Origin of the sequence: Nocardia terrae, from assembly GCF_009760405.1 — a bacterium.
In the GTDB taxonomy this organism is placed as follows: Bacteria; Actinomycetota; Actinomycetes; order Mycobacteriales; family Mycobacteriaceae; genus Nocardia; species Nocardia terrae.
On sequence record NZ_WRPP01000001.1, the window covers coordinates 171,140 to 401,825 of the forward strand.

The window sequence follows — 230,686 nt, forward strand, 5'->3', positions numbered from 1 at the left end:
GCGCTTCCCGATCCAATTGGTGGCCAACCAACCCCGGACCAAGCTGCACAGCCAACTCGACATCGGCGCGCACAGCCAGTCCACGAAGATCTCGGGCCGCGAGCCCGTCCGCCTGCACCCCGACGACGCGGCCGCCCGCGGCCTCGCCGCCGGCGACGTCGTCCGCATCTTCAACGACCGCGGCAGCTGCCTGGCCGGCCTCGAGATCAGCGACGCCGTCCGCCCCGGCGTAGCCCAGCTCTCCACCGGCGCCTGGTACGACCCCGACCCCGCCGACCCGACCTTCTGCCGCCACGGCAACCCGAACGCGGTCACCAACGACCGCGGCACCTCCCGCCTGAGCCAGGGCTGCACCGGCCAGCTCTCCCTGGTCGAAATCGAGCCCTACACCGCCCCCCTCCCTCCTCTGACCGTCACCGGCCCACCCGCCATCGCCGCTTCCTAGCGATGCGGACGGCTACCGCACCGTGATTCAGCGAGCCTGCTTGCCCGTGGTGAGGGCTTCGATGACGGTGCGGGCGGCATTGGAGGGGGTGCGTTCGGTGGCGTGGCCGACACACAGTTTCCAGGGGAGGGGGCCCGGGGCGAAGTCGGAGTGGGGGATGGCGGGGGAGAGGCGGGCGACGGAGAGGGGGATGAGGGCTACGCCGAAGTTCTTGGCGGCCAACTCCATTGCGAAGGCTTGGTCGGCTACCTCGATGACCGGCGAGCGGGTGGGGAAGAGGTCGTCGGCTATGGAACGGATGCCCCAGCCGGGTGGGTAGTCGATGAAACGGACGCCGGTGAGGTCGGCGGCGCGGAAGGGGCGACCGGCCAGGGGGTGGCCGGGGGCGGTGCACAGGACAAGGGTCTCCTCGACGATGAGATGGGTTGTGATGCCGGGGAATTCGTCGGAGCGGCCGGCGAGGAGCGCGAGTTCCAGGGAGTTGTCGCGGAGACCTGCCAGATTGCCCGCCATGCCGGAGATGCTCTGGCGCATGCGCAGGGTCACGCCCGGAAAACGCTGGTGCAGATCGGCGATGATGCCCGCCAGGTCGAAATTGTGGATGTTCATGAGGTTGCCGACGACGACCTCGCCGCGGATCTCGCCCTGCGCGGCGTCGATGGCGTCGAGGATGTCGCCGCGGGCGCGCAGCAGGGAGCGGGCGGGGGCGACCATGGCGCGCCCGGCCTCGGTGAGTTCGAGGGTGCGGGGGGTGCGGTCGAACAGCCGGACGCCGAGTTCGTGTTCGAGTTTGGCGACGCTGGTGGAGACGGCCGATTGGACCAGGTTGAGCTCCCGGGCGGCCGCGGTGAAGGACCGGTGGTCGCAGCAGGCCAGGAAGCATTCGATCTGACGCATCTCCACCTCGGAGATCCTACTTTGCCATCTATGACAGAGATAGCGGCATCGAAAAGCATCGCTTTTGTTGATCCACAACCGGGTCCACCATGGACTCGTGACTGTTTCGATGACCCGCAAAGCCGAGGAAACCCGGTCCGAGGTCGGCACGACACTGAGCCGGACCACCGTGCTCGTTTTCGCCATCACCGCCGGTTCCTCCGCGGCCGGCAACTACTACCTGCAACCCCTGCTCCACGAGGTCTCGGGGGATCTGCGCATCTCCACCGCCACCGCCGCCCTGCTGGTCAGCGCCGCCCAGATCGGCTACCTGTGCGGCCTGGCCTTCCTGGTGCCCCTCGGCGACTTCCTGCGCCGCCACCGCATGGTCCCGATGCTGCTCGTGGCTTCGGTTGCGGCCCTGCTGGTTTCGGCCTTCGCCCCGAACTTCCCGGTGCTCTTCGCCGGTGTCGTCGCCACCGGCGTGACGGCCTCCGCGGCGCAGGTGGTGGTCCCGTGGGCGTCCTCGCTGGCCCATCCGGATCGCCGCGGGCAGGTGGTCGGCACGGTCATGAGCGGACTGCTGCTGGGCATCCTGCTGTCCCGCGTCCTGGCCGGGGCGGTGGCCCAGCTCGGCGGTTGGCGCGCGGTCCTGCTGGTGGCGGCCGGTCTGCAGGTGGTGATGGCGATCAGCGTGTATCTGCTGGCCCCCGCCACCCCGCGAGCCGCGTCCGGCGAGAGCTACCCGGAGGTGCTGACCTCGATCCTGGCCCTGATCCGGCGGCATCCGGTGCTGCGTCAGCGCATGACGCTGGGCTTCCTCGTCATGGCCAGCTTCTCGCTGGTCTGGACCGCCATCGCCTTCCTGCTGGCGGGCTCGCACGGAAGTGCTTACCGCTATTCGGAATTCACCATCGGCCTGTTCGGTCTGGCCGGTGTGCTCGGCGCGCTGGGCGCGCCCGTGGTGGGCCGTTTGGCCGACCGCGGCCACCTGCGCCGAGTGACCACGCTGACCTGGCTTGTGCTGCTGGCGAGTTGGGCGCTGGTGGCCTGGGGCGGGCACAATGTGATCGCGCTGATCGCCGCCCTGCTGGTCTTCGACTTCGGCATCCAGGGTTCGCACCTGACCAATCAGAGCGCCATCTACGCGCTGGATCCGGCCGCGCGCAGCCGCTTGACCACCGCCTACATGGTCACCTATTTCCTCGGCGGCGTCGCGGGCTCGGTGACGGCGGGCGTGGCGTACCAGGCTGGCGGCTGGGCCCTGGTCTGCGGAATCGGCGTCGCCGCAGCGCTGTTCGGTCTGCTGCTGTGGGCGGTATTCGCACTCCGTTCGGATTCGCCGTCGAAAGCAATTGCCGCTCGCTGAGTTCCGGGGTGATGGTGGCGCAAAGGCGCTTCTTGCTTACCGGTGACGCCGGGGTCGAATTGGCCCCGGCGTCTTTGCCATTAATTCTAATGGGTTTCCTTTTATTTCGAGTGGCGGTATGGCGCGTCCGATCCGCGCTGTCTCAGCCAATTGTCATGGGCGGCAACGCATGTCGGCGCGACAGCGTAGGCGATGATCGATCGCAAATCAATGGTTTGCCGAATGCAATATTCCACATGACTGACCCGGCGTGAGTGTGTACTGTCAGGTAATCTACTGACCGGTAGGCGGATCCGGGTAAGGTCCGCCATCGGTTCTCAGAGGGTCCGACCGTGCGGCGGACAGGGCAGGGTAAGGGACGGGCGTGGATCAACCGGCCGAATTGGTCGTTTGCCGTGTGAGACGGCGTGATATCGGCGAGATAGAGCCGGTAATGAAGGTTGTAGCGCACGACGCGGAGTGGGACGCGGCGCCATAGCCAACTCGCGGGGTGCATTCCCGCGCATCACTTCTCGGGGGGATTCGAGTTTACCGAGGAGACTCATTGTCTGACATTGCCATTGTCGGTATCGGCTGCCGTTATGCGGGCGGCATCGATTCACCGGAATCCTTCTGGGACTTCGTCGCCGACAAGCGCGACGGTGTCGTGGACATCCCGGCGGACCGCTGGGACTACCGGCGTTACTACGATCCCGACAAGCGGACCCCGGGTCGCATGTACACCAAGCGCGCGGCCTTCCTGACCGGTGACCCTTGGGAATTCGATCCCGACTTCTTCGGTATCTCGCCCCGCGAGGCGACCTCGATGGACCCGCAGCAGCGGGTGGTGCTCGAGGTGGCCTGGGAGGCCCTCGACGACGCCGGTGTCGCGGGCCGGGTCGCGGGTGCGCGGATCGGCGTGTTCGTGGGGGCGTTCACGCTGGACCAGCTGGCCGTGTCGGTCTCGGGTGACGCCCTGCCCCACGTCGACATGCACACCGCGGTCGGTGCGTCCTACACCATGCTGTCGAACCGAATCGCCTACGTGCTCAACCTGATCGGGCCCGCGATCACCGTCGACACCGCGTGCTCCTCGTCGCTGGTGGCCCTGCATCTGGCGTGCCAGGCGATCGAGAACGGCGACTGCGAGGTCGCCATGGCCGGCGGCGTCACCATGCTGCTGCAGCCGGAACCGTTCGTCTCCATGTGCAAGGGCGGCTTCCTCGCCGCCGACGGCCGCAGCAAGCCCTTCGACGCCTCGGCCGACGGCTACGGCCGCGGCGAGGGCGCGGGCATGGTGGTGTTGAAGAAGCTGGCCGACGCCGAACGCGACGGCGACCGGGTCTACGCGGTGATCAAGGCGACCGGCTCGAACCAGGACGGGCGCACCACCGCGATCACCGTGCCCAACGCCGATATGCAGGAACAACTGGCGAAGGAGGTGACCCGCCGCGCCGGCATCGAGCCGCACGAGGTTACCTACGTCGAGGCGCACGGCACCGGAACGCCGGTGGGTGATCCCCTGGAGCTGCGGGCGATCGGCCGCGCCTACGGCAGCGTCCCGGGCCGGACCGCGCCGGTGGGCGTCGGCTCGGTGAAGGCGCAGCTGGGGCACACCGAGGCCGCGTCCGGCATCGCGAGCGTCATCAAGTCCGCGCTCGCCATCTCGAAGCGGACCATCGCCCCGCAGGGCTGGCTGGACCAGCCCAACCCCGACATCCCGTTCGACGAGCTCGGCATCGCGCTGCAGCTGGACCTGCAGCCGGTCGGCCCCGAGGTCGAGCGAATGACGGTGGCGGTCAACGGATTCGGCTACGGCGGCACCAACGCGCACGCGATCCTGCAGGAGTACACGGGCCCCGGATCCGAGCACGAGCCGAAACACTTCGGCGTGCTGCCGATCTCGGCGCGCTCCGAGCAGGCCACCCGAGACCTGGCCCGGCGCTTCGCCGAACTGATCGCCGACGGGGCCGATCCGGGCCACCTGGCCGAGGCCGCGTGGACCCGCCGCCAGCATCATCCGATCCGCACCGCGGTGACCTTCGGCGACGACACCGAATTGGTCAGTGCCCTGGTGGAATTCGCCACCGGCTCCGGGCGCGGCGCGACCAAGGTCGTCGGCGGCAAGGTCGCCGAGCCGGTCTTCGTGTTCACCGGCATGGGTCCGCAGTGGTGGGCGATGGGCCGCGACCTGCTCCAGGCCGGTGGCACTTTCGCCACGGACGCCGAGCGTGCCTTCGTCACGGAGGCGGCCCGGATCGACGCTGTGTTCCAGGAGATCTCCGGCTGGTCCATCGTGGAAGAGCTGCTGCGGCCGGAGGAGCAGTCCCGCGTCACCGATACCGCTGTCGCGCAGCCCGCCAACTTCCTGGTGCAGGTGGCCCTGTTCGCCCTGCTCGAAGAGCTCGGCGTGCGGCCCGCGGCGGTGGTCGGCCACAGCGTGGGCGAGGTGTCCGCGGCCTACGTCACCGGAATGCTCTCCCTGCGCGACGCTTTGCTGGTCAGCTATCACCGGGCGCGCCTGCAGGCCACCACCGCGGGCTCCGGCGGGATGCTCGCGGTCGGATTGTCCGAGACGGCCGCCCGGGAGCTGATCGACGGCGATGAGCGAGTCGATGTCGCCGCGATCAACAGCCCTACCGCGGTGACGCTGGCCGGTGACGAGGATCAGCTCGACCGGATCGCCGAAAACCTCACCGAGCAGGGCATTTTCGCCAAGCGACTACGCGTCGAGGTGCCCTACCACAGCCATCTGATGGATCCGATCCTCGACGAATTGCGCACGGCGCTGGCCGATCTCGCGGTCTCGAAGCCGGTCCTGCCGCTGTATTCCACGGTCACCGGCGCGCCGGTCACCGAGGCGGACTGGGACGCCGAGTACTGGTGCGCGAACGTCCGCAGGCCGGTTCGCTTCGCCGACGCGATCACCGCGCTGGTCGGCGCGGGCAGCCGGGTGTTCCTCGAGGTCGGCCCGCATCCGGTGCTGGGCGCCAACATTCGCGAGATCCTGCTCGGCGCGGGCGAGACCGGCACCTCCATCGCCACGCTCAACCGCAAGCAGGCCGACGCGGACAGCATCCGGCAGACGGTCGCCGGGCTCTACACGGCGGGTGTGCTCGATATCGACGCTCTGTTCGCCGGGACCCCGGTCACCCCGCACATCGGCCTGCCGCGCTATCCGTGGCAGCGCACTTACCTGCGCAACGAGATCCGCGAGTTCCAGCAGCGCCGCCAGGGCACGCCCGACGCCTACCCCATGCTCGGGGACCCCGATCTGGACAACCCCTCGACGACGTGGACCACGCAGCTGAGCGTCGCGTCGCTGCCGTGGCTGGACGATCACGTGGTCGGCGGCGCTCGAATCCTGCCCGGCGCGGCGTATTTGGATGCCGCGCTGAGCGCGGTGGCATTGCGTACGGATTCGACCCGGGCCGCGCTGGACGATGTGCACTTCGTAGCGGCGCTGGTCATCGACGACGGTGAAGCCCCGATCGTCGAGCTCCACGTGGAGGAGTCGACGGACCGGTTCACCATTCGCTCGCGCGGTGCGGCCGGCACGGTCTGGACCGTGCACGCCACCGGACGGTTGATCACCGGCGTGTTCGAGCCGACGAAGGTCGACGTGCCCGACGTCGAGGAGATGCTCGAGGTCGACCCGGCCGAGTTCTACACCGGCCTGGCGGCCCGCGGCCTGCAGTACGGTCCCGCGTTCCGGCGCGCGACCTCGGTGCGGATCTCCGGCACCACGGTGGTCTCCACCCTGGACGGCGGGATCGCCCGCGACGCAGGACATTTCGCGCATCCGTGCGTGGTCGACGCCGCGCTGCAGAGTGTCGCCGCGCTGCTGGCGGGCACCGGCGGCGCCGCGGACGGAGCCATGGTGCCGGTCGGCGTCGCCGGGGTGCGCGCCTTCGCGGCCATCCCGGACGAGGTGACGGTGGTGGCGCGGCTGGACGCCGCCGATGCCGCGCACCCGACCGCCGATATCGACCTGCTCGATGCCGAGCACAATGTCGTGCTGCAGATCCTCGGCATGCGTTTCGGCTCGATCGCGCCCGGACTCCCGCCGCTGCAACGGATGTCGGAATTCTTCTACGAAGACCGCTGGGAGCTGCGGGATCCCGTCGACCTCGCGGGCCTGCCCGCCGCCGACACCGCGTTCACGCTGGTCGTCGAGCTCGGCTCCGTCGCCGGGGAACGCGCCGCGCAGGTGGCCCGGACCGCCGCCCGCGCGGAGGTCCTCGCGGTCGGCGACCCGGCCCGCACCGACCTGGAAGACGTGCTGCGCGAACGGCTCTGGGCCGCGGCCCGGCTCGACGGGGTCGAGCGGCTGCACGTGGTCTTCGTGGCCGGTTCGGAGTACTCGGACATGGACAACCTGTGGACGCTGCGCAGATTGGCGGTCACCACGGAAGAGTTCCTGGACGCGTGGCTGGACGAGCGCGGCGCCGAGACCACGATGACCGGCGACGGGTCGATCCACCTCACCCTGCTCACCGAGCAGGCGTACGCCCACCCGGAGGGCGACGCCGCGCCGAACCCGGCCCACGCCGCCCTGGCGGGCGCGCGCCGGGTGCTGCTCAATGAGCAGCTGCGGCTGCGCTGGCGGCTCGTGGACGTCGAATCCGAGGTCACCGACGCCGATCTCGCGGCCGAGCTCGCCATCCCGGGCGCGTTCACCTACGACAACTCCGACGAGGTGTTCCTGCGCAACGGCCTGCGCTGGGTGACCGTGGTCGAGGCGTCGCTGCCCGGCCGGATCGAGGCGCTGGACCAGGCGACCCCGCTGACCGATCCCGAGGCCAACTTCGCCCTGGAGGTCCCCAAGTCGCGGGTGCTCTCCCGGCTCGGCTGGCGTCGCTGCGACCGGCGGGCCCCGGAGGCGGGCGAGGTCGAGGTGCGGATGCGGGCCGTCGGTCTCAACTACAAGGACCCGCTCAAGGTGCTCGGCGTGCTCAGCGAACGAGACCTGGCCGGAACGTTCTTCGACACCGTGCCGGGCATGGAGGGCATGGGCACCGTGGTCCGGGTCGGCGCGGGCGTCACCGATATCGCCGTCGGCGACCCGGTGCTGCTGGTGTCCAAGGGCCTGATGAGCCGCTTCCACACCACCACGCGCGATCTGCTGTTCCCCGTCGCGGCGACGACGGAACCCGGTCATTGCAGCAGCAATACCGCCTTCTCCACCTCCGAACACTCGCTGCTCGAGCTGGCGCGGGTGCAGCCGGGCGACATCGTGCTCGTGCACGGCGCGGCGGGCGGCGTCGGCGCGGCCGCGGTGCAGATCGCGAAGCACCACGGCGCCATGGTGATCGGCACCGCCAGCACCGACGAACGGCGCGCGTACGTGCTCGCCCAGGGCGCGGACCACGTGCTCGACTCGCGGTCGCTGAACTTCGCCGACGACGTGCTCGGCCTCACCGACGGGCACGGCGCGGACGTGGTGATCAGCACCGCGCCGGGCGAGATCCTGCGGCACAACTTCAAGGCCGTGGCCGAATTCGGCCGCATCGTGGAGATCGGCAAGGCCGACATCTACACCGGCGGCATGCTCGACCTGCGTCACTTCGACAAGAACATCTCCTACCACTCCTTCGACCTGGACCGGATGCTGGGCAAGCGGCGCAAGGCGACCGTGGAGCTGGGGCAGCGGGTCAACGCGAAGCTGGATGCCGGAACCTACAGGCGCCTGCCGTACGAGATGTACGAAACCAACGATGTGGCACGGGCGTTCGAGGACGTCGCCCGCTCCAGCCAGCTCGGCCGCATCGTGCTGAGCATGGAGAGCGAGGCGCCGCTGGTGCGTCCGCAGATCCCCGAGGTCACCGTCGATCCCGCGGCGCGATACCTGATCACCGGTGGTTTCGGCGGCTTCGGCCTGGCGATCGGCCGCTGGCTGGTCGGCAAGGGCGCCACCCGCCTGACCCTGCTGGGTCGCGGCGGGGCCCGGACCGAGTCGGCGCTGCGGCAGCTGGCGGCCTGGCAGGAGATGGGCGTCGAGGTGGTCACCGAACGGGTCGACGTCACCGACGCGGCGGCGGTGGCCGCGGTCGTGGGCCGCGCGCACAGCCCGGAACACCCGCTCAAGGGCGTGTTCCACACCGCTGGGATCGTGGACGACAAGCGCATCGCCGTGATGGACCGGGACAGCCTGGCCTCGGTGTACGGCCCGAAGATCGAGGGCGTGCACGCCCTGGTGCACGGAATCGACACCGCCGGAGCCGAACTCGACATGTTCGTGCTGTTCTCCTCGGGCAGCGCGATCTTCGGCGGCATCGGCCAGTACTCCTACACCGCGGCGAACATCGCCTTGAACGCGGTGGCCGACCGGATCGTCCGCGGCGGCGGGAACGCGCTGTCCGTCGGCTGGGGCCACATGTCCGGCGGCGGTATGGCCGAGGCCGACGAGACCCTCGCGCACTACCTGATCACCACCGGATTCGACACCGTCGACATGGACGAGGGCACCGAATTCCTGGAGGCGGCACTGACACTCGGCCTGCACCATCAGGCCGCGATCATTCCCGTCGACTGGGGCAAGGTGGTCGCCGGCGGTCCGCACTTCGCGCGGACCGGCCGCATGATGGAGCAGATCGCGGCCTCGGCCGAGGACGATTCGGCTGCCTCACAACTGGTTTCGGCGCTGCGCGAGCTCGACGAGGCCAAGCGCAAGGATGTGGTCGCGCACATGCTCGCCGAGCAGATGGCGGTGGTCATGGGCGTCGCCGCGGATTCGATCGACCTGACCGTGCCGGTGCCCGAACTCGGCCTCGATTCGCTGATGGCGGTCGAGTTCAGCGCTCTGGTCACCAGAGCGCTCGGTGTGGACCTGACCTCGCTGAAGATGGGGCGCACGTTCACCCTCGAACAGGCGGGCGCACAGGTCGCCGAGTTCTTCGTCGCGGGAACCTCCGCGGCCGGGACCCGGACCGAGGTGATCGCATGACCGAGTCGGCCCGGGATCTGGCCCGGAAACTGTTGGCGGGCAACGGTGCAACCCCGTCCGCCGCGAGCACGGTAACCCCGTTGGGGACAGGTGCGGCGCAGCGAGCCGCCGCTCCGGCGACGTCCGCGTCGGCCCCCAAGAAGCGCCGCGGGCCGGGTCGCCAGTTCGCCGACCATCCGGAAGTGGCCGCGGCCGTGCGGAAGTGGGCGGCCATCGACGCGCTCTCCGAGCAGTCGGGCATGGCGAATCCGCTGTTCCTGCCCCGGAACAGCCCGAACGACACGGTGATCCGGGCCCTGGACACCGAGCTGCTGAACTTCAGCGCCTACAACTACCTGGGGCTGGCCAACCATCCCCGGGTGGTCGAGGCGGCCAAGCGCGGCCTCGACCGGTACGGCGCGTCGGCCGCGGCCAGTCGCATTGTGGCGGGCGAGATTCCGCTCTACGGCGAGCTGGAGCGGCGACTGGCCGACATCTACCAGGTCGGCGACGCGATGGTGACCACCAGCGGCTACCTGACCAACGCGGGCGTCATCGGCTTCCTGCTGGGCGAACGCGACGTCGCCATCTGCGACGCGCTGATCCACGGCAGCGTCGTCTCCGGCACCCAGTGGGCCGGATGCCGCCGGATAAACTTCCGGCACAACGATCCCGAATCGCTGCGTCAGGTGCTGCGCATGTCGCGGTCCGGCTTCGATCGGGCGCTGGTGGTGATCGAGGGCCACTACAGCATGGACGGCACGGTGGGCCGGGTCGACGAATTGGCGGCCATCGCACGGGAATACGACTGCGCCGTCATGGTCGACGAGGCGCACTCGTTCGGTGTGTTCGGCGAGCACGGATTCGGCATGCGTGAGCAGCTCGGCATGGCCGGCGCCGACGTCGACATCTGGATGGGCACGCTGTCGAAGGCGCTGGGCAGCTGCGGCGGCTTCATCGCGGGCGACGCCGACCTCATCCGCGCGATGAAGGCCAGCGCGCCGGGGGTCGCCATGCTCACCGGAGGCCCCGCGCCGTCGAACATCTCGGCCGCGCTGGCCGGGCTCGAGGTGCTCATCGAGGAACCGCAGCGGGTCGCCCGGTTGTGGGACAACACCAGGCTGTTCAACGCGGCGTTGCGGGATCGCGGCATCGATCTCGGCGTCTCCGAGGGCACCCCGATCTGCCCGGTGATCGTGCCCGGCGAGATGCGCGCCGGTTTCGTGTCGGCGACGCTGCTGCAGCGCGGGGTGTACGCGGGCGCGATCTCCGCCCCGGCGGTGCCGATCGGCAAGGAGCGGCTGCGCTTCTTCGTCACCTCGGAACACACCGAGCAACAGCTCGTCTCGACCGCCGACCTGCTCGCGGAGACCATCGCCGCGGCCGAGCAGATACCGGAGCACGCGGCCGCGGTCTGAACGCGAGCGCGTGTCCGAGGGGGGTACCGAACTTCGATCAATTCACCGAGGAGTTTCATTGTCCGACATCGCTATCGGTGGCACGTCCCGCGCGATATCGGGTGCGGTGCCGTGGGTGGTGTCGGCCCCCACCGAGGGCGGCGTGCGCGTGCGGGCGGCGCGGCTGCGCGAATGGCTGCTGCGCCACGCGGAGTCGGACGCGGTGGATGTCGCGTACTCGTTGCTGGCCACCCCGGCCCGGCCGGAGTGGCGGGGCGCGGTCGTCGGACGCGATCGGGAGGAACTGCTGGCGGGCCTGGCGGCCCTGGCCGATCCGGCCGCACCCGCCGCGGCGATCGAACCCGTCACCGCACACGCACGAAAGCGGCGGGTCGCGTTCGTGTTTCCCGGACAGGGTGGCCAGTGGGAGGGCATGGCCCTGGAACTGCTGGACGCGGGCGGGGTGTTCGCGGAGTCGATCGCGCAGTGCGAGGCGGCGCTCGCGCCGTACGTGGACTGGTCGCTGACGGCGGTGCTGCGCCGGCATTCCGACGCACCCCCGCTGGATCGCGTGGACGTGGTGCAACCGGCGCTGTTCGCGGTCATGGTGTCGCTGGCGGCACAGTGGCGCGCGGCCGGGGTGGAACCGGACGCGGTGGTCGGTGCGTCGCACGGCGAGATCGCCGCCGCCTACGTGGCGGGCGGCCTGTCGCTGTCCGACGCGGCCCGGGTGGTGGCGCTGCGATCGAAGGCCATCGCCGAGGAACTGGCCGGGCACGGCGGCATGGTCTCGGTCGGACTCGATCCGGAGGCCACCCGGCAGCGGTTGTCCGCGTACGGGGAACGACTGTCCGTCGGGGCGGTGAACGGTCCGGCGCAAACCGTGGTGTCCGGTGCGGGCTCGACGCTGGAGGAGTTTCTCGCCGACTGCGTCCGCGACGGTGTGTGGGCGCGACGGGTCCCGATCGACTATGCGTCGCATTCGGTAGCGGTCGAGCGCATCCGGGCGCGACTGCGCGCGGAACTGGAGCCGATCCGACCCCGATCCGGATCGGTGCCGTTCTTCTCCACCGTGCTCGCCGGGCGGTTGGATACCGCCGAACTCGACGCCGAATACTGGTATCGGTCCGAACGCGAACCGATTCGGTTCGCGGACACCATCGCCGCGCTGATCGCGGACGGGATCACCGGTTTCGTCGAGGCCAGTCCGCATCCGGTGCTCACCATGGGTGTCGGGCTTACCGCCGAGGCTTCCGGCGTGGGCGAGGAGGTGGCCGTCGTCGGATCGCTGCGCCGCGGCGAGGGTGGCCCGGCGCGCTTCATCGCGTCCCTGGCGCATGCCCACTGTGCCGGTGTGGACGTGGATCCGGCCGCCCTGGTTCCCGGTGGGGCACTGGTCGATCTGCCGCCGTCCACCGTCGAGGATGATCAGTGGGCCGACGGCCCGCTGGCGAGCGCCTTGCGGGCGGCTCCCGAATATCAGTGGGACACCATAGTTCGCGACGTCATCCGTGCGCAGACCGCTGCGGTGCTGGGCCGTGAACCGCATTCGATCGACCCGAATCTGCCGTTCACCGAGCTCGGCCTGGACTCCGTCAGCGGAGTGGAGCTGCGAAACCGGCTGGCCGGGGCCACGGGCGTACCGCTGCCGATCTCGCTCGTCTTCGACCATCCGACCGTGGAAGCGGTAGCGGCGCTGCTGCGGGCGCGGGCTACCGGCAAGAGCATTGGTGCACAACAGGTGTCGCGTCGCGGGACCACGGAGGAACCCATCGCCATCGTCGGCATCGGCGCGCGATTCCCCGGCGGCGTGCGCTCTGCCGAGGACCTGTGGAAGCTGCTGGACGCGGGCCGCGATGTGATCGGCGAGTTCCCCACCGACCGCGGCTGGGACCTGGACCGGTTGTTCGACCCGGATCCCGACAAGCCGGGGACGGTCTACACGCGCCATGGTGGATTCCTGGGCGACGCCGGGGATTTCGATCCCGGCTTCTTCGGCATCAGCCCGCGCGAAGCGCTGGCCATGGATCCGCAGCAACGGCTCCTGCTGGAAACCTCATGGGAGGCTTTGGAAGACGCGGGCATCGACCCGATGTCACTGAAGGGCAGCGATACCGGCGTCTTCGCCGGGGCCTGCACCTCGGGCTATTCGCGCCGGGTGACCGGCGATCTGGAGGGCTACCGGCTGACCGGGACCTCGCACAGCGTCATCTCCGGCCGCGTCGCCTACGTGTTCGGTCTGGAAGGCCCGGCGGTGACGGTGGACACCGCGTGCTCGTCGTCGCTGGTGGCAGTGCATCTGGCCTGCCAGGCGCTGCGGCAGGGCGACAGCTCACTGGTGCTCGCCGGTGGCGTGACCATCGCGGCCGGCCCGTACCTGTATGTCGACTTCGCCCGTCAGCGCGGCCTGGCACCGGACGGGCGGTGCAAGGCGTTCTCGGCCGAGGCCGACGGTGTTTCGTGGTCCGAGGGCGCGGGTGTGCTGGTGCTCGAACGGCTTTCGGATGCGCGGCGGCGCGGACACGATGTCCTCGCTGTCATTCGCGGCAGCGCGGTCAACCAGGACGGCGCGAGCAATGGGCTGAGCGCGCCGAACGGCCCGTCGCAGGAGCGGGTGATCGCGCAGGCTCTCACCAACGCCGGGCTCGCCCCGGGCGACGTGGATGCCGTGGAGGCGCACGGAACCGGCACGAGGCTCGGCGATCCCATCGAGGCGCACGCCTTGATCGCCGCCTACGGCCAGGACCGCGGCGACCGCGAGCCGCTGCGGATCGGTTCCCTGAAATCCAATATCGGCCATGCCGTGGCCGCCGCCGGCGTCGCGGGCGTGATCAAAATGGTGCAGGCCATGCGGCACGAGCAGCTGCCGCGCACGCTGCACGCGGAAAACCCGTCGCCGCATGTGGATTGGTCGGCGGGCGCGGTGCGCCTGCTGACCGAAGCCGAGCCGTGGGCCGCGGGCGAACGCCTGCGCCGGGCGGGGGTGTCGTCGTTCGGGATCAGCGGCACCAATGCGCACGTGATCCTCGAGGAGGCCCCCGGCGTCCGGGCGGCCGACGAGGCAGGACCCGAAGGCGATGTCGCACAATCCGATATCGCCACCCCCGTCACGCCATTGCTGGTGTCGGGCAAGGGTGAGGCGGGTCTGCGCGCGCAGGCCGCCCGCTTGCGGGACTGGCTGTCCACGCACCCCGAGATCGACGTCGCGGACGCCGCCTACGCGCTGGCGACCTCACGGGCACAACTGGATTCGCGCGGCGTCATCCTCGGCCGCGATCGGAACGAACTGCTCGAGCGGCTGGCCGAACTCGCCGCCACCGGCACCGGCGGCATCGAAGGCGTCGCCGGCGCGGGTCGCACGGCCTTCCTGTTCACCGGTCAGGGCGCACAGCGACTCGGCATGGGCGCGGGGCTGTACGAGGCGTTCCCGGTCTTCGCGGACACGCTGGATTCGGTGTGCGCCCACTTCGATTCGCTGCTCGGGCGGTCGCTGAAGCAGCTCATGTTCACCGGCGACGGCGTCGGCGACACGGTGCTCGACCGGACGGAGTACACCCAGCCCGCCCTGTTCGCCTTCGAGGTGGCGCTGTACCGCCTGCTCGAATCATTCGGCGTCACACCGGATGTGGTGATCGGCCATTCGATCGGCGAACTCGCTGCCGCCCACCTCGCGGGCCTGTGGTCGCTCGAGGACGCCTGCCGGTTGGTGGCGGCGCGCGGCCGGCTCATGGGCGCGCTGCCCGACGGCGGCGCGATGCTGGCCATCGCGGCGCCGGAGACCGACGTGAACGAGGTCGTCGCCCGATACCCCGGCCGAGTGTCGGTGGCCGCGGTGAACGCGCCCGCGGCGCTGGTGATCTCCGGAGATGAGGACGTGGTCACCGAGATCGAGGCCCGCTTCGCCGAACACGGCGCGAAGACCTCACGACTGCGGGTCAGCCATGCCTTCCACTCGCATCGGATGGAGCCGATGCTCGCCGAATTCGAGTCGGTGGCACAGGGTTTGACCTACAACCGGCCGCGCTTGCCGATCGTGTCGAACGTGTCCGGCCGACTCGCCGAGGACGAAATCCTCGAACCCGCGTACTGGGTTCGGCAGGTGCGGGCCGCGGTGCGATTCGCACCCGGGATCGAGACCTTGGCCGCCTCGGGTGTGCGCCGGTTCCTGGAAGTCGGTCCCGACGCGGTCTTGGCGGCGATGACCCGGCAGACGCTCGCCGAGGACGCGGTCTCGGTGGTGGCCGCGGCGGCCCGCCGGGAACACGATGAGCCGCAGCAGTTCCTGACCCTGCTGGCACACGCTCACGTCTGTGGTGCGCGCGTGGATTGGACGCCGCTGTTCGGCCGCCCGGCGAGCCGAGTGCCCTTGCCCACATACGCTTTCCAGCATCAGCGCTTCTGGCTGCCGCCGCGCCCCGAAGCCTCCGACACCGGAGCGCACCCCCTGCTCACCGGCGTGGTGCCGGTGGCCGGGAAGGACGAGTTCGTCTGCACCGGCCGGTTCTCGCTGACCACCGACCCGTGGGTCGCCGATCACACGACCTTCGGCACCGTGGTGCTGCCGAGTGCGGCCCTGACCGAATTCCTGCTCGTCGCGGGCGACCGGATCGGATGCGGAGTCCTCGAGGAGCTGACCCTGGAAGCTCCGGTGCCGCCGTCCGCGGACGGTGAGGTCGAACTCCAAGTATCGGTGCGGGAGCCGGACGTTGCCGGGCGACGGCTGTTCGACTTCTATTTCCGCCCGGCGGGCACGCCGGAATGGGTGCGCAACGCCAGCGGCGTGCTGGCCCCTTCGCAGCACGACCACAACGCGCTGCTCGACCAGCTCCGCGAGGAGGACTGGCCACCGGCCGAGACCGAAACCCTCGACCCCGCAGGGATTCCCGAGCGGATCGCCGCCGTCTCCGGGCTCGAATACGGCCCGGCGTTCACCGGTCTCGCCGCCGCCTGGCGGCGCGGTGACACGGTGTTCTCCGAGATCATCCTGGATACGGTCGCCGCGCCCGGACCGGAGCGGTTCGATATCCATCCAGCCCTGCTCGACCAGGTATTGCACACCGGGCTGGCCGGGCTGCTCTGGCGTGATCAGGACGGCGACCCCGAGACGGGCCGCCTGCTGTTCCGCTGGGCCGGAGTGCGGCTGTACCGGCCAGTGAGCACGTCGACGACGCTGCGCGTCATCGCCACGATGAGCGGTGCGGAGACCATGTCCGTCGCTGCCGTGGATGATTCGGGACAGCCGATGCTCTCGGTCGATGCCGTGGTCATGCGACCCTACAACGTGACGCAGCTGCGCGGAGCGCTGGCGGGGCAGGAAGCGGACCTCTACGAGATCCAGTGGATGCCGACCGCGGCGGCGGCGAACGTGTCGCCCGACCGGCCTGGCCGGGCGGGCGTGTTCTCGGCCGGGATCCACACCGGGATCGACGGTCGCACGGCAGTGGATTCCGGCCGGAACCGTGCCGGAACGACAGCGGCCGTCGCGGCCCCGGCCGTCCTTGGTCCGGAGCCTGTCGCCGGAATCGGGATCTGCTCGCCGAGTCCATCGGAACTCGCTGCGGCACGCGATATTCCGGAGTTCGTGATCTGGCATCCGCAGCGCGGTGCGGCCACCGACGATCCGGTCACTGTGTGCGGCCACGTGGAGATGGTGTCGGCGACGTTGCGGGCCTGGCTGGCCGAGGACCGCTTGGCCGACACCCGGTTGGTCGTGGTGACCACGAACGGTGCCGGAATGCCGGGTGAGACTCCGGATCTGGCCGCCTCGGCCGTCTGGGGCCTGATGCGCACCGCGCAATCGGAATACCCCGGCCGATTCGTGCTCGTCGACGCCGATCCGTCGGGTCCTGTGCCCCTGGACGATTCGCTCCCGATCGGTGCCGTGCTCGCGACGGGTGAACCGCAGGCCGCGGTGCGCGCCGGGGCGCTGCTCGTGCCGCGCCTGGTCCGAACACGTGCCGAGCCGGCCACGGACGCCGCACAGCCCGAGTCCGAGCCGATGCCGCCTTTCGGGACCGGCACCGTCCTGATCACCGGCGGCACCGGTGGCCTCGGCGTGCTACTGGCTCGGCACCTGGTAGCCGTTCACGGAGTCCGCCACCTGCTCCTGGCATCCCGGAGCGGCGAAACCGCGACGGGTGCAACCGAACTGGTGTCCGAGCTGTCGGCGGCCGGGGCCGCCGTGCGCGTCGTGGCCTGCGATGTGTCCGATCGTGCGGCGCTGGATTCCCTGCTGAAGTCGATTCCGGAGCAGCAGCCGCTGACCGGTGTCATCCACGCCGCGGGCGTGCTCGACGACGGCACCCTCGCGGGCCTGACCGCCGAGCAGTTGCGCCGGGTGTTCATCCCGAAGGCAGAATCCGCGTGGCATCTGCACGAACTCACGCGCGGCCGCGACCTGTCGGCCTTCGTGCTGTTCTCCTCCGTCGCGGCCACGATCGGATCGGCGGGGCAGGGCAATTACGCGGCCGCCAATGCCTTCCTCGACGGGCTCGCACACCGTCGCCGCGCCGCCGGGCTGCCCGCCCTGTCGGTGGCCTGGGGTCCGTGGAACTCGTCCAGCGGCATGGCCGGCAGCCTGGATCGCAGTGCCGTCGCCCGCTGGGAACGGCTCGGTCTGGACCCGCTCGAGAACAGCGAGGGGCTGAGGCTGTTCGACGCGGCCTTCGCGAGCGCGCCCGCGCACGTGACCGCGATCCGGTTCGATCCGGTGCGCCTGCGGCGCGAAGCTCGCGACGGTACGGCACCCGCGGTGCTGCGCGGATTCCTGCCGCGTGCCGTCGAACGGCCCGCGGCCGCCTCGAGTTCGCTAGCGGCCCGCCTGAGCCGGGTCCCCGAGGCGCAGCGCGCCGAGGTCGTGCTGAACCTGGTCCGGGAGCACGCGGCGGCCGTCCTCGGACACGAATCCGCCGACGACATCGCCCCCGGCGAGCGTTTCGACGCACTGGGATTCGACTCGCTCGGCGGCGTCGAATTCCGCAACCGGCTGTCCAAGGCCACCGGCGTGCGACTTCCGTCCACGCTGGTCTTCGACCATCCGACGGCCACCGCGGTCGCGGCCCTGCTCCGATCAACCCTCGAGGGCGCTGATTCCGGTCCCGCGACGGCCCGGGCATCGCGTCGCGTTCGCGCGGACGAGCCCATCGCGATCGTCGGTATGGCCTGCCGATTCCCCGGCGGTGTCGAATCACCGGACGCGCTCTGGGATCTCGTCGCCTCCGGAACGGACGGGACCGGCGAGTTCCCCGCCGATCGCGGCTGGGATCTGGAGCGGCTGTTCGACCCGGACCCGGACAAGCCGGGAACCGTCTACACCCGTCGCGGTGGATTCCTCTACAACGCGGGCGATTTCGATCCGGCGTTCTTCGGAATCGGTCCGCGCGAGGCGTCGGCGATGGATCCGCAGCAGCGGCTGCTGCTCGAAGTGTCCTGGGAGGCTCTCGAATACGCGGGCATCGACCCGACCTCGTTGCGCGGCAGCGACACCGGCGTCTACACGGGCGTCATGTACCAGGACTACGAGGCCGTCGCGGGCAAGGCCGGTCCCGAGGTCGAGGGGTATCGCCTCACCGGCGGCCTGGGCAGTGTGGCCTCCGGGCGGGTCGCCTACGCGCTGGGGCTGGAAGGCCCCGCGATGACCGTGGACACCGCCTGCTCGTCCTCGCTGGTGGCGCTGCACCTGGCCTGCCAGGCGCTGCGCCAGGGCGAGAGCTCGCTGGCCCTGGTCGGCGGCGCGACCGTGATGGCGACACCCATGGTGTTCCAGGAGTTCTCGCGCCAGCGCGGGCTGGCCCGCGACGGCCGGTGCAAGTCCTTCTCGGCGGCGGCCGACGGCGTCGCCTGGTCCGAGGGCGCGGCGGTGCTGGTGGTCGAGCGCCTGTCCGACGCGCGCCGCCTGGGCCACGAGGTGCTGGCGGTGGTGCGCGGCAGCGCGATCAACCAGGACGGCGCGAGCAATGGCCTGACCGCGCCGAACGGCCCCGCCCAGCAGCGGGTCATCGTCTCGGCGCTGGCCAACGCCGGTCTGCGCCCGCGCGATGTGGACGCCGTCGAAGCACACGGCACCGGAACGACTCTGGGCGATCCGATCGAGGCGCAGGCCCTGCTCGCCACCTACGGACAGGACCGGGCGGGCGAGCCGCTGCGGCTGGGCTCGCTCAAGTCGAACATCGGCCATTCCCAGGCCGCGGCGGGCGTGGGCGGCGTGATCAAGATGGTGCAGGCCCTGCGCCACGAACTGCTGCCCCGGACGCTGCACGCGGATGAGCTGTCGCCGCACGTGGATTGGTCCGCCGGAGCGGTCCGGGTGCTGACCGAATCCCGGGCGTGGTCGGCGGGGGAGCGGGTCCGGCGGGCAGGGGTGTCCTCGTTCGGCATCAGCGGCACCAACGCCCACGTGATCCTCGAAGAAGCACCGCCGTCGATCTCTGTGCGCGAGAGTGCCACGGGCGATGCGGATTCCGGCGCCACCCCGGTGCCGTGGATCGTCTCGGCCAGGTCGGACGAGAGCCTGCGCGCCCAGGCCGCGCGGATGCGGGCCTGGCTGGCCGATCGTCCTGAGGCCGACATCTGGTCGGTGGCACGGACTTTGGTGGATGGACGAGCCGCACTGGACCACCGAGCCGTCGTCATCGGCCGGGATCGGGACGAACTACTGGACGGTCTCGCCGAGCTGGTCGCGCGTGCGCCGGGCACCATCGAAGGGACCGTGGGGACGGGGAAAACCGCGTTCCTGTTCACGGGGCAGGGCGCGCAGCGCACTGGCATGGGTTCCGGCCTCTACGAGGCTTTCCCGGTGTTCGCGGCCGCCTTGGACGAGGTGTGCGCCGAGTTCGACCCGCTATTGGGCCGGTCGTTGCGGGACCTGATGTTCGCCGATCCCGAGGGCGTGCTGGACCGGACCGAATTCACCCAACCCGCGTTGTTCGCGTTCGAGGTGGCGCTGTTCCGGCTGGTCGAATCCTTCGGTGTCACACCGGATCTGCTGATCGGGCATTCGATCGGCGAGCTGACCGCGGCGTACCTGGCGGGTGTGTGGTCGCTCGGGGACGCGTGCGCGCTCGTCGCGGCGCGCGGCCGATTGATGGGTGCGCTGCCGGAGGGCGGCGCGATGCTCGCGATCGCGGTGCCCGAAGCCGAGGTGACGGACGTGCTCGCCGAGTACAGCGGACAGGTTTCGCTGGCGGCGGTCAACGGCCCGTCATCGGTGGTGCTGTCGGGAACCGCCTCGGCGATCGACGAAATCGCTACCCGGCTTGCCGGCGCGGGAGTGAAGACCTCCCGCCTGCGGGTCAGCCACGCCTTCCACTCGGTCCTGATGGAGCCGATGCTCGACGAGTTCCGCTCGGTCGCTGCCGGATTGACGTACCGGGAACCCCTCCTGCCGATCGTGTCGAACCTTTCGGCCGTGCTGGTCACGGACGAGATGACCGACCCCGAGTACTGGGTCCGGCAGGTACGGGGCTGTGTGCGGTTCGCACCCGGAATCGATGCCCTGGTCGAGGCGGGTGCGCGCCGTTTCGTGGAGATCGGCCCGGATGCGGTGCTGGCCGCCATGACTCGGCAATGCCTGGCCGAACTCCCGGCCGTCGAAGCCAAAACGACGGTGGTCGCGACGGCTCGGCGCACCGGCGATGAGGCGGCGCAATTCGTCTCCGCGCTCGCCCGGGCCGCCGTCGTCGGCGCGAATGTGGACTGGACGCCGCTCTACGCGGGCCGCCCCACGCATCGGATCCTATTGCCCACCTATGCATTCGAGCACCGCCGCTACTGGGTGCGGGCCGCCGACGCGCCGGATCTGTCGCAGTCCGGCCTGGATCGGGCTGGACATCCGCTGCTGAGCGCCATGGTGCGATTGCCGGACTCCCAAGACGTGGTCTTCACCGGGCGACTCTCACGCGCCGGTCACCCGTGGCTGGCCGATCATGCCGTCGCCGGGTTGGTACTGCTGCCCGGCGCGGCACTCGTCGAGCTGGCGCTGCATGTGGGCGCGGTGGTCGACTGCCCGCGACTGGCGGAACTGGTGATCGAGGAACCGATGCCGCTGCCGGAATCTGGGTCGGTCGATCTGCGGGTCGTCGCCAGCGGACCGGATGACACCGGCGCCCGGACGGTGACGGTGTACTCGCGGTCCAGCGGCGACATCTCTGCGCCTTCCAACGGCGCTGCAGCACAGTGGATTCGCCATGCCGCTGCGACCGTGGACGCCGGGGCGGGCGCGTCCGTGGCCGCCTCCGACCTCATGAGCTGGCCGCCCGCGGGCGCGACGGCGATCGCGATCGATCATGTCTACGCGGATCTGGCCGAGCGAGGCTACGAGTACGGTCCGGCGTTCCGTGGACTGACGGCTCTGTGGCGGGATGGCGACGCAGTGCTCGCCGAGGTCGAACTGCCGGAATTCGCGCGGTCGGATGCTTCGGGTTTTGGCGTGCACCCGGCCCTGCTGGATGCCGCGCTGCACGCGATTCTGGTCGGCGGGCTGGCTCCCGACACCGAGCCCGGTCAGATCGCCGTGCCGTTCTCATGGGAGAACATCGCGTTGTATGCCACCGGCGCGACTGCCCTGCGAGTCCGTGTCGCCAAGACCGGAAACAGCGCGGGCAACGGGCCGATATCGATAACCGTGGCCGACCCGGCGGGCACGGCGGTGGCACAGGTGGCGGCCCTGACGCTGCGCAGCATGTCGGCCGGGGCCCTCGGCGCGGCGCAGCGTCACACCGAAGGCACCGGCTACGAGATGAATTGGGTGGCGCTCACGGGGCACGGCGCGGCTGAGTCGTCACCGGATCGGTCGCATTCCACGGCGATGGCCGCCGACGGTTGCGTCGAGGCGGCCTGGAGCCCTTGCGATGACGGTGAGGAAGTGACCATCGCGGGACAAGACCTGACCGTTGTACGGGTCGAGGCGCAGCGATCGCAGGCGTCGTGGCATACCGATCACGAGCAGCCGCGGAATGAATTGTCGCGCACTGGTTCTTCTGTCGTTGGCCACGACCTGCCTTCGGTGGTAAGGGATTCGGTCACCGCACTCGCCTCGCGGGTGCAGCGGCTACTGGCGCAGGACCGCCGCGTTGTCGTGGTGACCGGGCAGGCGGTCGCGGTACAGCCCGGCGAGCCGGTGGACCTGTCCACAGCGGCTGTGTGGGGTCTGCTGCGGACCGTGCAGAGCGAGAACCCCGGGCGGATCCTGCTCGTGGATCTCGACGAACGGACGGACTATCGGTCGGCGGTGCGCCTGGCGCTGGCGGCGGGAGAGGAACCGCAGCAGGCCGTCCGGCTCGGGAACGCGTACGTGCCGCGACTGCATCGCGGCGATTCGAGCACGCTCGGCGGCCCATCACGCACTGACCAGGCGTGGGAGCTGGTGCTGCGCGGCAAGGGCACTTTGGGTGCGGACAACTTCGCCTTCGGTGAGCGTCCGAGCGCGTTGGAACCGCTTGCGCCGGGCCAGGTTCGGGTGAGTGTGCGGGCGGTCGGGCTCAATTTCCGAGATGTGCTGATGGCGCTCGGCACCTATCCCGACAAGGCCGGTCGGCCCGGTGGGGAGGGGGCCGGTGTGGTGGTGGAGGTCGCGTCGGATGTGACCGAATTCGCCCCTGGCGATCGGGTTTTCGGACTCATCCCGGGTGTCGGATCGATGGCGGTGGTCGACCGTCGGCTGCTCGCGCGGATGCCGGGCGGCTGGTCGTTCACCCAGGCCGCGGCTGTTCCGATCGTCTACGCGACCGCCTACTACGGCCTGGTCGACCTGGCCGCCGCGCAACCCGGCGAGATGCTGCTGCTGCATGCCGCGACCGGTGGCGTCGGCCTCGCGGCGGTGCAGCTCGCACGGCATCTGGGCTTGCGGATGCTGGTCACCGCGAGTGAGCCGAAGTGGAATGCACTGCGCGAGAGGGGGTTCGACGACGCCGTCATCGGCAATTCGCGCACCTTGGATTTCGAGCAGAAGTTCCTGGACGAGACCGATGGTCGCGGCGTGGACATCGTCCTGGATTCGCTGGCAGGCGAATTCGTGGACGCCTCGCTCCGCTTGCTGTCGCGCGGCGGCCGGTTCGTCGAGATGGGCATGATCGACCGGCGTGACCCGGCCGAGGTGGCCGCCGCCTATCCGGGCGTGGACTACCACAGCTTCATGCTGATGGAGGCGGGTCCGGATCGGCTGCACGAGATCCTTTCCACTCTGGTCGAGCTCTTCGAGGCCGGAACCCTGACACCCGACCCGACCCTCGCCTGGGATATGCGGCGGGCCCCGGACGCCTACCGGTACCTGAGCCAGGCCCGGCACATCGGCAAGAACGTGCTCACCGTCCCGACACCGTTGCGGCCCGAGGGCACCGTTCTCATCACCGGCGGCACCGGCGGATTGGGCGCGGTCACCGCGCGTCACCTCGTCACCGAGTACGGCGTGCGCAGACTGGTACTGGCGGGCAGGCGTGGCCCGGACGCTCCGGGCGCGGCCGAACTCGCCGCCGAGCTCACCGCACTCGGCGCGCACGTGGACGTGGTCGCCTGTGACGCCGCCGACCGGGCCGCACTGGACGCGATGCTGGCGGCCATCCCGCCGGAGCATCCCTTGACCGCGGTCGTCCACGCGGCCGGTGTGCTCGCCGACGGCCTGTTCACCACCATGACCCCCGACCGGATCGCGGAGGTGCTGCGCCCCAAGGTGGACGCGGCCTGGAACCTGCACGAGGCGACCGCGGACCTGGACCTGTCGGCCTTCGTGCTGTACTCCTCGATCGCGGGCGTCATCGGCAATCCGGGCCAGGCGAACTACGCGGCCGCCAATGTCTTCCTCGACGCGCTGGCACACCACCGGCAGGTCAGCGGCCTGCCCGCCACCTCGGTGGTCTGGGGACCGTGGGACCAGAGCGGCGGCATGACCAGCGAGCTCACCGCGGCCGACCTCGCCCGCCTGCGGCGCGAAGGACTGTCGCCGGTGGACGAGGTACACGGCATGGCGCTGTTCGACGCCGCACTCGCGGGTGGCCGGTCGGAATTCGTGGCGATTCGCCTGGACCGGAACACCATTGGTGACGGTGCGCCCGCCGACGTCCGCTCGGTCATGCGTGACCTGGCGCGGCCCGCGGGCCGCCCGGCGGTCGCCACGACGACCGCGGCGAGCGGGTCCGCCACGGGCACAGTGCCGCTGACGGAGCGACTGCCGGGCCTTTCGGCCGCCGAACAACAGCACCTGCTCCTCGACGTCATCCGCACTCAGGCCGCGGCCGTGCTGGGCCACACCGGTGCGGACTCGACCCCACCCGACAAGCCGTTCAGCGATATCGGATTCGACTCCCTCGGCGTCATGGAATTCCGCAACCGCCTGAAAACGGCTGTCGGCGTGCAATTGCCGGCCACCGCCATGTTCGACCATCCGACCCCCGAAGCCTTGGCCGGATACCTGCGCCAGGAGCTCGTCCCGGTCGACGACCCGGCCGAACGCCTCGCCGCCGAGGTCGATTCGCTGGCCCGCGGCCTCGCCGCGGCCGAGCTGTCGGCCGCCGACCGGTCGGAGATAGCGAGCCGATTGTCCGCACTGCTGCATGACCTCGAGGGTGGCGACACCGGCGAAACGAGCGCCGGCTCCGACCTCGAAACCGCGGACGATCGCGAGCTTTTCGACTTCATCGACCAACTCAGCTGAATCTGGAGTTCCACCACCGATGGCCGACAACGACGAGCTACGCCGGTATCTGAAGAAGGCTGCGACCGAGCTCTACGAGACCAAGCAACAACTGCGCGCGCTCACCGACCGGGCGCGCGAACCGATCGCGATCGTCGGAATGGCGTGCCGCTACCCCGGCGGGGTGCGCTCCCCCGAGGATCTGTGGCGGGTGACCGCGGACGGCATGGACGCCATCGGCGGCTACCCGGCCGATCGCGGCTGGGACCTCGACCGGCTGTTCAGCCCGGATCCCGACGCGCCGGGAAGCATCTACACCCGCGACGGTGGATTCCTCGACGCCGTAGCCGATTTCGACGCGGCCTTCTTCGGGATAGGGCCGCGCGAGGCCGCGGCCATGGATCCCCAGCAGCGCCTGATGCTGGAGGCGTCCTGGGAGGCCCTGGAGGACGCGGGCATCGACCCGATCTCGCTGCGCGGCGGCGACACCGGCGTCTTCGCCGGGGTGATCCACCAGAACTACGGTCCCCGCATCGGCGGGCCGAACATCACCGCCGAGACCGAAGGCCATGCCTACCTGGGTGTTTCGAACGCGGTGCTGTCCGGCCGGATCGCGTACTCGTTCGGTTTCAAGGGCCCGGCCATCTCGGTCGACACCGCGTGCTCGTCGTCGCTGGTCGCCCTGCACCTGGCGTGCCAGGCGCTGCGCCAAGGCGATACGTCGCTGGCGCTCGCGGGCGGCGTGACCATCATGTCGGATCCGTCCCTGCTCATCGCGTTCGCGCGGCAGCGGGCGCTCTCGCCCGACGCGCGCTGCAAGGCCTTCGCGGCGGCCGCCGACGGGACCGGCTTCTCCGAGGGTCTCGGAGTGCTCGTGCTGGAACGGTTGTCGGACGCACAGCGGCTCGGGCACACCGTGCTGGCGGTGATCCGCGGCAGCGCCGTCAATCAGGACGGCGCCAGCAACGGCCTGACCGCCCCCAACGGTCCGTCTCAGGAGCGGGTCATCGCGGCCGCGTTGGCCAATGCCGGTCTGAACCCCTCGGACATCGACGCCGTGGAGGCGCACGGCACGGGCACGATGCTCGGGGATCCGATCGAGGCGTCGGCCCTGATCGGCGCATACGGCAAGCAGCGGGAGGGCGCGCCGCTGCGAGTGGGATCGCTGAAGTCGAATGTCGGTCACACCTCGGCCGCGGCGGGCGTCGGCGGCGTGATCAAAATGGTGCAGGCCCTGCGGTACGGCATGCTGCCGAAGACCTTGCACGTGGACGAGCCCACCCCGCACGTGGACTGGTCGGCCGGCACGGTGCGGCTGCTGCAGGACAGTGAGCCGTGGCCGGTGGGGGAGCGGACCCGGCGGGCCGGAGTCTCGTCGTTCGGAGCCAGCGGCACCAATGCCCACCTCATTCTCGAGGAAGCGCCCGCCCAGCCGGAGGCCGCCGCGTCCGAGGGCGAGCCGGAACCGGCCACGAAACCCGGTGCGGCCGGACCGGTTCCCCTGCTGCTGTCGGGCAAGTCCGAGGAAGCCCTGCGCGCCCAGGCGGATCGACTGCGGCAGCGGCTGATCGACGATCCCGACGCCGATATCTGGGATGTGGCGTACTCCTCGGCGACGTCACGGGCACAGTTGGAGCGGCGCGGCGTGGTCCTGGGGCGCGACCGGGACGAACTGCTGGCCGCACTGGCCGATCTGGCTGCGGGCTCGCACGAAACGATCGAGGGCAGCGCCCGTTCCGGCCGGACAGCGTTCATGTTCACCGGCCAGGGTGCGCAGCGGGTCGGCATGGGTGCGGGCCTGTACGAGGCGTTCCCGGTGTTCGCGACCGCGTTGGACGAGGTCTGTGCGCGTTTCGACATGCTGTTGGGTCGCTCGCTGAAGGACCTGATGTTCGCCGACCCCGAGGGCGTGCTGGATCGGACGGAGTTCACGCAACCGGCGTTGTTCGCCTTCGAGGTGGCGCTGTTCCGCCTGATCGAATCCTTCGGTGTCACACCGGATCTGCTGATCGGGCATTCGATCGGCGAGCTCGCCGCCGCCTATGTCGCGGGCGTGTGGTCACTCGAGGACGCCTGCGCGCTGGTCGCGGCCCGCGGGCGGTTGATGGGCGCGCTGCCCGTCGGCGGCGCGATGCTCGCGGTGGCGGCCGGTGAAAGCCGGGCCGCCGACATCGCCGCCGATTTCGCCGATCGGGTGTCGATCGCGGCAGTGAACGGCCCGTCCGCGACGGTCCTGTCCGGCGACGTCGAGGCCATCGAGGAAATCGAGCGACTCGCCTCCGCCGCGGGCATCAAGACGAACAGGCTGCGCGTCAGCCACGCCTTCCATTCGGCGCGCATGGATCCGATGCTGGCCGAGTTCCGCGCGGTGGCCGCGCGGGTCGAATACCGGTCGCCGCGTGTGCCGATCACGTCGAACGTGACCGGGGAGCTCGCCGGGAACGCGGTGACCGACCCGGAGTACTGGGTGCGGCAGCTGCGCGGTTGTGTGCGGTTCGCGCCGGGTGTGGACGCTCTGGTCGCGGCGGGTGCGCGGCGATTCGTCGAGGTGGGCCCCGACGCCGTGCTCGCCGCCATGACGCGCGACTGTCTGGCGGAGCAGCCGGAGATCGAATCCGTGTCGTCGGTGGTGGCGACCGTGCGGCGGTCGGCCGATGAGGTGGACCGGTTCGCGACGGCCCTGGCACAGGGGCATGTCGCAGGCGCGCGGGTGGACTGGCGTCCATGGTTCACGGGCCGTTCGGCACGCCGAATCCCCTTGCCCACCTATGCCTTCCAGCATCGCCGCTTCTGGCTGTCGGGCGCGGGCGACGCGTCGCCCGCGCAGTCGCCGACCGATCATCCGATCCTCACGGGCGTGGTCGGTCTGGCGGGCTCCGACGAATGGCTGCTGACCGGCCGGTTCTCCTTGCGGACCCATCCGTGGATCGCCGACCACATGACCTACGGCGTCGTGGTGGTGCCGAGCGCGACCTTCATCGAATTCCTCCTGGTCGCGGGCCGCCGAATCGGTTGCGGCGCGGTCGAAGAGCTCACCCTGCAAGCGCCGATCCTGCCGACCGCCGACGACGAGATCGAACTACAGGTGCTGGTGCAGGCGGCGGACGAGTCCGGGCGTCGGCCGTTCGAGTTCTACTTCCGCACCTCCGCCGAGCAGGAATGGATTCACAACGCCACCGGTGTGCTGGGAGCCGAAGGCGATTCGGCGCTGTCGGCGCGGCTGCGCGAGGAGGAATGGCCGCCGGTCGAGGCCGAGATCATCGACAGCGCAGGGCTTCCCGAGCTGATCTCGACATTCGCGGGACTCGAATACGGCCCGGCCTTCCTCGGCGTGCGCGCCGCGTGGCGACGCGACGACGCCGTGTACTCCGAGATCGCGCTGAACACCGAGGCCGCCGAGCCGGGACGGCACGACCTGCATCCCGCCCTGCTCGACATGGTGATGCATGCCGGATTCTCCGGATTGCTCTGGCGTGACGGGGATTCCGACCCCGACGCCGGCCGACTGCTGTTCCGGTGGGGCGGTGCCCGCTTCCACCGGCCGAACGGCCACTGGCCGAGCGAGGTGACCTCGTTGCGGGTCATCGCGACGGCGACCGGGCCGGAAACCATTTCCGTCGCGGCCATCGATCCGGACGGCAGTCCGATCGTGTCGGTCGACGCGGTGGTGATGCGCTCCTACGACGTGAAGGAGTTCCGCAGCAGCCTCGTCGGTGACGAGGCGGGCCTCTACCGGGTGCAGTGGGAGCCCGTCGCGGAATCGGTTGCGGCCGTCGACCGATCCGGGCTTACCCTGGCGGTACTCGGGGATACGACGCTGGCGGGCATCGCGACGGAATATGCGTCGATCACCGATGTCGCTGCGGCCGAGACTGTTCCGGATGCGCTGGTCTGGCGGCCGACCGCACCCGCCACGGCGGGAGTGGACGCCGGGGTTCCGGATGCGGTGCGGGCGCGGGTGCACGGTGCGCTGGCGGCGGTGCGCTCCCTGCTCGCCGAACATCGTCAGGCCGATGCACGGCTGGTCGTGGTGACGACCGGTGCCGTGGGTGTGTCCGGTGAAGCTCCCGATCCGGCCGCCGCGGCGGTGTGGGGCTTGCTGCGCAGTGCGCAATCGGAGCATCCGCAGCGGTTCGTTCTCCTCGACGAGGATCCGGCTCGGCCCGTCGATACGGAAGGCGTTGCCGCCGCCTTGATTTCGGGCGAGCCGCAGATCGCCATCCGGGGCGGGGAGATGCTCGTTCCGCGGATGGTGCGCGCGTCCGTCGCTCCGGAACAGGATGCGCGGCCGTCGTTCGGGTCCGGCACGGTGCTGATCACCGGCGGCACCGGTGGGCTGGGCGCGGTGTTCGCCCGCCATCTCGTCGCCGAACACGGTGTGCGCCAGCTGGTTCTGACCTCGCGGCGCGGATCCGAAGCCCCCGGTGCCGCGGAGCTGGTTACCGAATTGGCGCGGCTCGGGGCCGAGGTTCGGGTTGTCGCCTGCGATATCGCGCATCGTGACGCGGTGGCGGACTTGTTGGCGTCCATCGGCTCCGACGCCCCGCTGACCGCCGTCGTGCACACCGCGGGAATCCTGGACGACGGCACTGTCGAATCGCTGAGCGCCGATCAGCTGGACCGGGTGCTCGCTCCCAAGGTCGACGGCGCCTGGCATCTGCACGAGCTGACCCGGGGCATGAATCTCACTGCGTTCGTGGTGTTCTCGTCGATCGCGACCGTGCTCGGCTCGGCGGGCCAAGGCAATTACGCCGCGGCGAACGGCTTCCTGGACGCCCTGGCGCAGCGGCGGCGGGCCGCCGGTCTGGCCGCCACATCGCTGGCGTGGGGCCCGTGGAACCAGAGCGGCGGCATGACCGCCGGTATGGACCGTGCCGCGCTCGCGCGATGGGACCGCTGGGGCCTGAGTGCGCTCGAAAACGCCGAAGGTATCAGTCTTTTCGACGAATCCCTCGCCCGTCCGGACGCGCATCTGGCTCCCCTCCGCTTCGATGCCGGCGCCCTGCGCCGCGAATCCGACGTCGACGCCGTACCGGCCGTCCTGCGCGGGTTCGTGCGTCGTCCGACGCGTCCCGCGCAACAGCCGGCAGCGGCGGCGGGCTCGCTGGCCGCGCAGCTGGCCGGTGTGCCGCAGGCGCGGCGCGGCGAGCTGGTGCTCGAGGTCGTGCTCACCCAGGCGGCCGCCGTGCTCGGCCACGACTCGGCCGCCGATATCCGAGCCGACCAGCGTTTCGACGAGATCGGCTTCGATTCGCTCGGCGGCGTGGAATTCCGCAACCGGCTCGGCAAGGCCACCGGCCTGCGGCTGCCGTCGACGCTGGTGTTCGACCACCCGACCCCGGCGGCGGTGGCGAAGCTGGTGCTGTCGAGCATCGAGCCGACGGTCGGCGAGCCCGCCAAGAAGCTCGCCCGCCGCGTCCGGGCGGACGAGCCGATCGCGATCGTCGGCATGGCCTGCCGATTCCCCGGCGGCGTCCGGACTCCGGAGCAGCTGTGGGATCTCGTGGCTTCCGGCACCGACGCGACCGGCGACTTCCCCTCCGACCGCGGCTGGGACCTGGAGCGGCTGTTCGACGCGGACCCGGACAAGCCCGGGACCGTGTACACCCGCCGCGGCGGATTCCTCTACGACGCGGGCGATTTCGATCCCGGCTTCTTCGGCATCAGCCCGCGCGAGGCCGTCGCGATGGATCCGCAGCAGCGGCTGCTGCTCGAGGTGTCCTGGGAGGCCCTCGAGGACGCGAGCATCGACCCGAATACCTTGCGGGGCACCGACACCGGCGTCTACGTCGGCGCGGGCTACTCGGGCTACGTCGATCGGGTGGTCGGCGATCTGGAGGGTTACCGGCTCACCGGCACCACGAGCAGCGTGATGTCCGGGCGCGTGGCCTATGTGCTGGGTCTGGAGGGTCCGGCGGTCACCGTGGACACCGCGTGCTCGTCGTCGCTGGTCTCGCTGCATCTGGCCTGCCAGGCGCTGCGCCAGGGCGAGAGCTCGCTGGCGCTGGCGAGCGGCGTGACCGTCGCGGCCAGCCCCTACCTCTACGTGGATTTCGCCCGGCAGCGCGGACTTTCACCGGACGGCCGGTGCAAGGCGTTCTCCGCCTCGGCCGACGGCGTCGCCTTCGCCGAGGGTGTCGGCGTGCTGGTGCTCGAACGCCTCTCCGACGCGAAACGCCTGGGCCACGATGTGCTCGCGCTGGTGCGTGGAACGGCCGTGAACCAGGACGGCGCCAGCAATGGTCTGACCGCACCCAATGGTCCGTCCCAGGAACGGGTGATCGCGGCCGCGCTGGCGAATGCCGGGCTGAACCCCGCGGATATCGACGCGGTGGAAGCGCACGGCACCGGAACCACGCTGGGCGACCCGATCGAGGCCCAGGCGCTCATCGCGGCGTACGGGCAGGACCGGGCGCAACCGCTGCGCATCGGATCGATCAAGTCGAATATCGGCCACACGGTGGCCGCGGCGGGCGTGGGCGGCGTCATCAAGATGGTGCAGGCGCTGCGCCACGAAACCCTGCCCAGGACACTGCATGCCGACGAACCGAGCCCGCACGTGGACTGGTCCGCGGGCGAGGTCCGATTGCTCACCGAGGCCCAGCCGTGGCCGACCGGTGGGCGGGTGCGCCGCGCGGGCGTGTCGTCATTCGGTGTGAGCGGCACCAACGCGCACGCGATCCTCGAGGAAGCGCCCGGCCGACCGGCGGAGATCGCGCCGACGAGCGGCGAACAGCCGAACCCGGTGGTGCCGTTGCTGGTTTCCGCCAAGGGCCGGACCGCTCTGCGTGCGCAGGCGGCGCGACTACGGACCTGGCTGATCGACCACCCCGACACCGATCCGGCGGCCGTGGCGCAGGCGCTCGCCACGACACGGGCCCAGCACGAGTCGCGGGCGGTGATCCTGGGCGGCGACCGTGACGAACTGCTCGCGCGGCTCGCCCAACTCGCCGCCGGATCCGACACGGCCGGAGTGGTTTCCGGCACTGTCGGCTCCGGCAAGACCGCCTTCCTGTTCACCGGTCAGGGCGCGCAGCGAGTCGGTATGGGCGCGGGCCTGGCCGCGGCCTTCCCGGTATTCGCGGCGGCCCTCGACGAGGTGTGCGCGCGATTCGATCCGCTGCTCGAATGTTCGCTGAAGGAGGCGATGTTCACCGGACACCTGGTCGACGACCGGGGAGTCGGTGCGGAAACCGGGATTCTGGATCGAACCCGGCTGACCCAGCCCGCGCTGTTCGCCTTCGAGGTGGCGCTGTATCGACTGCTGGAGTCGTTCGGAATCGTCCCGGATGTGGTGATGGGCCACTCGATCGGCGAACTGGCGGCGGCGCACGTGGCCGGTGTGTGGTCATTGGATGACGCCTGCGCACTGGTCGCCGCGCGCGGACGGCTGATGGAGGCACTGCCCGAAGGCGGAGCCATGCTGGCGGTCGCCGCATCCGAGACCGAAGTCCGCACGGCGATCACCGGATTCGGCGGCCGGGTCTCGATCGCGGCGGTGAATGCGCCTGCCGCCGTGGTGATCTCGGGGGACAAGGATGCCGTCGAAGAGTTCGAGCGGCAGTCCACCGGGCTGGGCCGCAGGACGAACCGGCTGCGCGTCTCGCACGCGTTCCACTCCCATCGAATGGAGCCGATGCTGGCCGAGTTCGAAACGGTCGCGGCCGGGGTGACGTACACGGCCCCGCGAATTCCCCTGGTGTCCAATATCTCCGGCGAGACGGCCGGTGCGGAGATCCTCGAGCCCGGGTACTGGGTGTCGCAGGTCCGTGCCGCGGTGCTTTTCGCGCCCGGTGTCGAGACGCTGGTCGCGTCGGGTGTGCGCCGGTTCCTCGAAATCGGTCCCGACGCGGTGCTGGCGGCCATGACACGGCAGACCCTGCCCGAGGAGATCGAGGCTCGATCGGTGGTCGGCGCGGCGGCCCGCCGCGACCACGACGAGGTCGAGCAGTTCCTGACCATGCTCGGCCGGGCACACGCCGCCGGTCTGACCGTCGACTGGGCTCAGCTGTTCGGCAGTCGGCAGGCATCGCGAATCACCCTGCCCACCTATGCCTTCGAGCATCGGCGGTACTGGCTCGACCCGAGTGTGTCCGCGCCGCGGAATGCCTCCGACCATGCGCTGCTCACCGGCATGGTGCGGGTCGCCGACCGCGATGAGTGGTTGTTGACCGGCCGGTTCTCGCTGCGCACCCATCCCTGGATCGCGGACCACACCACCTACGGCGTGGTGCTCGTCCCGAGCGCCGCGCTCATGGAGATGCTGCTGGTCGCCGGTGAGCGCCTCGGCTGCGACACCGTGCACGAGCTCACCCTCGAAACACCGATCCTCCCGCCGGCGGACGGCGAGGTCGAACTGCAAGTGGTGGTGCGCGAACCGGATTCGGCGGGACGCCGATCCTTCACCTTCCACTATCGCCTCGCCGACGGCGAATGGACGCGCAACGCCAGCGGCGTACTCAGCGGTCGAGGACCCGACAACGGACTCATGGACCTGCTGCGCAGCGAGCCGTGGCCGCCCGCCGACGCGGAATCGGTGGACCCCGAATGGATCCCGGCCCAGGTCGCCCGGGTCGCCGGACTGGAATACGGCGCCTCGTTCATCGGCCTGCACGGCGCGTGGCGGCGGGGCGACACCATCTTCTCCGAGGTCACTCTGAACTCGGAGACCCCGTCCGACGGATTCCGCCTGCACCCGGCGCTGTTCGACATGGCGCTGCACGCCGGACTGGTGTGCCTGATCTGGAACGAGGAGAAGAGCGACCCCGCCGAGGGCAAACTGCTGTTCCGCTGGGGCGCTTCGCGATTCCACACCACGGCCAAGGTCACGTCCCTGCGGGTGATGGCCGTACAGCGCGGTGCCGAGACGATCAGCGTCGTGGCCGTCGACCAGGACGGCAATCCGGTCGTCTCCGTCGACGAAGTGGTCATGCGCTCCTACGACGTCGAGCAATTCGGTGCCACGCTGTCGGGTGGACAGGCGGCCCGGTACGGGTTGCGCTGGACGGCGATCGAGCCGTCGGCCGGGTTCATCCCCACCGGCGGCATGGCCGTGCTCGGAGACGCACCGGTACCCGGAATCGGCGAGAGGTATCCGGATCTGGCCGCCCTCGCCGCGGCCGCAACGGTTCCCGAGATCGTCGTGTGGTCCGAATCGGACGGATCGCACCGTGATCCGACACAGTCGGCGAGTGACCGGGTGAAGGCCGCCCTGCACACGGTGAACGGCTGGCTGGCCGAGGATCGCCTGGCGCGATCGCGACTGGTCGTGGTGACCGATCGCGCGGCCGCCGTGCCGGAGGGCGCTCCGGACACCGCGTCGGCGGCGGTGTGGAGTCTGATCCGCAGTGCGCAGACCGAATACCCGGAGCGGATCGTGCTGATCGACGCCGACGACTCCGCTGGCGCACAACCTATTTCGGCCGAGTCGATCCGAGCCGCGCTCGTGACCGGAGAGCCGGAGCTGGCGGTGCGGGCCGACCGTGTCCTGGTGCCGCGACTCGAGTCGGTGACATCCACTGTCGCCGAGCGGGTTTCGTTCGGGACCGGGACGGTTCTGATTACCGGTGGCACCGGCGGGTTGGGCGCACTGCTCGCCAGGCACCTGGTCACAGCACACGGGGTCCGACGGCTGCTGCTGGTTTCCCGTCGCGGCGAGCTCGCCGACGGCGCACCGGAACTCGCGGGGGAGCTGTCGAGCCTCGGTGCTGAGGTGCACATCGCCGCCTGCGATGTCGCCGACCGCGACGCACTGCGGGACCTGCTGGCGGACATCCCCGCCGAGTACCCGCTCACCGGCGTCGTGCACGCGGCGGGCGTCCTCGACGACGGCACGTTCCACACGCTCACCGATCAGCAGATCGACCGGGTGTTCGCGCCCAAGGCCGATGCCGCCCGGCAGCTGCACGAGCTCACCCGCGACCTGAATCTCTCCGCGTTCGTGATGTTCTCCTCGATCGCCGGACTGATCGGATCGCCGGGCCAGGCGAACTACGCCGCCGCCAACGGCTTCCTGGACGCCCTCGCCCTGCGCCGCCGCGCCGAAGGGCTGCCCGCGCTCGCGCTGGCGTGGGGTCCGTGGCAGCCCGAAATCGGCATGACCGGCGCATTGGATCGCCATGCCCTGGGCCGACTGGACCGAATGGGCCTGATCCCGTTGGGCCGCACCGACGGTCTGCGATTGTTCGACGAATCGCTGACCACGGCGGAACCGGTCGCCGCGCCGGTGCACCTGGATCCCGTCAAACTGCGCCTGGCCGCGCACAGCGGTCCGGTTCCGGTGGTGCTGCGCGGGTTCGTCCGCACACCCGGCCGGACGGCCGTCACCCCGACGGCCGAACCGTCGCTCGGGGAACTGCTGCACGGTGTGGCCGAGTCGAAGCGCTACCGGGTCGTCCTGGACCTGGTGCGCGAGCAGGTGGCCACGGTGCTGGGTTACGCCTCGCCGGACGACATCGGGCCCGATCAAGGTTTCGACGAGCTCGGTTTCGATTCCCTCGGCGGTGTGGAGTTCCGGAACCGCCTGTCCAAGGTGACGGGTCAGTCGCTGCCCTCGACCCTGGTATTCGACTACCCCACCGCGAGCGACATCGCGGGCTACCTGCTGGAGCGGGCCGTCGTGGCCGCGCCCGCACAGCCCGCCGCGGCGCCGGACGATATCGCCCGGCTGGAGGCCATGGTCGAGCGGATCATCGCCGCCGGCGACAACGCCGACGAGAGCGTCGCGGCCCTGCGGGGCATCGCCGAGCGGCTTCGCACCCATCTGGGGGACACGTGGTCGGGCAGTGGCTACGACGACCTCGAATCCCATTCCGACGATGAACTTCTGAACCTGATCGACGAGGAGTTTGGTCCCGCATGAGCAATCCGAGCACCAGCAACGAGGAACGTCTCAGCCGGTACCTGCGGAAGGTCACCGGTGACCTCCGCACCGCCAACAAGCGCATCCAGCAGCTGGAAGACCGTGCCGGAGAGCCGCTCGCGATCGTCGGCATGAGCTGCCGGTACCCGGGCGGTGCGGATACGCCCGCCCGGCTGTGGGAGCTGGTCTCCTCCGGCACCGACGCGGTCGGGCCGTTCCCGGCCGACCGCGGCTGGGACCTCGAGGGGCTCTACGACAGCGACCCCGACACGCCGGGCACCATCTCCACCCGGGAGGGCGGATTCCTCTACGACGCGGGCGATTTCGACGCCGGATTCTTCTCGATCCCGCCCAGCGTCGCCGAGTCGATGGATCCGCAACAGCGGTTGTACCTGGAAGCCACCTGGGAGGCGCTGGAGGACGCGGGCATCGACCCGGTGTCGCTGCGCGGCGGCGACACCGGCGTGTACGCCGGAGTCATCCACCAGGACTACGGCCCCCGCATCGGTTCACCGGGGCTGACCGCCGAATCGGAAGGCCAGGCCTACCCGGGTGTTTCGGCCAGCATCCTCGCCGGACGCGTCGCCTTCACCTTCGGGTTCAAGGGCCCGGCGCTGTCGGTGGACACCGCGTGCTCCTCGTCCCTGGTGGCCCTGCACCTCGCCTGCCAGGCCCTGCGCCAGGGCGAGACCTCGCTCGCCCTGGTGGGCGGGGTCACCGTCATGTCCGACCCCACCCTGCTGATCGCCTTCAGCCGCCAGCGCGGGCTGTCCCCCGACGCCCGGTGCCGGGCCTTCGCGGCGGCGGCCAACGGGACCGGATTCTCCGAGGGCCTCGGCATGCTCGCGGTGGAGCGGCTGTCGGATGCCCGCCGCCACGGCCACCGCGTCCTCGCGGTCATCCGGGGCAGCGCGATCAACCAGGACGGCGCGAGCAACCGGCTGACCGCGCCGAACGGTCCCTCACAGGAGAAGGTGATCGCGCAGGCGCTCGCCAATGCCGGTCTGGCACCGGCCGATATCGATGCGGTCGAGGCGCACGGCACCGGCACCACTCTCGGCGACCCGATCGAGGCGCAGGCCCTGATCGCCGCCTACGGCCGCGGCCGCACCGGAGATCCGTTGCGCATCGGTTCGCTCAAATCGAATGTCGGGCACACCTCCGCCGCGGCCGGCGTCGGCGGCGTGATCAAGATGGTGCAGGCGCTCCGGCACGAAATGCTTCCCCCGACACTGCATGTCGACGCGCCGACCCCGGAGGTGGACTGGTCGGCGGGCACCGTGCGACTGCTCACGGCGGCGGAACCGTGGCCCGCCGGAGAGCGGGTCCGGCGCGCCGGGGTGTCCTCCTTCGGTGCCAGCGGCACCAATGCGCACGTGATCCTGGAAGAGGCTCCCGCCGTGGCGGCACCGGCCGAACCGGCCGAGGCCGCCGAGGGCAGTGCGCGGGTGCCCTCCGCCCTCACCCCGTGGCTGGTCTCGGCGAAAACCGAAGAGGGCCTGCGCGCACAGGCCGCCCGACTGCGGCACTGGGTACTCGACAACCCCGACCTGGCGATCGACGACATCGGCTATTCACTGCTGACCACGCGCGCCCAGTTGGAGTGGCGGGGCGCGGTGGTGGGCGAGGACCGCGAAGCGCTGCTCGCCGGACTCGAGGTCCTGACCGAACCCACGGAGTCCACCGATGTGGCTGCGGGACGGGCTGTTTCGCGTAAGGCGGCGTTCCTGTGCACCGGGGGCGGCGCGCAGCGGGTCGGCATGGGACGCGAACTGTACGAGGCTTTCGGCGTGTTCGCCGCCGCGTTGGACGAAGTCTGCGAACACTTCGACCCGCTCATGGGCGGCTCGCTGAAGCGCCTGATGTTCACCGGCCGGTGGGGCGAGGACGACTCCGCCGATGCCGATACCAGCGTGCTGCACCGGATCGAGTTCAGCACCCCCGCACTGTTCGCCTACGAAGTCGCCCTCAGCCGCCTCCTCGACTCGTTCGGCGTGACACCCGATGTCCTGGTGGGACATTCGACCGGTGAACTCGCCGCCGCGTACCTCGCCGGGGTGTGGTCGCTGCCGGACGCCTGCCGACTGGTCGAGGCGCGCGGTCGCCTCATGGGGCAGTTGCCCGACGGCGGCGCGATGCTGGCCGTCGCGGCCGACGAGAACGAAGTGGCCGAGGCGCTCGCCGACCACGCGGGCCGCGTGTCCATCGGCGCGGTGAACGCGCCGGACGCACTGGTGGTCTCCGGTGACGAGGACGCGGTGGCGGCGATCGAGCGGTGGTTCGCCGACCGTGGGCGGGAGACGTCCCGGCTGCGGATCTCGATCGCCTCGCACTCGCACCGGATGGATCCGATGCTCGACGAATTCGCCGCTGTCGCACGGGAGGTGACCTACCACCGTCCGCGGACTCCGCTGGTGTCGAATCTGTCGGGCCGGATGGCGGGCGATGAGGTGCTCGATCCCGACTACTGGGTCGCGCACATCCGTGGGACCGTGCAATTCGCCCGTGGCATAGACGCTCTGGTGGCCTTCGGCGCGCGACGATTCCTCGAGATCGGCCCGGATGCCGTGCTGACGGCCATGACCCAGCAGAACCTGTCGGCGGATATCGCGGCGCAGTCGCTGCTGGTCGCCGCAGCGCGGCGCGGTCGCGGCGAGGCCGAGCAGTTCCTGAACTGCCTGGCGCGCGCCTACACCGCCGGTGTCGAGGTCGACTGGCGGGTGCTCTTCGCGGCACGCCCGGTCTCCCCGGTGTCGTTGCCCACCTATGCTTTCCAGCGCCGCCGCTACTGGCTGCCGGTCTCGCGCGGCACCGGCGGTGTCGAAGCCGCGGGACTGAGCGTGATCGAACACCCCATGCTGGACGCGGCACTGCCGATGGCCGATGGTGGTTTCGTCCTGACCGGGCAGCTGTCCGCGCTGTCGCAACCCTGGCTGGCCGACCACGCCATCCGCGAGGTCATGGTGCTGCCCGGGACCGCGTTCGTGGAATTGGCCCTGTGCGCCGGGGCCGAGACCGGGTGCCCGGTGATCGAGGAACTGACATTGCAAGCGCCGCTGGTCTTTCCGACCACGGGCGGCGTGCACGTCCAGATCGTGGTCGGCCCCGAATCCCCGCAACGGGCGATATCGATCTACTCCCGTGGTGAACACGACCACGACGGACAGTGGGTGCTGCACGCCCACGGGCTGCTGACCGGCCGGACCGGCACGGCCGCACCCGAATCGGAGGTGTGGCCGCCTGTCGCGGCAACCGAGGTCGACCTCGCGGGCGCCTTCCTGACGCCCGACTACGACATGGGACCGGCCTTCCGGAACGTGCGGGCACTGTGGCGGCGTGGCGACGAGGTCTTCGCGGATATCGCCCTCGACGCCGAAACCGGTGCGCACGCCGAAGGATTCGGAATTCATCCCGCCTTGCTGGACGCGGTCATCCAGGCGGGACTGCTGGCCGGTGCGGTCGAGATCCCGGCGGGCCAGGTAGTGCTGCCGTTCTCGTGGGAGTCGGTGTCGCTGTACACGACCGAGGCGTCGGCATTGCGGGCGCACCTGACCGTCGACGGGGCGTCGGCGACGCTGCGGGTGACGGACCAGAAGGGACAGCCGGTGTTGTCGGGCACGGTGACCAGCCGCCCGATGCCGCTCGGGCAACTCGTCGCGGCGCGCGGCGTGGCCGACCCGGTCCTCGAACTGGTGTGGTCCCCGGCCGAGGCGGGCGAATACCGCACGGACGATTCGAGCGTGGGCTGGTGGGACCGATTGGTTCCGGACGCCGCGGTACCGCCGGTGGTGGTGATCGAGGCCGGGACCGGGTGGAGCGAGCACACCGGTACCGACGTGGTGACCGCGACCCACACCGAAGTCGTGCGGATACTCGACGTGGCGCAGGCGTGGGCGGCCGACAGCCGGTTCGCGGCGAGCACCCTGGTGGTCGCCACCCACGGGGCGGTGCCGCTGCCCGGTGAGGACTGCACCGACCTGGCGGGCGCCGCGGTGTGGGGTCTGATACGGACCGCGCAGGCCGAAGATCCGGGCCGGATCATCCTGGTGGACACGGATATTAGCGTCGACGGGCAGGTCGCGGCCCGCATCGCGGCCATGGACGAACCCCAGCTGGTCGTCCGCGACGACGTCACCTACACCGCCCGTCTCGCCCGTCCCGCCGCGCCGATCGCTGACGTCGATTCCGTCGGAGCCTTCGGCACCGGCACGGTGCTGATCACCGGCGGCACAGGCGGGTTGGGCGCGGTCGTGGCCCGGCACGTGGTCGTGGAGCACGGCGTGACCTCGCTGGTACTGGTCAGCCGCAGCGGCCCGGACGCGGAAGGCGCGGCGGCATTGATCGCCGAGCTCGAGCAGCTCGGCGCGCAGGCCCGCGTGGTGGCCTGCGATGTCAGCGATGCCGACGCGGTGGCCGCCCTCGTGGCGGGTATTCCGGCCGAGCGGCCGCTGACGGGCATCATCCATGCCGCCGGAGTGCTCGACGACGGGACCATCGGTTCGCTCACCGCACAGCGGATGGACGCGGTCCTCGCACCGAAGGCCGATGCCGCCTGGCATCTGCACGCGGCGACCGAAGATCTGAATCTGGCCGCGTTCGTGGTCTTTTCGTCCGTATCGGGCACGATCGGCGCTCCCGGGCAGGCCAACTACGCGGCCGCGAACACCTTCCTCGACGGACTGGTGGCACACCGCAGGGCGCGCGGCCTGTCCGGCCGGTCGCTGGCATGGGGGCTGTGGGCGCGCACGAGCGGTATGACAGGGGGCCTGGACGCGTCCGACGTGGCCCGGCTGAGCCGCGGCGGATTCCTCGCGATGCCCGACGAACACGCCTTCGCCGGTTGGCGCGCGGCACTCGGACGAGACGCGGCACACGTGGTGATCGCCGCGGTGGATACGGCCGAACTTCGTGTCCAGGCCGAAAGCGGGCTCCTGCCAACGGTTCTGCGCGGCCTGGTACCGCAGACGGGCGGTCGCCCCCGGCAGACCCGGCAACCGTCGGCAGCCCCGGCGGCGACGTCGGATCTCCGGCAGCGGGAGACGGTCCTGGACATCGTCATCCGCCACGTCGCCGCCGTGCTCGGTCACGACAGCACCGCCGCGATCGATCCCGACCGCCTGTTCACCGAGCAGGGTTTCGACTCGCTGGGCGCGGTCGAACTGCGCAACCGCCTGCAGACCGCCACCGGCCTGTCCCTCCCGCCCGCGGTCGCCTTCAAACACCCGTCCCCCAACGCGCTCACCGACCACCTCCACGAACAACTCGCCGACCGGCCCGGGGAAACCCCGGTCCGCTCGATCGACGCGGTGTTCGAAGAGCTGGAAGCCGTACTCGCGGCGGGAGATTGGGACGATCCGGAGAAGGCCCGCATCGCGACCCGGTTGCGCTCCATGGTGGACGAGTCCGCGGTTCCGGTGGTCCGCCGCGCGACCGAGCACGACATCGAGGACATCGTCCAGGTCGTCGCCCGCGCCTTCGATGTCGACGACCCGGTCGAGGAATACGTGTTCCCGGACCCGGCGGTGCGCCACCGGCGCGCCCCGGACATGGTGCGCCTCATGATCAAATATCGATTCCTGCCCGTCAACGGCGCCGCGGTGGCCACCGTCGACGGCAAGATCGTGGCCGCACTGCTGTGGTACCCGCCGTACTACCGCAATTCGCTGTGGCGAGAGACGATTTCGGGTCCGCAGCTGTTGAAGGCCATGGGCACCGCGACGCGCCGCGGCATGGAGGTCGATGCCGCCATCGCGCGGGTGGCGCCCCCGCAGCCCCACACCACGCTGGTCTACCTCGCCTGCACACCCGAATGGCAGGCCGCCGGTGTGGGAATGGCCCTGGCCGACTGGGCCGTCGCGGAGGCTGACGAATACGGCGCCACGGTCGGCGGCATCTGCAAGGACGCCAACCTCCCCTTCTACGAGGCGTTCGGCGGCGAATTCGTCACCAAGACCCGGCTCGGCCGCAAGGGCCCGGAGATGAATTACGTCCTGCGACCGGCCGCCACCCGGAAGCGAGGTCCGCACGCCTGAAAGCGATATGGCTTCGTTTCAGCCCGGTTATCCGGCATTCCCATAGAGTGGGAGCGTGGCCGCACTTCTCACCCAAGGGCAAACCGGTGAACTGGGCGTCGCGGACATCACCGTGACGGTGCACTTCAGCGCGGGCATCGATCTGTCCGCGCTGTTGCTCACCGATCAGGGGACGGTGCGCGCCGACACCGATCTCATCTTCTACAACCAACCGACCGGTTCCGGCGTGCAATTGGTACCCGGGCAGAACGCCGTAGCCGTCAGTCTGCGCTCGGTACCGCAGGGGGTGGCCCACATTCGGATCGTGGTCACCCTCGACGACCGTGACGGACGGCTCGGGGACTACCCGCCGCCGCACATCGGAATCGCCGACGACCGGGGAAACCCGCTCTACGAGTACGTGATCGACGGCCTGGGCAACGAGACCACGGTGGCGGCGGTGGACCTGGACCGCGGCAGCGACGGATGGTACACCCGCGCGGTCGGATTCGGGCATCCGCGCGGATTCGCCGCCCTGCTCGCCGATCACGGCGTCTCGGTCAGCAATTCGCCGCAACCGGCGCGCCCGCCCGCCCCCGCCATCGCACCGGTGCTGCGCTCCGGCGACACCGTCGCGCTGCGGCGGCAGGGCGCGGACCTGAGCTTCGTGAAAATGGGCCTGGGCTGGGATCCCGTTCACGTGCAGCACAAGTGGGGCTCGCGCCCGGCGGAGATCGACCTGGACGCCTCGGCCCTGATGTACGCCGGAAACGATCTCGTCGACGTCGCCTACTACGGGCAGCTGGTCACCAAGGACGGGGCCATCCGCCATTCCGGCGACAACCTCACCGGTGAGGGCAAGGGCGACGACGAGGTGATCACCGTCGACCTGACCCGGGTCGGGTCGCACGTCACCGCCATCATCTTCGTCATCACCTCCTACGCCGGCCACACCTTCGAGCGGGTGCGAAACGCGTTCTGGCGCTTGATCGACGGCACCACCAGCACCGAGCTCACCCGCTCCAACCTGAGCGCGGGCGGCCCGCACACCGGCATGGTGGTGGCGAAAGTGCATCGCGAGGACGGCATCTGGAAGGTGCAGGCCCTCGGACACCCCATCCAGGCCGGGCACCCGGTCGAGGCGGCCGCACAGGTCGGCAAGTACCTCTGAGCTCAGGACACGGTGATGAAGCGGCCCAGTTGCGGTACCGCCTCACCGGGATGCTTGGCCTGGAAGCCTTCACCGATGGCCTCCAGCCGCCACTCGCCCCCGGCGCGGAACACCTTCGCCATGGCGATCGCGGTGAACGGCATGCCGCCGGCCAGGGCGTAGCGCGCCAGCTCCGCCTGCGTGGTGTCGTCGACCAGTCGGCAGTAGGCGTTGCTGACCTGCTCGAAGGTGTGGCCCTGGTAGGAGGTGACGATGAACAGCAGCGTATTGACCTGGTGCGGAACGCGAGTCAGGTCGACCTGGATCTGTTCGTCGTCACCCACCCCGCCGCCGCCGGTGAGGTTGTCGCCGGAATGCCGGATGGAACCGTCCTTGGAGATCAGCTGGCCGTAGTAGGCCACATCCACCAGATGCCGGTCGGCGAACATCGCCACCCAGGCATCCAGGTCGATATCGACCGCGCGCCGCCCGAACAGGCCGCCCTGCTTGACCGGATCCCAGCCCAGGCCCATGCGGATCCGGGTGAGCGCCACCCCGCCCTCCTTGCGCAGGGTCACCCGCTGCCCCTTGGACAGGTTCACCGGCCGCCCGCGCGACAGCTCACCGCGAGCGGGCGGCGGCGCGGACTGGGCCGGAGCCGGCGGCTGCTGCGGGGGATACGGCGAATTCGGCGGGGGCTGAGCAGGATACGGTGAGCTGGGTGTCACCGGGGTCGGCTCGACGGGTGGCGGATAGGCCGTGGGGGCGGGCGGCGGCGGGGGAGCGGCCGGGGCCCGTGCCGGGCGCGGAGCCTCCTCGACCGTGACGCCGTGATCGGTGACCAGCGCCGCGAACCCACCGGCATACCCTTGCCCGACGGCACGGACCTTCCAATTGCCGTACCGCCGATACAACTCCACGGCGATCACGATCGATTCACTGTGCAGATCCTCGATCTTGTACTCGAACAGCGCGTTCCCGCCCGGATCGGCCACCACGGCGACCGGTGGCGCCAGACGTCCGAAGGTTCCGCCCTCGTCGAGGGTGATCACCGCCCGGATCTGGGTGATCTCCGCGGGTACCTGCCCGAGCGACACGACCAGCTCGGCCGGATGCCCGGCCACTCCGTTGCGCAGCCGCACCCCCGGCCCCGACGGCTGGTTGTAGAACACGAAATCCGCGTCCGAGCGCACTTTCCCGCCGTCGGTCACCAGCAGCGCCGACAGTTCGGCGGCGGCCGCGACCCGAACGGACACCACCACCTCCGCGGCGGCCAAGGACCCGTTCTGACCCTTCACAAGCGTTGTGGACAAGGCCGACCCTCCCGTATCGAAACGTCCTCCTGCCACTCTAGGAGTCCGCGCGGTCCTCAGCAGCCGAGCTGAGCGGCCAGATCCAGGAAATCCACGGCATTGATATCGAACTCGTCCGAAAACTCCGCGTCACCCAGGGCAGGGTCACCGTATTCGAGTGGCCGGGCGATGAACGCCGTCCCGAATCCCAGCTCCTTGGCGGCGCGGATATCGTATTTGTGGCTGGCCACCATCATGATCTCCGACGGCGCGAGACCCAGGTAGCGCGCCGCGAGCCCGTAGGTCCGCGGGTCCGGTTTGAACACGCCCACCATCTCCGCCGCGAAGATCGCGTGCCAGGGCAGCTCGGCGCGCCGCGAAATCTCGATCACCGCACTGACATCGGCGTTCGACAGGGTCGCCAGCGTGAACCGTTCGCGCAACCGGGTCAGCCCCGCCACGGTGTCGGGCCACGGCCGCAGCCGCGCCCAGGCCCGCGCGAGCTCGTCGCGTTCCGGCGTACCCAGGTCGATACCGTCGGCGGCGAGCAGCGGATCCAGGGTCGCGCGGTACACCGAGGCCACGCTCACCCACCCGTTTTCCGCGGGCTGCTGGGAGGTCTGCGCGAAATAGGCGGCCCGCCACCTGTTCACGAACCCCGACCAGTCGTGCCCCGGCGCGAGCGGTCCGGCGATCGATTCGGCCGCGATCCGGATGGTCGAATGGAAATCGGTCGCCGTCCCCTGGACATCGAACAACAGTGCCTTGACCACGCACCGACCCTACCCACGCGCGGGCCCGGCCAGGGGTGAGGCTTTTCTCATACTCCGGCACTCGACAGCGGAATTAGGCTGACCGGCATGGAGATCGGGCGAGCCAGTCGAACCGCTTTGGCGACCGCGTACGCGCGGGCCTATCACCAGTTCTCGGACGAGCCCCGAATATTCACCGACCCCTTGGCAGTGCGCATTCTCGGGGTGAGCCCGGATCAGCTCGACGAGCTCGGTGCCGCGACGCTCGACCAGCCCGGCAGCAACGATCCGCGCCGGCGGGGACGGCGGTACTTCCTGGCCGCGCGAGCCCGATACGCGGAGGACGTCGTGGCCCGCGCGGTCGCGGCCGGGTCCCGGCAGGTCGTCATCCTGGGGGCCGGTCTGGACACCTTCGGCTATCGCAATCCGTACCCGGGGGTGCGGGTGTTCGAGGTCGACCACCCCGACACCCAGGCATGGAAGCGCGGCATGCTCGCCGACTCGGGGATCGAGATTCCCGACTCGGTCACCTTCACGCCCGTGGACTTCGAAACCGGCACGCTGGCAGCGGGTTTGGACACCGCCGGATTCCGGCGCGACGAGCCGGCGGCCTTCGTGTGGCTGGGCGTGGTCATGTACCTGACCAAGGACGCCATCGTCGACACGCTCCGATTCATCGCCGCGCAGGCCGAGCCGGTCCAGGTCGTCGCCGACTATCTCAGCCCCGGAACCACCGCCGAGGAGCGCGAGGAGCTGCGCAAACGCGCCGAGCGGCTGGCGAGCCTCAACGAACCCTTCCTGAGCTACCTCGATCCCGGCGAGCTCGGGGAGCTGCTCCGGTCGATCGGTTTCGACGCGGTCGAGCAGTGGACCCTGCCGGAACTGATCCACCAGTACGTCGGGGGGAGTCCGATACCGGAGCTGGCGGCCGGGAGCGCTCTGGTCCGCATCATGTGCGCGAGCCGCGGTGAGGGCCTGAAGATTGACTGAAACTCCCTGAGCCGAAGCTCCTCGCGGCCGTCCGGCGCTCGATACTCGGGTCATGGGCATGTCGCCGGAATGGATGCGGACCGCACGGGCACTGCGGCGGTCCGGGTTCGGAACGACCGGGGCCGAGGTCGACGGTGTCACCGACGTCGCCAGGTACCTGCGTTCCGCGCTCGCCGCCGACCCGGAGGCCGATCCGGGGGCGCGGGCGACGCCCGTCCCGCAGTTCGTGCCGCCCACCCCGGTGGGCAAGAGCGCGACGGCCGAGGTCCGCAAGCAGTACCAGGCCCAGATCACCGGGCAGCTCGACACCCTGACCGGGTGGTGGCTGCGGCGGATGGCGGCGGTGCGGGTACCCGTGCGCGAGAAGCTGACGCTGGTGTGGCACAACCACTTCGCGACCTCCGCCACCAAGGTGCGCAATGCCGCGGAGATGGTCGCGCAGAACCAGACGCTGCGGGCGCACGGCACCGGCGACTTCGGCGTGCTCGCCTACGCCGTGCTCACCGATCCCGCCATGCTGCGCTGGCTCGACGGCGTGGCCAACACCTCGAAAGCGCCCAACGAGAACTTGTCTCGCGAATTCATGGAGCTTTTCGCGCTCGGACACGGCAACGGGTACACCGAAACCGATGTGCGCGAAGGAGCCCGGGCCCTGACCGGCTGGACCATCACCGGCGGGGCGGCGGTGTTCGAAGCCAAACGCCATGACGCCGGATCGAAAACCGTACTGGGAGTGACGGGTCCGCTCGACGCGAAAGCCTTCTGCGACGCCGTGCTCGCCCGGCCCGAATCCGCGCGGTTCGTGGCCACCAGCCTGTGGCGGCTGCTGGCCTCCGACGAACCGCCCTCCGACGCCGCCGTTAACCGGCTCACCGCCGCCTACGGACCCGGACGGGATCTGTCGGCCCTGTACGCGGCGGTGTTCACCGACCCCGAATTCACCTCCGCCCGAGACACTGTCGTGCACGGTCCGGTCGAATGGCTGATCGCCGCGGTGCGGGCGCTCGGGGTGCCGCTCACCGACGACGCCGAGGTTCGCAAACTCGCCGGAACCCTGCGCAGCCTCGGCCAATTGCCGTTCTATCCGCCCAATGTCGGCGGCTGGCCGCGCGGCCAGGGCTGGATGTCCAGCGCGGCGGCGCAGATACGGCTCACGGCGGCAACGGATCTGGTGAAGAAGGCGGATCTGTCGCCGATCACGCAGGCGAGCAGGTCGAGCCGGTTGGACGCCACCGCCTACCTGCTCGGCGTCGGATCCTGGTCCGACCGCAGCGCCAAGGTGCTCGCCACCGTCGTCGACCAGCCGCCCCGGCTGGCCGCCCTGGCCGTCAACACTCCCGAATACCTCACCAGCTGAAGGCCGTACACCATGCCACGAGTCAGTCGCAGACAATTCCTGGTCGGTACCGGCGTGCTGGGGGCGCTCGGCGTGGTCGGCGCGTCCGCCATCACCTGGGACGAACTCCAGCAGCGCGCGACCACCACTCCGCTCGCCGCCGGATCCGGAATCCTGGTGGTGCTCACGCTCTACGGCGGCAATGACGGCATCGGCACGGTGATTCCCTACGCGGACAACGCCTATCACGACGCTCGACCCGAATTGGCCTACCGTCCCGAGGAAGTCCTGCACCTGGACGACCAACTGGGTCTCAACCCCGCACTGAAGGGCCTGTCCGGCCTGTGGAGCGACCATCAGCTGGCCATCGTGCGCGGCGTCGGCTACCCCCGGCCCGACCACAGTCACTTCCGCTCCATGGACATCTGGCAGACCGCCTCGCCCACCGAGCCGGTGCCGACCGGCTGGATCGGCCGCTGGCTCGACGCCACCGGCGACGACCCGGTCCGCGCGGTCAATATCGGCCCGGTCCTGCCGCAGCTCGCCCTCGGCGCGAAACACACCGCGGCGGCACTGGATCCGGCCTCCGCCCCCTTGTCGGCGGACCTGGCCGCGGCGCTGTCCGGACTGGGGGCCGCCGACCCCGCCGACAGTCCGGCGCGCGGGCAGGTCTGCACCGGATACCAGTCCGAACAGGTTGTCCGGCAGACCTTCTCGTCGCTGAAGCCGGATCGGGGCAAGGCCGCCAACCCCCTCACCCCGCAACTCGACCTGGTCTCGCAGTGCATCAAGGCCGGGGTGCCCACCCGTGTCTACTCGGTGAGCCTCGGCGGCTTCGACACCCACGCCGACGAACGCCACACCCAGGAACAACTGCTGGGCCGCATGGACGAGGCCGTGACCGCCTTCCTGAAGGACCTGTCCACCCATCCGCGCGGCCGCGACGTCGTGCTGCTGGCCTACAGCGAATTCGGCCGCCGGGTGGCCGCGAATGCCTCCGAGGGCACCGATCACGGCACCGCCGGACCCGTCTTCCTGGCGGGCGCGCCGGTCGCGGGCGGCTTCCACGGCGAGGAACCCAGCCTCACCGACCTCGACAACGGCGACCTCAAGGCCACGGTCGACTTCCGCGACGTCTATCACGAGGTCCTGCACCGGGTGCTGTCCACCGATCCCACCCCGATCGTCGGCACCGGCCGCACCGACCTCGGGCTGCTGACCGCCTGACCCGCCGCCGGAATCAATCCGCGCCGTCCATGTTTGTAGTGGGCATGGTGGCAGAGGGCATGACCGAGGCATTGCGGGCGATCCGCTTCTCGATCCTGGACCGCTCCCGAGTGCGCGCGGATCAGCCGCATCCGGAGGCGCTGCGCGAGACCGTCGAATTCGCCCGGCTGGCCGAGGAGTGGGGTTATCACCGCTTCTGGGTGTCCGAACACCACAGCGTGCCCGGTGTCGCCGGTTCCGCCCCGACCGTGCTGGCGGGCGCCCTCGCCGCGGCGACCACCCGCATCCGGGTCGGCACCGGCGGCGTCATGCTGCCCAACCATCAACCTCTGATCGTCGCCGAACAATTCGGCGTGCTGGAATCGCTGTTCCCGGGCCGCATCGATATGGGTCTGGGCCGTTCGGTCGGCTTCACCGGCGGCGTGCGCCGCGCCCTCGGCCACGACAAACGCGACGCCGACGACTTCGACGCCCAATTGACCGAGCTGCTGGACTATTTCGCCGGCGGACGCCAGGGTGTGCACGCCTGGCCCGCCGAGGGCCTGCGCGTGCCCGCGTTCCTGCTCGCCATCGGCTCGGGCGCCGAGCGAGCCGCGCGCTTCGGCCTGCCGCTGGTCATCGCGGCCGCCTCCGGTGCGGACGCCATGGTCGAGGCGATCGAGGGCTACCGCACCGAATTCCGCCCCGGCCCCGGCGGCGATACGCCGTATGTGGTGGTGTCCGGCTCGGTCGTGATCGCCGATACCACCGAGCAGGCGCATCGACTGCTGCTCCCCGAAGCCTGGTCGGCGGCCTGGTCCCGAACCCGCGGCGAATTCCCGCCCCTGCTCCCGCCCGAGGAGATCGAGCGCCTGTCGATGACCGAGCGCCAGCGCGGCTTCTTCGAGGATGCTCTGCGCGGTCACCTGCACGGCCCCGAAGCCGAGGTCCTGGCCGGTATCGATCGCCTGATCCGCCGCACCGGCGCCGACGAATTCCTGGTCCACACCAGCACCTACGACCGCACCGCGCGCCTCGAATCCCACCGTCGCCTGGCCGATGCGGTGGGCCTGCGCGAGCGGGCGCCACTCATGCAAAGGTGAACGGAAAGTGAACAACGGTTGACTGAACGGACTGGTTTCAGATATATTGGTCGATCTGTGCTCCGCAGCCCGCGGAGCTTGTAATCGGTGTCATGGCTCGTCGGAGGAGGTGAGGGACGAATGAATCACGGCGATAGTCCGTGTTCGAGACCGATTCACGACCTCTCATCCATCCCGGCCCACCGTTGCGGAGACGCTTTCTCATAGCGCGGTGAACCGGCCTGGCCCACGAAGGAGGGCTGTCATGGCTTTCATCAACTTCTCCCGTAACCCGCTGACCGTCCTGTCGGTACTCGGTGAGCGTCGCTCCCGGTCCGCACTGACCGCTCAGGAACGCGCCAACCTGCGCGCCTCGCGGTCCAACGCAGCCATCTTCAGCGCATCGCTCGGCGCACACGCCGGCCGCTGAGGCTGCCCGAGGTTACGGCCCGACCAAAAGCCGACTGCCCCGAATCGCTCGGGGCAGTCGGCTTTTCGCTATCGGCACAGCGCTATTCGGCGGCGTGCTGTTCGGTGCGGCGATGCAGCTGGGCGTACAGCTCGGCCGGGGTCTGCACCTTCCATCGGGCGAAAGCCTCGGCCGGGGACAGTGTCCGCGGATCGCGCGCCGCGACCTTGCGCAGGAACGGCGCGGCCACCGGGGCCGTCATGGGCGAAAGCCAAGCCAGCAGCGCCAATTGGAGGCGGCCGCTCTTGGACAGCGTCCAGAAGACCGGCTTGGCCAGGAGCCGCACCGACAGGTCGGCCATTCGGGACTGGTGAATGGCGGCCAGGTCGCGCTGCCAGTGCGGCAGGGTCGCGATGGTGGCGGTGCGCAGGAATTTATTGGCCACCCAGGCGAAGGGGCCGAGCTTGCCCAGCAGCGGCGGGTACATGACCCGGGCATTGAGCAGGTGGTCCATCATCTGCTGGGTGACCTCGCTGGCGGCCAGGCGCGGCCGGATGTCCTCGAAGTAGGCGCGGATGCCCTCGCGGGTGCGCGGCACCTTGTTCGGATCGCACGTCTGCAGCTGCGCCGCGACCGCGCACTCGTTCCAGAACTGATTCTCCTCGGCATCGGAGAGTGGCCCGGGGCCGAACTGCTCGTACACGTAGAGGATCGAGTGCCACGCGGTGAGGTGGATCCACAGCTGCGAGTCGGGATCGTTGGCCTCATAGGGCAATCCGGAGACCGGCTCGATGCCCACGCCCGTCTTGGCATGGATCTTCATCAGCACCGCCGAGGCCTTGGTGGCGGTCTCGGTATCCCCGAACAGCACCGTCGCGAAGTAGGCGAGAGTGTGGTCGTAGCGAGTCCTGGCCTGGCTGTACACCTTTCCGGTGTGCTGGACCGAGGCCACCAGGAACGGATCCAGCTCCTCGATCACCACCGCCCGCTGGAATCCCACCGACAGCCCGGTCGGATATCCCCACACCTTCCAGGTCACCGACCCGGGCCCGAAGAACCCGTTGTCCCCGGCGGGCTCCACCGGAGCCGTCAGCCACGCCAGCGGTTTGGTTCGCGCACTACCCGGTTCGCCCCCGGTGGACACCATCTCCATGGTCATAGCCAAAACGTATCAGTACCACCCAAACCCGGCAAATTCGCACCTGAAAAGCATACTTGAACGGTGTTCAAGCTCGAGGTAGATTGCGAACGCATGACAAGCGAACTGTTGAACACGTTGGTGGACAAGGCATTACAGCGTCGAATTCCGGAGCGTTCGGAAGCCCTTGCCTTGCTGGGAGATTCGGAGCCACTGATCGACGTCGTGGCGGCGGGCGCGCGGGTGCGGCGCGAATTCTTCGGCGCCCGGGTCAAGCTCAACACCATCGTGAACATGAAGAGCGGCCTGTGCCCCGAGGACTGCGGATACTGTTCGCAGCGGCTGGGTTCGGCGGCCGAGGTGCTCAAGTACTCGTGGATCGCGCCGGAGAAAGCGGCCGAGGTCGCCGGTGACGCGGTGCGAGCCGGGGCCAAGCGGGTGTGCCTGGTCGCCAGCGGGCGCGGGCCGGGGGAGCGGGACCTCGGGCGCATCGAGAACACCATCGCCGCCATCAAATCCGAGCATCCGCGGGTCGAGATCTGCGTCTGCCTGGGACTGCTGGCCGACGGGCAAGCCGAGCGACTGGCCGCGGCCGGCGCGCACGCCTACAGCCACAACCTCAACACCGCCGAGGCGCGCTACGCCGACATCTGCTCGACCCACACCTTCACCGATCGCGTGGACACCCTGGGCCGCGCGAGCACGGCGGGCCTGTCCCCGTGCTCGGGCGCGATCTTCGGTATGGGCGAATCCGACGACGACATCGTCGATGTCGCCCTCGCCCTGCGCGAGCTGAACCCGGACTCGGTCCCCGTCAACTTCCTCATCCCCTTCGAGGGCACCCCGCTCGGCGACCGCTGGGACCTCACCCCGGAACGCTGCCTGCGCATCCTCGCGCTGTTCCGCTTCTACTTCCCCGATGTCGAGGTCCGCCTGGCCGGCGGCCGCGAAATCCACCTGCGCGGACTGCAATCCACGGCCCTGCACCTGGCCAACTCGATCTTCCTCGGCGACTACCTCACCAGCGAGGGCCAGCCCGGCGCGGACGACCGGCAAATGATCATCGACGCCGGCTTCACCATCGAGGGCGTCGACGAACAAACCCTCCCCGCCGCCCGCCACGACCTGGTCGCCATCCGCCGCCGCGGCGCGGGCACGGCGCTGCCTTCCAATGCCTGACTCTCGGTGACCCAGCTCACTCTTGAAACTGACGTAGCGTCAGGTTTTAGCGTGGGTGGAGCACACCGAGAGGAGGCTCGATGGCTGGGCGGATGTGGCGGGTCGGTGAGTTGGCCCGGGAGACCGGGGTGACCGTGCGGACCCTGCATCACTACGACCGGCTGGGGCTGGTGACCGCGTCGTCGCGGACCGGCGGCGGGCATCGCTGCTACGGCGAGGCGGACGTCCGGCGGCTGCATCGCGTGATCGCGTTGCGGGACTTCGGTTTCACGCTCGAGGAGATCGCGGGCGTGCTCGACGAGACGCCGGATCAGGATCCGCGGGAGCTGGTCCGGCAGCAGCTCGCGGTGCTCGACGGGCGGATAGCGCAGGCCATGCGGTTGCGGGCCCGGCTGCTCGGTGTGCGCGAGGGTCTCGACCGGATGGTCGAGCCCTCGGCGGAGGAGTTCCTGCGATTGATCGAGGAGATGGTGGCCATGAATCAGCCGATGACGAAGGAAGAGTTCGCCCGGATGGCCGAGCGGCGCGAGGCGTACATGCGCGGGCTGACCGACGAGCAGCGGGCGGAGATGGAACGCGCCAGGCAGGCCGCGTTCGCGGCGCTGAGTCCTGCGGAAATCGAGCGGATGCAGGAGGAGCGGCGGCGGTATCTGCCGCACGACCTTTCCTAGGTCGTTATGAATGTGCCATTGACAACTGGCACATTCGGCAGCGATGCTCAGGGTATGAACACAAGGTCAACGGCGACCTTCCCGTTCCCGGCGGTTCCCACCCGGGCGAGCGCGCGCACGCGATTCGCGGCGGCGGCGTCCGTGGTGGGACTGCGGCAGGTCAATGGGTTGTTGCCGAACAATCGGATCGGGATCGAGGCCGGGCGCGGGCTCATCGCCGGGATCATGGCGGCCTTCGGGCCCACGCTGCCGGGGACCGCGGTCATGCCGGTGCGGTCCGGGGCGGTGCACGGGGAGTGGGTGCGCGCGGCGGGGGTGCGGCAGGGCGATCGGGCCATTTATTACCTGCACGGCAGTGGATACGTGGTGTGCTCGGCGCGCACCCATCGCGGGCTGGCCTCGCGGCTGTCGAAGGCGACCGGGCTGCCGGTGTTCGTGGTGGACTATCGGCTCGCGCCCGAGCATCCGTTCCCGGCAGCCGCCGAGGACGCGGCGGCGGGATATCGATGGCTGCTCGAACACGGCTATCGGGCAAGCGATCTGGTGATCGGCGGGGATTCGGCCGGATGCCATCTGACGCTGGATCTGTTGTTGCAGAACGCGATCGCCGATGTCGAACAGCCCGCCGGGGCGTTCATGTTCTCTCCGCTCATGGATCCGACGCTGACGCTGGCCGAACGGTGCGACCGGATGCTGCCCGATCCGATGGCCCCGGCCCGGGTGGGGCGGCGGCTCATCGAGCTGTATACCGCTGCGGAACCGGAGGATTCGCCCCGGCTGCGGCTGCGGATTCCCTCCGGTGTCACGCTGCCGCCCTTGTTCGTGCAGGCCAGTGCGGGGGAGATGCTGGCCGATGACGCGCGCCACCTGCGGGACATGGCCGCCGCGGCGGGCGTCGCGTGTGAGCTGGAGTTGTGGCCGGGACGCATCCACGTCTTCCAGGCGCTGCCGCTGCTGGTGCCGGAGGCCGCCGCGGCACTGCGGCGGGCCGCGAGTTTCGTGACTTCAACGCTGGCGCACGCGGATTCGCCGGCCCGAAAGCAGGTGAGCTGATATGTGGCCGATCGAGGAGCTGGTCTTCGCGCTGGGCGGCAAGCGCCGCACGCACAATGCCAAGGCGGTCGTGACCGGAGCGGGCAGTGGCATCGGGCGGGCGTTCGCGCTCGAACTCGCCGCGCGCGGCGGGGACGTGGTGTGCGCGGATATCGACAAGGACCGCGCCGACGAGACCGTGCGGCTGATCGCCCAGCGGCACGGGCGCACGGCACACGCGGTCTTCTGCGATGTGTCGCGGCGCGAGGACGTCGAGAGCCTGGCCATCCACGCCGAGCTGCTGTTCGGTGGCGCACCGACCCTGGTGATCAATAACGCGGGCGTCGGCATCGGTGGAAAACCGGTGGGGGACATCGGGTTCGGTGACTGGGAGTGGGCGCTCGGCATCAACCTGTGGGGCGTGGTGTACGGCTGCGAGATCTTCGCGCCGCAGCTGCGTGCGGCCGGGCGCGGCGGAATCATCAATGTGGCCTCGGCCGCCGGATTCGCCGCGGCTCCCGGAATGGCCGCCTACAACGTGTCCAAGGCCGCGGTGGTGTCGCTGTCGGAGACCATGGCCGCCGAGTTGGCGGGCAGCGGGGTGGCCGTCACGGCACTGTGCCCGACCTTCGTGAAGACCAATGTCGTCGCGGACGGCCGGATCACCTCCGGGTCCTCGCGGCTGGCGGACGGGCTCATGCGGTTGAGCGGGTTCTCCCCGGACCGCGTCGCCCGCACCACCCTCGACGCGCACGACCGGGGCGCGCTCTATGTGCTGCCGCAGCTGGACGCCCGCGTGGTCTGGCATCTCAAGCGGCACTTCCCGGCCCTCTACACCCAAGCCCTCGGTGTCCTGAATCGGGTCCTGCCGCAAGAGGACTCGACGACGCCGCAGCAGACCACACAGAAGACAGGAGTCTGACATGTCTGCGAAAACCTCGACCTTCGATTTCGACAATATGCTGGCCAAGATCAAGTCCAGGCAGTGGGCGCTGGCCGATATCGACTGGGACGCACCGGGCGCCGAGCTCATCGATCCCGCCCTGCACGCCAAGCTGAAGCCGTTCATGGCCGACCTCATGTGGATCGAGAATGTCGGCGCGCGCGGATTCGCCGCCATGGCCAAGAAGGCCCCGACATCGACCCTGGCCGAGATCTACCGCTACTTCCACGCCGAGGAGCAGCGGCACGCCAATGCCGAACTCGCGCTCATGCGCCGGTGGGGCATGCTCGACGGGGACGAGATCCCCGAGCCGAACATCAATGTCAAGCTGGTGATCGACTTCCTGGACAAGTACTCCGACGGCATGTCGCTGTCGTTCCTGGGCACGGTCATCCCCATGCTCGAGGTGGCCCTGGACGGCGCGCTGATCAAGTTCGTCACCGACGAGATCGCCGATCCGGTGGCGCAGGAGGTCTTCAAGAAGATCAACAATGACGAATCCCGGCATCTGGCCACCGATTACGCGGTCATGGAGCTGCTCGGCTACGCGAGCGCGCGCAAGCTGGCCATCGATCTGGTGGGCGGCTGGATCAAGCCCTCGCTCATGATCGGGGTGCTCAGCTACGTGCCGCTGCTGAACAAGATGCGCGACAACATTGTCGAGATGGGCGTGAACGAGGAGAAGCTCTACGCCGCCATGGCCCGGTTCAAGCAGGTCGGCGAGCGCACCCCGATCGCCAACCGGGTGCCCATGTACCGGATCGTGAAAATGCACGCGGGCTGGGTCATCAACCGCGACCATCCCTATCACCTGGTGGCGGACGCACTGGTCAAAGTGACCGGGGCCATCCCGGACCGGCTGCTGCCCAAACAGCCGACCTGGTCCAAGGAACTCACCTACGAGCCGGTCGCATGAGCGCCGTGGGCAAGCCGCTGGACGTGGCGATCATCGGCGCCGGATTCGCGGGCATCGGGGCCGCGATCAGACTGCGGCAAAAGGGCATCGGCGACTTCGCGATCTTCGAGCGCGGCGACCGGGTGGGCGGCACCTGGCGGGACAACACCTATCCCGGTGCGGCCTGCGACATTCCGTCGCGGCTGTACTCCTACAGTTTCGCGCCCAACGCGGACTGGTCCGAAACCTATTCCGGCAGTGCGGAAATCCTCGGATACATCGACTCCATGGTCGAGCAGTTCGGCATCCGGCCCTATCTCCGGTTCGGGCACAATGTCACCGGGATCGTGTTCGACGAAGCGGCGGGGCTGTGGACCTTGTCGTTCGCCGACGGTCGCCGGAAAGTGCGGGCGCGCACCGTGATTCTCGCCTCCGGTCCGCTGGCCAATGCCGGATTCCCCGACATCGCGGGCATCGACAGCTACGAGGGCCACAAGATCCACAGCGCCCGCTGGGATCACGACTACGACTTCACCGGCAAGAAGGTGGCCGTGGTCGGCACCGGCGCGAGCGCCGTGCAGATCATTCCGGAACTGGTGAAACAGGCCGCGTCGGTGAAGGTTTTCCAGCGCACGCCCGGCTGGGTGCTGCCCCGGGTGAACCGGCGCACCAACGGTCTCACCAAGCAGGTGTACCGGCAGCTGCCGGTCACGCAGGCGCTGGCGCGGGAAGCCTGGTTCTGGGGGCACGAGTCGGTGGCGCTGGGCGTGGTGTGGAATACGCCGCTGACCCGGGTCGTGGAATCGGTGGCCCTCATGCATCTGCGTGCCCAGGTGCGTGACCCCTGGATGCGCCGCCAGCTCACCCCGGACTTCCGGGCCGGTTGCAAGCGCCTGCTGATCAGCAACGAGTACTACCCCGCGCTGCAACAGGACAACTGCAAGCTCATCACCTGGCCCATCGCGGAGCTCTCCCCGCACGGCATCCGCACCGCCGAGGGCATCGAGCACCGCTTCGACTGCATCGTGTTCGCCACCGGGTTCGAGGTGTGCAAGCAGGGCACGCCGATTCCGGTGACCGGACGCGACGGCCGGGTGCTCGCGGACGAATGGCGCGGCGGCGCTTACGCGTTCAAGAGCGTCACGGTGGCCGGGTATCCGAATCTGTTCCTCACCTTCGGCCCGAACTCGGGTCCAGGCCATAATTCGGCGCTGGTGTACATGGAGGCCCAGATCGATTACCTGACCGATGCCATCAAGATCGTGCTGGAACGCGGGCTGACGCTGGAACCGCGCCGGGATCGCCAGGATCGCTACAACCGCCGCCTGCAACGCCGGTTGACCAGCACCACCTGGAACTCGGGTTGCAGTAGCTGGTACCTGACCGAGGACGGCTTCAACGCCACCATGTACCCCGGTTTCGGCACCCAGTACGCCCGCCAGCTGGCGACGGTCCGCCTGTCGGATTTCGACGTGCGCTCCGTTGCCCCGCGTTCGTCGCGTGACGCCGCCCGACCCGCGGGCGTCGGCGGCCGAACATCTACCCCGCTCGGCTAATGTCGTCACGAGGCGCGCTGCCCATGCCTACGGTGCTGTACCGCACCGGGGCATGGGCGTTGCGCGTCGTCGGCGAGCGACTGGCGGAAAGGACGGGTGCGACACGGATGGCGGAATACCGCATCGACGATCTCGCCCAGGCCGCCGGTACCACCACCCGCAATGTGCGGGCGTATCAAGAGAAGGGGCTGCTGCCCACACCCACTCGGCGCAGCGGGCGGGCGCTGATCTACGACGAGACGCACCTGGCGCGCCTGCGCATCATCGATACGCTGCTGCAGCGCGGATTCACCATCGCGCACATCGCGGATTTCATCACCAGCTGGGAGACCGGCAAGGATCTGACCGAGATCCTGGGCCTGCAGAACGCGGTCACCGCGACGTGGGGCAAAAGCGAAGAGCCGGTGGAGATGCCGCGCGAGCTGCTGGACACGGTCCTCGGTGAGGGCGAGGAGCATCAGGTCGACAGCGATCAGCTCGAACGCCTCGAAAAGCTCGGACTGGTCCGGCTGCACGGTGACACCGCCGAGCTCACCCGGCCCGATCTGCTCGAAACTTTCGCTGCCCTCAGTACTTACGGGTTCCGGTTGCCGGGGCTCATCGACCTCTACGCCGCGGTCGTCGACCGCCTCGACGACATCGCCCGCCTGATGGTGGGGGCCACCAAGGACCACATCGTCGAGGAGCACGGGCCCGGCTGGCTGCCCGACACCGACGCCGAGACGGCCGCCACCACCGAAATGATCAATCACCTGCGCGATCTCGGAGTCCGCTCGATCCGCGACGGACTCGATCAGGCGCTGGACCGGGCTCTGCGGTCGGAGCTCAGCGCTTACCTGGAGACGGCCGCGCGTCGGCGCGCGCAGGACGACTAGCCCGGCCGAAAGCATGCCGGGATGACGGGACAGATCGCGCACTTCGGTCTCGGTCGGATGCGTCGAGCGCTGGACCGTCGCGAAGCCCGAAACTATGATCGACGTCGGATTTCGTTGGTCGGATGATCGCTTCCAGAATGCGGAAGCCGATGGGCAAGGGGGACTTTCGATGAATGTCACCGTATTCGGGGCCGGCGGGATAGGACTCTACTTCGCCGCCATGTTGGCGCGCGCCGGGCAGCGCTCGCGCGACAGCCGGTCGGGATGACGCGCGCCGAACCCGCGACGGCGGAGCTGGTGCGCACGGCCATGCGGGAGGTGGCGGCGGTGGCGCGGGCACGCGACATCGCGCTGGGCGAGGCGGACGTCGAGCGGATGATGGCGGTGTATCGCGGATTCAGCGCTGACACAACGTCATCCATGCAGCGCGACCTCGCGGCCGGGCGGCCCTCCGAACTGGAATACCAGAACGGCGCGGTGGTGCGGTTCGGGCGGGCAGCCGGGGTCCCGACGCCTGTCCACGAGACGATCTACGCCTCTCAGCTGCCGGGCGAGGTGCTCGCCCGGCAGGTTTGACGGCGCGGCTCAGCGCAGCGCGGCTCTGGCTCCGGCGGCCTCGAGTTTGATCCGGGCCGCCTCCGCGGCGTCCTTGTCGACCTTCTCCAGCACCGCCTTCGGAGCCGCCTCGACCAGGTCCTTGGCCTCCTTGAGACCGAGGCCGGGGATGATCTCCCGCATGGCCTTGATGACCTGAATCTTCTTGTCTCCGAAGGATTCCAGCACCAGATCGAACTCGCTCTGCTCGTCGGCGGCCTCGACCGGGGCGGCATCCGCCACGGCTTGGACCGCCACCGGCTGCGCGGCGGTGACGCCGAACTCTTCCTCGAACGCCTTGAGGAACTCCGAAAGCTCCAGCAGCGTCATATCTTTGAACACGTCGAGCAACTCGACAATGGTCATCTTGGCCATGATGTACCCCTTGCAACGCTGACCAGGCGATACAAACAGTCTAAGCGCGCGGGGCGGCCAAGGTCAGCAGATATATCCGTTCGCTATCCGTGAGCGGGCGTGGCGCGCCCTCGGCGATGGCCACCAGCGTGGAAGTCGCGGAGAGGTAGAGGTTTTCATGATCACGCACTTCGTGGGTGAGCGTGAAGGAACTGGTGCCGATGCGGTCCACCACGGAGGTCACCGTCACGGGGGCGGTACGGAACAGCAACGGCATCCGATAGCTCAGCCGCTGCCCGGCGACCACCACCCGCCAAGGGGCGCCGGAGGATTCGTGGCGGTCCAGCAGATCCGCGCGGGCCTCGTCCAGGAACTGTGCGAAGACCACATTGTTCAGATGATGCTGCGCGTCGATGTCGGTGCGGCGCAACTGGAGTTCGTAGGTGTGCATCAGGCTGCTCAATCCTTCAGTTCTTGCAACAGCAGACGCTGGTCCTCGGGCAGCGGGCGCGACTGCTGGGTGTCCGGGTCGAAGGCGACCATGGTGCACACGGCCGTGGAGTAGACCACGTCCGCGTCGCGGATCTCCTGCTGCAGCGCGAACGACGAGGTGCCGACCCGGGTCACCCAGGTCTCGATGCGGACCGGCTCGGCTCGATAGCGCAGCGGGCTCAGATAGTCGATGTCCATTTGCGCGACCACGTTCGAACCGCCGAACCCTCGCGACCAGAACAGGTCGATCCGGGATTCCTCCAGGTAGCGCAGGTGCGCCGCATTGTGCACATGCCCGTCGGCGTCCATATCGGACCAGCGCAGGGGGCAGAGGAAGAGATGTCGGGCCACCCGGACTTTCTACCAAGCGCGCGCTCAGCGCAAACCTCCGGCCACCTCCGGGATGGCTGAATCTGCAAGAGTCGTGTCGTTGACGCCATCGGGTTCGAGTCGCAGGCTTGAGGCATGCGGGTGGTGTTGATCGTCGTCTTCGACGGCTTCCAGTTGACGGACCTGGCCGGACCGGCCGACGTCTTCACCGGGGCCGCGACGCTCGGCGCGCGGCCGGGGTACCGGGTCGAGCTGGCCGCCGCGCAGGCCGGGCCGGTGCGGTCCTCGTGCGGCATCGAGGTGACCGCGGCGCACGGGCTCGACACCTGGGACGGTCCGGTGGACACGCTGCTGGTGGTCGGCGGGATGAGCGTGTTCACCGCGGCCGCCGACGAGAACCTGGTATCGGGTGTCGAGCGCATCGCGCTGTCGGCGTCGCGGGTGGGCTCGGTCTGCTCGGGCACTTTCCTGCTGGCCCGCGCCGGACTGCTCGACGGCCGCCGGGTCACCACGCACTGGGCCGGCGGGGAGTTCCTGGCCCAGCAGTTCCCGGCCATTACCACCGAACCCGACCGGATCTATGTGCGCGACGGGCAGATCTGGACCTCGGCGGGCGTCACGGCCGGGATCGATCTGGCGCTGGCCATCGTGGCCGCCGATCACGGTCCGGATCTGGCGCGCGAGGTGGCGCGCTGGATGGTGGTGTACCTGCACCGCCCCGGCGGGCAGAGCCAGTTCAGCGCTCCATTGGCGGCGAATCCGCCGAAACGGGATTCGCTTCGGGCACTGCAGGTCTGGATGGAGGAGAACCTGGAAGCCGACCTGTCGCTGCCTTCGCTGGCGACGCACGTCGGCATGAGCACCCGGCACTTCTCGCGGGTTTTCGCCGGGGAGACCGGGACCACGCCCGCCCGCTACGTCGAACAGGTGCGTATCGCCGCCGCGCGCCGGATGCTGGAGACCACCGACCATCCGATGGATCGGGTGGCGGCGGCCGTCGGGCTGGGGAGTCCGGAAACGCTGTATCGAATCTTTCACCGTCACTTGGGAATACCGCCGGGCGAGTATCGCGCCCGGTTCACGAAGTTCTGAAAGGGAGACTGTCCCATGACATTTCAGATGGCTATCGTCCTCTACCCGGGCATGACCGTGCTCGACGCCATCGGCCCCTACGAGGTGATGCGCGTCCTGCCGGACAGCGAACTGCGGTTCGTTTCCAATGAGGTCGGGCCGATCGTGTCCGACAGCGGGGTGCTGGCGCTGGGCGCGACCCATACCTTCGCCGAGACGCCCGCGCCGGATCTGGTGCTGGTGGGCGGGTCCGAGGCGTCGACCACCGAGGCGATGGCCAACAAGGAACTCATCGAGTGGCTGCGCGCCGTGCACCCGAAGACGCAGTGGACGACGTCGGTCTGCAGCGGCGCGCTGATCCTGGCCGCGGCCGACATCCTGCGCGGGCATCCGGCCACCACGCACTGGGCCGCCCAGCCCGCGCTGGCGGCCTTCGGCGCCGAGTCGCGCCCGCACGACCGCATCGTGCGCAGCGGCAAGATCGTCACCGCCGCCGGTGTCTCCGCGGGCATCGACCTGGGGCTGTGGCTGGTCGGGGAGATCGCGGGCCGGGAGTTCGCCGAGATGACCCAGCTGGGCATCGAATACGACCCGCATCCGCCGTTCGATTGCGGCCATCCCGACAAGGTGTCGCCCGCGCTGCTGCGCAAGGCGCGCCTGGACATGACCAAACGGGCCGCCAGCCCGCGCGTCCCGGTCGATATGGCCACCACCATGTGGCGGCTGACCCTCAACCGCATTCGGGATCGCGCCGCCGCCCGGCGCTGATTTCCCGTACCGTCGAAAGGGTGGCCGACCTGCTCGACGAGCGATTCTTCGCCAATCCCCATGCGTACTACCGGCATTGGCGCGAGGAGGGGCCGGTGCGGCAGGTGCACTTCGGTGACGGCGTGGCGCGCTGGCTGATCCTCGGCTACGAGGAGTGCCGGGCGGCGCTGGCGGACCCGCGGCTGTCCAAGGACATCGACGGGCTCGAGGTGGCGATCGCGCGTAAATACGATGGGGACTGGGAGGGGCCGCGCACCCACGACGGTCTGCGGCACATGCTCAATGCCGATCCGCCGACCCACACCCGATTGCGCAAGGCGGTGTCCCAGGCGTTCACGGCGCGGCGGGTGGAGGCGCTGCGGCCGGTCATCGAGCGGGCGGCGAACGACCTGCTGGACGCCATGGCCGAGCACGACGAGGTGGACCTGCTGCGGGCTTTCGCCGTGCCGCTGCCGGTGACGGTGATCTGCCATCTGCTCGATGTCGACATCGAGGATCACGGCACCTTCCGCGAATGGACCAAGGCGCTGGTCGGCACCTTGGAGCCGGACGCCGATCGGGCGAAAGCACACGACGAGATGGTGGCCTTCCTGCGGAAGATGCTGCGGCGCAAGCGTGCCGAGCCCGGCGAGGACATGCTGTCGGCGCTGGTCAACGATGCCGACGCTCGTCTCGACGAGGGCGAACTCATCGGAATGGCACTGCTGTTGCTGGTCGCCGGGCACGAAACCACGGTCAATCTGATCGGCAACGGCGCGCTTGCGCTGCTGCGCGACCGTCCCCGGCTCGACCGCTTGGCCGCCGATCCGACGCTGATCCCCGGGGCCGTGGAGGAGTTCCTGCGCTACGACGGCCCGGTGAACATGGCGACCCTCCGCTTCACCAGAGAGCCGATCACCTTCGGCGACACCGTCATTCCGGCGGGCGAACTGGTCCTGGTGGCCCTGGCCGCAGGCAATCGCGACCCCCTCCACTTCACCGACGCCTACGGCTTCGACCCCACCGCGGACCGCGCCGCCCACCTGGGATTCGGCTACGGCATCCACTACTGCGTCGGCGCACCGCTGGCCCGCCTCGAGGGCCGAATCGCGTTCACCGCACTGCTGCACCGCTTTCCGAACATCGAGCTGGCCGTCGACGACTCCTGGCTGCGCTGGTACTCGAACCCGGTCATCCACGGCCTGAAGAAACTCCCCGTCCGCCTCGGATGAGGGTCAGTCGCTGATCAGCCCGGCGAAGGCAGTCGACCAGTCCACCGATGCGGTGCCGTCGTAAAGCTCGAATGTCCTGCCGTGGGATTCGGGGTGCAGCAGGGCCGCTACTGCGGCCTGTGCCACGGTGTCTCGGCTGACCCGGCCGTCGCCTCGATCGCCCTGCTCCAGATGTACGCCGCTGGCCGGTGAGTTCGTCAGCCAGCCGGGCCGGACGACCGCGTACGGTGTGCCACTGTTCCGCAATGCCTGCTCGCCGGCAGCACGGGCGCGGATGATCCCCGCCATCTCCGGGTGTTCCGCAGCGCGGGTGATGTAGATCTGCGACACCAGCACGACGGGAATCTTCTGTGCCGCAGCAAGATCGGCGAGCCGTGCGATTCCGGTGTTCATGACCGCATCGGCCTCGGTGTCGTCGACGGGCGGCTCGACCGAGACGATGATGCCGTCCACTCCGTCCAGCAGGTGCGGGTTGAGCGGGTTCGCCAGCTCGACGGCGATACTCTGCTCGTCACGTGGGTGGCGGGTGCCGATGAGCACGTCGTGACCGTCGCCCCGGAGTAGTTCGACGGCTCGCCCACCGGTGCGGCCGGTGCCGCCGATGACCAGGTACTTCACGGAAACTCCTCAATTGCGGGGGGACTCGTCACCAGGGGAGGGGATGGCCGTCTCGGAAGAAACCGCCGGTAGGGCCATCGTCGGGAAGGGTGGCGGCCCAGACTATTCCGGCTGCGCCCTCGCTGACCGGGCGGCCGCCGGGGCCACCCATATCGGTGGCTACCCAGCCGGGGCAGATCGAGTTCACCAGGATGCGGCCGGGGCGGAGTTCGGCGGCGAGCATGCGGGTCAAGGCATTCAGGGCGACCTTGGTGGTGTTGTAGGCGGGGGTGCCTGCGCCCATTCCGGTCAGGGAGGCTGCCTCGCTGGAGACGTTCACTATGCGGGGGTGTTGGCTCTTGCGGAGCAAGGGGAGGAAGGCTTGGGTCATGCGCCAAGGGCCGTAGAGGTTGGTTTCGGCGGCTTCTCGGACTGCTTGTAGGTCGGCGGTGGTGGCTCGTTGCCAGGTGTCGTAGGTGATGGCGGCGTTGTTGATGAGGACGTCGAGGTGGCCGTGGTGGTGTTCGATTTCTTGGGCGGCTGTGGTGATGCTGGATGGGTCGGTGACGTCTAGTTGTAGTGGGAGGGCGCCGATTTTGGAGGCGGCGTCGGTGGCGGATTTGGCGTTGCGGGCGGTTAGTAGGACGGTGAAGCCTTGGGTGGTTAGTTGGCGGCAGACTTCTTGGCCGATGCCGCGGTTGCCGCCGGTTACCAGGGCTATGGGGCTCATGATTTTGATCTTGCCAGTGGAAGAGCAAGGGCCAGAAGAGACAAGAGATAAAAGAACAAAAGATAAAAGATGCCTGGAGGAGGGAGAGGGGATGGCTGGGTTGGGAGGCCCGGCTCACGTTCCAGCCTCCTCGAGGCTCGAACCGTGTTGGCCTCCCGGTGTGAAGAGAAGAGATTCTCTGTGTAGTTGTCAGTGAACGTGATCCGTGCAGTCCGTGGGCTGGGATCGAAGGCTGACGGCTCCCGACTCGGCGTCAGCCCAACTCCGGCAGGGCAGGCGAGGCGACCACACTTCCGGTACATCCGAGCGTCGAGCAAAACCGTTCTGGTTCATTCACCCGGGAAGTCTTTCCCCGGGTTACCTGGCCTCATGGGTCTGAATCACATGTTCACGCCGCGCGAGAAACCTGCTCGCGTGACCGCGCCTCGAGATCGGAGGCGACCCGCTCCCCAACGTGATGGGACTCGTTGACTCGGGGAGTTTGGGTGGGGTCGATCGATTTCGGGGCGATCCACCCGACCCGCCCGGCGTGTGGGGAGTCTTTGCCGAGCATGACGGTCTTCCATCCGGTTTCGCTGTCGTTGACCATGGCGTGGTGGTGATCGCAGACCAGGGCGAGGTTGTTCAGGTCGGTGGGTCCGCCCTTGGCCCAATCGATCACGTGGTGGGCAGCGCACATGCTCGCAGGCATGTCACAGCCGGGGTGGGTGCAGCCCCGGTCGCGGGCGATCAGCCCGAGGCGTTGTCCACCGGAGGCGAGGCGCTTGCCGCGAGCCAGGTAGACCGGGACGCCGTGCTCGTCGAGGACGGCGAGGACCGGACGAGTGCCGGTGGCCATCTTCAACGCCGAGTCGATCGGCACCTGCACCCCCGAAGCGGTGGTCGCCATGCCGGTGCCGCGTTCGACATCGGTGAGGTTCATGACGAACACCGTCTGCACCGCCATCCCGCGATGCTTACCCAGCTTGCTCATATCGACGCCGGGTTGCAGCATCGCGATGAACGCATCATGGGTCCGCTGGGCCGCGTCACGGCGATCACGGCGCGCGGCAGCGTCCAGGAGTGTGGAGTCGATGACGGCATTGCTTGCGGTGCTGGGGCTTTCGGCGTCCTCGGGGTTGCACATGCCGGGGCGGGCGTATTTGGCCAGGAACGGATCCAGCAAGGCGCGCAGCTCCGGGGTGAGGTAGCCCTCGATCCAGGTCATGCCGTCGATGCCGGGACGCCCGACTTTGATGCCGCGCTTGCGCTGGCGGTCGGCGGTGTTGAACACCGTCCCATCAGGATCGACGCGGGCCATGATCTCGCGTCCGATCTTGGGCAGGTCATCGGGAAGCAAACCCTCGCACGACTTCTCGACCAGCAGTTCTTCGGTGCGGGCGCGTTCTTCGGCGGGCAGGTCGGACGGGAGATGGGTCATGATCTTGACGATGTTGCGGGCATGATCCCGCGAAACCTCCCCCGCCGCAGCAGCTTCGGCCAGCACCGGCAGAGCGGCCGGGGTCAACTGCCCGTTCAACCCACGGAACTCTCCGCATTCGCGGGCGAGCTTGACCCGCACCGACGCATCCGCCGCCGACAACCCGAGGGTTTGACGCAGGAACGGAATCAGTTTCCCTGCGCCGCTGGTTTCGGGCAGGCACCGTTCGGAGGCTTCCAGGATCAGTTTCGGATCCAACGCGGCGAGTTGACGTTTGCAGGTTTCGAGCTGCTGCATGAACTCCACGACCTCACCGTCGGAGAACGGTGCCAGGTCCCCGTGTCCGATCGTGTCGCACAGGTGATGGACGGCGGTCACCAGGTCGGTGAGACCGCTGCTGTCGAGTGTTACCCCCTTCGAACCCATATACCAATTCTACGCCCGCCACGATTGGTAGGGAACCCGAAATGTCCAGTATTGCAAGGCAATTCGCTAAATTGACATAACCTTCAAGAAATGCGAGACCTCGTTAATCATTTCAAACCGACCAGCCCCGAGATATGTTCGTGGATCCGAAAGTCCACGCTTTCCGGCAAGGGTCGATCGAATAGATTCGGTAAGGGCGATATTCAGCCTCGTGGCTATATTGATCTTCGCCATTCCATGCTGGACGGCCGATTGCAGGCCCTTGTCGGGGACGCCCGAAGATCCGTGAAGTACCAGTGGGACACTAAGTTTCGCTGCCAGCCGCGCGATGAGTTCGTTGTCGAGTACGGCGTCCCGGCTGTGCATGGCGTGGGATGAGCCGACCGCGACGGCGAGGGCGTCGACGCCGGTGGCGGAGACGAAGGCGGCGGCCTCGTCCGGGTCTGTGCGGACACCGGGGGTGTGGGCGCCGCCCTTTCCGCCGATCGCGCCGAGCTCGGCCTCCACGTGGACGCCGCGGTCGTGGCACCAGCGGGTGATCTCGGCGGTGGACTCGACATTGGCTGCGTAGTCGAGGGTGGAGGCGTCGTACATGACGGAATCGATGCCGAGTTCGACTGCCTCTCTGATCAATTCGTGGGTGGTGGCGTGGTCGAGGTGGACCGCGAGGCCGGCTGGGCTGTCGGCGGCGAGTTGGAGGCACGCGCGGGCGAGGGGTTTCAGTCCGCCGTGATAGCGGGCGGTGTTCTCCGAAATTTGCAGTACTGCAGGCTGATTCACCGACTCCGCAGCCGCGGCGATGGCCTCGGCGTGTTCGAGCGTGATGACGTTGAAGGCGCCCAAGCCTCCGGGAGCGGTGGCGGCGAGCAGGTCGGGGATCGGGAGCAGGGTCATGGCCGGGGCTCCGGGGTCGGCATGTCCAGCGCGGTGACGCGGATTGTCGGGGTGAGGCGGTCGCGGAGGGTCATGTCGATCTCTCCGGCGACCGGAATGACTACGGCGGCGGCGGAGGTCGCGACGGCATCGGTCAGCAGGGTCGGCCAGTCGGGGTCGCCGGTGGCCAGGGCGCGGATGACCGCGGCGGAGGCGGCGTCGCCCGCGCCGGTCGGGTTGCCCGCCAACGGTTCCGGCAGGCTGGCCGACCAGGCTCCGTCCGAGGTGACGGCCACGATGCCCGCGGCCCCCAGCGTCGCGACGACGGCGCGGACGCCCGCGTCCACCAGCGCGCCGGCGGCGGACACCACCGCTTCGGGCCGTTCGGCGACGACACCCGTGAGGCGTTCCAGCTCGTCCTGGTTGGGCATGAGGACGATGCCGGGAACGGTCGCGGCCACTTTCAAAGCCGGGCCGTCGACATCGCAGACGGTCGGGATGCCCGCCGCGACGGCCGCGCGCGCCAGATCGGCCGGAACGGTCTCGTCGACGCCGCCGGGCAGCGAGCCCGACACCACCAAGCCCTTCAGCTCCGGGAGCAGGAATTCGATGCGATCGCGCAGCCGGTCGACGGCGTGCAATTCGTGGATGTACGCGCCCGGCTCCCACAGGCCGGTCGCCGTGCCGTCACGGGATTCGCTGATCACCACGGTGCGCCGGACCCACGGCAGGGCGGGGACGAAGTCGGCGGGGAACTCCGCGGCGGCGGCCGCGGCGAAGGTGTGGTCGGCGAATCCGGTCGCGCAGGCGTAGGTTCCGAGCTGTGACAGCACGCGCGCGACATTGATGCCCTTGCCGCCCAATCGTTGTTCGACCGCCAGCACCCGATGCGCTCGTCCGCGTTCGAGCCGCTCCAGCCGGTAGGTCATGTCGTAGGCGGGATTCATTGTCACGGTGAGGATCACGCCAGCCACCGTCCTCGTCTCAGCACGCGTCGCAGATTCAGTTCTTCGTCGAGGACCACCGCGTCGGCGTACATGCCGGGGCGCAGATCACCGACTTCGTCGAGCCCGGCCGCGTCGGCGGGCGTCGTGGTGACGGCGGCGACCGCCTCGGCCAGCGGCGCGCCGCATTCGCGGACGGCCCAGCGCAGGCCCTGCAGCAGCGTCGAGGTGCCGCCCGCGAGCGAACCGCCGGGCACCCGCGCCACACCGTCGGTCACCGTCACCGACTTCGGGCCCAGCCGGTACTCCCCGTCGGGCATGCCCGCGGCCTGCATGGCGTCGGTGACCAGCACGACCCGGCCGGGCGCGGCGGCGAAAACCAAGGCGCCGAACCCGGAATCGACGTGCACGCCGTCGCCGATGAGCTCGACGAACGCGTGCCGTTGCGCGGCCGCGACCAGGCCCGCGGCCACCGGTCCGGGTGCGCGGTGGTGCAGGGGCGGCATGCCGTTCGCCAGATGGGTGACCAGGGTGGCGCAGCCCTCGGGGCTCAGGGCCGAGCGGAAGCGGGTGAAGCTCGCGTCACTGTGACCGACCGCGACAACCACGCCACTGTCGGCGAGCTGTTTGGCGGCGGCGTCGAAACCGGGGCGTTCCGGGGCCAGGGTCATGACCCGCAGGCGGCCGTCGGCGGCGCGCAGCAGCCGCTCGATCAGGGCCGGATCGGGATCGGTGAGGTGGGCGAGATCGTGTGCCCCGCAGCGGGTCCTGGACAGGAACGGACCCTCGATGTGGATTCCGGCGATCAGGCCGTCGGAGACCAGCGGCCGCAGGGCAGCCGCCTGGGCCACCATGACATCCGGGGCGGCGGTCACGAGGCTCGCGAGCACGCTGGTCGAACCGTTCCGATGGTGAAAGGCCGCGGCCGCGCGGGCCTCCGCCGGATCCACCGTGTCGAATCGATGCCCGAAACCGCCGTGCGTGTGAATGTCCACCAGACCGGGCAGCACCGTTCCCGCGTACTCGGGCGGCAGTTCCCTGTGGGTGGTGGCCCATTCGGTGGCCGGGCGCACCGCGGCGACCCGCTCGCCCTGCACGGTGACCACCGCGTCGTCCAGCACCCCGGCACGCGTCACCACCCGGCCGCGCAGCTCCAGCCCGCGCTTGCCGTTCACCGCAGCGACCCCGTCCTGGCCAGCTGCGCCGCACCGATCAAACCGGCTCGAATCCCGAACTCGCCCAGCGCTATCCGCGGCACCGGCGCGACCCGCAGCAGGGTGGTCAGGCGGGCCTGCAGTGCCGAGGTGAGCACCGTGCCCGCGCGGGCCAGTCCGCCGCCCAGCACGATCAGCTCCGGACAGCTCGCGTGAACGACGCCCAACAGGCCCGCGGCCAAAGCGTCGACGGCATCGTCCACGACCGCATGCGCTTCGGGATCGGTGTCGAGGGCGGCGAAAACCACATCCGCACCCGATATTTCACGCCCGGTCCGGGCGGCGTAGGCGCGGGCGATGGCAGGACCGGAGGCGACCGTCTCGACACAGCCGACATTGCCGCACGGGCAGGGCAGACCGTCGCGGTAGCGAACGGGAATGTGGCCGTACTCCCCGGCCTGCGCGACCCCGCTCTGCCCGGCGGAGGCGCGCACCAGCCGCCCGCCCACCGACAGGGTGCCGCTGATACCCGTCCCGATGATCAGCACGCACACGTCGTCGTGCCCGCGCCCGGCTCCGTAGCGCCATTCGGCCCAGCCCGCGACGGTCACGTCGTGATCGATCAGCACCGGCAGGCCCCACCGGTCGGTGAACCGGCTGCCCACCTTCACATTCCGCCACCCCAGATTGGCGGCGAAGAGGGCGATGGCGCGGTCGGGATCGACGAGGCCCGGCAGGATGACGGCCGCTCGGGCCACCCGGTCACGCAGATCCGGCGTCAGCTCGTCCAATAGCCGCAGGCCCAGCGTTTCGATCGCCTCGAAGGCGGCCTCGCCGTACGGCGTCTCGACGGTGTCCGCGCACAGGACGTTCCCGTCGGCATCGGTGATCTCACCCTTGGTGGTGCCGCCCCCGACGTCGACTGCCAGCACCAGATCCGTTGTCACATCAGCTAACACGCCACACCCATCAGCTCAATATGACCGATCGGCCGAGGTTGCGTGGGCGATCCGGATCCAATCCCAGGTCAGCGGCGCGCAGCAGGCAAAGTCGGTGCACCCGCACCAGCTCGGCCATGGGGTCGAAGGAGCGATGCTCGAAATGCGCTCCGGTGGCGTGTATCTCCGCGGCCAGGCCCGGCACCGGCGGTCCGAACGCCCACACCGCGCGACCGGGGCCGGCCAGGCTGATGGGGCCGTGGCGGTATTCGGTGGCCAGGTTGGAATCGGTCCAGGAGCGGCAGGACTCACGCAGCTTCAGGGCGGCCTCCTCGGCCAGCGCGGCGGCGAAACCCATTCCCACGAAACTGATCTGCTCGGCGTGACGGACATTCGCCACCGCCTCGTGGGCGGTCTCGGCCAGCACGGCGCGGGCCTGGGCGATGACCGGGGTGAGATCCTCCCCGAGGTGCCAGCGCAGGATCGCCAGCGTCGTTGTGGCGAACCGGGTTTGGACCACCGACTGCTCGTCGACCTCGTTGATGAGGATCGGCGCGGCCATCGACAGCACCGGCGTCCCGGGACTGGAGCTGATGACGGTGCGCGGAATCCCTTCGGGCAGTGCGGAGATGGCGTCGAGGACCTCGGTGGTGGTGCCGGAGCGGCAGATCGCCAGGTACCTGTCGTACTCGCGCCCCGCGGGCAGCGCGCTCGCGGGCCATGCGTCGGTGAGGCCCGCTCCGGCGGCCTCCCGCAGGGCCGCGTAGGCCCGGGCCATGAACAGCGAGGTGCCGCAGCCGAACACGGCCACCCGCTCGCCGGGCGCGGGCAGCAGGTCGCGGTGGGCGGCGGCGGTGGTGGCGGCGCGGGTCCAGTCGTCGGGCTGGGTGGCGACCTCGGCGGCCAGATGGGTTGCGGAGGCGGAGATTCGATTCGCATCGGGCAGCACGTACCCAGGATCAGGCCCGTGATCGTTGATGTCAATTTCCTGTTTCAAACGATCACATTCGAGCACGATCCGGGTTAGATTCGGACAATACGAATCGTTCGCTACATCATCCGCGATTCGTGTCGCGGGGTGTGCAGATTGAGAGGCCCTTGTCGTGAAACGTCCACTGCGCGGCGCATTTTCTTGGATTGCGCTGACCACCGGCCTGGTTCTGACGGTGTCCGCCTGCGGCTTCGGCGGTAGCAAGTCGGACGACAACGACCCCAACACGCTCACCTTCCTGGCGCCGACCTACAGCGACGGCACCAAGGGCAGATGGGAAGGCATCATCGCCGACTTCGAGAAGGCCAACCCGGATGTCAAGGTCAAACTCTCGATGGAGTCCTGGGATTCGATCAATGACGTGGTCCGCACCGACCTGCAGACCAAGAGCGCCACGCCCGACATCCTCAACATCGACGCCTACTCCACCTTCGCCACCGATGGCCAGCTGTACCCGGCCACCGATGTCGTGGACGCCTCGGTGATCAGCGACATCCAGCCCGGCTTCGCGAAGAACGCCTCGATCAACGGAACCCAGTGGGCGCTACCGCTTTTCGCGTCCACCCGCACGCTGTTCTACAACACCGACCTGTTCGCCAAGGCCGGGATCGCCGCACCGCCCAAGACCTGGGCCGAGCTCACCGACGACGCCAAGAAGATCCAGGCGCTCGGCGGCGGCGTCTCCGGCTACGGGCTGCCGCTGGGCAGTGAGGAAGCACAGGGCGAAACCTCCATCTGGACCTTCGGCGCGGGCGGTCAGTGGTCCGACGGCGACAAGGTCACCGTCGACACCCCGCAGAACCTCGAGGGCGTGCGGGCCATGAAGGCCATCGCGGATGCCGGTGTCACCGAGCAGAATCCCGGCGCGACCAACCGACTCGACGTGATCAACGCCTTCATCCAGGGCAAGATCGGCATGATCGAGGGCCTGCCGCCCACCATCAGCCAGATCGCCGACAAGAATCCGAGCCTGAAGTACGCGACCGCGCCGACGCCGACCAAGACCGGGGACGCGGTGACCCTGGGCGTGGCCGATCACCTGATGGCGTTCAAGAAGGACGGCAAGAAGGCGCCGGCCATCAAGAAGTTCCTCACCTACTTCTACTCCGCCGCCGTCTATTCGAAGTTCGTGAGCAGCGAGCACTTCATCGCCGTCACCAATTCCGGAGCCACCGCGCTGGCCGACGATCCGGTGACCAAGGCGTTCGCCTCGACCCTGCCGGTGGCCAAGTTCTACCCGAGCAACAACCCGAAATGGGGTGCCGCACAGGGCGCCATCCGGCAGCAGATGGGCACGATCGCACAGGGCAGTGATCCCGCGACGGTGCTGCAGAAGATTCAGCAGGCGGCGAGTTGAGGGGCGTCGCCTCCCATCGATCCACGGCCACGTTGCGCGCGTTGCCGTGGATCGGCCCTGTGCTCATCCTCATCGCGGCGGTGGTGGCCTTCCCCGCCGCCTACATGTTCTGGACCTCGACCCGGGACCTGAGCGCCTACGGGCAGGATCGGGGACCGGCCGGATTCGCTAACTTCCGAAGGCTTTTCGCCATCGACGAGCTGCCCTCGGTCCTGATGCACACCCTGGTGTGGGTGGTGGCGGTCGTGGTGATCACCCTCGTGCTCTCGGCGGGGCTGGCGCAATTCCTCAACAAGGATTTTCCGGGGCGGACCGCGGTGCGGCTGGCCATCCTGGTGCCGTGGGCGGCGTCGGTGGTCATGACGACCACCATCTTCGAGTACATGCTGGACCCGAATGTGGGGCTCGCCAACCGGTTCCTGGTCGACATCGGGGTGCTGGACCGGGGATTCGGGTTCACCAAGCAGCCGGGACCGGCGTTCCTGGTGGCCATCGGGGTGGCGGTGTTCGTGTCGATCCCCTTCACGACCTACACGATTCTCGCCGGGCTGCAATCGATTCCCGCGGACATGGACGAGGCGGGCCGGGTGGACGGCGCGAGCCCCTGGCAGCGGTACCTGTATCTGACACTGCCGCAACTGCGCCCGGCCATGGCGGTGGCGACGGTCATCAACATCATCAACTCGTTCAACTCGCTGCCCATCCTGCAGGTGCTGACCGGCAGCATCGCGGGCTTCTCCGCCGACACCACAACAACCCTGACCTTCAAGCTGATTCGGCAGAATCAGCAGGTCGCGACCGCGGCCGCCATGAGCGTGCTGAACTTCGCGCTGATCCTGGTGATCATCGCCATCTACGTGAAGCTGATCCGGCCCGCCGGTGAGGAGGCGCGATGACCTCGCGGCGGCGTTGGGGACTGAGCGCGGTCGGCGCCGTCCTGGCGGCACTGTTCCTGCTGCCCTATCTCGTGATGGTGCTGGGCTCGCTCAAACCGCGCTCGGAGATCCTGAAGATTCCACCGACCTATCTGCCCTGGCAGTGGCATCCCGACAACTACTCCACCATGTGGCACACCCCGGAGACACCGCTGCCGTTCAATCTGGTGAGCACCGTGGTGATCTCGGTCTTCGGGACCCTGCTGGTGCTGGTCGTCGCCATCCCCGCCGCGTATTACACCGCGCGACGCCGGTTTCCGGGCAAGGCGCTGTTCCTGGGCCTGGTGCTGGTCACCCAGATGCTGCAGCCGACCGTGCTGGTCACCGGCCTGCTGCGGGAGTTCTTCACGCTCGGCATCAATGACACCTGGCTGGCTATGATCCTGGTCAACGGCGCGTTCAATCTGTCGTTCGCGGTGTGGATCCTGCACAGCTTCTTCGCCGGGGTGCCCGTCGAGGTGGAGGAGGCCGCGCAGCTGGACGGGCTCAACCGCTGGCAGATCCTGACCCGGGTGAGCCTGCCGCTGGTGTGGCCCGGCATCGTCACCGCGACCGTGTTCGCCTTCGTGTCCTGCTGGAACGAATTCGCCGCCAGCCTGGTCATTCTCACCACGCCGGAGAATCAGCCGCTATCGGTGGCGCTGACCAAGTTCGTCGGCCAGTACGACGTGGCTTGGCAATATGTCTTCGCCATCTCTACCGTCGGCATCGTGCCCGTAGTCATCCTGTTCGCGCTCATCGAGAAGCGCTTGGTCGCCGGCCTCACCGCCGGCAGCGTCAAATGACCGCTCCGGCCGATCGGCCCCAGCGCTGGAATCGCCTGCTGGAACTGCTCGCCGACGCGGGCCGGCTCACCGTCGAGGACGCCTCCGAGCGACTCGGCGTCTCCGCGGCCACCATCCGCCGTGACTTCACCGCGCTCGCCGATCAGCAACTCGCCACCCGCACCCACGGCGGCATCGTCGCGGGCGCGGTCGCCTACGATCTGCCCGCCCGCTACCGGGGCAGCCGCGACGACGCCAAGCAGCGCATCGCCGAACACGCGGCGGCACTGGTCGATCCGGCCGAGGTGGTGGCCCTCAACGGCGGCACCACGACCACCGCGGTGGCCCGCGCCATCGCCGGCCGAGCCGACCTGCCGACCTCCGCCGACCACGAACTCACCATCGTCACCAACGCCCTCAATATCGCCGCCGAACTGGTACTGCGCCCCCACCTGCGCACCATCTGCCTGGGCGGCATGGCCCGCCGCGAATCCTACGAACTCCACGGCCCGCTGGCCGCCCTCGCCCTCGCCGAATTACGCCTGGACACCCTGATTCTCGGCGTCGGCGCCATCTCCGCCGAAGGCGGCGCCCAATGCCGCCACCTCGACGAAGCGGGCATCAATGCCGAAATGGTCCGCCGCGCCCGCCGCGTCATCGCCGTGGCCACCGCCGACAAACTCACCCGCACCGCCCTGGCCCGCATCTGCCCGATCGAATCCATCAGCACCTTGGTCATCGACCGCCACGCGGACGCGACCGCGCTCACCGCCATCCGTGACGCGGGCGTCGAAGTCCATCTGGTCTGACGGCGGGCAAGCTCGTACCTTCACACGATTGCCGCTGGATTCGGCGCGGCGATAGCTTGACGCCCGTGAGTGGTATCGGTTCGTCCGGCGAGGTGCTCGAGCGACTGCGGTCGGCGCTCGGTTCGAAGGTGAATTTCCCTGGGACAGTGGGGTATCAGGGAGCGCTGGCCACGGTTTTCCTCACCGAGGCCGCTCGTCGACGGCCCGTGTGTGTTGTCGCGCCGCGCACTGTCGAGGACGTCGCGACCGTTCTGCGGATCGCGGCGGCGGCAAGGGTGCGGGTTACGGTGCGCGGGGGCGGTCTGAGCTCCGGTTGTGTCGCGGATAATGCTGTGCTGCTGGATCTTTCGCGGCACTTGAATACGGTCCGCGTGGACGGCGAGCGGGTGATCGCGGGTGGCGGGGCGACCATGGGCGGTCTCGCGCGGGCGCTCGCGCCGGTGAATCGTACAGTGCCGGTGGGTGTTACCGGGCTGGCCGGGATGGGGATGGCCACCAGGGGTGGGATCGGCTATCTGACAAGGTCTCTCGGACTCACCCTGGATCACCTCGTCGAGGTCGAGCTGGTGGTCGCGACCGGGGACGTCGTACGCCTATCGGACGGCAGCCGCGGTGAGGACGCCGAGCTCTGGTGGGCGGTACGCGGTGGCGCACCGTTCGTCGGAGTGGTGACCTCCGCGGTGTTCCGTACTCACGCCGTCTGCCCGGTCCGGGTGGACCGGGCGGTATTGCGTCCGGCCGCGCTCGCCGCGTATTTCCGGATCGCTCCGGAACTTCCGCGCCACACCAGCATGAGCGCGGTGCTCGGCTACAGCGACCTCGCGCCAGGGGAGCCGGTCCTGTTCGTGTACACGGTGTGCGCGAGCCGCGACGATCGCGCGATCGGCCGGGCCCGGGCGGCGGCCACCGCGGTCGCGGTGAGCGGTGGGACCGCACCGCTCTACCGATCGGAGGCGCTCGGCCGCTATCCGGACGGGTTGCCCGAGTTCGCCGTACCCGGCGCGAGCGGTGCCGGAGCGCGCGATTCGTTCTTCGGCAAAGCGGTTTTCACGGGCCCCACCCTCGACGCCGCGCTCGCCGAGGCTCTCGCGGACCGGATGCGCGCCGCGCCGACAAGGGCCTGCCGCATCGACTTCCAGCACACCGGTGGGGCGCTCGGCGACGTCGCCGACGAGGCCACCGCGTTCTGGGGCCGGACCGCCGAGTGGAGTGTCCCGCTCAATGCGATCTGGGACGACGCCACGAACACCGGAGTCGGCCCGGAGTGGGCGCGCGACACCCTGCGCACCCTCGCCCCGCACACGACCGGGGTCTACAACGTCGAACTGCGCCCGGGCCTGCCCGAGACCGCGACCGAAACACGAGCGGCCTACGGCGGCAACCTCACCCGGCTCCGAGCCCTGCAGCACCGCTACGACCCGGCGGGAACCCTCGGACCGTTTCGGCTCTGACCACCCGGAACTAGTTCGGCCGCAGGACGACCAGGCCCGGGACCGTGTTCAGGTACTGGGTGAGGGGAGTGTCGACGACCTGGTTGTTGGCCGACAGCGAGGACGCGTTGCGGAACATCGGGCCGTTCGGGGTGCTGATGAAGATGCCCACGTGCGACACGTCGAGACCGGCCTCGTCGGTGTACGCGCCGAGGTAGTCGCCGGTGTGCAGCTGGGCGATGACCGCGTTGTCCACGGAGGCGCTGGGCAGGTAGGTGACGGTGCGATCCACGACCGGCAGGCCGGGCAGGTAGGTGCCGCCGTCGGCCTTGGCATTGAGGTGCTTGAGGACCGGGACCGCGGCGGGGGTGAGCGTGCCGGTGATGTCGGTGGCGGCGACGCGGTTGCGCTGGGCCCAATCGGTGAAGAAGTGCTTGCGGCTCGGGAATTCGACGCGGCCGTCGACGTAGCGGGTGGCGATGAGGTTCTGGACGAACTGGGCGCGATCGGTGGAGCGGCTCAATGCCTCCACGTAGTCGAGGTAGGTGAAGCAGTCGACGCCGCGGAAGTCGACGACGAGTTGCTCGGCGCGGGTGGCGGAGCCGATGAGCATGTTCGCCTGGTACGGGGTGCCCAGAAAGCGGGCGGACAGCTGGGCGATGGCGTCGGTGCGCGGCCCGGTCACGGAATTGCGGACGGCGAGCAGCTCGTCCAACTGCTGGGACGTGGAGGCGTCGATGTCCGGGTCCGCGGGGGTGGCCATGGCCTGGGAGGGCAGGAGTGCCACGCCGAAAACGAGCGTGACCAGCAGCAGTAGAACCCGGGTGACTGTGCGCAAAACCCCTCCATCAGAACGAGACGTGCAGATCGAACCTAACACCGAATTTCTGTCCCAGACAATCCTTCCCCTGGTGTGAATCCCTGCGTAAGCTCCGCGGCATGATCGCGACACAGGCACCGCTGAAGCGCATCGCGGAGTTGCTCGACCTCGAATCTACCGTCGTCGACGGCTATCTGGATGTGCTCGGGACGGACACGCCGCCCATCAAGGGGATCGGCCAGGCCGCCATGCGGGTGCCGCTGGTGTCCCGGATCTACGAGCCCATCTGGCGGAACTTCTTCCGGCTGGCCATGGGAAGCAATGCGGTCGGCCTGCGCAAGGAGAAGCAGCGGGCGGTCGATTCGCTCGCGATCTCCGAAGGCGCTCTGGTGCTCGACGTCGGCTGCGGGCCGGGCCTGTTCACCCGGGCCTTCGGCCAGGCGGCGGGGGAGTCCGGGCTGGCCATCGGCCTCGACGCCTCGCCCTCCATGCTGGCCGAGGCGGCCCGCACCAACGCGACCGGCTCGGTCGGATTCGTGCGCGGCGACGCGGGCCGACTGCCCTTCGCCGACAAGACCTTCGACGCCGTGGCCTGCTTCTTCGCCCTGCACTTCTTCCCCGACGCCGAGGGCGCGCTCGCCGAGATCGCCCGGGTCGCCAAGCCCGGCGGGCGGATCGCGGTGACCGCCCTCGCCCATCCGGAAATCGTCGACTTCCCGCTGTTCCGTCGCGTGTACGGGATCGGCGGCGCGCGCAGCCTGGCCTATCACGTGGTGCCCGATCTGCTCGCCGCCGCGGGCTGTGAGATCACCGGCCGGAAGTCCTCCGGCGCGGTGCAATTCGTGACCGCCGTCAAGCGCTAGCCGAGGATCCCGCCCAGCAGGCCCCCGGACTGCCCGGCCTCCTGGCCGCCGCCGGTACCGCCGATGAAGCCGCCCGGCGGCAGCTCGGAGGGCTGCACGATGACGAAACCCTGCCCCGAGAACGACAGCGTCAGGCCCTCTCCGGTACTGCGGCCGATGAGCCGGCTGAACCCGAACGAGTCGTTGCGCTTGATCCCGGTCCGCAGGCTCGACGACCACGCCACCGCCGCCTGCGGATCGGCGTAGGTCGGCTGGTCCACATTGAGGACCACCGGCGACCCGTGCGTGGTGATCGCGATGCGCCCGCGACCGGTGAACACGCAGTTGAAGAACCCCGCATTGCTCGCGTAACCGGCCGCGCCCTGCACCCTTTGGATGTTGTAGGACAGCGACGAATCGAAGGCCAGCACATTCGCGCCGTTGATGGTCAGCCCGTCGGTGCCGTCCAGGTCCACGGTGTGCACATCGGCCGCGGCATTGGCCAGGAACAGATCCCCGTGCCCCGACACCTGCATGAGCGGCACGCCCTCACCGGTGAGCCGCTGCTGGATGGCCCGGCCGATACCCCCGGAGCCGAGCGCCTTGAAATGCAGATCGCCCTGATACGCCACCATCGATCCGGCCCGCGCCAAGGTCTCCCCGTTGACCTGGACGCGAATCATCTTGCTGCCCTGCTTCTGAATGCCGGGACCGTTGACCTCGGCGTGATTCGGATGGAACAGCTCACTCTGCACGGGCGGAACTCCTTGTGGGGCTGCGATATTCGGCATCGTCGGCGCGGGCGGATGAAGCGGCGGCACGACGGTCCGCGGCGAGGTGGAGGGCGGGCTCGGCGGGAGGTGCCGACCCGGGGTGAATACCTCGGTCGTCGCGGTTCTGGACGACGGGAACGCTTGGGGCGGCTGCGGTGCCGACGTGGCGGGCTGCGGGGGAGTGACAGGCTGAGGCGGAGCGGGCGCGGGCTCGTCGTCGATGTTCACCCCGAAGGTCGCCGCCAGCCCCGCCAGCCCGTCGTCGTAGCCCTGCCCGACGGCCCGCACCTTCCATCCGTCACCGCGCCGGTAGATCTCGACGCACACCACGGCCGCCTCGGTGCTGAGCCGGTCCATCGGGAAAGTCAGTGTGCCCGCGGCGGATCCGATGGTGGCTGTCAGCGATCCAACTCCGGCGAACGTGGCGGGTCCGCTGCCGTCCAGGCTCGCGGTGATGGCGACCCGATCCACGTCGGCGGGCAGCGCGGAGGTCTGTACCTCGACCATGTCCCCGGCCCCGCGCCCGTGCCGGTAGACCACGCCCGGCGCGACCGGTTGGTTGAAGAACACGAAATCGCCGTCGGAGCGCACCCGTCCGTTCGTGCCCAGCAGCAGTGCTGATACGTCGACGGCGGCCGAGCAGGTGACGGTGACAGTCATGCGGTCGGCGGGCGCGGGCCGATTCTCCCCGCGGGCGAGGGTGGTCACCGCGGCCCCTGATGGTCGGGGCAGACCTGTTCGCGCGAGAGACGATTCACGGGTTCCAGTGTGTCGAAAATCGGCGACTGCGGCCATCGGGGTCTTCACCCAAACTCGCGTGCCTCAGTCGGACGGATGCCGGAAGGCGAGCAGGGAAGGAATCAGGGTGGTAGCGAACGCCCGGATGCGCTGGGGCGGATAGTTTTCGGGCTCGGCCAGCACCAGTCGCCCCGCTTCCCAGAACAGTGCGTACATGGTCCGGGCGGTAAGTTCGACATCCACCGGTTCCTCGGAATTCGGCGGGACGATTTCCCGCACGAACACTTCCAGGGCCCCGATGAACGATCGTCGGCCGCGTTCGAGTCGCCGCCGGAACGTCGGTGTGCTCGCGTCGACCAGCATGAACGCGGCGCGCCAGCGGTCGGGGGTGGTGCGTATCGCGGTGAGGAAGCCCTCGAGGCTGTCGGTGATCGCCCGTACCGGATCGCCGGTCGACGCGATCGGTACCGCGGCCGCCAATTGTGCCAGTGCCGCGGTCTCCTCGCGGTCGAGGCTGGCGCGCAGCAGGGCATCGGAGTCGGCGAACAATCCGTAGATGACCGGACGGCTGACCCCCGCCTCGCGCGCGACCGCATCGATGGACACCTTGTGCACGCCCTGCTCGACGATGACCCGCAACACCGCGTCGAGAAGCTGTTCGCGCCGCTGTTCGGGATCCATGCGCGGGGCATACGCGCGTCGTTCGGCCATGGCGGCGGCCACCTCTCTGATCCGGCCCCGGTCTTGACAGGGGACATCGTCGAGCAAATACTACAGTCACTGTAGCTACAGTGACTGTAGCTTTTTGGAGGCTGTTGTGACGACCACCGAATCGCCAGGCCCGACCGGCTTTTTCGCCGGACTGCTGGATCCCGCGAACCGTGCCGACCCCTATCCGATCTACGACCGCATGCTCGCGCACGGACCGGTGCGCCTCAATGGCGGCCCAGTGGTCGTGCTGACCTCGCACCGGGACTGCGCGACGGTGCTGCGGCATCCGGGCGCGGTGGTGGATCGCCGCCACGCCGCGATTCCGCTGGGGCCTACGCCCACCTACGACCTCGCCGGTGAGCGCGCCCGCGAGCTCGCGGGCGTCACCTCCTTCCTGTTCCGTGACGCGCCCGACCACACCCGGCTGCGGCGGCTGGTCGCCAAGGCGTTCACCCCGGCGGTGGTTCGCGGAATGGCGCCGCGCATCACCGCCATCGCCGAGGCCGCCCTGGACCGCGCCGCCGAGCGCGGACGGCTCGACATCGTCGCGGATCTGGCCTATCCGCTGCCGATCACGGTGATCTGCGAACTGCTCGGCGTGCCGCTCGAGGACGAACCGCGCCTGCGGGAGTGGTCCACCATGCTGGCCCGCACCCTGGACCCGGTCTCCGGGGCCGCCACCGAGCGACGGCCGGATCCGGGCGAGCTGGTGCGCGCCAACAACGAATTGCACGACTACTTCGAACAATTGATCCGCGTACGGCGGGCGCGACCCGGTGCGGATCTGCTCACGGCGCTGCTCGCCGCCGAGGAGTCCGGGGACGCCCTCAGCCACGAGGAGGTCATCGCCACCTGCGGGCTGCTGCTCACCGCGGGCCACGAGACCACGGTCAACCTGATCTCCAACGCGGTGCTGGCGCTGCTGCGGCATCCCGCACACCTGGACACGCTGCACACCGCGCCGGAGTTCGCGGGACCCGTGGTCGAGGAGACCCTGCGCTACGATCCGCCGGTGCAACTGGTCCCGCGCGTGGCGAGCACACCGATCCCGTTGCCCGGAATCGATATCGCGCCCGGTGATTTCGTCGTCATGCTCATCGCCGCCGCCAATCACGACCCGGCGGTCTTCCCCGACCCGTCCCGCTTCGACCCGACCCGGGAGTCCCGGCACCTGGCTTTCGGGCTCGGCCTGCACTTCTGCCTGGGCGCGCCGCTGGCCCGGCTCGAGGCGGACATCGCCCTGACCCGGTTCGCCCGGCGGGTGATCGCACCCCGGCTCGACTGCGCGCAACCGCCCTATCGGGAGCACGTCACGCTCCGCGGGCCCGCCTCGATCCCGTTGTCATACCGCGAGATCCGGCCGGGCTACCGCCGGTTCATGAGCGCGGCCAGGTCGGCGGTGTCGATGGTGCGCGAGCCACCCGCGAAAGCCAGTGCGGCATGGGACCGTTCGGCCGCCTCGGCATGGCCCGCACCGCACGCGTCGCTCACCATGACGGGCAGGTAGCCCAGATCGATGCCGTGCCGGACGGTGGGCTCGATGCCGACCTCCATGGCGATTCCGGCCACGGCGAAGGAGCCGATTCCCAGGTCGCGCAGGGCGATATCGAGTGGCGTGCCCGCGAACGCCGACATGGTGATCTTGTCGAAGACGACCTCGTCCGGACCGGGGGAGAGCTCGGGCACGAGTTGGTACTGCGGTGAACCTTGCGGAAACGAGGCCCGGACCTCGGCCGGATCGTCGACACGCTGCCACTCCATGGCCGTCCGCAGTTGCGAGATCCCCGCGGCGGCGGGCGGAATCGACATGTGCCGGGTGTAGAAGACGCGGAATCCGTTCACTCGCGCCGCATCCCGCAGCTCCAGGCACCGCTTCACGATGTGCTCGCCGTCCGCCAGCTGCCCGACGATGCCGACCTGCATGTCGTAGATCAGCAGCGCCATGCGGTCGGGGCGGCAAGCGTCCTCGACGGTCTGGGGAATGGTCAGTCCGTAGGCTTGTCGCATGTCGGCCTCACGCGGTGCGGTCGTAGGGTTCCGCGACATCCACCGAGGCATCCATCAGCGCCTCGATCGGCAGCGGCGCGGTCACGGGCACATAGGTCCACTCCAGAAACCCCTTCTTGGTCAGCGGAAAATCGTTCACATACCTCTTGGCCTCCTCGACGCTGTCGACCTCGAACACGATGACCACCCCCGGTTCATCGGCTCGCGCATAGTTCTCCCGCACGATTCCCGCCTTCCACAGCCGCCACACATTGGCGACCTCTTCGGGCAGGAACGGGGTGATGGTCTCCAGCGTGACGCCGGGCTTGAAACTGTCGAATGTAATGACCTTCATGGGAATTCATGAAAGCCGGATGATTACAGTGTTACAAGAACGCACTTTTCGGTAAGTACCGGGAGGGAATATGGCTGCCAAGCGCTACAACTGCCCGGTCGAGGTGACCGTGGATCTGATCGGCGGCAAGTGGAAGCCGGTGATTCTGGCGCATCTCAAGGAGGGGGTGCGGCGGTATGGGGAGTTGCGCAGGCTCATGCCCGATACCAGTGAGAAGATGCTGATCCAGCAGTTGCGGGAGCTGGAAGCGGATGGGCTGGTGCGGCGCACGGTTTTTCCGACCGTGCCGCCGCAGGTCGAATACGACCTCAGCGACGAGGGCTGGAGTCTCGTCCCGGTGCTGACCGCGCTCTACGAATGGGGTGAGAAGCGCGGCGCCCGTGCGGGTCTCGTCATCGAGAGCCCGTGACGACGGCTACGCCGCCTCTTTGCCGTCGATGCGATCCGCGCCCGGCACGTCGGCCTCGTACATCTCGCGATGGATGGGGCAGCGGTACTTGGGCCCCCGCTTGTTGAAGGCGGGGTCGAGGCGCTGAGCGAACGTGAGGTTCTCGCGCCGCCAGCAATCGATGCACACCGGCTCCTTCATGGCGTCCTCCTCGGTTGTCGCTCGCGAAAGGTATGCGACAGAGGGATTCCCAGCGAAGGCTCGATTCGGATATAGGTTGTGGAACTCTTGCGTAACAGATGCGGCTAGTTAGCCGACCGGTCGGTTGTCTAGCAGGTGGTCGCGGGCCGCCTCGAGAATGCGCTCGGACAACTCGTCCCCGGCGGCCGCCCGCGACAACATGAGCGCCCCCGCCATCAATGCCAGCTCCACCAGCGACTCGTCCTCGGCGTCACGTTCGCCCAGCTCATCGAGCTGGCCGACCATGTCGTGCAGTCCCTTCAGATACGACTCCCGCAGCGCGCTGTCGGTCTCGGTCCGCGCCACATCCCCCGCGAGCGCGGCGATTCCGCACCCCTGCGACGCCGCATCCCGATGCTTGACCGACAGATACCGCTCGAGAAATGTCCGCCGCGCCGTCGCCGCGTCGGGCGACGCCGCGCGAATCCGCTCGCGTTCGGCGGTCTTCTCGTCGCAGGCCGCGGTGCACGCCTGCGCGACCAGGTCCTCCTTGGACTTGAAGTGCCGATAGAACCCGCCGTGGGTGAGCCCGGCCGCGGCCATCACCTCGGGCACGGTCACGCCGCTCACCCCGCGCCGGCGGACCAGCGCCGCGGCCGCGTCCAGCACCTCCTGGCGATGCGTCTCGGCCTGAGCTCGGGTGGCTCGGGGCATGTCGATCCTCGCCTCTCGGTCGGGAACTCGGTCTTGCCTCCCAGCATAGATGATGCTCATAATCTAATCGATAGATGACGGCCATAATCTAAATCTGGGAGGCATCGGCATGACCGAGATCGATGGCGCGGTAGCCCTGGTCACCGGCGGGCAGCGGGGTCTGGGCAAGGCATTCGCGGACGAACTGCTGCGCGGCGGAGCGAGCAAGGTCTACGTCACCGCGCGCAACCCGATACCGAGCGACGACCCCCGGGTGGTGCCGCTCGCGCTCGAGGTCACCGATTCCGAGTCCGTCGCGGCGCTCGCGGCGGCGGCCCCCGATGTCACGATCCTCATCAACAACGCCGGCGTGCTGCACCCGTCACCGCTGCTGAGCGCCGATATCGACGAGGTGCGAGCCACTTTCGAGACCAATGTCTTCGGCCCGCTGCGCATCGCGCAGACCTTCGCGCCGATTCTGGCCGCGAATGGTGGTGGGGCGCTGGTGGATATCCATTCGGTGTTGTCGTGGATCGCCGGCGCCGCGGCCTACGGGGCGTCGAAGGCGGCGTTCTGGTCGCTGACCAACTCGCTGCGGCTGGAACTCGCCGGGCAGGGGACGCAGGTGGTCGGCGTGCACCTCGGCTTCGCCGACACCGACATGGTGAAAGGGATCAGCGCCGACAAGATCAGCCCCGCCGCGGTCGCCGAGGCCGTCGTCACCGCGGTGGCCAAGGGCGAGAACGAAGTTCTCGTCGACGACATGACCCGGCAGGTGAAGGCGGCCCTGTCGGGACCCGTCGAGAACCTCGCCGTCCGAATCCGCTGAGCCGGACCTCGTAGCGAACCAGGAGATCACCAATGCCGTTGTGGCACATCTACCATCCCGCCGACACCTACACCGACCAGGACAAGCAGGACTTCGCGGCCGATATCACCGAGATCTACACCCGCGTCGGCCTCCCGGCGTTCTACGTGGTCGTGCAGTTCCACGAAATGCCCGCCGACTCGGTCTTCGTGGGCGGCAAGCCATCCGGCGAGACGGTCCGGGTGGTCGTCAAACACCTGGCCCGCCACCTCGACGACCCCGAACGCCGCAAACGCATGACCGAGTACATCGACACCGTCATGCGCCCCTACACCGGCGATCGCGGCCTGCACCTCGAATTCCATATCGAGGACACCCCGCGCGACCAGTGGATGATCGCGGGTCTCTGGCCGCCCGCCCAGGGCAGCGACGCCGAAAAGGCGTGGGCGCAGGCGAACCGGCCTATCCCGTACTGACCGCCGGACGGGTGCGCAGCCGGTAGACCAGACAGCCGACGATGATCGCGTACACGATCACGTAGCAGTTCAACAGAATCTGCGAAATCGGCCAGGACGGCGGGAACAGGAACCAGCCGACCACGACCCAGGTGTCGGTCCAGTGGTACGACCACGCCCCGGTGGCCAGATACAGGAACCCGGCGGCCGACCACCAGCGCGGGTCGGCCTCGGCCCGGTGAACCAGATAGACGAACAAGGGCAGGAACCAGACCCAGTGGTGGTTCCAGGAGAACGGCGACACCACGCACGAGGTCAGCCCCGCCAGCGTCACGGTGAGCAGCTTCTCGCCGCGGTTGTGCAGCTCCGCGGCGAGCAGCAGCCCGCCGATCGCGATCGGCACCGCGAACAGCAGCCACAGCCATTGCGGCACTTGATGATCGGTGAGATGGGCGATGGTCCCGCGCAGCGACTGGTTGGCGGGCTGGGTATCGGGCGCGATGCGGTCGGACTGGAAGAACGTCTTGGTCCAGTACTGCTTCGAATCCGAGGGCAGCACCGCCCAGGCCAGCACGATGGTCGCGACGAACGTGGTCGCCGCGGTCACCGCCGTCCGCCACTGCCGCAACACCAGGAACTGCGCCACGAAATACAGCGGCACCAGCTTGATACCGGCCGCCAATCCGACTCCGATACCGCGTATCCGGCTGTGTTCCGGGCGGGAGAAGTCCCACAGGATCAGTGCCATCAACACGAGATTGATCTGCCCGTAGTACAGCGTGGTGCGCACCGGCTCGAGGAACATGACCGTCGCCGTCAGCAGTGCGCTGATCCCCGCGAGCCGCCACGTCAACCGGTACCCGAGTACACGCCAGCACAACAGGACACACACGTAGAGCGCGCAGATGTTCAGTGCCAGCCAGGTATTGGTGACGGACTCGAACGGAATGCCCAGGATCGGCAGGAAGATCAGCGTCGAGAACGGCGTGTAGGTGTAGGACAGGTCGCGATGGGTGGTCTCGGTGTAGAGCGGATGGTCGTTGTAGATCTTCCACGCGCCGTCGCGGTAGATGTGCACATCGAAGCCGCCCGCCAGGAAGCCCACCTGGTCCAGCCACGGATCCACCGTCAGGAAGATCAGCACCAGTGACAGCACCGCGCCGAAAACCAGCACGAACAGCGTCCTCCGGTTCCGTATCGGCGGTGATACGCGGGAATCCGCAACGACTGCACGGTCTTCCGTTCTTGCACCGATCAAGAGCAACCCACCTCAGATGTGCGATACCACCCTGTCGAGCTCCATAAACCGCTGAACGCGAAAGGCTTCAGCCTGCCCGCTGTGCACCCTACCGCGCTCGACGAGCACTCTTGTCACGTGCCCGACCGCGTGGTCTGGAGTGATAGGCGGCGGGTATTGGCCACGATGGCGTCGGCGAGCGCCTGCTCCGGATCCGACAGGCGCGTGCGGCGCTGCATGAGAACGAAATCCAGATCGCCCAATTCGGGCAGTCTGGGGTCCGCGAGTGGTATCAACCCCTCGGGCAGCACACCCGCGGCGTGCACGATGACCCCGAGCCCGGCCAGCGCCGCGGCCCGCAGTCCGAGCAGGCTGTCGCTGACGCAGGTCACCCGGCACGTCCGGCCCGCGTGCTTCAGCGCTCGCAGCGCCATCTGCCTGGTCAGACTCGGCTTCGGATAGGTGATCAAAGGCACGGGATCATCGAATTCCGTTGTGGCCGAACGCCCCGCCCACACCAGCCGATCCCGCCACAGCAGCGTGCCGTGCCGCTCGCCGGGCAGCCGCTTGCCGAAGACCAGATCCAGCTCACCGGCGGCCATGCGGGACTTGAGGTTCTCGCTGAGCCCGACGGTGAGCTCCAGATCCACGCCGGGATGCGAGCGCTGGAACTCCACCAGGATGTCGGGCAGCTCCCGGGCCATCACATCGTCGGACGCGCCCAGGCGGATCAGGCCGGTGAGCGTGGAGCCGGAGAAGTATGCCTGCGCCTGGGCCTGCGCGTCGAGGATGGCGCGGGCGAAGCCGATCATGGCCGCGCCGTCGGCGGTCAGCGCCAGATTGCGGGTGTCGCGCCGGAACAGCGCGCGTCCCGCGGCCTGCTCGAGCCGGGCGATGTGACCGCTCACCGTGGACTGGCGCAGACCCAGCGCACGGCCCGCGGCGGTGAAGCCACCGGCCCGCTCGACGGCGAGAAAAGTGTTTAGCAGCTCGGGTTCGAACACGGAGTAATTATCACGTATCGCGATCGTAGATATCGGATCGAACGACTATCGCGATCGGTGTCGGGCACCCTACCGTCGAACGCGTGCAGCTACTGGCCAAACTCCGCATCGACTCCTTCATGCTGGGCATCCTCGCCACCGTGGCGCTGGCGGCCCTGCTGCCCGCGCGCGGCGGCGCGGCCGAAGTCCTGGACTGGGCCGTGAAGATCGCCATCGCGGTGCTGTTCCTGCTCTACGGCGCGCGCCTGGAACCGCGCGAGGCGCTGGCCGGACTGCGGCACTGGCGACTGCACGCCACTGTGCTGAGCGCCACCTTCGTGCTGTTCCCGCTGCTGGGCCTGGCGCTGCGGCTGCTGGTGCCCTCGGTGCTCACGCAGGACCTGTACACCGGTGTGCTGTTCCTGTGCCTGGTGCCCTCGACCGTGCAGTCCTCCATCGCCTTCACCTCGATGGCGCGCGGCAATGTGGCCGGTGCGGTGGTCAGCGCCTCGCTGTCCAACCTGATCGGCGTCTTCGCGACCCCGCTGCTGGTGATGGCGCTGATGAATACCACCGCGGGCGTGCGGGTTTCGCCGTCGGCGCTGCTGGCGATCGTGGTGCAGTTGCTGCTGCCGTTCCTGGCGGGCCAGCTGCTGCGTCCGCATCTGGGCTGGGTGCTCGCCCATCCGGCGGCGACCAAGACCGTGGACCGGGGGTCGGTGTACCTGGTCGTGTACTCGGCCTTCAGTGCCGGTGTGACAGAAGGCATCTGGCACGGGCTCTCCGCGCGGGTGCTCATCTCCACGGCCCTGGTCTGCGCCGCGCTGCTGGCGATCGTCCTGACCCTCACCTCACTGGTCAGCCGGCTGCTGGGCTTCTCCCGCGAGGACGGCATCGTGGTGACCTTCTGCGGTTCGAAGAAGAGCCTGGCGACCGGTCTGCCCATGGCCTCGGTGCTGTTCGCCGGTCACCCGGTGGGCCTGATCGTGCTGCCGCTCATGCTCTTTCACCAGATCCAGCTGTTCACCTGCGCGGCGCTGGCCCAGCGCTACGCCCGGCAGGCGGAGCGCACGCCGCCCGCAACCGCAACGCCGCAAGCGGAACAAATCCCGGCCCCTCGGTAGTGGCCGACCCGTCCGCCCCGGTCATCCGCTTCGACATCGACACCGCGATCCGCTCGCCTTGCGCCTTGGCCCGGTCCGCGTTCGGCCCGGCATAGCGCCCATCCACCGCCGCGTGCCACAACTGCACCCATCGCCCGAAATCCTCGGCGGTCAATGCCCGCGCCGCATGCAGTGCCGCGTGCGGCGCCATGGCATTGCGCTTGTACTCGGCCGTCCGGAACAGCGCCCGCTCCCAGAAATCCCCGATCCGCGGCAGGTGCACATCCAGATCGGTCCCGGCGATCTCGGTGAAGAACGGCCCGATCAGCGGATCCGCGAACGCCTCGACATAGAACCGCCGCAACAGTTCGTCCAGGTCCGCCCGGCCGCGAATATCCCGTCGATCGCCCATGGACTCACGCTAACGCGCGATGCGGGCTCGGCGCTGTCGACTGAATTACAGCTCGGCCCAGGGGATTTTCGCCCTCGGCCAGCAGGATCGCGGCGACCGCTTCCGGGTCCTCGCCCATGGCGTCGTGCCCGGTCGGCAGGTCGTGAACCAGCCAGCCGGGATCGGCCGCGAGCCGGGCGCGCTGGGCCGCGAACGGCGTCCGATCCTCCCACCCCGCGCAGTAGACGAACTCCCGGCGTGCGACCCGGTCGACCTCGCCGGTCAGCCGAACCCGCTGGAAGAAGGTGGCGAGCGGATGCGGCCGCCGCCGCGGATCGCCGCCGAGCGTGGGCTGGACCGTATTGCCGGTGTCCGCCGCGCCCGCGGAGATCAGCTCCCGGAAGAACTCGTTCGTCTCCGACCACCACGATTCGCCGTCGCGCGGAACGAACGCGTCCAGATACACCAGGCGCGAAACCCGGCCGCGTGCCCGATCGGCAGCCACGGTGATCACCATCCCGCCGTAGCTGTGGCCGACCAGCGTCACGTCGGTGAGCCCGTCTCGATCGAAGACCCGCAGCACGTCATCGACATGCGTGTCCAGATTGATCGCCGCCGTCGCCCGGTCGTCGTCCGCGCCCAGCCCGCTCAATGTCAATGCGTGCACGGTGTGCCCGGCCCGCTCCAACAGCGGTGCCACCCCGTCGTAGACCCACGCACCCTTCCAACCACCCGGCACCAGAACGAATGTCGTCATGTGTCTCGCCTCCAGCCCATCAACGTCTCTCGGTATGAAGACAGTCTCGCGAGATCACCGGGTGGCGTGCCACCGATGGAACGCCACCTTATGCCTGTTCGCCGCCAGCTTCGTCCCGGCCGGTCGAGGTGGCGAAGAGCGTCGCGAGTGTGCTTGCGACAGTGGCGTTCCGGTCGAAGGAGTAGCCCAGATCGCGGGCGTGCCCGTCGAAGAGATGCCAGGTGGAGGAGGTCAGCAAGCGGGCCAGCGTTTCCCGCGCGGGACGTTCGGAACTCGCCGGGGCGGTGACGTATTGGGAGACGACGCCTTCGACCATGCCGACCACGCCGTAGATCATGGGATGGAACGCTCCGACGTCGATGCCGAGAACGGCTGTCCAGGAAGCGAATCGGTGCCACAGGGTATCGGCCACGCGCTGCCGGAAGCTGGTCAGGCTGTCGGGGCCCGGGTGCCCGGGCAGCGGGCCGAGCTGGGCGAAGCGGTAGAGATTGGGATGGTCGGAAGTCCAGCTCACCACCGTGAGCATGACCGCGAAGATGATGTCCTCGGCCGTCTGCGCGGGGTCCAGCACCAGGATCGCTTCCAGCTCCGACAGGTAATGGTCGAACACCAGCTCCCGGGCGCGGGCGTCGAGGTCCTCGCGATTGCGGAACTGGCGGTAGACGACCGAACGGGCCAGGCCGGCCCGGTCGGCGATCTGCTGGGTGGAGATGTCCGCGCCGGGCTCGTTCTCCTCGAGCAGCGCGATGAGCGCCTCGAGGATGGCGGTGCGGCGCGCGGTGTTGTGCTCGTCCCACCGCTGACCACCCGAGCGCCTGCGGTGCGGTCGCAGATGAGGGGGTGGTTTCACGGGATTCGACTATACGGCGGTGTCGGCCGGATGAGCCTCCGCCAGGAAGCGGGGACGCATCGGCAGCGGACCGTCGGGGCCGCCGGTGAAGGAGATCTGCCGGCGGACGCGGTCGGGCCGGACCGCGTCGAACTCCAGCTGCTGGGCGAAGGTCGCGACCACCAGCGCCGCCTCCATGCTCGCGAAACTCGAAGCCACGCACATGCGTTTGCCCGCGCCGAAGGGGATGGCGGCCCGTTTCTGCTCGCGCGCGAGATGCTCGGGCAGGAAGCGGCTCGGATCGAACTCCTCGGGGCGGTCCCAGACTCCCTGATGATGGTGCAGCGCGTGCAGGATGACCGCGACCGTGGTTCCGGGTTTGATCTCGTAGCCACCCAGATTGTCGTAATCCTTTGCGGTCCTGGCCAATCCGATGACCGGCGGCAGCAGCCGCATGGTCTCCGCCACGACCGCCTGCGTCCACGGCAGCCGTTCGAGATCCTCGGCCGTCGCGGCCCGGTCGCCCAGCACCGCCCGCACCTCGACCCGCAGCCGCTCCCGGGCCTCGGGATGCTCGGCGAGCAGCTGCCACACCCAGCTCAAAGCCGTTGCCGTGGTTTCCATTCCGGCCCCGATGAAGGTCATGAGCTCGTCGTGGATCTCCTGATCGCTGTAGCGGTAGCCGGTTTCGGGATCCTCGGCATCCATCAGCAGGGCCAGCAGATTGTCCTTGCGCGCGATCCGCCCGCTGCGATGGTCGGCGATGAGCCCGTCCACCACCCGCTCGGCGTGGCGCAGATCCCGCATGGCCCGCGGCTCGATCACCCAGCCCGCGGCCCGCATGATGCGCAGGGGCACACGGGAATTGGCGGCATCGCCGCGCCGCTGCAGCACCCAGGCCGAGATGTTGTGCAGCGGATGGCTGAGGTTGGTCATGAACCCGCGCCCGAAGAACCGCAGCAGCCGCTCCAGCACCACCTCGGACATGGGCCCGGTGATATCGGTGCCGAACATGGTGCGCGAGGTGACATCCAGGGTGAGCCGGTTCATCTCGGCCCCCACATCGACGATCCCGTCGTCGGCGGCGGAGTCGCGAATGCGCGCCACCGCGTCCCGCGCGGCCGCCACCATCACCGGTGCGAAGCCGTCCACATTGCGCTTGGCGAAGATCGGCTGCACCAGCCGCCGATTGCGTTGCCACTGTTCGTCATCGAAGTCGGTGACCAGCCCGCGTCCGAACGCCACCGCGAGCATGTCGTATTCGGGACTCTTCGCGTAGTTGTTCTGATTGTTGACCAGGACGTGCCGCACCAGCTCCGGGCTGCGCACGATGACGAATCGCGCGAAGGGCACCCGCGCGACCATGACGTCGTCCGCGCCGGGCAGGGTCGTCGCGTAGTCGAGCACGGTGTGATCGCGGACCCGCGGAAGGATCCGGAGGGCCAGTCGCCAGGATTCCAGCCAGCCGACCTTCGTGTCGTGCCAGCGGATGAAGGTCGGAGCCCATGTGGGCGGGTGCAGGGCAGTCGGAGAAGCAGAGCTATCGGCCATATCGCGGCCCCCTTGCCGAGCGAATATGAGACATGCTGTCCCACTCAAAGTAGTGAGACAGCATGCCCCAGTCAATGCCCTCGGCCCGCGCAAAGACTCAATGCGTACCGGCGGTGACCTCGCCGCGTTTGCCCGCACCCCAATGGTTGAAGACCAGGTTCAGCACGAAGACCACGATCACCGCCGAGGTGATCGGGCTGCCCGCGATCATCTGGAAGTTGGCCGGGAACTTGGTGTAGATGTTCGGCGCGACCGCCGGCAGCAGCGCCACCGACAGCGTGACCGCGATGATCAGCATGTTGTTGGTGCCCTCGAACTGCACCTTGTGCAGCACCCGCAACCCGACCGCGGTCACCATGGCGAACATGACCGTGGCCGCGCCGCCGACCACCGGACCCGGCAGCGCGGCAACCACATTGCCGACCTTGGGCACCAGGCCCAGGGCCACCAGGAAGCCACCGCAGACCGCGACCACCCAGCGGCTGCGCACACCCGTCAAGCCCACCAGACCGACGTTCTCGGCGAAGGCGGTATCGGGGAAGGAGTTCATGAATCCGGCCAGCACCGCGGACAGGCCGTCGGCGGCGAGACCACGGGCCAGATCGGCCGGTTCCAGCTCCTTGTCGACCATCTCCGACACGGCGACCATGTCGGCGGTGGACTCGGTGAAGGTCACCAGCATGACCACGCACATGGAAATGATCGCGCCGATGTGGAATTCGGGCGCACCGAAGGTGAACGGCTTGGAGATGCCGAACCAGGCCGCGGGCCCGACGTTCGACATGTCGACCAGGTGCATGGGCCACGCCACCAGCGTGCCGATGGCCATGGAGATCAACACCGCCAGCTGGCTGATCAGCCCCCGCGCGAAGCGGTGGATGACCACGATCAACGCGATCACCAGCGCCGCCAGCGCGATGTGCGAGATCTGGCCGTAGTCGGCCGATTTCGGGTCGTCCCCGGCGATCAGCCCGGCATCCGCGCCGATCAGTGACAAGCCGATCACGCAGATCACGCACCCCGACACCAGCGGTGGGAAGAATCGCACCACCGAGGCGAAGAACCGGGCGATGGCCAGGCCGAACACGCCCGACACCAGAATCGCGCCGTACACGGTCGGCAGGCCCGCCTCACCGCCGCCGAACTGCTGCGCGATCAGAATCATGGGCGAGACCACGGTGAACGTCGCGCCCGCGACCACAGGCAGTCGCACACCGAGGATCCGCCCGATCCCCACGGCCTGAATGATCGTGACAATGCCCGAAACCAGCAGATCGGCATTGACCAGCAGGCCGATGGTGTGGGCGGGCAGTTTCAGCGCCCCGCCGACCAGCAGTGGGACCGCGACCGCGCCCGCGTACATGATCGCCAGGTGCTGCAGGCCCAGCAGGACCAGCCGTGGCGGTCTGGGGATTTCGTCGACGGGATGCGGTGGCGGTTTCGGACCGGCCGTGGCGTCACCGTCATCGGGTTTGCGGGAGGGGCGCGAGAAGCGCATTTGCATGAGAAGCCTCCTGGAACACGTGGGCGACGACCAGGCAGGCCGCGACCACGACCCGAATAATGGCGCAGGAAATACCTGTCCCGCAGCAGATTGTTCGATTGTCCAGCCGTATCGGCGTGCCTAGCGGCCCTATTCGTATTTTCCTACAGAATCGGCGGCGTGTGAATTCCCGGCTATCCGATCCGCGGTCCGGGGCCGGCCCAATCGAGTCGGCCGGGTCCGTCCGCGCAGGGTCACCGATTCGCCCAGCCGCCAATGGATCTGCTCGCGGGTGGCGGCCGCGGCGATGGTGGCCGCCGAGGTCAGCACCCGCACGTCGTCGTTCTTGGCGAGCTCGCACAGCCGGGCCGCCTCGTTGACCGCGTCACCGATCACCGTGAACTCGTACCGGCGATCCGACCCGACATTGCCCGCCACCACCCGGCCCGCGGCCACCCCGATCCCCGCGTCGAATTCGGTATCCGAGTACACCAGCCGCCGCCGAATATTGCGCGCCGCCACCAGCGCCGCCCCCGCCGCATCGGAATGCGGTGCGGGAGTGCCGAATACGGCCAGTGCGGCATCGCCCTCGAACTTGTTGATCAGCCCGCCGCAGCGCTCCACCTCGTCGACCACGATCGAGAAGAAGTCGTTCAGAATCGCCACCACCTCGCTCGCCGGGCGGGTGGCGGTCATGGTGGTGGAACCGATGATGTCGATGAACAGGGCGGCCGCCTCGCATTCGGTCCCGCCCAGCTCGGGATCCCGGGTCAACGCCACCGCCGCGACATCGTGCCCGACATGCCGCCCGAACAGATCGCGCATCTTCTCGCGCTCCCGCAATCCGGTCAGCATGTGGTTGAAACCGCTTTGCAGTTCCCCCAATTCGGTGCCGTCGTACACGGTGACCGCCACCCGCAGGTCGCCGTCCTCCACCCGCCGCATGGCCGTGCGCACCGCCCGGATCGGCGCGACCGCCGCCGACAGCGTGAGCATCATGAGCAGCAGCCCGAACACCAGCGTCGCCCCGCCCAGCGCCAGCACCACGACCGCGAGCCGCTGCCCGCTCGCATGCCAGCCCGCCAGCGTCATCACCGCCACCACCATGAGCAGCGCCACCGGCATGCCGGTGCCCAGCACCCACACCACCACCGTGCGACCGAACACCCCCAGGCCGCGCCGGGGTCGCGACGGTGCGGCCTCCAGCACCCGGGCCGTGATCGGCCGCAGCGCGAACTCCGCGATCAGATAGCTGTTGGCGCACACCACGATCGCGCTGAACACGATGCCCAGCACCAGCTTCGGCACGAACCCCGGATCCGCCCGGGCGTACAGCGGCGTCAGCACCGCCAGCCCGCCGAGCCACAGCAGCGCCTGCATCATGACCAGTTTGCGGGGCACCGCCCCGGTCGCCGCCTGCTCGGGCACGGTCGGTATCTGGTCCGGGTCCCGCGACCAGTACAGCGTCCGCAATCCGAACACCGTCCCCCACCAGAACCCGACGACCAGCGCCGTGAGCGAGACCAGCGGCACCGCCACGAAATTGAGCGTCACCATGTCCGGGGTGAGCGTGTCCGGCCCCGGCAGCACGAACGCGATCAGCACCGTGGTCAGGGCCATCCCGATCAGATTCGCCACCGTCAGCCCGACGGTGAGCAGCACCTGCACCCGGATCCGCTGCATCCCGGCCTGTTCCCCGGCCGGTCCCAGCAGTCGGGACCCCCACGGCGAGGGCCCCAACGCGGCGGTCGTGACATCGTCATCGGCCATAAGCGCAGCGTAGGGGGTACGCCGCCGGAATCCCGGGACTGTCAGTGCGTGGCGGCCGGCTCCACCGCACGCGTGCCCGCCCGGCGACCCGAGTAGACGCAGTCGGCCAGCGACAGCCCACTGACATAACCGTTCGAGCAGATCCCGACCGCGGCCCGCCCCGCCGCGAACAGTCCCGGAATGCTCGCGCCGGATTCGGTGCGCACCGCGCCGGTCTCCTCGTCCACCAGCAGCCCACCCAGGGTCAGCATCGGCATCGGATAGGTGAGCCGGGACTTGAACGAAATATCCAGCAGTGCAAAGGGACCCGAGTGCAGGGGCCGTCGCAGATCGTCCGGCTTGCCCATCGGATCGGGTAGTCCCCGCTCGATGGCCCGGTTGTGCGCGTCCACCGTCCGGCGCAGCGCGGTCGGCTCGATCCCGACCCGCGCCGCGACCTCCTCGACCGTCCGCCCGGTCACACTGCCGAACTTCATCAGCCGCTCGGCCTGCATCCGCTGGAACCACACCGACTGCTTCCCGAGCTGCCGACGCGCCTCGGCGGCCAGCGTCGCATCGACGAGCAGCCAGGCCCGATGCCCCGGAGCGGCCGCGATGGCCTGACCCAGCGCCGCGCCGTAACGGGATTCGTCGATCATGCGCTGCCCATTGGCATCCACCGCGATCGAGCCGAAGAAGGCGCTGGACGGCGCGATGAACCGCCAGGTCGAGAGCACATCCATACGCCCGGTGGCCGCGCCCAGCGCCTGCGCCATGGCGATCCCGCTGCCGTCGTCACCGGCCGTGCCCAGCGGAAGCCCTTCGGCCCAGGGATAGTCCGGCGCGTGCTCGGCGACCATCGCACCGTTGGCGATGAACCCACCGGTGGTGAGAATGACTCCCGAGCGAGCCCGGATCCGTACCGGAACGCCGTAGCGCCGCTCGATGCGCGCCAACAGCGCCTGCACCGCCTTCCGCAAACCCTGGTGATACACACCGGGTTTCGACGAGATCCGAGCCAATGCGGCGAACCGTCGCCGCACGGCGAGCGGCGCACCGCCGATCGTGGTGGCCTCGACCCCGGTCACCCGCCCGTCCTCGACGACGAGCCGCGTTGCCCTGGTACCGATCTGAACCCGCACACCATGCTTCGCGGCCGACTCCGCCAACGGCCCGAACAACTTCTTTCCCGACACCCCGCGTCCGTGCGCCCGATGCCCGCGTTGCCGCGGCGTCGCCAATTCCCGGAAGCCACCGGAGTTTTCGCTACCCGAGTAGTACAGGTAGTAGTCATCGGTCGGATAGGAGGTCTTGAACGGGCACAGCGACGGCTGAAACGGCACCCCGTGCCGGGTGAGCCACTCGATCATGGCCGGCGACTCCTCGCAGAACCGCCGCAACGTCGCCTCGCTCACGGTATCGCCGACCTCGGCCCGCAGATACGCCAGCATGTTCTCGACGTCGTCCTCGACGCCCGCGGCCCGCTGCACCCACGTCCCGCCGCCCGCGTACACGATGCCGCCCGACAATGCCGTGGCCCCGCCCCCGAGATACCGGTCCAGCGCCAGCACATCGGCCCCGGATTCCCGGGCGGCCAAGGCTGCCGCGACCCCCGCGCCGCCATATCCGACCACCACGACATCGGCCGAAGAGTCCCAGGTCCGCACCGTTGCGACCACCTTCCCGCACGAAAAACCGGCTAGCACTGCCCGAATCACCGAACTATAACGCGTTCTAATTCTCCGTGTCGTCCCGCGTCGCGGCATGCGGATGCCCGGAATGCCGGTTACCGTCGAACGGGTGGCCAGCAAGTCAGCGGCGCCGGCGATCGAGATAACGGTCGGCGACCACAACGTGCGCGTGTCCAATCCGGACCGGGTGTACTTCCCCGAGACCGGAGCGACCAAGCTCGACCTGGCGCAGTACTACCTGAGCGTCGGCGACGGCATCGTCAACGCCCTCCGCGACCGCCCATGCATGCTGCACCGCTTCCCCAAGGGCCTCCCCGGCGGCAAGGTCCACCAAAAACGCCTCCCCGCGGGCGCACCCGACTGGATCCCCACCGTCCAGCTCTACTTCCCTCGCTACGGCCGCACCGCCGACGAACTGTGCGTCGACAAATTGGCCGACGTGATCTGGGCAGTCCAGATGTCGACCGTCGAATTCCACCCCTGGAACTCCCGCCGCTTCGACACCGAACTCCCCGACGAGTGGCGCATCGACCTCGACCCCATGCCCGACTGCCCGTGGTCGCGTGTCCAACGCGTGGCCGACGTGGCGCACGAGGTGCTCGACGAGTTGGGAGCCGTCGGCTGGCCGAAAACCTCCGGCGGCAAAGGCTTACACATCTACGTCCGGGTTTCCCCGACCCACGGATTTCAAGACCTCCGCCGAGCCGCCCTCGCGTTCGCCCGCGAAGTGGAACGCCGCGCCCCCTCCGACGTCACCACCGCCTGGTGGCGCAAGGACCGCGACCCGGCCCAACTCTTCGTCGACTACAACCAAAACGCGCGGGACCACACCATCGCCGCCGCCTACTCCGTGCGAGGCGTCCCGCAGGCGACGGTCTCGACCCCGGTGCGCTGGAACGAAATCCCTGATATCCACCCCGCCGACTTCACCATGAAAACCGTTCCCGCCCGCTACGCGGAACTGGGTGATCTCCATGCGGGCATCGACGAGGCAGTCTTCGACATCGACCCGCTACTCGAGTGGGCCGAACGGGACAAGATCGAAGTCGACCTCGACGAGGAACCCGGCGACTAGCGCTGGTGGCGCGGTGCATCGGGGGTGTCAGAGTTCGTCGGTGGTGATCAGTCCGTCGCGGATGGCGCGGGCGACCAATGCGGCCTTGGTGGGGGCGGAGCGGCCGACGGAGGCGTATTTGGCGCGGATGCGTTCGAGGTAGGTGTTGACCGTGCCGACTGTGATGTAGAGCTGCTGGGCCACCAGGGCTTTGGATTCGGTTTGGAACCAGGCCAGCAGGACTTCGCGTTCGCGTTGGGAGAGTTTGGGGCGGTCGTCGGCGTCGGTGCTCATGGCGCGGGCCATGGTCGGGCTGAGGTAGGGGCGGACCTCGGCGGCGGCGTGCAGGGCGGCGATGAGGTGTTCGCGGCCTTCGGTTTTGGAGAGGTAGGTGACCACGCCGAGGTCGAGGCAGTCCCGGACCAGGTGGGGTTCGGTGTGCTGGGAGTAGACGACGACGCGGTGGCCGCGGGTGCAGATGGTGGACAGGGCGGTGAGATCCGGTGCGCGCTGGTCGAATTGGAGGTCCAGGACGATCGCGTCCAGGTTGCCGCGGTCCGGGCCGGCGGAGGCGAGGAAGGCCGTTGGGTCTGGGTGGTCGGCGGCCACCAGGATGTGCGGTTCGGCGGCCGCGCACCAGCCGCGCACCCCGTCGCGGATCAGTGGGTGGTCGTCGACGATGGCGATGCGGATCATCGGGCTTCCTCCAGCTCGAAGCGGTGATGCAGTCGCGCCCAGAGCAATTCGCCCGCGGTGACCACCTCGGTGTGCACGGCGGAGTCGGTCAGGGTGGACAGGCGGTCCAGCGTCTCGACCGGGCAATCGCCCAGGGCGCTGACGGTGCAGCCGGCGGCGTCCGCGGTCACCACCACCCGCGCATGGGAACGGCTGGCGTCCAACATGATCCGCGTCGCGGCCACCAGATGACCTCGCACCGCGTCGGGCAGGTCGGGGTGGTCGGGCGCGGCCTCCACGGTGACCGCGACCCCGCGCCGTTCGGCATCGTCGATCCCGGCGCGCAGATCCGCGAGCAGCGGATGCGCGACACCGTCCTGCTGGGTGAACAGCCGCCGCAGCCGGGCATACTCGGTCCGGGCCGCCGCCTGCGTTCCCGGAGCGGCCGGATCCAGCGTGCCATCGGCCAAACCCCGTAGCAGCGGCGTGAATTCGGTCAGCAGCTCCCGATACCGCCGCAGGCACTCCTGCTCGTGCATGCGCCCGACCGCGTCGGTGGTCCGATGCCGCAACCGTTCCCGATGCAGCGCCGCCGCCTGCCGCGCCGCCCGATCCAGCGTGGCCGCGAACCAGGCGGTGAACACCTGCAGGAAGAAGATGGCCGCCGTGTGATACCCGAGCGCCGTGAGATTCTCCGCACTCGGCGCACGCCCCAGCACCACCGCGCACACCAGCACCCACCAGGCCGTCAGCGCCGACAGCGACAGTCGCGGCGGCAGCCGGAAGCCGAGCGCGACCACCGTCCACCCCGAGGCCCCGATCGACCAGTTCGCCCCCGCGAGAACGGCATCCGCCGGCAGCCACGCGGTGAGCACGAGCGACCCCGCGATCGCCGCACCCATCAACGCGAGCGTGACCGGCTCCCGGCGGCGCGGTGTCAGCGCGGCCAGCGCGCACCCCACATTGATCGCGACCAGCAGCGCGTTCACCAAGGCGGGTGGCGTCGAAGCGGCAGTGGTGAGCGTCGACTGCAGCAAGGTGTCCACCACCGCGATCCCCACCATGCCGTGGCCGAAACTCCGTCCGAGCCGCGCGATTCCCGCGCTGGTCTCCGATTCGTCGAGCGAATCGCCCTCGGCGGCAACGGTCTCGATGACGTGCCAGGTCAGCCGGATCTCGGTCCCGCTGCCGCGAACGCTGGTGATCTCGGCGCTGCCGCCCACGCCTTCCAGCCGCTCGACGATCGAATGCCGGATGCCGTAGCGATCGGCCCCGGGATCCCCGTCGAAGCCGATGCCGTTGTCGGTGATGACCAGCCGCCCCGGCGCGGCGTCGATCAGAACGCGCGACGCGTGGGCGTGCCGGTCGATATTGGTGAGCGCCTCGCGCGCCGCGGCCGTGACCGTCCACGCCAGTGCCCGCCGGATCGGCAGCGGACCCGGCGCGCGCATCGTCACCGGTGTCGCGCCTTCGGAACTCAACTCGCGCAGCAACTCCGCCAGATCGACCTCGGAGTCGTCGCCCGGCAGCGGGATGCCCGACTCCAGCACGGTGAGATCCCGCGCGGCCTGCCGGGCGATGCGTTCGGGATCCGCGGCCGCGCCCTGCCCCACCATCAACAGCGTGGCCGCCGCGGTGTCGTGCATGACCGCCCACTGCTCGTGCTCGTAGCGCCGCCGCGCGGCCGCGACCTGTCCCGCGACGCGGGAGTCCGCGGCGGCGCTCACGGTCGCGTCGTGCACGGTCGCCGCCCGCAGCACCACCCGGCGCACACCCACCGCCAGCAGCCACTCCACCACCAGATAGGCGACCGCCATATCGGACAGGAAACCCCACGGCGTGAGCCCCGGCGTCGCGCGATTGGCGTAATAGAGCAGCCCCAGGACCAGCGCGGTCACCGCGGCGGACACCCGCACGCGTTCCGCGATGCCCACCGAGATCACCGTTGCCGCCACGACTTTCACATCGATGAGGTCCTTGGTCGAGACTCCCGACGCGGCCACGCTGACCGTGCCCAGCAGATAGATCGACACCACCGCGATATCCGCGGCGGTCCACCACGGACCGAGTCGCCGCCCCCACAGCCGGCTCGCCGACCACACCGCCAGCAGCACGGTCACCGCCCGCCCCGGCCCCGGATCCGCGGCACCGCTCAGCAGATGGACGACGGTGAGCAGCAGGCAGGCCGCGTGCCGGAATCGGATGGCGAGCCACATGGCTTCCTGCGCGACCGCGGCATGGGTCGGGTCGGCGTCGCGCGGCACCCGGACACGGTACCGAACCGAATCCGAACCAGCATGGCATCGCCGTCGGAAGGTGCGCTGTCCGTCGAACGCACGACAGACAGACCCGTCCGGCTCGGGAATCGTCTGATGGTGCGGAGTGGTGTCGGGTCCGGCCCGTGCCACTGCCGCGCCCGCGGCCGTTGGCGGGCGGGGAGTCAACGGCCGCCGGGGTAACCGCCCGGCCTCCCGGGTTTCCCGCCGCCGACCGCATACGCTGTCGAGTGATTTCGAACAGGTAGTCCTCCCTATCACGACGCTGTCTTAGGAAGAGGCCCCATGAGTAGCGAAATCCTCAACCTCGGCTCGTCCGCACTGGACCTGACGAGCACCGTCACCGGCATCGTCGCGAACGTCGTCGGCATCCTGCGGGCCTTCATCCCGCTCTGATCCGCAGTAGGCTCGGCCTTGGACGGGAGATGACTCGAGCCGGCGCAGGAGGCGCGGGATGGCGTGGTTCATCGCACCGGAATATTGGTTCGCGCGGCAGGTGCTCGAGCGCGGGGTGGCCGTCGTGTACGTGCTCGCGTTCGTGGCGGCGGCCCGGCAGTTCAAGGCGCTGATCGGGGCGGACGGCATGTTGCCGGTCCCGCGCTACCTGGCCCGGCGGCCGTTTCGGGTGGCTCCGAGCGTGTTCCAGTGGCACTACTCCGACCGGTTCTTCGCGATCGTCGCGTGGGGCGGGGCGGTGGTGTCGGCGGCCCTGGTCGGTGGCGCGGCCGATGTCGTTCCGCTGTGGGCGGCGATGGCGCTCTGGCTGCTGGTCTGGGTCCTGTACCTGTCGATCGTCAATGTGGGTCAGGTCTGGTACTCCTTCGGCTGGGAATCCCTGCTGCTCGAGGCCGGTTTCCTGGTGATCTTCCTCGGCAACGACTCGGTGGCCCCGCCGGTGCTGGTGGTGTGGCTGGCCCGCTGGCTGGTGTTCCGGGTCGAGTTCGGGGCCGGGTTGATCAAGCTGCGCGGCGATCGCTGCTGGCGGGATCTGACCGCGCTCTACTACCACCACGAAACGCAGCCGATGCCCGGGCCGTTGAGCTGGTTGTTCCACCATCTGCCGAAACCGTTGCACCGGATCGAGGCCGCGGCCAATCATGTCGTGCAATTGGTGGTTCCCTTCGGCCTGTTCGCGCCGCAACCGGTGGCGAGCGTGGCCGCGGCGATCATCGTCGTGACCCAGTTGTGGCTGGTGCTGTCGGGCAACTTCGCGTGGCTGAACTGGCTGACGATCATCCTGGCCTGGTCGGCCATCTCGGATTCCTCAGCGGCGCGGCTGTTTCCGGTCCCTGGCGCGCCCGATATGGGCCGCGGGCCGCTGTGGTTCACGGTGCTCGGGGTGGTGTTCGCTGTCGTCACCGTGGTGCTCAGCTACCTGCCGGTCCGCAATATGTTGTCGCGTCGGCAGCGAATGAACCAGTCCTACAATCCTTTTCACCTCATCAATACCTTCGGGGCGTTCGGCAGCATCGACCGCGTTCGCTACGAGGTGGTGGTCGAAGGAACCGATGAGACGGTGCTGACCGAGCACACGCACTGGTCGGAGTACGAGTTCAAGGGCAAACCCGGTGACCCGCACCGGCTTCCGCGCCAGTGGGCTCCCTACCATCTACGCCTGGACTGGATGCTGTGGTTCGCGGCGCACTCGCCGACCTATGCGCGGCCCTGGTTCCCCGAATTCCTGGAGCGCCTGCTGCGCAACGATCCCGCGACCCTGCGCCTGCTGCGCCGCAACCCGTTCCCCGATGCGCCGCCGAGATTCGTGCGGGCCCGACTCTACGAGTACCGCTTCAGCACCGTCCGCGAATTGCGGGATACCCGGGCCTGGTGGGTACGCGGCCTGGTCAGCGAATACGCGCCGCCGCTCGCTTCGAGACGCGCGCCGCTCGCGCGGCGGACATAATGCGGCATGGGATTTTTCCGGCCGCGCTGTCCGGTGGGCGAGATGGAGCGGATCTGGGTCGAGGAGATGCTGCGCTGGTGCGTGGCGGAATTCGGGACCAGGACCCTGAAGGCCCCGGTGGTGCTGCCGACCGGTGACTTCTTCCCCGGCGCCTACAGCGGGACCGAATCGCAGGTGCTGTCGGTGGTCGAGCGGGTGGCCCGGTACATGGGTGTGGCCCGGGATCGCATTGTGGTGGAGATGGATTCGGCTGGCGGGCTGCCCCCGGAGCAGCTCGCGTTCCTCGAGGGTTCCACGCGCGGGGAGGCCGGGCACTATCGGCTCGAGCACGGCCGCGCGGTGGTGTCGCTGGAGTTGGCGCGCCTGCGCTCACCGGTCACGCTGGTCGCGACCGTCGCCCACGAGCTGGCCCACGAACGGCTGCTGGGGGAGCGGCGGATCGACCCGAGCCGCCACGACGGCGAGCAGCTCACCGATCTGGCCACCGTCTTCCTCGGGCTGGGCGTGTTCAATGCCAATGCGGCCTTCCAGTTCTCGCAGAACAGCCGCGGGTGGCGTTCCCAGCGCCTGGGCTACCTCTCCCAGCCGATGTACGGTTACGCGCTGGCCTGCTGGACCGTCATGCGCGGGGATCCGAAACCGGTGTGGGCACACCATCTCGATACGAATCCCCGCGTCTACATGAAACAGTCCCTCAAATATCTGCGTGCCAACAGCGATGCCCTGCACGAATGGCATTCCGCCGCGTTCGAATCCTGACGCGGCTACACGGCGGTGCTGCTCGGGCTGCCGTTCTCCAGGTGACCGGCGAAGTGCCGGTGCCAGTTGCCGTTTCCGGACAGGCTGAGGGTCAGGTCGTACCAGCCCTGGTCCAGCGGTGCGGTGAACTCGTGCTTGGATCCGGCGTCGATGGTCGTGGCGGAGCCCCCGCCGACCTGGACGGTCAGCGCGGAGCCGCCGGAATTGCTCACCGTCACCACGAAAGTGGGCTGATCGGCGCTGCCGCCGATCGCGGCCGTCGCGGTCAGCGCCGCGGTGTCGGCGGAACCCGAAGCCTCGACCAGGAATCCGTTGGGCGCGTGCACCGCGAAGTCGTAGCTGCCGCCGATCTGGAAGCGTTCCTGCGCGCCACCCTGGGCTACCACCGTTTGGCGGATCGAATTGTCGTGGTAGGCAAAGGTTTGGAACGGCATCGGCACCGAGCCCTGATTGCCGAACCTGACCGTCGCGGCCGAACCGGCGATCTCGAGCCACGCGACGGGCTGATACGGCAGCGGCCGGGCCTTGGCACGGCCCCCGTCCTGCACCGGCATCTGCTGCCCGGCGGGTGAGGGCGGGGTGGGCTTGGGCAGGTTCGGCTGGCCGCCCGCGCGGGCGCGCTCGGCATCGGCGTCGGGCAGGGTGGGAATGCTGGTGTCGCGCTTGCCGAAATCGAAGCAGCTGGTGAGGTCGCCGCACACCGCGCGCCGCCAGGCCGAGATATTGGGCTCGGCGACCCCGGTCCACTGTTCGAGGAAGCGCAGCACCGAGGTGTGGTCGAACACTTGGGAATTCACGTAGCCGCCGCGACTCCACGGCGAGATGACCAGCATCGGCACCCGCGGTCCCAGGCCGATCGGCGACTGCCCGCCCAGCAGCGTCCCGGCCCGGCTGATCAGGGTGTCCATGGCCGCCGAGCCCGAGGACAGGCCGAGGGTCGCCGAGCCGGAACTCAGGTCGGTGCCGGTGATTTCGAGCGACGGCAGGATCTCGTCCGGGGTGCCCGGCGGTGCGGTCGGCGGCACCACGTGGTCGAAGAAGCCGTCGTTCTCGTCGTAGTTGACCAGCAGGACCGTCGACTCCCACAGTTTCGGGTTGTCCCACAGGGCTTTCAGCACCCGCTGGATGTAGGCCGCGCCGTCCGCGGGCCGGTAGGCGGGGTGCTCGGAGTAGCCGGCGGGCGCGACCACCCAGGAGACCTGCGGCAGGGTGCCCGCGGCGCAGTCGGAAATGAACTGCTGCAGAACGTAATCGACATTGGTGCCGTCGGTACCGGCCGGTGCGGGCTGCATGCCGGCGGTGGTCACGTTGGCGCGGTCGGCCAGCTGGCGGACGGCGGGATCGGAGGATTTCGCGGCGTCGTGGTAGGCCTGGAACAGCCACAGCGGGTTGTCGCCGAAGTCGGCGAGGAACGCGCCGCCGCTGTGCGAGTCGGCGTACACCTGCCACGAGATTCCGGCCTGCTGCAGGCGTTCGGGATAGGTGGTCCAGCCGTACACCGGCCGATAGTCCGGGGGATTGGACACCGCCGGGCCGCCCGCGCGCCCGGCCGCGTCGATGGTGCCGGTCCAGTGGAACAGCCGATTCGGCGTGGTGGGGCCCTGGATCGAGCAGAAGTAGTGGTCGCAGATGGTGAACGCGGAGGCCAGCGCGCGATGGAACGGAATGTCGGCCTCGGTGAAGTAGCCCATGGTCATCTTGGACTTGGCCGCGATCCAGGAGTGATACGCGCCGTCGGCCCACGCCATGTGCGTGGTGTTCCAGTCGTGGGCGAGATCGCCCATGTCCTGTCCGTCGAAGCGGGAGGTGTCGACATGCCAGGGGAGCAGGAATCCGGTGCTGGAGAACGCATCCGGCTGATGGAACGCGTCGCGGGCGTCGCCGCCTGCGGAGCCGCTGCCGGAGCCGCTGCCCGACCCGCTGGCCGACCCGCTCGCCGATCCGCTGGCGCTGCCGGTGCCCGCCGAGCCGCTGCCGAGATCGGTGCCGGGGCCGCCCGCCAGCGCGGTGTCCATGGCCGCCTGCAGGATCGGGTCGTAGCCGCCCGCGGGCAGTCGCACCGCCCGCTTGTCGCCGAAACCTCGGACGCCGCTCATGGTTCCGAAGTAGTGATCGAAGGAACGGTTCTCCTGCATCAGGATCACCACGTGCTGCACCTGATCCAGCGACCCCGAGCGGCCGGGTTCCGCCAGCGCCTCCGCCATGCCGTCGGGCAGCCCGGTCACCCCGGCCGCGCCCGCGGCCAGCATCGACCCCAGCACCGTCCGCCGATTCGTCCTGGCGAATCCACGCCCCATCAGCAATCTCCGATCCGTTGGTCTGTTCCCAGCCTCGCGGCGCGGGAGACGCTACCGGCACTCGCCCCATGAAGTTGGTCAAATGATCATCTCTGGGTCACTTGGCGATGCCACCGTGGTCGGGTGCGGATGGAGACGGTGCGCGACGGCGAAGAGTCGGCGCGGACACCCCGGGCGGTGCGCTGGTTCCACCTGATGTGCGACCGGGTGGTGATGCTGCTGCCCGCCGGGTTGCGGCGGCACGTCGCGCCGACCTTCGTCGGATACCTGCTGGTGAGCGGATGCACCTTCACCGTGGATCTGCTGATCCTCACCGCACTGCACGGCGTGGTGGCGTTGCCGATCGCCGTAACCGGGGGCTACTGCACAGCTTTCGGCCTGAGCTATCTGCTCAACCGAACCCTCAATTTCGAGTCGCACGGGGCGGTCGGGCCGCAGGTCGCGGTGTATGTCGTTGTGGTCGTGGTCAATTACCTGCTGTTCATCCTCGGCGTGACCAGCGGGGTCGCCGCCCTGGGACTCGACTATCGTCTGGCCCGGATCCTCGGCGGCCTCGGCGAGGGGCTGTTCATGTACTCGGCGATGCGCTGGATCGTCTTCCGGAACTGGACGCTGCCCGGCCGCCGATAGCGAGCCCGGCCGCGAGGGCGAGGCCGACGCCGCCGGAGATCAGCAGCGGGATTCGGCCGTCGCCGTGCCAGGCCAGGCCGGCCCACAGCCCGGCGACCAGGATGGCCCCGCCGCTCAGTCCTTGATAGAGGCCCTGGGCGGTGGATTGGCGGGCAACCGGGGTGAGGTCGGCGATCCAGGCCTTGCCCACGCCGTCGGTCGCGGCGGCGAAACCGCCGTAGATCGGCAGCACCAGGAAGACCCAGACCGGCGTGGACACCAGTCCCAGACCCAGATAGCCGACGGCGAAACACGCCAGCCCGGCGGCGAACACGAGGTGGCGGGGCAGTCGGTCCGAGAGCGCGCCCGCGGGATAGGCGAGCAGGGCGTAGGCCAGGTTGTAGACGATGTAGGCGGCGATCACCCCGGCCACCGACAATCCGAGTTGATGGGCCCGAAGCAGTAGCAGCGAGTCCGGGAAGTTCACCAGTGAGAACAACGTCAGTAGTCCGATGAGGCCCTTCAGGCGCCCCGGCAGCGGTTCCGGCGTCGTCGAGGTGACCACTTCGGGACCGGAAGTGACTGGTGTGGAAGGTTTTTCGCGGACCGCCGCGATCAGCGCCACCGCGGCGAGGGCGGGCACGACCGCGATCCACAGCAGAGGCCGCATCCGATGGTCGAGCAGTTCGTACAGGGCCAGCCCGAGCGCGGGGCCCAGCACCGCGCCCGCGGTGTCCGCGGCGCGGTGCAGCCCGAAGATCTTGCCCTTGGCGGCCGGGTCGGCGTCGACCATGAGCAGGGCGTCGCGCGGCGCGCTGCGCACACCCTTGCCGAAGCGGTCCACGCATCGTCCGGCGAGCACGATCGGCCAGACGACCGCCACGGCGACAAGGACTTTGCCGACCGCGGCCAGCGCGTAGCCGAGCGCGATGAGCGGGCGTTTGCGGCGGCGATCGCCGAGCCGCCCGGCCACGATCTTGGTGGCCGCCGCGGCGGCCTCGGCCAGCCCCTCCACCACCCCGACCGCGGCCACGGGCGCGCCCAGGATCGTGGTCAGGAAGATCGGCAGGATCGGGTACACCAGTTCGCTCGCGGTGTCGGCGAGAAAGCTGACCCCGCACAGGACTCGGAGGTTCGGGGTCAGCCACGTGGGCAGGCGCGTGGAGGTACCGGATTCGGTGGCCATGTCGGCACCGTACCGGCGCGCACCCGTTCGGTCGCGGGAACTTCGGCCATCGCGAGCGGGTCCTCGGACTCTGATCGACGCGGGAGGCGCGCTGCGATCGTCGAGGTCGAACCGGTCGTCGGGACCGGTGCGAATTCGAAGGAGTCGAGCTCGATGGACATGAACGCCGACATGGCCATGACCGGCCGGTGACCACGCCGATATGGACTGGCAGGTAGGTATGGCTTACCTTCACACGGTGAGCGTTGCCGAGGCTGTGCCTAATCTGCTGATCTGCCTGCGGGAGGGACTCGAGGCGGGTCTCGTGGTCACCATCCTGCTGGCCGCCGTGCGCCGGCTGTCCACACCCGAGCGACCGGTCGCGACCACGCCCGTCTGGCTGGGTGTGCTCGGGGCGGTGTCGGTGGCGGCCAGTTTCGCGGCCGTGCTGACCTATTCGACCGCGGCGCTGACCAGTTCGGCGCGCGCGGCGGTCGCGGGCGTGCTGAGCGTGCTGGCCGTGGGACTGGTCACGGCCATGATCTTCTGGATGCGGCGCACCGGCGCCTCGCTGTCGGGGCAGTTGCGGGGCGAGGTGGCGCGGGCCGCCGGGCTGGGCGCGGGCGTGCTGGCGGTGACGGCGTTCCTGGCCGTCGGGCGCGAGGGGCTCGAGACCACGCTGTTCGTGTGGACCGCCGTCAAGGCGGCCGGATCCACGGCCGCGCCGGTGGTGGGCGCGGCGGTCGGACTGGTGATCGCGTTCGCGCTGTGCTGGTTGCTGTTCCGGCAGTCGGTGCGGCTGAACCTCGGCGTCTTCTTCAATCGGACCGCGGTGCTGCTCATCGTGATCGCCGCGGGCGTGCTCGCCTACGGGCTGGGTGATCTGCAGGAGGCGGGCTGGCTGCCGGGTGCGCGCTGGATCGCCTTCGACCTGACCGCGCACGTGGACCCGAACTCCTGGTGGGTCTCGATCATCACCGGGATCACCAATCTGTCGCCGAAGATGACGGTGCTGCAGGTGGTCGCGTGGCTCGCCTACCTGGGCACGGTGATTCCGCTGTTCATGCGCGCGGGCCGGGCACAGGCTCCCGCGCCCGCCGCACCCGAGCCGGACACCGAACCCGCGCACGCGGATTGGTGGGAGCGGATCGCCGGACCGCGTCCGGTGCTGGTCGGAGCCGTGCTGGTGCTGGTTCCGGTGCTCGCGGCCGGAATCGCGATCGCGCTGCTGCCGTCCGCGGATTCGAGCGGCGCGCGCACGGTCACCGTCACCGCCGCCGCATGCGCTCCGGAATGGACGTCCGCGCGCACCGGCACGCAGACCATCTCGGTGCACAATTCGTCGGGCAAGTCCGGTGAGATCGATCTGGTCAATGCCGACGGCGCGATCGTGGGTGAGATCGAGAACATCGGTCCCGGCACCACCGCCGAGCTGACCGCGACCCTGAATCCGGGCAGCTACACCATCGTCTGCCTGATGTCGGGCAGCCCGTCGCTGTCCTCGCCGCGCGTGCAGGCCACCGGGCCGCAGACCGACGCGCCGCCGGCGTTCAAACCCGCTCGCACCAGCGATCTTCGGGCTCCCAATGACGCCTACCAGGCGTATGTGCGGCAGGTGCTGACCCGGCTCACCGGCGCGGTCGGCTCTATCGGCCGGGATCTGAGGGCGAACAATCTGCCCGCCGCGCAGGCCGATTGGCTGCTCGCGCAGCAGGAGTGGGAGCGGGTCGGCGCGTCCTACAACAGCTTCGGCGATGCCGGGACCAAGGTGTCCGGACTGCCCTCGGGACTGCCCGGCGGTGTCGCCGATCCGGATTTCACCGGTCTGCACCGGCTGGAGTACGGGCTGTGGCACGGGCAGGGCACGGATCAACTGCTGCCCGTGGTCGATCGGCTCGGCGCCGATATCGCCGCGATCGGGGACAACCTGACCAGCACCGATATCGCGGGCGATCCGACCACCCTGCCCGTTCGCGCGCACGAGATCCTGGAAGACGCGCTGCGCGACCATCTCTCGGGGCTGGACGATCTGGGCGGCGGCGCCGCCTATCCGATGACGCTGGCCGATGTCGAGGTCACCCGGGTCGTGCTCGATCAGCTCGGCGCGCCGCTGGACGAGCGCGACCCGAAGCTGCGGCCCGAGTTGAACGCGAAGCTCGACCGGCTGCGCACGGCGCTGCTGGCCACCCAGGACAACGGCCGCTGGCGCGCCCCCGCGCAGACGCCGCAGGCGAACCGGCAGGCGGTGCTCGCCGCGATCGGTGCCGCGCTGGAATCGCTGGATCGCGTGCCGCGGCTGCTGGAAACCCGAGCGAACTGACTCCCACGAAGGACACCACACCATGACTGTCAGCCGCCGACGCTTCCTCTCCGGCGCCGCCACGGGCGCGGCCGGGACCGCTCTGACCGCGGGCGTGCTCGCCGAGGGCGCCCGGGTCGACGCCGCCGCCGCGGGCGGGCCCGCCACGGCCACACCGGTTTTCCCGTTCCACGGGGAGCATCAGTCGGGCATTCTCACGCCCGCCCCGGCCGGGAAGCAGAACGCCTCGTGCTTCGCGGCCTTCGATGTCACCGCCGCCGGTCGAGCGGAGCTGACCGAGCTCATGAAGACGCTCACCGTCCGCGCCCGCGCGCTGACCGCCGGTGGTCCGCCGCCGGATCTGGGAGTCGGTGAGCCGCCCGCCGACAGCGCGGTGCTGGGTCCGGACATCCCCGCGGACGGGCTCACCGTCACCACCGGTGTCGGGGCGAGCCTGTTCGACCAGCGCTTCGGGCTCGCCGATCGCAAGCCCGCGCACCTCACGCCCATGCGGACCTTCCCCGACGACTCGCCCGATCCGGCCTGGATGCACGGCGACCTGCTCATCCAGTTCTGCGCGCACAACCCCGATACCGTGCACCACGCCATTCGCGACATCACCCGGCATACGCGCGGAGCGCTCCAATTGCGCTGGAAAATCCAGGGATACAACTCCCCGGCCCGCCCGTCGGGCACCGGCCGCAATCTGCTCGGCTTCAAGGACGGCACGGCCAATCCGGTCGGGTCGAAGGCGTCGGAGCTGATCTGGGTCGACAGCCTCGACGAGCCCGCCTGGACCAAGGGCGGCACCTACCAGGTGGTGAGGCTCATTCGCATGCTGGTCGAATTCTGGGATCGGGTCTCGATCGCGGAGCAGGAGAACATGTTCGGGCGGCGGCGCGAGTCGGGCGCGCCGCTGGACGGCACCAAGGAAACCGATATCCCGAACTTCGCGGCGGATCCGGATTCCACGGTCACCCCGGCCAAGGCCCATATCCGCCTGGCCAATCCGCGCACCCCGGAGACCGACAACCAGCAGCTGCTGCGGCGCTCCTACAACTACGACCTCGGCATCGACCCCAACGGCAACATGTCGGCGGGACACATCTTCACCTGCTTCCAGCAGGACATCCAGCGCCAGTTCGAGACGATCCAAACCCGTTTGGCCGGTGAGCCTTTGACCGACTACGTGCAGCCCTTCGGGGGCGGGTACTTCTTCACCCTGCCCGGCGTCCGCGATGACCGGGACTGGTACGCCCGCACGCTGCTGAGCTGATCACGCCGTCAGCACCGTGTGAATTCGATTGCCGGGGTCGATGGTTCGGCGCAGCTTCGCCAGGCGCGGATAGTTCTGGCCGTAGTAGCGGGCCAGGGCATCGCCGGGTTCGAGGTAGTTGGCGTACGCGCCCGCCGAGACCGGCGCGAAGAGCTTGTGCGCCGCGGTGACCCAGTTCAGTGCGGTGTCGTGCGGGATCGGTTGGTAGGCGCCCCATTCGACCAGGGCGGCGTGGAAGCGCCAGGGGAACGCGGTGGCGGTGGGGCCGGTGTCGCGGATCGCACCGTCGAGGGTGTTGATCTGGACCCAACCGGTGCCGCCCGCCCGGGAGAAGGTGGTGATGGCCTCGATGATGCGGTCGATGGCGTCGGGAGTGAGATCGGTGACGACGTCGGAGCCGTTGGTGAAACTCGCGCGGGGCATGGTGGGCGCGCCGCCCGCGAGTTGCGTGATGGCGTCCATGTGCTCGAGGGTTTGGGTGTCGAGGGTCAGCGGATGCACGCCGATCGCGTCGGTCAGCGAGGCGGCGGCCCGAGGACCGGTTCCGGCCGGGCAGACCATTTGCATCCAGCAGTCCACGTTGCCGTCGCCGTCGGCGTCGATGCTCACATCGGCCCACTGGCCGCGGTCGGCGGAGCGCAGCCAGGTGGACCATCCGGCGATCACCCGGGCCGCTTTCTCGCCCGGGAAGGTCAGCTGGACAAGGTCTTTCGGGGTCGCCGGGATGGTGTCGAAGGTGAGGGAGGTGACCACGCCGAACAGCGAACCGCCGCCGCGCAATGCCCAGAACAGGTCCGGTCGGGAGGTGGCCGAGACCTCCGCGACGGTGCCGTCGGGCAGCACCAGAGTCGCGCCGGTGAGCCGGTCACAGGTGAGGCCGTAGGAGCGGGATTCGAAGCCGAGGCCGCCGCCGAGCGTGAGCCCGGTGATGCCGACATCGGGGCACATGCCGGTCGGAATGGCCAGACCCGACCGGTCGAGTTCGCGGTAGACCTCGTAGAGCGTGTGGCCGGGGCCGATAATCGCCTGCCCGGCATTGACATTCACGCCGGTGAGCTGCCGGACGTCGATGATCAGGGCGTCGGTCGCGGTCGAGACCCCGGCGTAGGAGTGGCCGCCGGCGCGCGCGGCCACCGGGAGGTGATACTTCGCGGCGAAGGCCAGGGCAGCCACCACATCATCGGTGTTCGCGACTTGCACTACGGCGGCGGGTGTTTCGTTGTCGAAGCGGGTGTTGAATACCTGCTTCGCCGATCCGTAGTCGACGTCACCGACGCGGACCACGCGGCCTCGGATCCGGCGCTCCAGCTTGGTCCAATTCGGTTTCGCCACAGCCGGACCGGAGGAGTTCGAGACCGGATCGGCGTCGGAATGGCCGGTCAATCCCCACCCGGCCAGCGCGATTCCGGCCGCCCCGCACAGGAAGGCGCCGCGCGAGAAGCCGCCGCCCGCGGCGCCCGTGATCGGGTTGGCCCTCGCTCTGCGCATGTATCCTCCAGTCCGGGTCGCGAGCCGGAAAAATACCATGTCGAGTAATTGTGCCGAGCCCAGGGCGGGCGGGCGTGACTTCGAGCTACGCCTAAGGCAATTCACAGGCAACCGTGACCGAAAGATCGGCGAGTCGCGGCGGGTCCGATTACGTGGCGCGCACGCGCAGGTGGAAGTCGCGGTCGTCGGGCTCGTCGAGCATGGACTCCATGGTGGCGCGATCGAAGGGCAGCAGGTCGATGCTGCCGCCCTCGGTGAAGTACCAGGAGTTGCATCCGGTGTTCCACACGGTCGGTCCCATGGCCTCGGCGACCTCGGATTCGAACCGACCGGTGGCCTCCTCGGTGACCTCGACGGTGTCGAATTCGCCTGCGCTCCAGCGCCGGATCCAGCGGGTGATGTAGCGGGCGGTCACCTCGGCGGCGTGGTGCAGCGGGATCGAGCCGGTGGGGGAGTGCGGGCCGAGCACCGTGAAGAGGTTGGGGAACCCCGGGATGGCGGTCATGCGGTAGGCCCGCGGACCCTTGGCCCACGCGTCGTCGATCGAAACGCCTTCGCGCCCGGTGAGATTCATGGGGCGCATGTAATCGTGTGCCCGGAATCCGGTGGCGAGCACGATCATGTCGGCCTCGTGGTGGCGGCCGTCGGCGGTGCGGATACCGGTGGCGGTCACCTCGTCGATGGCCGTGGTGACCAGCTCGGCATTGCGGGCGCGCAGGGCGCGGTAGTAGCTGCCGGACAGCACCTGGCGCTTGCACAGCGGCTCGTAGTCGGGCGTGAGCTGTTCGCGCAGTTCAGGTTCGGAGATCTGTGCGCGCAGGCTCAGGCGGGCGTAGCGCTGGACCGCGCGCCGACGCCAGCTGGGGCGGGTGACGACATCGGTGAACAGCTTGGCTCCGGCCATGCCCGCCTGGTACAGTGCGCGGTTCACCTGTGGCATCCGGTTCAGCAATCCGCTGACGAGTGCGGGCTGCGGCAGCCACATCGGCGCCCAGATGACCCATTGCGGACTGCGCACGAAGTGCGTGATGTGCTGTGCGTCGGGCTGCAGGGCCGAAACCACCTGCACGCCGGTCGATCCCGTACCGAGCACGGCGATCCGCCGCCCGGCGGTCGGGACGGCGTCGTCCCAGCGCGCGGTGTGCAGCACGTCGCCGGTGAAATCCCCGAGCCCCGGGATGTCCGGCACCGCCGGATGATGCAGGACGCCGGTGGCCGCGATGACGAAGTCGGCCTCATAGCGGGTGCCGTCGGCGGTCTCCACCTGCCATTCGGTCCCGGTGAAGGTCGTCGCCACCACCTCGGAATTCAGCCGCACGTGCGACCGCAGCAGTCCGTGCCGCCGCGCGACATCGGCCAGATACCGCTGGATCTCCGGCCCGGGTGCGAACACATGCGACCAGTCCGGCTTGGGGTCGAACCCGAATTGGTACAGCTGCGAAGGCACATCGCAGGTCAGCCCCGGGTAATGGTTCCAATGCCAGACCCCGCCCACATCGGACCCCTTCTCCAACATCACGAAGTCGTGGAAACCGTTGCGCTGCAAAGTGATGGCACTCGCGATCCCGGACACGCCGGCCCCGATGATCACGATACGAGGCTGCCGTGGCGCGCCCATCCCCAACCTCCTTGTTGGATACCTTCAGAACTCAAATACTGACGGTATTTGGAATGGGCGGGCATGTCAATCGGCGAGCCGGATCGGCTCCCGCGTCAGGTCGCGCGCCACCAGCGTCGCCCCGGCGATCGCACCCGGCATCAGGAACACCGCCACCACCGGGATGAGGAACGCCAGGCCGAGTGGGAGGCCGAAGCCCCAGGCCAAGGGGCGGCGTGAGCGCAACAGCGCCAGGTGTTCGCGAACCTGCACGCCGCGGCGGGCGAGGGCGACGGCGGTCAGTTCCTGAGTGAGGAAGAAGCCGGTGACGAAGGCGGCGAGGACCGGGACGACGGTCTGGCCGACGACGGGCACGAAGCCGAGCACGAACAGCAGCAGCGCCCACAGCACCGCGCGGATCAGGATGCGGATGCCGTCGCGCAGGGCGATCCAGAGTTCGCGCCAGAGCGGCAGATTCGATTCGGGCGCGAGGCCGTCCGGCGCGGCCGCCCGGTCGACCCGCTCGGAGATCGCGTCGTAGAAGGGCTGTCCGATCAGCAGGGTGACCGCCGTGAAAGTGAGCACCGCGACCAGTGCCACGAGCGCGATCAGCGCCACGGTGAACAGTGCCCGGAACAACCCCAGCCACGGGCTCGGCCAGCCGTCGGCGAACGAGGTGAGGGTGTCGGTCAGGTCTGCGCCCCACACCACCATCGCCACCAGGGCCGCGACATAGAGCACCAGGGTGATCAACCCCGGCACGATGCCGAGGCCGTAGAGCCGCGGATGCCGCAGGATCCAGCGTTGTCCGGAAAGGAGGTACCGGAATCCGGTCCCGAAATCGCGCATGCCGGAACCCTAGTGGCCGCGCTAGGGGCAGGTACCGCCGGAGAGCTGTCCGAGGTGCTCGGCGAGCACGACCACGGCCCGGGAGACCAACAGCGTCGCGTCCTCGAAGGAGCCGGAGTCCGGGAGCGCCGCCACCGCGACCGCGAGGGTGCCGGAGTGGGTTCGCACCAGGCCGAATTGGCGTTCGGTGTAGGCGCCGGTGGCGTCGTCGGGACCCCAGCCGCCCTTGAACCGCGCCCCGGTGAATCCGCCCAGCCCCCAGCTCTGCTCGGCGACGACCTTGCCCATCAGGGCGAGCACCGACGCCGACTGCGGCAGGCACGGCAGGCGCGAGGCGAATCGCACCTGATCGGAGAGTGACCACACCGTGGAGCCGAAAGCCAGTGAGTCGCTTGCCCAGTCGGCATTGGCGGGATTGTGCCGGTCGGCGACGTCGGTGGTGGTGTCCCCGGCCTCGTGCAGGACCTGTTCGACGGCCGTCGCGGCGGCCTGCGGGGTGCCCAGCGACTGCCACAGGGCCGAGGCCGCCCCGTTGTCGGAGGCGGTGATCGCCGAGCCGACCTGTTCGGAAACATCGGAATGTCGTCGCAGCGCCGCGATCGCCAGCGGCACCTTGATCGTCGACCAGGCGACACCGCTGCTCCAATCACCGAGAACCGCAGGATGATTGCCGCCCACCGGCAGCAGAGCCAGCCCGAGTTTGCCGTGCGCCTGTGCCCGCAGTGCCGCGAAGTCGTCGAGCAACCCTGTGGGAACGACGAATTCGGCGGCGGCCGCGTGCGCCCACTTTCGTGGGTTCGCTCTGTTGACCGACGGCGCCGGGAGAATGTGACAGGAAGCGGCCCTGCGATCATGGACGGATGAGTAACTGGCCCGAACCCGGGACCCGCGAGGTGCGGTTCGGTCTCGCCGAGCTGCGCCCCGACCCCGATCGCCCGGGTGGATGGCTGCTGACCGTCAATGGGATCGCCCAGTCCTACGTGGATCTCGACGACCCGACCCACCTCGAACTCGATTACGTCCGCTACCTGGGCTACGTGGTCGATTCCCTGGACCCGTCCGACGCCCCGCTGGACGTCGTGCACATCGGCGGCGGCGGCGCCACCTTCCCGCGCTACCTCGCCGCCGTCCGCCCCGGCTCCCGGCACCTGATCATCGAGGCCGACGAGGCGCTGGCCAAGTTCGTCGACGATCGCCTCGGCCTGCGCTCCATCCCGGGCGTCGACCTCAGGCTCGGCGACGGGCTGACCGAAATCGCCACCCTCCCGGCGTCTTCCGCGGACCTGCTGATCGCCGACGCGTTCGAGGGCCTCCGAATGGCTGCGGGCATCACCGGCCCCGACTTCACCGCCGAGGTGGCTCGGGTCCTGCGCCCCGACGGCATCTACCTCCTGAATCTGGTCGGCACCCGCCACCACCTGGACGAAATCCGCAAGGCGTTCCCCCACCGCGCCCTCCTCGACGGCGACGTATTCGCCGGCTACACCGGCAACCAGGTGCTGGCCGCCGCCCGCGTCCCCCTCCCCCTGGACACCCTGCACCGCCGCATCGAGGACGCCTTCCCCCCGGCCCGCGTATCCGCGGAAATCCCGCTGGGATGAGACGCGCAGACTTCTGGTGAGCCTGCTCAGCGCAGGGGTACGGACCAGCGTAGGCGGGTGCCGGTGTCGTCCAGGCCGTTGAGGGTCGCGAATGTTCCGCCGGCTTGGTGGGCGCGGTCGGCGAGGTTGGTCAATCCGCTGGGGGTGATGTCGTCGGGGATGCCGCGGCCGTCGTCGGAGACGAGGATGCTGAGGTCGTCCGCGACGCCTATTTGCACGGTGAGGGTATGGGCGCCGGAGTGGCGGACGGCGTTGGATACCGCCTCTCGGACAACGGCTTCGGCGTGGTCGGCCAGTTCCGGTTCGATCACCGACAAGGGACCGGAGATTCGTAGTGAGGTCCGGATTTCGGTGTCGGTGGTGTGCTGGGCGAGGACGTGCTCGAGGCGTTGGCGTAGGCGGGTGCTGCTACCGGTGCCGCCGTGCAGGTCGAAGATGGAGGTGCGGATCTCCTGGACCACGCCCTGCAGGTCGCCGATGACATCCGAAAGGCGTTGCCGCACTTCGTCGGACTGGGCTCGGCCGAGCGTGCCCTGCAGGCTCAGTCCGGCGGCGAAGAGCCGCTGGATGACGTGGTCGTGCAGGTCCCGGGCGATGCGGTCGCGATCGGTGAGCACGTCGAGCTCGCGCATGCGCTGCTGGGAGCCCGCGAGCTGGATCGCCAATGCCGCCTGTTCGGTGAATGCCGCTGCCAGTTCCAGGGTTTCATCGGAATAGCGGGGAGCGTCGAGGGGGCGGATCATCACCAGCACCCCCAGCGCCGACTCCGGGGTGTGCAGGGGCAGGATCAGCGTCGGGCCCGGATCGCGGAGCGGCTTGCCGAGGTCGATCTCGCGGGGGTCGTCGAATCGCAGTGGGGTGCGTTCGGTGAAGACGCGTCCGATGGCGGTGTCGACGGTGCGGATCGCCGCGGTGCTGGGACCTTCACCGGGACCTGACCATTGGATGATCCGCAGCTCGGTGATATCCGCCGGAGCCTCCACGGGTTCCTCGGTGACAGCGAGGAAGGTGCGCTGGGATTTGGTGAGGGCGCGGGCGTGTTCGACCAGGTGCGCCATCACGGTGGCGGCCTCGGTGCCCGCCAGGAATTCGGTGGAGATGTCGCGGGTGGCCTCGATCCAGGCCTGACGAGTGCGCGAGGCCTCGTAGAGGTTGGCGTTGTCGATGGCGGTGCCCGCCGCGGCCGCCAGGGCCTGGACGAGCACCTCGTCGTCCTCGGTGAAACGCTGTCCGCCGGATTTCTCTGCGAGATAAAGGTTTCCGAAGACCTCGTTGCGGATGCGGACCGGTACGCCGAGGAAGGTGCGCATCGGCGGATGATGCTCGGGAAACCCGACCGAGGCCGGGTGATCGGCGATGTTCGCCAGCCGGATCGGCTTCGGCTCGCTGAACAACAGCCCGAGCACCCCGTACCCGTGGGGCGGGTCGCCGATGAGGGTGCGAGTGTCCGCGTCGATGCCCTCGTAGATGAATTCGGCCAGCCGTGTGTCGGACCCGCGCACGCCCAATGCGCCGTAACGGCAGTCGGCCAGGCTGGTGGCCGTGTGCACGATGGTCCGCAGCGTGTCATCGAGATCCAGCCCGGACGTGACGGTGAGCATGGCCTCGACCAGGCCGTCCATGCGATCACGCGCGTCGATGATCTGCTCGATGCGGTCCTTGACCTCCGCCAGCAACTCACGCAGCCGCAGCTGCGACAGGGTCTCACGCACCGAATACGACTCGCTTCGGGAACCGGGAGTCATGGTCGCGACGCACGGTCGGTGGCGGGTGTGACGAGCGTGAGATCGGCGTCGTAGCGGCGGTACAACAGATGACCGCGGCCGGTGTCGCGGTCGGTGTAGAACAGGAACGGCAGTCCGTGATCGCACAATCGGTGTACGGCATCGGCTTCGGCCGACACCGGTGCCGGGACCGGACTGATCGTCAACCGCTCGGAATCCGGTTGCGAGTCAGGGGGATTCACGTGATGCTGCCTGGCGAGCTTCAGTCCGCTGGGCCCGGCCCGGTACACGATGGCGTCCTCGCCGGTCTCGGCGTCGACGAACAGGTGGACGTCGTAGTCCATGGCGTCCATGAGCTGCACTGCCGCCAGCGGATCCAGTGTCCGCAGCGGCACCGCCTTGCGGCGGGCGATCGGATTGCGGCCGGGCAGGGTCAGTGGCCGCCGAGTGTCCTCCGGCCAGGCCCGCGGCCGCCACGGCCCGGACAGGCATCTGATCTGGTGTTCCAGGCGCGATACCGCGGGAAAGATATTGCTGTGCCCGCCGGTGAGCGACTGCATGCGGGCCGCGTTCCCGGCGATGCGCAGATTGGCCTGCACCAGCATCGGCCCGTCCTCGCAGTTCGCCGACGCGACCCGGACCCGCACGCCGCTGGTGACGTGAAACCGCTCGAGCATCCGTCCGATCGCGCCCGCGACGCGTTCGCCCTCGAGCACTCGCACTCGCCCGCGAGCGAGCACGACAACCTCCGGGAAGAACCTCGACGACCATGGCTCCGCCTCGGGTAGCACCGCTCGGACCTCCCTGTTCTCGACACCTGGACACTGTCTGAAAGATCAGCTTCGGCCGGTATCCGGTGCTGAAATAGGGTCTTAGGTCCCCTGATTGTCTAATTATCGATTTTCTATATCACGCAAGCAGGTGAGGGTCGCTGTGCCCGGTTCGTGTCGCGTGGGCCCTGCGGAGGACGAAAGTCCCGATCTGTCGATCATTGGTCACCATTCGGCCTTCGGGCATGTTCGAGGCGATAGCCCTCCGATTACCTTTCGGGTGCTTTGCGTGTCGATCGCTGGTTCCGGGGCGAATGAGGGGCTCCGGACCGTCCCGAGGAGGATTCTTGACTGCTTCAACTCCTGAGCGACTATCGAGACCCGCTGGGCCGGTGGAGGTTCCGGCGCCCGCGCGCCCGTATCCGGCGCGGCGCGGGCCGAAGGGATCGTTCGTCTACCGGATGGTCACCACGACCGACCCCAAGGTGCTCGGCGTCATGTATCTGGTGACCTCGATGGCGTTCTTCATGATCGCGGGGCTGATGGCGTTGCTGATGCGCGTCGAGCTGGCGCGGCCGGGCATGCAGTTCCTCTCGCCCGAACAGTTCAACCAGCTGTTCACCATGCACGGCACGATCATGCTGCTGTTCTACGCGACGGCGATCATCTTCGGATTCGCGAATATCTTGCTGCCCTTGCAGATCGGTGCGCCCGATGTGGCCTTTCCGCGCTTGAACGCCCTGAGCTACTGGCTCTACGTGTTCGGCGCGACGTTGGCGACCGCGGGCTTCGTCACCCCCGGCGGCGCGGCCGACTTCGGCTGGACCGCCTATGTGCCGCTGTCCGACATCATCCACTCGCCCGGCGTCGGCGCGGACATGTGGATCATCGGCGTGGGCGTCTCGGGTCTGGGCACCATCCTGGGTGCGGTGAACATGCTCACCACGGTGGTGTGCCTGCGCTGCCCGGGCATGACGATGTTCCGGATGCCGATCTTCACCTGGAACGTCGTCGTCGCGAGTTTTCTTATCCTGCTGGTGTTTCCGCTGCTGACCGCCGCCGCGCTGGCGCTCTACTACGACCGGCACCTGGGCGGGCACATCTACGACCCGGCCAGCGGCGGGGTGATGCTGTTCCAGCACCTGTTCTGGTACTTCGGCCACCCCGAGGTGTACGTGATCGCGCTGCCGTTCTTCGGCATCGTGTCGGAGATCTTCCCGGTCTTCAGCCGCAAGCCGCTGTTCGGTTACACCGGAATGGTTTACGCGACGCTCGGCATCGCGGCGTTGTCCATCGCCGTCTGGGCGCACCACATGTATGCGACGGGAGCTGTTCTGCTGCCGTACTTCTCGTTCATGACCTTCCTCATCGCGGTCCCGACCGGTGTGAAGTTCTTCAACTGGATCGGCACGCTGTGGAAGGGACAGCTGACCTTCGAATCACCCATGCTGTTCTCGCTGGGCTTCCTGGTGACCTTCCTCTTCGGCGGCCTGTCCGGCGTGCTGCTCGCCTCTCCGCCGCTCGACTTCCATATCAGCGACACCTATTTCGTGGTCGCGCACTTCCACTACACCCTCTTCGGCACCGTCGTGTTCGCCACCTTCGCGGGCATCTACTTCTGGTTCCCGAAGATCACCGGGCGGATGTTGGACGAACGCCTGGCCAAGTGGCACTTCTGGACCACCTTCCTCGGCTTCCACCTGACCTTCCTGGCCCAGCACTGGCTCGGCAACATGGGCATGCCGCGCCGCTACGCCGACTACCTGCCCTCGGACGGATTCACCGCGCTCAATACGGTGTCCACCATCGGCTCGTTCGTGCTCGGCGCGTCGATGCTGCCGTTCATCTGGAACGTCTTCAAATCCACCCGCTACGGCGAGGTCGTGACCGTGGACGACCCGTGGGGCTACGGCAACTCCCTGGAATGGGCCACCTCCTGCCCGCCACCACGCCACAACTTCTACGAACTGCCCCGAATCCGTTCGGAGCGACCGGCATTCGAGCTGCACTACCCGCACATGGTCGACCGCATGCGCGCCGAGGCCCACGTCGGCTGGGGAGCCCAGTCCCACCGGGTCGTCGAGACCGAACCGGTCGAGGCGAAATGAGACGGCCACCGGAGATGTCGACCTTCCGTGTGCCGCGGCTGCCGCAAGGACTCATCGCATTGCTGACCGGTGTGGTGCTGATCGTCGGGCTGATCATCCTGACGTGTGGAGCGGCTGTCCCCCCGTAGCCGCCCACACTCCGACGGGTGCGCAAGGAAATGTTCTACGACCCGCGCCTCGGTCACCGAATGGCGGCGGGGCCGAGGCTGTTTCGGTCCCGCGTCCTGCGCAGGTTCTCGGCCACCTCGGTCTCCCAGGCTTCATTGGCCTTGGTGGTGTCGACCTCGAATTCGAAGCGCTGCCGTGACTTCGGATCGATGTCGGCGACATCGCGATAGAACTGCTCGTACCAGCGGCGCAATTGGTAGACCGGGCCGTCCTCGTCGCACAGCAGCGGGTTCTCGATCTTGGACTTGTGTTTCCAGATCTCGACGTCCTGCAGGAAGCCGACGCCGATGCCCTCGACCATCTTCGCGGCCAGCCGGTCGGCGGCACCGTCCGGAATGCCTTGCGGTTTGCGCAGGGTGATCCCGTATTGCAGGACGAACGAATCCTGGGTGACCGGGTAGTGGCAGTTCACCAGGACGCTGTTGACCTCGAACCCGCCATAGATGTTGAGCAGCGGGTTGATCATGTACGACGGCCCGAAATACGAGGCTTCCGACTCCAGCAGGGTGTCACCGGCGTACTTGCCGGCCATGGGCGCGTCGGGGCGGCCCTTGGTCTTCAGATATTGCGTCGCGACGTGGCCTTCGAAGACGGTCTTGAAGTAGGTCGGGAAGGCGTAGTGGATATAGAAGAAATGCGCCATGTCCACGATGTTGTCGATGATCTCGCGGCAGTTGGAGCCTTCGATGAGGATCGAATTCCAGTTCCAGGGCGTCCAGGCGGCACTGTGGGTTTCGGCATGATTGCCGTCGGCGTCGGTGTACGGGCCCTGGATGTAGGGGATGGTCACCTCGTCGGTCGGCGGGTTGCCCTCGTGGTCGTGCCACACGAACAGTTGACCGTTGCGCTCCAAGGTGGTCCAGGAACGGGTCCGCGCCAGCGGCGGCACCCGGCGCGCGTACGGGATGCCGGTGCACCTACCTTGCCCGTTCCAGCGCCAATCGTGGAACGGGCAGGCGACGTCGTCACCCCTGACCTGTCCCATGGCCAGATCCCCGCCGAGGTGACGGCAGTAGGCGTCGAGTACGTTGAGCTTTCCGGTGCTGTCGGCCCAGACGACGAGCTTGGTGCCGAATGCGTTGACGGAGTGTGGTTTTCCGTCCCGGAAGGTGGCCGCCGGACCCAGGCAGTGCCAGCCCCGGGCATACCGGGCGGGCATGGAGCCCACGTCGATCTCACGGACCTGCCTGCCCTGCCGCGGAGAGTTTGCCGCCACCCGATCCTCCTCTGAAACATGTTATAGATCTGTGTCAGCATCGCCGCCGCTTGACCTTCGCGCTACGGTCGAAAGTCCCTAATGTATTGGCTAATCGGCACGATGCTGCCGAGGCTATCGATGATCCATAGTTGCTAGAACCAGTTCTAGTTTTTGGCGGGCGGGCGAGTAGCCCCGCTGATCGGATCAAGGAGTATCCACCGAGATGACCCAAGCCATCATCGATCGCGTCGAGGCACTGCTACCGGCATTGCGCGAGCGCGCACAAGAGACCGAGGACCTGCGCCGTATCCCCGACGCGTCCATCAAGGACTTGCAGGAGACCGGCTTCTTCACGCTGCTGCAGCCACGGCAATGGGGTGGGCATGCCTGCGACCCGGCCGTCTTCTACGACACCGTGCGCAAACTCGCGTCGGCGTGCGGCTCCACCGGTTGGGTGGCCGGGATTCTCGGCATTCACAACTGGCATCTAGCCCTGTTCGATCAGCAAGCGCAGGAAGACGTCTGGGGCGCCGACGCGACCGTGCGCGTCGCGTCCTCCTACGCGCCCATGGGCGCGGGCGTGGTCACCGACGGTGGCGACGGGTACCTGGTGAACGGGGCCTGGGCCTGGTCCTCGGGATGCGACCATGCCGACTGGGTGGTGGTGGGCGGCCCGGTGATCAAGGATGGCAAGGCGGTCGACTTCGGGTCGTTCCTCATTCCCCGCTCCGACTACCGTATCGATGACGTGTGGCATGTGGTCGGCTTGCGTGGCACCGGATCCAACACCGTGGTGGTCGAGAACGTCTTCGTGCCGAAACATCGCTTCCTCGGCTTCGGCGTCATGGGCGAGCTGAAATCGCCCGGCCTGGAACGGAATACCGATCCGGTGTACAAGATGCCATGGGGCACCATCCATCCCACGACCATCTCCACACCCATCGTCGGCATGGCCTACGGCGCCTACGACGCTCATGTGGAGCACCAGGGCAAACGGATGCGCGCCGCGTACGCGGGCGAGCGGGCCAAGGACGACCCGTTCGGCAAGGTGCGCATCGCCGAGGCCGCCGGCGATATCGACGCCGCATGGCGGCAGCTGTCCGGCAATGTCGCGGAGGAATACGCGTATCTGGCAGCGGGCCAGGATATTCCGCTCGAACTTCGCATGCGTGCCCGCCGAGACCAGGCGCGTGCCACCGGCCGCGCGGTCGCCTCCATCGATCGGCTGTTCGACGCGGCGGGCGCGACCGCGCTCACCGAAGGCACGGCACTGCAGCGCTTCTGGCGTGACGCACACGCCGGCCGGGTGCACGCCGCCAACGACGCCGAGCGCGTCTACGTCATGTACGGCACCCACGCCTTCGGGCTCCCGCTCACCGAGGGGATGTACTAGAGAGGGGTCGCCAGTAGGTTGCCGGAATCTGAAACGGGCGACCGGGCAAGGGGAGCGGGGAGGCCGCGGGGGCGGGGCCCGCGCCAGCGGAAAGAAGTGCGCGAGGCGGGACTTGAACACCCAAACCCGGTCCACGAGCCTGAGGCTCGTGTTCATGTGCACTAGAATACGCAGCTGAGAGCGAATTCCGTCAAGTTGTCAATGAGTTTCGCCAACTGATGTAGTCGGTGTGGCCAGAATGTTCGGGTGTCTGGTGCGGTGTCGGTTCGTACTGTCGGGGAGGCGCGTACATCCACAACGACGCGGGCCCGCCGCGAACTGCGGATTCCGGTGACAGGGCGGTCGTCGTGCGTCGGATTTGTCGGCGGTGCCATCTAGCTGGCTCTAGTTGACTTAAGTCCGAACTACGCCACTGATCAAGCTGAGTCCAAGGTGGGACTGTCGGATTACGGTGCGTCCGACAGTCCATTCAGCCGGGCGATGATCGGTCGGGGAGTCTCTGTTTCGGATCGTGCTGAGCCGAGAGGGATTAGCCTTGTAGCAGCAGGGATTGGTCGGCGCGAACAGGGGACGTCCGGTGGCTTCGACGGGGTTCGTATGGAGGCGCGTAGCACTGCCGACCGCAGCGGTAGCAGTAGTCGGCACCGGCTCAGCGATCGCGGTGAACATGGCAACGGGTGGCGAGGCGAAATGGTGGTGGTGGCTGGCCGTCGTCGGGCTGACTGTGATTGGGTTCGGGGCGTCGTTGTGGCAGTTCCGACGACAAGCCGATAGTTCTGTTTCCGCGGCCATCACTGCGACGGGTGAGCGCAGTGTGGCTGTACGTGGTAACACGACCGGCTCGATCAGCACAGGCAATACCGGAGCCCCGACGGTGGCCGGGGCACCGAATAGCACGGTGTCAAGCGGGGGCTCGCCCGTGCCCGGTTCGGTGACAGCGGCGGGCGCGCGGTCTGTTGTCGTCGAGGGCAACACAGATGGCGACATATCAACTGGTGATCACAGCTAGCGAACTTGACGTGCCATGGTTTGCCGGTAAGCGCAGGAACAGCCAGTCATCAGAACGTCCCGCGCTGGATTCAGAGGCGGGCACACATGCAGCTGGTGCGCGGTCGGTCGCGATCGGCGCGGGTTCCACGGTCGGGACAGTACAGACCGGTGATGGTGCTCGCGTGGTTAATCTGCCGCCCGAAGCCCTACGGCCGATCGCCGAGGTCGACGCTCCGCCTGGAATCGACAACCTGCCGGTGCAGCCGACACATTTCGTCGGACGCGAGCGTGAACTGGCGCGACTTGACGCCGCGCTGTCGGTGTCGGGCCCAGTGCTGGTGCAGGCTGTGCACGGTTTGGGTGGGATCGGCAAGACGACGCTGGTCGCTCAATGGGCGGCCACCCGCGATCATGGCCACGAACCCCTGCGATGGATCACCGCCGATACTTCCGCCAGTGTCGAGCGCGGACTGGCGGAGTTTGCGACAGCACTCCAGCCGATGCTGGCGCATATATTGACGGTGGCGCAGCTTGCCGAGCGGGCGCTGCAATGGTTGTCGACCCACAGCGGGTGGCTGTTGGTTCTCGACAACGTCGAAAACCAACGCGATATCGCAGAGATTCTCGCTCGGGCCCATGGCGGCAGAATCGTGATCACCAGTCGTCGGGCGACTGGTTGGCACACCGCAGCCACGATCGTACGGATCGATGTGCTGGATCCAACCGAATCCGTCGCCTTGCTCATCGACGCGATAACCGCCGATGGGCCTCGACAGCTCGACGGTGCCTCCGACTTATGCACGGCCTTGGGACATCTGCCGTTGGCCATCGATCAGGCGGGCGCCTACCTTGCACAAAACCCGCTCCTCACACCCCACGACTACCTCACCATGCTGTCCCAGTACCCGGCCGACATGTTCGAGCACGGAGCCGAAGTAATCGATCCTGAACGCACAATCGCCCGCATCTGGAACGTGACGCTCGACAGAGTAACGACCAACCACCCCACGGCCACCAACATTCTTCAAAGACTGGCCTGGTTCGCCCCCGAAGCCATACCCGTCACCCTGTTCGACGGATTGGCCGCCCCACCCGCAATCCACTCCGCGATCGGCGCGCTTACTGCCTACAACATGATCTCTGCTGATCCGGGCACGGCCAGCGTTTCCGTCCACCGGCTCGTGCAAGCGGTGGCCCGAACCCCTGACCCCGATGATCCGCGATACTCGGAAGCTGCGCTCGAATGCGCGCACGCCGACGCGGCGGCAGCTTTGCTCCGCGCCCTGCCCGAGCGCCCACACCCCAGCACGTGGGCAACCTGGCGGACCCTGTTACCGCACGTGGATACCCTTGTTGCGCACCACGATCACGACATCAACACGAATCTTCTTATAACCACCACGGACATACTGAACCTGACCGGGGAGTTTCTCGACGACCAAGGCTCGCACGAGCGAGCGATCGAATACATCGAACGCGCTCTCATCAACAGCGAGCGAACTGCGGGCACCGACCATCCCCGCACCCTTACCTCCCGAAACAACCTGGCCCTTGCGTACCGCTCCGTTGGTCGATTCACCGAGGCCATCCCTTTGTATGAACGCACTCTCGCTGACCGCGAGCGCATCCTGGGCATCAACCACCTCGACACACTGAGCTCTCGCAACAACCTCGCAGATGCCTACCGCTCCGTAGGTCGATTCACCGAAGCTATTCCTCTCTACGAGCGGGCTCTTGCCGACAGTGCAGAAGCGCTGGGTAACGATCATCCGAGCATCGTCGTCTCCCGCAACAACCTTGCTTCGGCCTACGAGTCGACGGGACGGCTCACCGAAGCCATCCAACTGTTCGAGCTCACCATCGAAGCCAGCGAGCAGATCCTGGGCATCGACCACCCGACCACCCTGACTTCGCGTAACAACCTCGCTGCGGCCTACCAGTCCTCGGGTCGGCTCGACGAAGCCATCCGGCTGTTCGAGCGGACCCTCGAAGCCCGCGAACAAATCCTTGGATTCGATCACCCTGACACCCTGACCTCGCGTAACAACCTCGCTGCGGCCTACCAGTCCTCGGGTCGGCTCGACGAAGCCATCCGGCTGTTCGAGCTCACCATCGAAGCCCGCGAACGAATTCAGGGCATCGACCACCCCCACACCCTCACCGCCCGAAACAATCTCGCAACGGCCTACATGTCATCAGGCCGGCTCGACGAAGCCCTGTCCCTCCTGGAATTGGCGTTGACCGAGTGCGAGCGACTGTTCGGTACCGACCACCCCGACACTTTCGTCGCTCGCTGCGTCCTGGCCGAAGGCTATGAGGCCGCGAATCGTCTACCAGAGGCATGTCGACTCTACGAACGCGTGCTGGCCGATACTGAGCGCGCCGTCGGCCCTGACCACCGCAGTACCCACTTCATCCGCGGCAACCTTGCTCGGCTACGTAGTCGCGGAACCTGAGCGGGCAATAGCGTGGCCCCATGCTGACGCCTGGAAACCCAGATGAAAGGACGGTGGGCATGCAGAGGACGATGGATCGGAACATAAAGGTACCCAACATCGTCCAGCGAGAGGGGTAGTTTCGACCGCCGGGCGTTTCTCGCAGCCGGACTCGAATCAGATGACTCGACGGGAGAGGGTACGGCGTATCTCGATTCGTGTACAAGATCAGCAAATGTGCTGCCGTCCAGAAAGATTCGGTCACCGCTCAGCGAGTGTCATTCGAGCGCAGTGGAATTCGTCCGCGATCGAGATTGTCCAATTGTTACTTTCGGCACTTACTGAAAACCGACCACCATATAGAAATGAAATCTATTGCCTAAAACACACCTGTGAAATTTGTTCGCGCTCCGTGTGATCTGGCTAGATTCCGACGTGATCATCGCTCAGCCTGCTTCGCGCACAACCGAATCCAACGACACTCCCTTTATCGCCCGTCCGGAATCGGTCTGGCCGCGCAAGTACAAGGACGCGGGACTTCGTCGCCTCATGGGCAAGCGCATCGCCCAGGCCAATCTCGACACGCTCATGGCCGCCTACCTTGCGGTCTCGGAGATTCGCATCGCGAACCATGCCCTGTCCGAACTGCGTGCCGACCGGGAGTGGGTGCAGCGGACGGTGGATGACGCCACAAAGCGGCGAGACAGTACGGTGCCGTTCGGGTGGGAGTGCAAGTTCACCCGTCGCGAGATGCGTGAATTGCTGAACTGGCTGATCGCCGAGGGCAACCGCGAGATCCAGTTGGTCAGGGAAGTCGAGACCACGGTTACTGCGCAACTTGCACAGCTGCGAACGATCCACGACGGCAACCAAGTAGATACTTTCAGCCTCGATAAGGATGACCCAGCTCTGATCGAATCAATCTACGCCACTTGGTCTTCCGTCTTCGGACTGGTGGCGAGGTTCAACAAAGCGGTCCAGCAGTGCATCGCACGTGCCGAAGAGGCCCGCGCTACCGAGAAGCTTCGCGCGGAGTTCGTCGCTTCCGGAAAAGGTGTGTCAGACCGCGATTTCCAGCAGTGTGACGGCCCCGAATTCGAGTCCATAATCGCCGAGCTTTCGGCACGAGACGGTCTCACGCTGCTCCGTCATGGAGGTGGACCCCGCGACCACGGGGCAGACTTGATCGCCTTGACGCCGGACGGCCGACGAATTGTCATACAGTGCAAACTCCGTCAGTCCAAGCCCGTCAGCCCCGATGTGGTCTACCAGGTCAACGGCACCGCGCGGCCCTATCACAAAGCCGACATCCCCATCATCGTCACCAACAGCACCTTCTCGGCTCAAGCTGCAGCCTTCGCCGGGCAGTACGACATCTACCTCATCGACGAGTACGCCCTGCGACGCTGGGCCACCTGGGGCGAGGACATCTACCGCGTGCTCGGCCTGCCCCGTCCGGAAGGGGGACCGAATCCGATTGCCGACGCAGCGTAAAAACATGGGAGCCCGCCCAGTTCGACCGCAGATATGGTGATCGACCGGGCGCTCGGCGCACGTCAGGACGTACCGGTGCATCCCGGTTCGGGTGTTAAGGCGTCGAACCGGTCTCCCATGTAGTTCAATGCGCCAAGGGCCTCGTCGGTCGCGGTGCTGTCGTGGCCGAGCATCGGCGAGAACCGTTGCGTGAGACTCGCTCCCATCGCGCAGTAACGGTCGATGAGGGCATGAACTCCGGCGGCGGGCACCACTTCGTCGGCACCGCCGTGGTACAGATAGAGCGGTGTATCCGGGGCGATGCCGCCTGGCTCCTGCCGCTGCGCGCTCGCCAGGAATTGCGGCTGGGAGAGCAGATCCGCGCCGGCCGTGAAATGGCCGATGTGGTCGTCGGCGTATTTCGCCAGAAGCTCGGTTCCGCACACTCCGGCCACCTCGGCCAGCATCGCGTGCCCTTGATCGTTGAGTAGCGCGGCGATGCCGGTGTTGGGATCGTTATGGATCAGTGCCGCCACGACGAGCATCGTGAGCCCGGCTTTCGGGCCGCCATCGGCGGTGCGGGCGATGGCGGGGATATCGGCGGGAATCCCGCCGGCGACGACCCCGCGCACCGGGACGTCCGGCGCGTAGTCGGCGTGCAGTTGTCCCGCCCACAGCGCGGCGTACGAGCCGCCGGAGTATCCCCAGATACCGGCGGGGCTGTCGGCCAGCGCGGCCAGGGAAAACCCGCGGGCGGCACGGATTCCGTCCAGCAGCGCGCGCCCGGAGTTCACGCCATCGAGAAATCGCGACTGGGGGCCCTCATAGTCCGACACGGTCACCGCCCAACCACGTAGTAGGGCTGCTGCGAGAAACGGTGCGTCCAAGGTGGTTTGGCTGTCTAGTCGCGGCGCAAGGCTAAATGTGTGCGAGGGTGCACAGGTGGTGGTCAGCGGCCGTGGGCCCGGACCCAGCCAGGGCTGGACCGGCTCGATGAGGGTGGTGATCGTGGTGGTTGCCTGGTCATCGGATCCGGTTGTGCGGAACTGGATTTGCCACGCCGATACCGGAAGCGGCAGCCCGAATAGAGTGAGATCACGCCAGGCGAGAACGTCGCCGTTCGGACGTTCGGACAGATCGGCGGGTGCGAGATAGAACGGGTCCGGCTCGGGCGGCGACGTGGTGGCGTAGGTGGGTGCGGCGCTGTTGCACAGCACGATCGCCGCGCACGTGAGCAGAGTCCGGCGCGCGGTTCGGGTGAGGAAGCCGAGGGCGCTGTTGTGATTCATGATCATCTTCCGCATCGATTGCCAACCTATCCGGCGTTTCCTCAGGTCAGAGGGAGTGGAGGCCGAACTGTGTCGGGCGTGTCGCCTCTGGCGTGTCTGGCGTGCGCGGGGACTCAAGAAGAACAACTAAGTGGTCTGCAACATGAATCGAAGCCCGCGACATCGTTAGTTGTCTGACAGCAGCGGGTGTGGCTCGCCGGTCAGTGCGGCGACGGCTTGTGCGACTTCCTCGAAGCTGGAGCGGATATAGGTGATCGTTGCGCCGGCCGGAGTCGAATCATCCGTGTGGCCGGCGAATGCGTGGGCCACGGCGTAGCCGAAGTTGCGTTCGACCCAGGTGAGGGTGGTGTGGCGAAGCCAGTGCGCTGTGATTCCCTGGCTGACCACCCATGGCAGGTGTTTGCCGACGCGCGTCCAGATGTAGTCGTACCGACGGCCGGTGATCCTACGGCCGTCGTAGTACCGGAACAGTTGTTCGTCGGGCTTCGCTCCGGGGGGAACTCGATCGGTGATGTGATAGAGCAGGGCGCGCATGAGCGAAGGCGAGATGGGTTGCCATCGTATGGTTTCGCCCTTCTCCCGCAGACGAACGCAGCTGTTCTCCTGGTCGAGGTCCTCGATGCGGAGGGCAAGTGCGCCTCCGCGGCGGCAGGCGGTCTCGACGTCACCAGGATTGTCCGAACCCGTTGGCAGGCAAGCCAACAGCTCGTGCGGCCATTCCGGATCATCACGGGTGATCAACTGCAGCCCGAGGCGATCCGCGTCGTCCAGGTCGCGGGCCGCGGCGTCGAGACTGCGGCCACGCGCGAGCACCGCCGGATCGAGTAGCAGACCGGTGCCGCCGGCCTCGACGATCGCCGCGGCATCGGTGACGCCCACCTGATCGACGAGTTCGAGTAACGCGGCGCAGGGTCCAGATGCCGCCCGCGCCAACAACGCCCACGCGACACGATCGACGCATGCCGAGGTCATCGTTCCACCGCAGTCGCCGGATCCGGTCGCTGGGCACCGATATCGATGCGCAGCTCCGCGGCGATCTCGACGCCGCTCTGAACCAGTCGCTGCAGCCGATCCGGATGCATGGCGCTCCGCAGGCCGTAATCGAGCAGGAACGCCAACCGATGCTCGGGATCGGCAGCGAGCGCCGCGTCCAGGGCCACACCCGCCAGGACCCCGTCTCCGCGCAGGTAGGCGTGGAACGCGAGCATGGTCGCCGCGCCGGCTCGGTCGGGGCCGGACAACGCGCGCGTGAGTATCGTCCAGACTCGTTCCGCGGCAGCGCAGTAGGGGCCGTCGGGCGCTCCGAGCAGCGCGTCACGCACCCTCGAATCGCGCAATGCGACAGTGACTTCGGCCAGCTCGCGCGGAGAAGGGGCAGACACGTCGTCGGCGCGTTTCAGTACGTCCATCACGCGCCACAACGCCATCCGGGTGTCGGCGTCGGGATTGTTGATGTGCAGGGCGCGGACGAATCGTTGGTGCGCCTCCGCGGCGACCTCGGGCAGCAGCCGCTCCACCTGATCTCGCAGTGCAGCGTCGATGGCGATGACGGAGACCAACTCGTTGCGGTGCCGATAGATCGCCGACGCGTGCAGCACAGTCTGGACGGCGACAGGCGACGCGGTCGGATCGGACACGATGCCGTGCTGCCGAGGGGACGAGAGGTTCCACCACGCCCCGCCCGCCGCGATCTCGGAAACGCACCAGGTGCCGATTAGATCGATATCGCGCACGGCCAACCGTTGTTCGAGAGCCACGTGCAGCGGTCGATACCGGTCGACAGAGGCAGCCTCGATCGACGGTCCGGACATGCGTTCATCCACGATGAAGGCCAGTGCGGCAACGGCATTGGCGTCAGAACACAGACAGGTCACGCGGATGACCGCTTCGGTGTCCGTGCGATCGCCAGGGCGCGGCAAGTCCAATCGAGACACCACGCCGATCTGAGGCGAAGTCGGCCGCGAGGACCGAGTGAGCGCGGCGACGATCAACGATCGATAAGGGACGAACCCGATCATCGCGGGCAACGCCGCGATCAGATCGCCGATGTTGTCGAGGGTGAGACCAGTCGAAGCAGGAAGATCGAACTCGTCAGGCATGAGCGAAGCTCCTCCGAAGCGAAGAAAGCCCCACGGACACAACGTAAAACAGAACAATTCTGTCGACGCCGTGCCCTCGGGGCGGTGGGCGCATCGCGTAGACACCGGCGGCGGAGAGGGCGGTCAAGCCGAGAAACCGACGGTTCCGGCCACCCGGTGCTTCGGTTCGCGGCAATCGCGGCTTGACCGCCCGCGCCGCCGGTGTAGCGTGCGCCCGCCCACCGCCCCGAGGCGCGGCGAAGACTTCTCCGCCTGACCGCCTGCCACGTGACATCAGTCGGCTCGACCCCAGATCGTCCGCGTCGCTCTGGCGGCGTGGCGACAGGTCGTATACGTAGTTGTCACTCACGGGGGGCAACCGTCAACAGCAAATGGCTGAGCGCCGACGGATCGTTCACGCGCCCGCGCACGCCCATCCGGAAGGGTTATCCCCCGATAAGTGACGCAAGGTCAGTGGTTCCCAACGGCAACCGCGCTGATGCTTGGGGCCTCGTGAGGGCTGGTTACATCAAAGGTGAGCGAGTACATTTTGACGGCGAAGGTTCCTGCTACAGAGCGGAATTGAGGACGCGACGAGGCTTGTCGCGTAGGTGGATTCGTCAACCGGGCCGGAAGCTTCATGTCAGCATAAAGACGAGGATCGGGCGATGGTGACCTCGAAGATCTTGGACTACTCGGATTACAAATCCTCATCAAACCTCATTGATCCTGGGTGGGAATCGGCACTAGGACAGCGGAAAGATTGCTTGTATTGCCATGAGCGCCTGGCTATTTCGTTTGACCAGCGATTCATCCGAGATGCGAGCAGTTTCTTGTGGCCAAGAGAATCGGACGACCTGCTTCACCTACGCGCGTCGGACTGCCCCCGATGCGGCTGGTGGCAATTCGAGAAGACATGGGACCATGAAACGGGCGTGTTCCACAGCGTGAGGGGTGCGACGCTCAGCTCATACGCGGTCGACTCTGCTCAGGTACCGGTCGATGCGCTGATTCAGCACATCCGCGATAGGCCGGATTCGATCCATTGCATCGATCCTTTGAGGATGGAGGTGCTGGTTGGCGCTGTCATCGCCGAACATCTCGACTGCGAGGTCAGGCACGTTGGGCGAACTGCCGACGGCGGTATCGACCTCCTGCTCGTGATCGCTGACGAAACGGTCCCCATCCAGGTGAAACGCAGGAGCTCGGCAACGGCAACGGAATCGGTAAAAACGGTCAGAGAGATGTTCGGGGTAATGCTCCGCGACGGCTTCCGAAAGGCGTACGTGGTGTCGTCGGCCCGCCAATTCTCACGTCAATCCAAAGCTGAGATCGAAACTGCAATGGCACGAGGGGCTTTCGATGAGTTCACTCTGCTGGACAAACAATCATTCATCGACATGATGGGTCGCACCGTCACCGCCACGGCGCCGTCGTGGCGCAAACAACTTCCAGACAACGACTCGGTTACCGAGTTCATCCTTGAGTCCTCAGATTGGCATCGGTTTGTCGAGCACCGTGCGGCTTTTCATGCAGCCTGAACACACGTGGGCAGGCACGGCGGCGTAGCCACCGGCAAGCCGACCAACCCGCCCGTCGCCGGGCTGGATCGCGCGCCGCCGGGAACTGTCAAGCGTTCCAGCCGTCGAACCGACCTGCCACGCCACGCCGCGGCGAGGTGCATCCGGATCCGCCGAGAGGGTGGCAGCTGCAACCTTCGGCCGGTGACAGCCATCTCCTGTAACTCCACGCCACATTCCAGATCGACCATCATCATTGGTGAGAACTAAAACCTGTCGTCACACCGCCAGTGGTGCTGCTCACGTAAAGTCGGCCGACGATCGGGCCGTTCATTCGCTACGAACCGGGGGATGCATATGCGTGGTGTGGGACGAGTAGCGGCGCTGGGCGTTTCAGTGCTCGCGGTGGCGTGTGTGGTCAGCTGTGGCAGCGAGACCAGGAGCGGACTGTCCGAAGCGCCGTCGACGGCTGTCTCGGCACCGCAGACCTCGTCGACGGCCGCGATCGCGCTCACCGAGGTCGACGCCGGTCCCTACACCGGGCAGGCGTTCGGCACACACTTCACCGCCGCATCGGGGAAAATTGCGTGCAACTTCAATCCGATGCAGGGCGGGTGCGTGTTCTCTGCGCCGGAGCATCGCGCTGCGGATTCGGTGCCGGTCTGCCTGGGCAGCGACACCCCGATGCCGTATACGGCGGTCGGATGGCGCTCAGCCGAGGGCCTGGCCTCACAGACACCGTCGACCTGCCGGATCGCGAACGCATTCTTCAACTCGCCGGCACCGATCGCCGCCGACGGCCGGTTCACCGATGCGGCGCTGCCGACGAATTCGACGATGACCATCACGCTGGGGTGGCCGGATACCTCCAACAAGGTGACCTGCACCTCCACAGCGGTCGAGTTTCGTTGCGTACAAGCCAAGTCCGGTCACGGGTTCGGGGCCACCTCGGCAGCGATCAACGTCTTCTGAATCATGGCGAGCCACGTCAGTCCGGCTGTAATTGATTGGCCTGGCTGATGATTCGGCTGACCGCTGATCGGCTGCGGCTCATTTCTCGGGCTATCCGCGCAGGGCTCCATCCCTCGTCGTGGTGGTGGGAGAGTATGCGAGCGACGACAGCGGGATCGCGTCGGTGAGCGGGGTCGTTAGCGCACACCATCGCAGCGACCCGCATCCAGCGATCGTCGGTGGGGCTGCTGGTCGGATCGGGTGTGCACGCGTCGGTTGCGGAATGTGCGCCGTCTGCTGGCCCGCTGCGGTCTGGGGACGGTGACGTGTCGGTACCGGCATTCGTCGGGATCGACGTGGCATCGGTGTGCGCACGGTTCGACGGAGCGTGCGCGAGAGCGAGTATGGCCAGAGTGGATTGGGCCATCGACCCTTCCACCACCATGGGCCACAACCATGCCTCACGATCCGGAATCGCAGTCAGGACAGCGAGATCCCGCAGCGCTGTGAAGGACATGCGGAACGCGCCGACCGCGATGAGCACCGTCATCAGCGTCACCAGTAGATGAATGGCCCGAGAACTGGCGTGCGCACGCAGCAGCACGGTCACGCCGTGTATCGCGGCCAGCAGCGCTGCCGGTGGGACGACCGCGACGGCCGCCGCCACGATCGGCAGGGATCGAGCGTGCAGGACGGCATGGGCGGCGTTGCCGGTGATGCTGACCGTGACCGACACGGCCAGAACGGACCAGAAGAACCTGTGGGCGGGAGTTGTGCGCGCGACCTCGGCAGTGCGCACGGACTCGTGGTGGATGGACATGGCGTCTCCATGCAGTAGGTCAGCGTGCGCACGCGCTGATCGCGCGGACGTCCGGTTGATAGGCGGGTACGAGGGGATGGCGCTCGCCGGTCATGACCGCGACGGCGGCGCCGACTTCGAGCAGGTTGGACTTGACATAGGTCGCCGTGGTGCCCGCCTCCTTGTCGTCGTGGCCCGCGAATTGGCGCGTCACCGCGAATCCGAAGTGGCGTTCGACCCAGGTCAGGGTTGTGTGGCGCAACCAGTGGATCGTGATGCCTTGGACTGCGACCCAGGGCAATTCCTCACCGATGCGGGACCACAGATGGTCGTAACGGCGGGAGGTGATCGGTTTTCCGTTGCGATAGCGCAGCAGCCGTTCTGAATGCGGCGCTCGGCGTTCTCGGGCGTGAATGACCAAGTGCCGCATGAGAGTCGGCGACACCGGTTGCCAGCGCACGGTCTCGCCCTTCTCGTGCAGCCGGACCAGACATTGGTCGACGTCGAGATCGGAGGGGGTCAGAGCGAGCGCGCCGCCGCGGCGACAGGCGGTCTCGGTGTGCAGCCGCAGAATCAAGCAGTCCAGTTCGGGATCGTCGCCGGTGCAGGCCGCGACGCGGACGATGTCGGCGAGTTGGTGGGGTGGAATCGCGAAACGTGCCGACGGGCGGCGTGAAGGCTTGGCGACTTGCCGGGACGGGTTGTCCGCCGGTCGGATCCAGCAGTGGTCTTCGGCGTAGCGGTAGATGCACCGGACAGCGCCGACGAAGTTCTCGACCGCGCCTCGGCCGTGGCGGGATCCGTTGGCGACGGACTCGGACTTGACCCGTTCCGCCATTTCGACGAGTTCAGGTTTGGTCGGCTCGTCGAGTCTGCGGTCTGCCCACTCGTTCTCGATCCGGTTGAAATGTGTGTTGTAGGTGCGCAGGGTGCCGAACGACAGCGTCTTGCGGACGTCGGGAATGACGACCGCGAATGTCGGTACGTCGATCGGCTCGCTGATCAGGTCAGCGGCAGATACGCCCAACTGCGACAACAGCAGTCGTGCTGCTTCGAGCGTTTGAGCAGTGGGCGCGTTGATGGCGGGGACGTTCATGGCCGTGCACCTCCCAGCAGGTCGATTCGGCTCGGTTCGAGCAGCGCGTGCAGTGCGCTCGGCGGATAGACGGCGAGCCGTTCGCGTTCGGGGTATGCGGCCAGCAGCACCGCGTCGCCGAGGAAGAGGTTGATGCGACGGCGCAGTCGGTAGGGGATGTGCAGATATCCCTTGCGGCTGACCGCGATTCCGCCGTCGGAGCCTGGGCGGACGAAAAGGGTTCCGTGGGCGGCAGGCGTGATGTCGATTTCGAAGCCCGGACCCCAACCGAGAGCGGCAGTGACGTTCTTGTCCGCGACGCGACCGCCGTCGGCGACGACGGCCAGACCGTAGACGACCTCTATGCCGCGATCGGGCAGGAGAGCGACCGGATCGACGGGATCGCTGATCAGTTGCTGCAGCGGCGAGGGGGGTGGAACGAGAGGCGGGATCACGCCTATCATCGCGACCACCGCCCGAATCGAGCCGAAACTGGCTCGTGAGCGGCTTTTCGGACCTGCGTGGTCGGTGTTTTCGCAGGTGAAACTGCGTGTTCTAGTGCACTAAAGCACCCGATGCTGGTTTCCGGCTCGTGAGCCGGGTTTGTGTGCGCGAGGCGGGACTTGAACCCGCACGTCCTAGGACACCAGAACCTAAATCTGGCGCGTATGCCAATTTCGCCACTCGCGCTAACGGTACGACCGTCCAAACTTTACCGGGTCTAACGGGGATCGCGAAGCACCGGGAGGGTGTGGCGTACTGGTCGGTAACCCTAGCTGGGATTATAACGATTTGATAAACGGGAACGTGAGGGGGGCTCACATTTCCTTCACGGGTGTAACTGGGCTCACCAGGGGGTTCAAACATGAGGGAGGGTCATGTTTCGGAGCATTCTGGTACTGGCGTACGGAAATACCGATGGGTATAGGGGTTGGGGTAGGGGCAAACATGAGGAGATCCTCATGATTTTCTGCAATCCTTGGCGTCTACCAGGGCCTGCGGGCCGAGGGGATACCTGCGCACCGTGAGCGCGGCCCAGTCCTGTGGAGGCTGGCCGCCAGGAGAAGGAAGTCGAACGTCTTGACGATCAACGAGAGCACCGGGACCGGATCGAAGGCCAGGGCGGCGGGGAAGTCACGGGAGAGTGGGGTCAGGTCGTCACTGTTGGACCGGTTGCTGGGGGGCACTCCGTATGCCCTGGCATTCGGTGGACAGGGCGCTCAGTGGCTCAGTGAGCTGGAAGAGATCGGGCGCGATTCCGCGCTCGAGCCGGAACTGACCGCGCTGGTCAACGAGGCGGCCGCCAAGCTGGAGCCGGTCGCCTCCCAGCTGCTGGTCGTGCGGCCGGTCGGCTTCGACCCGATCGCCTGGATGCTGGAAGAAGAGATCGCCGATCCGGAGCAGGGGGAGGTGTCGGGAGCGCCGTCAGCGCAGGTGTTGCGCTCCGCCGCCGTCTCCATGCCCGGTGTGTTCCTGACCCAGGTCGCCGCGCTGCGCGCGCTGCGGCTGCAGGGCCTGGACATCGTCGCGCACGCGCCCGCAGCCGTCATCGGTCACTCGCAGGGCCGCATCGCCGCCACCGCCGCCGAGGCGCACGGGCAGCGCGATGCCGAACTGCTCGCGGTGGCCCAGTTGATCGGCGCCGCAGCAGGTCTGGTCGCCCGTCGTCGCGGGCTGATGCCCGTCGGTGAGAAGTCGCCGATGGTCGCGGTCTCCAATGTGGACCCCGAGGCGCTGAAAGCCGTTGTCGCCGAGGTCATGAACGGTGTCGCGCCGGAGAAGGCCGCCGTTCTCTCCATTCGCAACGGCCGCCGCCGCGCCGTGCTGAGCGGCCCGGTCGCGCAGCTCGACCGCGTGCGTCAGCGCGCCGACGAGATCCACGCCGAGCAGGCCAAGGAACGCGACGCCAAGAAGCGCGGCGGTTCGGTCTTCGCTCCGGTCTTCGAGGACATCCCGGTCGAGGTGGCGTTCCACCACCCGGCGCTGGCCGAGACCGTCGAGCTGGTCAAGGGCTGGGCTCAGCAGTGCGGCCTGGACGCCGAACTCGCTGCCGCGCTTGCCCAGGAAGTGCTCGTCGACCCGATCGACTGGGTCGCCATCGTCGACGAGACCGTCACCGAAGGCGCGCAGTGGATCCTGGACCTCGGTCCCGGCGACCTGCTGTCCCGCCTCACCTCCGGTTCGCTCAAGGGCACCGGCGTCGGCGTGCTCGCCGCCGCCACCCGCCCCGGCCAGCGCAGCCTGTTCACCCCCGGCGCGGCCCCCGAGGTCGCCGCGGCGTGGAGCGAGTTCGCGCCCAAGCCGATTCGCCTGCCCAACGGCCGCGTCGTGGTCGAGACGGCGTTCACCAAGCTGACCGGCCGTTCGCCGATCCTGCTGGCGGGCATGACCCCGACCACGGTCGACGCGAAAATCGTTGCGGCCGCGGCCAATGCGGGCCACTGGGCCGAGCTGGCCGGTGGCGGTCAGGTCACCGAGCAGATCTTCGCCGACCGCGTCGAGGAGCTGAAGAGTCTGCTGCAGCCCGGTCGCGCGGTGCAGTTCAACTCGCTGTTCCTGGACCCGTACCTGTGGAAGCTGCAGCTGGGCGGCAAGCGCATCGTGCAGAAGGCCCGCACCGCGGGCGCCCCGCTGGACGGCGTCATCGTCACCGCCGGCATCCCGGAACTCGAAGAGGCCGTTGCCCTCATCGAGGAGCTGACCGAGGTCGGCATCACCCACGTGGCGTTCAAGCCCGGCACCGTGGCGCAGATCCGCGCCGTGCTGCGCATCGCCGACTCGGTCCCCGGCTACCCGGTGATCATGCACATCGAGGGCGGCAAGGCCGGTGGCCACCACTCCTGGGAAGACCTCGACGACCTGCTGCTCGAGACCTACGCCGAGCTGCGCGGCCGCGACAATGTGATCGTCTGCGTCGGCGGCGGCATCGGCACCCCCGAGCGCGCCACCGAGTACCTCACCGGTGAATGGGCTGTGCAGCACGGCTACCCGGCCATGCCGCTGGACGGCGTGCTGGTCGGCACCGCCGCCATGGCGACCCTCGAGGCCACCACCGCCCCCGAGGTCAAGCAGCTGCTGGTCGACACCCCCGGCACCCCCGACTGGGTCGGCGCGGGCACCGCCTCCGGCGGAATGGCTTCCGGCCGTTCGCAACTGGGCGCGGACATCCACGAGATCGACAATGCCGCCTCGCGCACCGGCCGCCTGCTCGACGACGTCGCCGGTGACGCCGACGCGGTCGCCGAGCGCCGCGACGAGATCATCGCCGCGCTGAACGGCACCGCCAAGCCGTACTTCGGCGACGTCGCCACCATGACCTACCTGGAGTGGCTGGAGCGTTACGTCGAGCTGGCCGTCGGCCTGGACCGCCGCAAGGACTTCGACTGCGGCGCCGACTTCTCCGACGCCATCGCCGACGCCACCCGCTCGGTGTGGCTGGACATCACCTGGCGCGACCGGTTCGCGGAGATGGTGCGCCGCACCGAATCCCGCCTCAACCCGGCCGACCGCGGCGAGATCGCCACGCTTTTCGCCGAGGACACCGCGTTCGAGGCTCCCGTGCAGGCGATCTGCACGCTGAAGGAGCAGTACCCGGCCGCCGCCGAGACCGTCCTGCACCCGGCCGACGTGCCGTTCTTCGTGAGCCTGTGCAAGACCCCCGGCAAGCCGGTCAACTTCGTCCCGGTCGTCGACCAGGACGTGCGCCGCTGGTGGCGTTCGGATTCCCTGTGGCAGGCCCACGATCCGCGCTACACCGCCGACCAGGTCTGCGTCATCCCCGGCACCGTCGCCGTCGCGGGCATCACCCGCGTCGACGAGCCGGTCGGTGAGCTCCTCGATCGCTTCGAGCAGAACACCGCCTTCGCGCTGGTGCGCGAGGGCGTCGTCCCGGCCGCCGTGGACGGCCGCCGCCGCGCCGAGGTCGCCAACGGCCTGCTCGACATCGTGCTGGCCGCACCGGACGTGCAGTGGGCCGGTCGCACCACCGTCAACCCCATCCACCGCCTGGGCAACCTGGACGAGTGGGAGATGAACGGCAAGGGCGCCAAGCACCCGCGCACCGGCGCGACCCTGTCCGCCACCGAGGGACCCGAATCCGATTCCGCCTACGTGGAATTGGCCGTGCCGCTGCTGGGTAAGGACGCCGTCCGCATCCGCATCACCGTGCCGGTCTCCGTGTACAACGGTGGCGCGCCGGTCATTACGGAAGACGACGCCGAGGCCGCCATGAGCGCGCTGCTGGCCGTCGCCGCCGGGCAGTCGCTGCCGGAGGTCAAGACGGTCGACGGTGCCAAGGTCGCGCACTTCAATGTGGCCTGGAGCCCGGATCTCGTCGCCGACCACGCCGGTGTCACCGGGTCCGGCCTGCCGGACTCGCTGTCCACCCTCGGCCGCTCCGTGCCCGACGTCCTCGTGGGCGCCTGCTGGCCCGCCGTGTTCGCGGTGCTGGGCGCGACCCGCACCGCCGACGGCCAGAGCGTCATCGAGGGCATGCTGGACCTGGTCCACCTCGATCACCAGATCGAGCTGAACGGCGAACTGCCTTCCGCCGCAAGCGTGCTCGCGGTCCGCGCCGAATCGGTCGAGACCCTCGACACCGATCTGGGCCGCGTGGTCGAGGTCCGCGTGCGGGTGGCGGGCATGCTCGACAAGCCCGAGACCGGCATGTCCATGCCGACCATCGCCACCCTCACCGAGCGCTTCGCCATTCGCGGCCGCACCGGTGCCGGTGAACTCGTCGACCCGCCGCGCGCCGCGGGCTCGCTGTCGGCCGACGCCACCGACACCCCGCGTCGCCGCCGCCGCGACGTGGCCCTGGTCGCCCCGCGTGCCATGGGCGCCTTCGCCCAGGTGTCGGGCGACTTCAACCCGATCCACACCTCCGACAACGCCGCCAAGCTGGCCGGTCTGGGCAGCCCGATCGTGCACGGCATGTGGCTCTCGGCCGCCGCGCAGCACGCCGTCTCGGCGATCGACTCGGGCGACAAGGTGCCGCCGCGCACCATCACCGCCTGGACCACCCGCTTCCTGGGCATGGTCCGCCTCGGCTCGGCCGTGGACGTGCGCGTGGAACGCGTTGCGGTGGACAAGGGTTCGGAGATCGTCGAGGTCTCCTGCCGCATCGACGGCAACCTGGTGATGACCGCCACCGGCCGCATCGCGCCGCCGAAGACGGTCTACGCCTTCCCCGGACAGGGCATTCAGGCCAAGGGGATGGGTCTGGACGCCCGTACGCGTTCCAAGGCGGCCAAGGACATCTGGGATCGTGCCGACAAGCACACCCGCGAGGCCCTGGGCTTCTCGATCCTGGCCGTGGTGCGCGACAACCCGACCTACCTCAAGGCGCGCGGCGTGGAATACCGCCACCCGCAGGGTGTGCTGCACCTGACCCAGTTCACCCAGGTCGCGATGGCGACCCTCGGTGTGGCCCAGGTCGCGGAGCTGCGCGAGGCGGGCGCCTTCATCGAGGGCGCGATGCTCGCGGGCCACTCGGTCGGCGAATACAACGCGCTGTCCGCCGCCGCGGGCGTGCTGCCGCTGAACGCGGTGCTCGAGGTCGTGTTCCAGCGTGGTTCGGCCATGCACGAGCTGGTGCCCCGGGATGCCCAGGGCCGCAGCGACTACCGCATGTGCGCCATCCGCCCCTCGCAGATCGGTATCGCCGACGACCAGGTCATCGACTGGGTCAAGGGCATCGGCGAGCAGGCCGGGGAGTTCCTCGAGGTCGTCAACCTGAACCTGCGCGGCGCGCAGTACGCCATCGCGGGCACCGTGAAGGGCTGCGAGGCACTGGAAACCGAGATCGAGCGCCTGCGCGCCGAGACCGGCGGCAAGCGCGCGTACGTGCTCATCCCGGGCATCGACGTGCCGTTCCACTCCACCGTGCTGCGCGCCGGTGTGCCCGAGTTCCGGCAGAAGCTCCTCGACCTGCTGCCGCAGGACCTCGACCCGAGCCTGCTCATCGGCCGCTACATCCCGAACCTGGTGCCGCGCCTGTTCAACCTGGAGCGCGATTACATCCAGGAGATCGCGGACCTGGTGCCGTCCGAGCCGCTGGCCGAGGTGCTGGCCAACTGGGACGAGTGGGCCGCCAAGGAAGTCGAGCTGTGCCGTGTGGTGCTGGTCGAGCTGCTGGCCTGGCAGTTCGCCAGCCCGGTGCGCTGGATCGAGACCCAGGATCTGCTGTTCACCGACGTCGAGCACGGCGGCCTGGGTGTCGAGCGGTTCGTCGAGATCGGTTTGGCCGCAACGCCGACCGTCGCGAACCTGGCGACCAACACGCTGAAGCTGCCGCAGTTCGGCAACGCCGTGGTCGAGGTGCTCAATATCGAGCGCGAGCGCGGCATCGTCTACGCGACCGACACCGATCCGGCTCCGGTGGAGGAGGTCGAGGAGGCTCCGGCCGAATCTGCTTCGGCCGCACCGGCTCCCGCCGCTGCCGCCGCGCCCGCTCCGGTCGCCGCGCCGACCGGCGGCCCGACCCCGGACGACATCGCGTTCTCCGCCGCCGACGCCACTCGCGTGCTCATCGCGCTGTGGACCAAGCTGCGCATGGACCAGATCGGCCCGGTGGACACCATCGAGGGCCTGTGCGACGGCGTCTCCTCGCGGCGTAACCAGCTGCTCGTCGACCTCGGCGCGGAGCTCTCGCTCGGCGCCATCGACGGCGCCGCCGACGCCGACATGGGCGCACTGTCGGGCACGGTCGATCGTCTGGCCCGCACCTACAAGCCGTTCGGCTCGGTGCTGTCCGACGCCATCGGCGACCACCTGCGCAAGGTGTTCGGCCCGTCGGGCAAGCGTCCGGCCGCCATTGCCGACCGGGTCAAGAAGACCTGGGGTCTGGGCGACGGCTGGGCCAGCCACGTCACCGCCGAGGTCTCCCTCGGCACCCGCGAGGGCGCGTCCGTGCGCGGTGGCGACCTGGGCGGCCTTGTCTCCGGCGGACTTTCGGACGGTGCGTCCGTGGACGCCGCCATCGACGCCGCCGTGCAGTCGGTGGCCGCGCGCCGCGGGATCGCGGTCTCCATGCCGACCGCCGGTGGCGGCGCGGGTGGCGCGACCGTCGACGCGGCCGCGCTGGGTGAGTTCACCGAGCAGATCACCGGCCGCGACGGTGTGCTGGCGCAGGCCGCCCGCGTGATCCTGGAATCCCTGGGCCACGTCGAGCAGGCGTCCGCGCCGGAGGCCACCACCGACACCCTGGTGGACCTGGTCTCGGCCGAACTGGGTTCGGACTGGCCGCGACTGGTCGCGCCCGCCTTCGACGCCAAGAAGGCCGTGCTCATCGACGACCGGTGGGCTTCTGCCCGTGAGGATCTGGCCCGCCTGTGGTTCGGCAACGACGGCTCGCTGCCGGTCGAGCCCGAGGTGGACGGCTACTACGGTGCCGGGGAAGCCGTTGCGGCCCAGGCCAACTGGTGGCGCAACCGGGCCATGAAGGAAGCCCGCTCGGTGCTGGCGGGTGTTTACGGCGCGATCGCCGAGGCCGCCCTGAACACCGACGAGGCCGGTGTCTGGTCCTCCGACATCGCCGTGATCACCGGCGCCAGCAAGGGTTCCATCGCGGCGGCGGCCACCGGCCGACTGCTCGCGGGCGGTGCGACCGTGGTCGTCACCACCTCCAAGCTGGACGATGATCGCCTGGGCTTCTACAAGCAGCTCTACCGCGACAACGCCCGCCACGGCGCCGCCCTGTGGGTGGTTCCGGCGAACATGGCCTCCTACACCGATATCGACGCGCTCATCGAGTGGGTCGGCAACGAGCAGGTCGACAATGCCGGTGGCGCGAAGGTCCTCGTCAAGGAGGCGATGACCCCGACGCTGCTGCTGCCGTTCGCCGCGCCGCGGGTGGCCGGTGACATGTCCGACGCCGGCGCCCGCGCCGAGATGGAGATGCGGGTCCTGCTGTGGTCGGTGGAGCGCCTCATCGGCGGTCTGTCCAAGATCGGCGCGGACCACGATGTCGACGCGAAACTGCATGTGGTGCTGCCGGGTTCGCCCAACCGCGGCATGTTCGGCGGTGACGGCGCCTACGGCGAGTCCAAGGCCGCCCTGGATGCCATCGTCGCCAAGTGGCGGGCGGAGAAGTCCTGGTCGGAGCGGGTCACCCTGGTGCACGCGCTGATCGGCTGGGTGCGCGGCACCGGCCTCATGGGCGGCAACGACCCGCTGGTCGAGGCCGTCGAGAAGGCCGGCGTGCACACCTGGTCCACGCTGCAGATGGCCGACGAACTGCTCAAGTGGTGCAGCTCGCGGGCCCGCGTGGTGACCGCCGCCGGACCGCAGCAGATCGACCTGACCGGCGGACTGGCCGGAGCCAAGCTGGATCTGCCGGAGCTGGCCCGCGAAGCGCGCGAGCAGGCCGAGGCCGCTGCCGCCGCGGAGTCGGAAGGCTCCGAGGGCGTGACCATCTCGGCACTGCCCGCCCCGCCGACCCTGAGCTCCAAGCTGCCGACCCCCGAATGGGGTTCGGTCACCGCCGATCTCGACGACATGGTCGTCATCGTCGGTGCGGGCGAGCTCGGCCCCTACGGTTCGGCGCGCACCCGCTTCGAGATGGAGGTCTCCGACCAGCTCTCCGCCGCGGGCGTGCTCGAGCTGGCTTGGACCACCGGCCTGGTCACCTGGGAGAACGATCCCAAGCCGGGCTGGTACGACACCGAATCCGGTGAGTACGTCGACGAATCCGAGGTGGCCGAGCGCTACCACGACACCGTGGTGGAGCGGTGCGGCGTGCGCCGCTACGGCGACGACGGGGCCATGATCGACAATGCCGCACCGCTTTTGACCTCGGTGTTCCTGGACAAGGACCTCACCTTCGTGGTCAACAGCGAGGCCGAGGCGCGGTCGTTCTTCTCCGCCAACCCGGAGCAGACGGTCGTCACCCCGGTCGAGGGCACGGGCGACTGGCAGGTGACCCGCAAGGCGGGCACCGAGATTCGGGTGCCGCGCAAGGCCAAGCTGTCGCGCACCGTCGGCGGTCAGATCCCCACCGGCTGGGATCCCACCAAGTGGGGCATCTCCGCCGACATGGCGAGCTCCATCGACCGGGTGGCGCTGTGGAACATCGTCTGCACCGTGGACGCGTTCCTGAGCTCCGGCTTCAGCCCGGCCGAACTCATGAGCTGGGTGCACCCGGCCATGGTCGCCAACACCCAGGGCACCGGTATGGGCGGCATGTCGTCGATGCGCTCGCTCTACATCGACAACCTGCTCGGTGAGCCGCACGCCAACGACATCCTGCAGGAGGCGCTGCCCAACGTCGCTCTGGCGCACGTGGTTCAGAGCTACGTCGGCTCCTACGGCGGCATGATCCACCCGGTCGCTGCCTGCGCGACCGCGGCGGTCTCCGTCGAGGAGGGTGTGGACAAGATCAAGCTGGGCAAGGCCGACCTGGTGGTCGCCGGTGGTTACGACGACCTCGGCATCGAGGGCATCGTGGGCTTCGGTGACATGTCGGCCACCGCCGACTCGGCGGCCATGTCCGCCAAGGGCATCAGCGACCGCTACTTCTCCCGTGCCAACGACCGTCGCCGCGGCGGCTTCGTCGAATCGCAGGGTGGCGGAACGGTGCTGCTGGCCCGCGGCTCGGTGGCGCTGGAGATGGGTTTGCCGGTGCTGGGTGTCGTCGCCTTCGCGCAGTCCTTCGCCGACGGCGTGCACACCTCCATCCCGGCCCCCGGCCTGGGTGCGCTGGGCGCCGGTCGCGGTGGCCCGGAGTCCAAGCTGGCCAAGGAGCTCGCCAAGCTCGGCGTCAGCCCGGACGAGATCGCAGTGGTGTCCAAGCACGACACCTCCACCGCCGCAAACGATCCCAACGAGTCCGAGCTGCACGAGCGGCTGGCCACCTCCCTCGGCCGTTCGGAAGGCGCTCCGCTGTTCGTGGTTTCGCAGAAGACCCTCACCGGTCACGCGAAGGGCGGCGCGGCGGCGTTCCAGATGATCGGCCTGTGCCAGGTGCTCGAGCAGGGTGTCATCCCGCCCAACCGCAGCCTGGACTGCGTGGACGAGAAGATGGCCCAGTACCCGCACCTGGTGTGGCTGCGTGAGGCGCTGACGGTGGGAGATCGCCTGCCGCTCAAGGCCGGTCTGGTCACGTCGCTCGGCTTCGGCCACGTCTCCGGCCTGGTCGCCATCGTGCACCCGCAGGCGTTCGTCGAGGCCATCGCCGACGCCGAACAGCGTGAGGCGTACCAGCGCAAGGCGCAGGAGCGTCAGCTCGCGGGCCGTCAGCGCTTCGCCGAGGCCATGTGCGGCGGGGCCCCGCTGTACGAGCGGCCCGCCGACCGCCGCCTCGGCGGCGACGGGACCCCGGCCAAGAAGTCGCGTCAGCTGGAAGCCGATGTGCTGCTGTCGCAGCAGGCCCGACTGGGTGCGGACGCCGTGTACGTCGCGGTGCCGAAAGGCCCGGGCTGCCAGTAGAAGAGACGGGCCTGCCGTTCTGTAGCTCTCGGCAGGTCTGACACGGCGGGCTCGCGTTTTCGCGCGGGCCCGCCGTTCCATGTGCTGCCTACGGTGCCGTAGGTCCGCTGGTATGTTCGCAGCCAATTCGACTGCATCAACGAGGAATCTAGGAGTCCCGCACTGTGACGATCCTGGGTATCGGCCTGGACTTGGTCACCATCTCCGAGTTCGCCGAGCAAATGGAACGCACCGGAACCACCATGCTCCGGGAGAGTTTCACCGCCGGAGAACGGCGCTACTGCCAGAGCAAGGGCACCGATCCGGCCCGCAGCTACGCCATCCGCTGGGCGGCGAAGGAGGCGGTCATCAAGGCGTGGGCGTCCTCCCGCTTCGCCCGCAGCCCGCAGATCGGCGACAACCCGTATCCGCTCATCGAGGTCGTCAACGACGCCTGGGGACGGCCGAGTATCAAATTGCACGGGCTGGCAGCGGAATTCCTGCCCCGGGTGCGAGTTCACCTGTCGCTGACCCACGATGGCGACACCGCCGCCGCCATGGTGGTGCTCGAGGACCCGGGCGAACTAGCCGATCTGATGCGCGACTAGTCCCGGATCGCGGGTCCCGCTACTCCGGATCGAAGGTGGTGCGCTGCCCGCCGGAGCGCGATTCCTTCTCCGCGATCAGCAGATACGCCACCATGAGGCGCTTGAGCTCCGCCACGGCGTCCTCATGGCTCAGGCCGTCCTGTACCGAGAAATTCAGCATCGAGTACACGACGTGCACCAGCACCTGCGCCATCATGGAGCGGCGGCCGCGGGGGGTGCGCGGCATGAGCGGGCGCAGCATCTGCGAAACCGCTTCGGCGAACTCCTTTTCGTGGATCGCGCCGGTGGCCCGGGTGGAGGGCGTGGACTGCATGGCCAGCCACACCTCGCGCCGCGACGGGTCGGTCATCCACAGATCGGCCAGGTGGTCGACCAGCGCGGTCATGTGCCGCAGCCAGTCCATGGACGGGATCTCGCCGTGGAAGTCGGCCAGCTCCTGTGAAACCGCCACCAGGTCTTGGCGATTCAGCTCGCAGACGATGACGTACTTGTTGGCGAAGAACTGGTAGAGGGTGCCGATCGGCACTTCCGCGCGGGCCGCGACCTCTTCACAGGTGAACGATTCGAAACCGACCTCGACCAATAATTCCCGGGAAGCCTGCAACAGGGCGTCGAACTTGCGTTTTGATCGTTCCTGCGTCGGGCGGCGACGGGGCATCAGCTCCTGCGGGTCGTCCTGCAGCTCCAACGCAGGGTCCGGTCGTCGCGTCGACCTGGCTCCCGTGCGTGCATCCACGCTGAACAGCCTACGGGTAGCGACACGCGCATGACACGCTGCGGTACTTCGTGTGTCATCGAATACCACCCATCCGAGCCGCCTTCGGCGCCGAACACCCATCGCAGCTGCATCTCAGCTGCCGATCTTTCCGGAAGGGGTCACCCCCCTTCCGAACCCTGGCGGAGGCTGCGTCACCCGATCCCCACCGCTGAGCCCCCGAGTCCCCGCCCTCGTGTTCATTGTCGACAAGACGACGTTGGAAGGCTGATTGTGGTTGCTTCTACCCCTGTTCGTTCCGCGGTGACCATCGGCGTCGCCACCGAGCGCGGCACGGTGCGTGCCGTGGCCCTCACCGACGGCGGCGAAAAGCTGACCGAGCGCGTGGTGCTCGAACGGGTCTTCTCGATCGCCGGAGATTCCAAGGCCGAGTTGGCGGTCGCGGTCGAAGCGGTGATGGAGGACATCGCCGACAAGATCGGGGCGGACCGGGACATCATCGGCGCGGCCGTGGCCTACCGCGATGCCGCCGAGCGCCGCGCCATCGTCACCAAGCTCGCGGCCGGGCCCTGGCACGACGCCTCGCTGGTGTCGGCCAAGGCCGCGCATCTCGCGGTGGCCCGCGCCATGACCTGGGTGGACGAATTCGAGGACCTCGCCATCTGCGAGGTGGTGCCCGGCTTCCAGGCGTTCTCGCTCATCTCGCCCGACCGCAGCCGGGTGCTCGCCGCGGTCACGCTCAGCGGCGGCGCGGCGGCGGAGGAGACCATGCGCAGCGCGGTCACCGCCGCCTGGGACCAGTTCGACGCGGCCGGGGTGAAGCCGGACGCCGTGGTGCTGATCGGTTCGGGCGCAACCGAATCCGCGGTGGTCGCGGCGCTGGAGTCGGGTTTCGGCGCGCCGGTCATCCCGTGCGGGGTGGCGGCCGCGGCGCCGGCCATCGGCGCGGCGCTGGCGGCCCTGCCCGAGGCCGAGTTCGCGGGGGAGGCGGCCGAGCGCATTCGCCGCGCCCGCGGCACCGCGGCCCTGTTCGCGGCGGCCAGCGTGCTGGCGGGCGGACTGGTGGCGGGCGGCGTGTACGCGGCCGGCAGTGATTCCAAGAAGGTGCCGCAGCCGATTCTCATCGACTCGCGGGTCTCCGCCGACGCCCACAATGGGGGCGAGCATCCGGTCGGCGATCCGGGTGCGCCCGCCGCGCCGGCACCCGACAGCGGTTCGGCCGCAGGCCCGGTGGACGGCACGCCCGGCATGGTCACCCCGACCGACGCGGTCGCGCCGAGCGGCAATCAGCAACCCGCCCCGGAACTGCAGCCCGGCGATGTGGTGACCATCGACCCGGCCACCCTGAACTGGGGCCCGCACGATTCCACGAAGTCCGGCGCGCATCCCAGGCCGCTGATCAAGGCGCAGCCCGAGCCCGAGGTCGCCTCGAATCCGGATTCGATCATCCCGGCCCCGACCCACACGGTCGGCTCGCCCACCGAATCCGGGCTGTTCCCCGGTGAACTCGCGCCGCCCCCGTTAGGCAGCCCGGAGTTCTCCTCCTGGTGGGACAACCACTGGCGCATGATGCTCCAGTGGGCCGCCCAGATGATGCCGAAGGTCTAGCACGCGTCCCAACACCCTGACACGAACCCCGGCCCCGAAAGAGGCAGGGGTTCGTGTGTTTTCGTATGCCCGGGCGACAACTGATCTCGTAGCGATGGGGGTAACTCCCCGGGTACGTCCAAAATCGGTTCGGGCACCTGACCGCCGGCACGGATGCATGGCGGTCGACGGCTCTTAGCGGTCCGCTGAAGTTCCGGGGAGGGGGATCTGCAGGTCGCGGCGGAGCTTGGCGACGTGGCCGGTGGCCTTCACGTTGTACTGCGCGACCTCGACCTTGCCGTTCTCGTCGACCAGGAAGGTGGAGCGGATGACGCCGGTGACCTTCTTGCCGTACATCATCTTCTCGCCGAACGCCCCGTAGGCGCTCAGTACTTCCTTGTCCGGGTCGGACAGCAGCGGGAAGGTGAGCTTTTCCGTGTCACGGAACTTGGCCAGCTTGGCCGGCTTGTCGGGGGAGATGCCGACGACCTCGATGCCCGCGCCCTCCAATTCGGCCAGGTTGTCGCGGAAGTCGCAGGCCTGCTTGGTGCAGCCGGGGGTGCTGGCGGCCGGGTAGAAGTAGACGATCACCTTGCGGCCGCGGAAGTCCGACAGCGAGACGTCCTTGCCGTCGGCGTCGGGCAGGGTGAAGGCGGGGGCGGTGTCGCCGGGACTGAGTCGGTGATTCTCGGTCATGCCGCCACGCTAGTCGACGGGCTCGAGGCGGTGTTGGCGATACACTCCTGAGCAGGTTCGGCTCGCATGCGCCTGTGCTCCCCCGAGATTGGCGTGCAGTGTCGCGCGACCGGCCCAGAGACGATCAAACCGCCGCCCTGCAGCGCGGCTTCCAGACAGGAGTGTGACGTGGCGAGAGACACCGAGGCGATCGAGCGCGAGATCGAGGCGGCTCGCAACCGGCTCGCGAGCACCCTCGACGAATTGGCCGTCCGCGCCGACCCGCAGCGCCTGGCCGACAATGCGAAGCAGTCCGTGGTGGCCAAGCTGAACGAGCCGAAGATCAAGTACAGCCTGATCGGCGCGGGCGCGCTGGTCGCGACGATCATCGTGGTGAAGATCTTCCGGCGGTAGACCCGAGAAGCCACGCGGCCCCGGTCCAATCGGACCGGGGCCGCATGTGTTTTGGGGTTCGGGGGCGAAGCCCGGCCGCGGGGAGGCGGAGGCCCGAGCTACGAGAGTTGTTTCAACTCAGACGGTCGGGCAGGCCATGCCGGTGCCGTCCGGGTCCAGGTGGGGGCTGTAGCCCGGCTGACCGCGGAAGAGTGGGGCGACGCCTGCGGCTCGCGCCTGGTCGCAGTTCTCGTAGACCGGCCCACCGGCGGAGCCGGTCTGGGTCAGGCCCGCGGAACCGGTGGCAGCGGAACCGGTGTCGAGAGCGGAGGATCCGGTGCCCGAGGATCCGGTGGGGACGTCGGCGTAGGCGACGGCGGTTTGGGCTGCGATGGTCGTCAAGCCCGCGACGCTGGCGGTGACGAGAAGCCGGCGAACGTTCATGTATTCCTCAATGTCGGCGCAATAGGGTGGTAACTGGCCCGGTTCGGCGCGGATTTGCCACCGCCGCCACGTGCGGTTGCGGCGCGGTGACCGGTCCGGGCTCGGCGTCGAGTTTTCTGGCGCAACGTTGCATTGTCAACCGGATGGGCTATCTATCCAGGTGAATTAGGGGATTTGCCCCGAACGCCGGATCCTCTTCTGCCGGAATGTCTCTCATTCGTCCGGTGCGGAAAGCTGCTCGCGCATTGATGATTTCCGCCGAACTACGCAAATCGAACCGTCAGTACTTTACTTCAGTGCGCTGCCGAGGGGGCACTCCGAGATGCCGTGAAGTTCCTGTGGATCCTCATGGTGTCCGTGTCAACTAACCGTCGATACTATGGAGATCATGACGCGCTGGCTGACCGACGAGGAACAGACGACCTGGCAGTCCTTCATTCGGATGCGGCAACGCCTGGACTCCGCGATCGCCGCCGGGCTCGCCCAGGACGGGCTGTCCTTCTCCGACTACGAGGTGCTGGTCGCGCTGTCCGCGGCCGGCGGCCAGATGCGCGCCAAGGAACTGGGCGCGGAGATCTGCTGGGACAAGAGCCGGCTGTCCAAGCATCTGTCACGCATGGCCGCCCGCGGACTGGTCGACCGCTGCCAGGCCGCCGACGACGCGCGCGGCCGGGAGGTGCGTCTGACCGACGCGGGCCGCGTGGCCCTCGAGGCCGCCGCGCCCAATCACGTGGAGTTGGTGCGGCGGCTGCTCATCGACGACATGACCGCGGCGGAGTCCGAGGCCATTCGCTCGCTGGCCGACCGCGTCGTCGCCGAGGTGGAACGCACGGACGTCGAGGGCATCGGCTGAGCGGTCCCGGAATGACGGGGGCCTCAGTCCTTCGGCTGGTCGAACTGCGCGCGCTTCCAGTCCCCGAACGGCTCGTCGCGTTCGCGGACCGCTTCTCTGAATCCGGCGGTCGCCGAACGCAATTGGAACGCGTAGCCCTCGCGGGTGTGCCGGGAGATGCCGTCGAACACGGTGCTGATCATGCCGGAGTTCAGCACGCCCTGGTTGAGCAGCGCGCTGTTGAGCGCCAGCTTCGCCATGACCAGCTGGTTGATCGGCACTCGTGAAATGCGTTCCAGCAGTTCCTCGGTGCGCGCGTCCAGTTCGTCGGCGGGCGGGGCCTCGATGGCGAGACCCCACTCCTCGGCCTGTTTGCCGCTGAGACTGTCGCCGGTGAACAGCAGCCGCTTGGCCCGCTGATCACCGACCCGATGCGCCCACATCCCCGCGGCCGGAATCCCCCAGGTGCGGGTGGGCGGGTAACCGAAGCGCGCGTCCTCGGCGCAGATGATCTGATCGGCGAACAGCGCGATATCGGTGCCGCCCGCGACGGCGAACCCGTGCACCTTGGCCACTGTCGGCTTGTTGGCGTGCAGCAGGCTCGAGAACCCGCGGTTGAATCGCGACATCATCGCGTAGTCGACCATGGGATCCCAAGTGCCCCAAGGATTGTGATTGCGCGCCTGCACCTCTGGATCGAGTACGGTGCCCTCGGTCGGCTGCGCACCCTCGGCCGGGGCGAAGCTGTTCTCCGCGAAGATCGACAGGTCGTACCCGCCGCAGAACCCCTTGCCCCGCCCGCTGACCACCATCACATGCACCCGCGGATCCAGATCGGCCCGCTCGACAGCCGCGGCCAGCTCGATCGGTGTATCGGCGGTGATCGCATTCCCACGCTCGGGCCGATTGAACGTGATCCGCGCGATCCGCCCGGTCACCTCATAGGTCAGCGTCCGCCCGGTGTACTCGTTCACCGGTTCGGGCCGCCCCGCGAACAGCGAATCGTCACCGCCGGTCAGATCATCGCGCCAGGCGGCCGGCCGCGTACCGGCATGGTTCTCGTAATCGGGAGACACTCAAGCAGTGAACCTCGGTTCATTTCTTGCTGTCAAGGGTCCGGGCCGCTACTCCCAGGGTTTGACCGGCGGTTTCACCCAGAGGATCTTCTCGTCCGCGCTTTCCCGGCGGGCGGCGGGATGGGTCGGGTTGCGGGCGGCCCAGGCGTCCTTCTCAGCGAGCAGACCCGCGACGACCTGCCAGGTTTCCTCGGTGCTGGGCGGGTTGGTGTCGGCGGCGCGGGCCAGTTTCCGGCGTTGCGCGGCGGGCATTTCCAGGAGTTCGTCGCCGGTGATTCCGCGGGCCCAGGCGTAGGCGGCCAGTCGGCGGGCCTTTTCCTCCCGGCTGCGACTGGCGTGATCGGAGTGCGCGTAGTCGGCCATATCTTTCCAACCCCGCAGCTAGTCGACGATGTCTTTGCCCGACCCTACCCGAGCGCCAGGTTATGGTTTTCGGGCAGTTGGATGGACGCTTCATCGACCGAAGGGACCCCGCCTTGACCGCGCCGATCGCGCTCAGCTGCGTCACCATCGACTCCGCCGATCCGCGCCGGCTCGCCGAGTTCTACGCCGCCCTGCTGGACTGGCGAATCATGCACTCCGAGGACGGGTATGCGCTGATCACCGACGGGAAGTCGGTGCTGTGCTTCGGTTTCGTGGAAGGGCACACGGCCGCGCCCTGGCCCGACAGTCCGGCGCAGGCCAAACGAGTCCACCTCGACCTGAACGTGGCCGACATCGACCAGGCCACCGATCTCGCCGTTTCCCTCGGCGCGACGATTCCCGAGTTCCAGCCCGGCCTCAATCCGGACTGGGACAACCAGTTGCCGTGGGGCATCGTGCTGGACCCCGAGGGCCACCCCATCTGCCTGAATCTGCGGGAATAGCAGAGCTTTTGCGGCTACCGTGGTCGCATGCCGGATGCCGTGCGTATCGATGATCTGGTCATTGCCCGCGCCACACCGGCGGAATGGTCCGCCGTGGTGGGGTGGGCCGCCGCCGAGGGGTGGAATCCGGGGGCCCGGGATACCACCGCGTTCTTCGCGCAGGATCCGGACGGGTTCTTTCTGGGGCGGGTGAACGGGGTGCCCGCCACCGCGGTGTCGGTGGTCAACTACGGCGACGAATTCGCCTTCCTGGGTTTCTATCTCGTGCGCGAGGATCTGCGGGGGCGTGGGTTCGGGCTGGCCACCTGGGAAGCCGGGATGAAGCACGCGGGGGATCGGGTCGTCGGGCTGGACGGGGTGCCCGATCAGCAGGACAACTATCGGCGCAGCGGCTTCGAACTCGCCTATCGCAGTGCGCGATTCACGGGCAGTCCCCGGCTGCCGCTGCCGGATGATTCGGTGACCGCGCTCGCCGCAACGGATTTCGCCGTGCTGCATCCCTACGACTCGGCTTGCCAGCCGGCGGATCGGCCGGAGTTCCTGTCCGCGTGGCTGGCCGAGCCGGGCCACCGGACCTTCGCCCGCATTGTCGGCGGCACCGTCACCGGCTACGCGACGCTGCGCCCGGCCCGGGATTCGCTGCGTGTGGGCCCGCTGTTCGCCGACGGTCCCGAGGACGCTCGTCAGCTGCTGGCGGCTCTCGCCGCGCACGCGGCCGGAATGCCGCTGGCGGTGGATGTTCCGCTCTGCAATGACGCGGCGGTGCGGCTCATGGAGGAGGCGGGGCTGCGCCCCAGTTTCGAGACGGCCCGCATGTACACCGGCCCGGTCCGAGAACACCACCGTGACCGGATCTTCGGGGTGACGACGCTCGAACTCGGCTGAGCGACAGGTGGATTCGCCGCCGAATCACCAGGCCGAGGGGCGGACCCGGCCCGGGACCACCACCCGGGCGAGGGCGTTGCGCAGGTCCGTCACCGCCTGTGGGCCGAGCGTCGCCCCCCACTGCTCGGTGAACCGGGCCATGGCGGCGTCGGCCGCGCGGGTGCAGGCCCAGCCGCGTTCGGTGAGGGTGATGAGTTTGGCCCGGGCGTCGGTGGGGTGCGGGTTGCGTTGGGCGTAGCCCTTTTTCACGAGTTCGTCGACGAGCTGGCTGGCGGCTTGTTTGGTGACGCCCAGGTGGTCGGCGATCTCGACGACGGTCGCGCCGTCGGGGGCCATGCGCACGAAGGCGAAGCCGTGGCTGGGCCGGATATCGGTGAAACCGGCCGCCACGGTTCCGCTGTGGATGGCGTCGGTCACCTGGGCGGCGGCCGCGAGCAGCAGTAGCGGCAGGTCCTGTGCGTATCCGGGCATGCCTGGAATCTTGACACTTGACAGGATAGTCAACAAGCTTGACTATATAGTCAAGTTGATTGACTAAAGGAGAAGGTAATGCCAGTCATCCACGCCGCCGACGCCCAGTCCCACGAAATGCACGGCTCCCGATTCACCCCGTTGATCCGTCCCAGCATCGGCAGCCGCGAATTGTGCCTGTGGCGGCTGGAGATCGCGCCCGGCACCGAAGGCGTCGCGCACCGGGTCAACCGCGAGGAGGCGTTCGTCGTCGTGGGCGGCGGCATCACCATGACCATCGACGGCGAATCGGCTCGGCTCACGGTCGGTGACGCGGCCGTGGCTCCGGCCGGTTCGGTGATCCGGCTGGACAACCCGTCCGCGGACCAGGCCGAGGTGATCGTCAACGCGCCGGTCGGTTTCACCGGCGAACTGCTCGACGGCACCGTCGTGAACCCGCCCTGGGTGAACTGATCCCTGCGCGGTTTCTGAAACATGTTCTAATTGGGAAAGATCATCGAACGGTAGGGGAGGCAGCGTGGTCGCGTTCTTCACGCACGAGGACGGCCGATACACCGCGGACATCATGGCCGTCAGCGCGTGGTCCCAGTCGCAACTGGCGGGCACCGCCGTCTGTGGATTGCTGGCTCACGAGCTGGAAACCCACAGTCCCGGGCCCGGTTTCCTGCCCGCGCGCTTCGCTGTCGACCTCTTCCGTCCGGTGCTCAACGAGCCGATCGAACTGCGCAGCTCGATGGTCCGCGACGGCAACCGGATTCGGGTGGTCGACGCGTGGATCGTGCAGGGCGAGGAGATCCGGGTCCGCGCCAGTGTTCACTTTCTGGCCACGGCCGCCGAGCCGGCGGGCGAGGTGTGGCAGCCCGCCCGGGATCTGCCCGTGCCCGATCGGCCGCTCGACGGTCCGAACCCGCCGCTGTTCAAGTCCGGAAATCGGGACTGGACTCACGATTTCGCTTCCGGGGTCAATCCCTACCGGAAGGCCGCGTGGCAGCACCTGCCGCCGCTGATCGAGGGGCGGTCCATGACCCCGTTCGAACGTGCCGCGTTCGTCAGCGACACCACCAATCTGGTCTGCAACTGGGGCACCCAGGGGGTCGGGTTCATCAACTCCGATGTCAGCCTCACCCTCGCCCGGCTCCCCGAGGGGCCCGAGATCGGTGTGTTCGCGCAGGATCACATCGCCGCGAATGGCATCGCGGTCGCCACCGCTGTCCTCTATGACCGCACCGGCCCGCTGGGTACCACCACGATCACCGCGCTGGCGAATGCGATGCGTCAGATCGATATGGCCGAGTTCGCCGCCGCGCGATCGATTCCGCAGCCTACCGGTCGGTAACGATTCGGTCACTTGACCTACTGGCTGTCCGGTTCTCTCGTACCGTCTGGGGCTATTCGCCCGAGCCGGACCACGAGGAAACCTCTGTCGTGAAACTGAAGCACTGCCTGTCCACTATTGCGATCGCCGCCGCCGCAACCATGGTCGGCATCGCACCCGCCCACGCCGACGGCACGAAGTATGTGGCGCTGGGGGATTCGTACGCGGCGGGCGTCGGCATCCCCACCATTCTCGATATGACCTGCTCCCGCTCGGATCACAACTACGCCCACCTGTTCGCGGCGGCCCGCGGCTACAGCCTGACCGATGTCACCTGCGGCGGCGCGACGACCGACTCGGTGACCAGCACGCAGCTCTCCGCGGTCACCGCCGACACCGCGCTGGTCACCCTGGGCATCGGCGGCAATGACATCGGGTTCACCGACATCGTGACCGACTGTGTGAAGGCGGGAACCATCGCCACCGGCTCCGGGACGGGCAGCGCGGTCCTGCAGAACCTGGGCACCGGAAGTGCCAGCGGCAGCGCCGAACTGGTGCTGGGCTGCAAGAACAAATACGACGCCTCGATGCCGTCGCGGCTCTCACAGACCTCGGCCAAGGTCGCGAAACTGGTGTCCGACATCAAGTCCCGGGCTCCGCAGGCCCGCGTCGTGCTGGTCGGATACCCGCACATCCTGCCCGACGACGCGTCTCTCTGCGCCGGACGTCAGCCCCTGCTGCCGGGCGATATCGACTGGGCGCGCGACACCGTCGTCGGCGGCCTGAACACCATGCTGAGCTCCCAGCCCGGCACCACCTACTTCAGCACCTACGACATCTACACCGGTCACGATGTGTGCGAGGCGATCCCGGACCGCTGGGTCAACGGCACCTCCGTCGACAACGGGTCGGGCGCGAAGTTCCACCCGAACCAGTACGGCCACGCGGCCACCGCCCAGAAGATGCAGACCACGCTCTGAGGCGTGCCGCTCACTCTTCTCGGTGGGCGAGACAGCTGCGGAGGAAATCCGCGACGACCGGGTCGGCGTCCTGCGCCGGACGCCAGGCGACGCCGACCCGGGTGGGGGTCACCCCGGTGAGCGGGCGGTAGACGATGCCGGGCCGGGCGAAGAAGCGAGTCGACGATTCCGGGGCGAGGGCGATTCCGTAACCATTGGCGATGGCATTGAGCCAGTCGTCGGTGCGGTCGGCGACCGCGCCGATGCGGATCGGATGGCCCTCGCGTTCGTCGGCCGCCAGCCAATAGTCCCGCCACGCCCCGGTTTCCGGCGGGGCGGCCACGAAGGGTTCGTCCCAGAGCTCGCGGAACTCGATCGTCTCGCGGGCCGCGAGCGGGTGGGTGGCGGGCAGCGCGATCCAGCGCGGCTCGGTCAGCAGGCACTCGACCCGCAGGTGTTCCTGGCCGGGAAAAGGCAAGCGCAGCAGGGCGATATCGACCTCGCCGTCGATCAGGCCCGCGGTCGGGTTGGACCAGGCCGGGGCCTGACGCATCTCGACCCGCCAGTCGGGCCTGCGCGCGGCGAACTCGGCGATGATCGGTTGCGTAGCCTCGTTGGCGGCGCTGGCGACGTAGCCGACCCGCAGGATGCGCGCGGCCCGGCTCGCGGCGCTCCGGGTCTCGGCCAGCGCGTCGTCCCAGCCGCCGAGCACGCCCGGTACGCGGGCGGCAAGGGCCCGGCCCGGGTCGGTCAGCGCCATACCGGCTTTCGACCGGGTGAACAGCCGCACCCCGAGCTGATTCTCCAGCTGCTTGATCTGCTTGGTCAGCGCCGGCTGCGACACGAACAGCCGCTCGGCGGCGCGGCTGAGATTCCCTTCCTCCGCGACGGCGGCGAAGTAGCGCAACAGCCGCGTGTCCACATCCATGCCATCAGGTTATAGATGCAGGTATTGGACGCGGTCTCGGCGCTCGACCAGGCTCGAAGCAGTTGCAGTGCCCGCCACGATGATTCACCACCGAGCCTGACCGGAGCCGCGAATGTATCCCGCCTACCTGGCCGTCGCCGTCGTCACCATCGCCATCAACGGTGCGATGGCCATGGCCGATTTCGCCCGTGCCGATTTCGTGCTGGCCAATTCCGCCGAGGTGAGCTTTCCCCGATCCTGGATCCCGCTCGCGGGTGTCCTGAAGGCCGCCGGAGCACTCGGTGTCCTGGCCGGTCTGCTGGGTTTCCGCCCGATCGGCATCGCCGCCACCCTCGGCCTGGTCCTGTACTTCGCCGCGGCGCTGATCGTCCACGTCCGCGCCCGGGTCTTCCACAACATCGCCTTCCCGGCGACGTACTTCGTCTTCGCCGTGGCCAGCCTGGTGTTCGTCGTCGCGCGCTAGACCGGTTCGAGGACTTCGTACCCCGAGCCGCACGGCCGGTTTTCTCTATTCCGGGACCCGCCGCCCCGACAAGGTGAGAGCAAGACGTCGGTGGGAGGCAAGGATGAGCAGACAGGTCGCCACGCCGCCGGGCAATCAGCCGGCGCGGACACCGACACCGCCGCCACCGCGGCGGTTGTCGTGGCGGATATGGCTGTTCCCGTTCGCCACGCTGGTCGTGCTGCTGGTCGTGTCGATCTGGTGGCCGGGCGTGCACACCTCGACGCCGAGCTCGGTGGGCCTGAGCTACAGCGAGTTCCTCTCCGACGTCGACTCCCATCAGATCAAGACCATCACCCTCGAGTCGTCGGGACAGGCGTCGGGCACGTTGACCGACGGCCGCGACTACAACACGGTCGTTCCCGCCCAGGCCGGTTCCGGACTGCTGGATCGGCTCGAGAAGGCCGGTGTCGCGGTGAAGGCGTCGCCGCCGTCGAGCGGTTCCTCGGTCGGATCACAGCTGCTGTCCTGGGGATTGATCATCGCGCCGTTCGTGCTGCTGTTCTGGTGGCTGCAGCGCGCGGGACGCGGTGCGGCGAGTCAATTGAGCAGCACCATGGGGGTGGGCAAGTCCAAGGCCAAGGTGTTCGACACCGAACGGCCCGGCACGACCTTCGCCGATGTCGCGGGTTACACCGGCGCGAAGGCGGAGATCACCGAGGTGGTCGATTTCCTGCGTGCGCCCGAGCGCTATCGGCGCGCGGGGGCGGTCGCACCGCGCGGGGTGCTGATGATCGGCCCGCCCGGCACCGGGAAGACGCTGCTGGCGCGCGCGGTCGCCGGGGAAGCGGGCGTGCCGTTCCTGTCGGTGGCCGGTTCCAGCTTCGTGGAGATGTTCGTCGGGGTCGGCGCGGCCCGGGTGCGGGACCTGTTCGCCGAGGCCCGCAAGCGCGCCCCGGCCATCGTCTTCGTCGACGAGATCGACGCGATCGGATCGCGCCGGGGCGGTTCGAACGCGATGGTGTCCAATGACGAACGCGAGCAGACCCTCAACCAACTCCTTTCCGAGATGGACGGATTCGATCCCGCCGTCGGGATCGTCGTCCTGGCGGCCACCAACCGGCCCGAGGTGCTCGACCCCGCGCTGCTGCGGCCCGGGCGGTTCGACCGGCAGGTCACCATCCCGCTGCCGACCCTCGCCGAGCGGGCCTCGGTGCTGGCGGTGCACTGCCGCGGCAAGCACCTCGACCCCGATGTCGACCTGCGGGTGATCGCCCGCGGCACGCCCGGCTTCTCCGGCGCCGATCTGGCCAACCTCGCCAATGAGGCCGCGATCTGCGCTGTCCGCGACGACCGCGCCGTGATCCGGGCCGCGGACTTCGACGCGGCGCGCGACCGGATCCTGCTGGGGCGGCGCGAGGGCTCCAATGTGCTGCTGCCCGAAGAGAAGTACGCGGTCGCGGTGCACGAGAGCGGGCACGCGCTGGTCGCCGCGCTGTCCGCGCACGCCGATCCGGTCGCCAAGGTCACCATCCTGCCCGCCGGGCAGACGCTGGGCACCACCGAGCAGTTGCCGCTGGTCGAACGGCATCTCTACAGCGAGGGGTATCTGACCGACACGCTGGCCGTGCGCCTCGGCGGGCGGGCCGCCGAGCTGGTCGTGTTCGGTCAGGGGTCGACGGGCGCGGGCAATGATCTGGCCCAGGCCACCGAGCTGGCCATCAAGATGGTCCGGGAGTTCGGCCTGTCGGCCGCGCTCGGGCCGGTCGGCTACCCGCAGGGCGGGTCGGTGTTCCTGGGCGGCGGCGGGGCCGAATTGTCCAGTCGCCCTTTCGCCGAGGCGACCCAGGCGGCCATCGACGCCGAGGTGTCGCGGCTGCTGCGGGAGGCCGAACATCGGGCCGTCGACCTCGTCGAGTCCCACCGGGATGCCTTGCGGCGCTTGGTCACGCTGCTGCTCGAGCATGAAACCGTCGACGGGACCGAGGTTTACGCGCTGATGGGTCTGCCCGTTCCGGTCGATCGCGCCGGCACCGCGCCGGTGCGGCAGGGCGACGGCTCAGCGCCTTCGAACGATCTCGGAGACCAATTGACCCGCGGGGCCGGACAATTTGCGGGGCGGCCGCCACACGGCGCGCAGGGTGCGGGGCAGGTCGAGGCCCTCGACGGGGATGGCGACCAGCTCGCCGCGGTCGAGTTGATCGGCGACCGCGAGGGTGCTCATGACGGCGGGGCCGACGCCGCTCGAGACGCTGGTGCGGATGGCGGCGGCGCTGCCGAGTTCGAGAAGCGGTTCGGCGCGCGGGAATTCGGCGAGGGCGACGTCGACGGTGCTGCGGGTGCCGGAACCGGGCTCGCGGACCAGCAGCGGGGTGGCGGCCAGTTCGGCGATGGTGAGCCGGCGCCGGCGGCGGGTCCACGGGTGGGCGGGGTCGACGACCACGATCAGGCGATCGTGGGCGACCGTCGCGCTGTGCAGCCGGTCGGGGACCGACGGGCTCTCGACGAAGCCCAGATCGCACTCCCCGGCCAGCAGCCGATCGAACACCTGCAGTGAATTCCGCACCTGCAGTTGGACTTTGATATCGGGGTGGACGCGCCGGAAGTCGCCGAGCCACGCCGGGAGCAGGCATTCGGCGACGGTCATGCTGGCGGAGATGCGCAGTTCGGCGTCGCGGTCGGTGCGCAGCGCGGCGGCGGCGTCGAGCAACCGGTCCACGTCCGCGAGCACCTCCCGCGCCCAGTGCACGACCACCGTCCCCGCCGCGGTCAGCGTCGATCCGCGCGGACTTCGCTCGATCAGGGTCAGCCCGACGCGCTGCTCCCACTGCCGCACCGCCCGGCTCGCGTTGGGCTGCGCCATGCCCACCGCCCGTGCGGCCGCGCCCAAGCTGCCGTTGTCGTCGATGGCGACCAGCAATTCCAGAAGTCCAAGGTCGGGGCGGGCATCAGACATGCCTGAATCATATGGGAAGCCCTCATCGCATATCAGAGTGATATGTGGTGATGTCGATATGGCGGCTTCCGGAAGGGGCCTGGCACCGGCACTCTGGGCTGCATGGCCCACCTGGACACCCCGCCCGCCCCCGGGCACGCGGACGATTTCGCCGAGCCGCCCGCGCGGCCGTCCACCGACCGCACCGCGGCCTTCATCGACCTGCGCGAGTGCTGGCCCGGGCTGAGTCTGACGGCGGTGGTCGTGGTGCTGGTCATGCTGATCAGCCGGTGGGTGCCGACGGTCAGCCCGTTGCTGATCGCGATCGTCGTCGGAGCCGTGCTCGCGAACGTCGTGGCGCTGCCGCAGCGCTTGCAGCCGGGCCTGCAGTTCTCGTCCAAGCGGCTGCTGCGCATCGGCGTCGCGCTGCTGGGTCTGCAACTGACCTTCAGTGACATCCTCGGATTGGGCCCGGCCGTCATCGCGGTGGTGATCGCGATCGTCGCCCTCGGCATCGGCGGCACCATGCTGATGGGCCGCATGCTCGGCCTGACCTGGACCCAGCGCCTGCTGATCGCCTGTGGGTTCTCCATTTGCGGCGCGGCTGCCGCTGCGGCCGTCGACGGTGTGATCGACGCCGAGGACGAGGAGCTGGTGACCACGATCGCCTTGGTCGTGGTGTTCGGAACCCTGCTCATCGGCGTAATTCCCATGCTGTCCAGCATGTTCGGGCTCGATGCCCGCACCAGCGGCCTCTGGGCCGGTGGCGCGGTCCACGAGGTGGCTCAGGTCGTCGCGACCGGTGGCGCGCTCGGCGGGGCCGCACTGACCGTCGCCGTCATCGTCAAGCTCGCCCGCGTGGTGCTGCTCGCCCCGGTGCTGGCGATCGTCGGCTGGCAGGCCCGCCGGCGCGACCCGTCCGGCACGGGAGTCCGCAACGCCCCGCTGATTCCGCTGTTCGTGATCGCGTTCCTGGTCTGTGCGGCCCTGCGCACCACCGGGATTCTGCCCACCTCGATCCTCGGCCCCGCGAAGCTGCTCCAGACCGGCCTGCTCACCGCCGCCATGTTCGCGCTCGGCACCGGGGTGCGGATCGCCGCGCTCCGCCGGGTCGGCCCGCGCCCGCTGATCCTGGCCGCCCTGTCCACCGTGTGGGTGAGCGGAATCGCCTTGGCCGGTGCGGTATTGGCCGCCTGAACGGATCGCCGTCGTCTCACATGACCGCCTCGTCATCGGACTCCGGCACGGCGGGAGTCGGGTAGAGGTGGTGGATGGTGAGGGCGGCGGCGAGCAGCCGGGAGTCGTTGGGGTCGCTGGGATCCAGGCCGGTGAGTTCGGCGACGCGGCGGAGGCGGTAGCTGAAGGTGTTGGGGTGGACGTGGACTACCGCGGCGGCGGCCTTGCGGTCGGCGGAGCCGTGGCGGATGTGAGCGTCGAGGGTTTCGAAGAGGTGGGGGTGGTGCAGGATCGGGGCGATGCGTTCGGCGAGGCGATCGCGGGCGGGGCCGGGGCGGGTGAGCTGGTATTCGAGCAGTAGGTCGTCGAGGCGGTAGACGCCGGTGGGGCGGCCGAGCAGGCGCGCGAGTTCGGCGAGGTCGGTGCTCTGCCGCGCGGCGGCGGGCAGGTCGGCGCGCGGGATGCCCGGGCATTCGGCGACGAAGACGTCGACGCCGAACTGGTCGGCCAGGCTCGCCGCCAAGCGCTTGAAGGGGCCCTCGCCGATCTCGGTGAGCGGACGAGATCGGCTGGGCAGCAGGGCGATTCCGTTCGAGCCGTCGAAGGTGTTGAGGACCGTCGTGCCGAGCAGGGCGTCGAGGGCCTGCTGGAACTGCCGGATACGGCGGCGGGTGACCATGGTGTCGGCCACCAGGATCAGGGGGTCTGGGCGCAGGTGGAAAGTGAGGACGTCGTAGCGCTCGGCCAGCGCGGTATCGGCGCGCGCGGCCAGTTCCTCGACCGGAGCGCCGCGTAGCAGGGCCGAGCACAGGGCCCGGCGCGCCTCGCGTTCGACCGTGTAGATGGACTGTTCGACGTCGGAGTGCACCTCGGAGATGGTGATGGTGATGTGCATGAGCGCCTCGAGCATCCCGCGGCCGACCGCCACGACATCGGGCAACTCGTGCGGCTGCGCGGCCGCGGCGATCTCGTCCCAGAGGTAGCGGGCGCCGCCGAACAGGCCGGTCATGAGCTGGCGCAAGGGAATTCGGTCCTCGGCGTGCCGTTCCACCACCGGTACGACGTACTCCGAGACCTCCTCGGTGGTGATTCCGCGCCGTTCCTCGATGGCCCGGATGAACGCCACCGCGCCAGCGAGCAGGCTCGGCATGACGTCGGCGAAATGGTCCTCGGGCAGATTCTCGAGGCCGGGCACCGCGTTCAGCGCGGCTTCGAAGACGCCGGCGGCAATCTCCGGTAGCCGTGGCATCAGGCGGGCCAGAATGGGCGAGTCATCACCCAGTGCGGGAACGAGGGCGAGCATCTGCCGATTGTTACCAAGAACAGACTCGAGCACCAAGGAATGTGTGCGAAATACCAATCGGCACAGCATCATCCCTGGTCGCCGTGACACCAAACGGTTGCTTGCTATGGGGTGTGGCCACTTTCACCCGGTCCGGAATAGATTTGTTTCCCGAAACTGAATCACACTTCGTGAATTGTCTCCGAATACAAAGCCGTTCTTCATCTTTCGCATTCGAGTCAATTCACGGTTAAGCTCCTGTAGTGTCCCTCTCGACTTCTCGAATGGTGTCAGTGGACGAACTCCCGGGGCCCAAAGGCTGGCCCCTGGTCGGAAATCTCCCGCAATTGACACCCTCCCTGCTGCATCGCCAATTCGACTCCTGGGCAGACGAATACGGGGCGCTCTACCGGCTCGGCATGCCCGGCCGCCGGATCGTGGTGGTCAGCGATCCCGAACTCAACAAAGAGATCCTGCGCGACCGGCCCGGCGGCTTCCGGCGTCAGTCCGCCATCGAGTCGGTCATGGACGAGATGGGCTCCAACGGCCTGTTCTCCCTGGAAGGCGAGGCGTGGCGGCGACGGCGCAAACTGGCCATGCCCGCCTTCAACGCGACCCACCTGCGTGGTTTCCAGCCCACCCTGGAGGCCATCACCGAACGGCTGCGGCAACGCTGGGAACGCACGCCCCCGGAGGACGTGCGGGCCGAATTGACCCGCTACACAGTCGATGTCACCGCCAAACTGACCTTCGACTACGACATCAACACCATCGAACAATCCGGCGATGTGATCCAGCGCCATCTGGAACTGATCTTCCCCATTCTGAATCGCCGCCTGAGTATGCCGCTCCCGTATTGGCGGTATCTGAAGCTCCCCGACGACCGGGCCCTGGAACGGGCCCTGGCGGCCCTGCGTCAGGATCTCACCGCCGTCATCGCCCGCGCCCGCGTGAATCTGCCCGAGCGGCCGACGAATTTCATCGAGGCGCTGCTGCTGGCCCAGGACGGCCGCGGTTCGTTCACCGACGACGAGCTGTTCGCCGAGGCGCTCACCATCCTCATCGCCGGTCAGGACACCACCAGCAATGCCATGGCCTGGCTGCTCTACCACCTGGCCGGTAAACCCGAAGTGCAGCAGCGGATTCGGGAGGAGGTCGCCGAAATTCCGTCGGTGCTGGAGCGGCAGCCCTATCTGGAGGCGGTCGCGGCGGAATCCATGCGGCTGCAGCCCACCACGCCGCTGCTCGGCATGGAGGCGGTCGCCGACCGGACCATCGCCGGGGTGCGGATCCCGGCCGGGACCTGGGTGATAGTCAATGTTCAGCACGCCGGTCACCAGGAGGAGAACTTCAGTGACCCAAACACTTTCGATCCGGATCGCTGGCTGAACTCCGGTCCCGGCAACCATCGGCCCGACACCTCCACCCCCTTCGGCTCCGGTCCGCGCTTCTGCCCGGGTCGCGGCCTGGCCATGCTGGAGATCAAGAGCGTCACCGGCATGGTGTGCCGCGATTTCGACATCGCGCTGCCCGCGAAGGCCGAACCTCCCGGTGACCGTTTCCATTTCGCCGTCATCCCGACCGGCATGCGGCTCGATATCACGAGAAGGGATCGCGCATGACGATCAAGCGACTGTCAGCCACCGACGGCGTCTGGCTGTCCCTCGAATCACCCGATATGCCCATGCATGTCGCATTCCTGATGGAGTTCACCGCCCCGGACGGGGATGCGGCCCGCTTCGTCCGGCGCTGGCGCGCGCAGGTCGTCGCGCCGATCGCGGTGCCGCAGCCGTGGAATCTGGTGCCGGTCGGCGGTCCGCTGACCCGCCTGGTCGCCCTCATGCGCGAGGCCGCCGAGGTCGACCCGGCCGACCACATCCGGACCTGGCAGCTCAATCGGACCGGCGACCGCCGCGAACTCGTCGAGCTGGCCGCCCGCATCCACCGCGAACAGCTCGATCCGACTCGGCCGCAGTGGGAGATCCACCTGGTCGAGGGGCTGGCGGCGGACCGCTTCGCGCTCATTCTCAAGGTGCATCACAGCCTGTTCGACGGCGCGTCGCTGATGCGGCTGTTCATCGATACGTTCTCGACGGATCCGGCCGACCGGGACACCCCGAATCTGTTCACGGTCGGCCGTGCGAATCCCGATGCGCCGCAGCAGGTTCGGTCCGCCGGTCGGTTACGGACCCTGCTGGCGACGCTGCGCGGTGTGCTCGAACTGGTGCGCGGTATCGGTGCGGCCGGTCGTGACGCACTGCGCCGGGCCCGCGGACGCACACCGGCACAGCGGGCCTACCAGCAGCCCGCCTCCATCTTCGACGGCCCGATCACCGGCCGCCGGGACCTGTCGCTGCGCCGCTATGACCTGGGCCGGTTCAAGCGACTGGCCAAGGCCGCGGACTGCACCATCAACGACATCGTGCTGTACCTGGTGGGCACGGCGCTGCGCGAATACCTGAGCGAGCATGCCGAACTCCCCGACCGCACGCTCACCGCCGGTGTCCCCGTGGATCTTCGGGAAGGCGACGACGACCGGGTGGGCACCCGCGCGGGCATGATGTTCACCGCGCTGGCGACCGATATCGCCGATCCGGCCGAGCGTCTGGCCGCGGTCCGTGCGGCCATCCGCGCCGCGAAGCAGGAGATGGCGGGTCTTCCGGCCAACACCGTCATCGGCTACGGGCTGGCCGTCACCCTGCCGTGGATCATGGGCCTGACCTGGGGGCGCGCCACCACCCCGGCCTCGCATCCGATGGGCATCTCCAATGTGCCCGGTCCGCGAAATCCGTTGTACTGGAACGGTGCCCGGCTCGAGTCGCTGTACCCGATCTCGTTGCTCATGCACGGCAACCCGTTCAATGTCACCTGTGTGGGTTACCTCGACGCGCTGCACTTCGGCGTGCTCGGCGCGGCCGACAAGCTGCCGTCGATGGAGTACCTGACCGAGGGGCTGGACGCCGCGCTCGACGAGCTGACCGCGCTGCTGTTGCCCGCCGAGGAACGCGCCCTGCCGTCGGCGGGGTGAGACGAGACAACAATGCTCCCGGTCCCTTTCGGGGCCGGGAGCATTGTCGTGTCCTGGCGAGCCGACCAGGATAGCGGGGGAATCAGGCCGGGAGTGCGGAGAGCCCGCCGATCGATTCCACCCACGCCACATAGCGATCCAGCCCGTCCCGCAGGGAAACCGTGGGGGCATAGCCGAAATCGCGCCGGGCCGCGCCGGTGTCGTAGGTGTTCGACACCGTCAGCGCCGCGACCGTCCAGCTGGACAGCGGGGGAGCGACGCGCGACTGCAGGCCGGGGATCTTCCAGATGGTGTCGAAGACCGCGATGACGCCGTCCAGCACCGGTTTCGGAATGGTCCGGGTCGGCGGCGTCAGGTCGAACGCGGTCGCCAGGTCGCGGGCGAAGCCCCACAGATCGACGTCCTCGCCGTCGGCCAGGAAGTAGGGCTTGCCCGCCACCGCGTCCGAGCGCGAGGCCTGCACGCAGGCGCGCGCGGCGTGCTCGCAGTAGGTGATCGAGACCAGCACCGGCTTGCCGCCCGACAGGTCGGGCAGACGGCCGGAACGAATCTTGTTCAGCAGCAGCGTCATCCAGCCACCGGAGCGCGGTCCCCAGATCATGCGGGGACGCAGGGCGCAGGTGGTGAAGTCGGGCCCGTTCGCGGCCAGGACCTCGCGCTCGGCGATCGCCTTGGTCTCGACGTAGTAGCTCTTGGGGTTGCGCACATAGGGTTCGGACTCATCGACGCCGAATCGGTCGCGATCGTATTCGGTGGCCACGCTCGGGCTGCTGACGAAGACGAAACGTCCGGTGCCGGCCTTGCGCGCGGCATCCATCAGTCGCCGGGTGCCCTCGACATTGGCCTCCCAGAACTGGTCCCGATGGCCGGTCTCGGCCACCCGCCCGGCACTGTGGTGCACGACGTCGACCCCTTTGCAGGCGGCGGCGAGCGACTCCGGGTCGCCGAGATCGCCGTGTGCGATCTCCACCTCGGGCAGCGAGCGCAGATAGCCGAGATCGGCGGTGGGGCGGGCGAGCACACGCACCTGGTCGCCCGCGGCCAGGGCCTGGTCGACGATGTGGCTGCCGAGGAACCCGGTGCCGCCGGTGACGAGGACCTTCATCGCTGGTTTCCTTCCTTGTCGTAGCCGAGCCGGGCGGCCGCCCATTCGGACAGCGCTTCGCGGCCGATCTTGGCGTTGTGCCGGATGTCGACCGGGAAGCCGTCGTGGCGCAGGAAGGTCCGGATCGGGGCGGTGATCTCGTGGGATTCGGCCAGCTGCCGCAACTCTCGCTCGATCCGGGGGCCTTGGCCGCGGTCGACGCCCGCGTGGGTCTCGTAGCAGAGCACCGGTACCTGCGCACCGGCGCGGCCGACGCCGACCAGCGCGCTGCGGTGGACATCGGGGTGGGTGTTGAAGATCTGCTCGCACTGCACGGTGAACAGGTCCCCGGCGGCGGTGCGCACTCGCTGGGAGATGCGGCCGCAGAACCACAGTCGGCCGTCGCTGTCGCGCCAGGCGAGGTCGCCGATGCGGTGCCAGCGGCGCAGGGTGCCGTCCGGGAGCCGTTCGTCGATCTTGGCGCGGGCGTCGGCGGCCGGGTTGCCGTGGTAGCGCTGACTGACCTGCGCTCCGGTGGCGGCGATCTCACCGATCTCGCCCGGAGCGACCTCCAGATCGTCGGTCCAGAACGGGATTTCGTCATCGGTGATGCGAATGATGCGTACCCGGGTGTCGCTGTCGGTCTCCGGCAGCGGTCGTCCCACACAGGTGCCCGCCCCGTCCACGGTGCGTTCCCGCAGCGCGTCGAGCTCGGACCATTCGAGGGTGGTCAGCGGCAATGCCTCGGTCGCACCGTAGGTGGTGAAGACCCGGGCCCGCGCACCGAGGGCGCCGCGCACCGCGGCCAGCGCCTCCAGGTTCGCGGGCGCACCCATCGAGATCACCGTGGTGAGTGCGGGCAGCTCGATTCCGGTGCGGCCCAGATAAGCGCCGAGCGGACCCAGCAGGGCGGGCGAGGCGGTCAGATCGGTGATCCGGAAGGCGCGGGCCACCTCGACCAGCAGTGCGGGATCGGCCTGCGACACCTTCACCGGATCCACCGGCCCGAGCACCACGTGCGCGCCCTGCAGCAGATCGAACAGGCCGAACAGCGGCACCGTCGCCAGCGAGACGAAACCGTCGGCGCGATCGTGCAGATCGGTGACCACCCGCAGCGAGGCCGCGAAGCCCGCGCGGGTGAACTCCACTCCCTTGGCGGGCCCCGTGCTGCCGGTGGTGAACGCGATCATCAGCAGATCCTCGGGCGCGTGGGTGACCGCGACCGGCTCGCCCGCCCGGCCGCGGTCGGCCAGCTGCACCAATGTGTGACCGCCCCAATAGGAGCGAGCGCCCGCCGTGACGTGCACGCGCACCGAGCGGAAGGTGCGGCGAGCGGCGATCCGGATCAGATGGGCCTCGGGAACCCCGATGAACGCCTGCGCGCCGACACTGCGGAAACAGTGCAGCATGCGATTCACGCCCATGCCCGGGTCCACCACCACCGGCACCGCGCCGACCCGGAACAGCGCGAAGATCACCGCGAACAGGTCCGGATCGGGCCGGACCATGACGATCGTCTTGATGCCCTCGGTGATTCCGATCTCGGTGAACGATCGCGCGTAGGCGTCGATCCGCTCGCCCAGGTCGGCGAAGGTCAGTGCGTCGAAGGCCGCGCCGACGCTGCCTCCGCCGCCCGGCGGCCGGGTCGGATAGCTGACCGCGGGCAGACCCGCGTATTTCTCGATCTGGCGCGCCAGCAACAGATCCGGGTCGTCGAATAGCGGGTTCACGCGTCCCCGTCCACCCGGTAGCGCACGCACGCGGCCATCGGACCCGAACCCGCCGCCAGGAACACCAGTTCGGTGCCGGGCGTCAGCGCGCCCTGCTCCCGGAGCTGGTGGTAGGCGACGGCCAGGCCCGAGCTGCCGGCGTCGCGGTCACCGGTCATGGCCTGATAGCCGCGGGCGAATCCGAAGTCCGCCGCGAGGCCGTCCGCCAGCCCGGGCACCGGGTTGTTGGTGACCAGAACGGTTCTGCTCGTGTCGATTTCGGGCTGATCGGCCAGGTAGCCGCGCAGCGTATCGGCCGCCGTCGCCGTGATCACGGTGGCGAAATCCGGTGCGAGATCGACCGTAATCGTGCGCTGCCCAGCATTTCCCATGGCCTTCAGGTCGAGGTATCCGGCGACACCGGGATTCGTGCCCGCCGCCCGGCCGCGCACCGGGGAAATCCGCAACGGGCCGAATCCCGTCTCCCGATCCACGCCCTTGCTCAACAACCAGGCCGAGCCGACGGTCGCGTACCGGAAATCGTCGGGCCGGTGGGCGATTCCGCCCGGGTGCGCGTCACTGCCGACCACCAGCACCCGCTGCGCGGTGCCATTGGCCAGCAGCGCGGTCGCCGCCTGCACGGCGTTGAGCACCCCGCACGCGCCATTGCGCAGGTCGAACGAGAAGGTGGAGCGGCCCGAGCCCGCCTCGTAGTCCAGGTGCATGTCCAGCCCGAGCTGGATGAGCGCGGAGTTCGCGGGCTCGACCACGTTGCCGTCGCGGTAGACGCCGACATTCACCAGCACATCGATATCGGCGGGCGCGATTCCGGCCCGCTCCAGGCATTCCCGGCCCGCGGCCACGGCATGGTCGATGGATCCCGCGGTGGCCGGGGCGGCGCTGATCGCGGATTGTTCGATGACAACGGACATGTTCATCCCACCAGAGAATCGAGAGTGGCCGACATGACGCCGAAGATCATTCCGGAGGCGGTCGGCACCACGCAGATCTTGGAACCCTTCGGTATTTCGCCCCGCGATATGTAGTCGTATATCGCGAGGAAATGCGTGCTGGCACCGGTATTCGCGTATTTGTGCACGGTCGCCAGCCGCGGCGGCATTTCCGCCTCGTGGATCTTCGCGCCGGATTCGGCGAGCTTCTCGGTGAAGGCCACCCCGAGCTGATGGAAGACGATGAAATCGAACTTCTCCTCGGCGAAGGTGGTGCCGCGCTTGACGAGCCGGTCGCGGTGCAGTTTCGCCCAGGTTTCCCGGCGCGGGGCCGCCTGCATGGTCATATTGTCGGTGAGCATGATCATGTTCTCGGAGGCGTCGCTGGGCTTGGCGATACACAGCGGGGAGAACTCGGCGCAAGTGATCATGTCCACGTAGTGGATGCGGTCGTGCTCGTCCTCGGCGCGGTCCACGATCACCGCGACGGCGGCGTCGGCCAGGGTGAGCGCGGGGAACTGCAGATCGCGCACGTCCTTCGCCTCGGCGAGCGCGCCCTCGGTGACCGGGGAGATGATCTCGGCGGTGACCACCATGCCGGTGCGCACCAGTCCTGCGCGAATCATGTTCTCCAGCAGGTAGATCGCGGTCATGGTGCCGCCGCAGGCATTGACGACGTCGTAGCCCGTGGCATTGTCCGCGCCGATTCCGCGGGCGATCGCGTGGGCGGCGGCGGGTTCGAACACCATGTGGAACCCGTCGTGCACGGTGGTGCCGGCGCTGATGATCACATCGATGTCGGTGGCCTCGTAGCGCGAGCGCGCCAGGCAGTCGCGCGCGGCGCGGACGCCGAGGGAGAGGCTGTCCTCGCCCGCCGACCGGTCGACCATGCGCCGGGTGCGGATTCCGGTGATCCGCTCGACCTCGAATTGCCCGCCGCTCGACATTCGGGCCAGTACTTCATCCGTGGTGTATTCGCGCTGGGGGAGAGCGGCTCCCAGCGCACTGAGGCGTGCGGCACTCACAATCGTGACTCCCGATCGTAATGGGATGGATGGAACTGGCGAGTGGCCGTCCCTGTGAATCCACCGAGGCGAACAGTGGCTCGGTTCGGATTCCACGGACGCTAGAGACGAGTTCCATACGGTGTCAAGGAAACCCGGTCCCGGGAGCGACAGAAGTCACCCGCGGGCCGTGTCATATCGAATGCCACTGCTCCCGGAAAACCAATGGCGACAATGCTTTTTGGCTTCGGAGACAAAGTCGGGAGTCCGGTTGCGAGGGAAAGGAATTCCTGGTTACTCTGGCCGAAACCGGCACCCTTCCGGCAATCGATGATCGGGCCATCGCCCGCAATCACCTCGAGTCCGCGCGTCGTCGCGCGATCCGCCCGCCAGATTTGGAGCACCTTCGCGATGACCTCCACCGCCACCGTCACGCCGATCGCACACCGCACCGTCTCCCACGCCGCCCCTACCGCGCCCGGCGCGATCCCGCTGCTCGGCCACTGGCCGCGCTTCGGCCGCCGCCCGTACCGATTCCTGTCCACGCTCGCGGCGGTGGGACCGGTTGTGCGCGTGCGGATTCCCGGCTACGACACCTATGTCGTCACCGACCCGGAGCTGGTCCGCGAGGCGTTCGTGGCGCTGTCGGATCAGGGTTTGATGATCGAACGCGCCGAGGCGCTGCTGGGCGAGGGCGTGACCGTGCTGCAGGGTCAGCGGCATCGGCGCGAACGGCGCATGATCGCGCCCGCCTTCGCGAAGTCGCGGATCGCGCGCTACGCGGCGGTCATGACCCGGCTCGGGGCCGAGCGCGCCGCGTCCTGGCGCAACGGTGATTTCCTCGCGGTCAACGAGCAGATGCACGACCTGGCATTGCGCACCGTGGCGGGATCGCTGTTCACCGGCGAGCTCGGTTCCGAGACAGCCGAACACATCCACCGGCTGCTGCCCCCCGTCATGACCCTGCTCTCGCGCCGCGTCACCCGGCCCGCCTGGATCGACCGGCTGCCGCTGCCCGGCAATCGCCGGTTCGACCGGCTGGTGGTGCAGATGAAGGCGGCCACCGGCGCCATCATCGCCGCCTACCGCGCCGAGCTCGCGGCGGATCCGGACCTCGATCACGGCGACCTGCTCGACACGCTGCTCAAGGCCCGCGACGAATCCGGCGGTGCGCTCACCGACTCCCAGGTGCACGACGAGCTGATCAACTTCCTGGTCGGCGGCACCGAGGCCATCGGGGCCACCTTGGCCTGGGTGTTCCACGAGCTCGGGCAGAATCCCGAGGTGGAGGCCGCGCTGCACGCCGAGGTGGACGCCGTGCTGCGCGCGGACGGACCGGCGCGGGCCGCGGAGTTCGGCGACCTGGCCGAGCTCGAGGTCACCAAACGCATTGTGCTCGAGACGTTGCGCAAGTACTCGCCGTGGCTGACGGTCCGGCACGTGCCCACCCCGTACACCCTCGGCGGTGTCGAGATTCCGGGTGGCAGCATGCTTTTCGTCTGCCCCGTGGCGGTGCACCGCGACCCCGCCATCCACCCCGACCCGCAGCGCTTCGATCCCGACAGGTGGCTGCCCGAGCGGATGGCCGACATGTCCAAGGGCGCGCACATCCCGTTCGGCATGGGTGCGCGGCAATGCCCCGGAAACGTGTTCGCGCTCACCGAGATCGCCCTGCAGGTGGCCACCCTCAGCGCGCACTGGCGGCTGCGGCCGGTGCCGGGTATTCCGGTGCGGGAGACCGTGATCGGCGCGCTGGTGCATCCGGAGAAGCTGCTCATGCGGGCGGAGGCGCGCTGACCGTGGTGCGATTCGTAGTGCGCAGGCATCGCGCGGTATTGATCGTCGCCGCCGTGCTGGCGGTGCTCGCCGGGTCGGCGAGCACCACGCTGTTCGGCAAGCTGCAGGGCGGTGGATACTTCGACCCGAGTGCCGAATCCAGCGCGGCGGCCGATGCGCTGCGCGACCACTTCGGGCAGGGCGCGCCGAACCTGGTGCTGCTGGTGGACACCGGCAAGACCGTCGATGATGCCGAATCCGCGCGCACCGCAACGGGACTCGTGCAGCGGCTGCAGGCCGAGCCCGATATCACCGGGGTGATGTCCTACTGGACCTCGGGGCAGCTGCCCGCGCTGCGCGACAAGAGCGGCCGCCAGGGTCTCATCGTCGGCACGATCATGGGCGACGAGACACGGGTCGACCGCCGGATCGCTGAGCTGGCACCGGAATTCGGCGGGACGCACGACGGGATCGAGGTCCGGGTCGGCGGGTACGCCATGATGATGCACGAAACCGTGCGGCAGGGGCAGAAGGATGTCGCCGCCGGTGAGGGCGTGGCGTTTCCGCTGACCCTGATCGCGCTGCTCGTGGTCTTCGGGACCGTGGTGGGCGCGGCGCTGCCGCTCGTCACCGGAACCGTCACCACCATGCTCACCATGGGTGTGCTGTGGCTGGTTGCCGAGTTCACCGAATTATCCTCCACCGCAACGAATGTGGCGTCGCTGCTCGGGCTGGGGCTGGCCATCGACTACAGCCTGCTGATCGTGAACCGGTATCGCGAGGAACTCGTCACGGCCGCCGATCCGCGTGCGGCGCTCATCGCGACCATGGGGTCCGCGGGGCGGACCGTGGCGTTCTCCGCGCTGACCGTGGCCGTCGCGCTGTCGTCCATGCTGATCTTCCCGCTGCTGGCGGTGCGATCGATCGGGTACGCCGGTATCGCCGTGGCGTTCACCGCCGCGGCGGTCTCGCTGACCGTCCTGCCCGCGACCCTGCTGGTGGCGGGCGATCGCATCGACCGGTTCCGGATCGGCCGGAAGCGGTTGTCCGGCAGCGATTCCCGCGCGCTGGACCAGGGTCTCTGGCATCGGCTCGCGATGATGGTGATGCGGCGGCCGATTCCGGTCGCCGTCGTCACCGTGGCCCTGCTGCTCGCGCTGGGAACGCCGTTCCTGCGCTTCCACCCCGGCTTCCCGGACTATCGGTCCATGCCCGCCGGTTCGTCCGCGCGGCAGGTGGCCGAGACGGTCCAACGCGATTTCGATGCCGCCGAACTCAGCGGACTGTTCGTGGTGCTGCCGGACGGCAAGCGCGGGGTCGCCGAATACGCCGCGGCGCTGTCGTCGCTCGACGATGTCGCTCGCGTGGATACCGCGACGGGCAGCTACGTCAAGGGCGCGCTCGCGATCCCGGCCACCGCCGCCCATCAGCGGTTCGAAACCGACGATGCCGCTTACCTTTCCGTGGTTCCCGCCACGACGGACCGGCGCGCGGTGGACGCCGTCATCCGCGCCGTCCGCGCCACCCCGGCACCGTCGCGGGCGCTGGTCGGGGGAGTGGACGCGGCCAATATGGATGCCATCCACGTGCTGACCGCGCGCGCTCCCTACGCGCTCGGCTTCGTGGTGATCGCCATGGGGCTGCTGCTGTTCCTGCTGACCGGCAGCGTGCTGGTGCCGGTGCTGGCGATCGTATTGAGCGCGCTGAGCCTGACCGCGACCTTCGGCGCACTGGTGTGGATCTTCCAGGAGGGCAGGCTGTCCGGGTTGCTCGGGTTCACACCCACCGGCGACCTGTCGGCGGTGGTGCCGGTCATGCTGTTCGCCGTCGCCTTCGGTCTGGCCATGGACTATCAGGTCTTCCTGCTGTCGCGCATACGCGAGGAGTACGAGAACACCGGGGACGCCACGGCGTCGGTGGCGATCGGGCTGGAGCGGATCGGCCGCATCGTCACCGCCGCCGCCGTGCTCATCTCCATCGTGTTCCTGGGCTTCCTGGCCTCCGACATCACCTTCATGAAGGCGTTCGGCATCGGGCTGCCGCTGGCGGTGCTGGCCGACGCCACCGTCGTGCGCGGCTTCCTGCTCCCGGCGACGCTGCGACTGGGCGGGCGGTGGACCTGGTGGGCTCCGCGGCCGCTGCGCCGCGTGCACTCCAGGTTCGGGCTGCGCGAAAGCGGCTCCGCACCGGCCGAAGTGGCAGTCGTTCCGTCCTGAGCCTTCACCGTCCACCCCTACCCGATCCCGAACCGAGGTGCCCGCATGTCCGAGACTCCCTCCGGCCCAGACCGTTTCGACGTCGCCATCATCGGCACCGGATTCAGCGGTCTGGGGGTGGCGATCAATCTGCGCCGCCTCGGCGTGGACAACTTCGTCATGCTCGAGCGCGCCGACGCCATCGGGGGCACCTGGCGGGACAATGTCTATCCCGGATGCGCGGTCGACGTGCCCTCGGTGCTGTATTCGTACTCGTTCGCGCCGAATCCGGAGTGGACGCGGCTCTACGCACCCCAGCCCGAGCTGCGCGCCTACACCGAGTCGGTGGTGGATCGCTTCGACCTGCGGCGGCATATACGACTGAAAAGCGAAGTGGCCGAGGCTGATTTCGACGAGGCCGCGGCCGAATGGGTGATCCGGCTCGGCGACGGCCGGACGGTGCGGGCGCGTGCGGTCGTCATGGGGTATTTCTCGCTGCACACAGCGGCCATCCCCGATATTCCCGGCCGCACCGAATTCACCGGTCCGCAAATGCATTCGAGCACCTGGGATCGGGACTTCGAACCCGCGGGCAAGCGCATCGCCGTGGTCGGTTCCGGTGCCAGCGCCGTGCAGATCGTGCCCGCGCTGGCGCGCACCGCCGCCTCGGTGGTGTCGTTCCAGCGCACCGCCGCCTGGGTGCTGCCGCGTGGCGATCGCCCCATCCCGCCCGCGATGCGGACCCTGTTCCGCCGGATCCCGCCGCTGCGACTCGCCGCCCGCGGCTTCGTGTTCACCTTCCTCGAGGCGCTGCACTTCGCCGAATTCCACCCCGCCCTGGTGCGTCTCTACGAGCGAATCTGCCTGGCCGCCTTGAACCATCAGGTGCCGGACCCCGAGACGCGTCGAAAGCTGGTGCCCGACTACCGCTTCGGCTGCAAACGCCCGATGGTGTCCGACGAGTACTACGCCGCCTTCGCCCGCCCCGCCGTCGACCTGGTCACCGAGAAGATCATCGAGATCACCCCCACCGGACTGCGCACCGCCGACGGCGTCCACCACGAGGTCGACGCCATCGTGTGGGCCACCGGCTTCCACGTTCAGGACTCGATAGCGCACTTCCCCGACTTCCGCACCGAAACCATGTCCACCCGAAGGAAATTCACCGAGGACGGGTTCACCGCCTACCGCGGCATCGCCTTCGCCGGCCTGCCCAACCTCTTCGCGGTCACCGGCCCCAACACCGCCCTCCCGCACACCTCCCAATTCCTGGCCATCGAACCCACCGCCCGTCTGATCGCCCGCACCATCGCCCACATGCGCGCCCACGGCATCCCCCGCTACACCCCTACCCGCTCGGCCGAACGCGCCTGGGTCGCCCGCGCCCGCACCCTCCTGAGCACCCGGATCTGGTCCACTGGCGGCTGCACCAGCTACTTCGTCGATCCCTCCGGCACCAACACCCTCACCTATCCGGGCGGCACCTGGACCCTCCGCCGCGACCGCCGCCACCTCCGCCTCGAGGACTGGCACCACGGCTGAACCGTCCTCGCCACCGCTTTCTCACCGGTTCGCGGTCGACTCCTGCCCGTAGGATCGAGGTGATGTACGAGGTGGGTTCCGTGATCGATGCGGCAGGGTGCGATGACAGCGGCGCGTGAGATACCCGATCCGTGGTCCGGGGTGCGGGTCGGGCGGCACTGGGTTGCCGCGCGGGGAGTCTCCAACGGGTTGGACGCGCAGGCTTGGGTGATACTCGCCGATCTGACCGAGGCGCAGTACTACCGGGTGCTCTTCGCACTGACGGATGCGGGGATCGCGGGGTATGTGCTGCCGGTCCGGGTGAACGTGGTGGAGCGCGGGGATCCGGAGGTGGTGTGGCGGTTGTGGGTTGATCTGCGGCGGTGCCGGGCCGCGGAGGATCTGCTCATGGAGTTGCTGCGGTACGGGCGGCCGCGGCGGGCCCCGGAGCCGGGGCGTCGGCGTCGCCGGCGCGTACCGCTGGTCCGGTCGGAGGCCCGGCGGCAAGGGCGCGAACCGCGAAATCGATAGGGCGGCCCGGGGATCAGTTCGCGGTCCAGGGGCGCAGCTTCTCGGGGTTGCGGATCACCCAGATGCGGGTGATCAGGCCGTCGGCGATGTCGAAGGCGTAGACCGAGACGACGGTGCCGTCGACCTCGGCCACCAGGCCGGGCTGGCCGTTGACCGTGCGCTCGACCAGATTCATCGGGGTGGCTCGGCTGGCGATCTCCATCCAGGCGGCGGCCACCCGCTCGCGACCGCTGATCGGGTCGAGGAAGGCGAGGGCCAGGCCGCCGCCGTCGGCCGTCGCGATCGCCTGCGGGTCGAGCAGGCCCAGCAGCGCCTCGATGTCCTTCGCGTTCCAGGCTCGCTTGAAGTCCCGGACGATATCGGCGCGCTCGGTATTCGACGGCGCGCGTGAGGTGTCGACGCGGCGGCGGGCGCTGGAGGCGAGCTGGCGGCAGGCCGCGGGGGTGCGGCCGACGATCTCGGCGACTTCGGCGAAGGAGTAGCGGAAGACGTCGTGCAGGATGAACGCCACGCGCTCGGCGGGGGTCATGGAGTCCAGGACGACCAGGAAGGCCATGCTGATCGACTCGTCCAGGGTGACCCGGTCGGCGGGATCGGCGGAGGCGGGGCCGTCGAGCCATTCGGAGCGGCCGGGGACCGGCTCCGGAATCCATTCGCCCACATAGCTTTCCCGGCGGGCGCGGGCCGACCCGAGCAGGTCCAGGCAGATCCGGCTGGCGACCCTGGTCAGCCACGCGCCGGGCACCTCGATCTCCTGCCGCTGACGATCCGACAGCGCGTACCAGCGCGCGTAGGTCTCCTGCACCACGTCCTCCGCCTCGGCCAGCGAACCGAGCATGCGGTAGGCGAGGTTGATCAGCTGGCGGCGTTCGCTCATCACCGCGGGCAGGTGTGGGTCGGTCATGGTCGCTCCTCGGATCTGCTCGTCACTTACCTGAATCGACGATTCGCAGGCCGAAAATGTGAGGCTACGCGCAGCGTTTCCTCATAGGGGTGGTGGCGGGGTGACGGGTGGGCGGAGGCGGCCTGACATTTCGGCGGGCTGTGTCGTCGGGTAGGGCAAGCGACGTTCAGTAGAGCAGGAGTTCGGAAATGACTCGAATCGGAATCATCCTCGGCAGCACCCGGCCGGGCCGCAGTGGCGCACAGATCGCCGAATGGGTCCTGGCCCAGGCGTCGGCGCGCGGCGACGCCGAGTACGAACTGGTCGACCTGCGCGACCACCCGCTGCCGCACTTCGATGAGGCCACGCCGCCGATGTTCGGCCCCTCGCCGAACGAATACACCCGCGCCTGGGCCGCCCGCATCGCCCCCTTCGACGCATTCGTGATCGTGACGCCCGAATACAACGGCGGCTACCCGGGCGTCCTCAAGAACGCCCTCGACCATCTGTTCGCCGAATGGACCAACAAGGCAGTCGGATTCGTCTCCTACGGCGTCAACGGCGGCGCTCGCGCGGTGGTGCAGCTGCGGGCGGTCTGCAGCACCCTCGGCATGGCCGATGTCGGCTATCAGGTCGGGATCTCGGTGCTCGAGTTCGAGAACCGCACCACCTTCGTCCCGACCGCCGCCCACGACCTCACGCTCGGCAAGACGCTCGATCAGGTCCTCGCCTGGAACGGCGCCCTCGCGCCGCTGCGGTCCACCCTCGTCAACTCCTAGGAGCCGATCATGAACGCATCCAATGACATTCGCCGGCTGATCGACGGCGTGATCGAAGCACTGCACGCCAAGGACCTCGACGCCGTGCGGCGGGCATACACCGCCGACGTGGTGTCCTTCGACGTCGAACCGCCACTGCAGCACGTCGGGATCGACGCGAAACTCGAGAACTGGGCCAGGGCGTTCACCTTCTTGGAGACCCTGAACTACGAGGTCCGCGACCTCACCCTGACCATCGGAGACGACATCGCCTTCGGCCACGCCTTCGCTCGCCTCACCGGCACCGCGCAGAACGGGGTCTCCTTTCCTGGAATGTGGGTCCGGGTCACCTACGGCCTGCGCAGAATCGATGACACCTGGCTGATCGCCCACGACCAGGTGTCGGTCCCGCTCGACATCGCAAGCGGCAAAGGCGTAGTCGACCTGCAACCCAGCTAATAGATTGTGTGCGAGGGATTTTTCGAATCGGCGTACCGGTGCCTCGGGAGGCTGGGATCGTGAGAGGGGCAGCGACAACGGAAGGTCCGCCCCATGACCGCCACCCACCGCCCGATCGCACCGGCCACCGATGACACCCGGGCGATCGCCGAACTCCACGACTCCTTCGCCCGCCAGCAGGCCGCGTTCGCGAAGGATCCGTACCCGACCTGCGCGGAACGACAGGATCACCTGGGCGCGATCGCCGCCATGATGCTGAGCAATCGGGAGCGGATCAGAAGAGCGGTGTCGCAGGACTTCTCGGTGCATCCGGAGCTGTTCACCGATCTGGTCGAGGTCCTCGGGGTGGTGGGGCGCGCGGTCTACGCGGCCGAGCAGCTGCCCACCTGGATGGCGCCGGAGACGCGGTTCACCGATCCCGGGCTGTACGGCTCCGCGCAGGCCGCCATCCGGTACCAGCCCAAGGGCGTGGTCGGCAATATCGTGCCGTGGAACTTCCCGTTCGACCTGTCGGTCGGCCCGCTGGTGGAGATGCTCGCCGCGGGCAATCGGGTGATCCTGAAGCCTTCGGAGTTCACCCCCGCCTGCGGTGAACTGCTGAAGGAAATGATCGCCGCCACCTTCGACGCCGACCGGGTCACGGTCGTCACCGGCGGTGTCGAGCTGGCCCGGGAGTTCTCCCGGCAGCGCTGGGATCACCTGCTGTACACCGGAAATCCGGAGGTGGGCCGGTTGATCGCGGTCGAGGCCGCCAAGAACCTGGTCCCGGTGACGCTGGAGCTGGGCGGCAAGTGCCCGGCCATCCTGGCCGAGGACAGTGTCGACGCGGCATCCGTCGAACAGGTCCTGGGCACCAAGCTCATCAAGAACGGGCAGATGTGCATCTCGGTCGACTACTGCCTGGTGCCACGCGAGGGCCTCGGCGATTTCGTCCGCCTGGCCGAGGCGCACATGGCCGAGCACGCACCGAAGTTCACCGAGACCGGCGATTGCACCGGCATCATCACCGAACGACACCTCGACCGGTTGATCGATCTGCTGGACGAAGCGCGTGCGGCGGGGTGCACGATCGTCGAACTCCAGCCCGCCGCGAAGGTCGATCGCGCGAGCCGGCGCATGCCGCTGTCGCTGGTGCTCGATCCCGCCGACGACCTCGGCGTGATGCGCGAGGAGATCTTCGGCCCGATCCTCGTCGTCAAGCCCTACGACACGATCGACGACGCGATCACCCATGTCAATGCGGGCGAAAAGCCGCTGGGCCTCTATGTTTTCGCCAAGGACGCCGCCGTCGCGGACCGCGTGCTGACCCGCACCTCCTCCGGTGGGGCCTGCGTCAACACCTGCGCGGTACAGGGCGCACTGCCCGCGCTCGGCTTCGGCGGCGTCGGGACCAGCGGCAGCGGACGGCATCACGGCATCGAGGGCTTCCGCGAATTCTCCAACCCGCGCGGCGTGGTCACACGCGGCGAGGGAGACCTGATCGCCGCGCTCTACCCGCCCTACGGCGACATCGCGCAAGCAGTCGTGACAGCGGTGCTCGAGGGGTGAACCCGAGCGGCTGCTAGGTTCGGCGGATGCCGGTCGATGAGGACGACAGCGGGTATCGCTGGAGGGATGAGTCCCCGAGCCGGTTGCGGCACACGGTGGCGGAGGTACTGGGGTCCTTTCCCCGTCGATCCGTCGACCCCGGCGATGACCGCAAACCCGCGGCGGTGTTGATCGCGATGGCCGATCGCGATGGGGAGCAGGGCATCTGGCTCACCGAGCGGTCGTCCGGGCTGCGGGCGCACGCCGGGCAGTTCGCCCTGCCCGGTGGCCGATTGGATCCGGGGGAGGACCCGGAGACGGCGGCCCTGCGCGAGCTGCACGAGGAGCTGGGCATCGCCCTGCCCCGCTCCGCGGTGCTGGGGTTGCTCGATGACTATCCGACCCGTTCCGGCTATGTGATGACGCCCGTGGTGGCGTGGGTCGGCGACGCCGCCGAGCCGGTCCCCAATCCCGCCGAAGTGGCTGCGGTGCACTGGATCCCGCTGTCCGATCTCGACGTGGAGCCCCGCTTCGCCCCGGTCCCCGGTTCCGATCGGGTGACCATCCAGGTGCCCCTGCTGGGCGGCCACCTGCACAGCCCCACCGGCGCGATCCTCTATCAGTTCCGCGAGGTGGTGCTGCACCACCGCCCGACTCGCGTCGACCACACCGACCAGCCGCGATTCGCGTGGGAATGAGCGAACGCGCCGAGACGGTCGTGCCCGTATTCGGCTACGGTTGACTGGTTTCGAATGTTGCTGGGGCACAGAACCACTAGGGGCCTTCATGTCGGCGCTGGGACGACCGGGCTGGGTGTTAGTCGGCCGCTACCGGTTGATAGAGAAGCTGGGGAGCGGCGGGTTCGGGACCGTCTGGAAGGCCCACGACGAGCGGTTGCGGGTCGATGTCGCGGTGAAGGAAGTGCTGCTCCCGCAGGCCGAATCGAGTGCTGAGCACGCCGAACGAGTCGCGCGGGCCGAACGCGAGGCCCGCAATGCCGCGCGGCTGCGCGACCATCCGAACATCGTCGGCGTCCTCGATGTCGTCACCGACGGCGGGACGCCGTGGATCGTCATGCGGCTGGTGTCCGGCCGATCCCTGAAGCAGCGACTGGACGATGGAGCGGTACCCGTCCCGGAAGCCACCGTCATCGCGGAGGCACTGCTGCGGGCCCTGCGGGCCGCCCATGACGCGGGCGTGGTCCACCGCGACATCAAGCCGGGCAATATCCTGCTCGCCAACGGCGGCGAGGTGTTGCTCACCGATTTCGGGACCGCCCGCCACCATTCCGATCACACGCTGACCGCCAAGGAGTCGATCATCGGCTCGTTCGAATACATGGCGCCCGAACGCATCGACGGCGATGACACACCGGCCGGTGACCTGTACTCGCTCGGCGTCACGCTCTATCACGCGGTGGAGGGGGTTTCCCCGTTCCGGCGCGACACCATTCACGGAACGATGAAAGCGGTGATGTTCGGGGCGGCTCCCCGGCCGGTGCACGCCGGGCAGCTCGGCCGGCTCATCACCCGGCTGATGGACAAGAAGCCGGAGCTACGCCCGTCCATCGCACAGGCACTGACCCTGCTCTCGACGCCGTCGGCCCACGCGCCGAAACCGGCGGCCCCCGTGGAGAACTCCCGGCCTCCGGGAGCCGGGCGCAGGCGTCGCGAGGCAGGCCGCCTGATGGCCCGTGCCCGAGATCATCAGAAGCGTGGCGACATCGGCGAAGCCGAGCGGCTGCTACGCGAGGCCGCGGCGCTGGACGACTCCCTCTCCATGTCCTTCCTGGCGAGACTCCTCGAAAACCGCGGCGCCCGTACCGAAGCCGAACGCTGGTACCGCAAAGCCGCCGAGAGCGGCGAAACCCTGTCCATGCTCACCCTCGGCCACATGTGCATGAAGGCGGGCGACCTCAGCCAAGCCGCCTACTGGTACCGCCGCTACGCCGACCACGGCCACATTCTCGGAAAGGTCCACCTCGCAACGGTTCACGAGGCCCGCGGCGAGGACGACCGCGCCGAACTCCTCTACCGCGAGGTCGAGCAGGACGGTGACATGGTCGCCCTCAAAGCCCTCGGCGACCAATGGAAATCCCTGGGCCGCACCGACGCCGCGAAACGCGTCTACCTCAAATCCGCCCGCGCCGGCTACGCCCCCGCGCAGGCCGCTCTCGAGACCCTGCCCCCGCGCTGACCGGTGCGCGCTCGCAGAGTCGGCAAGCTAACATTGCGCACCCCGTGAATCGGTCCTAGCCTGCGCAAAGAGTCTCGTTGACTCCAGCCGGAACTCTGGATCTCCCGACACGCACCGAGGCGGTTTGATGGCCGACGCTCGTTCGCTGTATCGAACCTGGTGGCGAGACCGGGTGGACTACCGATGGCTGGTCGACACCCTGCGATCGCACGCGGCACTGCGCGGATTCAAGATCATGTTGGGCGCGGGCGGGATCGTCATGCTGTTGATCGCGGTACTGGCCGCGCTCGCGCAGGGCGACGTCTCGGGGCCGCTGGGCTGGCAGGGCGGGGTGGAGGCCACGGTGGCCGGGGCGTGGACGCTGCGGTGGTGGCTGCTGCCGTGGCCGCGCGAAATCGAATCCCTGGTGTGGATCGCGCTGTTCGACCTGGACACCGCGGCCAACGATCTGCTGGCGCGCGACCGCGTCATCGCGGTGCTGGGGATCGTGCTGCTGATGGCCATGGGCGGATACGTGACCGTGTTCCACGGCCCGCGCATCCTGGCCCTGCACGTCGGGTGGTCGATGCTGACGGCGGTGATGCTGGCAGCGCTGATCGCGACCGGGCACCTTCCGGCCACCGGGCGCGGCGAACCGCACACCCCCGGCCGATATCAGGATCTGGCGCTGGGCCTCGACATCGTTCTGGTGATGGTGGTCGTGGTCGGCGTCATCCTGCCGTTCGTGCAGGTATGCCACTGGATCGTGCGGGTGGACGCCTTGTCCGATCCGCTGACCGGCTTGCTCAACCGCCGCGGCCTCGACTCCTATCTGGCCGCTCAGGTCGACCGCTGCGGGCGCCGCTCCGGATATGTCGCCTCGGTGGATCTGGACCGGTTCAAGACCATCAACGACACCTTCGGACACCCCTTCGGCGACGAAGTGCTGGTCCGGGCGGCCCGGCGACTCCGCGACACCGTCGAACCGGAGGCGCTCGTGGCCCGGACCGGAGGCGAGGAATTCGTCGTGGTCGGCTGTCTGCGCGAGGACCCCGCCACCGTGGCCGAGGGCCTGCGCGCCGCCGTCGAAACCACCCCCGACCTCCCCGTCACGATCACCGCCAGCGTCGGCGTCGCCATCGTCGACGCGGCGCAACCCGACGCCGAATGGACCGAGGCCGCCTTCCGCCGCCTGCTCCACCGCGCCGACTCCGCCATGTACCGCGCAAAACGCCTGGGCGGCAACACCTTCGTCATCACCGACGGCGACGAGCCGAACGAGGTTCGATATCTGGCCCACCATCGCGACCTCGAACCCCGAACCGGGTAGCGTCGGCGGCGTGCAATTTCTCGTGCTGACCGAGCGCTATCAGGACCGCTTCACCGAGGACGACTTCGCCGCCGTCATCCCCGGCGAAACCGAACATGTCCGACAGCTCCACGCCGACAACGTAGTCCGCAACATCTGGCTGCGCGGCGACACCCGCGGCGCGGCCTTCATCATCGAGGCCGCGACTCTCGCCGAGGCCGAGGCGGTGGTGGCGGAGTTCCCCCTGTCCCGTAAGGACATGTCCGACTTTCGGATCATCCCCCTGCAACCCTACGGCGGATTCGGTCCGCGCTGACCTCGTGCGAGCCGTAGTCGCGTCGAAATACGTCGTGTGGAGCGTCATCTGACCGATGCGGCGGTGATGGTGAGCCGGTGACAGTGGGGAGATGGCGGACATCGAACCCGAGGACATGCCGGACGGCGCACCTGTGGCTCGGAGAACACTGTTGGGCATGCTCGGACTCGGTGCGGTTGGCCTGATCGCCGCGCCGTACCTGCAGACCGGGTGGGAAGGATTGCTGGCCAAGGCATCTCAGCAGGATCCGACCGGCCTTACCGGGCTGCTCCCGAATCCGGGCGGGTTCCGGTACTACAGCGTCGTCCGCTCGGTGCCGCGCAAGGGCGAGGCCGACTACGAGCTGACGATCGACGGCCTGGTGGACCGTCCACGCACGTATACGCTCGCGGACCTGCGCGCGTTCCCGCAGACCCGGGTCGTCCACGATGTGCGATGCACCGACGGCTGGCGTGTCGAGAAGGTGCCGTTCGACGGTGTGAGGCTGTCCGACCTGCTCGACGACTCGGGGGTGGGGGCGAATGGAAAAGCCTTGAGCTTCAGCTGTTTCGACGGCGCGTACACCGAGAGCCTCACGCTGGAGCAGGCCCGTCGCGCCGATGTGCTGGTGGCGCTGCGGATGCAGGACGCGCCGATCACACATGAGCACGGCGGCCCGGTCAGGCTCTATGCGGCTCCGATGTACTTCTACAAGTCCGCCAAGTGGCTGTCCGGCATATCGGTCACCGACCGGGTCGTCCCCGGCTACTGGGAGGAGCGCGGGTATGACGTCGACGGGTGGCTCGATGACACGCGCTGAATCGCCGACGGGAGCGCGGCCGGAGCGGCGCGACGTGCGCAGATTCACCACCGCCGAGCGAATGGTCCACCGCGCCACCGCAACACTGATGCTGCTGTGCGTGACGACCGCGGCCTTCCTCTATGTCGGGCCGCTGGCTCAGCTGGTGGGGCAGCGAGACCTCGTGGCGACCGTCCACGAGTGGTCGGGCATCCTGCTGCCCGTGCCGGTCCTGCTGGGGTTGTTCGCACCGGCCTTCCGCGCCGACCTCCGCAGGCTGAACCGCTTCGCGCCGTACGACCGCCGCTGGCTGAACGCGGTTCGCCGGCGTCTGACCGCACCATCGGAACGCCCCGCGGGCAAGTTCAACGCCGGGCAGAAGCTCTATGCGGGCTGGATCGCCGGCGCCGTCCTGGTGATGATGTGCACGGGCCTGCTGATGTGGTTCCCGCACCTGCTCCCGGCCATCTCCCGGACCAGCGCGATCTTCGTGCACGATGTCCTCGCCTGGGCCATCGCGGTCGTGCTGGCGGGTCACATCCGCAAGGCGTACCAGGATCCGGAGGCGCGGCGCGGCATGCGGACCGGGTACGTCGCGCGGGAGTGGGCGCACCGCGAGCACCCCCGGTGGCCTGTCGAGGACCGGCCGACCGCGGAGCGGAGCGGTCCGTCCCGGATGTGAAGGGGCGGAGGATGGTTCGCCACCCGTGGCGGAGTTCAGAGATCGCGCTCGGAGATGATGCCGTACCTGATCGCCAGGTTGGCCAGCCGGGCGCGCTTCTGGTTCTGCGGCAGGTCTGCTACGCCGAATTTGGCGAACAGGGCCCGCATCTGAGCCTTGACCGTGTCGAGGGAGAAGAACAGCTCGTCGGCGATCTGCTGATTGGTGGCGGGCAGCGCGAACCCGTCGGCGCCGGTGAGGAGCGGGCGGCACAGGGCGATCAGGACCGAGAGCTGTGTGGAGGTCAGGGCGCCCGGCGTCGGCAGGCCGTCGCGGGAGGCTTTGGTGCGGTCGCCGCCGACGCCCTCGGTGAAGTCGTGAAAGGTGATGCGGGAGTTGCCCATTCGCAGCATGTCGCCGGGCCGCAGTGGGTGGCGACCGGCCAGCCGGTCGCCGTTGACGAACGTGCCGTTGAGCGAGAGGCCGCCGTCGAGCAGGGTCCATTGCTCACCCAGGTATTCGGCGACGGCGTGCACCCGTGACACCTCCCCGTCCCAGGACAGCGAGATGTCCGCCTTCGGGGAACGGCCGATGGTAAGTCGTGATCGCCTGGGCGACAAGGGCAGCTCGCGGTGCCGTCCCTTGTCGTCGTAAACCCTGAAGAACGGTCCGTCGACATCGGCCGACCGGAACGCTTTCGTCATCGAATCGAATTCCTTCGTGTTCGTGAGCCGAGATCTAGGCGCTCGCGCGGCCGGCGACGACCGCGACACCCGTTCTGCCGCCGTCGACATCGAGGACGGTGCCGTGGATGAAGGCGGCATCGTCGGAGGCGAGATAGACGGCGGCGGCCGCGATCGCGTCGGGGTGGCCGGAACGGCCGGCGGGGGTGCCGAGCATCAATGTTTCGCCGGGATGCTCGACGGCGGGATCCCAGTCGGGGGTGACGATGACGCCGGGGGAGATGGCATTGACCCGGACCCCGCGGTCGCCGAACTCGGATGACCATGCGCGCGTGAGGGTTTCCATCGCGCCCTTGGTCGACGCGTAGAGCGCGCCGACCGGGATACCGAGGCGCGCTACCCACGAGCCGAGGTTGATGATCACGCCGCCGCCGGCCTCGATCATCCCGGGGACGACGGCCTGGGTGAGGAAGAACGGGGCTTTGACATTGACCGCGTAGACGCGATCGAAGCTCTCGTCGTCGATGGTCAGGGTGGTTCCCGGCGGATAGATGCCCGCATTGTTGACCAGGATGTCGATGCGGCCGCCCAGGCGGTCGGCCGCCGCGGCGGCGAGTGCGCGGCTCGCGGCGGCGGTGCCGTCGAGATCGGCGTGCACGTAGTCGGCCGCGCCGCCCGCGGCACCGATCTGCGCGACGACCGCCTCACCGCGCGCCCGGTCACGTCCGGAGACGATGACGTGAGCGCCCTCCGCCGCGAAGGCGATCGCGATCGAGCGCCCGATATTGCTGGTGGAGCCGGTGATCAGAGTCTTCTTGCCGTGCAGTCTCGGGGACATGGGTTCCTTCTCTCGGATTGTCGAACGGGAGGTCAGCGGCGGGTGTGCTTCCAGGCCAGCAGTGCGGCCTGGGCGATGAAGAAGACGCCGCCGCCGGTGGCGTAGACGGCCAGCACGCCCAGCGACGGGGAGTCGCCGGTGGCCTGGGCGATGTAGGTCGCGCCGACCAGGAAGGACAGGCCGCCGGAGATCAGGGTCGGCCATTGCTTGCCGAAGGCGGCGCCTCGGCGGCGCACTCCGACGATCAGCTGGGCCGCGCCCGAAAGCACCGCCCAGGCGCCGAATACGCCCAGGACGGCGGCCGCGCCGCCGAGGGTTCCGGCGAAGCCGAGGGCAATGGCGACGGCCGCGCTGAGGATGCCGTTGAGGGCGGTCACGCGACGTTCGGAACCTTCCGGAACGGCGAGATAGTCGAGCAGCGACGAGACGGCGTCGATCAGCGGGTAGACGACCAGGAGGGTCACCGCGATCGCGTTCAAGGTGTGGTGGGACGCGGCGAAGGCGATCGCCCACCCGATGGCCAGTACGCCGCGGCTCAGATACAGCCGGATCAGCGACGAACGCTCGGAGGTCGAAACGGGCGGTGCGGCAGTCGTGTTCATGTACTCCACCCTCGCGCCGGGACCGCCGCCCCCACATCCGTCAGTTGACGGTGCTCGCGACGTAGGTCGTGGACGGTACGTCGATGCCAGCGTCAGCTGACGGATGTGGCACCCCGGCTGCGGAGGCGACAGTGGGATCACACCACCGATCCCCACTGTTCGAAGGACGAAATCCCATGGTCGAGAATGCAAATGGCCGCTTCCGGCGCAATGTCACGCGCGGCGCCGCGGCAGTCGTGGCGGCGGTCGCGGCCGGTGGTCTCGCGGTCGCCTGCACCGCGAACACCGTCACCCACGCCGGCCCGAACGAGGACGCGCCGCGGCCGACCATCGTGCTGGAGCACGGCGCGTTCGCCGACGGCTCCAGCTGGAACGGCGTCATCGAGAAGCTGACCAAGGACCGCTATCCCGTGGTGGCGGCGGCCGATCCGCTGCGCGGTCCCGCCAGCGACGCCGCCGCGCTGCGCTCGGTGATCAGCCATATCGACGGGCCGGTCATCCTCGTCGGGCATTCCTACGGCGGGTCGGTCATCAGCGCGGCCGCGGCCGGGAACGACAAGGTCAAGGGCCTGGTCTACGTGGCGGCGTTCCTGCCCGCGCCCGGCGAGACCGCGCTCGAGCTGACCAACAAGTTCCCGGGAACCACGCTGCCGGGCACGCTGAATCCGGTGCCGTTCACCAATGCCGACGGCACCGCGGGCACCGACCTCTACATCCAGCAGGACAAGTTCCCCGCGCAGTTCGCCGCCGACGTCCCCGCGGATCGCGCCGCCCTCGCCGCCGCGTCGCAGCGGCCGATCGCGCAGTCCGCGCTCGAGGAGAAGGCCACGGTCGCGGCCTGGAGCGAGAAGCCCAGCTGGGACATCATCACCACCAAGGACCTCAATATCCCGGTCGAGGCGCAGCGCTTCATGGCCGAGCGCGCCCACGCGACGGTCACCGAGGTCGACGCCTCGCATTCGGTCGCCGTCTCGCATCCGGACGTGGTGGCGAAGGTGATCGAACAGGCCGCCGCGGCCGCGCACTGAAAACCCCACCCGCACAGGAGAACCCGATCATGGACATGAAACTCGAAGTCATCGTGCTGCCCGTCGCCGATGTCGATCGCGCCAAGGACTTCTACGCCGAGCGGCTCGGATTCCGGCTCGACGCCGACTTCACCGTGGACGACGGCTACCGCGTCGTCCAGGTGACCCCGCCCGGCTCCGAATGCTCGATCATCTTCGGCGCCGGAGTCACCGACGCCGCCCCCGGATCCCTACGCGGACTGCACCTCATCGTCACCGACATCGAGAAGGCCGCAGCCGAACTCGGCGAACGCGGTGTCGCCGTGGAGGGACCGTTCCGGGACGCGACCGGTGTCTTCCACCACGCCGGAACCGCCGACCGGGTCCCCGGCGCCCACCCGGATCGCCGCAGTTACGGTTCCTTCGCCGCCTTCGAAGATCCGGACGGCAACGCTTGGTTCCTGCAGGAAGTCACTCAGCGCGCGCCCGGCCGCTGACGCTCACGAAAGCCACGGAAGCACATCATGTCTGACGAGAACACCTACGACGTCATCGTCCTCGGAGCCGGGCCGGTCGGTGAGAATGTCGCCGACCGCGCGCGGGCCGCTGGGCTCAGCACCGTCATCGTCGAATCCGAACTGGTCGGCGGCGAATGCTCGTACTGGGCGTGCGAACCCAGCAAGGCACTGCTGCGGCCCGCGCTGCTGTACGCCGAGGCGGCCCGGTTTCCCGGCGTCGCGGACGCGGTCACCGGGCCGCTCGATGCCCGCGCGGTCCTGAAGCATCGCGACCGCATGGTCGCCGATTGGAACGATCAGGGCCAGGTCGACTGGCTCGAATCCGCTGACATAGCACTCATCCGGGGCCACGGCCGGCTCGACGGGGTGCGGCGGGTGACGGTCGAGACACCCGACGGCGGCACGCGGCGATTGCACGCCCGGCACGCGGTCGCGGTCTGCACCGGCACCCGGGCGGCCCTGCCGCCGCTGCCGGGCCTGGACACGGTGCGGCCGTGGACCAGCCGCGAGGCCACCAGCGCCACCGAGGTGCCGCGCCGCCTCGCCATTCTGGGCGCGGGCGTCGTCGCCGTCGAAATGGCCACGGCCTGGCGGGCTCTCGGTGCGGAGGTCGTCCTCATCGCCCGGGAACCGCGACTGCTCGCCCGCGTCGAACCCTTCGCCGCCGAGCTGGTGGCCGACCGGCTCCGGGAGGCGGGGGTCGAATTGCGTTTCGGCTCGGGCATTCTGAGCGCCGAACGAGCGGGCGGACCCGACGACGGCCTGCATCTGAGCCTGCACGACGGCAGCCGGATCGTCGTCGACGAACTGCTGCTCGCGACCGGTCGCGAACCCCGCACCGACGACATCGGCTTGGAGACGATCGGTTTGACCCCCGGCGACTGGCTCGCCACCGACGACTCGTTCACGGTGACCGCCGTCGAGGGCGAATGGCTGTATGCCGTAGGCGATGTCAATCGCCGGGCCCTGCTCACCCATCAGGGCAAGTACCAGGCCCGCATCGCCGGAACGGTGATCGCCGACCGCGCGGCCGGGCGCGATATCGACTCCACCCCGTGGGGAAAGCACACGGGCACCGCCGATCTCGTCGCCGTCCCGCAGGTCGTGTTCACCGATCCCGAGATCGCCGCGGTCGGCCTCACCACCGAGGACGCCACCCGCGCGGGCCGAGTGGTCGACGTGGTCGACTACGACATCGCCCGGGTCGCCGGCGCACTCCAGCACGATCCCGCCTACCGCGGCCGCGCCCGCGTCCTCATCGATCCCGACCGCCAGGTGATCCTCGGCGCCACCTTCGCCGGGCCGGGCGTGGCCGAACTGCTGCATTCCGCGACCATCGCCATCACCGGCGAGATCCCCCTGAACCGGCTCTGGCACGCCGTCCCCTCCTTCCCGACCATCAGCGAGGTGTGGCTGCGCCTGCTCGAGACCTACCGTGACCGGACCGCGGAGCCCCGATGACGTCAACGACTACGTCATCCGACGCACGCGGCCCGCACAGGGCGGCTCATAGCGTCACGACAATGACGACAACCCTTCAACTCGGTGGTGAGCTCGAAGTCGGCCGAATCGGTTACGGCACGATGCGTTTGGCACCGCAAGAACCCGGCTTCGACGCCGCGATATTCCACGTGTGGCGAGCCCCCGCCGACCGGAAGGCCGCCATCGCCGTGCTGCGCCGCGCGGTCGAGCTGGGAGTGAACCTCATCGACACCGCCGACGCCTACGCGCTCGGTGAGACCGACGAACTGATCGCCGACGCCCTGGCCCCGTACCGTGACGACATCGTCATAGCGACCAAGGTCGGCGCGGTGCATCCGAGTCCGACCGAGTGGCTGCCGCTGGGGCATCCGGCCTACCTGCGGCAACAGGCCGAACTGTGTCTGCGCCGGTTGCGGGTGGACCGTATCGACCTGCTGCAACTGCACCGCATCGACCCGGACTATCCGCTCGAGGACCAGGTTGGCGCGCTCGCGCAACTCGTCACCGAGGGCAAGGTCCGCCATATCGGCCTGTCCGAGGTCAGCGTCGAGCAGATCCGCGCGGCCGCGGCGATCGTCCCCATCGCGAGTGTGCAGAACCTGTACAACCTCACCCATCGCACGGCCGAGGACGTCGTGGAATACACGGCCGCACAGGGCATAGCGTTCCTCCCGTGGTTCCCGGTGGCGGCGGGCGCGCACGCCGCGGCCGGCGGCGTCCTGGCGGACATCGCCGCCGAACTCGGTGCGACGCCGGTACAGGTCTCGCTGGCCTGGCTGCTGCGTCGCTCACCGACCATGCTGCCGATTCCGGGCACCGCCTCCCTGGCGCACCTCGAGGAGAACATCGCCGCGGCGCGGATCGAACTGTCCGACAGCCAGTTCGAACGCCTCTCGGCCATCGCGGCGGGAGCAGGCGAATGATCACCTACGACCGGCTCTATATCGGCGGGGCGTGGACCGAGGCCAGCGAACCGGCCCAACTGGAGATTCTCTCGCCGCACGATCGGTCGCTCGTCGGGTGCGCGGCGCAGGCGCAACCCGCCGATGTGGATCGTGCGGTGGCGGCGGCGGGTGCGTCCTTCGAGAGCCGGGTGTGGCGTGATGTCGCGCCCGCCGAGCGAATCGCACTGCTGCGCAAGTTCAACGAGCTGCGCGAGGAGCAGGCCGACCGGATCGCCGAGGTCATCACCGCTGAAAACGGTTCGGCCGCCTGGTTCACCAGGGCCGGGCAGGCCGGGCTGACCCGGCAGGCGAACGCGTATTTCGCGGCGGCCGAGAACTTCGACTGGGAAAGCACACTCACGCCGTCGGAGACGAACGCGCGGGTGCGCAGCGTGGTGCGGCGTGAACCGGTCGGCGTGGTGGCCGCGGTGATCCCGTGGAATTCGCCGTTCTCCTCCGCGACGTCGAAGATCCTGCCCGCCCTGCTCACCGGAAACTCGGTGGTGCTCAAGGTGTCTCCCGAGAATTCCCTGAGCATGGGGCTGCTGGCCGAGCTGGTGGATCGCGTCGGCCTGCCGGCCGGGGTGATCAGCGTGCTGCCCGCGGAACGGGAGACCAGCGAATACCTGATCTCGCATCCGCGGGTGGACAAGATCGCGTTCACCGGCTCGACCCGCGCCGGTCGCCGCATCGCCGCCATCGCGGGCGAGCAGCTCAAACGGGTCAGCCTCGAACTGGGCGGCAAGTCGGCGGCGGTGATCCTGCCCGATGCCGATCTGGCCGCGGTGATGAGCGGCCTGAAGTTCGGGTCGCTGCTGAACAACGGGGAATCCTGCATCGCCCAGACTCGGATCCTCGCCCCGAGGTCCCGCTACGAGGAAGTGGTCGCGGCGCTGGCGGCGCTGGTCGGGTCACTGACCGTCGGTGATCCGCGCGACCCCGAGACCTTCATCGGACCGATGGTCCGCGGCGACCAGCAACAACGGGTCCGCGACTACATCGGCATCGGCATCGACGAGGGCGCGCGCCCGGTGTGCGGCGGCCCGCAGATTCCGCCCGGCCTGAGCGACGGCTTCTATGTCACGCCAACGGTTTTCGCCGACGTGACACCGGACATGCGCATCGCCCGGGAGGAGATCTTCGGCCCGGTCCTGGTGGTCATCGCCTACGACGACATCGACGACGCGATCCGCATCGCCAACGATTCCGAGTACGGGCTCTCCGGCGGTGTCTGGTCGGCGGACGAGGACGCGGCCGTGGCCGTCGCCCGCCGCATCCGGACGGGGACGGTCACCATCAACGGTGCGCCGGTCGGATTCGACGGCCCCTTCGGCGGTTTCAAGGCCAGCGGGATCGGCCGCGAATACGGTGCGGTCGGGTTGGGTCAGTACACCGAATACCAGACGATCACCGTCTGACACCGCTGGTAGGGTGGGCCGGGTGATCATGGAGGAAGTCGACAGACTGTAGCCGCCCGGTCGAAGGCGGCGCTTTCTCACCCATTTCGCTCGGTGCCCGGGTACTGCCCATGGCCCGAGATCCTTTCGCCTTCGTCCGGCTCCGCGACGTTTCCCAATTCACGTCCGGCCGCTCGTTCTCCGAGCAGGAAGAGTCGACGAACCATGTCTTTCATGTACTCAGGCACATCCATGCCCTCCGCCATCACCCTGCGGAATCTGTCCTTCGAATGGCCCGACGGCACCGTCGCGCTGTCCGGTCTCAACGGCACGCTGAGCACCGGGCGCACCGGACTGGTCGGCCGCAACGGCGCCGGGAAATCGACGCTGTTGCGGCTGATCGCCGGCCGCCTGACACCGACCTCCGGACACCTCGAGACCACCGGTGAGGTGGGTTATCTCCCGCAGACGCTCACCCTCGGCCGCACCGCCACCATCGCGCAATTGCTCGGTATCGCGGGCAAACTCGCGGCCCTGCGCGCGATCGAGTCCGGCGAGACCGCCGACGAGCACTTCGAGACGATCGGCGACGACTGGGACATCGAATCCCGCGCCGACGAGGCGCTGCACGAGATCGGTTTCAGCGCCGCCGATCTCGACCGCGAGGTAGGGGAGATCTCCGGCGGTGAAGCCGTCCTCGTCGCGATCACGGGGCTGCGCGTGCGGCGCACCCCCATCACCCTGCTCGACGAGCCGACCAACAACCTCGACCGCGAAACCCGGTCCAAACTGGGTGAATTCGTGGATGCCTGGCCCGGCACCCTGGTCGTGGTCAGCCACGATCTCGAACTGCTCGAGCGGATGGACGCGACCGCGGAACTACGCGGAGCGACGCTGGAGGTCTTCGGCGGGCCCTACAGCGCCTGGAAACAGTACGTCGAGCAGGAGCAGGCGGCGGCCGTGCAAGCGGCTCGGACCGCCGAACAGGCGTTGAAGGTCGAGAAGCGGCAGCGGATCGAGGCCGAGACCAAGCTCGCCCGCCGCGAGCGCACGGCCCGCGCGACCCAGCGCGACGGCGGAATCCCGCGGATTCTCGCGGGCAACCGGGCCAGCCGGGCGCAGGGCTCCGCCGGGGCCATGCGCACCACGCTCGACGCCAAAGTCCGTGCCGCACAGGAGATCCTGGATGCCGCGTCCTCCCGGGTCCGCCGGGACGAGCACATTCATCTCGAACTGCCCGACCCGGACGTGCCGCGCAGCCGCCGCATCGCCGAACTCGGCGACGGTGAGCGGCGCATCGTCATCCAGGGCCCGGAACGCGTCGCGCTGATCGGCCCCAATGGCGTCGGCAAATCGACGCTCATCGAGAACCTGCTCGCGGGCAGCCATCCCGAACGCGGCGTGCTGCTCACCGACCGGGTCGGCTATCTGCCGCAACGCCTGGACAATCTGGACGAGCAGGCCGGTGCGCTCGACAATGTGCACGCGGTGGCCGCCGCCACCGCACCGGCCGTCATCCGTAATCAGCTGGCCCGCCTGCTGTTACGCGGTAGCAGTGTGGAGCGTCCGGTCTCGACGCTGTCGGGCGGCGAACGCTTCCGGGTCTCGCTGGCGCGCCTGCTGTTCGCCGACCCGCCCGCACAGCTGCTGATCCTCGACGAACCGACCAACAACCTCGATATCGCCAGCGTCGAGCAGCTGATCGAAGCCCTGGGCGACTACCGCGGCGCGATCCTGGTGATCAGCCACGACTATCCGTTCCTGCGACGGATGGGGATCGACACCGTCGTCGAGCTCGAGCCCGGTGGCGGTATGCGGCAGCGCGATTCCCTGTGAACGACTCCGGCTCCGGGCACGCTGAGTGCTCGGAGCCGGAACTCGATGGTGTGGCCGGAGGCTTCGTGCCCGGGTCACAGATGGTCGGCGTCGATGATCGCCTGGGCGAACGGATGCGGGGCTTCCTGCGGAACATCGTGCCCGATGCCGTCGAGGACGCGGTGCTCGTATTTCCCGGTGAACTTGGCGCGGTAGGGCTTTCCGTCCTTGGCCGCACCGTCGAAATCGCTGCCGAGGGTGATGGTGGGCACGGAGATCGCCGGACCGGTGGCGAGCTGCTGCTCATAGGCGTCGTACTGGGGTTCGCCGGGGGCCAGGCTCAAGCGCCACCGGTAATTGGAGATGACGATGTCGACCTGGTCGGGATTGTCGAAGGCGGCGGCGCTGCGCTCGTAGGTGGCGTCGTCGAAATTCCATGCGGGAGAGGCGCGCTTCCAGATCAGCTTGTTGAAGTCGTGCCGATTGCGGTCGTAACCGGCACGACCCCGCTCGGTGGCGAAGTAGTACTGGTACCACCAGCCCAATTCGGCCTCGGGCGGCAGCGGCTGCTGCTGGGCGGCCTGCTGGGTGATGAGGTAGCCGCTCACCGCGACCATGGCCTTGACCCGCTGCGGCCACAGGGCGGCGATGATGTCGGCCGTGCGTGCGCCCCAGTCGAATCCGCCGAGCACGGCCTTGTCGATGTGCAGGGCGTCCATGAAGTCGACGATGTCGCGGGCGATGGCCGTCTGCTGGCCGTTGCGCACGGTCTGCGCGGACAGGAAACGGGTTTCGCCGTAGCCGCGCAGGAACGGCACGAACACGTGATATCCGGACGCGGCCAGGATCGGAGCGACGTCGGCGTAGCTGTAGGCGTCGTAGGGCCAGCCGTGCAGCAGGATCACGGGTTGCCCGGTGGCGGGACCGAATTCGGCGTAGGCGACGTTCAGCAGACCGGCGTCGATCTTCTTGATGGGGCCCAGGCTGGTATTGGCTCCCGACCCCGTGCGCAGGGCCGCGCCCGGAACGGTGGTGGTCGCGGGGACCGTGGTGGCGGGCGCGGTGGAGCAGGCGGTGAGGGTGGCCGCGGCCACACCCGCCGCCAGCACCCCGCTCACCAGGCGTCGGTTGATGTTCATGCCGTCGACGCTAGGCAGCGCACCGGGGACCCGGCTTGCGTCGGATGACGTAATCGGTGGCTGTCAGTCCTCGCTCAACTGGCCTTTTCGTCCAGGGTGGGCAGCAGCGCGGCGAGGTCGCCACGGGAACTGATGCCGAGCTTGGGGAAGATGCGGTGCAGGTGGGTGCTGACGGTCCGGTGCGAGAGGTAGAGGCGCTGCCCGATCTCCCGGTTGGTCAGACCCTGCGCCGCCAGCTGGGCGATGCTCAGCTCGTGCGCGGTGAGCCGCTCCCGGGCATCCGGGTCGCGATTCGGGCTGGATTCACCGGCGCTGCGCAGTTCCAGGCGGGCCCGCTCACTCCACGCGGTGAACCCCAGAGCGTCGAAAATCTCTCGGGCCGTGCGCAAATGGGTGCGAGATTCCACCACCCGCCGCTGGCGCCGCAGCCATTCGCCGTACGCCAGGTGCAGCCGGCCGCGTTCGGCGGGCCAGCCGGTGAGATCCGCCGCCAGCGCGGCGGCGAACAGCTCCGCTGCCGTGTCACCGGCGAGAACCGCTCGGGCGTAGCGCATTCCGATGTGCAGGGCGGGTGACGGCGTGGCCGCCGCTACCGGTTCCAGTTCGCGCAGCAGGTCGGCCATGGCGTCGACGCGTCCGGAACGGACCGCCGACTCGGCGAGTTCGGAGAGGAAATAGGCGGCCAGCGCCGGGGAATGCGACGGGTCGCGCGGATCGTGGATGCGGGCCAGATCGGTGAAGGCGTCATCGAATCGGCCCTCGCCGAGCGCGATGAGCCCGCGGGTGAGCTGCACGGTGGCCAGCACGGGCCGCACCGCGGCGGCGAGTCCGGTGCGTTCGGCGTCCGCCACGATCGCGGTGGCCTCCGTGTAATCCCCGCGTAGGGCGGCGATCTCGGCCTGGACGCTGGTGATGGACGCGTGCATGAAGGGCTGCCCGGTCTCCAAAGCGAAGGTCGCGGCCTCGGCGGCGATGGGCGCGGCGGCGGCGAGGTCGCCGACCCGGGCCAGGCTCCACGCCTGGATCGCGAGTGCCCGGGTCAGCAGCCCCAGCTGCCCGGAGGAGCGGAATCCGGGCGCGGCGGCGGCCGCGAAATGCGCCGCGAGATCGAACGCGCCGACCTGGTAGGCCGCACTGCTGAGGAAGTGATCGACCTCGGTATCGCGCCCGGTGGTCGCCGCCAGCGTGCGCAGGTGGCCGAGAACCTCGTCGCCGCGCTCGAACGGAGCCACGATCGAGTCGATCGCGAGCTTGCGCGGATCACCGTCGGGAATGCCGAAGGTGTCGGCGACCGCGAGCACCGCGCGCCGGATCTCCGGCCCGGGCTCGGACCAGAAGCACCGCGCCGCCGCGCCCCACAGAATCCGCAGACCGGCGTCGGGAAAGTCATCGGCGGCGACCGAGGCCGCCAGTGCGGCCAATTCACCTATGTGCGAAGGGCTTTCGCGCATACCGTCCTCGAATCCGCTGAGGACCCATTTCGCCGTGGCCTCCTGAGCGGACGTCAGGGGGAGCATGCGCGCGGCGGCGACCAGCCGTTCGACCGTGTCGCGGTGCCCGGAGTCGACGGCCAGTTCGGCCGCGCGCAGCAGCCGATCGGCGCGGCGACCGGGAGTGGCGCTGAGGGCCGCGGCCCGTTCCAGCGCCATGACCGCACCGCCGCGATGCCGGGACCGTTCGGCCGCCGCCTCCAGCACCGCCGCGACCTCCTCGTCGGGGCCGAGCGTGCCCGCTGCCCGATGCCACACCTGACGATCGGGAAGCTCGCCGAGCGTTTCGGCCAGGGCCAGATGGGCGCGGCGGCGTTCCTCGGCGGTCGCCGCCGCCGCGAGGGCCGAGCGCACCAGCGGATGCCGGAAAGTCACCGTGCCGGAGCCGATGCCGATCAGGCGGGCGGCCACGGCGGGCGCGAGCACCTCGGATGCCACCGGGGATCCCAGGAGGATCCCGGTGGCGGTGAGCGTCTCGTCGGCCGAGTCTCCGTCGTTCAGGGCCGCGACGAGCAAGGCCGACCGGGTCGGTGCGGGCAAGGCCGCACCGCGCGCCGAGAAGGCATGCTCGAGACGCTCGGTCAGCGGCAGCGTGTCAGCATCGGTGAGATCCGGTACGGCCATTGGCAATTCGGTCAGCGCCAGCGGGTTGCCGTGGGCCTCGGTGAGCACCCGGTGGCGAAGCTGGGCGGGCAGGCCCGGTGCGATGCTGTCGAGCAACGCGTTCGCTTCGTTGTCGGGCAGCGGACCCAGCCGCATGACGGTCAGGCCGGCGGCGGACAGCGGCGAGGTGGTGCTGGTACGTGAAGTCGCCAGCACCGCAACGGGTTCGGATGCGATGCGGCGCGCGACGAAGGCCAGCACCTCGGCGCTGGCCGTATCGAGCCAGTGCGCGTCCTCGGCGACGGCCAGCACCGCCCGCTCGGCCGCCGTGTCGGCGAGCAGGGTCAGGGCGGCCAGGCCGACCAGGTGGATGCTGGGCTCGTCGGTCGACTCCGACATGCCCAAGGCGGTTGCCAGCGCGTCGAATTGACGCGGTGGCAGGGTGTCGAACGAGCGGCGCAGGGGATACAGGAGCCGGTGCAGCCCGGCGAAGACGAGGTTGCGTTCGGCTTCCACCCCGGCTGTCCGCAATACCCGCAGGCCCGCGGCGGACGCGGCGGCTACGGTCTGCTCGACGAGCGTCGACTTACCGATGCCGGGTTCGCCCTCGATCAGGATTCCGCTCAGGTCGCCGGGGCCGTCCACGAGCGCGGACAGGTCTTTCAGCTCGGTGTCGCGTCCGAACAGCGGCATGGTGCGGATCCTCCTCCGGGCCCCGAGCGGATGTGCGGGACCCGCGCAGACCCTACCGAAACTTGATTACGTCAAGACAGCGTCATCTGACAGATTCGGGGGCCCGGCGGTGGCGGCGAAGGTATTTCCCATGACAACCGTTCGCTTTCACCTGATGTCCACCCTGTCTCCCGCCGAAGTCATGCACGTGCTCACCGACTTCGGGCCCACCCGGCCCGAGGCGTGGCCCAGCATCGACGCCGAACACTTCACCGTCCACGCCCGCGGCGACAACTGGGCCGAGGTCACCGAGGGCACCGCCGCGGCCTGGGAGCGCGCCCGCTACGACTGGGACCCGGCCGGGGACACCGTCACCGTCACCACCCTCGATTCCAAGCTCTTCGGCGCGGGCGGCGGCTGGGTCTTCAAGATCACGCCCGACCTGCCCGGCTGCCGCGTCGACGTCGAACTGACCCGGACCCCGCAGGCGCTCAAGGGCAAGATCCTGGCGGCGCTGCTGCCGCTGGTCGGGCCGTCCTCGCTGCGCAAGTCCTTCGCCACTCCGCTGCGGGCCGCGTGATGTCCGCCTCGCACAACGGTTCCGGAGCGCTCGCACCGGGCGTGCACGCCTTCGACTCCGACGGCCTCACCCAGCGCTACCACGTGTTCGGCAGCGGGCCGGTCTGCCTGGCCCACCCCGGCGGGCCGGGCATCCACTGGGAGTACCTGCGCATGCCGGCGCTCGAAGAGCACCTGACCATGGTGTACGTCGAGGCGCTGGGCACCGGTGAGTCCGGCCGCCTGCCGACGCATCCCAACGGTTACACCCGCGAGCGCTACAGCGTTGCGCTGCAACGGATCATCGACCACCTCGGCGTGCCGGAGGTGTATCTGCTGGGCCACTCGCACGGCGCGTTCGTCGCCGCCTACCACGCGATCCACCGCCCGACCGGGCTCGCGGGCGTCATCCTCTACGAGGGCGCGCCGGTGACCGGACCCGAGCACGGTGCGGAGGCCGCGCGGCGGCTCCAGGAGTTCGCCGCCGCGCACGCCGACCGGCCCGAACTGAACGACGTGCTCGCGACATTCGCTGCGATGCAGGACATTACGAGCGACGAACAGACCCTCGCCGTCGCCCGCGGCGTCCTGCCCTCGTACATCGCCGACTACTGGGGCGACGAGCAGCGCTGGGCTCCGCTGCGAGATGCGTTGCGCGCCAGCCATATCTCGGGCCTGGACGCCCTCGGCTCACCCGAGATCATCGACGACCGAGCCGATCTGCCGAAACTGACCGTCCCGGCGCTGGTCATCGTGGGCCGCTTCGACGTCATCTGCGGCCCGCGCTGGGCGCGGGAACTGCACGCCCTCATACCCGGTTCCCGGCTGACAACCCTGGAAAACAGCGGCCATCTGGGCCATCTGGAAGAACCCGGCCGTTTCACCGACGCGGTCCGCGACTTCGTCCTCTCGACGCGATCCCTGCCCTCGCCCAGCGTCGGCAACCCCGAAGGAGCCGGCAAATGAAGCGGCAATCCACCGAAAGCCGGCTGATCGCAGAGCTTTTCGTCTGCGGCCCGGTCGCGATGCTCCTCTGGTCCGAAACCGCGGTATTACACGGCCGTGGCCCGTCGGCGCGCCAGCTCATGGGCTAGCCCCTCGGCGTCGCCTGCGAACCCTCGATACCTACTCCGGAGGACTCTCATGCCCGCGTTCCCGCCCCCGCCCGCCGCCGCACCGGACCGCCGATTCGTACTGGGCAAGCACCTGCGATTGACCATCCTCACCACGGCCGAGGAGACCGACGGCCGTCACGATCTCGCCGATGTGACGCTGCCACCGGGCTCGGATACCCCGTTGCACAAGCACACTCGCTACGAGGAGCGGCTCTGGGTGGTCGAAGGCGAGGTGTCCGTGTGGGCCGGCCAGGATACGTACACCCTGGGCCCCGGCGACTTCTACACCATCACGATGAACACCCCGCACACCCTCGAGGTCGGCCCGGAGGGAGCTCGCGTGCTCACCATGAGCTCCCCGGCGCACTTCGTCGATCTCATCCGTCGCGCCGGTACGCCCGAAGCCGAGGCGACGGCCGACACCGAGTGGGATCTCGACCTGTTCGGCCGGATCACCACCGAAATCGGCGATGTCATCCTCGGCCCGCCGGGAATGCGTCCCGCCGATCTGCCGGAGGGCGGCCCGGTCTAGGCGGGGTGGGCAACCAGGTGTTCGGTGTGGCGGGACGGTCGGTCGGTCATTCGATTCCGGGCGTACCGCACACCGATCATGAGGGCGACCGAGCCCGAGATCATCAGCAGCAGCATGAGGATCGAGATCCAGAACATCTGGTCGTAGAGGGCGATGTCGGCGCGGATGACGGCGCGGCGCGCGTAGGTCATCGGGGCGATGACCTCGAACGGCTTGAAGGCCGAAGGGGTTGTCCCGGAGGGGAATATGCCGCCGAAGGCGAAGGTCTGGAACATGAAGAACGCGAAAGCGGCGATCGAACCGGACACTCGGCCGAACAGCACGACGAACAGCTGGGTGGTCAGGGCGGCGGTGATGCCCACCAGGGCCACGACCGCCGCCATGGCCGGCCACTGGTGCGGCGACCAGCCGACCGAGCTCGCGTAGGCCGCCGCCGCTGCCGCCACGGCGATTCCGCAGGCCAGACCGATCCCGCTGCCCCGCAATACCGGAGCGGCGGCGCGACGCCACGGCGAGCCGGACTCTCGACCGCGCAAGGGGCGCACCAGCATCCACAGCACGACGGCGGCCAGGAACGCGCCCATCACCACGATGACCGGGCCCGCGCCACCGGCGATCTCCTTGTGGCTGCGGTCGCCGTCGCGCACGATCTGGCTCGGTTCCTGATTGTGGATGTCCATGACGACGGGCTCGGCGACCATGTACGCGGAGCCGTCGGTGTTCGCGATGTGCGGGGCCGACGCCGCGCCGCCCTGCAGACCGCCGTTGAGCTGGTTGGCGCCGTCGCCGAGCTGGGCCACGCCGTCCTGGAGTTGGCGGCCGCCTTCGTCGAGTTGCCGCAGCCCGGTGGACAGCTCGTCCGCGCCGGTGACGAGCTGGCCCGCGCCGTCGCGCAATTGAGCGCCGCCGTCGGCGAGGGCGAGGACACCGGCGCGGTAGTCGGCCTTCGGATCGGTCAGCTCACGAGCCAATTCGGCGGTGCCGTCGTGCAATTGGTTCAGCTGGCCGGTGAGTGAATCCGGATTGGTGCTGCGCAGCTGGTCGAGCAGACCGGTCAGCTGGGCGGCGGCGTCGGCGGTCGCGGGATCGGCCCGCAAGCGCTCCAGCGCCGGGGCGAGCGTGTCCGCGAGATCGCCCGCGGGCTTGGCGAGCGCCAGCAGGGGAGTGACGATCTGGTCCACCCCATCGCGGATCTGCACCGCCCCTGACCCCAATTGGTCCGTCCCGGTGACCAATTCGCCTGCACCCGTGGCGAGTTGGGTCGCTCCGGTGCGCAGATCGCCTGCGCCTGCGGCGAGTTGCGCGGCGCCGGTGGAGGCGCTGTCCAGGCCCGTCTTCAGCTGTCGGGAACCGTCGGCGAGTTGCCCGACGCCCTGCGCCAGCTGGGTCGCGCCCTGTGCGGCGTCGCCCAGTCCCGAACCGAGGCTGTTGACGCCGACGAGTATCTGCCCGGCGTATTCGCGGCCGATGGTCTTCGTGATCTCGCGCTGCGCCTCGGCCACCACGCTGTTGGCGACGGCCGGACCGAGCGTGCCGTTGAAGTCGTTGTACAGCACCGAGATTCGCGCCTGCTTGGGCTGCGGATCGGTGACGGTGAGGACATCGCGGGTGAAGTCCGCCGGGATGACGACGGAGAAGGCGTAGCGGTTCTCCCGCAGCCCGCGGTCGGCTTCGGCGCTGCTGACCCGGTGGAATTCCAGTTCGCCGCCGGAGGCGAGATTGTCGAGGATGTCCGCACCCATGTTCTGGGTGTGGCCGTCGGTGACGGCGCCGGTGTCGTCATTGGCGATGGCCACCGGGACATGCTTCAGGTACAGCTCGGGGTCCCACATGATCCACATGTAGACGGCGGACACCAGTGTCGGCACGACGAGCACCAGCACGAGCAGCGCCCGAGCCGCCCGAGTCCCGGCCGGTGTGCGGATTTTCGCGCCGATACGAGTGGGGAGGGAATTCGATTTGTCCGCCACGGGGAGACTCCGATACTGCGTGCTTCAGAACTTGGGGCATGAAGCTACATGGTCATGTGTCCAGTTGCGCGGCATTCACATGATTTTCATGGCCGGAAAACGGCAGGCGAACCACGGCATTGCCTAATATTGGTCATGTGACCAGCTCAAGGGTGGCGTGGTCCCCGGGCAGGGCCGCATGAACGATCGAATCGATTTGCCGATCATCCCGCCCACCGTCCTGAGCGGGGTCGTGGAAATCGGCCGGCGTGCAGGGCTCGAGGTCGACGCGTGGTTCGCCGGCACCGGGCTCGAGGCCGTGCACCTGCTGGCCGCCGACCCGGTCAAGGTGTCGTTCCGTCAGACGACGGCGGTGCTGCGGCGGGCGGTGCGGGACATGCCGGGGAAACCGCTCGGCCTGCTGGTCGGCGGCCGGGACATGCTGCTGTCGATGGGAATGCTCGGGGTCGCCATGCGCTCGTGCGCCACGGTCGGCGACGCGGTGTCGGTGGCGCTCGATCTGCATCTGGCCTCGGGCAGCCTGGTCGACGTGGACCTCGAGTACTTCGACGACGAGGTCGCGGTGCGTTTCCGGGAACGACGGCCCGAGCCCGAGCTGCGCCCCTTTCTCTTCGAGGAAGCCCTGTCCACCCTGATGGTCTTCGCGCGCACGGTCGTCGGCTCGGACTGGTCGCCGTCCCGGGTGGAGCTGACCTATCCGCCCCCGGCCTACGCCGCCGAGTACGCGCGTTTCCTGCGCTGCCGGGTGGCATTCTCCGCCGACGCCAACCGCGCCTTCTTCCCCGCGCAGGCGCTCGGCATCGCCTTCAAGACCCACCACGAACCCACCCGGGCCCTCGCGGTCGACGCGTGCCGCCGACTGCTGGGCGGAGGCCGTGAGGAGTCCGATGTGGTGGCCGCGGTCGAGGCCGTGCTCGAACGGGACCTGTGCCGTCCCCTGTCGGCGGCCGAGGTCGCCGGTCAGCTGCACATGTCCGAACGCACCCTGCGCCGTCAATTGGCCGTGGCCGAGCAGAGTTTCAGCGCCGTCAGAGACCGGGTGCGGCAGCGCCACGCGATCCTGCTGCTTCGCGAATCCGCGCTGCCGGTCGCCCTGGTCGCGCGGGAGGTCGGCTACAGCGATATCCGGGACTTCCGGCGCGCCTATATCCGCTGGACGGGACATCCGCCCAGCGCCGAGCGGCGGCTCGCGGGCTGACAAGGGGGGATTTCCGGCCATTCTGGGGGCGTGGGCGGTCAGCGTGCGGCCGCCGCGTGTGACGGCGTTCACCCGGTCCTAAATTTCTGCCCACCCCGGCGCGAACGCGACGAAGAATCAACGAAGGATCCACCATGCGGAACACTGCACGTACCCGGATGACTCTGGCGGTCGCCACGGCGGCCCTGGTCGCGCTCGGCGCGGAAGCCGCGACAGCCAATGCCGCGCCCGCGGCGGCCCCGGATCCGGCCCCCGTCGCGGTCGCGCCCGCTCCGCCTGCGGCCGAAGCGATTTCGCCGATCCCGGCCGCGACGCCCATCGACGCCCAGACCGATATCAACAACGCGTTGAACCAGGCCGGAAACGAATTCATGCTCGGCGCCACGGCCGGCACCATGGCGGGCGGCGTGATCGGGCTGGTCGCGGGCTGCGCGATCGGAGCCGTCGTCGGCATGATCGGCGGATGCATCCCCGGGCTGGGGCTCGGCGCCGCGATCGGCCCGATCATCGGCGGTGTCGTGGTCGGCGTCCCGGCCGGTCTGGCCGGGCTCGCCCAGGCCTACGACACCCTGCACGCGGCGGGCGAGATCAGCGCGCCGCAGCCCATTCTGCCCTGACCGGAGAAATCGGAGTCACCGTGAAGAACCGCGCCGAATTCGTCGGTCTGGCAGGCGCTTACGCGGCGCAGGGGCTCGGCTACGCGGCGCTGGTCACCGTGCTGCCGCAACTCGAGACGCGGCTGCGCATCGGTGAGACGACGGTGTCGCTGATGCTGCTGGGTGTATGCGTCGCGGCGGCGGCGGGTTCGGCGCTGGCCGACCTGGTGGCGGTGCGCTGGGGGAGTCGGCAGGCGCTGTGCTCGGGGTTGGTCCTGGAAGCGGCCGCGCTGTTCGCGATCGCGTGGCTCACCGACTTCGATGCCTTCGTCTTCGCCCTGGCCGCCTACGGAATCGGCCTGGGCATGGTCGACGCCGCGTCCAACATGCAGGGCGTGCTCGCGCAAAAGCGCAGCGACACCGCACTGTTGGGGCGGCTGTACGCCGCCTACACCGCGGCGGCGGTGGGCGGCGCGCTACTGGTATCGGCGTGCCTGGCGACGACATCGTCGCTGCTTCCGCTGCTGCTGACCGCCGCCGTGCAGCTGGCCGTCGCGGGCGCCGGTCTCCGATTGTTCGATCGGGCGCGGGCCGCTCACCGGCCCCACGACGACAGCGCTCGGCGAGACCCGTTGTCGCGCAGTGGAATATGGTTCATCGGATTGCTGGTGCTCGCGGCGTTCACCGTCGATTCGGCGGTTTCCGCTTGGGGCACGGTGTATCTGGCGGACGGTCTGCACGTCACGAGCGCGGCCGCGCCGCTGGGTTATGCCGCCTATCAGGCGGCGGTGTTCCTGGCTCGGCTCGCTGCGGACCCGGCGGTACGGCACTTCGGTCGTACGCGTCTGGCCGCCGCGGCCACCGCGGTCGGGGTATTCGGTTGCGGTGTCGTCGCGGTCGTCCCGACCCTGGTCGGGGCGGTCGCCGGGTTCGCCGCCGCCGGTGTGTGCACCGGAATCCTGGTGCCGATCGCGTTCGGCGCGGCGGGCGATCTGCGGCCCGAACGAAGCGACGAAGTGATCGCCCGGGTCAATCTGTTCAACTATGCCGGAGCCGTCGCCGGCGCGGTGGCGCTCGGACTGGTCGCGGCCGGTCCCGCCCTCGGCTATGCGTTCGCGATTCCGGCCGTCGTGCTGCTCGTCGCCACGCCCGCGCTGCGGCGGCTGGGCGGTGAACCCCGTCCGTCCACCTCCGAGAGGACTTTCTTGTCGAGTATTCGAACGACCTCGAAGGCGCGGTGATCCCATGGCGCACAATGACTTCGGCGAAGCGCGCGACGCCGTGGCCGCAGCGGCCCGGAAGCTGGCCGCGGCCGGGTTGCTGATCGGCACGGCGGGCAATGTGAGTCTCAAAGTGGGCGATCAGGTCGCCGTGACCGCGACCGGAGTCCGGCTCGCGGACGCCGGACCCGGGGATGTCACCGTCGTGGATCCGGCCGGGCGGGTGCTCGCCGGTGAGTTCGCACCCACCTCGGAACTGGAACTGCATCTGGGGGTGTACGCGCGGTTCGGCGCGGGCGCGATCGTGCACACCCACGCGATCGAGTCCACCGCGCTGTCGCTGGTCGTGGACGAGATCCCGTGCGTGCACTATCAGCAGCTGCTGCTCGGCGGCGCGATCCGGGTGGCTCCGTTCGCCACCTTCGGCACCCCCGAACTGGCCGCACACGTGCTCGCCGCACTGGACGGCAAGCGGGCCGCGCTGATGGCCAATCACGGTGCGGTCGCCCTCGGTTCGAGCCTGGACGACGCCGTCGAGAACACGCTGCTGCTCGAGTGGCTGTGCGAGATCTACCGCAAGGCAACGGTTTCGGGCCCGGTGCGCACGCTCAGCGAAGCACAGCAGACGGCCGTCATCGAGGCCGCGTTGCGCCGCGGCTACGGCGTCACCCATCGCTTGGAAGAACAGGACACGTAGTGAGCCAATCGATTATCTGCCTGGGAGCGCACGTGTTCGACGTGCAGGTGCGACCGGTGCAGGCGATCCCGGACGGGCAGGGCGCGACCCTGGTCGAGCAGATCCGGTTCAGCCCCGCGGGCACCGCCGGCGGGACCGCGCTCACGCTGGCGAAACTCGGCGCGACCGTACGCTGCGCGGGCGCGATCGGCACGGACCCGATCGGTGACCTGCTGCTCGCCATGCTCGGCGCGCGCGGCATCGACACCTCGCTGCTGGTGCGGCGCAAGGACGTTCAGACCTCGGCGTCGGTGCTGCCGATCCGGCCCGACGGCAGCCGCCCCGCCTTCCACGTGCCCGGGGCCAACCTGACCTACGGGCCGGACGACGCTCCGCACCAGGAGATCGCCCGCGCCACCCACCTGCATCTGGGCGGACCCGAGCTGATCGGCGGGGAGGCGGCCGCGCGGATCCTCGAACCCGCCCGCGCCGCAGGCGTTGTCACGTCGGCCGATCTGCTCGCCTCGGGTGATCCGGGCGTGCTGGCCTGGATCGCCCCGGCCCTGCCGCACCTGGACTATCTGCTGCCCAACGACGATCAGGTGCTCGGCTGCACCGGCGCCGCCACCCTCGAACAGGGCTGCCGCGAGCTGGTGGAGCGTGGCGTCGGCTGCGTGGTGGCGACCCGCGGCGCGCAGGGCGCGCTGGTGGTCACCGCCTCCGAGACGTTCGCGGTGCCGGCCTTCGCCACCGAGGTGGTCGATACCACCGGGTGCGGGGACGCGTTCTCGGCCGGCTTCCTGCGCGGTGTCGCCCTGGGGCGTGATCTGCGGGCCGCCGCCGTATTGGGCTGCGCGGCAGCGGCACTCGTGGCACAGGGGCTGGGCAGCGATCACGGTGACTTCGATCTGGCCGCCGCCGATGACTATGCCGAAGGGACGGCCACGCTGTGAGTGAGAAGACGGATGTCATCGTCGTGGGCGCGGGGCTGGCGGGCCTGACCGCCGCCCGCGAACTGGTCACCGCGGGACTGAATGTCACTGTCCTGGAAGCCCGTTCGCGCGTCGGCGGTCGTACCGTGAACCACGATCTCGGTGCCGGCCGGGTAGTCGAGGCGGGTGGCCAGTTCGTCGGCCCCACACAGGATCACATCCTCGGGCTGGCCGGCGAACTCGACGTGCAGACCTTCCCCGCCTACAACGACGGCGCGAGCGTGTACGTGCGCGGTGATTCCGCACGCCGCTTCTCCGGCGACATACCGCCGGACCTGCCCGCACTCCCGGACCTCGGCGTCGCCATGCACCGCATCAACGCGCTGGCCCGCACCGTCCCGGTGGACAAGCCCTGGCGCGCGGACCACGCCCGCAAATGGGACGGCATGACCTTCGAGAGCTGGCTGCGCGGAACCACTCTCACCGACGGCGCGCTGGACCTGGTGAACGTCTTCCTGGGGTCGGCCTACGGCGGGTCCGCCGCCGACGCCTCGCTGCTGTTCAGCCTGTGGTACATCGCCGGTTTCGGCAACGAGACCACGCCGGGCACCATCGACCGCGGCATCGGGGTCACCGGCGGCGCGCAGGAATCACGTTTCATCGGTGGCTCCCAGCGGATTTCGGAGCTCATGGCCGAGCAGTTGGACGGCCGGGTGGCGCTGGATTCCCCGGTGCGGATGATCGAACAGGACGCGCACGGCGTGCGCGTGACCGCCGACTCCGGCGTCTACCGCGCGGCCCGGGTGATCGTGGCCGTACCGCCCGCTCTCGCCGCGCGCATCGCGTGGCATCCGCTGCTGCCGCCGGAGCAGGACGCGCTGTTCTCCCGCCTGGCCTTCGGCACCTTGATGAAATGCGAAGCGGTGTACCCGGAACCGTTCTGGCGGGCCGACGGACTCAACGGCCAGGGCGTGTTCCGTGCCGATTCCCCGGTGTGTTCCATGTTCGACAACACCCCGCCCGACGGCGGCCCCGGTGTGCTGATGGGTTTCGTCGGCGGCGCGCAGTGGCGCAAATGGGCGAACCGGGCGCCCCGGGAGCGCCGCGGCGCGGTGCTGCGGCAGTTCGCGAAGGTCGTGGGCAAGGACGCGCTGCGGCCGATCGACTACTTCGAAATGGACTGGACCGCAGAGGAATGGACGCGCGGCGGACCGACCTCGGTCCCCGGCCCCGGCGTGCTGTCGACTCTGGGCGCCTGGCGAGACACCCCGTTCGGCCTCGTGCACTGGGCGGGCGCCGAGCATGCCGACCACTGGAACGGATTCATGGACGGCGCGGTGCGCTCCGGCCGCGACACCGCCCGCGCCGTCCTCGCGCAGATCTGACGAAAGGCCCGCCATGCCAAAGCATTTCGAAATCTCCGAACGCGCGGTGATCCCCGCCCCCGTCGAACGGGTGTGGGAGGTCGTCTCCGACACCGCCCGCTACGCCGAATGGGTGGCCGCAGTACTGGACGTGACCGACCACCACGGCACCGCCGAGATCGGCAAGACCTACGCCGAGCGCAACCGCACCCTCGGCCCCCTGACCACCCGATCCGTCTGGACGGTCCGCGAGATCGACCCGCTGCGCCGCCGCGTCGACACCGGCGTCGGCTTCGACCCGCTCCGGGAAATGACCAATATCTTCGAATTCCGCCCCGTCGACGCCGGAACCGAAATGACCTACGCCGTCCGATACCGCATCGCCCCGGCCCCCTTCGGCCGCCTGCTGCATCGCGTCATCCAACCCGGCACCCGCCAAGGCATGCAGGCTTCGATGTCCAACCTGGCCGACCTGCTCATCGCGGAAGGCTGACCCACCCGGTTCAGCGGTTCACGCGGGCGTCGCGGCCATGGCGGCGCCCACGATACCGGCGTCGTTGCGCATGGCGGCAGGCACGATCTGGGCCCGGACACCCTCGATCAGCGGAACGAATTTGTCGGCCTTCTTACTGATCCCACCGCCGATGATGATCAACTCCGGCGACAGCAACGCCTCCATATGCTGCAAATACTCCTGAACCCGCCCCGCCCACTTACCCCAGCTCAAGTCGTGCAACTCGCGGGCCTGCTCGGAGACGCGCCGCTCGGCGTCGTGCCCCCGAAGATGGACATGCCCGAACTCGGTGTTCGCCACCAACTTCCCGTCAGTGAACAGAGCACTGCCCACCCCGGTCCCGAAGGTCAGCACCAGCACGGTCCCGGTGATCCCCTTCCCGGCACCGAACACCATCTCCGCGATCCCAGCCGCGTCGGCGTCGTTCAACACCTCGACCGGCTGTCCGGCCGCATTGCTCAACAAATCGCGCGCGTTCATCCCGATCCAGGCCGGATCGAGATTCGCCGCTGTGCGTGTTTCCCCACCCGCGACCACGCCGGGGAATGTGACGCCGATCGGGCCGGTCCAGCCGAACTCGGAAGTCAACTGCCGGACAACATCCGCCACCGCCTCCGGTTCCGCCGGCCGCGGCGTCTCGATCCTCTTCCGCTCCGCCAAGAGCGTCCCAGCGACCACGTCGACGGGAGCCGCCTTGATACCCGTTCCGCCGATATCGATTCCGAGCGCGCGCATGGCGATACCGTAGCCGCCCGATCGCGATCCCGGACAGAGCCACGCAGCGCGCCGGGACATTGGACTCCGCCCTGGCCATTCCCAGGATGATTGATTCGTTTCGATATTCTCGGTCTGCTGTACCAAAGTCGAAACAGTCATGCGGCCGCCAGCTGATTCGGTATTCGATCATCGAATCGGAGTGAACTAGGCAAAAGGGACAGAAGGGTTTTCGGCAAGATAACCGGATTGCATCGAAAAGGGAAATCCCGCGAGACCACTGCTGCATTCGCTCGCACGGGTCTCGAACACCGGCCTACCGTAGTAGGTCTTCGGCCCTCGGGGTTCGCTCGGCAGAACTGTCTCCCGAGGGGGATTTCGAAAGGGGGGATCATGCCGGAGGTAAAGGGAGTATTGCTGCCCGCCTATGTGCTGGCCGACGAATCCGGCTCGATGGGGCCGTTCCGGGGCGACCTGTACAACGGGCTGGTGTCACTGTGCGAAGGCTTGCGCGCGGAGCCCATGATCGCCGCCAAACTGCGGCTGGCCATCCTCGGGTTCTCCGACGACGTCCAGGTCCGCCTGGCTATCGCCGATATGCGGGTGCAGACCGCGCTACCGCAGGTTGTCATTCGCGGATTGACCAACTATCAGGCGGTTTTCGACGATCTGCTACGTCGTATCCCCGACGATGTGCAATGGCTGCGCGGGGAGGGCTACAAAGTGCACCGCCCCGTCGTCTTCATGCTCAGCGACGGTCAGCCGACCGATGGCGGCGCCTGGCGTGGACCGCATGCTGTGCTGACCGACAAGTCCCGGACCGCGGCCGCTCCCAACATCATCGCGTGTGGCATCGGCGATGCCGAGCCGATGACGATGGTCGAAGTTGCGACCCGGCCCGAATTCGCATTCCTCGCCAAACCGGGTGTGGATATCGGCCAGGCGATCGCGGAATTCTTCCACGCCTTGACCGCGAGCCTGGTCGCCTCGGGTATCGCATTGAATTCTGGTACGCCGCAGCTGGTTATCAACAGGCCGGACCAGTTCACCTTGGCGATCGACGAGGTAGGTTAGCGATGTCGCTGCTGCGGCGGCGCAACCCGGCCGAGGACATCACGCCGGAAGCAGATGACCGCGATGTCCCCGCCGTCGCGCCCTCGGCCGATATCGCGCCCACCCCCGACCCCTGGCAGCCGATCGCGGTCGACGAGGCCGGGCCGGTATTCGAGGCGCGTCCGCCAACGGGCCCCGATTGCTTCGACTTCCCGGACACCGAATGTGACGGCTGGTCCACGTCGACGGCCACCCTGCGCTATGCGTCCGTGCGCGGAGCGCGACATCGCTATCACTCCGAGCCGCGCCAGGATTCGGTGCGGGCCGCGTTGCACGCGCCCAGTGAGTCGCTCGTATTCGCGGTCGCCGACGGGGTGTCCAGCGCGACCATCGCGCACCGCGGCGCGCACAAGGTGTGCGAGGTCGCGGTCGGCCGGATGCTGCACTGTCTGTCGGCCGACGCGCGCTGGGCCGATTTCGACGGACTGGCGAGGTATTGCGTGGGAAGTCTGCGGAAGCTGGCGAGCTGGCGGCTTCGCGAGGAGAGTCCGGCCCCGCCCGAGATCGCCAAACTCTACGCGACCACGCTGGTGGCAGGGCTGGTATGGCCGCACTCGAATGGCCTTGTCGCGGAGCTGTTCCGGATCGGCGACTCCAGCGCCTGGATCTTGGACCGCGCCTCGGGCCGCTATCTCGACCTGTTCGATTCCGGAGCCGACGAACCCCTCGACGTGGTGTCCACCGCGGTCACCCCGCTGCCGCACCTACCGGAGCGGGTGGAAACGGTGACCCGCCAACTGACCCCGGCGCAGGTGTTGCTGGTCGGCACCGACGGCTTCGGGCTGCCCCTCGGAGACGGCGACGGTCTGATCGGCACCCTGTTCGCCCGCCATCTCGACTCACCGCCGACCCCGAGCTGGCTGGCGCACGTGCTCGACTTCTCTCGCGCGACCTTCGACGACGACCGGACGCTACTGGCGGTCTGGCCTCGTGATCCGTAGGGGGCACAATGACTTCCGCCCAGACGCGAACCGTCGACCGCAGCGCCCTCGTACTCGGGAAGCGGCTGGGCCAGGGCGGTCAGGGGTCCGTCTACGAGGTGACCAACCGCAAGTTCACGGTCGGTCCGGGACCGGCCTGGGAGGTCGTGTTCAAGGAGTACGACGCGGCCCTGCTGCCCTCGCTGAATGCTGCGGCGCTGCACGCGATGGTGGATCTGCTCTTCGACATGAGCGCGACCGAAGGCGCGTGGCTGTGCGAACGGGCGGCGTGGCCCGCCGCGGTCGTGGAGGACCAGAACCAGGTGTGCGGATTTCTGATGCGCGCCGTGCCCGAGGCGTTCCGGTTCGATCTGCGCAGCCTGTCCGGCGCCGCGTCGACCTCGCGGCGGTTGGCGAACTTCGAATACCTGCTCAATGACGACGCCTATATCTCCGGAATCGGGCTCAGTATCAGCGATTCGGATCGGCTGGCGCTGCTCGCCGACCTGTCGGCGACGCTGTCCCGGTTGCATCGGCTGGGCATCGTGGTCGGCGATCTGTCCCCGAAGAATCTGCTGTTTCGGACGAAACCGGACGCGGGCTGCTTTCTGCTGGACTGCGATGCCATGCGGCTGCGCGGCGCGAGCGTGCTGCCACAGGCCGAAACCCCCGACTGGCAGCTGCCCTCCGGGGAAGAGAAGGCGACCAGGCAGGGCGATATCTACAAGCTGGGACTGCTCGCGGCTCGGCTGTTCGAACGCAATCAGACCAGCACCGATCCGGCGGCGCTCACCGCGGTGAGCCCCACTCTGGGCAACCTCGCACAGGCCAGTCTGGTGGCGGAACCGCCGCGACGGCCCAGCCCGTCGCAGTGGACCGAATTGCTCACCGTCACCATCCCGACCATTCGCGTGAAGCCACCGCCCGTCCAGACGCCGCTGGTGCGGACGCCATGGCAACGGCAGCCAACCGGAGGCGGGCCCGCGCCCGCCCCGTTACCGCTCAGCTCCATCCTGCTCGGTGTCGCCGTCGTCGTGATCGTCGCGTTGGTGGTGGTACTGCTGGCCACCCGCTCGCATCCCACCCATGACGGCGGCACGTCCGCGATCACGACGGTGGCTGGGCAACGCGAGTTCTCATCGACCTACAGGTACACGACCACGACGCCCGCGCCGGTGAGCCTGGTGGGCATCGTGGAGCTCGCGCCCGCACTCGCCGGCGATTCGCGCGCGATCGCGGTGGCCACCACACTGAACACCTATTTCAGTGGAATCAACAGCGGGAACTACGACGCGGCCATCAACGAGCTGGACCCGTCATTGCGCGGCAATCGGGCCACCTTCGCGGACGGCTGGGCTACCTCTTCCGACCGCAATATCGAAGTGCTCGAGGTCGATTCGGGGCCGTCCGCGCGAGTCACCTTCCAGAGCACCCAGGCGGCGGGCCGCGGTCCGCGCGGGTTGGAGGATGCGACCTGCGTGAACTGGGATCTGCTGTACACGTTCAGCCAACCCGGCAGTGAATACCTGATCTACCATTCCAGCCCGGTCACCGGGCCCACCGCCTGCTGATCACGAAACACTGTCGGCCACAGAACAATTCATGGAGCGGAGGGGGAAATGTCAACCTGGAGCACCAATCCGAGCAGCGCCCCGGCCGGGGCCACGACCCGTTATCCGGCCGGTTCGGCCGCGCCATCCCGGGTAGCGGCGGGTCCGGCCCCGACCCCGTCCAGACGCACCGCATCGGTCTCGACGCGCACCTCTGCCGCCACCCGATATCTCTGTGTCGCAGTACATCTCGACAGCAAGTTGGCTCGCGCCGTGATCGAGCGCATCCTCGAGGAGCCCCGGCTGGCCATCACCCGCTCCCCGGCGGTAGACGAGGTGACAGTCTGTCTACACGCCGTCGCGGCGAGCCGCAGGCAGGCGGTGCGTGACGGCGCGTTGATCGGCGCGCTGTGGCTGGCCCTGGCCGGGCTGAACGGGTTTCCGCGGTGGATTCCTCTGATCGGGCTCGCGGTTGTGCTGGCCTGGGCAGCCGTCTTCACGGAGGCGTACATAGCCTCCTGGGGCACCATCGCGCACAGTCTGCGTAAGGACAATTTCGCCAACTCCTCGCCGCCGCCCGCCCCGACCGACCGGGTCCGCCAGCAGATAGCCCGCGTATCCGCCGCCGCCACCGGCAATGTGACGGTCTATCGGGGGTACAACCCGTTCGGAGGGCACGGCTGGATACGGGCCGGGTGGTCACTGGCATTGGACACGACCAAGCCGCGCGATCCGGCCAAGCCGGTCGTACCGTTCACCGCGGCGGAGCTGAACGCCCGGCTGAGCGTCGATGTCTCCCAGCTCGACATTCCGGGTTTGAGCGTAGGTGATCGGTTGCTGGTCAACGGTTCCGACGTACACGACGATCAGCGTTTCGTCCCCGACCCGTACGGCGCGCCGGTCGCGTGGACGGATCAGGCCACCCTTTCCGCATTGATGACGCAGCCGGAGGATCGCGCACGGCCCTATCTCACCGCCGAAATCATCTGCTGGGATGGCGAACTGGTGTGGTCTGCGTTCGTCCGGCTGGTGGTGAACGACAATTCGCTGTTCGTCGAGACGAATTACACGGTGTTGCCGCCGTTTCGGCCCGGGTTCTACACGATCGACGATCTGCTGGCCCGCCCGACAGTGGGTCAGATCGTGCGGCTGGGGTGGCGCTGCGGGATGCGGTTGCCGAAGGCCATGCTGGACTGCATCCCCGGCGCTTCGACCCACCTGTTCGCCGGAGTCCGCTGCTGGCGTAACGACCGCCGGGATCGGCGCCTGATTCGTGAACTGTCCCGATTCCATCACGGCGCGTTGTTCAGTCCCCGCGAGGCCGCCGCGAACGGGGACTCGACCGGGGTCGTCTATCACCGCTACTTCCAGAGTCTCGACGAGCAGATGGTCATGAAGATCGTCGACAAGCGAATCTTCAACACACTCATCGACTTTCTGTCGAGCAAGAATGTCGACCCCGACGAGCTGAAGCGGCGCAGTGAGCACATCATCAACAACAGCAGCGTGTCGATCGGCGGCGACGTGCACATGACCAACTCGGCGCTCGGCGGCTCGACCGCGGTGAGCGGTTCGTCCACCTTCTCCGGCAGTACATAGCGACGAACTCCCCTGTAGCAAAAGGCAATTCAGCGAGAGGAATGATTCATGCAGCGAGACGAGTCCTCCGCGGTACACATCGGCGGCGACGTCACCATGACCGGTTCGGCGCTGGCGGGCCGGGATGCCCAGATTGTCCACGCCGACCACGGCGCGGCGGTGACCGTCGCATCCGAACCGGCGGCGATCCACCGCGCCCTGATCGACCTCGCCGACCAGATCCGCAACACCGCGACACCGCTCCCGAACACCGTCGAACTGGCCGACACCGTTGAGCATGCCGCGGCCGAGGTGACCCGCGAACGGCCGAACCGCACCATGCTCTCCGCGCTCATGCACACCGTGGCCAAGTCCGTCGGCGCGGCCGGCACGCTGGCCCGCACCGTCACCGCGATCCAGACCGCGATCGACGGCCTGTTCGGCTGAGCGCTCGGCCGAAAGAACATGGCCAACGAAAATGGCCTTCGACCCGGAACAGGTCGAAGGCCATTCTGTGGTGCGCCATCAGGGACTCGAACCCCGAACCCGCTGATTAAGAGTCAGCTGCTCTGCCAATTGAGCTAATGGCGCGTACCGGAATGCGGTGCGGAGAGCAGAGTAGCAGGGGTGGGGGTCGGAATCCGAATCGGCTGGAAACGGGGACGCCCCGACAGCGGGGCTGTCGGGGCGTCGGCTGTCGGCCGGGGCCGGGGTCAGGGCTGGAGGCCGGTTTCGATGGCCTCGATGATGCGGGGGCGGAGTTCGGCGGCGCTGATGATGGCGTCGACCGAACCGACCTGGACCGCGCGCTGGATGTTGTGGACGCGGTCGAACTCGGCGGCTACCTCACCGAGTTTCTCGGCCCGGACCGAGGAACGCAGTTCGTCGCGTTCGGCGGTGAGGGTCGCGCGGTCGGTGCCCGAGGCGGTGGCCGCGCGGGCCTCGAAGTCCTTGACCCGCGGGTCGGCGGCGGTGCGGGCGTTGACCTCTCCGGAGAACACGACCGCGGCGGCGGGGGCGCCACCGAGGACCGAGGCGAAGGAGCCTTCCAGCGCGAGCACCGTCATGTTCGGGTTCAGGGCCTTGGAGAAGACCACGAACGCGCCACCGTGGTAGCGGGAGATGACGCAGAAGACGATCGGGCCCTCGAAATTGACGATGGCACGGCCGATTTCGGCGCCGTACTCCAGCTGCACCTTGCGCATCGACTCCGGGGAGCCGTCGAAGCCGGACAGGTTGGCCAGCACCACCAGCGGGCGGTTGCCGCTGGCCGCGTTGATCGCGCGGGCCGCCTTCTTCGACGACTGCGGGAACAACGTACCGGCGGTGTAGGTGTCCGGGCCGTCGGTGGCCGGGAAACCGCGCCGCGGCACGCTGCGCGACTCGATGCCCAACAGGCACACCGGGATTCCGCCGAGCCGCGCGTCGAAGACGACGGAGGTCTCGGCGTCGGCCATGCCCGCCCAGCGTTCCAGCACCTCGTGGTCCTGGTCGGCCAGCGCGCGCATCACGGTGCGAATGTCGAAGGGCTTCTTGCGATCCGGGTTGTGGGCGGCGGAGAAGATCTCACCGACGGTGGTGAAATCGCTGCCCTCGATCACGTGCGGGAACGAGGAGACGTCGCGGTCCAGCGGGTCGTTGGACGGCACCCGGCGCGGCCCGGACTCACCCGGCGCCACATAGGTGTAGTCGTAGTGCGCCATCAGGATGTCCCGCGCGGCAAGCAGATTCGGGGCCCAGTACTGCGCCTGGCCGTTGGGGCCCATGACGCGGTCGTAGCCGCCGATGCCGAAGTTGTCCTCGGCCGAGACCGCGCCGGAGAAGTCCAGCGCCTGCTTGCCGGTGAGCACCATGGCCGATTCCGGGGTCATGATCAGCACGCCCTTGGTGTGCATGAGCATGGTCGCCTCGGCGTTCCAGTACGGCTGCGCACCGACATTGATGCCGTTGACGACGATATTGATCTCGCCGCCGTCCTGGGTGAACTCGACGATCCGCTTGAGCGCGGCCGCCACCCAGTCCATGTTCTCGGTGCCCGACTGCATGGAGATGCGCGCGCCCGAGGACAGCGCGTACCACTCCAGCGGCACCTGCAGCTGCTCGGCCAGATCCAGCGCCGCGATCACCCGGCGGCACTCCGGCTCCGACAGCGCGCCAAGGGATTTCGTCGGATCGCCGAGCAGCGCGACGCGCTTGATACCGGCCGGATGCTGCGCGGTCGCGGTGGTGACCACACCGGCCACCAGCGCGGCCTTGTTGTGGCCCTTGGGCCGCTCGACCGGCACCAGCACGTGGTTCTCGTCCAGGTCGTACTCGGTGAAATCGCCGAGCAGCCCGGTCAATTCGTACGGGTAGACGGTATTGCGGCTGGCGGCGCGCAGCACCTTCTGCCGGTACTCGTCGAGCGGCTCGACCGGGTCGTCGGTGCGCTCGTCGACGCTCACGATGACCGAACCGGTGGTGTCGAACGAGATCCGCACCGCGATCTTGGTCAGCTCTCCGGTCTCCGGGTCGCGCTGCCGCGCGATGAGCAGGATCTCCTCGAGTCCCGCGCCCTGGGTCATGGGCAGCACGTGCCCGCCGATCACCGTCTCCAACTCGGACCGGGTGACATCGACCACCGGCCAGATGTACATGACGATCCGGTTGGTGTTGAACCGCTTGTTCGACGGCCGCTGGGCCTGCGCCCGCCGCAGCGAGTCCAGGCAGGTGGCGATGGTGCTCTCCGCGGTGGGCAGCACCAGCAGTCGCCCGTCCTGCTCACGCAGCGCGGCCAGGTCGCGCACCTGGGCGAAGGCGATGAGCCGGTCGTCGTTCGGGTTCTCCTTGGCGACCGCGCGGAACAGGTACACCTCTTCGTCGTCCGAGGACGGCAGGCGGGTGAGGTCGAACTTGCGCAGTCGGCGCATCTGCATGCGCTGGGCGATGTAGGGGTGCAGACCGCGGATGAGCCGTTCCTCGGTCATGCCGGTGGTCGCGGGACGGAAGGTGAAGTGGTGGTGCATGACCGCACCGCCGCTGCCCGCCACCGTGCACGTGATCCGGTGCACCTGATCCGGAAGCGGGTGCGCGGCAAGCTTTTCCTGCAGCGCCGCCGCCATCGCCTCGAAGTCCTCGGGCTGCTTCTCCCAGCTGAGGTAGATGTCGGCCTCGACCGACGCCGCGCCCTTGGCGACCTGCGCCAGACCGCGCACGACGGTGTCGAGTTCGTCGAAGCTCACCGCGGCCGATACCAGGTTCACACCGCGACGCTCGGCAACGACGAAGGAGTGGCCGTCGGCCTGCTCGGTCCGGACGTTGGTGAGGTCCTTGTTGCCGTAGTAGCGGCGGGTCAGCACCTCGAGCATGACGGTGTTGTCCGCGAAGCCGCGCACCAGCCGCTGTCCGAGCAGCCGCACCAGCGGTTCGGTGGCCCGCACCATGTCCGCGATCCGCTCGCCGCGCTCGGCCGAATCCGGTTGCGCGTCCAGGAAACTCAGGTGCTTGCGCACATTGGTGTACACGCGGGCGCGGTTGCGGACCAGCAGCGGATGCCCGTACCAGGCGTAGGCCACACCACGGGCCAGGTCGGCCAGACCCGGGAAACGCACCTGGGTCGCGGTCACCAGGCGCTCCAGCGCCAGACCGGCCGGCTCCTGCAGGACGCGTTCGGGTCCCGGCTCGAGCAGCCACTCGCGCAGCAGCGCGGTGATCACATTGGCGGTGTCGGCGGGCCGCTGCTGGGCCAGGAAGATCCGGAAGACCGCCGACTCGAGGTCGGGGGAGCGGTCCAGTTCGGTGACGCCGTAATGCGCGAGCGCCTTGGCCAGCTTGGCCCGGTAGGACTCGGGCAGTCCGGCCCGCTCGACATCGAGGCTCTGCAGGTAGCCGTGGAAGAACTCGCGGGCGCTGTGCACGTGGCCGTGCCCGTCGTCGTCCCACGATCGGTTGTGGCTGAGCTCCTTGAGATCCGCGAACACCTGAATGAGTTCGATCTCTTCGGCGAGCGGGCGACGGTTGTCGGCCACGGCCGCCCGGCGCACGGCCAGGTAGTCCTCGAGCACGCGCTGCTCGTCGTGCGGGTCCACATCGAAGCCGAGCAGCAGGCTGCTCAGGTCCTGCAGACTCCGGGCCAGCGCCTCGGCCGGGCGAGCCGGCGCCGGGACGCCCGGCAGGTCCAGTTCGACCGAGCCGGTGGCGGCGGCATCGCCGGCCTCTTCGTCGTCGTCGGCCAGCGGCTCCAGCCGCAGCAGCGGCGCGCCGGTCTCCACCTGGGAGCCGACCGAGACCGCGCACTCCTTCAACCGGGCCCGGAACGGCGCGCGCAGCACCGTTTCCATCTTCATGGACTCGAGCACGAGCACCGGAGCGCCCGCCTCGACCTCGGCGCCGACCTCGAGCGGGGTGGCGACCACCAGCGCGGGCGCGGGGGAGCGGACCACGCCGCCCTCGTCACGGCTGATGCGGTGCGTCACGCCCTCGACATCGACCAGGTGCACGGGTCCATGGGTGCCGGCGACCACGCGGAAGCGGCTGCCGTTCACCACGATCTGCCCGGTGTGGCGGTCGAAACGCTCGAGATCCACGTCGGCGGCACGCATTTCGCCACCGGCCTCGATGCCGATCCGGAACCGGTGCGCTCCGATGCGGGCGACCCGCACCCGGTAGCTCACGCCGCGCAGCTTCAGATCGTGCGGGCGACCGCTCTGGTGCTGCACCTGCGGACGGCCACCGGCCGCGGTGGACAGCAGCCGCTCGCGCTCGACCTGCTCCTCTTCTTCGTAGGCGTCGATGGCGGCCACGGCCACCGCGATCGCCGAGTGGCGATGCGAGACCAGCCGGCCCTGCGCGCGGACGCGGTCGATCCAGCCGGTGTCGGCGCTGCCGTCGATGACCTCGGGCTGATCGAGCAGGTCGAGCACGAAGCTCTTGTTGGTCGAGCCGCCCTCGATGACCACCCGGGTCTGGGCCATGGCGCGGCGCAACCGGCCCAGCGCCTCGTCGCGATTGCGGCCGTAGGCAATGATCTTCGCGATCATGGAGTCGAAATCGGCGGGGATGGTGTCGCCCTCGCTGACGCCGGTGTCGACGCGGATGCCCGGGCCCGCGGGCAGATCCAGCCGGGCGATGCGGCCCGGGGCGGGCGCGAAGTCGCGGTCGGGATCCTCGGCATTGAGGCGGGCCTCGATGGCGTGGCCGCGCTCCAGCGGCGGCTCGCCCTCGAGCTTGTGGCCGGAGGCGACCATCAGCTGCGCGCGCACCAGGTCGAAACCGGTGGTGGCCTCGGTGATCGGGTGCTCGACCTGCAGTCGGGTGTTGACCTCGAGGAAGGCAAACAGCTCGTCACCGGGGTGGTAGAGGAACTCGACGGTCGCCGCGCCGCAGTAGCCGACCGCGACGGCCAGCCGCTCGGCCGACGCCTTGAGATCGGCGACCTGCTCGGGACGCAGCACCGGCGAGGCGGATTCCTCGATGACCTTCTGATTGCGCCGCTGCACCGAGCAGTCGCGCACGCCCAGCGCCCACGCGGTGCCCTGGCCGTCGGCGATCACCTGGACCTCGACGTGGCGGGCGCCGGTGACCAGGCGCTCCAGGAACACGACGCCGCTGCCGAAGGCGCGGGCGGCCTCCTGCCGGGTGCGCTCGTAGGCGTCGACCAGCTCGGCCTCGTTGGTGATCATGCGGATACCGCGTCCGCCGCCACCGGCGGTCGCCTTCAGCATGAGCGGGTAGCCGATCTGCTCGGCGGCCGCCACCGCGTCCTCGACGGTGTCGACCCCGCCGCGGCTCCACGGCGCGACGGGCACGCCGACCTCTTCGGCGATCAGCTTCGCGCCGATCTTGTCACCCAGTTTGCGCATGGCCTCGGGGTTCGGACCGATGAAGGTCACCCCGATCTGCTCGCACAACTCCGCGAAGGCCGGATCCTCGGCGACGAAACCCCAGCCGACCCAGGCCGAATCGGCCTTGGTCGCCTTGAGCGCGGCCTCGAGCACCTTCAGATCGAGGTACGGCCGCGCCGATGCCGGTCCGAGGTCGTAGGCGATGTCGGCTTCGCGCACGAAGGTCGCGTTCCGATCGACATCGGTGTGCAGCGCGATCGTCTGGATCTGAAGTCCAGTCTCCGCGGCGAGATCTCGGACGGCATGAATAAGACGGACCGCGGCCTCACCGCGGTTAACGATGGCAATACGGCTGAACACCGCCTGCTCCCTCCATTGCGTTGCATTGGCCCGGTCGGGCGACGTTGCGACTGCCGGTCCCGGGTAGTCTGCACCGTTGCCACGTACGCCTACCACCCCGATAGGGGGTTACTCGTACGTATTCGTTTAAATCTTTCTCCGACGGCGCGTCTGTGTGGAAGGCGATACGTGTGACCGACATTCTCGACGTACTGCACTCCCGCTGGGCCGAGTCCGCCGCCGAGGCGATCGTGACCGGCGAAGATCATCCGACCCTGACCTTCACGACGCACGAAGTAGCGGACCTCATCGATTACATCGCGAATCTGCGCCGCGATGTTGTCGACGCGGTGGCGGCCTTCGAGCGCATCCATCTCGCGCTGGACCAGCACACGGCCCACCCGGAAGCCCGAGCGCGCCAGGCCTGCACCATCGCCCGCTACGCCGCCGAGCGACTGACGGCCTCGCGTCAGAAGTTGCCGGGACCGCCGGGGTAGATCGGCGGATACGGGGTGTAGACCGGTGCGGGGCGGAAGTAGCCGCCGGATTGCTTGATCCACAGCAGAATCACGGTGGCGAGGCCGACCAGCCAGGTCAGGACGGAGAACGCGATCGTGACGGCGGTGGCGTTGGCCGTGAACGCTTCCGCCAGCATGCTGAGGGTGTACAGGCCGAAGAAGACAGTTCCGGTCACGCGGGCCCAGTTCTTGCCGGCGCGACTGGCGAAGGCCATCCAGATCCACAAGCCGGCGGAGATCAGTGAAACCACCACCCCGACCCCGAGCCCGACATTGACGAGGGTGTCGATGTCGTGGTCGCTGAGATTCCCGTGACTGGCCTCGGCGGCCCTCTGCCGCGTCTCATTGATCTGCGTGAACCCGACCAGCATTCCGATGATGCTGAGCGCGGCGCCCGCCAGCATGAGATAGAAGGCGTAGGTCACCGTCTGCGGTGGCGTCCCCTTGCCGGGCGTCGGCCCTCCCGCCCCGAACGGCTGATACTCGTTCGGATTCGGATACACCGGGTAACCGGGCGGTCCCGGATACGGTTCCTGATTCGGCCACCCTGGTTGATTCGTCATGTCGTCCCCCGTCTCGGGCGTAGGGCGAGCATATCCGCCCGGGAACGAAAAAAGCCCTGACAGTTGGACTGTCAGGGCTTTCGTGTTGTGCGCCATCAGGGACTCGAACCCCGAACCCGCTGATTAAGAGTCAGCTGCTCTGCCAATTGAGCTAATGGCGCGAGTTACTCCGCCGGGGGCTTGGGCTTTCGCTTCGGCCGCTCTGCGGTGCGGAAAGAACATTAACAGGGTTGATGGCGGAAAGTGAAATCGCCCCTCTGAGCTGGTGGTTTCCCCGGGAGTCGAGAGTTGTTAACGCGAGCGGGTTGATCACTGATGTTTCGTGCGAGCCCTATGGGGCGTGGAGGGTCTGCACCGAGACGTGAAGTGGGGTTGCGATGAGTGTTGCGAGGGGACGGCGTCGGTCGGGGAAGTTACTGGGCGTCGGGGCGGTGGTGGCCGTGCTGGCGGTCGCGCTGGCCGGGTGCTCGTCGGACGGGAAGCACCAATCCTCGACGGCGGCAATCGATCCCAACCCGATCGGTGAGCTCATGAAACCGAAGGTGATCTCGCCGGTCAAGGACGGCGATCAGGGGGTTTCGCCCGGTGCGCTGGATTTGAAGGTCCAGGACGGCAAGTTCACGAATGTGGTGCTCACCGGTCCGGACGGCAAGCCGGTGGCGGGGGAGCTCGCGGCGGACGGCACCTCGTGGAAGTTGACCGAGCAGTTGGGGTTCGGGCGCACCTACAAGCTGAGCGCCGATGCCATCGGGCTCGCGGGCGCGGCCAATTCGACCGTGAGCTTCACCACCATCGTGCCGCGCAACAAGACCCACCCGTATCTGCTGCCGGCCGAGAACGACGTGGTCGGCATCGGTCAGCCGGTGGCGGTGCAGTTCGACGAGAACATTCCGGACCGCAAGGCCGCCCAGGACGCGATCAAGATCACGACCACGCCCGCGGTCGAGGGCGCGTTCTACTGGGTCAACAATCGCGAGGTGCGTTGGCGGCCACAGAACTTCTGGGCCCCGGGCACCAAGGTCGATATCTCGGTCGACACCTACGGCCGCGATCTCGGCGACCGCCTGGTCGGCGACAGTGACATCCACTCCAGCTTCACCATCGGCGACGCCACCGTCTTCACCGCCGACGACAACACCAAGATGGTGACGGTCGAGCGCAACGGCGAGGTGATCAAGACCATGCCGACCTCGATGGGCAAGGACTCCACGCCCACCGACAACGGCGTCTACATCGTGGGCGACAAGTTCGACCGCATCATCATGGACTCGTCCACCTACGGCGTCCCGGTGACCGCGCCGGGCGGCTACAAGACACCCATCGACTGGGCGACGCGAATCTCGTACTCGGGCATCTTCTTCCACTCGGCCCCGTGGTCGGTGGGTCAGCAGGGCTACGTCAACACCAGCCACGGCTGCCTCAATCTGAGTCCGGCCGATGCCAAGTGGGTGTACGACAACGTCAAGCGCGGGGACATCACCATCGTGAAGAACACCGTCGGCGGCACCCTCTCGGGTGTGGACGGGTTGGGCGACTGGAACATTCCGTGGGAGCAGTGGAAGGCCGGGAACGCCGACCGCGGCTGACGAAGTCCGATCGACGACACGGGCGAGGGGCGCCGGCGTGATCGCCGGTGCCCCTCGCCCGTGCTCGATGTGGATTCGGATCTAGCCGATGGTGCCCGGCCCGGTGCCGGTTCCGGTGCCGCCGCCATTGAGGCCGCCGCAGCCCAGCGCCGCGAAGCCGCCGAGCGCGGAGGCGGTGCCGAGCACGGTGCAGGGGCCGCCCTTGCCCGCGGAACCCGTGGTGGCGGAACCGAATGCGCCGCCGAGGGTGAAGTTGGAGGAGCCGCTGGTGACCGAGGCCTCCATCGGATCGTTGGCGGCCGGGTCGGTGGAGGTCGGCGCGGGCGTCGTGGAGGAGGGGCTCGGCGTCGTGGTGCCCGGCGTCGTGGTGGTGCCCGGCGTGGTGGTGGTCGTCGCGGCGGTGGACTGGGAGGCGTCGGTGAGGACGATCTCCGCGGAGGCGATGGGCGCGGCGGTCGCGATAGCCGCAACGGCTAGCAAAGTGGTTACGGCACAACGATTCACGTGCGGAGTCCTTCGTATCGAGCGTGGGCCGGGGGTCCCGACACCCCCAATGTCGTGAGCAGTCTACGAAGATCGCGTGACCTGCGACGCAAAATGCGACACACTGATGTTTCTCTCACAGTCCCGTGCAGGCGACGGCCCGCACGGGAGCTCCGTCCGCCCCAGGCACGTTGAGCGGGAACAGGGACACTTCCATGCGCTGACCAGCTGATTGTGCGGTCAGGGCCAGGTCCAGCCCGGTCAGATTCTCGGCGATGACGGCATGCGCGCCGCACATGATTCGATGCACCGGAATCTCCACCGCCGGGGTCGGATCGACCGACAGCGCGTCGATGCCGATGGTCCGCACACCCGCGGCAACCAGATATTCGGCCGCCGCCACCGTGAGATGCGGATGGTTCAGATACGCGTGCGTGCCCCAGTGCGCGGACCATCCGGTGGCGATCAGCACGATCTGCCCCGCGGCGACCCGGCCCTCGAAGAATTCGCGTCCGATGGCGCCGCCCGCTCCCACTTCGCGGGCATCGATGACGACGCCCGGGCCGGTGAACCGTTCCAGCGGCAATTCGTCCAGCGCGGGCAGCGAGTCGTCGATGTGCCGCGGCGCGTCCACGTGGGTGCCCGTCTGTGAACCCATGTCCAGGTGCAGCACATTGACGCCGTCGACGGCCGCCGTCAGCGCGGGCCGCACGGTGACCTCCGGATCGCCGGGATACACCGGCATTCCGGACCGAATCGGTACCGAGAGATCGATAATGCCCACTTCTGCCTGCCTCCCTGGGTGTTTCGCGAGATGATGACAGTCAGCAAGATCGAATGACGCCGACCACGATGAGGGAATCGCCATGTCTGCCATACATATTGCCGTGTTGAACCGCAGTACCGTACTGACCGACGCGCAGGTTTCCGCGGTGGTCCCGGTGCTGCAGACGCAGGTGCACCGGGATTGGGCCCCGATCTGGGGCAGCGACGCTGATCTGAGCTTCGTGGGCACGGGGCAGCAGCCCGCGCCGGGCTCGTGGTGGCTGGTCGTCGCCGACGATTCGGACCAGGCCGGGGCGCTGGGCTATCACGATCTCACCAGCGAGGGCCTGCCGATGGGAAAGGTGTTCGCGCGCAGCGACGCCAATGCCGGACTGCAGTGGACCGTGACCGCCAGCCACGAGCTGCTGGAGATGCTCGGCGATCCCGACATCAACCTGGCCGCCTACGTGTTCACGACCTCGACCACCGGCACCCTCTACGCCTACGAGGTCGCCGACCCCTGCGAGGCCGATCAGTACGGGTATCAGATCGACGGAGTCGCGGTGTCGGACTTCGTGTTTCCGGCCTGGTTCGAGAACTTCCGGACCGCGGGCAGCACCCAGTTCGACTACGGCAAGCACATCACCGCGCCGTTCCAGCTGTTGCCGGGCGGGTACATCGGCGCGTTCGACATCACCGGCGGCAGCGGGTGGCATCAACTGACCGCGCAGGACACCGCGCACACCTACACCATGCGCGCCCGGGTCGGCAGCCGCCGGGAACGCCGGCGCACGCCGCGCGCGCAGTGGTTGCTCAGCACGGCGTCCGCTCGGTGATCCGCGGTGAGATCGCCCACAATTCGTAAGCCGATCGGTTGCTGATCGATGTCGGCGGGCGGGGTGGTCGTCTATTGTCGCGGGAGCGAACAAATAAACAGGCCGCTATGAGTCGTGGCGGGAGAACCCCGGTCGCCGGGGTACCGAAGGAGCAACCTCCCCGGAATCTCTCAGGTACAAGTACCGTTTCGACCAGGCAACTCTGGAAAGCAGGCGCATCCCGCGCCTCACCTACGGTGCAAGCCGCGCGCGTGCGGCGAAGCTCTCAGGTTCCGTGACAGAGGGGGAGATCCGATAACCGGGCGGCTGCCCGGTCGACCAGAGGACCTCCCATGCCCGTCGATTCCCCGACCCTGCCCCGCACCTGCGCCGAGCCCGCGTCGGTCGCCACGCGACCGCCGGCGATCCCCGGACTGGACATTCTCACCGCCGCGGCGGCCGGTCGGCGCACCGCCCTCGCCGCGGTCCTGGACTACACCCACCGATTCGTCACCTCGTACTGCCGCGCCACCCTGGGCCCGGATCCGGCCTCGGATCAGCTGGCCGCTCAGCTGAGCACCACCATCACCACCGGCTGGCCCGCGGCCCGCTCCGCCGGTCGCGACTTCCTCGAGTTCGCCTACTCCAGCGCGCTGCGCGCCGTCCGGCTGTGCCGCTACGAGCTGCCCGAACCGCAATTCCTCGGCCCGTTGACCGACCGGCAGCGCGAAGTCCTCACCCTGCGGGTGCCGGTCGGCCTGTCACCGCTGGAAACCGCCGTCGCACTCGATATTCCGGTCCGCACCGTCCACCGCGAAACCCGCCGCGCCTTCGCCGCCCTCGGCACCCGCCCGCCGCTGGACCGCGTCGCCTGACCCACCCGGCCGGCCGCGGCGGGGCGTGGAGTCCGAAAGCAGCGCGGCGATGAGGGTTTCGGCGACGAACCGCTCGGCTTGGGGCCGGTCCAGCCGTGGTCGGCGATCAGGGAGCGGTACACGTCGTAGGTGGTCAGGGCGCACACGATGTCGGCCGCACGGGCGGGGGTGAGGCCGGGCTCGAGAGCGCCCTTGGCCGCGAGCTCGGGGGTGATGTGGCTTGGGCCGTCGTAGCGGCCCTGTTCGGCCGCGGCGAGGAAGACTCCGACCTTGGTGTCGAAGGCCTGCTCGCCGAGGAATTCGAACCCGACCCGATCCTGCACGCGCCGGTGGATCTGGCCGCGCCGCTGCTGGCCGCGCTACGAGGGGTGCCGGCCATCACCTACGGCACGGGTCTGCTGCTCGAACCGGAGCTCATCGCGGCCATGGCGGAATGGGTTGCACCGCTCTGGGATTCGGTGAGCAGCGCGCCGGACGAGTATGCCGGTCTCTACCGGCACGGCTATCTCGACCCGGTGCCGCGCGGCCTGCAACCTGATCTCGGGCCCGCCACCGCCCTCGCGCGGCCCATTCGGCCCGCGGTACCGGGCACCATCGCCGACGAAATGCCGGAGTGGGCCGATAAGCTCGGCGGTCGCCCGACGGTCTACCTGTCCCTGGGCACCGTGCCGATCTTCAACCAGCCCGTGGCCTTCGCTCCGCTGCTGGCGGGCCTCGCCGATCGCGACCTCGACGTGGTCGTCACCGTCGGCACCGAGACCGATCCCGCCGAGCTCGGCCCGCGATCCGGCAATATTCATGTCGCCCAATGGCTTTCGCTGGCCGCCATCCTCCCGCGCTGCGATGCGTCGTGTGCCACGCGGGGTCAGTCTGTTTCCGGGTTGCGGGCGTGGAGCATCCAGCACGCGCCGGTGAATCGGACCTCGTCGCCGTGGACGAACGGGTCGAAGGCGGGGCGGATCGTTTCGATGACCTTGTTCCGGAGGGGTTCGTCCGCCTCGAGGAGAGCCAGGCCGACCGGGCCCATGCGTGAGATGTAGCCGAGGAGGGCCGATTCGGGCATCGTGCACTCGGCGTCGATCGGGTGGATGTCGATCTCGGTCCAGCCGCTCGCTGTCAGGATCTCGGCGGTTCGGTCACGATCGGCCAGGGCGAATTGGCCAGGTGCGCCGGGGATTCGGGGCGCCAGGTCGGGCAGCAGCGGTGCGGCGGCGCGCTCGGCGGCGGTCATGAAGGGGTTCTCCGCGAGGTCGCGCCAGACCAGGCAGCCGAGGGCGCCGCCGGGGCGGGTGGTGGCGCGCAGGTTGGTGAAGGCGGCGACCGGGTCGGCGAAGAACATCACGCCGAACCGGGACATGACCAGGTCGTGAGCGGCGGGTTCGAAGGGGTGGGTCTGAGCGTCGGCGTGGATGAATTCGACTGGCAGGGCTTCTCGTTCGGCGTGCGCGCGGGCGGCGGCGAGCATCGGCTCGGAGATATCGACGCCGGTGCAGTGCGCGCCCAGTTCGCACGCGACGGCGAAGGTGGTGTCGCCGGTACCGCATCCGACATCCAGTACCCGGCGGGCGTCGGCGTCGCGCGCGACCCGCACGAGGAGGTCCTGGAACGGTCGCATGATCCGCGAGAGGAGGTCCTGGGCGTCGACCCAGGCATTGCCGGAGACGTTCCAGCGGGCGGATTGGTCCTTGTCGAGGGGTGTCGTCATGGGCGCTGGTCCTTCGTCGGTGAACGGGCGGAGAATTACACTGTCCCAATTCAAGTCGGCTTGAAGTCAAGGTCCGAGGTGATCCCGTGAGCAGCCTGGATATCGGGGAAGTCGTGCGTCGATCGGGTGTTCCGGCCTCGACGCTGCGCTATTACGAGGAGCGCGGCCTGATCAGCCCGACCGGTCGGCGCGGTCTGCGTCGCCAATACGACGAATCGGTCCTGGAACAGCTGGCCTTGATCTCGGTCGGCCGCGTCGCCGGGTTCTCGCTCGAGGAGATCGTTCTCGTCTTCGG

Annotated in this window: 176 protein-coding genes, 3 tRNA genes, 3 pseudogenes and 2 riboswitches (2 of these 184 cut by a window edge); of the genes and pseudogenes, 104 read left to right on the forward strand and 78 right to left on the reverse strand. The window is 68.7% G+C overall.

The window, feature by feature from the left end:
• On the forward strand, window positions 1–445 hold the 3' portion of the coding sequence (locus GPX89_RS00810; protein ID WP_157354560.1) for a molybdopterin-dependent oxidoreductase. Its footprint begins 1,844 nt before the window's first position; only the last 445 of its 2,289 coding nucleotides appear in the window; the start codon falls outside the window, past its left edge; its stop codon occupies window positions 443–445.
• Between the two features lie 27 nt (window positions 446–472).
• Here the strand turns inward: GPX89_RS00810 and GPX89_RS00815 are convergent, their stop codons facing one another.
• The gene (locus tag GPX89_RS00815) at window positions 473–1,342 is read right to left on the reverse strand and encodes a LysR family transcriptional regulator (protein WP_157386874.1); all 870 of its coding nucleotides are present in this window, start codon (window positions 1,340–1,342) and stop codon (window positions 473–475) included.
• Between the two features lie 109 nt (window positions 1,343–1,451).
• Here GPX89_RS00815 and GPX89_RS00820 point away from each other — a divergent pair, with 109 nt between their 5' ends.
• The 7 genes and pseudogenes from GPX89_RS00820 to GPX89_RS00850 all read left to right on the forward strand — a co-directional run bounded on the left by GPX89_RS00820 (window position 1,452) and on the right by GPX89_RS00850 (window position 42,658).
• A complete protein-coding gene (locus GPX89_RS00820) occupies window positions 1,452–2,690 on the forward strand; it encodes an MFS transporter (RefSeq protein WP_157386875.1) in 1,239 nt (412 codons plus the stop codon).
• A 544-nt stretch (window positions 2,691–3,234) separates the two neighbouring features.
• Complete coding sequence (locus GPX89_RS00825) at window positions 3,235–9,615, forward strand: type I polyketide synthase (protein ID WP_157354562.1); 6,381 nt, start codon at window positions 3,235–3,237, stop codon at window positions 9,613–9,615.
• Window positions 9,612–11,012, forward strand: coding sequence for an aminotransferase class I/II-fold pyridoxal phosphate-dependent enzyme (locus tag GPX89_RS00830; RefSeq protein ID WP_157354565.1), 1,401 nt, complete (start codon window positions 9,612–9,614; stop codon window positions 11,010–11,012). Before GPX89_RS00825 ends, GPX89_RS00830 begins: the two co-directional genes overlap by 4 nt.
• Window positions 11,013–11,070: 58 nt before the next feature.
• Window positions 11,071–24,636, forward strand: a complete 13,566-nt coding sequence (locus GPX89_RS00835) for a type I polyketide synthase (RefSeq protein WP_235946616.1) — start codon at window positions 11,071–11,073, stop codon at window positions 24,634–24,636.
• A gap of 130 nt (window positions 24,637–24,766) precedes the next feature.
• On the forward strand, window positions 24,767–35,476 hold the full coding sequence (locus GPX89_RS00840; RefSeq protein ID WP_456237922.1) for a type I polyketide synthase: 10,710 nt from the start codon (window positions 24,767–24,769) through the stop codon (window positions 35,474–35,476).
• Window positions 35,473–40,728 (forward strand): annotated as a pseudogene (locus tag GPX89_RS00845) (type I polyketide synthase); the annotation flags it as partial. The gene GPX89_RS00840 and the pseudogene GPX89_RS00845, both read left to right, overlap by 4 nt.
• A gap of 835 nt (window positions 40,729–41,563) precedes the next feature.
• A complete protein-coding gene (locus GPX89_RS00850) occupies window positions 41,564–42,658 on the forward strand; it encodes a TerD family protein (protein ID WP_328601385.1) in 1,095 nt (364 codons plus the stop codon).
• A 2-nt stretch (window positions 42,659–42,660) separates the two neighbouring features.
• On the opposite strand, the gene GPX89_RS00855 is transcribed toward GPX89_RS00850, so the two are convergent.
• Window positions 42,661–43,950, reverse strand: a complete 1,290-nt coding sequence (locus tag GPX89_RS00855) for a TerD family protein (RefSeq protein WP_157354572.1) — start codon at window positions 43,948–43,950, stop codon at window positions 42,661–42,663.
• Window positions 43,951–44,006: 56 nt separating this feature from the next.
• The gene (locus tag GPX89_RS00860; protein ID WP_328601386.1) at window positions 44,007–44,702 is read right to left on the reverse strand and encodes a haloacid dehalogenase type II; all 696 of its coding nucleotides are present in this window, start codon (window positions 44,700–44,702) and stop codon (window positions 44,007–44,009) included.
• Window positions 44,703–44,789: 87 nt separating this feature from the next.
• Between GPX89_RS00860 and GPX89_RS00865 the strand changes: the two genes are divergently transcribed.
• The 5 genes from GPX89_RS00865 to GPX89_RS00885 all read left to right on the forward strand — a co-directional run bounded on the left by GPX89_RS00865 (window position 44,790) and on the right by GPX89_RS00885 (window position 49,725).
• On the forward strand, window positions 44,790–45,671 hold the full coding sequence (locus GPX89_RS00865; RefSeq protein ID WP_157354574.1) for a class I SAM-dependent methyltransferase: 882 nt from the start codon (window positions 44,790–44,792) through the stop codon (window positions 45,669–45,671).
• 52 nt (window positions 45,672–45,723) lie between these two features.
• Window positions 45,724–47,028: a DUF1800 domain-containing protein gene (locus GPX89_RS00870; RefSeq protein ID WP_157354576.1), complete on the forward strand. Its 1,305-nt coding sequence runs from the start codon at window positions 45,724–45,726 to the stop codon at window positions 47,026–47,028.
• 12 nt (window positions 47,029–47,040) lie between these two features.
• Entirely contained in the window at window positions 47,041–48,234 is a 1,194-nt protein-coding gene (locus tag GPX89_RS00875) for a DUF1501 domain-containing protein (protein ID WP_157354578.1), read from the forward strand.
• Between the two features lie 59 nt (window positions 48,235–48,293).
• On the forward strand, window positions 48,294–49,316 hold the full coding sequence (locus GPX89_RS00880) for an LLM class flavin-dependent oxidoreductase (protein WP_157354580.1): 1,023 nt from the start codon (window positions 48,294–48,296) through the stop codon (window positions 49,314–49,316).
• Between the two features lie 244 nt (window positions 49,317–49,560).
• Window positions 49,561–49,725, forward strand: a complete 165-nt coding sequence (locus GPX89_RS00885) for a hypothetical protein (RefSeq protein WP_157354583.1) — start codon at window positions 49,561–49,563, stop codon at window positions 49,723–49,725.
• An 82-nt stretch (window positions 49,726–49,807) separates the two neighbouring features.
• Here GPX89_RS00885 and GPX89_RS00890 read toward each other — a convergent pair whose 3' ends face one another.
• Window positions 49,808–50,863: an oxygenase MpaB family protein gene (locus GPX89_RS00890; RefSeq protein ID WP_198347212.1), complete on the reverse strand. Its 1,056-nt coding sequence runs from the start codon at window positions 50,861–50,863 to the stop codon at window positions 49,808–49,810.
• Window positions 50,864–50,956: 93 nt separating this feature from the next.
• Between GPX89_RS00890 and bioB the strand changes: the two genes are divergently transcribed.
• The 8 genes from bioB (at window position 50,957) to GPX89_RS00930 (ending at window position 58,569) form a co-directional block, all read left to right on the forward strand.
• A complete protein-coding gene (bioB, locus tag GPX89_RS00895) occupies window positions 50,957–52,021 on the forward strand; it encodes a biotin synthase BioB (RefSeq protein WP_157354585.1) in 1,065 nt (354 codons plus the stop codon).
• A gap of 80 nt (window positions 52,022–52,101) precedes the next feature.
• On the forward strand, window positions 52,102–52,692 hold the full coding sequence (locus GPX89_RS00900) for a MerR family transcriptional regulator (RefSeq protein WP_157354587.1): 591 nt from the start codon (window positions 52,102–52,104) through the stop codon (window positions 52,690–52,692).
• 54 nt (window positions 52,693–52,746) lie between these two features.
• Window positions 52,747–53,745, forward strand: coding sequence for an alpha/beta hydrolase fold domain-containing protein (locus tag GPX89_RS00905; RefSeq protein WP_157354588.1), 999 nt, complete (start codon window positions 52,747–52,749; stop codon window positions 53,743–53,745).
• A 1-nt stretch (window position 53,746) separates the two neighbouring features.
• The gene (locus GPX89_RS00910; protein ID WP_157354591.1) at window positions 53,747–54,646 is read left to right on the forward strand and encodes an SDR family NAD(P)-dependent oxidoreductase; all 900 of its coding nucleotides are present in this window, start codon (window positions 53,747–53,749) and stop codon (window positions 54,644–54,646) included.
• 1 nt (window position 54,647) lies between these two features.
• Window positions 54,648–55,583 (forward strand): ferritin family protein, encoded by a 936-nt coding sequence (locus tag GPX89_RS00915; RefSeq protein ID WP_157354592.1) that lies wholly within the window; start codon window positions 54,648–54,650, stop codon window positions 55,581–55,583.
• A complete protein-coding gene (locus GPX89_RS00920) occupies window positions 55,580–57,118 on the forward strand; it encodes a flavin-containing monooxygenase (RefSeq protein ID WP_157354595.1) in 1,539 nt (512 codons plus the stop codon). The genes GPX89_RS00915 and GPX89_RS00920 overlap by 4 nt, the downstream gene beginning before the upstream one ends.
• A gap of 23 nt (window positions 57,119–57,141) precedes the next feature.
• Window positions 57,142–57,993, forward strand: a complete 852-nt coding sequence (locus GPX89_RS00925) for a MerR family transcriptional regulator (RefSeq protein ID WP_328601387.1) — start codon at window positions 57,142–57,144, stop codon at window positions 57,991–57,993.
• A 183-nt stretch (window positions 57,994–58,176) separates the two neighbouring features.
• Entirely contained in the window at window positions 58,177–58,569 is a 393-nt protein-coding gene (locus GPX89_RS00930; protein WP_328601640.1) for a ketopantoate reductase family protein, read from the forward strand.
• A 9-nt stretch (window positions 58,570–58,578) separates the two neighbouring features.
• On the opposite strand, the gene rplL is transcribed toward GPX89_RS00930, so the two are convergent.
• From rplL to GPX89_RS00945, 3 genes are read right to left on the reverse strand one after another with little or no spacing between them, the layout of a single operon-like run.
• Complete coding sequence (gene rplL, locus GPX89_RS00935) at window positions 58,579–58,962, reverse strand: 50S ribosomal protein L7/L12 (protein ID WP_157354599.1); 384 nt, start codon at window positions 58,960–58,962, stop codon at window positions 58,579–58,581.
• Window positions 58,963–59,002: 40 nt separating this feature from the next.
• Window positions 59,003–59,392, reverse strand: a complete 390-nt coding sequence (locus tag GPX89_RS00940) for an acyl-CoA thioesterase (protein WP_157354601.1) — start codon at window positions 59,390–59,392, stop codon at window positions 59,003–59,005.
• A gap of 8 nt (window positions 59,393–59,400) precedes the next feature.
• Window positions 59,401–59,784: an acyl-CoA thioesterase gene (locus tag GPX89_RS00945; protein ID WP_198347213.1), complete on the reverse strand. Its 384-nt coding sequence runs from the start codon at window positions 59,782–59,784 to the stop codon at window positions 59,401–59,403.
• A 114-nt stretch (window positions 59,785–59,898) separates the two neighbouring features.
• On the opposite strand from GPX89_RS00945, the gene GPX89_RS00950 reads away from it, so the two are divergent.
• The 3 genes from GPX89_RS00950 to GPX89_RS00960 are packed head-to-tail and all read left to right on the forward strand — an operon-like array spanning window position 59,899 to window position 62,813.
• A complete protein-coding gene (locus GPX89_RS00950; protein WP_157354603.1) occupies window positions 59,899–60,855 on the forward strand; it encodes a GlxA family transcriptional regulator in 957 nt (318 codons plus the stop codon).
• Between the two features lie 15 nt (window positions 60,856–60,870).
• Window positions 60,871–61,602 carry a DJ-1/PfpI family protein gene (locus GPX89_RS00955; RefSeq protein ID WP_157354605.1) on the forward strand — a complete coding sequence of 244 codons (732 nt, stop codon included), beginning with the start codon at window positions 60,871–60,873 and terminating at the stop codon, window positions 61,600–61,602.
• 20 nt (window positions 61,603–61,622) lie between these two features.
• Window positions 61,623–62,813, forward strand: coding sequence for a cytochrome P450 family protein (locus tag GPX89_RS00960; RefSeq protein ID WP_328601388.1), 1,191 nt, complete (start codon window positions 61,623–61,625; stop codon window positions 62,811–62,813).
• Window positions 62,814–62,816: 3 nt separating this feature from the next.
• Here the strand turns inward: GPX89_RS00960 and GPX89_RS00965 are convergent, their stop codons facing one another.
• The 8 genes from GPX89_RS00965 to GPX89_RS01000 form a co-directional block, all read right to left on the reverse strand.
• Complete coding sequence (locus GPX89_RS00965; protein WP_157354607.1) at window positions 62,817–63,431, reverse strand: NAD(P)H-binding protein; 615 nt, start codon at window positions 63,429–63,431, stop codon at window positions 62,817–62,819.
• Between the two features lie 28 nt (window positions 63,432–63,459).
• Window positions 63,460–64,140, reverse strand: coding sequence for an SDR family oxidoreductase (locus GPX89_RS00970; protein ID WP_157354609.1), 681 nt, complete (start codon window positions 64,138–64,140; stop codon window positions 63,460–63,462).
• A 388-nt stretch (window positions 64,141–64,528) separates the two neighbouring features.
• Window positions 64,529–65,986 (reverse strand): HNH endonuclease signature motif containing protein, encoded by a 1,458-nt coding sequence (locus GPX89_RS00975; protein WP_157354612.1) that lies wholly within the window; start codon window positions 65,984–65,986, stop codon window positions 64,529–64,531.
• Between the two features lie 66 nt (window positions 65,987–66,052).
• Window positions 66,053–66,880: a class II fructose-bisphosphate aldolase gene (locus tag GPX89_RS00980; protein WP_157354614.1), complete on the reverse strand. Its 828-nt coding sequence runs from the start codon at window positions 66,878–66,880 to the stop codon at window positions 66,053–66,055.
• Complete coding sequence (locus GPX89_RS00985; protein WP_328601389.1) at window positions 66,877–67,824, reverse strand: hexose kinase; 948 nt, start codon at window positions 67,822–67,824, stop codon at window positions 66,877–66,879. The genes GPX89_RS00980 and GPX89_RS00985 overlap by 4 nt, the downstream gene beginning before the upstream one ends.
• Entirely contained in the window at window positions 67,821–68,978 is a 1,158-nt protein-coding gene (locus GPX89_RS00990) for an N-acetylglucosamine-6-phosphate deacetylase (protein ID WP_328601390.1), read from the reverse strand. Before GPX89_RS00990 ends, GPX89_RS00985 begins: the two co-directional genes overlap by 4 nt.
• Window positions 68,975–69,916 (reverse strand): ROK family protein, encoded by a 942-nt coding sequence (locus GPX89_RS00995; protein WP_328601391.1) that lies wholly within the window; start codon window positions 69,914–69,916, stop codon window positions 68,975–68,977. The genes GPX89_RS00990 and GPX89_RS00995 overlap by 4 nt, the downstream gene beginning before the upstream one ends.
• Window positions 69,917–69,926: 10 nt before the next feature.
• Window positions 69,927–70,844 (reverse strand): SIS domain-containing protein, encoded by a 918-nt coding sequence (locus GPX89_RS01000; protein WP_328601392.1) that lies wholly within the window; start codon window positions 70,842–70,844, stop codon window positions 69,927–69,929.
• 154 nt (window positions 70,845–70,998) lie between these two features.
• Here GPX89_RS01000 and GPX89_RS01005 point away from each other — a divergent pair, with 154 nt between their 5' ends.
• The 5 genes from GPX89_RS01005 (at window position 70,999) to GPX89_RS01025 (ending at window position 76,202) form a co-directional block, all read left to right on the forward strand.
• The gene (locus GPX89_RS01005; protein ID WP_328601393.1) at window positions 70,999–72,243 is read left to right on the forward strand and encodes an extracellular solute-binding protein; all 1,245 of its coding nucleotides are present in this window, start codon (window positions 70,999–71,001) and stop codon (window positions 72,241–72,243) included.
• 59 nt (window positions 72,244–72,302) lie between these two features.
• Window positions 72,303–73,139, forward strand: a complete 837-nt coding sequence (locus GPX89_RS01010) for a carbohydrate ABC transporter permease (protein WP_328601394.1) — start codon at window positions 72,303–72,305, stop codon at window positions 73,137–73,139.
• Window positions 73,136–73,963, forward strand: coding sequence for a carbohydrate ABC transporter permease (locus GPX89_RS01015; RefSeq protein ID WP_157354615.1), 828 nt, complete (start codon window positions 73,136–73,138; stop codon window positions 73,961–73,963). The genes GPX89_RS01010 and GPX89_RS01015 overlap by 4 nt, the downstream gene beginning before the upstream one ends.
• On the forward strand, window positions 73,960–74,751 hold the full coding sequence (locus tag GPX89_RS01020; RefSeq protein WP_157354616.1) for a DeoR/GlpR family DNA-binding transcription regulator: 792 nt from the start codon (window positions 73,960–73,962) through the stop codon (window positions 74,749–74,751). The genes GPX89_RS01015 and GPX89_RS01020 overlap by 4 nt, the downstream gene beginning before the upstream one ends.
• 65 nt (window positions 74,752–74,816) lie before the next feature.
• A complete protein-coding gene (locus GPX89_RS01025; protein ID WP_328601395.1) occupies window positions 74,817–76,202 on the forward strand; it encodes an FAD-binding oxidoreductase in 1,386 nt (461 codons plus the stop codon).
• Between the two features lie 10 nt (window positions 76,203–76,212).
• On the opposite strand, the gene GPX89_RS01030 is transcribed toward GPX89_RS01025, so the two are convergent.
• Window positions 76,213–76,944 carry a DUF1460 domain-containing protein gene (locus GPX89_RS01030; protein ID WP_198347320.1) on the reverse strand — a complete coding sequence of 244 codons (732 nt, stop codon included), beginning with the start codon at window positions 76,942–76,944 and terminating at the stop codon, window positions 76,213–76,215.
• 176 nt (window positions 76,945–77,120) lie between these two features.
• Between GPX89_RS01030 and GPX89_RS01035 the strand changes: the two genes are divergently transcribed.
• The gene (locus GPX89_RS01035) at window positions 77,121–77,864 is read left to right on the forward strand and encodes a class I SAM-dependent methyltransferase (RefSeq protein ID WP_157354618.1); all 744 of its coding nucleotides are present in this window, start codon (window positions 77,121–77,123) and stop codon (window positions 77,862–77,864) included.
• Here the strand turns inward: GPX89_RS01035 and GPX89_RS01040 are convergent.
• Window positions 77,861–79,324 carry an AIM24 family protein gene (locus tag GPX89_RS01040; protein ID WP_328601396.1) on the reverse strand — a complete coding sequence of 488 codons (1,464 nt, stop codon included), beginning with the start codon at window positions 79,322–79,324 and terminating at the stop codon, window positions 77,861–77,863. The two genes, GPX89_RS01035 and GPX89_RS01040, sit on opposite strands and share 4 nt — an antisense overlap.
• A 114-nt stretch (window positions 79,325–79,438) precedes the next feature.
• Window positions 79,439–80,065 carry a TetR/AcrR family transcriptional regulator gene (locus GPX89_RS01045; protein WP_235946619.1) on the reverse strand — a complete coding sequence of 209 codons (627 nt, stop codon included), beginning with the start codon at window positions 80,063–80,065 and terminating at the stop codon, window positions 79,439–79,441.
• Window positions 80,066–80,171: 106 nt separating this feature from the next.
• On the opposite strand from GPX89_RS01045, the gene GPX89_RS01050 reads away from it, so the two are divergent.
• A complete protein-coding gene (locus GPX89_RS01050) occupies window positions 80,172–81,572 on the forward strand; it encodes a cytochrome P450 (RefSeq protein WP_328601397.1) in 1,401 nt (466 codons plus the stop codon).
• Here GPX89_RS01050 and GPX89_RS44200 read toward each other — a convergent pair.
• Window positions 81,521–82,123 (reverse strand): annotated as a pseudogene (locus tag GPX89_RS44200) (cysteine hydrolase); the annotation flags it as partial. The gene GPX89_RS01050 and the pseudogene GPX89_RS44200 overlap by 52 nt on opposite strands.
• On the reverse strand, window positions 82,080–82,406 hold the full coding sequence (locus GPX89_RS01060) for a hypothetical protein (protein WP_157354620.1): 327 nt from the start codon (window positions 82,404–82,406) through the stop codon (window positions 82,080–82,082). The pseudogene GPX89_RS44200 and the gene GPX89_RS01060, both read right to left, overlap by 44 nt.
• Window positions 82,407–82,476: 70 nt before the next feature.
• Here GPX89_RS01060 and GPX89_RS01065 point away from each other — a divergent pair, with 70 nt between their 5' ends.
• Window positions 82,477–82,815, forward strand: coding sequence for a winged helix-turn-helix transcriptional regulator (locus GPX89_RS01065; protein WP_157354621.1), 339 nt, complete (start codon window positions 82,477–82,479; stop codon window positions 82,813–82,815).
• A 6-nt stretch (window positions 82,816–82,821) separates the two neighbouring features.
• On the opposite strand, the gene GPX89_RS01070 is transcribed toward GPX89_RS01065, so the two are convergent.
• Window positions 82,822–82,995 carry a hypothetical protein gene (locus GPX89_RS01070; RefSeq protein ID WP_157354622.1) on the reverse strand — a complete coding sequence of 58 codons (174 nt, stop codon included), beginning with the start codon at window positions 82,993–82,995 and terminating at the stop codon, window positions 82,822–82,824.
• A gap of 108 nt (window positions 82,996–83,103) precedes the next feature.
• Window positions 83,104–83,688 (reverse strand): TetR/AcrR family transcriptional regulator, encoded by a 585-nt coding sequence (locus GPX89_RS01075; protein WP_157354623.1) that lies wholly within the window; start codon window positions 83,686–83,688, stop codon window positions 83,104–83,106.
• A gap of 109 nt (window positions 83,689–83,797) precedes the next feature.
• Between GPX89_RS01075 and GPX89_RS01080 the strand changes: the two genes are divergently transcribed.
• A complete protein-coding gene (locus GPX89_RS01080; RefSeq protein ID WP_157354624.1) occupies window positions 83,798–84,496 on the forward strand; it encodes an SDR family oxidoreductase in 699 nt (232 codons plus the stop codon).
• 32 nt (window positions 84,497–84,528) lie between these two features.
• Window positions 84,529–84,951, forward strand: coding sequence for a tautomerase family protein (locus GPX89_RS01085; RefSeq protein ID WP_157354625.1), 423 nt, complete (start codon window positions 84,529–84,531; stop codon window positions 84,949–84,951).
• Here the strand turns inward: GPX89_RS01085 and GPX89_RS01090 are convergent.
• Both GPX89_RS01090 and GPX89_RS01095 read right to left on the reverse strand, forming a co-directional pair.
• Window positions 84,938–86,104 (reverse strand): glycosyltransferase 87 family protein, encoded by a 1,167-nt coding sequence (locus GPX89_RS01090; RefSeq protein ID WP_328601398.1) that lies wholly within the window; start codon window positions 86,102–86,104, stop codon window positions 84,938–84,940. The genes GPX89_RS01085 and GPX89_RS01090 overlap by 14 nt on opposite strands.
• 197 nt (window positions 86,105–86,301) lie before the next feature.
• On the reverse strand, window positions 86,302–87,171 hold the full coding sequence (locus tag GPX89_RS01095; RefSeq protein ID WP_328601399.1) for a LysR family transcriptional regulator: 870 nt from the start codon (window positions 87,169–87,171) through the stop codon (window positions 86,302–86,304).
• An 83-nt stretch (window positions 87,172–87,254) separates the two neighbouring features.
• Here GPX89_RS01095 and GPX89_RS01100 point away from each other — a divergent pair, with 83 nt between their 5' ends.
• Window positions 87,255–88,274, forward strand: coding sequence for a bile acid:sodium symporter family protein (locus GPX89_RS01100; protein ID WP_328601400.1), 1,020 nt, complete (start codon window positions 87,255–87,257; stop codon window positions 88,272–88,274).
• Here GPX89_RS01100 and GPX89_RS01105 read toward each other — a convergent pair.
• From GPX89_RS01105 to GPX89_RS01135, 7 genes are all read right to left on the reverse strand, one after another.
• Window positions 88,174–88,665, reverse strand: a complete 492-nt coding sequence (locus tag GPX89_RS01105) for a group III truncated hemoglobin (protein WP_157354626.1) — start codon at window positions 88,663–88,665, stop codon at window positions 88,174–88,176. The two genes, GPX89_RS01100 and GPX89_RS01105, sit on opposite strands and share 101 nt — an antisense overlap.
• 4 nt (window positions 88,666–88,669) lie before the next feature.
• Window positions 88,670–89,401: an alpha/beta fold hydrolase gene (locus tag GPX89_RS01110; protein ID WP_157354627.1), complete on the reverse strand. Its 732-nt coding sequence runs from the start codon at window positions 89,399–89,401 to the stop codon at window positions 88,670–88,672.
• 88 nt (window positions 89,402–89,489) lie between these two features.
• Complete coding sequence (locus GPX89_RS01115; RefSeq protein WP_157354628.1) at window positions 89,490–90,251, reverse strand: TetR/AcrR family transcriptional regulator; 762 nt, start codon at window positions 90,249–90,251, stop codon at window positions 89,490–89,492.
• 9 nt (window positions 90,252–90,260) lie between these two features.
• Window positions 90,261–91,781, reverse strand: coding sequence for a cytochrome P450 (locus GPX89_RS01120; protein ID WP_157354629.1), 1,521 nt, complete (start codon window positions 91,779–91,781; stop codon window positions 90,261–90,263).
• Window positions 91,782–91,878: 97 nt separating this feature from the next.
• On the reverse strand, window positions 91,879–93,285 hold the full coding sequence (locus GPX89_RS01125) for a nucleobase:cation symporter-2 family protein (RefSeq protein ID WP_235946620.1): 1,407 nt from the start codon (window positions 93,283–93,285) through the stop codon (window positions 91,879–91,881).
• Between the two features lie 129 nt (window positions 93,286–93,414).
• Entirely contained in the window at window positions 93,415–95,034 is a 1,620-nt protein-coding gene (locus tag GPX89_RS01130; RefSeq protein WP_157354630.1) for an adenylate/guanylate cyclase domain-containing protein, read from the reverse strand.
• Between the two features lie 41 nt (window positions 95,035–95,075).
• Window positions 95,076–96,680: an FAD-binding protein gene (locus GPX89_RS01135; protein WP_328601401.1), complete on the reverse strand. Its 1,605-nt coding sequence runs from the start codon at window positions 96,678–96,680 to the stop codon at window positions 95,076–95,078.
• A gap of 133 nt (window positions 96,681–96,813) precedes the next feature.
• Here GPX89_RS01135 and ligD point away from each other — a divergent pair, with 133 nt between their 5' ends.
• Complete coding sequence (gene ligD, locus GPX89_RS01140; protein WP_328601402.1) at window positions 96,814–97,779, forward strand: non-homologous end-joining DNA ligase; 966 nt, start codon at window positions 96,814–96,816, stop codon at window positions 97,777–97,779.
• Between the two features lie 27 nt (window positions 97,780–97,806).
• On the opposite strand, the gene GPX89_RS01145 is transcribed toward ligD, so the two are convergent.
• Both GPX89_RS01145 and GPX89_RS01150 read right to left on the reverse strand, forming a co-directional pair.
• Window positions 97,807–98,454, reverse strand: a complete 648-nt coding sequence (locus tag GPX89_RS01145; RefSeq protein ID WP_157354632.1) for a response regulator — start codon at window positions 98,452–98,454, stop codon at window positions 97,807–97,809.
• On the reverse strand, window positions 98,451–100,697 hold the full coding sequence (locus GPX89_RS01150; protein WP_157354633.1) for a sensor histidine kinase: 2,247 nt from the start codon (window positions 100,695–100,697) through the stop codon (window positions 98,451–98,453). The genes GPX89_RS01145 and GPX89_RS01150 overlap by 4 nt, the downstream gene beginning before the upstream one ends.
• Window positions 100,698–101,163: 466 nt before the next feature.
• Here GPX89_RS01150 and GPX89_RS01155 point away from each other — a divergent pair, with 466 nt between their 5' ends.
• Both GPX89_RS01155 and GPX89_RS01160 read left to right on the forward strand, forming a co-directional pair.
• Complete coding sequence (locus GPX89_RS01155) at window positions 101,164–102,612, forward strand: lipase maturation factor family protein (RefSeq protein WP_157354634.1); 1,449 nt, start codon at window positions 101,164–101,166, stop codon at window positions 102,610–102,612.
• A gap of 42 nt (window positions 102,613–102,654) precedes the next feature.
• Window positions 102,655–103,371 carry a hypothetical protein gene (locus tag GPX89_RS01160; RefSeq protein ID WP_157354635.1) on the forward strand — a complete coding sequence of 239 codons (717 nt, stop codon included), beginning with the start codon at window positions 102,655–102,657 and terminating at the stop codon, window positions 103,369–103,371.
• Window positions 103,372–103,376: 5 nt separating this feature from the next.
• Here GPX89_RS01160 and GPX89_RS01165 read toward each other — a convergent pair whose 3' ends face one another.
• The gene (locus GPX89_RS01165) at window positions 103,377–105,668 is read right to left on the reverse strand and encodes a phosphocholine-specific phospholipase C (RefSeq protein ID WP_157354636.1); all 2,292 of its coding nucleotides are present in this window, start codon (window positions 105,666–105,668) and stop codon (window positions 103,377–103,379) included.
• Window positions 105,669–105,797: 129 nt separating this feature from the next.
• Between GPX89_RS01165 and GPX89_RS01170 the strand changes: the two genes are divergently transcribed.
• Window positions 105,798–106,298 carry a GtrA family protein gene (locus GPX89_RS01170; RefSeq protein WP_235946759.1) on the forward strand — a complete coding sequence of 167 codons (501 nt, stop codon included), beginning with the start codon at window positions 105,798–105,800 and terminating at the stop codon, window positions 106,296–106,298.
• Here GPX89_RS01170 and GPX89_RS01175 read toward each other — a convergent pair.
• Entirely contained in the window at window positions 106,237–107,463 is a 1,227-nt protein-coding gene (locus GPX89_RS01175) for an MFS transporter (protein ID WP_157354637.1), read from the reverse strand. The two genes, GPX89_RS01170 and GPX89_RS01175, sit on opposite strands and share 62 nt — an antisense overlap.
• Window positions 107,464–107,701: 238 nt before the next feature.
• Between GPX89_RS01175 and efeU the strand changes: the two genes are divergently transcribed.
• Both efeU and efeB read left to right on the forward strand, forming a co-directional pair.
• Window positions 107,702–109,762 (forward strand): iron uptake transporter permease EfeU, encoded by a 2,061-nt coding sequence (gene efeU / locus GPX89_RS01180; protein WP_328601403.1) that lies wholly within the window; start codon window positions 107,702–107,704, stop codon window positions 109,760–109,762.
• A 22-nt stretch (window positions 109,763–109,784) separates the two neighbouring features.
• The gene (efeB, locus tag GPX89_RS01185) at window positions 109,785–111,017 is read left to right on the forward strand and encodes an iron uptake transporter deferrochelatase/peroxidase subunit (RefSeq protein WP_157354639.1); all 1,233 of its coding nucleotides are present in this window, start codon (window positions 109,785–109,787) and stop codon (window positions 111,015–111,017) included.
• Here efeB and GPX89_RS01190 read toward each other — a convergent pair whose 3' ends face one another.
• The 4 genes from GPX89_RS01190 to GPX89_RS01205 all read right to left on the reverse strand — a co-directional run bounded on the left by GPX89_RS01190 (window position 111,018) and on the right by GPX89_RS01205 (window position 115,695).
• Window positions 111,018–112,505, reverse strand: a complete 1,488-nt coding sequence (locus GPX89_RS01190; protein WP_198347214.1) for an FAD-binding oxidoreductase — start codon at window positions 112,503–112,505, stop codon at window positions 111,018–111,020.
• Window positions 112,506–112,653: 148 nt separating this feature from the next.
• On the reverse strand, window positions 112,654–114,123 hold the full coding sequence (locus GPX89_RS01195; RefSeq protein ID WP_157354641.1) for a flavin-containing monooxygenase: 1,470 nt from the start codon (window positions 114,121–114,123) through the stop codon (window positions 112,654–112,656).
• A gap of 66 nt (window positions 114,124–114,189) precedes the next feature.
• On the reverse strand, window positions 114,190–114,951 hold the full coding sequence (locus GPX89_RS01200) for an EI24 domain-containing protein (RefSeq protein ID WP_157354642.1): 762 nt from the start codon (window positions 114,949–114,951) through the stop codon (window positions 114,190–114,192).
• A 21-nt stretch (window positions 114,952–114,972) separates the two neighbouring features.
• Entirely contained in the window at window positions 114,973–115,695 is a 723-nt protein-coding gene (locus tag GPX89_RS01205) for a serine hydrolase (protein WP_157354643.1), read from the reverse strand.
• Between the two features lie 116 nt (window positions 115,696–115,811).
• Between GPX89_RS01205 and GPX89_RS01210 the strand changes: the two genes are divergently transcribed.
• The gene (locus GPX89_RS01210; protein ID WP_157354644.1) at window positions 115,812–116,552 is read left to right on the forward strand and encodes a spermidine synthase; all 741 of its coding nucleotides are present in this window, start codon (window positions 115,812–115,814) and stop codon (window positions 116,550–116,552) included.
• A gap of 26 nt (window positions 116,553–116,578) precedes the next feature.
• Here the strand turns inward: GPX89_RS01210 and GPX89_RS01215 are convergent, their stop codons facing one another.
• Both GPX89_RS01215 and GPX89_RS01220 read right to left on the reverse strand, forming a co-directional pair.
• The gene (locus GPX89_RS01215; RefSeq protein ID WP_157354645.1) at window positions 116,579–118,297 is read right to left on the reverse strand and encodes a GAF domain-containing sensor histidine kinase; all 1,719 of its coding nucleotides are present in this window, start codon (window positions 118,295–118,297) and stop codon (window positions 116,579–116,581) included.
• The gene (locus GPX89_RS01220) at window positions 118,294–119,016 is read right to left on the reverse strand and encodes a sigma 54 modulation/S30EA ribosomal C-terminal domain-containing protein (protein WP_328601404.1); all 723 of its coding nucleotides are present in this window, start codon (window positions 119,014–119,016) and stop codon (window positions 118,294–118,296) included. Before GPX89_RS01220 ends, GPX89_RS01215 begins: the two co-directional genes overlap by 4 nt.
• Before the next feature lie 422 nt (window positions 119,017–119,438).
• On the opposite strand from GPX89_RS01220, the gene ctaD reads away from it, so the two are divergent.
• Together ctaD and GPX89_RS45260 are read left to right on the forward strand one after the other, a co-directional pair.
• Complete coding sequence (ctaD, locus tag GPX89_RS01225) at window positions 119,439–121,154, forward strand: aa3-type cytochrome oxidase subunit I (RefSeq protein WP_328601405.1); 1,716 nt, start codon at window positions 119,439–119,441, stop codon at window positions 121,152–121,154.
• Window positions 121,151–121,282, forward strand: a complete 132-nt coding sequence (locus GPX89_RS45260; protein ID WP_268893240.1) for a hypothetical protein — start codon at window positions 121,151–121,153, stop codon at window positions 121,280–121,282. Before ctaD ends, GPX89_RS45260 begins: the two co-directional genes overlap by 4 nt.
• 53 nt (window positions 121,283–121,335) lie before the next feature.
• Here GPX89_RS45260 and GPX89_RS01230 read toward each other — a convergent pair whose 3' ends face one another.
• Window positions 121,336–122,481 carry a Rieske 2Fe-2S domain-containing protein gene (locus GPX89_RS01230; protein WP_157386900.1) on the reverse strand — a complete coding sequence of 382 codons (1,146 nt, stop codon included), beginning with the start codon at window positions 122,479–122,481 and terminating at the stop codon, window positions 121,336–121,338.
• Window positions 122,482–122,743: 262 nt separating this feature from the next.
• Here GPX89_RS01230 and hsaA point away from each other — a divergent pair, with 262 nt between their 5' ends.
• The 3 genes from hsaA to GPX89_RS01245 all read left to right on the forward strand — a co-directional run bounded on the left by hsaA (window position 122,744) and on the right by GPX89_RS01245 (window position 128,832).
• Window positions 122,744–123,913: a 3-hydroxy-9,10-secoandrosta-1,3,5(10)-triene-9,17-dione monooxygenase oxygenase subunit gene (gene hsaA, locus GPX89_RS01235; RefSeq protein ID WP_157354646.1), complete on the forward strand. Its 1,170-nt coding sequence runs from the start codon at window positions 122,744–122,746 to the stop codon at window positions 123,911–123,913.
• Between the two features lie 977 nt (window positions 123,914–124,890).
• The gene (locus GPX89_RS01240; protein ID WP_157354647.1) at window positions 124,891–127,359 is read left to right on the forward strand and encodes a tetratricopeptide repeat protein; all 2,469 of its coding nucleotides are present in this window, start codon (window positions 124,891–124,893) and stop codon (window positions 127,357–127,359) included.
• A 414-nt stretch (window positions 127,360–127,773) separates the two neighbouring features.
• Complete coding sequence (locus GPX89_RS01245) at window positions 127,774–128,832, forward strand: restriction endonuclease (RefSeq protein WP_157354648.1); 1,059 nt, start codon at window positions 127,774–127,776, stop codon at window positions 128,830–128,832.
• A gap of 62 nt (window positions 128,833–128,894) precedes the next feature.
• Here GPX89_RS01245 and GPX89_RS01250 read toward each other — a convergent pair whose 3' ends face one another.
• The 3 genes from GPX89_RS01250 to GPX89_RS01260 form a co-directional block, all read right to left on the reverse strand.
• On the reverse strand, window positions 128,895–130,100 hold the full coding sequence (locus GPX89_RS01250; protein WP_157354649.1) for a lipase family protein: 1,206 nt from the start codon (window positions 130,098–130,100) through the stop codon (window positions 128,895–128,897).
• A 165-nt stretch (window positions 130,101–130,265) separates the two neighbouring features.
• Window positions 130,266–131,033, reverse strand: a complete 768-nt coding sequence (locus tag GPX89_RS01255; RefSeq protein WP_235946624.1) for a tyrosine-type recombinase/integrase — start codon at window positions 131,031–131,033, stop codon at window positions 130,266–130,268.
• Window positions 131,034–131,068: 35 nt separating this feature from the next.
• Window positions 131,069–132,199 (reverse strand): DUF4192 domain-containing protein, encoded by a 1,131-nt coding sequence (locus tag GPX89_RS01260; protein WP_157354651.1) that lies wholly within the window; start codon window positions 132,197–132,199, stop codon window positions 131,069–131,071.
• Between the two features lie 647 nt (window positions 132,200–132,846).
• Between GPX89_RS01260 and GPX89_RS01265 the strand changes: the two genes are divergently transcribed.
• Both GPX89_RS01265 and GPX89_RS01270 read left to right on the forward strand, forming a co-directional pair.
• Window positions 132,847–133,719: a restriction endonuclease gene (locus GPX89_RS01265; RefSeq protein WP_157354652.1), complete on the forward strand. Its 873-nt coding sequence runs from the start codon at window positions 132,847–132,849 to the stop codon at window positions 133,717–133,719.
• 375 nt (window positions 133,720–134,094) lie between these two features.
• Window positions 134,095–134,670: a hypothetical protein gene (locus tag GPX89_RS01270; protein WP_157354653.1), complete on the forward strand. Its 576-nt coding sequence runs from the start codon at window positions 134,095–134,097 to the stop codon at window positions 134,668–134,670.
• A 16-nt stretch (window positions 134,671–134,686) separates the two neighbouring features.
• Here the strand turns inward: GPX89_RS01270 and GPX89_RS01275 are convergent, their stop codons facing one another.
• The 4 genes from GPX89_RS01275 to GPX89_RS01290 all read right to left on the reverse strand — a co-directional run bounded on the left by GPX89_RS01275 (window position 134,687) and on the right by GPX89_RS01290 (window position 137,213).
• Window positions 134,687–135,469 (reverse strand): DUF2637 domain-containing protein, encoded by a 783-nt coding sequence (locus GPX89_RS01275; RefSeq protein ID WP_157354654.1) that lies wholly within the window; start codon window positions 135,467–135,469, stop codon window positions 134,687–134,689.
• 19 nt (window positions 135,470–135,488) lie between these two features.
• Window positions 135,489–136,544 carry a tyrosine-type recombinase/integrase gene (locus GPX89_RS01280; protein ID WP_157354655.1) on the reverse strand — a complete coding sequence of 352 codons (1,056 nt, stop codon included), beginning with the start codon at window positions 136,542–136,544 and terminating at the stop codon, window positions 135,489–135,491.
• Entirely contained in the window at window positions 136,541–136,996 is a 456-nt protein-coding gene (locus tag GPX89_RS01285; protein WP_157354656.1) for an AbrB/MazE/SpoVT family DNA-binding domain-containing protein, read from the reverse strand. Before GPX89_RS01285 ends, GPX89_RS01280 begins: the two co-directional genes overlap by 4 nt.
• Window positions 136,997–137,131: 135 nt before the next feature.
• Window positions 137,132–137,213: transfer RNA gene (locus GPX89_RS01290), tRNA-Leu, on the reverse strand.
• Between the two features lie 390 nt (window positions 137,214–137,603).
• On the opposite strand from GPX89_RS01290, the gene GPX89_RS01295 reads away from it, so the two are divergent.
• Together GPX89_RS01295 and acpS are read left to right on the forward strand one after the other, a co-directional pair.
• Window positions 137,604–146,948: a type I polyketide synthase gene (locus GPX89_RS01295; RefSeq protein WP_157354657.1), complete on the forward strand. Its 9,345-nt coding sequence runs from the start codon at window positions 137,604–137,606 to the stop codon at window positions 146,946–146,948.
• Between the two features lie 164 nt (window positions 146,949–147,112).
• Complete coding sequence (gene acpS / locus GPX89_RS01300) at window positions 147,113–147,535, forward strand: holo-ACP synthase AcpS (protein ID WP_040805653.1); 423 nt, start codon at window positions 147,113–147,115, stop codon at window positions 147,533–147,535.
• Between the two features lie 19 nt (window positions 147,536–147,554).
• Here the strand turns inward: acpS and GPX89_RS01305 are convergent, their stop codons facing one another.
• Window positions 147,555–148,193, reverse strand: coding sequence for a TetR/AcrR family transcriptional regulator (locus tag GPX89_RS01305; RefSeq protein ID WP_235946764.1), 639 nt, complete (start codon window positions 148,191–148,193; stop codon window positions 147,555–147,557).
• 360 nt (window positions 148,194–148,553) lie between these two features.
• Here GPX89_RS01305 and GPX89_RS01310 point away from each other — a divergent pair, with 360 nt between their 5' ends.
• The gene (locus GPX89_RS01310) at window positions 148,554–149,858 is read left to right on the forward strand and encodes a hypothetical protein (RefSeq protein WP_157354658.1); all 1,305 of its coding nucleotides are present in this window, start codon (window positions 148,554–148,556) and stop codon (window positions 149,856–149,858) included.
• 174 nt (window positions 149,859–150,032) lie between these two features.
• On the opposite strand, the gene bcp is transcribed toward GPX89_RS01310, so the two are convergent.
• Window positions 150,033–150,533: a thioredoxin-dependent thiol peroxidase gene (bcp, locus tag GPX89_RS01315; protein ID WP_157354659.1), complete on the reverse strand. Its 501-nt coding sequence runs from the start codon at window positions 150,531–150,533 to the stop codon at window positions 150,033–150,035.
• 168 nt (window positions 150,534–150,701) lie between these two features.
• Between bcp and GPX89_RS01320 the strand changes: the two genes are divergently transcribed.
• On the forward strand, window positions 150,702–150,926 hold the full coding sequence (locus tag GPX89_RS01320) for a DUF3618 domain-containing protein (RefSeq protein WP_328601406.1): 225 nt from the start codon (window positions 150,702–150,704) through the stop codon (window positions 150,924–150,926).
• Between the two features lie 117 nt (window positions 150,927–151,043).
• Here GPX89_RS01320 and GPX89_RS43655 read toward each other — a convergent pair whose 3' ends face one another.
• Window positions 151,044–151,349, reverse strand: a complete 306-nt coding sequence (locus GPX89_RS43655; RefSeq protein WP_198347216.1) for an excalibur calcium-binding domain-containing protein — start codon at window positions 151,347–151,349, stop codon at window positions 151,044–151,046.
• A gap of 388 nt (window positions 151,350–151,737) precedes the next feature.
• Here GPX89_RS43655 and GPX89_RS01330 point away from each other — a divergent pair, with 388 nt between their 5' ends.
• On the forward strand, window positions 151,738–152,202 hold the full coding sequence (locus tag GPX89_RS01330; protein WP_157354661.1) for a MarR family winged helix-turn-helix transcriptional regulator: 465 nt from the start codon (window positions 151,738–151,740) through the stop codon (window positions 152,200–152,202).
• Window positions 152,203–152,225: 23 nt separating this feature from the next.
• On the opposite strand, the gene GPX89_RS01335 is transcribed toward GPX89_RS01330, so the two are convergent.
• Window positions 152,226–153,257, reverse strand: coding sequence for a crotonase/enoyl-CoA hydratase family protein (locus GPX89_RS01335; protein ID WP_328601407.1), 1,032 nt, complete (start codon window positions 153,255–153,257; stop codon window positions 152,226–152,228).
• Window positions 153,258–153,305: 48 nt separating this feature from the next.
• The gene (locus tag GPX89_RS01340) at window positions 153,306–153,620 is read right to left on the reverse strand and encodes a hypothetical protein (protein WP_157354662.1); all 315 of its coding nucleotides are present in this window, start codon (window positions 153,618–153,620) and stop codon (window positions 153,306–153,308) included.
• 113 nt (window positions 153,621–153,733) lie between these two features.
• Between GPX89_RS01340 and GPX89_RS01345 the strand changes: the two genes are divergently transcribed.
• Together GPX89_RS01345 and GPX89_RS01350 are read left to right on the forward strand one after the other, a co-directional pair.
• Complete coding sequence (locus tag GPX89_RS01345; RefSeq protein WP_157354663.1) at window positions 153,734–154,123, forward strand: VOC family protein; 390 nt, start codon at window positions 153,734–153,736, stop codon at window positions 154,121–154,123.
• A 27-nt stretch (window positions 154,124–154,150) separates the two neighbouring features.
• Window positions 154,151–155,008: a GNAT family N-acetyltransferase gene (locus GPX89_RS01350; RefSeq protein ID WP_157354664.1), complete on the forward strand. Its 858-nt coding sequence runs from the start codon at window positions 154,151–154,153 to the stop codon at window positions 155,006–155,008.
• Window positions 155,009–155,032: 24 nt separating this feature from the next.
• Here GPX89_RS01350 and GPX89_RS01355 read toward each other — a convergent pair whose 3' ends face one another.
• Window positions 155,033–155,479, reverse strand: coding sequence for a MarR family winged helix-turn-helix transcriptional regulator (locus GPX89_RS01355; RefSeq protein ID WP_157354665.1), 447 nt, complete (start codon window positions 155,477–155,479; stop codon window positions 155,033–155,035).
• A 78-nt stretch (window positions 155,480–155,557) separates the two neighbouring features.
• Here GPX89_RS01355 and GPX89_RS01360 point away from each other — a divergent pair, with 78 nt between their 5' ends.
• From GPX89_RS01360 to GPX89_RS01370, 3 genes are all read left to right on the forward strand, one after another.
• A complete protein-coding gene (locus tag GPX89_RS01360; RefSeq protein WP_157354666.1) occupies window positions 155,558–155,932 on the forward strand; it encodes a cupin domain-containing protein in 375 nt (124 codons plus the stop codon).
• A gap of 64 nt (window positions 155,933–155,996) precedes the next feature.
• Entirely contained in the window at window positions 155,997–156,815 is an 819-nt protein-coding gene (locus tag GPX89_RS01365; RefSeq protein WP_328601408.1) for an acyl-CoA thioesterase domain-containing protein, read from the forward strand.
• Between the two features lie 89 nt (window positions 156,816–156,904).
• Window positions 156,905–157,774, forward strand: coding sequence for an SGNH/GDSL hydrolase family protein (locus GPX89_RS01370; protein ID WP_157354667.1), 870 nt, complete (start codon window positions 156,905–156,907; stop codon window positions 157,772–157,774).
• Between the two features lie 10 nt (window positions 157,775–157,784).
• Here GPX89_RS01370 and GPX89_RS01375 read toward each other — a convergent pair whose 3' ends face one another.
• Window positions 157,785–158,681, reverse strand: a complete 897-nt coding sequence (locus tag GPX89_RS01375; RefSeq protein ID WP_157354668.1) for a LysR family transcriptional regulator — start codon at window positions 158,679–158,681, stop codon at window positions 157,785–157,787.
• Window positions 158,682–158,793: 112 nt separating this feature from the next.
• Between GPX89_RS01375 and GPX89_RS01380 the strand changes: the two genes are divergently transcribed.
• Both GPX89_RS01380 and ftsH read left to right on the forward strand, forming a co-directional pair.
• A complete protein-coding gene (locus GPX89_RS01380) occupies window positions 158,794–159,144 on the forward strand; it encodes a DoxX family protein (RefSeq protein WP_157354669.1) in 351 nt (116 codons plus the stop codon).
• A gap of 103 nt (window positions 159,145–159,247) precedes the next feature.
• Window positions 159,248–161,107 (forward strand): annotated as a pseudogene (gene ftsH / locus GPX89_RS01385) (ATP-dependent zinc metalloprotease FtsH); the annotation flags it as partial.
• Between the two features lie 75 nt (window positions 161,108–161,182).
• Here ftsH and GPX89_RS01390 read toward each other — a convergent pair.
• Window positions 161,183–162,079 carry a LysR family transcriptional regulator gene (locus tag GPX89_RS01390; protein WP_157354670.1) on the reverse strand — a complete coding sequence of 299 codons (897 nt, stop codon included), beginning with the start codon at window positions 162,077–162,079 and terminating at the stop codon, window positions 161,183–161,185.
• Between the two features lie 102 nt (window positions 162,080–162,181).
• Between GPX89_RS01390 and GPX89_RS01395 the strand changes: the two genes are divergently transcribed.
• Window positions 162,182–163,255 carry a YeiH family protein gene (locus GPX89_RS01395; protein ID WP_157354671.1) on the forward strand — a complete coding sequence of 358 codons (1,074 nt, stop codon included), beginning with the start codon at window positions 162,182–162,184 and terminating at the stop codon, window positions 163,253–163,255.
• Between the two features lie 16 nt (window positions 163,256–163,271).
• Here GPX89_RS01395 and GPX89_RS01400 read toward each other — a convergent pair whose 3' ends face one another.
• Window positions 163,272–164,537: a PucR family transcriptional regulator gene (locus GPX89_RS01400; protein ID WP_157354672.1), complete on the reverse strand. Its 1,266-nt coding sequence runs from the start codon at window positions 164,535–164,537 to the stop codon at window positions 163,272–163,274.
• Window positions 164,538–164,809: 272 nt separating this feature from the next.
• On the opposite strand from GPX89_RS01400, the gene GPX89_RS01405 reads away from it, so the two are divergent.
• Both GPX89_RS01405 and GPX89_RS01410 read left to right on the forward strand, forming a co-directional pair.
• Window positions 164,810–166,138, forward strand: a complete 1,329-nt coding sequence (locus tag GPX89_RS01405) for a cytochrome P450 (RefSeq protein WP_157354673.1) — start codon at window positions 164,810–164,812, stop codon at window positions 166,136–166,138.
• On the forward strand, window positions 166,135–167,544 hold the full coding sequence (locus tag GPX89_RS01410; RefSeq protein WP_157354674.1) for a wax ester/triacylglycerol synthase family O-acyltransferase: 1,410 nt from the start codon (window positions 166,135–166,137) through the stop codon (window positions 167,542–167,544). The genes GPX89_RS01405 and GPX89_RS01410 overlap by 4 nt, the downstream gene beginning before the upstream one ends.
• A gap of 82 nt (window positions 167,545–167,626) precedes the next feature.
• Here GPX89_RS01410 and GPX89_RS01415 read toward each other — a convergent pair whose 3' ends face one another.
• The 5 genes from GPX89_RS01415 to GPX89_RS46160 all read right to left on the reverse strand — a co-directional run bounded on the left by GPX89_RS01415 (window position 167,627) and on the right by GPX89_RS46160 (window position 172,743).
• A complete protein-coding gene (locus GPX89_RS01415) occupies window positions 167,627–168,649 on the reverse strand; it encodes an NAD-dependent epimerase/dehydratase family protein (protein ID WP_157354675.1) in 1,023 nt (340 codons plus the stop codon).
• A complete protein-coding gene (locus GPX89_RS01420; RefSeq protein ID WP_157354676.1) occupies window positions 168,646–170,358 on the reverse strand; it encodes a fatty acid CoA ligase family protein in 1,713 nt (570 codons plus the stop codon). Before GPX89_RS01420 ends, GPX89_RS01415 begins: the two co-directional genes overlap by 4 nt.
• Entirely contained in the window at window positions 170,355–171,275 is a 921-nt protein-coding gene (locus tag GPX89_RS01425; protein WP_157354677.1) for a beta-ketoacyl-[acyl-carrier-protein] synthase family protein, read from the reverse strand. The genes GPX89_RS01420 and GPX89_RS01425 overlap by 4 nt, the downstream gene beginning before the upstream one ends.
• Complete coding sequence (locus tag GPX89_RS44205) at window positions 171,272–172,312, reverse strand: 3-oxoacyl-ACP synthase III family protein (RefSeq protein ID WP_157354678.1); 1,041 nt, start codon at window positions 172,310–172,312, stop codon at window positions 171,272–171,274. Before GPX89_RS44205 ends, GPX89_RS01425 begins: the two co-directional genes overlap by 4 nt.
• Window positions 172,313–172,413: 101 nt before the next feature.
• Window positions 172,414–172,743, reverse strand: coding sequence for a hypothetical protein (locus GPX89_RS46160; RefSeq protein ID WP_407939301.1), 330 nt, complete (start codon window positions 172,741–172,743; stop codon window positions 172,414–172,416).
• Here GPX89_RS46160 and GPX89_RS01435 point away from each other — a divergent pair.
• From GPX89_RS01435 to GPX89_RS01450, 4 genes are all read left to right on the forward strand, one after another.
• Window positions 172,703–174,088, forward strand: a complete 1,386-nt coding sequence (locus GPX89_RS01435; RefSeq protein ID WP_157354679.1) for a cytochrome P450 — start codon at window positions 172,703–172,705, stop codon at window positions 174,086–174,088. The two genes, GPX89_RS46160 and GPX89_RS01435, sit on opposite strands and share 41 nt — an antisense overlap.
• Window positions 174,089–174,090: 2 nt before the next feature.
• On the forward strand, window positions 174,091–176,283 hold the full coding sequence (locus GPX89_RS01440; protein WP_328601409.1) for an MMPL family transporter: 2,193 nt from the start codon (window positions 174,091–174,093) through the stop codon (window positions 176,281–176,283).
• A gap of 45 nt (window positions 176,284–176,328) precedes the next feature.
• On the forward strand, window positions 176,329–177,804 hold the full coding sequence (locus GPX89_RS01445) for a flavin-containing monooxygenase (protein ID WP_157354680.1): 1,476 nt from the start codon (window positions 176,329–176,331) through the stop codon (window positions 177,802–177,804).
• 102 nt (window positions 177,805–177,906) lie between these two features.
• On the forward strand, window positions 177,907–178,314 hold the full coding sequence (locus tag GPX89_RS01450) for a hypothetical protein (protein ID WP_157354681.1): 408 nt from the start codon (window positions 177,907–177,909) through the stop codon (window positions 178,312–178,314).
• Window positions 178,315–178,327: 13 nt separating this feature from the next.
• Here the strand turns inward: GPX89_RS01450 and sigJ are convergent, their stop codons facing one another.
• Window positions 178,328–179,218, reverse strand: coding sequence for an RNA polymerase sigma factor SigJ (gene sigJ, locus GPX89_RS01455; protein WP_157354682.1), 891 nt, complete (start codon window positions 179,216–179,218; stop codon window positions 178,328–178,330).
• 188 nt (window positions 179,219–179,406) lie between these two features.
• Between sigJ and GPX89_RS01460 the strand changes: the two genes are divergently transcribed.
• The 9 genes from GPX89_RS01460 to GPX89_RS01500 all read left to right on the forward strand — a co-directional run bounded on the left by GPX89_RS01460 (window position 179,407) and on the right by GPX89_RS01500 (window position 187,201).
• Complete coding sequence (locus GPX89_RS01460; protein ID WP_157354683.1) at window positions 179,407–179,976, forward strand: NADPH-dependent FMN reductase; 570 nt, start codon at window positions 179,407–179,409, stop codon at window positions 179,974–179,976.
• 9 nt (window positions 179,977–179,985) lie between these two features.
• Entirely contained in the window at window positions 179,986–180,414 is a 429-nt protein-coding gene (locus GPX89_RS01465) for a YybH family protein (protein ID WP_157354684.1), read from the forward strand.
• 93 nt (window positions 180,415–180,507) lie between these two features.
• Entirely contained in the window at window positions 180,508–181,962 is a 1,455-nt protein-coding gene (locus GPX89_RS01470; protein WP_157354685.1) for an aldehyde dehydrogenase family protein, read from the forward strand.
• 26 nt (window positions 181,963–181,988) lie between these two features.
• Complete coding sequence (locus GPX89_RS01475) at window positions 181,989–182,639, forward strand: NUDIX hydrolase (protein ID WP_157354686.1); 651 nt, start codon at window positions 181,989–181,991, stop codon at window positions 182,637–182,639.
• An 88-nt stretch (window positions 182,640–182,727) separates the two neighbouring features.
• A complete protein-coding gene (locus GPX89_RS01480) occupies window positions 182,728–184,137 on the forward strand; it encodes a serine/threonine-protein kinase (protein WP_157354687.1) in 1,410 nt (469 codons plus the stop codon).
• A 127-nt stretch (window positions 184,138–184,264) separates the two neighbouring features.
• Window positions 184,265–185,446: a GGDEF domain-containing protein gene (locus GPX89_RS01485; protein ID WP_157354688.1), complete on the forward strand. Its 1,182-nt coding sequence runs from the start codon at window positions 184,265–184,267 to the stop codon at window positions 185,444–185,446.
• A gap of 10 nt (window positions 185,447–185,456) precedes the next feature.
• Window positions 185,457–185,741 carry a hypothetical protein gene (locus GPX89_RS01490; RefSeq protein WP_198347217.1) on the forward strand — a complete coding sequence of 95 codons (285 nt, stop codon included), beginning with the start codon at window positions 185,457–185,459 and terminating at the stop codon, window positions 185,739–185,741.
• A gap of 91 nt (window positions 185,742–185,832) precedes the next feature.
• Window positions 185,833–186,540, forward strand: a complete 708-nt coding sequence (locus GPX89_RS01495) for a molybdopterin-dependent oxidoreductase (RefSeq protein ID WP_157354689.1) — start codon at window positions 185,833–185,835, stop codon at window positions 186,538–186,540.
• On the forward strand, window positions 186,527–187,201 hold the full coding sequence (locus GPX89_RS01500; RefSeq protein ID WP_198347218.1) for a cytochrome b/b6 domain-containing protein: 675 nt from the start codon (window positions 186,527–186,529) through the stop codon (window positions 187,199–187,201). The genes GPX89_RS01495 and GPX89_RS01500 overlap by 14 nt, the downstream gene beginning before the upstream one ends.
• Window positions 187,202–187,236: 35 nt before the next feature.
• On the opposite strand, the gene GPX89_RS01505 is transcribed toward GPX89_RS01500, so the two are convergent.
• The 3 genes from GPX89_RS01505 to GPX89_RS01515 are packed head-to-tail and all read right to left on the reverse strand — an operon-like array spanning window position 187,237 to window position 189,303.
• Window positions 187,237–187,884, reverse strand: a complete 648-nt coding sequence (locus GPX89_RS01505) for an FHA domain-containing protein (RefSeq protein ID WP_157354691.1) — start codon at window positions 187,882–187,884, stop codon at window positions 187,237–187,239.
• Window positions 187,885–187,918: 34 nt separating this feature from the next.
• Window positions 187,919–188,701, reverse strand: a complete 783-nt coding sequence (locus tag GPX89_RS01510; protein WP_157354692.1) for an SDR family NAD(P)-dependent oxidoreductase — start codon at window positions 188,699–188,701, stop codon at window positions 187,919–187,921.
• A 32-nt stretch (window positions 188,702–188,733) separates the two neighbouring features.
• On the reverse strand, window positions 188,734–189,303 hold the full coding sequence (locus GPX89_RS01515) for a DUF308 domain-containing protein (RefSeq protein ID WP_157354693.1): 570 nt from the start codon (window positions 189,301–189,303) through the stop codon (window positions 188,734–188,736).
• 176 nt (window positions 189,304–189,479) lie between these two features.
• On the opposite strand from GPX89_RS01515, the gene GPX89_RS01520 reads away from it, so the two are divergent.
• From GPX89_RS01520 to GPX89_RS01545, 6 genes are all read left to right on the forward strand, one after another.
• On the forward strand, window positions 189,480–190,331 hold the full coding sequence (locus GPX89_RS01520) for an alpha/beta fold hydrolase (RefSeq protein ID WP_157354694.1): 852 nt from the start codon (window positions 189,480–189,482) through the stop codon (window positions 190,329–190,331).
• Window positions 190,332–190,360: 29 nt separating this feature from the next.
• Window positions 190,361–190,807, forward strand: coding sequence for a VOC family protein (locus tag GPX89_RS01525; protein ID WP_157354695.1), 447 nt, complete (start codon window positions 190,361–190,363; stop codon window positions 190,805–190,807).
• 27 nt (window positions 190,808–190,834) lie between these two features.
• Window positions 190,835–192,289, forward strand: a complete 1,455-nt coding sequence (locus GPX89_RS01530) for a dihydrolipoyl dehydrogenase family protein (RefSeq protein WP_157354696.1) — start codon at window positions 190,835–190,837, stop codon at window positions 192,287–192,289.
• 62 nt (window positions 192,290–192,351) lie between these two features.
• Window positions 192,352–193,233 (forward strand): aldo/keto reductase, encoded by an 882-nt coding sequence (locus GPX89_RS01535; RefSeq protein ID WP_157354697.1) that lies wholly within the window; start codon window positions 192,352–192,354, stop codon window positions 193,231–193,233.
• On the forward strand, window positions 193,230–194,672 hold the full coding sequence (locus GPX89_RS01540) for an aldehyde dehydrogenase (protein ID WP_157354698.1): 1,443 nt from the start codon (window positions 193,230–193,232) through the stop codon (window positions 194,670–194,672). Before GPX89_RS01535 ends, GPX89_RS01540 begins: the two co-directional genes overlap by 4 nt.
• Window positions 194,673–194,876: 204 nt before the next feature.
• The gene (locus GPX89_RS01545) at window positions 194,877–196,487 is read left to right on the forward strand and encodes an ABC-F family ATP-binding cassette domain-containing protein (RefSeq protein WP_407939303.1); all 1,611 of its coding nucleotides are present in this window, start codon (window positions 194,877–194,879) and stop codon (window positions 196,485–196,487) included.
• 74 nt (window positions 196,488–196,561) lie between these two features.
• Here the strand turns inward: GPX89_RS01545 and GPX89_RS01550 are convergent, their stop codons facing one another.
• Together GPX89_RS01550 and GPX89_RS01555 are read right to left on the reverse strand one after the other, a co-directional pair.
• A complete protein-coding gene (locus GPX89_RS01550; protein WP_157354699.1) occupies window positions 196,562–197,605 on the reverse strand; it encodes an alpha/beta fold hydrolase in 1,044 nt (347 codons plus the stop codon).
• 74 nt (window positions 197,606–197,679) lie between these two features.
• Entirely contained in the window at window positions 197,680–200,391 is a 2,712-nt protein-coding gene (locus GPX89_RS01555) for an AAA family ATPase (RefSeq protein ID WP_157354700.1), read from the reverse strand.
• Between the two features lie 130 nt (window positions 200,392–200,521).
• On the opposite strand from GPX89_RS01555, the gene GPX89_RS01560 reads away from it, so the two are divergent.
• The 4 genes from GPX89_RS01560 to GPX89_RS01570 are packed head-to-tail and all read left to right on the forward strand — an operon-like array spanning window position 200,522 to window position 202,575.
• Entirely contained in the window at window positions 200,522–200,950 is a 429-nt protein-coding gene (locus GPX89_RS01560; protein ID WP_157354701.1) for an SRPBCC family protein, read from the forward strand.
• The gene (locus GPX89_RS01565; RefSeq protein WP_157354702.1) at window positions 200,950–201,894 is read left to right on the forward strand and encodes an alpha/beta fold hydrolase; all 945 of its coding nucleotides are present in this window, start codon (window positions 200,950–200,952) and stop codon (window positions 201,892–201,894) included. The genes GPX89_RS01560 and GPX89_RS01565 overlap by 1 nt, the downstream gene beginning before the upstream one ends.
• Window positions 201,891–202,022, forward strand: coding sequence for a hypothetical protein (locus GPX89_RS45265; protein WP_268893241.1), 132 nt, complete (start codon window positions 201,891–201,893; stop codon window positions 202,020–202,022). Before GPX89_RS01565 ends, GPX89_RS45265 begins: the two co-directional genes overlap by 4 nt.
• A 49-nt stretch (window positions 202,023–202,071) precedes the next feature.
• The gene (locus tag GPX89_RS01570; protein ID WP_157354703.1) at window positions 202,072–202,575 is read left to right on the forward strand and encodes a cupin domain-containing protein; all 504 of its coding nucleotides are present in this window, start codon (window positions 202,072–202,074) and stop codon (window positions 202,573–202,575) included.
• On the opposite strand, the gene GPX89_RS45720 is transcribed toward GPX89_RS01570, so the two are convergent.
• Entirely contained in the window at window positions 202,572–204,545 is a 1,974-nt protein-coding gene (locus GPX89_RS45720; protein ID WP_157354704.1) for a YhgE/Pip family protein, read from the reverse strand. The genes GPX89_RS01570 and GPX89_RS45720 overlap by 4 nt on opposite strands.
• A 178-nt stretch (window positions 204,546–204,723) precedes the next feature.
• Here GPX89_RS45720 and GPX89_RS01580 point away from each other — a divergent pair, with 178 nt between their 5' ends.
• The 7 genes from GPX89_RS01580 (at window position 204,724) to GPX89_RS01605 (ending at window position 211,024) form a co-directional block, all read left to right on the forward strand.
• Window positions 204,724–205,743 carry an AraC family transcriptional regulator gene (locus tag GPX89_RS01580; protein ID WP_157354705.1) on the forward strand — a complete coding sequence of 340 codons (1,020 nt, stop codon included), beginning with the start codon at window positions 204,724–204,726 and terminating at the stop codon, window positions 205,741–205,743.
• Between the two features lie 134 nt (window positions 205,744–205,877).
• Complete coding sequence (locus GPX89_RS43660) at window positions 205,878–206,360, forward strand: hypothetical protein (protein ID WP_198347219.1); 483 nt, start codon at window positions 205,878–205,880, stop codon at window positions 206,358–206,360.
• A 20-nt stretch (window positions 206,361–206,380) separates the two neighbouring features.
• The gene (locus tag GPX89_RS01585; RefSeq protein WP_198347220.1) at window positions 206,381–207,580 is read left to right on the forward strand and encodes an MFS transporter; all 1,200 of its coding nucleotides are present in this window, start codon (window positions 206,381–206,383) and stop codon (window positions 207,578–207,580) included.
• Between the two features lie 4 nt (window positions 207,581–207,584).
• Complete coding sequence (locus tag GPX89_RS01590; RefSeq protein WP_157354707.1) at window positions 207,585–208,256, forward strand: class II aldolase/adducin family protein; 672 nt, start codon at window positions 207,585–207,587, stop codon at window positions 208,254–208,256.
• A complete protein-coding gene (locus GPX89_RS01595) occupies window positions 208,256–209,188 on the forward strand; it encodes a carbohydrate kinase family protein (RefSeq protein WP_328601410.1) in 933 nt (310 codons plus the stop codon). Before GPX89_RS01590 ends, GPX89_RS01595 begins: the two co-directional genes overlap by 1 nt.
• Entirely contained in the window at window positions 209,185–210,552 is a 1,368-nt protein-coding gene (locus GPX89_RS01600) for a flavin monoamine oxidase family protein (RefSeq protein WP_328601411.1), read from the forward strand. Before GPX89_RS01595 ends, GPX89_RS01600 begins: the two co-directional genes overlap by 4 nt.
• 13 nt (window positions 210,553–210,565) lie before the next feature.
• Entirely contained in the window at window positions 210,566–211,024 is a 459-nt protein-coding gene (locus GPX89_RS01605) for an SRPBCC family protein (protein WP_157354708.1), read from the forward strand.
• A gap of 18 nt (window positions 211,025–211,042) precedes the next feature.
• Here the strand turns inward: GPX89_RS01605 and ppgK are convergent, their stop codons facing one another.
• Window positions 211,043–211,780 carry a polyphosphate--glucose phosphotransferase gene (gene ppgK / locus GPX89_RS01610; RefSeq protein ID WP_157386910.1) on the reverse strand — a complete coding sequence of 246 codons (738 nt, stop codon included), beginning with the start codon at window positions 211,778–211,780 and terminating at the stop codon, window positions 211,043–211,045.
• Window positions 211,781–212,152: 372 nt separating this feature from the next.
• On the opposite strand from ppgK, the gene GPX89_RS01615 reads away from it, so the two are divergent.
• From GPX89_RS01615 to GPX89_RS01635, 5 genes are all read left to right on the forward strand, one after another.
• Window positions 212,153–212,833, forward strand: coding sequence for a vWA domain-containing protein (locus GPX89_RS01615; RefSeq protein WP_157354709.1), 681 nt, complete (start codon window positions 212,153–212,155; stop codon window positions 212,831–212,833).
• A 2-nt stretch (window positions 212,834–212,835) separates the two neighbouring features.
• Entirely contained in the window at window positions 212,836–213,813 is a 978-nt protein-coding gene (locus tag GPX89_RS01620) for a protein phosphatase 2C domain-containing protein (protein ID WP_157354710.1), read from the forward strand.
• An 8-nt stretch (window positions 213,814–213,821) separates the two neighbouring features.
• Window positions 213,822–215,363 (forward strand): hypothetical protein, encoded by a 1,542-nt coding sequence (locus tag GPX89_RS01625; protein WP_157354711.1) that lies wholly within the window; start codon window positions 213,822–213,824, stop codon window positions 215,361–215,363.
• A 252-nt stretch (window positions 215,364–215,615) separates the two neighbouring features.
• Entirely contained in the window at window positions 215,616–216,941 is a 1,326-nt protein-coding gene (locus tag GPX89_RS01630; protein WP_157354712.1) for a hypothetical protein, read from the forward strand.
• A gap of 48 nt (window positions 216,942–216,989) precedes the next feature.
• On the forward strand, window positions 216,990–217,367 hold the full coding sequence (locus GPX89_RS01635; protein WP_157354713.1) for a hypothetical protein: 378 nt from the start codon (window positions 216,990–216,992) through the stop codon (window positions 217,365–217,367).
• Window positions 217,368–217,435: 68 nt separating this feature from the next.
• Here GPX89_RS01635 and GPX89_RS01640 read toward each other — a convergent pair.
• Together GPX89_RS01640 and GPX89_RS01645 are read right to left on the reverse strand one after the other, a co-directional pair.
• Window positions 217,436–217,511: transfer RNA gene (locus tag GPX89_RS01640), tRNA-Lys, on the reverse strand.
• Window positions 217,512–217,633: 122 nt separating this feature from the next.
• On the reverse strand, window positions 217,634–223,102 hold the full coding sequence (locus GPX89_RS01645) for an ATP-binding protein (RefSeq protein WP_328601412.1): 5,469 nt from the start codon (window positions 223,100–223,102) through the stop codon (window positions 217,634–217,636).
• Window positions 223,103–223,272: 170 nt separating this feature from the next.
• Between GPX89_RS01645 and GPX89_RS01650 the strand changes: the two genes are divergently transcribed.
• Complete coding sequence (locus tag GPX89_RS01650; RefSeq protein WP_157354714.1) at window positions 223,273–223,578, forward strand: hypothetical protein; 306 nt, start codon at window positions 223,273–223,275, stop codon at window positions 223,576–223,578.
• Here the strand turns inward: GPX89_RS01650 and GPX89_RS01655 are convergent.
• Together GPX89_RS01655 and GPX89_RS01660 are read right to left on the reverse strand one after the other, a co-directional pair.
• Window positions 223,551–224,162 (reverse strand): hypothetical protein, encoded by a 612-nt coding sequence (locus tag GPX89_RS01655; protein ID WP_157354715.1) that lies wholly within the window; start codon window positions 224,160–224,162, stop codon window positions 223,551–223,553. The genes GPX89_RS01650 and GPX89_RS01655 overlap by 28 nt on opposite strands.
• Window positions 224,163–224,250: 88 nt before the next feature.
• Window positions 224,251–224,323: transfer RNA gene (locus GPX89_RS01660), tRNA-Lys, on the reverse strand.
• Window positions 224,324–224,539: 216 nt separating this feature from the next.
• Here GPX89_RS01660 and GPX89_RS01665 point away from each other — a divergent pair.
• The gene (locus tag GPX89_RS01665; protein ID WP_157354716.1) at window positions 224,540–225,748 is read left to right on the forward strand and encodes a L,D-transpeptidase; all 1,209 of its coding nucleotides are present in this window, start codon (window positions 224,540–224,542) and stop codon (window positions 225,746–225,748) included.
• Window positions 225,749–225,829: 81 nt separating this feature from the next.
• Here the strand turns inward: GPX89_RS01665 and GPX89_RS01670 are convergent, their stop codons facing one another.
• Together GPX89_RS01670 and GPX89_RS01675 are read right to left on the reverse strand one after the other, a co-directional pair.
• Window positions 225,830–226,252: a hypothetical protein gene (locus tag GPX89_RS01670; RefSeq protein WP_157354717.1), complete on the reverse strand. Its 423-nt coding sequence runs from the start codon at window positions 226,250–226,252 to the stop codon at window positions 225,830–225,832.
• 115 nt (window positions 226,253–226,367) lie between these two features.
• Complete coding sequence (locus GPX89_RS01675; RefSeq protein WP_328601413.1) at window positions 226,368–227,015, reverse strand: cyclase family protein; 648 nt, start codon at window positions 227,013–227,015, stop codon at window positions 226,368–226,370.
• Between the two features lie 82 nt (window positions 227,016–227,097).
• Between GPX89_RS01675 and GPX89_RS01680 the strand changes: the two genes are divergently transcribed.
• On the forward strand, window positions 227,098–227,832 hold the full coding sequence (locus tag GPX89_RS01680) for a hypothetical protein (protein WP_157354719.1): 735 nt from the start codon (window positions 227,098–227,100) through the stop codon (window positions 227,830–227,832).
• Window positions 227,833–227,940: 108 nt separating this feature from the next.
• Window positions 227,941–228,028, forward strand: a riboswitch (glycine riboswitch).
• Window positions 228,029–228,123: riboswitch (glycine riboswitch) on the forward strand. It abuts the riboswitch before it with no gap.
• A gap of 41 nt (window positions 228,124–228,164) precedes the next feature.
• Window positions 228,165–228,686, forward strand: a complete 522-nt coding sequence (locus tag GPX89_RS01685) for a sigma factor-like helix-turn-helix DNA-binding protein (RefSeq protein ID WP_157354720.1) — start codon at window positions 228,165–228,167, stop codon at window positions 228,684–228,686.
• An 865-nt stretch (window positions 228,687–229,551) separates the two neighbouring features.
• On the opposite strand, the gene GPX89_RS01690 is transcribed toward GPX89_RS01685, so the two are convergent.
• Complete coding sequence (locus GPX89_RS01690; protein ID WP_157354721.1) at window positions 229,552–230,391, reverse strand: class I SAM-dependent methyltransferase; 840 nt, start codon at window positions 230,389–230,391, stop codon at window positions 229,552–229,554.
• An 86-nt stretch (window positions 230,392–230,477) separates the two neighbouring features.
• On the opposite strand from GPX89_RS01690, the gene GPX89_RS01695 reads away from it, so the two are divergent.
• Window positions 230,478–230,686: the 5' end (the start) of a helix-turn-helix domain-containing protein gene (locus GPX89_RS01695; RefSeq protein WP_328601414.1), read on the forward strand. Its footprint extends 229 nt past the window's final position; 209 of the gene's 438 nt are visible here — the first part of the coding sequence; its start codon is at window positions 230,478–230,480; its stop codon lies beyond the right edge, outside the window.

Excerpts from the sequence above, each read along its gene's own strand:
- GPX89_RS01020 (WP_157354616.1), top strand. The coding sequence starts at position 73,960 with ATGACCGCTCCGGCCGATCGGCCCCAGCGCTGGAATCGCCTGCTGGAA.
- GPX89_RS01070 (WP_157354622.1), bottom strand. The coding sequence starts at position 82,995 with ATGAAGGAGCCGGTGTGCATCGATTGCTGGCGGCGCGAGAACCTCACG.
- GPX89_RS01605 (WP_157354708.1), top strand. The coding sequence starts at position 210,566 with ATGCCAAAGCATTTCGAAATCTCCGAACGCGCGGTGATCCCCGCCCCC.
- GPX89_RS01045 (WP_235946619.1), bottom strand. The coding sequence starts at position 80,065 with ATGGCCGAACGACGCGCGTATGCCCCGCGCATGGATCCCGAACAGCGG.
- GPX89_RS01080 (WP_157354624.1), top strand. The coding sequence starts at position 83,798 with ATGACCGAGATCGATGGCGCGGTAGCCCTGGTCACCGGCGGGCAGCGG.
- GPX89_RS01570 (WP_157354703.1), top strand. The coding sequence starts at position 202,072 with ATGCCCGCGTTCCCGCCCCCGCCCGCCGCCGCACCGGACCGCCGATTC.
- GPX89_RS01360 (WP_157354666.1), top strand. The coding sequence starts at position 155,558 with ATGCCAGTCATCCACGCCGCCGACGCCCAGTCCCACGAAATGCACGGC.
- GPX89_RS00830 (WP_157354565.1), top strand. The coding sequence starts at position 9,612 with ATGACCGAGTCGGCCCGGGATCTGGCCCGGAAACTGTTGGCGGGCAAC.
- GPX89_RS00955 (WP_157354605.1), top strand. The coding sequence starts at position 60,871 with ATGACATTTCAGATGGCTATCGTCCTCTACCCGGGCATGACCGTGCTC.
- GPX89_RS00980 (WP_157354614.1), bottom strand. The coding sequence starts at position 66,880 with ATGACCCTGCTCCCGATCCCCGACCTGCTCGCCGCCACCGCTCCCGGA.
- GPX89_RS01500 (WP_198347218.1), top strand. The coding sequence starts at position 186,527 with ATGACACGCGCTGAATCGCCGACGGGAGCGCGGCCGGAGCGGCGCGAC.
- GPX89_RS01170 (WP_235946759.1), top strand. The coding sequence starts at position 105,798 with ATGGAGACGGTGCGCGACGGCGAAGAGTCGGCGCGGACACCCCGGGCG.
- GPX89_RS01480 (WP_157354687.1), top strand. The coding sequence starts at position 182,728 with ATGTCGGCGCTGGGACGACCGGGCTGGGTGTTAGTCGGCCGCTACCGG.
- GPX89_RS00875 (WP_157354578.1), top strand. The coding sequence starts at position 47,041 with ATGCCACGAGTCAGTCGCAGACAATTCCTGGTCGGTACCGGCGTGCTG.
- GPX89_RS00885 (WP_157354583.1), top strand. The coding sequence starts at position 49,561 with ATGGCTTTCATCAACTTCTCCCGTAACCCGCTGACCGTCCTGTCGGTA.
- GPX89_RS01620 (WP_157354710.1), top strand. The coding sequence starts at position 212,836 with ATGTCGCTGCTGCGGCGGCGCAACCCGGCCGAGGACATCACGCCGGAA.
- GPX89_RS01665 (WP_157354716.1), top strand. The coding sequence starts at position 224,540 with ATGAGTGTTGCGAGGGGACGGCGTCGGTCGGGGAAGTTACTGGGCGTC.
- GPX89_RS01165 (WP_157354636.1), bottom strand. The coding sequence starts at position 105,668 with ATGGGGCGTGGATTCGCCAGGACGAATCGGCGGACGGTGCTGGGGTCG.
- GPX89_RS01400 (WP_157354672.1), bottom strand. The coding sequence starts at position 164,537 with ATGCTCGCCCTCGTTCCCGCACTGGGTGATGACTCGCCCATTCTGGCC.
- GPX89_RS01160 (WP_157354635.1), top strand. The coding sequence starts at position 102,655 with ATGGAGCGGATCTGGGTCGAGGAGATGCTGCGCTGGTGCGTGGCGGAA.
- GPX89_RS00920 (WP_157354595.1), top strand. The coding sequence starts at position 55,580 with ATGAGCGCCGTGGGCAAGCCGCTGGACGTGGCGATCATCGGCGCCGGA.
- GPX89_RS01075 (WP_157354623.1), bottom strand. The coding sequence starts at position 83,688 with ATGCCCCGAGCCACCCGAGCTCAGGCCGAGACGCATCGCCAGGAGGTG.
- GPX89_RS00925 (WP_328601387.1), top strand. The coding sequence starts at position 57,142 with ATGCCTACGGTGCTGTACCGCACCGGGGCATGGGCGTTGCGCGTCGTC.
- hsaA (WP_157354646.1), top strand. The coding sequence starts at position 122,744 with ATGACCCAAGCCATCATCGATCGCGTCGAGGCACTGCTACCGGCATTG.
- GPX89_RS01635 (WP_157354713.1), top strand. The coding sequence starts at position 216,990 with ATGCAGCGAGACGAGTCCTCCGCGGTACACATCGGCGGCGACGTCACC.
- GPX89_RS00900 (WP_157354587.1), top strand. The coding sequence starts at position 52,102 with ATGGCTGGGCGGATGTGGCGGGTCGGTGAGTTGGCCCGGGAGACCGGG.
- GPX89_RS01555 (WP_157354700.1), bottom strand. The coding sequence starts at position 200,391 with ATGCCGCTGTTCGGACGCGACACCGAGCTGAAAGACCTGTCCGCGCTC.
- GPX89_RS01530 (WP_157354696.1), top strand. The coding sequence starts at position 190,835 with ATGTCTGACGAGAACACCTACGACGTCATCGTCCTCGGAGCCGGGCCG.
- GPX89_RS01580 (WP_157354705.1), top strand. The coding sequence starts at position 204,724 with ATGAACGATCGAATCGATTTGCCGATCATCCCGCCCACCGTCCTGAGC.
- GPX89_RS00865 (WP_157354574.1), top strand. The coding sequence starts at position 44,790 with ATGGAGATCGGGCGAGCCAGTCGAACCGCTTTGGCGACCGCGTACGCG.
- GPX89_RS01390 (WP_157354670.1), bottom strand. The coding sequence starts at position 162,079 with ATGTCTGATGCCCGCCCCGACCTTGGACTTCTGGAATTGCTGGTCGCC.
- bioB (WP_157354585.1), top strand. The coding sequence starts at position 50,957 with ATGACAAGCGAACTGTTGAACACGTTGGTGGACAAGGCATTACAGCGT.
- GPX89_RS00940 (WP_157354601.1), bottom strand. The coding sequence starts at position 59,392 with ATGCACACCTACGAACTCCAGTTGCGCCGCACCGACATCGACGCGCAG.
- GPX89_RS43660 (WP_198347219.1), top strand. The coding sequence starts at position 205,878 with ATGCGGAACACTGCACGTACCCGGATGACTCTGGCGGTCGCCACGGCG.
- GPX89_RS01525 (WP_157354695.1), top strand. The coding sequence starts at position 190,361 with ATGGACATGAAACTCGAAGTCATCGTGCTGCCCGTCGCCGATGTCGAT.
- efeB (WP_157354639.1), top strand. The coding sequence starts at position 109,785 with ATGACTGTCAGCCGCCGACGCTTCCTCTCCGGCGCCGCCACGGGCGCG.
- GPX89_RS01280 (WP_157354655.1), bottom strand. The coding sequence starts at position 136,544 with ATGAACGTCCCCGCCATCAACGCGCCCACTGCTCAAACGCTCGAAGCA.
- GPX89_RS00820 (WP_157386875.1), top strand. The coding sequence starts at position 1,452 with ATGACCCGCAAAGCCGAGGAAACCCGGTCCGAGGTCGGCACGACACTG.
- GPX89_RS01590 (WP_157354707.1), top strand. The coding sequence starts at position 207,585 with ATGGCGCACAATGACTTCGGCGAAGCGCGCGACGCCGTGGCCGCAGCG.
- GPX89_RS01120 (WP_157354629.1), bottom strand. The coding sequence starts at position 91,781 with ATGGCCGATAGCTCTGCTTCTCCGACTGCCCTGCACCCGCCCACATGG.
- GPX89_RS01470 (WP_157354685.1), top strand. The coding sequence starts at position 180,508 with ATGACCGCCACCCACCGCCCGATCGCACCGGCCACCGATGACACCCGG.
- GPX89_RS01395 (WP_157354671.1), top strand. The coding sequence starts at position 162,182 with ATGGCCCACCTGGACACCCCGCCCGCCCCCGGGCACGCGGACGATTTC.
- GPX89_RS01505 (WP_157354691.1), bottom strand. The coding sequence starts at position 187,884 with ATGACGAAAGCGTTCCGGTCGGCCGATGTCGACGGACCGTTCTTCAGG.
- GPX89_RS01085 (WP_157354625.1), top strand. The coding sequence starts at position 84,529 with ATGCCGTTGTGGCACATCTACCATCCCGCCGACACCTACACCGACCAG.
- GPX89_RS01565 (WP_157354702.1), top strand. The coding sequence starts at position 200,950 with ATGTCCGCCTCGCACAACGGTTCCGGAGCGCTCGCACCGGGCGTGCAC.
- GPX89_RS01655 (WP_157354715.1), bottom strand. The coding sequence starts at position 224,162 with ATGACGAATCAACCAGGGTGGCCGAATCAGGAACCGTATCCGGGACCG.
- GPX89_RS01560 (WP_157354701.1), top strand. The coding sequence starts at position 200,522 with ATGACAACCGTTCGCTTTCACCTGATGTCCACCCTGTCTCCCGCCGAA.
- GPX89_RS01410 (WP_157354674.1), top strand. The coding sequence starts at position 166,135 with ATGACGATCAAGCGACTGTCAGCCACCGACGGCGTCTGGCTGTCCCTC.
- GPX89_RS01465 (WP_157354684.1), top strand. The coding sequence starts at position 179,986 with ATGAACGCATCCAATGACATTCGCCGGCTGATCGACGGCGTGATCGAA.
- GPX89_RS01200 (WP_157354642.1), bottom strand. The coding sequence starts at position 114,951 with ATGCGCGATTTCGGGACCGGATTCCGGTACCTCCTTTCCGGACAACGC.
- GPX89_RS45260 (WP_268893240.1), top strand. The coding sequence starts at position 121,151 with ATGAGACGGCCACCGGAGATGTCGACCTTCCGTGTGCCGCGGCTGCCG.
- GPX89_RS01260 (WP_157354651.1), bottom strand. The coding sequence starts at position 132,199 with ATGCCTGACGAGTTCGATCTTCCTGCTTCGACTGGTCTCACCCTCGAC.
- GPX89_RS01190 (WP_198347214.1), bottom strand. The coding sequence starts at position 112,505 with ATGCGCAGAGCGAGGGCCAACCCGATCACGGGCGCCGCGGGCGGCGGC.
- GPX89_RS01425 (WP_157354677.1), bottom strand. The coding sequence starts at position 171,275 with ATGAACATGTCCGTTGTCATCGAACAATCCGCGATCAGCGCCGCCCCG.
- GPX89_RS01110 (WP_157354627.1), bottom strand. The coding sequence starts at position 89,401 with ATGACGACATTCGTTCTGGTGCCGGGTGGTTGGAAGGGTGCGTGGGTC.
- GPX89_RS01515 (WP_157354693.1), bottom strand. The coding sequence starts at position 189,303 with ATGAACACGACTGCCGCACCGCCCGTTTCGACCTCCGAGCGTTCGTCG.
- GPX89_RS01105 (WP_157354626.1), bottom strand. The coding sequence starts at position 88,665 with ATGGGCGATCGACGGGATATTCGCGGCCGGGCGGACCTGGACGAACTG.
- GPX89_RS01690 (WP_157354721.1), bottom strand. The coding sequence starts at position 230,391 with ATGACGACACCCCTCGACAAGGACCAATCCGCCCGCTGGAACGTCTCC.
- GPX89_RS01210 (WP_157354644.1), top strand. The coding sequence starts at position 115,812 with ATGAGTAACTGGCCCGAACCCGGGACCCGCGAGGTGCGGTTCGGTCTC.
- GPX89_RS01545 (WP_407939303.1), top strand. The coding sequence starts at position 194,877 with ATGTCTTTCATGTACTCAGGCACATCCATGCCCTCCGCCATCACCCTG.
- GPX89_RS45265 (WP_268893241.1), top strand. The coding sequence starts at position 201,891 with ATGAAGCGGCAATCCACCGAAAGCCGGCTGATCGCAGAGCTTTTCGTC.
- GPX89_RS01330 (WP_157354661.1), top strand. The coding sequence starts at position 151,738 with ATGACGCGCTGGCTGACCGACGAGGAACAGACGACCTGGCAGTCCTTC.
- GPX89_RS01240 (WP_157354647.1), top strand. The coding sequence starts at position 124,891 with ATGGCGACATATCAACTGGTGATCACAGCTAGCGAACTTGACGTGCCA.
- GPX89_RS01475 (WP_157354686.1), top strand. The coding sequence starts at position 181,989 with ATGCCGGTCGATGAGGACGACAGCGGGTATCGCTGGAGGGATGAGTCC.
- GPX89_RS01435 (WP_157354679.1), top strand. The coding sequence starts at position 172,703 with ATGACCTCCACCGCCACCGTCACGCCGATCGCACACCGCACCGTCTCC.
- GPX89_RS00950 (WP_157354603.1), top strand. The coding sequence starts at position 59,899 with ATGCGGGTGGTGTTGATCGTCGTCTTCGACGGCTTCCAGTTGACGGAC.
- GPX89_RS01060 (WP_157354620.1), bottom strand. The coding sequence starts at position 82,406 with ATGAAGGTCATTACATTCGACAGTTTCAAGCCCGGCGTCACGCTGGAG.
- GPX89_RS01015 (WP_157354615.1), top strand. The coding sequence starts at position 73,136 with ATGACCTCGCGGCGGCGTTGGGGACTGAGCGCGGTCGGCGCCGTCCTG.
- bcp (WP_157354659.1), bottom strand. The coding sequence starts at position 150,533 with ATGACCGAGAATCACCGACTCAGTCCCGGCGACACCGCCCCCGCCTTC.
- GPX89_RS00975 (WP_157354612.1), bottom strand. The coding sequence starts at position 65,986 with ATGGGTTCGAAGGGGGTAACACTCGACAGCAGCGGTCTCACCGACCTG.
- GPX89_RS01375 (WP_157354668.1), bottom strand. The coding sequence starts at position 158,681 with ATGGATGTGGACACGCGGCTGTTGCGCTACTTCGCCGCCGTCGCGGAG.
- GPX89_RS01550 (WP_157354699.1), bottom strand. The coding sequence starts at position 197,605 with ATGAACATCAACCGACGCCTGGTGAGCGGGGTGCTGGCGGCGGGTGTG.
- GPX89_RS01230 (WP_157386900.1), bottom strand. The coding sequence starts at position 122,481 with ATGCCCGCCCGGTATGCCCGGGGCTGGCACTGCCTGGGTCCGGCGGCC.
- GPX89_RS01145 (WP_157354632.1), bottom strand. The coding sequence starts at position 98,454 with ATGATCCGCATCGCCATCGTCGACGACCACCCACTGATCCGCGACGGG.
- GPX89_RS01540 (WP_157354698.1), top strand. The coding sequence starts at position 193,230 with ATGATCACCTACGACCGGCTCTATATCGGCGGGGCGTGGACCGAGGCC.
- GPX89_RS00905 (WP_157354588.1), top strand. The coding sequence starts at position 52,747 with ATGAACACAAGGTCAACGGCGACCTTCCCGTTCCCGGCGGTTCCCACC.
- GPX89_RS01625 (WP_157354711.1), top strand. The coding sequence starts at position 213,822 with ATGACTTCCGCCCAGACGCGAACCGTCGACCGCAGCGCCCTCGTACTC.
- GPX89_RS01615 (WP_157354709.1), top strand. The coding sequence starts at position 212,153 with ATGCCGGAGGTAAAGGGAGTATTGCTGCCCGCCTATGTGCTGGCCGAC.
- GPX89_RS00880 (WP_157354580.1), top strand. The coding sequence starts at position 48,294 with ATGACCGAGGCATTGCGGGCGATCCGCTTCTCGATCCTGGACCGCTCC.
- GPX89_RS01215 (WP_157354645.1), bottom strand. The coding sequence starts at position 118,297 with ATGACTCCCGGTTCCCGAAGCGAGTCGTATTCGGTGCGTGAGACCCTG.
- GPX89_RS01380 (WP_157354669.1), top strand. The coding sequence starts at position 158,794 with ATGTATCCCGCCTACCTGGCCGTCGCCGTCGTCACCATCGCCATCAAC.
- GPX89_RS00870 (WP_157354576.1), top strand. The coding sequence starts at position 45,724 with ATGGGCATGTCGCCGGAATGGATGCGGACCGCACGGGCACTGCGGCGG.
- GPX89_RS01275 (WP_157354654.1), bottom strand. The coding sequence starts at position 135,469 with ATGTCCATCCACCACGAGTCCGTGCGCACTGCCGAGGTCGCGCGCACA.
- GPX89_RS01680 (WP_157354719.1), top strand. The coding sequence starts at position 227,098 with ATGTCTGCCATACATATTGCCGTGTTGAACCGCAGTACCGTACTGACC.
- GPX89_RS01195 (WP_157354641.1), bottom strand. The coding sequence starts at position 114,123 with ATGGGCGCGCCACGGCAGCCTCGTATCGTGATCATCGGGGCCGGCGTG.
- GPX89_RS01535 (WP_157354697.1), top strand. The coding sequence starts at position 192,352 with ATGACGACAACCCTTCAACTCGGTGGTGAGCTCGAAGTCGGCCGAATC.
- GPX89_RS01305 (WP_235946764.1), bottom strand. The coding sequence starts at position 148,193 with ATGCCCCGTCGCCGCCCGACGCAGGAACGATCAAAACGCAAGTTCGAC.
- GPX89_RS01350 (WP_157354664.1), top strand. The coding sequence starts at position 154,151 with ATGCCGGATGCCGTGCGTATCGATGATCTGGTCATTGCCCGCGCCACA.
- GPX89_RS01685 (WP_157354720.1), top strand. The coding sequence starts at position 228,165 with ATGCCCGTCGATTCCCCGACCCTGCCCCGCACCTGCGCCGAGCCCGCG.
- GPX89_RS00970 (WP_157354609.1), bottom strand. The coding sequence starts at position 64,140 with ATGAGCCCCATAGCCCTGGTAACCGGCGGCAACCGCGGCATCGGCCAA.
- GPX89_RS01340 (WP_157354662.1), bottom strand. The coding sequence starts at position 153,620 with ATGGCCGACTACGCGCACTCCGATCACGCCAGTCGCAGCCGGGAGGAA.
- GPX89_RS01125 (WP_235946620.1), bottom strand. The coding sequence starts at position 93,285 with ATGCAAATGCGCTTCTCGCGCCCCTCCCGCAAACCCGATGACGGTGAC.
- GPX89_RS00815 (WP_157386874.1), bottom strand. The coding sequence starts at position 1,342 with ATGCGTCAGATCGAATGCTTCCTGGCCTGCTGCGACCACCGGTCCTTC.
- GPX89_RS01155 (WP_157354634.1), top strand. The coding sequence starts at position 101,164 with ATGGCGTGGTTCATCGCACCGGAATATTGGTTCGCGCGGCAGGTGCTC.
- GPX89_RS01250 (WP_157354649.1), bottom strand. The coding sequence starts at position 130,100 with ATGAATCACAACAGCGCCCTCGGCTTCCTCACCCGAACCGCGCGCCGG.
- GPX89_RS01030 (WP_198347320.1), bottom strand. The coding sequence starts at position 76,944 with ATGGCCACCCCCGCGGACCCGGACATCGACGCCTCCACGTCCCAGCAG.
- GPX89_RS01520 (WP_157354694.1), top strand. The coding sequence starts at position 189,480 with ATGGTCGAGAATGCAAATGGCCGCTTCCGGCGCAATGTCACGCGCGGC.
- ppgK (WP_157386910.1), bottom strand. The coding sequence starts at position 211,780 with ATGCGCGCGCTCGGAATCGATATCGGCGGAACGGGTATCAAGGCGGCT.
- GPX89_RS01485 (WP_157354688.1), top strand. The coding sequence starts at position 184,265 with ATGGCCGACGCTCGTTCGCTGTATCGAACCTGGTGGCGAGACCGGGTG.
- GPX89_RS01065 (WP_157354621.1), top strand. The coding sequence starts at position 82,477 with ATGGCTGCCAAGCGCTACAACTGCCCGGTCGAGGTGACCGTGGATCTG.
- GPX89_RS43655 (WP_198347216.1), bottom strand. The coding sequence starts at position 151,349 with ATGAACGTTCGCCGGCTTCTCGTCACCGCCAGCGTCGCGGGCTTGACG.
- sigJ (WP_157354682.1), bottom strand. The coding sequence starts at position 179,218 with ATGACCGACCCACACCTGCCCGCGGTGATGAGCGAACGCCGCCAGCTG.
- GPX89_RS01035 (WP_157354618.1), top strand. The coding sequence starts at position 77,121 with ATGATCGCGACACAGGCACCGCTGAAGCGCATCGCGGAGTTGCTCGAC.
- GPX89_RS01510 (WP_157354692.1), bottom strand. The coding sequence starts at position 188,701 with ATGTCCCCGAGACTGCACGGCAAGAAGACTCTGATCACCGGCTCCACC.
- GPX89_RS01265 (WP_157354652.1), top strand. The coding sequence starts at position 132,847 with ATGGTGACCTCGAAGATCTTGGACTACTCGGATTACAAATCCTCATCA.
- GPX89_RS01355 (WP_157354665.1), bottom strand. The coding sequence starts at position 155,479 with ATGCCCGGATACGCACAGGACCTGCCGCTACTGCTGCTCGCGGCCGCC.
- GPX89_RS00890 (WP_198347212.1), bottom strand. The coding sequence starts at position 50,863 with ATGACCATGGAGATGGTGTCCACCGGGGGCGAACCGGGTAGTGCGCGA.
- GPX89_RS00915 (WP_157354592.1), top strand. The coding sequence starts at position 54,648 with ATGTCTGCGAAAACCTCGACCTTCGATTTCGACAATATGCTGGCCAAG.
- GPX89_RS01130 (WP_157354630.1), bottom strand. The coding sequence starts at position 95,034 with ATGGCCGATGACGATGTCACGACCGCCGCGTTGGGGCCCTCGCCGTGG.
- GPX89_RS01415 (WP_157354675.1), bottom strand. The coding sequence starts at position 168,649 with ATGAAGGTCCTCGTCACCGGCGGCACCGGGTTCCTCGGCAGCCACATC.
- GPX89_RS01445 (WP_157354680.1), top strand. The coding sequence starts at position 176,329 with ATGTCCGAGACTCCCTCCGGCCCAGACCGTTTCGACGTCGCCATCATC.
- GPX89_RS01460 (WP_157354683.1), top strand. The coding sequence starts at position 179,407 with ATGACTCGAATCGGAATCATCCTCGGCAGCACCCGGCCGGGCCGCAGT.
- GPX89_RS01450 (WP_157354681.1), top strand. The coding sequence starts at position 177,907 with ATGACAGCGGCGCGTGAGATACCCGATCCGTGGTCCGGGGTGCGGGTC.
- GPX89_RS01175 (WP_157354637.1), bottom strand. The coding sequence starts at position 107,463 with ATGGCCACCGAATCCGGTACCTCCACGCGCCTGCCCACGTGGCTGACC.
- GPX89_RS00910 (WP_157354591.1), top strand. The coding sequence starts at position 53,747 with ATGTGGCCGATCGAGGAGCTGGTCTTCGCGCTGGGCGGCAAGCGCCGC.
- rplL (WP_157354599.1), bottom strand. The coding sequence starts at position 58,962 with ATGGCCAAGATGACCATTGTCGAGTTGCTCGACGTGTTCAAAGATATG.
- GPX89_RS01495 (WP_157354689.1), top strand. The coding sequence starts at position 185,833 with ATGGCGGACATCGAACCCGAGGACATGCCGGACGGCGCACCTGTGGCT.